The sequence below is a fragment of the Chitinophaga sp. YR627 genome, from assembly GCF_900114995.1.
GTDB lineage: Bacteria > Bacteroidota > Bacteroidia > Chitinophagales > Chitinophagaceae > Chitinophaga.
Genome location: NZ_FOUX01000005.1, coordinates 57,672 through 288,357, shown reverse-complemented (window position 1 = coordinate 288,357; position 230,686 = coordinate 57,672). Strand labels below are relative to the sequence as shown.

Annotated in this window: 219 protein-coding genes and 5 tRNA genes (1 of these 224 running past the window's edge); 123 read left to right on the top strand and 101 right to left on the bottom strand. The window is 45.7% G+C overall.

Annotation, left to right across the window (positions count from 1 at the left end; all coding sequences use genetic code 11):
- Positions 1 to 130 precede the first annotated feature (130 nt).
- Positions 131 to 427, top strand: coding sequence for an EF-hand domain-containing protein (locus BMZ72_RS26190; RefSeq protein ID WP_089812655.1), 297 nt, complete (start codon positions 131 to 133; stop codon positions 425 to 427).
- A 67-nt stretch (positions 428 to 494) separates the two neighbouring features.
- Here the strand turns inward: BMZ72_RS26190 and BMZ72_RS26185 are convergent, their stop codons facing one another.
- The 3 genes from BMZ72_RS26185 to BMZ72_RS26175 are packed head-to-tail and all read right to left on the bottom strand — an operon-like array spanning position 495 to position 2,472.
- Positions 495 to 1,262 carry a tRNA(His) guanylyltransferase Thg1 family protein gene (locus BMZ72_RS26185; RefSeq protein ID WP_089812654.1) on the bottom strand — a complete coding sequence of 256 codons (768 nt, stop codon included), beginning with the start codon at positions 1,260 to 1,262 and terminating at the stop codon, positions 495 to 497.
- The gene (locus BMZ72_RS26180; RefSeq protein ID WP_089812653.1) at positions 1,252 to 1,698 is read right to left on the bottom strand and encodes an AAA family ATPase; all 447 of its coding nucleotides are present in this window, start codon (positions 1,696 to 1,698) and stop codon (positions 1,252 to 1,254) included. Before BMZ72_RS26180 ends, BMZ72_RS26185 begins: the two co-directional genes overlap by 11 nt.
- 42 nt (positions 1,699 to 1,740) lie before the next feature.
- Positions 1,741 to 2,472 carry a protein phosphatase 2C domain-containing protein gene (locus BMZ72_RS26175; RefSeq protein WP_089812652.1) on the bottom strand — a complete coding sequence of 244 codons (732 nt, stop codon included), beginning with the start codon at positions 2,470 to 2,472 and terminating at the stop codon, positions 1,741 to 1,743.
- A gap of 98 nt (positions 2,473 to 2,570) precedes the next feature.
- On the opposite strand from BMZ72_RS26175, the gene BMZ72_RS26170 reads away from it, so the two are divergent.
- The 5 genes from BMZ72_RS26170 to BMZ72_RS26150 all read left to right on the top strand — a co-directional run bounded on the left by BMZ72_RS26170 (position 2,571) and on the right by BMZ72_RS26150 (position 5,661).
- Positions 2,571 to 3,476, top strand: coding sequence for an AraC family transcriptional regulator (locus BMZ72_RS26170; RefSeq protein WP_089812651.1), 906 nt, complete (start codon positions 2,571 to 2,573; stop codon positions 3,474 to 3,476).
- Between the two features lie 65 nt (positions 3,477 to 3,541).
- Entirely contained in the window at positions 3,542 to 4,006 is a 465-nt protein-coding gene (locus tag BMZ72_RS26165) for a hypothetical protein (RefSeq protein ID WP_089812650.1), read from the top strand.
- 2 nt (positions 4,007 to 4,008) lie between these two features.
- Positions 4,009 to 4,314, top strand: coding sequence for a DUF3817 domain-containing protein (locus tag BMZ72_RS26160; protein WP_089812649.1), 306 nt, complete (start codon positions 4,009 to 4,011; stop codon positions 4,312 to 4,314).
- 26 nt (positions 4,315 to 4,340) lie between these two features.
- A complete protein-coding gene (locus tag BMZ72_RS26155) occupies positions 4,341 to 5,102 on the top strand; it encodes a helix-turn-helix domain-containing protein (RefSeq protein ID WP_089812648.1) in 762 nt (253 codons plus the stop codon).
- 196 nt (positions 5,103 to 5,298) lie between these two features.
- On the top strand, positions 5,299 to 5,661 hold the full coding sequence (locus BMZ72_RS26150; protein WP_089812647.1) for a glyoxalase superfamily protein: 363 nt from the start codon (positions 5,299 to 5,301) through the stop codon (positions 5,659 to 5,661).
- Between the two features lie 2 nt (positions 5,662 to 5,663).
- On the opposite strand, the gene BMZ72_RS26145 is transcribed toward BMZ72_RS26150, so the two are convergent.
- The gene (locus tag BMZ72_RS26145; RefSeq protein WP_089813808.1) at positions 5,664 to 6,113 is read right to left on the bottom strand and encodes a DinB family protein; all 450 of its coding nucleotides are present in this window, start codon (positions 6,111 to 6,113) and stop codon (positions 5,664 to 5,666) included.
- 52 nt (positions 6,114 to 6,165) lie between these two features.
- On the bottom strand, positions 6,166 to 6,477 hold the full coding sequence (locus BMZ72_RS26140) for a hypothetical protein (protein ID WP_089812646.1): 312 nt from the start codon (positions 6,475 to 6,477) through the stop codon (positions 6,166 to 6,168).
- Positions 6,478 to 6,591: 114 nt separating this feature from the next.
- Between BMZ72_RS26140 and BMZ72_RS26135 the strand changes: the two genes are divergently transcribed.
- Positions 6,592 to 7,092 carry a GNAT family N-acetyltransferase gene (locus BMZ72_RS26135; RefSeq protein WP_089812645.1) on the top strand — a complete coding sequence of 167 codons (501 nt, stop codon included), beginning with the start codon at positions 6,592 to 6,594 and terminating at the stop codon, positions 7,090 to 7,092.
- Positions 7,093 to 7,183: 91 nt separating this feature from the next.
- Here the strand turns inward: BMZ72_RS26135 and BMZ72_RS26130 are convergent, their stop codons facing one another.
- From BMZ72_RS26130 to BMZ72_RS26120, 3 genes are all read right to left on the bottom strand, one after another.
- Positions 7,184 to 9,430: a nitric-oxide reductase large subunit gene (locus tag BMZ72_RS26130; protein WP_089812644.1), complete on the bottom strand. Its 2,247-nt coding sequence runs from the start codon at positions 9,428 to 9,430 to the stop codon at positions 7,184 to 7,186.
- A 45-nt stretch (positions 9,431 to 9,475) separates the two neighbouring features.
- Positions 9,476 to 10,417 (bottom strand): iron-sulfur cluster repair di-iron protein, encoded by a 942-nt coding sequence (gene ric, locus BMZ72_RS26125; RefSeq protein WP_089812643.1) that lies wholly within the window; start codon positions 10,415 to 10,417, stop codon positions 9,476 to 9,478.
- A 166-nt stretch (positions 10,418 to 10,583) separates the two neighbouring features.
- A complete protein-coding gene (locus BMZ72_RS26120) occupies positions 10,584 to 11,018 on the bottom strand; it encodes an RrF2 family transcriptional regulator (RefSeq protein ID WP_089812642.1) in 435 nt (144 codons plus the stop codon).
- 300 nt (positions 11,019 to 11,318) lie between these two features.
- Between BMZ72_RS26120 and BMZ72_RS26115 the strand changes: the two genes are divergently transcribed.
- The 6 genes from BMZ72_RS26115 to BMZ72_RS26090 all read left to right on the top strand — a co-directional run bounded on the left by BMZ72_RS26115 (position 11,319) and on the right by BMZ72_RS26090 (position 16,124).
- Positions 11,319 to 13,469, top strand: coding sequence for a cbb3-type cytochrome c oxidase subunit I (locus BMZ72_RS26115; protein ID WP_255373294.1), 2,151 nt, complete (start codon positions 11,319 to 11,321; stop codon positions 13,467 to 13,469).
- Between the two features lie 2 nt (positions 13,470 to 13,471).
- Positions 13,472 to 14,485: a cbb3-type cytochrome c oxidase subunit II gene (locus BMZ72_RS26110; protein WP_089812640.1), complete on the top strand. Its 1,014-nt coding sequence runs from the start codon at positions 13,472 to 13,474 to the stop codon at positions 14,483 to 14,485.
- Between the two features lie 110 nt (positions 14,486 to 14,595).
- A complete protein-coding gene (locus BMZ72_RS26105; protein ID WP_089812639.1) occupies positions 14,596 to 14,856 on the top strand; it encodes a hypothetical protein in 261 nt (86 codons plus the stop codon).
- An 8-nt stretch (positions 14,857 to 14,864) separates the two neighbouring features.
- Positions 14,865 to 15,278 carry a cytochrome C gene (locus BMZ72_RS26100; RefSeq protein ID WP_089812638.1) on the top strand — a complete coding sequence of 138 codons (414 nt, stop codon included), beginning with the start codon at positions 14,865 to 14,867 and terminating at the stop codon, positions 15,276 to 15,278.
- Between the two features lie 8 nt (positions 15,279 to 15,286).
- Positions 15,287 to 15,685, top strand: coding sequence for a group III truncated hemoglobin (locus tag BMZ72_RS26095; protein ID WP_089812637.1), 399 nt, complete (start codon positions 15,287 to 15,289; stop codon positions 15,683 to 15,685).
- 10 nt (positions 15,686 to 15,695) lie between these two features.
- Positions 15,696 to 16,124 (top strand): hypothetical protein, encoded by a 429-nt coding sequence (locus tag BMZ72_RS26090; protein ID WP_089812636.1) that lies wholly within the window; start codon positions 15,696 to 15,698, stop codon positions 16,122 to 16,124.
- 318 nt (positions 16,125 to 16,442) lie between these two features.
- Here BMZ72_RS26090 and BMZ72_RS26085 read toward each other — a convergent pair whose 3' ends face one another.
- Together BMZ72_RS26085 and BMZ72_RS26080 are read right to left on the bottom strand one after the other, a co-directional pair.
- The gene (locus BMZ72_RS26085; protein WP_089812635.1) at positions 16,443 to 16,670 is read right to left on the bottom strand and encodes a hypothetical protein; all 228 of its coding nucleotides are present in this window, start codon (positions 16,668 to 16,670) and stop codon (positions 16,443 to 16,445) included.
- 315 nt (positions 16,671 to 16,985) lie between these two features.
- On the bottom strand, positions 16,986 to 17,570 hold the full coding sequence (locus BMZ72_RS26080; protein ID WP_089812634.1) for a phosphatase PAP2 family protein: 585 nt from the start codon (positions 17,568 to 17,570) through the stop codon (positions 16,986 to 16,988).
- Between the two features lie 132 nt (positions 17,571 to 17,702).
- On the opposite strand from BMZ72_RS26080, the gene BMZ72_RS26075 reads away from it, so the two are divergent.
- The 4 genes from BMZ72_RS26075 (at position 17,703) to BMZ72_RS26060 (ending at position 20,351) form a co-directional block, all read left to right on the top strand.
- Entirely contained in the window at positions 17,703 to 18,176 is a 474-nt protein-coding gene (locus tag BMZ72_RS26075; RefSeq protein ID WP_089812633.1) for a helix-turn-helix transcriptional regulator, read from the top strand.
- A gap of 111 nt (positions 18,177 to 18,287) precedes the next feature.
- Positions 18,288 to 18,830 (top strand): DUF4199 domain-containing protein, encoded by a 543-nt coding sequence (locus tag BMZ72_RS26070; protein ID WP_089812632.1) that lies wholly within the window; start codon positions 18,288 to 18,290, stop codon positions 18,828 to 18,830.
- Between the two features lie 106 nt (positions 18,831 to 18,936).
- Entirely contained in the window at positions 18,937 to 19,848 is a 912-nt protein-coding gene (locus tag BMZ72_RS26065) for a class I SAM-dependent methyltransferase (protein WP_089812631.1), read from the top strand.
- 101 nt (positions 19,849 to 19,949) lie between these two features.
- Complete coding sequence (locus BMZ72_RS26060) at positions 19,950 to 20,351, top strand: DoxX family protein (RefSeq protein WP_089812630.1); 402 nt, start codon at positions 19,950 to 19,952, stop codon at positions 20,349 to 20,351.
- 107 nt (positions 20,352 to 20,458) lie between these two features.
- On the opposite strand, the gene BMZ72_RS26055 is transcribed toward BMZ72_RS26060, so the two are convergent.
- On the bottom strand, positions 20,459 to 21,301 hold the full coding sequence (locus tag BMZ72_RS26055; RefSeq protein ID WP_089812629.1) for a universal stress protein: 843 nt from the start codon (positions 21,299 to 21,301) through the stop codon (positions 20,459 to 20,461).
- Between the two features lie 248 nt (positions 21,302 to 21,549).
- Between BMZ72_RS26055 and BMZ72_RS26050 the strand changes: the two genes are divergently transcribed.
- From BMZ72_RS26050 to BMZ72_RS26035, 4 genes are all read left to right on the top strand, one after another.
- Complete coding sequence (locus BMZ72_RS26050) at positions 21,550 to 22,488, top strand: zeta toxin family protein (RefSeq protein WP_177222937.1); 939 nt, start codon at positions 21,550 to 21,552, stop codon at positions 22,486 to 22,488.
- Positions 22,489 to 22,499: 11 nt separating this feature from the next.
- Complete coding sequence (locus BMZ72_RS26045) at positions 22,500 to 22,715, top strand: hypothetical protein (RefSeq protein WP_089812627.1); 216 nt, start codon at positions 22,500 to 22,502, stop codon at positions 22,713 to 22,715.
- Positions 22,716 to 22,854: 139 nt separating this feature from the next.
- On the top strand, positions 22,855 to 23,088 hold the full coding sequence (locus BMZ72_RS26040) for a hypothetical protein (RefSeq protein WP_089812626.1): 234 nt from the start codon (positions 22,855 to 22,857) through the stop codon (positions 23,086 to 23,088).
- A gap of 49 nt (positions 23,089 to 23,137) precedes the next feature.
- The gene (locus BMZ72_RS26035) at positions 23,138 to 23,536 is read left to right on the top strand and encodes a GNAT family N-acetyltransferase (RefSeq protein ID WP_089812625.1); all 399 of its coding nucleotides are present in this window, start codon (positions 23,138 to 23,140) and stop codon (positions 23,534 to 23,536) included.
- 32 nt (positions 23,537 to 23,568) lie between these two features.
- Here BMZ72_RS26035 and BMZ72_RS26030 read toward each other — a convergent pair whose 3' ends face one another.
- Genes BMZ72_RS26030 through BMZ72_RS26020 form a run of 3 tightly spaced genes read right to left on the bottom strand, consistent with a single transcriptional unit; the run spans position 23,569 to position 26,220 of the window.
- Positions 23,569 to 24,039: a hypothetical protein gene (locus tag BMZ72_RS26030; RefSeq protein ID WP_143087790.1), complete on the bottom strand. Its 471-nt coding sequence runs from the start codon at positions 24,037 to 24,039 to the stop codon at positions 23,569 to 23,571.
- A gap of 56 nt (positions 24,040 to 24,095) precedes the next feature.
- Positions 24,096 to 24,575, bottom strand: a complete 480-nt coding sequence (locus BMZ72_RS26025) for a hypothetical protein (RefSeq protein ID WP_089812623.1) — start codon at positions 24,573 to 24,575, stop codon at positions 24,096 to 24,098.
- Between the two features lie 37 nt (positions 24,576 to 24,612).
- The gene (locus tag BMZ72_RS26020; RefSeq protein ID WP_089812622.1) at positions 24,613 to 26,220 is read right to left on the bottom strand and encodes an alpha-amylase family glycosyl hydrolase; all 1,608 of its coding nucleotides are present in this window, start codon (positions 26,218 to 26,220) and stop codon (positions 24,613 to 24,615) included.
- A gap of 116 nt (positions 26,221 to 26,336) precedes the next feature.
- Between BMZ72_RS26020 and BMZ72_RS26015 the strand changes: the two genes are divergently transcribed.
- The 6 genes from BMZ72_RS26015 to BMZ72_RS25990 all read left to right on the top strand — a co-directional run bounded on the left by BMZ72_RS26015 (position 26,337) and on the right by BMZ72_RS25990 (position 31,955).
- Positions 26,337 to 26,666, top strand: a complete 330-nt coding sequence (locus BMZ72_RS26015; protein ID WP_089812621.1) for a DUF3175 domain-containing protein — start codon at positions 26,337 to 26,339, stop codon at positions 26,664 to 26,666.
- A 185-nt stretch (positions 26,667 to 26,851) separates the two neighbouring features.
- Positions 26,852 to 28,987 (top strand): glycoside hydrolase family 97 protein, encoded by a 2,136-nt coding sequence (locus BMZ72_RS26010; RefSeq protein WP_089812620.1) that lies wholly within the window; start codon positions 26,852 to 26,854, stop codon positions 28,985 to 28,987.
- A gap of 138 nt (positions 28,988 to 29,125) precedes the next feature.
- Entirely contained in the window at positions 29,126 to 29,575 is a 450-nt protein-coding gene (locus BMZ72_RS26005; RefSeq protein WP_089812619.1) for a thioredoxin family protein, read from the top strand.
- Complete coding sequence (locus tag BMZ72_RS26000) at positions 29,559 to 30,506, top strand: FAD:protein FMN transferase (RefSeq protein WP_089812618.1); 948 nt, start codon at positions 29,559 to 29,561, stop codon at positions 30,504 to 30,506. The genes BMZ72_RS26005 and BMZ72_RS26000 overlap by 17 nt, the downstream gene beginning before the upstream one ends.
- A gap of 2 nt (positions 30,507 to 30,508) precedes the next feature.
- Entirely contained in the window at positions 30,509 to 30,736 is a 228-nt protein-coding gene (locus tag BMZ72_RS25995) for a DUF4266 domain-containing protein (protein ID WP_255373292.1), read from the top strand.
- Between the two features lie 25 nt (positions 30,737 to 30,761).
- Positions 30,762 to 31,955, top strand: a complete 1,194-nt coding sequence (locus tag BMZ72_RS25990; RefSeq protein ID WP_089812616.1) for a DUF3570 domain-containing protein — start codon at positions 30,762 to 30,764, stop codon at positions 31,953 to 31,955.
- A 47-nt stretch (positions 31,956 to 32,002) separates the two neighbouring features.
- Here the strand turns inward: BMZ72_RS25990 and BMZ72_RS25985 are convergent, their stop codons facing one another.
- The 8 genes from BMZ72_RS25985 to BMZ72_RS25950 form a co-directional block, all read right to left on the bottom strand.
- Complete coding sequence (locus tag BMZ72_RS25985; RefSeq protein ID WP_089812615.1) at positions 32,003 to 33,070, bottom strand: saccharopine dehydrogenase family protein; 1,068 nt, start codon at positions 33,068 to 33,070, stop codon at positions 32,003 to 32,005.
- Positions 33,071 to 33,129: 59 nt separating this feature from the next.
- The gene (locus BMZ72_RS25980; protein ID WP_089812614.1) at positions 33,130 to 34,080 is read right to left on the bottom strand and encodes a bifunctional helix-turn-helix transcriptional regulator/GNAT family N-acetyltransferase; all 951 of its coding nucleotides are present in this window, start codon (positions 34,078 to 34,080) and stop codon (positions 33,130 to 33,132) included.
- 644 nt (positions 34,081 to 34,724) lie between these two features.
- Positions 34,725 to 34,940, bottom strand: coding sequence for a helix-turn-helix domain-containing protein (locus tag BMZ72_RS25975; RefSeq protein WP_089812613.1), 216 nt, complete (start codon positions 34,938 to 34,940; stop codon positions 34,725 to 34,727).
- A gap of 2 nt (positions 34,941 to 34,942) precedes the next feature.
- Positions 34,943 to 35,566: a DUF2975 domain-containing protein gene (locus BMZ72_RS25970; protein ID WP_089812612.1), complete on the bottom strand. Its 624-nt coding sequence runs from the start codon at positions 35,564 to 35,566 to the stop codon at positions 34,943 to 34,945.
- 172 nt (positions 35,567 to 35,738) lie between these two features.
- Positions 35,739 to 36,173 carry a DoxX family protein gene (locus BMZ72_RS25965; RefSeq protein ID WP_089812611.1) on the bottom strand — a complete coding sequence of 145 codons (435 nt, stop codon included), beginning with the start codon at positions 36,171 to 36,173 and terminating at the stop codon, positions 35,739 to 35,741.
- 164 nt (positions 36,174 to 36,337) lie between these two features.
- Complete coding sequence (locus tag BMZ72_RS25960; protein WP_089812610.1) at positions 36,338 to 36,913, bottom strand: hypothetical protein; 576 nt, start codon at positions 36,911 to 36,913, stop codon at positions 36,338 to 36,340.
- Between the two features lie 15 nt (positions 36,914 to 36,928).
- Positions 36,929 to 37,318, bottom strand: a complete 390-nt coding sequence (locus BMZ72_RS25955) for a hypothetical protein (protein WP_089812609.1) — start codon at positions 37,316 to 37,318, stop codon at positions 36,929 to 36,931.
- 141 nt (positions 37,319 to 37,459) lie between these two features.
- Positions 37,460 to 38,068, bottom strand: coding sequence for a LuxR C-terminal-related transcriptional regulator (locus BMZ72_RS25950; protein WP_089812608.1), 609 nt, complete (start codon positions 38,066 to 38,068; stop codon positions 37,460 to 37,462).
- Positions 38,069 to 38,520: 452 nt separating this feature from the next.
- Here BMZ72_RS25950 and BMZ72_RS25945 point away from each other — a divergent pair, with 452 nt between their 5' ends.
- The 6 genes from BMZ72_RS25945 to BMZ72_RS25920 all read left to right on the top strand — a co-directional run bounded on the left by BMZ72_RS25945 (position 38,521) and on the right by BMZ72_RS25920 (position 54,831).
- A complete protein-coding gene (locus tag BMZ72_RS25945; RefSeq protein ID WP_089812607.1) occupies positions 38,521 to 48,999 on the top strand; it encodes a T9SS type B sorting domain-containing protein in 10,479 nt (3,492 codons plus the stop codon).
- An 85-nt stretch (positions 49,000 to 49,084) separates the two neighbouring features.
- Complete coding sequence (locus BMZ72_RS25940) at positions 49,085 to 50,062, top strand: PorP/SprF family type IX secretion system membrane protein (RefSeq protein ID WP_089812606.1); 978 nt, start codon at positions 49,085 to 49,087, stop codon at positions 50,060 to 50,062.
- A gap of 38 nt (positions 50,063 to 50,100) precedes the next feature.
- Positions 50,101 to 52,131, top strand: coding sequence for an OmpA family protein (locus tag BMZ72_RS25935; RefSeq protein WP_089812605.1), 2,031 nt, complete (start codon positions 50,101 to 50,103; stop codon positions 52,129 to 52,131).
- Between the two features lie 153 nt (positions 52,132 to 52,284).
- Positions 52,285 to 53,061, top strand: a complete 777-nt coding sequence (locus tag BMZ72_RS25930; protein ID WP_089812604.1) for an MBL fold metallo-hydrolase — start codon at positions 52,285 to 52,287, stop codon at positions 53,059 to 53,061.
- Positions 53,062 to 53,093: 32 nt separating this feature from the next.
- Positions 53,094 to 53,513 (top strand): DUF1801 domain-containing protein, encoded by a 420-nt coding sequence (locus tag BMZ72_RS25925; protein WP_089812603.1) that lies wholly within the window; start codon positions 53,094 to 53,096, stop codon positions 53,511 to 53,513.
- A gap of 175 nt (positions 53,514 to 53,688) precedes the next feature.
- Complete coding sequence (locus tag BMZ72_RS25920; protein ID WP_089812602.1) at positions 53,689 to 54,831, top strand: TlpA disulfide reductase family protein; 1,143 nt, start codon at positions 53,689 to 53,691, stop codon at positions 54,829 to 54,831.
- 57 nt (positions 54,832 to 54,888) lie between these two features.
- On the opposite strand, the gene BMZ72_RS25915 is transcribed toward BMZ72_RS25920, so the two are convergent.
- On the bottom strand, positions 54,889 to 56,727 hold the full coding sequence (locus BMZ72_RS25915) for a glycoside hydrolase family 9 protein (protein WP_089812601.1): 1,839 nt from the start codon (positions 56,725 to 56,727) through the stop codon (positions 54,889 to 54,891).
- A 243-nt stretch (positions 56,728 to 56,970) separates the two neighbouring features.
- A complete protein-coding gene (locus tag BMZ72_RS25910) occupies positions 56,971 to 57,606 on the bottom strand; it encodes a tetratricopeptide repeat protein (RefSeq protein ID WP_089812600.1) in 636 nt (211 codons plus the stop codon).
- Between the two features lie 195 nt (positions 57,607 to 57,801).
- Here BMZ72_RS25910 and BMZ72_RS25905 point away from each other — a divergent pair, with 195 nt between their 5' ends.
- From BMZ72_RS25905 to BMZ72_RS25895, 3 genes are read left to right on the top strand one after another with little or no spacing between them, the layout of a single operon-like run.
- A complete protein-coding gene (locus BMZ72_RS25905) occupies positions 57,802 to 59,817 on the top strand; it encodes a TonB-dependent receptor (RefSeq protein ID WP_255373291.1) in 2,016 nt (671 codons plus the stop codon).
- Positions 59,817 to 60,446: a nicotinamide riboside transporter PnuC gene (gene pnuC / locus BMZ72_RS25900; protein WP_089812598.1), complete on the top strand. Its 630-nt coding sequence runs from the start codon at positions 59,817 to 59,819 to the stop codon at positions 60,444 to 60,446. The genes BMZ72_RS25905 and pnuC overlap by 1 nt, the downstream gene beginning before the upstream one ends.
- The gene (locus BMZ72_RS25895) at positions 60,439 to 61,464 is read left to right on the top strand and encodes an AAA family ATPase (RefSeq protein ID WP_089812597.1); all 1,026 of its coding nucleotides are present in this window, start codon (positions 60,439 to 60,441) and stop codon (positions 61,462 to 61,464) included. The genes pnuC and BMZ72_RS25895 overlap by 8 nt, the downstream gene beginning before the upstream one ends.
- A 79-nt stretch (positions 61,465 to 61,543) precedes the next feature.
- Here the strand turns inward: BMZ72_RS25895 and BMZ72_RS25890 are convergent, their stop codons facing one another.
- Positions 61,544 to 62,806 (bottom strand): hypothetical protein, encoded by a 1,263-nt coding sequence (locus BMZ72_RS25890; protein WP_089812596.1) that lies wholly within the window; start codon positions 62,804 to 62,806, stop codon positions 61,544 to 61,546.
- A 227-nt stretch (positions 62,807 to 63,033) separates the two neighbouring features.
- Between BMZ72_RS25890 and BMZ72_RS25885 the strand changes: the two genes are divergently transcribed.
- Positions 63,034 to 63,921, top strand: a complete 888-nt coding sequence (locus BMZ72_RS25885; protein WP_089812595.1) for a helix-turn-helix domain-containing protein — start codon at positions 63,034 to 63,036, stop codon at positions 63,919 to 63,921.
- A gap of 11 nt (positions 63,922 to 63,932) precedes the next feature.
- Here the strand turns inward: BMZ72_RS25885 and BMZ72_RS25880 are convergent, their stop codons facing one another.
- The 4 genes from BMZ72_RS25880 to BMZ72_RS25865 form a co-directional block, all read right to left on the bottom strand.
- A complete protein-coding gene (locus tag BMZ72_RS25880; RefSeq protein ID WP_089812594.1) occupies positions 63,933 to 65,273 on the bottom strand; it encodes a glycoside hydrolase family 27 protein in 1,341 nt (446 codons plus the stop codon).
- A 4-nt stretch (positions 65,274 to 65,277) separates the two neighbouring features.
- Positions 65,278 to 67,845 (bottom strand): alpha-L-arabinofuranosidase C-terminal domain-containing protein, encoded by a 2,568-nt coding sequence (locus BMZ72_RS25875; protein ID WP_089812593.1) that lies wholly within the window; start codon positions 67,843 to 67,845, stop codon positions 65,278 to 65,280.
- Between the two features lie 96 nt (positions 67,846 to 67,941).
- Positions 67,942 to 69,072, bottom strand: coding sequence for a hypothetical protein (locus BMZ72_RS25870; protein WP_089812592.1), 1,131 nt, complete (start codon positions 69,070 to 69,072; stop codon positions 67,942 to 67,944).
- A complete protein-coding gene (locus BMZ72_RS25865) occupies positions 69,069 to 69,704 on the bottom strand; it encodes an ABC transporter ATP-binding protein (protein ID WP_089812591.1) in 636 nt (211 codons plus the stop codon). Before BMZ72_RS25865 ends, BMZ72_RS25870 begins: the two co-directional genes overlap by 4 nt.
- A gap of 245 nt (positions 69,705 to 69,949) precedes the next feature.
- Here BMZ72_RS25865 and BMZ72_RS25860 point away from each other — a divergent pair, with 245 nt between their 5' ends.
- From BMZ72_RS25860 to BMZ72_RS25850, 3 genes are read left to right on the top strand one after another with little or no spacing between them, the layout of a single operon-like run.
- Positions 69,950 to 70,615, top strand: a complete 666-nt coding sequence (locus BMZ72_RS25860) for a DUF2306 domain-containing protein (protein ID WP_089812590.1) — start codon at positions 69,950 to 69,952, stop codon at positions 70,613 to 70,615.
- 1 nt (position 70,616) lies between these two features.
- Positions 70,617 to 71,654 (top strand): sensor histidine kinase, encoded by a 1,038-nt coding sequence (locus BMZ72_RS25855; RefSeq protein ID WP_089812589.1) that lies wholly within the window; start codon positions 70,617 to 70,619, stop codon positions 71,652 to 71,654.
- Entirely contained in the window at positions 71,605 to 72,378 is a 774-nt protein-coding gene (locus BMZ72_RS25850; protein ID WP_089812588.1) for a LytR/AlgR family response regulator transcription factor, read from the top strand. The genes BMZ72_RS25855 and BMZ72_RS25850 overlap by 50 nt, the downstream gene beginning before the upstream one ends.
- A gap of 121 nt (positions 72,379 to 72,499) precedes the next feature.
- Here BMZ72_RS25850 and BMZ72_RS25845 read toward each other — a convergent pair whose 3' ends face one another.
- Positions 72,500 to 73,561 carry a hypothetical protein gene (locus tag BMZ72_RS25845; protein WP_089812587.1) on the bottom strand — a complete coding sequence of 354 codons (1,062 nt, stop codon included), beginning with the start codon at positions 73,559 to 73,561 and terminating at the stop codon, positions 72,500 to 72,502.
- Positions 73,562 to 73,717: 156 nt separating this feature from the next.
- Between BMZ72_RS25845 and BMZ72_RS25840 the strand changes: the two genes are divergently transcribed.
- The 5 genes from BMZ72_RS25840 (at position 73,718) to BMZ72_RS25820 (ending at position 77,750) form a co-directional block, all read left to right on the top strand.
- Complete coding sequence (locus BMZ72_RS25840; protein ID WP_089812586.1) at positions 73,718 to 73,972, top strand: hypothetical protein; 255 nt, start codon at positions 73,718 to 73,720, stop codon at positions 73,970 to 73,972.
- A gap of 98 nt (positions 73,973 to 74,070) precedes the next feature.
- Positions 74,071 to 74,811, top strand: coding sequence for an SDR family oxidoreductase (locus BMZ72_RS25835; RefSeq protein WP_089812585.1), 741 nt, complete (start codon positions 74,071 to 74,073; stop codon positions 74,809 to 74,811).
- Positions 74,812 to 74,837: 26 nt separating this feature from the next.
- Positions 74,838 to 75,755, top strand: coding sequence for a helix-turn-helix domain-containing protein (locus BMZ72_RS25830; protein ID WP_089812584.1), 918 nt, complete (start codon positions 74,838 to 74,840; stop codon positions 75,753 to 75,755).
- 204 nt (positions 75,756 to 75,959) lie between these two features.
- A complete protein-coding gene (locus tag BMZ72_RS25825) occupies positions 75,960 to 76,607 on the top strand; it encodes an NAD-dependent epimerase/dehydratase family protein (protein WP_089812583.1) in 648 nt (215 codons plus the stop codon).
- A gap of 9 nt (positions 76,608 to 76,616) precedes the next feature.
- Positions 76,617 to 77,750, top strand: coding sequence for an MBL fold metallo-hydrolase (locus BMZ72_RS25820; RefSeq protein ID WP_089812582.1), 1,134 nt, complete (start codon positions 76,617 to 76,619; stop codon positions 77,748 to 77,750).
- 96 nt (positions 77,751 to 77,846) lie between these two features.
- Here the strand turns inward: BMZ72_RS25820 and BMZ72_RS25815 are convergent, their stop codons facing one another.
- A complete protein-coding gene (locus tag BMZ72_RS25815) occupies positions 77,847 to 78,983 on the bottom strand; it encodes a TlpA disulfide reductase family protein (RefSeq protein WP_089812581.1) in 1,137 nt (378 codons plus the stop codon).
- A 459-nt stretch (positions 78,984 to 79,442) separates the two neighbouring features.
- Here BMZ72_RS25815 and BMZ72_RS25810 point away from each other — a divergent pair, with 459 nt between their 5' ends.
- Positions 79,443 to 79,814: a hypothetical protein gene (locus BMZ72_RS25810; protein WP_089812580.1), complete on the top strand. Its 372-nt coding sequence runs from the start codon at positions 79,443 to 79,445 to the stop codon at positions 79,812 to 79,814.
- 88 nt (positions 79,815 to 79,902) lie between these two features.
- Here BMZ72_RS25810 and BMZ72_RS25805 read toward each other — a convergent pair whose 3' ends face one another.
- From BMZ72_RS25805 to BMZ72_RS25795, 3 genes are read right to left on the bottom strand one after another with little or no spacing between them, the layout of a single operon-like run.
- Positions 79,903 to 80,415, bottom strand: coding sequence for a methylated-DNA--[protein]-cysteine S-methyltransferase (locus BMZ72_RS25805; protein WP_089812579.1), 513 nt, complete (start codon positions 80,413 to 80,415; stop codon positions 79,903 to 79,905).
- 52 nt (positions 80,416 to 80,467) lie between these two features.
- Positions 80,468 to 81,031, bottom strand: a complete 564-nt coding sequence (locus BMZ72_RS25800) for a hypothetical protein (RefSeq protein ID WP_089812578.1) — start codon at positions 81,029 to 81,031, stop codon at positions 80,468 to 80,470.
- 29 nt (positions 81,032 to 81,060) lie between these two features.
- Positions 81,061 to 81,621, bottom strand: coding sequence for a hypothetical protein (locus BMZ72_RS25795; RefSeq protein WP_089812577.1), 561 nt, complete (start codon positions 81,619 to 81,621; stop codon positions 81,061 to 81,063).
- A 275-nt stretch (positions 81,622 to 81,896) separates the two neighbouring features.
- Here BMZ72_RS25795 and BMZ72_RS25790 point away from each other — a divergent pair, with 275 nt between their 5' ends.
- The 3 genes from BMZ72_RS25790 (at position 81,897) to BMZ72_RS25780 (ending at position 83,577) form a co-directional block, all read left to right on the top strand.
- Positions 81,897 to 82,472: a hypothetical protein gene (locus BMZ72_RS25790; protein ID WP_089812576.1), complete on the top strand. Its 576-nt coding sequence runs from the start codon at positions 81,897 to 81,899 to the stop codon at positions 82,470 to 82,472.
- 133 nt (positions 82,473 to 82,605) lie between these two features.
- Entirely contained in the window at positions 82,606 to 82,878 is a 273-nt protein-coding gene (locus tag BMZ72_RS25785; protein WP_089812575.1) for a DUF4242 domain-containing protein, read from the top strand.
- Positions 82,879 to 83,190: 312 nt separating this feature from the next.
- Positions 83,191 to 83,577 carry a hypothetical protein gene (locus BMZ72_RS25780; RefSeq protein WP_143087789.1) on the top strand — a complete coding sequence of 129 codons (387 nt, stop codon included), beginning with the start codon at positions 83,191 to 83,193 and terminating at the stop codon, positions 83,575 to 83,577.
- A 49-nt stretch (positions 83,578 to 83,626) separates the two neighbouring features.
- Here BMZ72_RS25780 and BMZ72_RS25775 read toward each other — a convergent pair whose 3' ends face one another.
- The 6 genes from BMZ72_RS25775 to BMZ72_RS25745 form a co-directional block, all read right to left on the bottom strand.
- Positions 83,627 to 84,424 carry a DUF6882 domain-containing protein gene (locus BMZ72_RS25775; RefSeq protein WP_089812573.1) on the bottom strand — a complete coding sequence of 266 codons (798 nt, stop codon included), beginning with the start codon at positions 84,422 to 84,424 and terminating at the stop codon, positions 83,627 to 83,629.
- Between the two features lie 170 nt (positions 84,425 to 84,594).
- Positions 84,595 to 84,861: an Ada metal-binding domain-containing protein gene (locus BMZ72_RS25770; RefSeq protein WP_089812572.1), complete on the bottom strand. Its 267-nt coding sequence runs from the start codon at positions 84,859 to 84,861 to the stop codon at positions 84,595 to 84,597.
- A gap of 37 nt (positions 84,862 to 84,898) precedes the next feature.
- Positions 84,899 to 85,651 carry a methylated-DNA--[protein]-cysteine S-methyltransferase gene (locus tag BMZ72_RS25765; protein ID WP_089812571.1) on the bottom strand — a complete coding sequence of 251 codons (753 nt, stop codon included), beginning with the start codon at positions 85,649 to 85,651 and terminating at the stop codon, positions 84,899 to 84,901.
- Positions 85,652 to 86,225: 574 nt separating this feature from the next.
- Positions 86,226 to 86,453 carry a helix-turn-helix domain-containing protein gene (locus BMZ72_RS25755; RefSeq protein ID WP_089812570.1) on the bottom strand — a complete coding sequence of 76 codons (228 nt, stop codon included), beginning with the start codon at positions 86,451 to 86,453 and terminating at the stop codon, positions 86,226 to 86,228.
- Positions 86,454 to 86,456: 3 nt separating this feature from the next.
- Entirely contained in the window at positions 86,457 to 86,936 is a 480-nt protein-coding gene (locus tag BMZ72_RS25750) for a DUF2975 domain-containing protein (RefSeq protein WP_089812569.1), read from the bottom strand.
- A gap of 169 nt (positions 86,937 to 87,105) precedes the next feature.
- Positions 87,106 to 89,274 (bottom strand): hypothetical protein, encoded by a 2,169-nt coding sequence (locus BMZ72_RS25745; protein ID WP_089812568.1) that lies wholly within the window; start codon positions 89,272 to 89,274, stop codon positions 87,106 to 87,108.
- Positions 89,275 to 89,481: 207 nt separating this feature from the next.
- On the opposite strand from BMZ72_RS25745, the gene BMZ72_RS25740 reads away from it, so the two are divergent.
- On the top strand, positions 89,482 to 91,476 hold the full coding sequence (locus tag BMZ72_RS25740; RefSeq protein WP_089812567.1) for a beta-N-acetylhexosaminidase family protein: 1,995 nt from the start codon (positions 89,482 to 89,484) through the stop codon (positions 91,474 to 91,476).
- 81 nt (positions 91,477 to 91,557) lie between these two features.
- Here BMZ72_RS25740 and BMZ72_RS25735 read toward each other — a convergent pair whose 3' ends face one another.
- Positions 91,558 to 92,016 carry a hypothetical protein gene (locus BMZ72_RS25735; RefSeq protein WP_089812566.1) on the bottom strand — a complete coding sequence of 153 codons (459 nt, stop codon included), beginning with the start codon at positions 92,014 to 92,016 and terminating at the stop codon, positions 91,558 to 91,560.
- 447 nt (positions 92,017 to 92,463) lie between these two features.
- Between BMZ72_RS25735 and BMZ72_RS25730 the strand changes: the two genes are divergently transcribed.
- The 3 genes from BMZ72_RS25730 to BMZ72_RS25720 all read left to right on the top strand — a co-directional run bounded on the left by BMZ72_RS25730 (position 92,464) and on the right by BMZ72_RS25720 (position 94,851).
- Positions 92,464 to 93,582 (top strand): 5-(carboxyamino)imidazole ribonucleotide synthase, encoded by a 1,119-nt coding sequence (locus BMZ72_RS25730; RefSeq protein WP_089812565.1) that lies wholly within the window; start codon positions 92,464 to 92,466, stop codon positions 93,580 to 93,582.
- A gap of 5 nt (positions 93,583 to 93,587) precedes the next feature.
- Entirely contained in the window at positions 93,588 to 94,079 is a 492-nt protein-coding gene (purE, locus tag BMZ72_RS25725) for a 5-(carboxyamino)imidazole ribonucleotide mutase (RefSeq protein ID WP_089812564.1), read from the top strand.
- 166 nt (positions 94,080 to 94,245) lie between these two features.
- On the top strand, positions 94,246 to 94,851 hold the full coding sequence (locus BMZ72_RS25720) for a hypothetical protein (protein WP_143087788.1): 606 nt from the start codon (positions 94,246 to 94,248) through the stop codon (positions 94,849 to 94,851).
- Positions 94,852 to 94,981: 130 nt separating this feature from the next.
- Here BMZ72_RS25720 and BMZ72_RS36690 read toward each other — a convergent pair whose 3' ends face one another.
- A complete protein-coding gene (locus BMZ72_RS36690) occupies positions 94,982 to 95,131 on the bottom strand; it encodes a hypothetical protein (RefSeq protein ID WP_177222936.1) in 150 nt (49 codons plus the stop codon).
- Positions 95,132 to 95,154: 23 nt separating this feature from the next.
- Between BMZ72_RS36690 and BMZ72_RS25715 the strand changes: the two genes are divergently transcribed.
- Complete coding sequence (locus BMZ72_RS25715; RefSeq protein WP_089812562.1) at positions 95,155 to 96,114, top strand: helix-turn-helix transcriptional regulator; 960 nt, start codon at positions 95,155 to 95,157, stop codon at positions 96,112 to 96,114.
- Here BMZ72_RS25715 and BMZ72_RS25710 read toward each other — a convergent pair.
- The 4 genes from BMZ72_RS25710 to BMZ72_RS25700 form a co-directional block, all read right to left on the bottom strand.
- Positions 96,092 to 96,649 carry an HAD family hydrolase gene (locus BMZ72_RS25710; RefSeq protein ID WP_089813805.1) on the bottom strand — a complete coding sequence of 186 codons (558 nt, stop codon included), beginning with the start codon at positions 96,647 to 96,649 and terminating at the stop codon, positions 96,092 to 96,094. The two genes, BMZ72_RS25715 and BMZ72_RS25710, sit on opposite strands and share 23 nt — an antisense overlap.
- Positions 96,650 to 96,776: 127 nt before the next feature.
- Positions 96,777 to 96,944 (bottom strand): SDR family oxidoreductase, encoded by a 168-nt coding sequence (locus BMZ72_RS36850; protein WP_218155297.1) that lies wholly within the window; start codon positions 96,942 to 96,944, stop codon positions 96,777 to 96,779.
- A gap of 11 nt (positions 96,945 to 96,955) precedes the next feature.
- Positions 96,956 to 97,516, bottom strand: coding sequence for an SDR family NAD(P)-dependent oxidoreductase (locus tag BMZ72_RS25705; RefSeq protein ID WP_218155286.1), 561 nt, complete (start codon positions 97,514 to 97,516; stop codon positions 96,956 to 96,958).
- Between the two features lie 32 nt (positions 97,517 to 97,548).
- Positions 97,549 to 98,532 (bottom strand): quinone oxidoreductase family protein, encoded by a 984-nt coding sequence (locus BMZ72_RS25700; RefSeq protein WP_089812561.1) that lies wholly within the window; start codon positions 98,530 to 98,532, stop codon positions 97,549 to 97,551.
- 163 nt (positions 98,533 to 98,695) lie between these two features.
- Between BMZ72_RS25700 and BMZ72_RS25695 the strand changes: the two genes are divergently transcribed.
- A complete protein-coding gene (locus tag BMZ72_RS25695; RefSeq protein WP_089812560.1) occupies positions 98,696 to 99,298 on the top strand; it encodes a Crp/Fnr family transcriptional regulator in 603 nt (200 codons plus the stop codon).
- A 12-nt stretch (positions 99,299 to 99,310) separates the two neighbouring features.
- On the opposite strand, the gene BMZ72_RS25690 is transcribed toward BMZ72_RS25695, so the two are convergent.
- The gene (locus BMZ72_RS25690; RefSeq protein ID WP_089812559.1) at positions 99,311 to 99,682 is read right to left on the bottom strand and encodes a nuclear transport factor 2 family protein; all 372 of its coding nucleotides are present in this window, start codon (positions 99,680 to 99,682) and stop codon (positions 99,311 to 99,313) included.
- A 205-nt stretch (positions 99,683 to 99,887) separates the two neighbouring features.
- Between BMZ72_RS25690 and BMZ72_RS25685 the strand changes: the two genes are divergently transcribed.
- Together BMZ72_RS25685 and BMZ72_RS25680 are read left to right on the top strand one after the other, a co-directional pair.
- A complete protein-coding gene (locus BMZ72_RS25685; protein ID WP_089812558.1) occupies positions 99,888 to 100,697 on the top strand; it encodes a helix-turn-helix domain-containing protein in 810 nt (269 codons plus the stop codon).
- Positions 100,698 to 100,733: 36 nt separating this feature from the next.
- Complete coding sequence (locus BMZ72_RS25680; RefSeq protein WP_089812557.1) at positions 100,734 to 101,531, top strand: SDR family NAD(P)-dependent oxidoreductase; 798 nt, start codon at positions 100,734 to 100,736, stop codon at positions 101,529 to 101,531.
- 63 nt (positions 101,532 to 101,594) lie between these two features.
- Here BMZ72_RS25680 and map read toward each other — a convergent pair whose 3' ends face one another.
- Positions 101,595 to 102,359 (bottom strand): type I methionyl aminopeptidase, encoded by a 765-nt coding sequence (gene map / locus BMZ72_RS25675; RefSeq protein ID WP_089812556.1) that lies wholly within the window; start codon positions 102,357 to 102,359, stop codon positions 101,595 to 101,597.
- Positions 102,360 to 102,587: 228 nt separating this feature from the next.
- Here map and BMZ72_RS25670 point away from each other — a divergent pair, with 228 nt between their 5' ends.
- From BMZ72_RS25670 to BMZ72_RS25640, 7 genes are all read left to right on the top strand, one after another.
- Positions 102,588 to 103,622, top strand: a complete 1,035-nt coding sequence (locus BMZ72_RS25670; RefSeq protein WP_089812555.1) for an NAD-dependent epimerase/dehydratase family protein — start codon at positions 102,588 to 102,590, stop codon at positions 103,620 to 103,622.
- Positions 103,619 to 104,425, top strand: a complete 807-nt coding sequence (locus BMZ72_RS25665; protein WP_089812554.1) for an AraC family transcriptional regulator — start codon at positions 103,619 to 103,621, stop codon at positions 104,423 to 104,425. The genes BMZ72_RS25670 and BMZ72_RS25665 overlap by 4 nt, the downstream gene beginning before the upstream one ends.
- A 141-nt stretch (positions 104,426 to 104,566) precedes the next feature.
- Positions 104,567 to 105,472: a helix-turn-helix domain-containing protein gene (locus BMZ72_RS25660; protein WP_089812553.1), complete on the top strand. Its 906-nt coding sequence runs from the start codon at positions 104,567 to 104,569 to the stop codon at positions 105,470 to 105,472.
- Positions 105,473 to 105,619: 147 nt separating this feature from the next.
- Positions 105,620 to 106,651, top strand: coding sequence for an NADP-dependent oxidoreductase (locus tag BMZ72_RS25655; protein ID WP_089812552.1), 1,032 nt, complete (start codon positions 105,620 to 105,622; stop codon positions 106,649 to 106,651).
- Positions 106,652 to 106,710: 59 nt separating this feature from the next.
- Complete coding sequence (locus BMZ72_RS25650) at positions 106,711 to 107,187, top strand: nuclear transport factor 2 family protein (RefSeq protein WP_089812551.1); 477 nt, start codon at positions 106,711 to 106,713, stop codon at positions 107,185 to 107,187.
- Positions 107,188 to 107,278: 91 nt separating this feature from the next.
- Entirely contained in the window at positions 107,279 to 108,220 is a 942-nt protein-coding gene (locus tag BMZ72_RS25645) for an NADP-dependent oxidoreductase (RefSeq protein ID WP_089812550.1), read from the top strand.
- A 5-nt stretch (positions 108,221 to 108,225) separates the two neighbouring features.
- Positions 108,226 to 108,663, top strand: coding sequence for a nuclear transport factor 2 family protein (locus BMZ72_RS25640; protein ID WP_089812549.1), 438 nt, complete (start codon positions 108,226 to 108,228; stop codon positions 108,661 to 108,663).
- A 93-nt stretch (positions 108,664 to 108,756) separates the two neighbouring features.
- Here BMZ72_RS25640 and BMZ72_RS25635 read toward each other — a convergent pair whose 3' ends face one another.
- Positions 108,757 to 109,701 carry a helix-turn-helix transcriptional regulator gene (locus tag BMZ72_RS25635; protein ID WP_089812548.1) on the bottom strand — a complete coding sequence of 315 codons (945 nt, stop codon included), beginning with the start codon at positions 109,699 to 109,701 and terminating at the stop codon, positions 108,757 to 108,759.
- An 86-nt stretch (positions 109,702 to 109,787) separates the two neighbouring features.
- Here BMZ72_RS25635 and BMZ72_RS25630 point away from each other — a divergent pair, with 86 nt between their 5' ends.
- Entirely contained in the window at positions 109,788 to 110,918 is a 1,131-nt protein-coding gene (locus BMZ72_RS25630; RefSeq protein ID WP_089812547.1) for an FAD-dependent oxidoreductase, read from the top strand.
- A gap of 47 nt (positions 110,919 to 110,965) precedes the next feature.
- Here the strand turns inward: BMZ72_RS25630 and BMZ72_RS25625 are convergent, their stop codons facing one another.
- The 3 genes from BMZ72_RS25625 to BMZ72_RS25615 form a co-directional block, all read right to left on the bottom strand.
- Positions 110,966 to 112,549, bottom strand: a complete 1,584-nt coding sequence (locus BMZ72_RS25625) for a Na+/H+ antiporter (RefSeq protein ID WP_089812546.1) — start codon at positions 112,547 to 112,549, stop codon at positions 110,966 to 110,968.
- Positions 112,550 to 112,621: 72 nt separating this feature from the next.
- Positions 112,622 to 113,161: a VOC family protein gene (locus BMZ72_RS25620; RefSeq protein WP_089812545.1), complete on the bottom strand. Its 540-nt coding sequence runs from the start codon at positions 113,159 to 113,161 to the stop codon at positions 112,622 to 112,624.
- A 101-nt stretch (positions 113,162 to 113,262) separates the two neighbouring features.
- Positions 113,263 to 114,228, bottom strand: coding sequence for an aldo/keto reductase (locus BMZ72_RS25615; RefSeq protein ID WP_089812544.1), 966 nt, complete (start codon positions 114,226 to 114,228; stop codon positions 113,263 to 113,265).
- A gap of 73 nt (positions 114,229 to 114,301) precedes the next feature.
- On the opposite strand from BMZ72_RS25615, the gene BMZ72_RS25610 reads away from it, so the two are divergent.
- The 6 genes from BMZ72_RS25610 (at position 114,302) to BMZ72_RS25585 (ending at position 121,692) form a co-directional block, all read left to right on the top strand.
- Complete coding sequence (locus BMZ72_RS25610) at positions 114,302 to 114,676, top strand: winged helix-turn-helix transcriptional regulator (protein ID WP_089812543.1); 375 nt, start codon at positions 114,302 to 114,304, stop codon at positions 114,674 to 114,676.
- Between the two features lie 225 nt (positions 114,677 to 114,901).
- Positions 114,902 to 115,291 carry an HYC_CC_PP family protein gene (locus BMZ72_RS25605; protein ID WP_089812542.1) on the top strand — a complete coding sequence of 130 codons (390 nt, stop codon included), beginning with the start codon at positions 114,902 to 114,904 and terminating at the stop codon, positions 115,289 to 115,291.
- A 98-nt stretch (positions 115,292 to 115,389) separates the two neighbouring features.
- Entirely contained in the window at positions 115,390 to 117,711 is a 2,322-nt protein-coding gene (locus BMZ72_RS25600; protein WP_089812541.1) for a TonB-dependent receptor domain-containing protein, read from the top strand.
- Positions 117,712 to 117,843: 132 nt separating this feature from the next.
- Positions 117,844 to 118,884, top strand: coding sequence for an SMI1/KNR4 family protein (locus BMZ72_RS25595; protein WP_089812540.1), 1,041 nt, complete (start codon positions 117,844 to 117,846; stop codon positions 118,882 to 118,884).
- Between the two features lie 218 nt (positions 118,885 to 119,102).
- Complete coding sequence (locus BMZ72_RS25590) at positions 119,103 to 120,029, top strand: family 2A encapsulin nanocompartment shell protein (protein ID WP_089812539.1); 927 nt, start codon at positions 119,103 to 119,105, stop codon at positions 120,027 to 120,029.
- Positions 120,013 to 121,692 carry a family 2A encapsulin nanocompartment cargo protein cysteine desulfurase gene (locus BMZ72_RS25585; protein WP_089812538.1) on the top strand — a complete coding sequence of 560 codons (1,680 nt, stop codon included), beginning with the start codon at positions 120,013 to 120,015 and terminating at the stop codon, positions 121,690 to 121,692. The genes BMZ72_RS25590 and BMZ72_RS25585 overlap by 17 nt, the downstream gene beginning before the upstream one ends.
- 12 nt (positions 121,693 to 121,704) lie before the next feature.
- On the opposite strand, the gene BMZ72_RS25580 is transcribed toward BMZ72_RS25585, so the two are convergent.
- The gene (locus tag BMZ72_RS25580) at positions 121,705 to 122,301 is read right to left on the bottom strand and encodes a hypothetical protein (protein WP_089812537.1); all 597 of its coding nucleotides are present in this window, start codon (positions 122,299 to 122,301) and stop codon (positions 121,705 to 121,707) included.
- 236 nt (positions 122,302 to 122,537) lie between these two features.
- Between BMZ72_RS25580 and BMZ72_RS25575 the strand changes: the two genes are divergently transcribed.
- Complete coding sequence (locus BMZ72_RS25575) at positions 122,538 to 124,898, top strand: TonB-dependent receptor (protein WP_089812536.1); 2,361 nt, start codon at positions 122,538 to 122,540, stop codon at positions 124,896 to 124,898.
- A 58-nt stretch (positions 124,899 to 124,956) separates the two neighbouring features.
- On the opposite strand, the gene BMZ72_RS25570 is transcribed toward BMZ72_RS25575, so the two are convergent.
- From BMZ72_RS25570 to BMZ72_RS25560, 3 genes are all read right to left on the bottom strand, one after another.
- Positions 124,957 to 125,736, bottom strand: a complete 780-nt coding sequence (locus tag BMZ72_RS25570) for a hypothetical protein (RefSeq protein ID WP_089812535.1) — start codon at positions 125,734 to 125,736, stop codon at positions 124,957 to 124,959.
- Between the two features lie 181 nt (positions 125,737 to 125,917).
- Complete coding sequence (locus tag BMZ72_RS25565; RefSeq protein WP_089812534.1) at positions 125,918 to 127,198, bottom strand: epoxide hydrolase family protein; 1,281 nt, start codon at positions 127,196 to 127,198, stop codon at positions 125,918 to 125,920.
- A 698-nt stretch (positions 127,199 to 127,896) separates the two neighbouring features.
- The gene (locus BMZ72_RS25560; RefSeq protein ID WP_089812533.1) at positions 127,897 to 129,444 is read right to left on the bottom strand and encodes a T9SS type A sorting domain-containing protein; all 1,548 of its coding nucleotides are present in this window, start codon (positions 129,442 to 129,444) and stop codon (positions 127,897 to 127,899) included.
- A 207-nt stretch (positions 129,445 to 129,651) separates the two neighbouring features.
- On the opposite strand from BMZ72_RS25560, the gene BMZ72_RS25555 reads away from it, so the two are divergent.
- The 4 genes from BMZ72_RS25555 to BMZ72_RS25540 all read left to right on the top strand — a co-directional run bounded on the left by BMZ72_RS25555 (position 129,652) and on the right by BMZ72_RS25540 (position 136,808).
- Entirely contained in the window at positions 129,652 to 131,919 is a 2,268-nt protein-coding gene (locus tag BMZ72_RS25555) for a tetratricopeptide repeat-containing sensor histidine kinase (RefSeq protein ID WP_089812532.1), read from the top strand.
- Between the two features lie 233 nt (positions 131,920 to 132,152).
- On the top strand, positions 132,153 to 133,250 hold the full coding sequence (locus tag BMZ72_RS25550; protein WP_089812531.1) for a fatty acid desaturase family protein: 1,098 nt from the start codon (positions 132,153 to 132,155) through the stop codon (positions 133,248 to 133,250).
- On the top strand, positions 133,240 to 134,304 hold the full coding sequence (locus tag BMZ72_RS25545; RefSeq protein ID WP_177222935.1) for a fatty acid desaturase family protein: 1,065 nt from the start codon (positions 133,240 to 133,242) through the stop codon (positions 134,302 to 134,304). The genes BMZ72_RS25550 and BMZ72_RS25545 overlap by 11 nt, the downstream gene beginning before the upstream one ends.
- Positions 134,305 to 134,438: 134 nt before the next feature.
- The gene (locus BMZ72_RS25540; RefSeq protein WP_089812529.1) at positions 134,439 to 136,808 is read left to right on the top strand and encodes an ABC transporter permease; all 2,370 of its coding nucleotides are present in this window, start codon (positions 134,439 to 134,441) and stop codon (positions 136,806 to 136,808) included.
- 74 nt (positions 136,809 to 136,882) lie between these two features.
- On the opposite strand, the gene BMZ72_RS36685 is transcribed toward BMZ72_RS25540, so the two are convergent.
- Together BMZ72_RS36685 and BMZ72_RS25530 are read right to left on the bottom strand one after the other, a co-directional pair.
- On the bottom strand, positions 136,883 to 138,160 hold the full coding sequence (locus BMZ72_RS36685; RefSeq protein WP_177222934.1) for a M57 family metalloprotease: 1,278 nt from the start codon (positions 138,158 to 138,160) through the stop codon (positions 136,883 to 136,885).
- Positions 138,161 to 138,342: 182 nt separating this feature from the next.
- The gene (locus BMZ72_RS25530; RefSeq protein WP_089812528.1) at positions 138,343 to 139,206 is read right to left on the bottom strand and encodes a helix-turn-helix domain-containing protein; all 864 of its coding nucleotides are present in this window, start codon (positions 139,204 to 139,206) and stop codon (positions 138,343 to 138,345) included.
- Positions 139,207 to 139,388: 182 nt separating this feature from the next.
- On the opposite strand from BMZ72_RS25530, the gene hxlB reads away from it, so the two are divergent.
- Both hxlB and hxlA read left to right on the top strand, forming a co-directional pair.
- Positions 139,389 to 139,973 carry a 6-phospho-3-hexuloisomerase gene (gene hxlB / locus BMZ72_RS25525; protein WP_089812527.1) on the top strand — a complete coding sequence of 195 codons (585 nt, stop codon included), beginning with the start codon at positions 139,389 to 139,391 and terminating at the stop codon, positions 139,971 to 139,973.
- 21 nt (positions 139,974 to 139,994) lie between these two features.
- Positions 139,995 to 140,630 (top strand): 3-hexulose-6-phosphate synthase, encoded by a 636-nt coding sequence (gene hxlA / locus BMZ72_RS25520; RefSeq protein WP_089812526.1) that lies wholly within the window; start codon positions 139,995 to 139,997, stop codon positions 140,628 to 140,630.
- Between the two features lie 130 nt (positions 140,631 to 140,760).
- On the opposite strand, the gene BMZ72_RS25515 is transcribed toward hxlA, so the two are convergent.
- From BMZ72_RS25515 to BMZ72_RS25505, 4 genes are all read right to left on the bottom strand, one after another.
- On the bottom strand, positions 140,761 to 141,432 hold the full coding sequence (locus tag BMZ72_RS25515; RefSeq protein ID WP_089812525.1) for a YceI family protein: 672 nt from the start codon (positions 141,430 to 141,432) through the stop codon (positions 140,761 to 140,763).
- 170 nt (positions 141,433 to 141,602) lie between these two features.
- Positions 141,603 to 141,773 (bottom strand): hypothetical protein, encoded by a 171-nt coding sequence (locus BMZ72_RS36680; protein ID WP_177222933.1) that lies wholly within the window; start codon positions 141,771 to 141,773, stop codon positions 141,603 to 141,605.
- 112 nt (positions 141,774 to 141,885) lie between these two features.
- On the bottom strand, positions 141,886 to 142,884 hold the full coding sequence (locus BMZ72_RS25510) for a 2-hydroxyacid dehydrogenase (protein ID WP_089812524.1): 999 nt from the start codon (positions 142,882 to 142,884) through the stop codon (positions 141,886 to 141,888).
- A 63-nt stretch (positions 142,885 to 142,947) separates the two neighbouring features.
- A complete protein-coding gene (locus BMZ72_RS25505; RefSeq protein ID WP_089812523.1) occupies positions 142,948 to 143,307 on the bottom strand; it encodes a winged helix-turn-helix transcriptional regulator in 360 nt (119 codons plus the stop codon).
- A 198-nt stretch (positions 143,308 to 143,505) separates the two neighbouring features.
- Between BMZ72_RS25505 and BMZ72_RS25500 the strand changes: the two genes are divergently transcribed.
- Complete coding sequence (locus BMZ72_RS25500) at positions 143,506 to 144,471, top strand: MBL fold metallo-hydrolase (RefSeq protein WP_089813802.1); 966 nt, start codon at positions 143,506 to 143,508, stop codon at positions 144,469 to 144,471.
- Positions 144,455 to 146,197: a Rid family hydrolase gene (locus BMZ72_RS25495; RefSeq protein ID WP_089812522.1), complete on the top strand. Its 1,743-nt coding sequence runs from the start codon at positions 144,455 to 144,457 to the stop codon at positions 146,195 to 146,197. The genes BMZ72_RS25500 and BMZ72_RS25495 overlap by 17 nt, the downstream gene beginning before the upstream one ends.
- 23 nt (positions 146,198 to 146,220) lie before the next feature.
- Here the strand turns inward: BMZ72_RS25495 and BMZ72_RS25490 are convergent, their stop codons facing one another.
- Positions 146,221 to 146,637: a winged helix-turn-helix transcriptional regulator gene (locus tag BMZ72_RS25490; RefSeq protein WP_089812521.1), complete on the bottom strand. Its 417-nt coding sequence runs from the start codon at positions 146,635 to 146,637 to the stop codon at positions 146,221 to 146,223.
- A 255-nt stretch (positions 146,638 to 146,892) separates the two neighbouring features.
- On the opposite strand from BMZ72_RS25490, the gene BMZ72_RS25485 reads away from it, so the two are divergent.
- From BMZ72_RS25485 to BMZ72_RS25475, 3 genes are all read left to right on the top strand, one after another.
- On the top strand, positions 146,893 to 147,744 hold the full coding sequence (locus BMZ72_RS25485) for an SDR family oxidoreductase (RefSeq protein WP_089812520.1): 852 nt from the start codon (positions 146,893 to 146,895) through the stop codon (positions 147,742 to 147,744).
- Between the two features lie 134 nt (positions 147,745 to 147,878).
- Positions 147,879 to 148,652 (top strand): SDR family NAD(P)-dependent oxidoreductase, encoded by a 774-nt coding sequence (locus BMZ72_RS25480; RefSeq protein ID WP_089812519.1) that lies wholly within the window; start codon positions 147,879 to 147,881, stop codon positions 148,650 to 148,652.
- 76 nt (positions 148,653 to 148,728) lie between these two features.
- On the top strand, positions 148,729 to 149,646 hold the full coding sequence (locus tag BMZ72_RS25475) for a helix-turn-helix domain-containing protein (RefSeq protein WP_089812518.1): 918 nt from the start codon (positions 148,729 to 148,731) through the stop codon (positions 149,644 to 149,646).
- Between the two features lie 19 nt (positions 149,647 to 149,665).
- Here BMZ72_RS25475 and BMZ72_RS25470 read toward each other — a convergent pair.
- The 5 genes from BMZ72_RS25470 to BMZ72_RS25460 all read right to left on the bottom strand — a co-directional run bounded on the left by BMZ72_RS25470 (position 149,666) and on the right by BMZ72_RS25460 (position 150,341).
- Positions 149,666 to 149,749 (bottom strand) — tRNA-Leu (locus tag BMZ72_RS25470).
- A 102-nt stretch (positions 149,750 to 149,851) separates the two neighbouring features.
- Positions 149,852 to 149,935: transfer RNA gene (locus BMZ72_RS36675), tRNA-Leu, on the bottom strand.
- Between the two features lie 42 nt (positions 149,936 to 149,977).
- A tRNA-Ser gene (locus BMZ72_RS36670) sits at positions 149,978 to 150,063 on the bottom strand.
- A 5-nt stretch (positions 150,064 to 150,068) separates the two neighbouring features.
- Positions 150,069 to 150,152, bottom strand: a tRNA-Leu gene (locus BMZ72_RS25465).
- A gap of 102 nt (positions 150,153 to 150,254) precedes the next feature.
- Positions 150,255 to 150,341 (bottom strand) — tRNA-Leu (locus BMZ72_RS25460).
- 442 nt (positions 150,342 to 150,783) lie between these two features.
- Between BMZ72_RS25460 and BMZ72_RS25455 the strand changes: the two genes are divergently transcribed.
- Positions 150,784 to 151,542 carry an SDR family NAD(P)-dependent oxidoreductase gene (locus BMZ72_RS25455; RefSeq protein WP_089812517.1) on the top strand — a complete coding sequence of 253 codons (759 nt, stop codon included), beginning with the start codon at positions 150,784 to 150,786 and terminating at the stop codon, positions 151,540 to 151,542.
- A gap of 130 nt (positions 151,543 to 151,672) precedes the next feature.
- Here BMZ72_RS25455 and BMZ72_RS25450 read toward each other — a convergent pair whose 3' ends face one another.
- The 4 genes from BMZ72_RS25450 to BMZ72_RS25435 form a co-directional block, all read right to left on the bottom strand.
- Positions 151,673 to 152,446 (bottom strand): DUF4262 domain-containing protein, encoded by a 774-nt coding sequence (locus BMZ72_RS25450; RefSeq protein ID WP_089812516.1) that lies wholly within the window; start codon positions 152,444 to 152,446, stop codon positions 151,673 to 151,675.
- A 75-nt stretch (positions 152,447 to 152,521) separates the two neighbouring features.
- On the bottom strand, positions 152,522 to 152,848 hold the full coding sequence (locus tag BMZ72_RS25445) for a hypothetical protein (protein WP_089812515.1): 327 nt from the start codon (positions 152,846 to 152,848) through the stop codon (positions 152,522 to 152,524).
- Positions 152,838 to 153,242 (bottom strand): DUF4267 domain-containing protein, encoded by a 405-nt coding sequence (locus BMZ72_RS25440; protein WP_089812514.1) that lies wholly within the window; start codon positions 153,240 to 153,242, stop codon positions 152,838 to 152,840. Before BMZ72_RS25440 ends, BMZ72_RS25445 begins: the two co-directional genes overlap by 11 nt.
- 64 nt (positions 153,243 to 153,306) lie before the next feature.
- Positions 153,307 to 153,921, bottom strand: coding sequence for a Crp/Fnr family transcriptional regulator (locus BMZ72_RS25435; RefSeq protein WP_089812513.1), 615 nt, complete (start codon positions 153,919 to 153,921; stop codon positions 153,307 to 153,309).
- 430 nt (positions 153,922 to 154,351) lie between these two features.
- Between BMZ72_RS25435 and BMZ72_RS25430 the strand changes: the two genes are divergently transcribed.
- The 9 genes from BMZ72_RS25430 (at position 154,352) to BMZ72_RS25390 (ending at position 170,551) form a co-directional block, all read left to right on the top strand.
- On the top strand, positions 154,352 to 157,444 hold the full coding sequence (locus tag BMZ72_RS25430) for a SusC/RagA family TonB-linked outer membrane protein (protein ID WP_255373290.1): 3,093 nt from the start codon (positions 154,352 to 154,354) through the stop codon (positions 157,442 to 157,444).
- Positions 157,445 to 157,464: 20 nt separating this feature from the next.
- On the top strand, positions 157,465 to 159,027 hold the full coding sequence (locus BMZ72_RS25425) for a RagB/SusD family nutrient uptake outer membrane protein (RefSeq protein WP_089812511.1): 1,563 nt from the start codon (positions 157,465 to 157,467) through the stop codon (positions 159,025 to 159,027).
- Positions 159,028 to 159,087: 60 nt separating this feature from the next.
- A complete protein-coding gene (locus BMZ72_RS25420; protein ID WP_089812510.1) occupies positions 159,088 to 161,088 on the top strand; it encodes an alpha-galactosidase in 2,001 nt (666 codons plus the stop codon).
- Between the two features lie 22 nt (positions 161,089 to 161,110).
- Positions 161,111 to 163,291: an alpha-galactosidase gene (locus tag BMZ72_RS25415; RefSeq protein ID WP_089812509.1), complete on the top strand. Its 2,181-nt coding sequence runs from the start codon at positions 161,111 to 161,113 to the stop codon at positions 163,289 to 163,291.
- A 38-nt stretch (positions 163,292 to 163,329) separates the two neighbouring features.
- Positions 163,330 to 164,349 (top strand): substrate-binding domain-containing protein, encoded by a 1,020-nt coding sequence (locus BMZ72_RS25410; protein WP_089813800.1) that lies wholly within the window; start codon positions 163,330 to 163,332, stop codon positions 164,347 to 164,349.
- A 4-nt stretch (positions 164,350 to 164,353) separates the two neighbouring features.
- Complete coding sequence (locus tag BMZ72_RS25405; protein ID WP_089812508.1) at positions 164,354 to 165,952, top strand: solute:sodium symporter family transporter; 1,599 nt, start codon at positions 164,354 to 164,356, stop codon at positions 165,950 to 165,952.
- A 57-nt stretch (positions 165,953 to 166,009) separates the two neighbouring features.
- Complete coding sequence (locus tag BMZ72_RS25400) at positions 166,010 to 167,632, top strand: alpha-amylase family protein (protein ID WP_089812507.1); 1,623 nt, start codon at positions 166,010 to 166,012, stop codon at positions 167,630 to 167,632.
- 37 nt (positions 167,633 to 167,669) lie between these two features.
- Positions 167,670 to 168,368: a hypothetical protein gene (locus BMZ72_RS25395; protein WP_143087787.1), complete on the top strand. Its 699-nt coding sequence runs from the start codon at positions 167,670 to 167,672 to the stop codon at positions 168,366 to 168,368.
- Positions 168,369 to 168,547: 179 nt separating this feature from the next.
- Entirely contained in the window at positions 168,548 to 170,551 is a 2,004-nt protein-coding gene (locus BMZ72_RS25390; RefSeq protein ID WP_089812505.1) for a GxGYxYP domain-containing protein, read from the top strand.
- A 233-nt stretch (positions 170,552 to 170,784) separates the two neighbouring features.
- On the opposite strand, the gene BMZ72_RS25385 is transcribed toward BMZ72_RS25390, so the two are convergent.
- The 3 genes from BMZ72_RS25385 to BMZ72_RS25375 all read right to left on the bottom strand — a co-directional run bounded on the left by BMZ72_RS25385 (position 170,785) and on the right by BMZ72_RS25375 (position 173,954).
- Positions 170,785 to 171,867 carry a hypothetical protein gene (locus BMZ72_RS25385; RefSeq protein WP_089812504.1) on the bottom strand — a complete coding sequence of 361 codons (1,083 nt, stop codon included), beginning with the start codon at positions 171,865 to 171,867 and terminating at the stop codon, positions 170,785 to 170,787.
- A gap of 166 nt (positions 171,868 to 172,033) precedes the next feature.
- The gene (locus tag BMZ72_RS25380; RefSeq protein WP_089812503.1) at positions 172,034 to 173,296 is read right to left on the bottom strand and encodes an adenylosuccinate synthase; all 1,263 of its coding nucleotides are present in this window, start codon (positions 173,294 to 173,296) and stop codon (positions 172,034 to 172,036) included.
- An 88-nt stretch (positions 173,297 to 173,384) separates the two neighbouring features.
- Positions 173,385 to 173,954 carry a Crp/Fnr family transcriptional regulator gene (locus tag BMZ72_RS25375; protein ID WP_089812502.1) on the bottom strand — a complete coding sequence of 190 codons (570 nt, stop codon included), beginning with the start codon at positions 173,952 to 173,954 and terminating at the stop codon, positions 173,385 to 173,387.
- Between the two features lie 191 nt (positions 173,955 to 174,145).
- On the opposite strand from BMZ72_RS25375, the gene BMZ72_RS25370 reads away from it, so the two are divergent.
- Together BMZ72_RS25370 and BMZ72_RS25365 are read left to right on the top strand one after the other, a co-directional pair.
- Entirely contained in the window at positions 174,146 to 174,628 is a 483-nt protein-coding gene (locus tag BMZ72_RS25370; RefSeq protein ID WP_089812501.1) for a lipocalin-like domain-containing protein, read from the top strand.
- Positions 174,629 to 174,657: 29 nt separating this feature from the next.
- Complete coding sequence (locus BMZ72_RS25365; RefSeq protein WP_089812500.1) at positions 174,658 to 175,503, top strand: AraC family transcriptional regulator; 846 nt, start codon at positions 174,658 to 174,660, stop codon at positions 175,501 to 175,503.
- 107 nt (positions 175,504 to 175,610) lie between these two features.
- Here the strand turns inward: BMZ72_RS25365 and BMZ72_RS25360 are convergent, their stop codons facing one another.
- Both BMZ72_RS25360 and BMZ72_RS25355 read right to left on the bottom strand, forming a co-directional pair.
- Positions 175,611 to 176,816, bottom strand: a complete 1,206-nt coding sequence (locus tag BMZ72_RS25360) for an acetyltransferase domain-containing protein (RefSeq protein WP_089812499.1) — start codon at positions 176,814 to 176,816, stop codon at positions 175,611 to 175,613.
- Between the two features lie 84 nt (positions 176,817 to 176,900).
- Positions 176,901 to 177,281: a VOC family protein gene (locus BMZ72_RS25355; RefSeq protein WP_089812498.1), complete on the bottom strand. Its 381-nt coding sequence runs from the start codon at positions 177,279 to 177,281 to the stop codon at positions 176,901 to 176,903.
- Between the two features lie 73 nt (positions 177,282 to 177,354).
- On the opposite strand from BMZ72_RS25355, the gene BMZ72_RS25350 reads away from it, so the two are divergent.
- Positions 177,355 to 177,795 carry a YqgE/AlgH family protein gene (locus BMZ72_RS25350; protein ID WP_089812497.1) on the top strand — a complete coding sequence of 147 codons (441 nt, stop codon included), beginning with the start codon at positions 177,355 to 177,357 and terminating at the stop codon, positions 177,793 to 177,795.
- Between the two features lie 55 nt (positions 177,796 to 177,850).
- Here BMZ72_RS25350 and BMZ72_RS25345 read toward each other — a convergent pair whose 3' ends face one another.
- Both BMZ72_RS25345 and BMZ72_RS25340 read right to left on the bottom strand, forming a co-directional pair.
- Positions 177,851 to 180,001 carry a GH92 family glycosyl hydrolase gene (locus tag BMZ72_RS25345; RefSeq protein WP_089812496.1) on the bottom strand — a complete coding sequence of 717 codons (2,151 nt, stop codon included), beginning with the start codon at positions 179,999 to 180,001 and terminating at the stop codon, positions 177,851 to 177,853.
- Positions 180,002 to 180,138: 137 nt separating this feature from the next.
- A complete protein-coding gene (locus BMZ72_RS25340; protein WP_089812495.1) occupies positions 180,139 to 180,732 on the bottom strand; it encodes a Crp/Fnr family transcriptional regulator in 594 nt (197 codons plus the stop codon).
- Positions 180,733 to 180,883: 151 nt separating this feature from the next.
- Here BMZ72_RS25340 and BMZ72_RS25335 point away from each other — a divergent pair, with 151 nt between their 5' ends.
- Positions 180,884 to 181,774 (top strand): SDR family oxidoreductase, encoded by an 891-nt coding sequence (locus tag BMZ72_RS25335; protein ID WP_089812494.1) that lies wholly within the window; start codon positions 180,884 to 180,886, stop codon positions 181,772 to 181,774.
- 90 nt (positions 181,775 to 181,864) lie between these two features.
- On the opposite strand, the gene BMZ72_RS25330 is transcribed toward BMZ72_RS25335, so the two are convergent.
- The 5 genes from BMZ72_RS25330 to BMZ72_RS25310 all read right to left on the bottom strand — a co-directional run bounded on the left by BMZ72_RS25330 (position 181,865) and on the right by BMZ72_RS25310 (position 185,526).
- Entirely contained in the window at positions 181,865 to 182,461 is a 597-nt protein-coding gene (locus BMZ72_RS25330; RefSeq protein ID WP_089812493.1) for a short chain dehydrogenase, read from the bottom strand.
- A 19-nt stretch (positions 182,462 to 182,480) separates the two neighbouring features.
- On the bottom strand, positions 182,481 to 183,389 hold the full coding sequence (locus BMZ72_RS25325) for an NAD(P)/FAD-dependent oxidoreductase (RefSeq protein WP_089812492.1): 909 nt from the start codon (positions 183,387 to 183,389) through the stop codon (positions 182,481 to 182,483).
- 15 nt (positions 183,390 to 183,404) lie between these two features.
- A complete protein-coding gene (locus BMZ72_RS25320; RefSeq protein WP_089812491.1) occupies positions 183,405 to 183,629 on the bottom strand; it encodes a putative antibiotic biosynthesis monooxygenase in 225 nt (74 codons plus the stop codon).
- Positions 183,630 to 183,711: 82 nt separating this feature from the next.
- Positions 183,712 to 184,605 (bottom strand): helix-turn-helix domain-containing protein, encoded by an 894-nt coding sequence (locus BMZ72_RS25315; protein ID WP_143087786.1) that lies wholly within the window; start codon positions 184,603 to 184,605, stop codon positions 183,712 to 183,714.
- A 42-nt stretch (positions 184,606 to 184,647) separates the two neighbouring features.
- A complete protein-coding gene (locus tag BMZ72_RS25310; protein WP_089812489.1) occupies positions 184,648 to 185,526 on the bottom strand; it encodes an NmrA family NAD(P)-binding protein in 879 nt (292 codons plus the stop codon).
- 77 nt (positions 185,527 to 185,603) lie between these two features.
- Here BMZ72_RS25310 and BMZ72_RS25305 point away from each other — a divergent pair, with 77 nt between their 5' ends.
- Genes BMZ72_RS25305 through BMZ72_RS25295 form a run of 3 tightly spaced genes read left to right on the top strand, consistent with a single transcriptional unit; the run spans position 185,604 to position 187,441 of the window.
- A complete protein-coding gene (locus BMZ72_RS25305) occupies positions 185,604 to 185,966 on the top strand; it encodes a winged helix-turn-helix transcriptional regulator (RefSeq protein WP_089812488.1) in 363 nt (120 codons plus the stop codon).
- 6 nt (positions 185,967 to 185,972) lie between these two features.
- On the top strand, positions 185,973 to 186,434 hold the full coding sequence (locus tag BMZ72_RS25300; protein ID WP_089812487.1) for an SRPBCC family protein: 462 nt from the start codon (positions 185,973 to 185,975) through the stop codon (positions 186,432 to 186,434).
- A 35-nt stretch (positions 186,435 to 186,469) separates the two neighbouring features.
- On the top strand, positions 186,470 to 187,441 hold the full coding sequence (locus tag BMZ72_RS25295) for an NAD(P)H-quinone oxidoreductase (RefSeq protein ID WP_089812486.1): 972 nt from the start codon (positions 186,470 to 186,472) through the stop codon (positions 187,439 to 187,441).
- Between the two features lie 563 nt (positions 187,442 to 188,004).
- Here BMZ72_RS25295 and BMZ72_RS25290 read toward each other — a convergent pair.
- Positions 188,005 to 188,889 (bottom strand): MerR family transcriptional regulator, encoded by an 885-nt coding sequence (locus tag BMZ72_RS25290; protein WP_089812485.1) that lies wholly within the window; start codon positions 188,887 to 188,889, stop codon positions 188,005 to 188,007.
- A gap of 279 nt (positions 188,890 to 189,168) precedes the next feature.
- Here BMZ72_RS25290 and BMZ72_RS25285 point away from each other — a divergent pair, with 279 nt between their 5' ends.
- From BMZ72_RS25285 to BMZ72_RS25260, 6 genes are all read left to right on the top strand, one after another.
- On the top strand, positions 189,169 to 190,662 hold the full coding sequence (locus BMZ72_RS25285) for a phytoene desaturase family protein (protein WP_089812484.1): 1,494 nt from the start codon (positions 189,169 to 189,171) through the stop codon (positions 190,660 to 190,662).
- Positions 190,646 to 191,473 carry a phytoene/squalene synthase family protein gene (locus tag BMZ72_RS25280; protein WP_089812483.1) on the top strand — a complete coding sequence of 276 codons (828 nt, stop codon included), beginning with the start codon at positions 190,646 to 190,648 and terminating at the stop codon, positions 191,471 to 191,473. The genes BMZ72_RS25285 and BMZ72_RS25280 overlap by 17 nt, the downstream gene beginning before the upstream one ends.
- A gap of 34 nt (positions 191,474 to 191,507) precedes the next feature.
- The gene (locus tag BMZ72_RS25275) at positions 191,508 to 191,984 is read left to right on the top strand and encodes a sterol desaturase family protein (protein WP_089812482.1); all 477 of its coding nucleotides are present in this window, start codon (positions 191,508 to 191,510) and stop codon (positions 191,982 to 191,984) included.
- The gene (locus BMZ72_RS25270) at positions 191,953 to 192,711 is read left to right on the top strand and encodes a lycopene cyclase domain-containing protein (RefSeq protein ID WP_089812481.1); all 759 of its coding nucleotides are present in this window, start codon (positions 191,953 to 191,955) and stop codon (positions 192,709 to 192,711) included. Before BMZ72_RS25275 ends, BMZ72_RS25270 begins: the two co-directional genes overlap by 32 nt.
- A gap of 59 nt (positions 192,712 to 192,770) precedes the next feature.
- A complete protein-coding gene (locus BMZ72_RS25265) occupies positions 192,771 to 193,691 on the top strand; it encodes a helix-turn-helix domain-containing protein (protein WP_089812480.1) in 921 nt (306 codons plus the stop codon).
- A 99-nt stretch (positions 193,692 to 193,790) separates the two neighbouring features.
- On the top strand, positions 193,791 to 194,669 hold the full coding sequence (locus BMZ72_RS25260) for an NAD(P)H-binding protein (protein ID WP_089812479.1): 879 nt from the start codon (positions 193,791 to 193,793) through the stop codon (positions 194,667 to 194,669).
- 9 nt (positions 194,670 to 194,678) lie between these two features.
- Here BMZ72_RS25260 and BMZ72_RS25255 read toward each other — a convergent pair whose 3' ends face one another.
- Positions 194,679 to 195,143: a DUF4268 domain-containing protein gene (locus BMZ72_RS25255; protein ID WP_089812478.1), complete on the bottom strand. Its 465-nt coding sequence runs from the start codon at positions 195,141 to 195,143 to the stop codon at positions 194,679 to 194,681.
- Positions 195,144 to 195,305: 162 nt separating this feature from the next.
- Between BMZ72_RS25255 and BMZ72_RS25250 the strand changes: the two genes are divergently transcribed.
- Positions 195,306 to 196,049 (top strand): DUF434 domain-containing protein, encoded by a 744-nt coding sequence (locus BMZ72_RS25250; RefSeq protein WP_089812477.1) that lies wholly within the window; start codon positions 195,306 to 195,308, stop codon positions 196,047 to 196,049.
- Here the strand turns inward: BMZ72_RS25250 and BMZ72_RS37220 are convergent.
- Positions 196,042 to 196,212, bottom strand: a complete 171-nt coding sequence (locus BMZ72_RS37220) for an ADP-ribosylglycohydrolase family protein (RefSeq protein WP_218155285.1) — start codon at positions 196,210 to 196,212, stop codon at positions 196,042 to 196,044. The two genes, BMZ72_RS25250 and BMZ72_RS37220, sit on opposite strands and share 8 nt — an antisense overlap.
- 28 nt (positions 196,213 to 196,240) lie before the next feature.
- Entirely contained in the window at positions 196,241 to 196,966 is a 726-nt protein-coding gene (locus tag BMZ72_RS25245; protein ID WP_143087785.1) for a hypothetical protein, read from the bottom strand.
- A gap of 168 nt (positions 196,967 to 197,134) precedes the next feature.
- On the opposite strand from BMZ72_RS25245, the gene BMZ72_RS25240 reads away from it, so the two are divergent.
- Both BMZ72_RS25240 and BMZ72_RS25235 read left to right on the top strand, forming a co-directional pair.
- The gene (locus tag BMZ72_RS25240) at positions 197,135 to 197,314 is read left to right on the top strand and encodes a hypothetical protein (RefSeq protein ID WP_089812475.1); all 180 of its coding nucleotides are present in this window, start codon (positions 197,135 to 197,137) and stop codon (positions 197,312 to 197,314) included.
- Between the two features lie 2 nt (positions 197,315 to 197,316).
- Entirely contained in the window at positions 197,317 to 198,114 is a 798-nt protein-coding gene (locus tag BMZ72_RS25235) for a prohibitin family protein (protein ID WP_089812474.1), read from the top strand.
- Between the two features lie 72 nt (positions 198,115 to 198,186).
- On the opposite strand, the gene BMZ72_RS25230 is transcribed toward BMZ72_RS25235, so the two are convergent.
- Together BMZ72_RS25230 and BMZ72_RS25225 are read right to left on the bottom strand one after the other, a co-directional pair.
- The gene (locus BMZ72_RS25230) at positions 198,187 to 199,836 is read right to left on the bottom strand and encodes an MAC/perforin domain-containing protein (protein WP_089812473.1); all 1,650 of its coding nucleotides are present in this window, start codon (positions 199,834 to 199,836) and stop codon (positions 198,187 to 198,189) included.
- Positions 199,837 to 200,061: 225 nt separating this feature from the next.
- Positions 200,062 to 201,072, bottom strand: coding sequence for a DUF3592 domain-containing protein (locus BMZ72_RS25225; protein WP_089812472.1), 1,011 nt, complete (start codon positions 201,070 to 201,072; stop codon positions 200,062 to 200,064).
- A 309-nt stretch (positions 201,073 to 201,381) separates the two neighbouring features.
- Between BMZ72_RS25225 and BMZ72_RS25220 the strand changes: the two genes are divergently transcribed.
- Positions 201,382 to 203,808: a CshA/CshB family fibrillar adhesin-related protein gene (locus tag BMZ72_RS25220; protein ID WP_089812471.1), complete on the top strand. Its 2,427-nt coding sequence runs from the start codon at positions 201,382 to 201,384 to the stop codon at positions 203,806 to 203,808.
- A gap of 59 nt (positions 203,809 to 203,867) precedes the next feature.
- Here the strand turns inward: BMZ72_RS25220 and BMZ72_RS25215 are convergent, their stop codons facing one another.
- Both BMZ72_RS25215 and BMZ72_RS25210 read right to left on the bottom strand, forming a co-directional pair.
- Positions 203,868 to 205,238, bottom strand: coding sequence for a glycoside hydrolase family 47 protein (locus BMZ72_RS25215; protein WP_089812470.1), 1,371 nt, complete (start codon positions 205,236 to 205,238; stop codon positions 203,868 to 203,870).
- A gap of 82 nt (positions 205,239 to 205,320) precedes the next feature.
- Positions 205,321 to 206,160, bottom strand: coding sequence for an AraC family transcriptional regulator (locus BMZ72_RS25210; RefSeq protein ID WP_089812469.1), 840 nt, complete (start codon positions 206,158 to 206,160; stop codon positions 205,321 to 205,323).
- A gap of 312 nt (positions 206,161 to 206,472) precedes the next feature.
- On the opposite strand from BMZ72_RS25210, the gene BMZ72_RS25205 reads away from it, so the two are divergent.
- Positions 206,473 to 207,918, top strand: a complete 1,446-nt coding sequence (locus tag BMZ72_RS25205) for a glycoside hydrolase family 130 protein (RefSeq protein WP_089813798.1) — start codon at positions 206,473 to 206,475, stop codon at positions 207,916 to 207,918.
- Here the strand turns inward: BMZ72_RS25205 and BMZ72_RS25200 are convergent.
- The 3 genes from BMZ72_RS25200 to BMZ72_RS25190 are packed head-to-tail and all read right to left on the bottom strand — an operon-like array spanning position 207,915 to position 211,252.
- Positions 207,915 to 208,922 carry a glycosyltransferase family 4 protein gene (locus tag BMZ72_RS25200; protein ID WP_089812468.1) on the bottom strand — a complete coding sequence of 336 codons (1,008 nt, stop codon included), beginning with the start codon at positions 208,920 to 208,922 and terminating at the stop codon, positions 207,915 to 207,917. The genes BMZ72_RS25205 and BMZ72_RS25200 overlap by 4 nt on opposite strands.
- Positions 208,923 to 210,017 carry a glycoside hydrolase family protein gene (locus tag BMZ72_RS25195; protein WP_089812467.1) on the bottom strand — a complete coding sequence of 365 codons (1,095 nt, stop codon included), beginning with the start codon at positions 210,015 to 210,017 and terminating at the stop codon, positions 208,923 to 208,925.
- A 35-nt stretch (positions 210,018 to 210,052) separates the two neighbouring features.
- Positions 210,053 to 211,252: a glycosyltransferase gene (locus BMZ72_RS25190; protein WP_089812466.1), complete on the bottom strand. Its 1,200-nt coding sequence runs from the start codon at positions 211,250 to 211,252 to the stop codon at positions 210,053 to 210,055.
- Between the two features lie 180 nt (positions 211,253 to 211,432).
- On the opposite strand from BMZ72_RS25190, the gene BMZ72_RS25185 reads away from it, so the two are divergent.
- Positions 211,433 to 211,855: a Dabb family protein gene (locus tag BMZ72_RS25185; protein ID WP_089812465.1), complete on the top strand. Its 423-nt coding sequence runs from the start codon at positions 211,433 to 211,435 to the stop codon at positions 211,853 to 211,855.
- A 136-nt stretch (positions 211,856 to 211,991) separates the two neighbouring features.
- Positions 211,992 to 212,393: a hypothetical protein gene (locus BMZ72_RS25180; RefSeq protein WP_089812464.1), complete on the top strand. Its 402-nt coding sequence runs from the start codon at positions 211,992 to 211,994 to the stop codon at positions 212,391 to 212,393.
- Between the two features lie 86 nt (positions 212,394 to 212,479).
- Here the strand turns inward: BMZ72_RS25180 and BMZ72_RS25175 are convergent, their stop codons facing one another.
- From BMZ72_RS25175 to BMZ72_RS25165, 3 genes are all read right to left on the bottom strand, one after another.
- Positions 212,480 to 215,080: an outer membrane beta-barrel family protein gene (locus BMZ72_RS25175; protein WP_089812463.1), complete on the bottom strand. Its 2,601-nt coding sequence runs from the start codon at positions 215,078 to 215,080 to the stop codon at positions 212,480 to 212,482.
- A gap of 135 nt (positions 215,081 to 215,215) precedes the next feature.
- On the bottom strand, positions 215,216 to 215,929 hold the full coding sequence (locus tag BMZ72_RS25170; RefSeq protein ID WP_012793191.1) for a LytR/AlgR family response regulator transcription factor: 714 nt from the start codon (positions 215,927 to 215,929) through the stop codon (positions 215,216 to 215,218).
- Between the two features lie 165 nt (positions 215,930 to 216,094).
- Positions 216,095 to 217,153, bottom strand: a complete 1,059-nt coding sequence (locus tag BMZ72_RS25165; protein ID WP_089813796.1) for a sensor histidine kinase — start codon at positions 217,151 to 217,153, stop codon at positions 216,095 to 216,097.
- Between the two features lie 674 nt (positions 217,154 to 217,827).
- On the opposite strand from BMZ72_RS25165, the gene BMZ72_RS25160 reads away from it, so the two are divergent.
- From BMZ72_RS25160 to BMZ72_RS25145, 4 genes are all read left to right on the top strand, one after another.
- On the top strand, positions 217,828 to 218,235 hold the full coding sequence (locus tag BMZ72_RS25160; RefSeq protein ID WP_089812462.1) for a response regulator: 408 nt from the start codon (positions 217,828 to 217,830) through the stop codon (positions 218,233 to 218,235).
- 167 nt (positions 218,236 to 218,402) lie between these two features.
- Positions 218,403 to 219,812, top strand: coding sequence for an MBL fold metallo-hydrolase (locus tag BMZ72_RS25155; RefSeq protein ID WP_089812461.1), 1,410 nt, complete (start codon positions 218,403 to 218,405; stop codon positions 219,810 to 219,812).
- 53 nt (positions 219,813 to 219,865) lie between these two features.
- Positions 219,866 to 220,075 carry a hypothetical protein gene (locus BMZ72_RS25150; protein ID WP_089812460.1) on the top strand — a complete coding sequence of 70 codons (210 nt, stop codon included), beginning with the start codon at positions 219,866 to 219,868 and terminating at the stop codon, positions 220,073 to 220,075.
- A gap of 45 nt (positions 220,076 to 220,120) precedes the next feature.
- Positions 220,121 to 220,987, top strand: coding sequence for an aldose 1-epimerase family protein (locus tag BMZ72_RS25145; protein WP_089812459.1), 867 nt, complete (start codon positions 220,121 to 220,123; stop codon positions 220,985 to 220,987).
- A 54-nt stretch (positions 220,988 to 221,041) separates the two neighbouring features.
- Here BMZ72_RS25145 and BMZ72_RS25140 read toward each other — a convergent pair whose 3' ends face one another.
- Positions 221,042 to 221,674 carry a CGNR zinc finger domain-containing protein gene (locus BMZ72_RS25140; protein ID WP_089812458.1) on the bottom strand — a complete coding sequence of 211 codons (633 nt, stop codon included), beginning with the start codon at positions 221,672 to 221,674 and terminating at the stop codon, positions 221,042 to 221,044.
- Between the two features lie 53 nt (positions 221,675 to 221,727).
- Here BMZ72_RS25140 and BMZ72_RS25135 point away from each other — a divergent pair, with 53 nt between their 5' ends.
- The 4 genes from BMZ72_RS25135 (at position 221,728) to BMZ72_RS25115 (ending at position 225,789) form a co-directional block, all read left to right on the top strand.
- Positions 221,728 to 222,735 carry an EamA family transporter gene (locus BMZ72_RS25135; protein WP_218155284.1) on the top strand — a complete coding sequence of 336 codons (1,008 nt, stop codon included), beginning with the start codon at positions 221,728 to 221,730 and terminating at the stop codon, positions 222,733 to 222,735.
- Positions 222,736 to 222,800: 65 nt separating this feature from the next.
- On the top strand, positions 222,801 to 223,574 hold the full coding sequence (locus tag BMZ72_RS25130; protein WP_089812457.1) for a phosphosulfolactate synthase: 774 nt from the start codon (positions 222,801 to 222,803) through the stop codon (positions 223,572 to 223,574).
- Positions 223,575 to 223,890: 316 nt separating this feature from the next.
- A complete protein-coding gene (locus tag BMZ72_RS25120; RefSeq protein WP_089812455.1) occupies positions 223,891 to 224,721 on the top strand; it encodes a hypothetical protein in 831 nt (276 codons plus the stop codon).
- 234 nt (positions 224,722 to 224,955) lie between these two features.
- The gene (locus BMZ72_RS25115) at positions 224,956 to 225,789 is read left to right on the top strand and encodes a hypothetical protein (RefSeq protein ID WP_089812454.1); all 834 of its coding nucleotides are present in this window, start codon (positions 224,956 to 224,958) and stop codon (positions 225,787 to 225,789) included.
- 135 nt (positions 225,790 to 225,924) lie between these two features.
- Here BMZ72_RS25115 and mgrA read toward each other — a convergent pair whose 3' ends face one another.
- Entirely contained in the window at positions 225,925 to 226,920 is a 996-nt protein-coding gene (gene mgrA / locus BMZ72_RS25110; RefSeq protein WP_089812453.1) for an L-glyceraldehyde 3-phosphate reductase, read from the bottom strand.
- 290 nt (positions 226,921 to 227,210) lie between these two features.
- Positions 227,211 to 228,086, bottom strand: coding sequence for an AraC family transcriptional regulator (locus BMZ72_RS25105; protein ID WP_089812452.1), 876 nt, complete (start codon positions 228,084 to 228,086; stop codon positions 227,211 to 227,213).
- A gap of 331 nt (positions 228,087 to 228,417) precedes the next feature.
- Between BMZ72_RS25105 and BMZ72_RS25100 the strand changes: the two genes are divergently transcribed.
- A complete protein-coding gene (locus BMZ72_RS25100; protein WP_177222930.1) occupies positions 228,418 to 229,332 on the top strand; it encodes a dihydrodipicolinate synthase family protein in 915 nt (304 codons plus the stop codon).
- Positions 229,333 to 229,342: 10 nt separating this feature from the next.
- On the top strand, positions 229,343 to 230,686 hold the 5' portion of the coding sequence (locus BMZ72_RS25095) for an aldehyde dehydrogenase (NADP(+)) (protein WP_089812451.1). 105 nt of this gene lie beyond the right edge of the window; 1,344 of the gene's 1,449 nt are visible here — the first part of the coding sequence; its start codon is at positions 229,343 to 229,345; its stop codon lies off the right edge, out of view.

The following is a 230,686-nucleotide window of genomic DNA, read 5'->3' as shown; positions in this document are numbered from 1 at the left end:
GTGTTTACTGGCGTGTTGCCAGAAGATAAGAAATGTGCCTCCTGTGCTGCATTAAACTTAAACCATTAAAACGGCTCCAAAGAATATCACTATAAACGAACAAAATTATTTTAATCCAAAACCCACAATTATGATGAAGAAAATTTTTGTTGCCGCGATACTGTTTACAGCACTGAGCACTGTTAAGACATATGCACAGGATCAGCAGCCTAAGCCAAAACATGAAGGTATGTTCCAGAAACTGGATACTGACGGCGATGGTAAGATCAGCAAGGCAGAGGCAGACAAACAGGAGAAGGGGAGATTTAATCTGAAAGAGAAATTTGATGCTATTGACGCTAACAAGGATTCATATATTGACAAAGAAGAACTGAAAGCGTACAGAAAAAGCCAGAAGGAGAAGAGAGAAGCTGCTGGCAAAAAGTAGAATGATCGTAAGGACCATGCCCCGTTTCCCGTTTTACCGGGGCATGGTTTTATACATTACGGCGGACCTATTGCTCGCTTTGTTCGATCATCTCCTGTATAAAACGGTTGTACTCATCTTTTATCGGTAGTTCCTGGTTCACATACAACTGTCTTCTTTTCACGACTACCTGTTCTCCTGTTTTCGGATTGACACCGGCTTTCTCCATTTCTGCCCAGTAAATACCGATCCCTCTTTTTTGCCAGGACGGCAGATCATTAAAATTGATATTATAACGGAACAGCAGTTCATTCTTATCTGCCGTACTCATTTTTCCAATCGTATCAGTAGCGCTCTGGCGCGTGTGGTTGTCCTTACGCAGTTGCCAGTAGCAGTGTGCATTCAGTGAGTTACGATGTGCATCTTCATTCCTCCATCTGAAATAATCTACCACCAGTTGCCGGTTAGGCAATTCGCAGATACGGCAGTCAAATGCCGCCAGACTACCCAGTTGCAAAGAGAATTTCGCGCTTGTTTCTCCTGCGAGAATGGAGTTGTATTTACGGTGTTTACGACCGAATGCGCCTTCTTCCAGGTGAAAAAGCAGGGATATTTCGTCGCTTTCCGTATAGCCATATACGACATTAAATCCGCAGTTCATGAGGTGTTTTACGGTTTCCACCATATAATCTCTGAAGCGCGGATCAAAAGGAGCTTCAAAGGGATGTGTTTCCTTTGTAAGTTTGGTGAATCCTCTGCCATCGATACGGGCTACCATGTACATGCCCGGCAGTACGATCTTGTCATGCGCGGTTTCATAGATGCGCATTTTGCTATCCAGTTCATCAAATTTCATGATCCCAGGCTTTAATTGTAAAACCATTTGTGTCTAACATGACGTAATAGAGTTCGTCGAAACCTTCTTCCAGGCTGGGTATTTCCAGTTTTTTGTAAGTGTTCAATACGCCGATTTTCGGTACCAGGGCTTTGCCGGTACGCAGGCTGTTCCTTTCCAGCGCTTCTTCAAGTCTGGACTGGAAATAATATCCTTTCACTTTGAATTTGTGCTGTCTGGCAAGGGATATATATTTTTCTCTTTCCGCTTTGCCGGGGTTAGTATTGTCAACAACAAAGGGTTGGCTGCCTTTGAAACATGCTTCGAGAAACAGGTCTTCCCTGTAACGGCTTTTCAGCAGGTCGAGCGAGATCCTTATGTGGGTCTGCAGGAAATGTTCTTTATAAAAGCCGGTTTTACCGGTAGCCTGTATCCCACAGAAAATAATCGCTTCCATGGTATAGGTTTTGGGGCGGCGAAGATAGGTAAAAGTGGCGCATCAGCCATTTTTACGGAGAAATCTGACAATTGCCAGATCATCCGTGGGTAGCATGCCGTATACGTGCTCCAGTGTTTTACATTTCATATTCAGCATTTCATCCGATTCAGACTTCTCCTGGTCCATCAGCAGGAAACGGATAGCGTCTATCGGGGCTACTGCCGGATTGAAAGGTTTAAAACTGGTGATGCCGTCTGTGGCGAGACTGATATCCAGTAAGTTACTGAATGCCATGCGATACTGACGCTGGTACCAGCTGTCGAAATGCTCGGAGAGGTGATAACCGATGTAATCGGGTTTATTATCCCGGTCGAAGATGCTGACATGTCCGTTAATACTGATAGCCCCGTCCCCGATCACAAGCAGGATGGCTTTGTCAGCCTTATAATCGGCTACCATCAGCAGGAGGGTGGTCAGCAGCTCATTTCTGTCCAGTTGTATCTGGTTCCGGAGGTTGTTTAGTTCGGCAAACAGCTGGCGGGTGATGTCCTGGAGGTGTTCTTCCGGAGAAATATTGACCAGCGAGCGCAGATCATCATATCCCTTTGCCTTGACAATTTTCCGTAACAGCTTGCCTGTCAATGTAGAAATGAGATAGCTATCAGTACCCATGGTACAGCCATCCATCACTGCAGCGACAAACGTATGCGGGTTAATATTGCCATGGAAAAGGTAATCCTCACAATTGTTAAGATGATATGTTCCTCTTTGCAGCGTGGTATAGATATTCATAGAGAGGCACAAAAATAATGATTCCTGCGTGTAAAATTTTTTAACGTGTGTAAAATATTCTGTCAGCCCGTTCGTCTACCTTCCTTTAGTCTTTCATAATGAATGAGATCAAGGTATATGATGCCCGGACCTTTACCTCCCGTTTTATGCCTTCCACTGAGCTGGATGCCTTGCTGAAAGGGGATCTGACGCGGTTTCTGGCCTGCAGACTGGAAGATATGTACCGGCATGTGAAGCAGGCGGTGCCACCTTCCCGGTCCGCCACACACTCCTGTCTTTATCTGACGGCGGGTACAGCAACCATGAAGATTGGCAGTGAAATATACACGATTGGCAGGGATGAAATGTTATTTGTTCCGGCAGGACAGGTGTTTTCTTTTGGGGAGGATGATGAAAATGAGGGGTATATCTGCAATTTTCATGATGACATGCTGTTGGGTAAATATGGGAACAGTGAATTACTGAAAGCGTTTGAGTTCCTGAAAGTATGGGGGAATCCCCGTATATGCCTGGATGAACGGACCTCGGCGTATGTCCTGCATCTCTTCAGCCGTATTGTTACAGAATATATGGAACATGGCGTACAGCAGCTGGATATTCTGCAGCCTAACCTGGTGGCGCTGCTCTGTGAAGTGAACAGGGCTTATCAGCCTTTACGTCCTAATCACCCTCATAGTGCTTCCGATATTACCAACCGGTTCCGTGAGATGGTGTTCCAGCATGCCCGGACAAGGCACCTGGTGAGCGATTATGCCGCATTGCTCAATGTTTCTCCCAGTCATCTCAATAAATCGGTCAGAACGATGACGAGTAAGTCACCAGCCAAATGGATCGATGAAGCCATCGTCATGGAAGCAAAAGTCCTGCTCAGCCAGTTAGATAGTCCTATCAGTGAAGTCGCCTTACAGGTAGGGTTTGAGGACCAGTCTTATTTTACCCGTTTGTTCAAACGTTATGAAGGCGTGACGCCCACGGAATTCCGGAAAATGATCAAAATGTCCTAAATGACGCGCTGTATGTCCTAAAGGATCTTTGCTTTTCGGCAGAGCTTTGCGGACAAACGATACCGATGTATTTTTCTTTGTTGCTGTTGCATTCTTTTTTCCGGTGGATGGTGGTTATCAGTCTGCTGTTTGCCATCGGAAGGAGTTTCCGGGCCTGGGTCAACAAACTTCCCTTTACTAGTACTGATAATACGATCAGACATCTTACCGCCACGATTGCGCATATACAACTCGCTATCGGCTATGTGCTTTATTTTAATAGTCCCCTGGTTACTTATTTCAGGTCGCATTATCGCGAAGCGATCGCGCAGGCTGATTACCGCTTTTTCGGATTACTGCATGTACTGTTGATGACAACGGGCGTGATCGTCATTACTATCGGTTCTTCTGTTGCAAAGCGCATGGAGACTGACCAGGGGAAGTTCCGGACAATGGCTTTATTGTTTCTGGCAGGACTGCTCATAATTTTCATTGCTATACCATGGCCTTTTTCGCCCCTGGCGCACCGGCCATACTTAAGAACATTTTAAAGATGATGCATTTATTTCGTACAAAACTGGGCCGGTTGAGAGTGATCGGTTTTCTGGAAGGAATTTCTTTGTTGGTGTTAATCGGTATTGCGATGCCCATGAAATATGCAGCGGATAATCCTTCGATGGTAAAGATCATGGGACCGATACACGGGTTCTTCTTTGTGATATTTGTGATCAATGCGTTAAGTGTGGGTATTGAATACAAGTGGAAGTTTACAGATATCACCTGGAAGGTATTACTGGCCTGTATGATCCCTTTCGGCACTTTCTATATCGATCACCGTATTCTGCGCAAGATGGAATAGCTTATATTTGTGTATAGCCTGCCACTATGCATATTGAACAATACAAGCCGGTAGCTCTCTTACTGCCTTTCATCAGGTCGATTATGATCATTGAAAGTGAACATGCCCTGCAGAATGAGGTATTACCCGATACTTCGCTGGTGATGGCATTCTGTCTGAAAGGCAGTGTGGCTGCCAGTGATTATGGTACCTTACCTTCAGCGGTTATAGCCGGTCTCCGTAAAACATCCCGTTCTTTATCATATGCAAGCCATACCGCTAATCTGCTGGTGGTGTTTCGTGAAGATGGCGCCGCTGCATTTTTTAAAGCGCCATTACATGAACTATTTGGCGCATCTGCGGCACTCGATAATTTTATCGATAAACAAATATTGAACGACATCAGTGAACAATTAGCGGAAGCAACTGATCATGCAAATGCCGTTCATCGGATACAGGAATTCCTGTTGACATTATGGAAACAGTCGGCACCGGACCTGCTGGTGCATACCGCTATCGGACAGATCCGCGAGCTTAATGGCAACGTCCGGATCAAAGCGCTGCTAAGTCATTTACATATCAGTCAGGATGCTTTTGAGAAAAGATTCCGCCGTATTACGGGTGCTACACCCAAACAATTTGCTGCTATAGTAAGATTGAGATCACTTATTGCCAGGTCAAATGATGCTACCCTGACAGAGACTGCTTATGATGCGGGGTATTTTGATCAGGCGCATTTCATCAAGGATTTCAAGGCATTTACGGGTAAGACGCCAGGGGAGTTTTATAGATCGGGGAATTTCTGGTAAATGAGCAGTCGTTGTGTTTGCAGTTACTGATTACTGAAGCAGCAGTTGTTGTTATATTCGCGCTTACTGTATTAAAATGTTGCATCTGTGTGCTGCGTTTCTAATATAACATAGGGGACAAGCCGGAGAAGTGGCTAATTAAAAGTAACTGACAGCGCGTATCTCTCTTAATTATCAATTCTAACATCATATAAGTATGTCAATTGTTAAACCTGTTCTCCGCGCTTTCGATTACGCCAAAGCCATGGAGTTCTATGTTGACTGGTTGGGCTTCCAGGTGGACTGGGAGCATAGGCCTGCAGACACACCTTTTTACCTGCAGCTTTCCATGAGAGATATCATATTGCATCTCTCCGAACATCATGGCGATGCCAGTCCGGGTGCCTCCGTATATGTGGATGAATTTGCAGACCTGCGTGCTTATCATCAGTTACTGATCGATAAGCAATATAAATATAACCGTCCCGGACTGGAAGAAGCATTCTATGATCCTTCCATTTTATTAGTGACAGTGAACGATCCTTTTTATAATAAGATCATATTCGCAGGAAAGAAATAATGTTACCGGTCCAGTAATCTTCTGTGATAGTTGATCTGGCCCAGGTGATACGTTAAATGGGTGGCCAGATGGATCAACATAAAGCCGGTGGTTTGCTTTGCTTCAAATACCTCAATAGGATATTCCTGCTCCAGTCTTGCTGGTGGCAATGCAGACAATGTTTTGTCCACGATAGCAATAGTGTTTTCTATCTTTTGCAACAATTCAGCGCGCGGAACATTCTTCAGGGAGAATTCTGCATCCCTGTCGCGCACATAACCCGACTGTCCTAAATGGAGTCCGATGAATGTATTGATATTTCCTATCAGATGTAAGCAAAGATTTCCTGCGGAGTTTGCAATGTTGGCATCAATTGTCCATAGAGCAGGCTCATGCTGATAAGCGGAAATTTCTGTCCTGAGCTTGTTAAGATCCCGGTTGAATAACTGCCTTAGTGTTGTTATTGTAGTCATATATAAGATAATACCTTTATGCAAGATACTTCTTTTTCTACGGGATGTTGCATTAATTGGACACGCTGCGGTAGCGATAGGCTTTCACGATCTCGGTATTATCTACTTGTTCCAGTATAGGTTTTTTAGTAGAGAACAATGCGCCTTCAACGGTTTTCTGGAGGTATTTCTGATTCCAGTGCATAATGGCCAGCTCGGGCGTTTCGCCACATCCATAGATTCCATATTCGGGTCTTTCGCCAATGAAGCAGCAGTACTCGTTTCCATCCTGTAACATGACGGGTTTATATTTTTTTACTGCGTCTGGCATTTCGGGTGAATTGTAATCAACAGAAATAATTTTAATCTCATGTGTCGTTTCCATAGCACTATTTTTGATATAATTATCTCCAATAAATATGCCATGCCAAGCATGAAAATGATTACTTTTATTCCATTCAATTATATTGAAATTTTATTTAAGGTAAATAAGCAGTAAATGAACGGTGCGATTTATGTCCGGCATGTGTCTGTAAAGGACGCAGCGCAGGTTGCAGCTTTATCAGCAGAATTAGGTTACCCCTCGACAGTGAAAGACACTATTACTTACATCCAGGCTATTGACAAAAGTATCTGTGATGTGGCCTATGTCGCAGTTAGTGGAGAGACCGTTTTAGGATGGATCCATGTATGCTATACCATTCGTCTCGAATCAGGTCCGTTCTGCGAAATCGGCGGACTGGTAGTATCCCGTAATACTCTTGGAAAAGGTATTGGCAGATTGCTGGTTGAGAAGGCCAAAAAATGGTCTGCTGAAAGAAACATTGAAAAGCTGCGTGTGCGCAGTAATGTGATCAGAGAAGGGTCACATGCATTTTACGTTAAGACCGGCTTCGTCGAATACAAACAACAGAAGGTGTTTGAGTATACGATAGGAGCAGAGGTATTTAATGAAAAGGCAGCAGAAGGAGTAAAGGTTGTGGAAGAGAAAAACGAGTAGGAGTAAGAGCGAATAATTAAGGATTAAGATTTAGGAAGACATTGAAGTGCCGCCTGCAAACCCGGTTTGCAGGCGGCACTTTTGGTATGACTTAATTTCTCGTTCCTTTTCTTGACCATCCGGTCTTCAATCCTATAATAAATATCACCAGCAAAGTTTCACCCATCGCCAGCATAATATCTCCTGGTACACGGAACCAGCGTAAGGTTTGCATCGTGTCTGTCTGCATAAACTCGGCTGACCTTGCATACCAGTACCCATGTTGAATAGAGGCAATGCCCTGCATGATGCCTATAGGTAGCATACTGATGCTGACCATGACAAGCAGCCCGATATTTGTTAACCAGAAAGCCGTACCGATCAGTTTATCATTCCAGTGGTGATCAGGATATAGTCCTCTTAATACAAACAACATCAGACCAATACCCAGTATGCCGTATACGCCGAATAAGGCAGTGTGTCCGTGAACGGCGGTTGTATTCAATCCCTGGATATAATAAAGGGCAATTGGCGGATTGATAGCAAATCCGAAGATACCTGCACCAAGAAAGTTCCAGAAACAGATCGCTATGAAGCAGTAGATAGGCCATTTGTACGCCTTTATCCATGGCGTGGATTTACTGAGGGTGTAATTGTGATATGCTTCGTAGCCGATCAATACCAGCGGTACTATTTCCAGTGCACTAAATGTGGCGCCCAGCGCTAATACAGCAACAGGTGTCGCACTGAAGTAAATGTGATGGAATGTGCCTAATATACCGCCCGCCAGGAAGATAATGGTAGAGAACAGTACGCCGATGGTGGCTGACTGCATTCGTAGTAATCCTAAGCGACAGAAAAGGAATGCAGACACTACGGTGGCGAATACTTCAAAGAAGCCTTCTACCCACAGGTGTACTACCCACCAGCGCCAGTATTCAGCAATAGCCAGGTGCGTCTGACGGCCATACATCAATCCTGCTGCATAGAAAACAGCAATAGCAATGGAAGCGATAACGAACAGAGTGAGCAGGTGGCGGCTTTCGTCTTTTTTTCTTAATGCAGGCAGTAAAGCGCGCATCATCAGCACTAACCAGAGGATCAGTCCTACCAGTAGCAAGATCTGCCATATTCTTCCCAGTTCGATGTATTCATAACCCTGGTGTCCCCAGAGGAAGTTATCCACCAAACCCAGCTTCTGCATAACACCCAGCCATTGTCCGGTTAGTGAACCACCTACTACAATGATCAGCGCAATGAAGAGGATATTTACGCCCAGTTTCTGGTAACGGGGTTCGTGGCCGGAGATGGCAGGTCCCATATACAGACCGGTAGCCAGCCAGGAGGTTGCGATCCAGAAGATGGCTAATTGTACGTGCCAGCTGCGGGAGATAGATTGTGGGAGGAATTTATCCAGCGGTATGCCATAAAAACCCTGTCCTTCCACACCATAGTGTGCGGTGATAATACCTGCCAGCATCTGCACGAGTATCAGGATGCTGACTACCCAGATATATTTTAAGGTTGCCTTCATGGAAGGAGTAGGCTTCATATCGCGAAGGGGATCCTGTTTCGGAAGATCGATATGTTCGCCATCGTGATTGCGCACATGATAGAGGACGAGTAATGCGATACAACCCAGGAGCAGTAATACGCTGAAGCCGGACCACAAATGAAGGGAAGCGGAAGGCGTGTTACCAACTGTTTCATCATTGGGCCAGTTATTGGTGTAGGTAACATGCGTACCGTCGGGACGTTCACTGATACAAACCCAGGTGCTCCAGGCAAAGAATGCAGCCATCAGGCGCATGCGCTCAGGATCTTTAATGGTGCCTTCCGGTATTGCGTATTGTTTGCGGAGCACGCTGAATGTTGGATCATTCATGAACAGTTTTGTATAATAAGCAGCTAGTTGTCTGGATACTTTCGCTCTGCTATCAGAATAGGTGATCGTGTTTTGTGCCGGATCAAAGGTGTTTTTCCGCAGTTCCAGTTTCATGCGTTCTTTATACACGAGTTGTTCTTCCGCTGGCAGCGTACTAAAGATCTTTCCATCTTTTATGGTCAGTACCTCCAGCATGGCCAGTGACTCCCGGTGGAGATAATCGGCTGTCCAGTCAGGTGCAATGTAGGCGCCATGTCCCCATATGCTGCCGACTGTTTGTCCGCCGATGGATTGCCACACGTTCTGTCCGTCTTTAATATCCTGTCCGCTGAATAACACTTCACCTGTTTCACTGACTACTTTATCCGGAATAGGAGGTGCTTTTCTGTATATATCATTTCCAAAGAAGATGAGTACAGCGAATGAGCTGACCATTACCAGGGCCAGCGTAAGCCATAGTTTTTTCGTTGTCATAAATGTTGGTTTGTAAATAGATGTATGGGCTGTAGTGGAAGCGATTTATTGTGATAGCTGCTGTTCCAGTTGTACAGCTTTAGGAAAGAGTATGTTGTTCTCGAGGTGGATATGAATCAGCAGGTCGGCTTCGAATTCCTTCATTTTGTCAAAGAGGAAAGCATAGGTGTTACAGGCGCTTTCAGGCAGTGTATAGTTGTTTGTCAGCAGACGGAAAGCGTGCAGTTCTTCTCCGGATGATTCATGTTCTGCGCGCATCACTTTTACGGCGCTTAGTACCAGGCCTCTTCTGGAAGTATCATGCGGATCCTTTTCAAGTTGTAAAATAGCGGGGAAAAGGATGTGTTCTTCTTTATGAAGATGTAGCTGCAGGTCTTTCAGAAAAGCGAGTGTGCCGGCTTCGAGTTCCTGTAATCCGGGCTGTTCATCGCCATGTACCTTTGCGACTTTTGTGACCAGTTGTTCGATAACGGGAATATTTTCTTTTACATAACGGTGATGTGTACTGACGATATAATCGATCAGTTTATCGACAGTCTGGTCGATGAAGTTCTTTGCCGGCTGGAAGCGCGTATTTTGCGTGACAGCTTCCAGTGCTGTGATGAGTGTTTCTTCGGTAATATTGACCTGCGCAGCGGCTTCTTTTAATGTAATATTACCACCACAGCAAAAGTCAATACCATATTTACCAAATACTTCCGCTTTGCGGTAGTCAGCCGCAGCAATATCGGCTACTGTGATCTGGTCGGGCGACTGTATTCTTTTTTTAACCAGTACCCGCCATAGATCCGGTCCGTTCTGCAGATATTCAAACGTGAGTATATTTCCTTTTTTGCTGAGCAGCTCATAATAGAGCGGCCGCGGATCATGATCGTTGTGTATGATAAAGCTCTCTCCGGGTAGTAATGCCTCAAACGTCTGAATAAGCGTCTGGTGGCGGATGGCAGGAGATATGGCTAGTGCTTCCAGTGTTGTTATTGTGTTCATCGCATGTTCTTTTAGTTGTTAAATGAATCGCCGGTATTGTCTTTGTGCCGGTCTTTCGGCTATCTGATATTAATACCTTTTTGTCCTTTATTTTTATACAGTAAAATACCTTTTTGTCTTTTATTATTCCAGCCTTTTAGCAGCAACGAGTTTTTGTCAGAAAAAATTAGTCTCTGCGGAGGAAGGTGAGTTTCTGGTCGAGTTCTTCCTGGAGATCACCTACTTTTGTTTTGTTGAGCATATTGGTGATATCCTTTCTGATTTTGGTGAACTCATGATGAAGCGGGCAGGGATGTTTGTCGGAACATTGTTTTAATCCGAGGCCGCATCCGGAGAAGATATTGTCGCCATCTACTGCTTTTACGATAGTGGCCAGTGATGTTTTGCGGGCGCTGTTATCCAGGTAGAAACCACCTGTTGGTCCTTTCATGGATTGTACCACTCCCTTTCTGCCAAGTTCCTGTAAGATCTTAGCAATAAAGTACTCCGGAGAATCGATCCCCTTTGCAATTTCCCTGATACCGATCTTACTTCCATCTTTCGATTTCTGTGCAATAAATATCATGGCACGGATGGCATATTCACATGTTTTTGAAAACATCTTTTCAATTTAATGCAGCAAAGATAAGTGGATTTAGAAATAAAAGACAAAAATATCTTTTATAGAAAACGCTATTCTACTCATTCATAATGAGTAGCGTGAAATGTACATTAGAATCCATGAAAAATAAAAGACAAAAACATCTTTTATTTGATGACAATGGTTACCTTTGACCTGCGGAAAGGTATATTTTCCTGCAGATACTTCCGGAACGATCTACATAGGATACTATTCTGATACGCGCCTGTTATGCAAACGGGACGGATACATTAGAGGACACAACTTTTATTCTGCTTTATCATGGTTAATCAACTCATGCGGGTATTGCCTGTCTTACTGACGGCGGTACCGCTACCTCTATTCGCTACTCCCAGGGGCCGCGCTTTTTTCTCCACGGACTCGGTCGACGGACTGTTATTTATTCTGCTGTCGCTGGTGATAATATTACTTATTGTGGCGATCTCCCTGAAGGTACGCACAAGTATGATGCGTACTAAAAACACTGCAAAGCCGCCTGTATTTGACACCACACGATTTAATGAATACATCAGCGCTCTTAGTAGTAAAAGTATCGATGCTTATCTTACATTGAAGAAAAAGAAACAACAAAAAGAAAGTAATGTTTTGAAGGCGTTATTGCTGGTATTGCTGACTGGTGGTGCGTATAGTATGCCGGTCAGTGCACAACAGATCGATGCTAAACCATCCTCCCTGTTACAGGAAACAGGCATCATCATTACCCTTATTTTATTACTGATCCCTATTGTTGCAGGTGTCATACTGATGGCGGTGAAAGTATCAGCACTGATACGTCGTCGTACGCGTGAAACGAATCTGGAAGAGGCGACTGCTTTCGCCGACTATCTGACAGATCCACATGATCCTGTTATTGAGCAGGCGCTGGAACAAAGGAAGAAAGCCCTGGCTTATCATTTACACAATAGTGAACTGGCGGGTAATGCGGATGCAGAAGATAGCAGGGGCTTAGTGAGTAATATTAATATACACACAGGGCTTTCTGTAGTGGCGCAGAAGCAGCGTGCAAAACCACGTCCTGCTGTTGATCCTGCACTTTCCAAACTCGTGATGTGGTACCTGGGTTGTGCTGCATTCTGGTTGTTGTTTGGTACTACAGTAGGGGAATATGTTGGGATCAAGTTTGTGAGTCCGGATGTAGATCATCTCAGCTGGCTGAGTTTTGGACGTCTTCGTCCGGTGCATACGAATGCGGTATTCTGGGGATGGGCTTCACTCGGTATGCTGGGCCTTGGTCACTATGTCGTACCGCGTGTGAGTAATGTACCACTGGCCAGTCTGAAACAGGGCCGCTGGTCACTGATCCTGATCAATGCAGCCGTATTATTAGGGTCTGTCAGTCTGATGGCGGGCATTAATAACGGTGGGGGAGAATACCGTGAATATATCTGGCCGATCCAATTACTGTTTGGTATAGGGCTGGTCATCACTTTATATAATTTTATCAATACTATCGCGGTAAGGACTACGAAGGAAATTTATATCTCCAACTGGTACATAGTCGCTGCCGTGATGTTTGCCCTGGTGATCTCTGTGGTCGCTTATGTACCCTGGTGGCAGGATGGGCTGGGAGAGACGATCGTACAGGGGTATTATATGCACCAGGGTGTCGGTATGTGGTTTATGTTATTTACACTGGGTATTGTGTATTACTTCCTGCCACAGCAGTTGAATAAACCGATCTATTCTTACAGCCTGGGTATACTTGCTTTCTGGGCACAGATCCTGTTCTATACACTGATCGGGACGCATCATTTTGTATTCAGCGCTATTCCCTGGTGGTTGCAGACAGTCGCCATTGTGGGCTCTGTAGGGATGATCATTCCTGTAGCTGCCGGTACGACCAACTTTATCATGACCTTCCGGAATGGCTGGTATAAGATTGCGTCCAGCTATACGCTGCCATTCTTCCTGGTAGGGATCATCTTCTATTTTACCGGTTCTCTGCAGGGCACCGCGGAGGCATTCCGTTCCACTAATCTGATATGGCATTTTACTGACTTTACGGTAGCGCATTCGCATCTGACCATGTATGGGATTATCAGCTTCTTTCTGTGGGCGGGGATCTATGCATTAGTACCCCGTTTATCAGGTAAGGAAGCACCCCAGATCACAGTTGGCGCGCACTTCTGGCTGGCATTGATAGGGCTGTTGTTTTATACGATCCCATTGATGTATGGCAGTACGCTGAAGGGGATCATGTGGATCCAGGAGAAGCCTTTTATTGAAAGTGTCATCATGATGGCGCCTTACTGGTTATGGCGGGCGATAGGGGGGAGTCTGATGTGGTTGTCGCATCTTTTCTTCGCTTATAATCTTTACAGGATGATCCTTGGGGATGATACGACCGATGTAAAAGGAGCTGCTATTGCGCGGCTGAATCAATCTTATTCTGAAATAGAATCAACGCTGTAGTCATGGAGTTATTTGATAATCATAAAAGTCTTTACAGGACCGCTTTCCTGTTATTCGTTATACTCACTTTATTTGTCGCTATTATTCCTGCTATGAACAACCAGCGTAATAATGCGCCTTTACCGGATGCACCGGTATTGAGTCCGGCGGCGGTGAAAGGAAAGGCCCTGTTTGTGAGTAATGGTTGTGTGGCTTGTCACACGCAACAGGTCCGTAATGTTGACATGGATAAAAAGTGGGGATCAAGGCCCAGTATTGCGGCAGATTATGCCGATAATCACCGTACTGATTTCTGGCGGAATACGGCCACGTTGATGGGGACAGAACGTACAGGACCTGATCTTACGGATATTGGCACCCGTCAGCCGAGTGAGGACTGGCATCTGACACACCTGTTCAATCCACGTATTGTGGCGCCTGCATCTGTGATGCCCGCATATTCCTGGTTATTTACAGAGAAGAAAGAAGCGGCTAAGAATGATGTGGTGGTAAAGATACCGGATGAATACAAGGAGGATGGGACGGTTATCGTGGCAACGCTGCAGGCTTTACAACTGGTGGCTTATTTAAAGGAGCTGAAACAGGTGAAGCTGCCGGATGGCACAGAGACGCCTGCTTTTCTGTATGCAAAGAAACCTTCTGCAGCGGATGCTACTACCGGGGCGGCAGCAGGTGCACCTGAGGGCACAACTTTATATGCCAATAACTGTCAGAGTTGTCATCAGCAGAACGGAGAAGGTCTGAAAGGCGCCTTCCCGTCACTGAAAGACAGCAAGATCGTACTGGATCCCGAGCCATTACAATACGTCAACATCATCATGAATGGTTACGATGGTCGTGTGAGTGAAGGATATGGTGTAATGCCGGCAGTAGGTGCGAATGCGAATCTGTCAGCAGAAGACGTCACCGCGATCATGAACCACGAGCGTACCAGTTGGGGGAATAATGCACCTAAGGTGACGGTAGAGCAGGTGCGTAAATACCTGGAGGAAATAAAAGCAAAAGGAACAAAATAAAAATTACGATTACGAATTAAGTTGGAGTATTACTTAAGTGTTATACATTTTAATCAACAGGCACCAATTCCCAATTCGTAATTCCTAATTCGTAATTAAACAAAGATATTATGTTAGGGAAAATGCTCTTTTCAGCTTTGCTGCTCTTATGCTGCCAGCAACTAGTAATGGCCTGTGATGCCTGTAAGAAGAAGCAGGCGGTGGTACTTGGTGGATTGACCCATGGGAAAACGCCGGATAGCAACTGGGATTATCTGATTGTAGTTGTGATGGTTGTGATTGTACTGGTCACCTTGTTTTATTCCGTGAAATGGTTGATCCGTCCCGGTGAAAAGTCAGCGGACCATATCAAACAATTTATCCTTGAATAACTGTTACTATGAAAGACAAGAGTACGATATACATATTTATAGATGAGGAGGTAAAACCTATTGCCATCCTGGAATCTCCGGTTAACTTTGAACTGGATACGACCCGGCTGGTGGATGGTCAGCATACCCTGAAGATCGTCAGCCGTGATCCCTCGGGAAAAGAAGGCATCCGGCTCGTACCTTTTGAAGTACGGAACGGACCGGCGATCTCTATTGAAGGGATTTCCGAAAATGCGGTTGTGGATGGGATTGTGCCGGTTATGATCAATGCATATGGAAAAGGAGATCAGCGCAATTTCCTGATCATCGGTAGTGAGACGCCGCAGAGTATTCCTTTCTGGGTATTTGTGCTGCTGATCGCTTTTGTAGGCTGGGCAATTTATTATTGCGTGACCTCGCCACTGGAACTATTAAACAAGTAAGATATATTATGGCAGATGTTGAGAAGGGGCCGCAGTTAGCGGATATTCAGACAGAAGAAGATGTAAGACAGCTGGTGTATACCTTTTATGATAAGGTAAGGGCAGATGCTTTACTGGGACCGGTATTTGAAAAAGCGATCGGCGGTGACTGGGAGCCGCATCTACAGATCATGTGCAATTTCTGGAGCACGATGTTATTGTATTCCGGCAAGTATCGGGGTGATCCGATGAGTAAACATATGTCCCTGCCGATCGATCCGCAGCATTTCAGTCAGTGGCTAACGCTTTTCACCGGTACGCTGGATGTGCTCTTTCAGGGTGAAGTGGCTGACAATGCAAGGGCAAGGGCCAATAATATCGCCAGGATCATGCAGTCGATGCTGGGCTTCCCTTTGAATAATAAATAAGGATGGAGACATGTTAAAGCTTCTTTTTTTGTCATTACCACTGTTATGGTGTGGGATGGTCATTAGTATCAGTTTTATAGAGGCGCCGTTGAAATTCAGAGCGCCTGGTATCACACCGGCATTGGGATCAGGTATAGGCAGACTGGTATTCCGCATGCTGAACAGAGTAGAATGTGCCGCATTTGTGGGCTGGCTGTTGCTGTTCTTTATCGTTGCAAAAGATATCTCTTATCTGTGGACGATGCTGCCTGTGGGAATCGTATTGTTATTGCAGACAAGCTGGCTGCTGCCTTTACTGGATGCACGTGTGACGATGGTCAATCAGGGGAAGACGCCGCCCCGTGATCTGAATCACGTGTACTATATCGGTGGAGAGGTGATTAAATGTACGTTGCTGCTGGTAACAGCTTTTGCACAGTTATCCGGCTTCGTCAGATGAAATGAATATAGTTCAGGTGATGTGGTGGACTGTTAGCAGGGGCCAGTGGTATGTCTAAGCTGATTTCCCGGTTAGGGAAAGGACTAAAGGTAAATAGTTCAACCGGCAGGATGTTGTGAGCCGCGTACAACATAAGCGTGTCTGTATGTTTAATACAGACTGATTTTCACGTTATGGTAATTTGGATGAGCAGGATTAAGAACAATAAGCAACCGGAGCAATGGCGGTCTCTTTTATAATCAGGAGATTCCTTTTGCTCCGGTATTGCATGAGGCGGAAGGGGAATGATGAATGATCAGGTATCAGAAATGGCGTTTTTTAACAGATCTCATCTTCCAGCACTGCTGCATCAAAGCCTGCTTTTTGTAAGAGGCGGATCAGCCACAACTCATCTACTTTTCCGGAAATGCATTCCACGCGTAATATCCGGTCACAGTCTTCCAGATCGAAGTTGGCTCTGTAACTACTATACGTGTCGTGTATCTGTTCCAGGAGCAGGAGGGCGTTTGTCCGGCTGTTAACGGTGGTTTTAAATACTTCTACCATATACACAAATTTCAGGTTGTAGGTTATGCAGGCACTGCCGGGGGCAATGACTCCCTGGAGGATGCTTCATAATAGCAAAAGTATGTGAAACCTTATGGTTGCATAGGTCGTGAATGCGACATTAAAGGGGGGGAAACGGGACATTTCTTTCCATTAGGCCGGCATTATACCGTTATTAAGGCCATATCTGTCCGTTCCCGAACGGACAGATATGGCCTTAATAACGGTATAATGAGGGGATTAATCGAAGAACTCCCCATTAACTAAGTATCTCCGCTGCGTTACACTTTGTAATGCGCTGATTCTTAAATGAATCTATGGTCTGATGAATCCCAATCCAAAGGCGGTTCCTACTCCCAGCATGGCGCCTGCGGTTACATCGCTTGGATAATGCACGCCCAGGTACATCCTGGAATATCCTACAGCGCTGGACCAGAGGAAAGCAGGCGCGATAACATACCATTTCGGGTAGGCCCTGGCGAGGGCGGTTGCCGAACTGAAAGCAGAAGAAGTATGTCCGGAAGGGAAGGAAGTAGATGTTGGCTGATAGACGGCCGTCAGGTGTGTATTGGAAATAAAGGGACGGGGGCGTTTGACCAGCTTCTTGATAAGGGTGTTCAGCAGAAAGGTGGTGGCGGTGCTGCTGGCGACGTAAAGGGCATTTTGCCGCATATCGGGATTGTGATCAATAATACCCGCTACCAGCAGACCGGCGGGTATAGCCACATTCACATAGTCATTGGTGTTGGAGATGAGCAGCCAGGTTTTTGTTTGTCCGGGTGTTCTCCTGGCAGCCAGGTATTCCAGTGTGTGATCATCGAAAGTCTGTAGCCTTGACTGGCTGATAACGGGGGAAAAAGTTGTTATCAGCAGTAATACCGTTGCGTATAATTGTTTCATATCCTGTCTTTGTAAATGCCTGTTTTTCTTTCTGTTGAGAAATGAATTTACTAAATAAATGCGGGTAAATACGCATAGTGGACCGCCGGAATTTGGTTAAATTTGTATACACTAAAACTTTTACCCGCATTGATGATCCTGCAATTTATCATAAGAAACAAAGAGAACATCCTGTATGGCATTTCGCTGGCAGTATTGCTGTTTTTGCTGAAATGGCTGGAGTTCCGCTTTGTCATTGTGGATCATGCGCTGGAGATCTATATTGGTGTGATAGCCCTTCTGTTTACCGGACTGGGGATCTGGCTGGCCCTGAAGTTAGCCCGTCCGAAAGTAGAAACCGTCATTGTTGAAAAGGAAGTGATCATTGAAAGAGCCCCTGTTTTTACCCTCAACGAGCAGGCGCTGGAAAACCTGCAACTTAGCAAAAGGGAACTGGAAGTATTGCAACTGATGGCCGAAGGATTGAGCAATCAGGAGATAGCCGACCGTCTTTTTCTCTCTCTCAATACTATTAAGACGCATTCCCTGCGGCTATTCTCCAAAATGGACGTCGAAAGACGGACGCAGGCGATCGAAAAAGCCAAGCGTTTGAATATCATTCCTTAAGGCTATCAACCTTTCGGGTGAAAAATCCGTTTTATAACAGAATCACCCTAAAGTATGAATCGGAACCGGAAGGGATCCGGCATATTTGTTCCCATCACCTAAACTGTATGTATGAAAAAGAATGTATTGACTTTTGGGATCATCGCAGGGCTGATCGTTACCGCGATGATGGTTGCTTCTTCACTGGCCTGTTATTACAATCCCAACTTTAAGGGGAACGAGGTATTAGGATATACCGGGATGCTGGTTGCTTTCTCCTTTATCTTTATCGGGGTCAGGAATTACAGGAACAGATATAACCAGGGTGTTATCACTTTTGGGAAGGCATTTAAAGTAGGGTTCTTTATTGCCCTTGTCGCGTCTACCTGTTATACCCTGGTATGGCTGGTCGAATATTATTTTTTCATTCCTGATTTTGTGGATAAATACGCTAATCACGTCATGACACAGGCGAAGGCAAACGGGGCTACCGAGGCACAGCTTGCCAGCAAGGCAAAGGACATGGAATTTGTGTACACCATGTACAAAACACCGTTAGGCGTGATTGCGGCTACTTATATGGAAGTGTTGCCTTTGGGTACAGTCGTGGCACTGATCAGTGCATTGATACTCAGACGGCGTTCAGGTAAATTATCAGGAGTGCTCAGCAATTAATGGCGTATTTCTTGTAACAGGAGGAGGCGAGAACCTGCTTAGGTTGATAAAATTAAATGTTTTCATTAGATTGGTCGAAATTCTATGTAGTAAAACTATTTTTTACATGAAAAGTCCTGTTACAGGTAGTAATCGCCTTGAGTTGATCACTACGTTTCCGACAGCATCAATAATTAAGATCTACGAAGATGAGCTAAAGGTGGATACACGTCGTTTCTTCAAAGGAGTACCTGCTGTAGAATTGTATGAGTGTCGTGACACCGGATACCGGTTTTATTATCCGGAGGGCATCCTGGGAGATGGTCAGTTCTACGCTGACCTGAATAAGGACGATGTGGGGTATTATTCTACTACCCGCTGGGAACATGCCTACGCAACCAGTCTGATCAAACCTGGTCAGAAAGTACTGGAAATCGGATCCGGCGATGGCTTTTTCCTGGAGCAGCTTAAAAAGTCAGATATAGATGCGATCGGTCTGGAATTGAATGTAGCTGCCATTGCAAAGGGACAGAAGAAGGGACTGCGGATGTATAATGAGATGATCGAAGATCATGCAGCTGCACATGAAGGAGAATATGACGTGGTTTGCTGTTTCCAGGTACTGGAACATATCTACAATGTGAAGAGCTTCCTGGATGCCAGTCTGAAAGCGCTGAAGAGAGGGGGAAAACTAATCATTGGGGTACCTAATAATAATCCTTATCTCTTCAAACAGGATAAATGGCATACGCTGAACCTGCCGCCACATCATGCAGGGTTATGGAATAAAAGGGCCTTTACCGAGTTACAGAAGTTCTATGATGTAACGCCTCTGGATATTATCGTTGAACCATTAAGCAACAATAAATCTTTTGCCAGAAGCTGGTACCTGGCGCAACGTAACTACCATAAAGAAAAGAAATCTTTCCTGGGTGGACTCATCTCAATCATTCCCACATCAATCGGTAAAATGTTTGTTAAGCTGTTTTCTCCATGGATTGACGGCTTTAACATCGTGGCGGTATTTAACAAAAACTAAAGAAAACAGCCGAATGTCCTGAACACACCCTGAAGCTGTCGGATTCACACATGACATCCTTCGGAAAATGCTGATATGTTTGCATCATAAAACTTACTATTATGAAAACGAACAAAATCAGGATCTTCTATTGGGTCGCAACAGGCATTTTTGCATTAATGATGCTGATGGATGCGATAGGTGGTATCACACACGAGGCAACCGGTGTGGCTGTTATAAAACATCTTGGTTATCCGGAATATGTGCTGACCATTTTTGGCGTTGCTAAATTATTGGGTGCGATCGCGATCCTTCAACCGAAGTTTCAGACGATCAAAGAATGGGCTTATGCCGGTTTTGCGATCAATTTTATCGGTGCATTCTGCTCAAGAGCAGCGGTAGGCGATCCGATAGGAGAACTGATCCCACCTGTAGTGGCCCTGCTGATCATGTTTGTACCCTATTATGCCTGGAAACGTTTTGAAGCTGCAAAGGAGACTTCTCACCGTCTGGCCGCCATCTGATAAAGATCATCGATCATATATATCCTGACCGGGATATACGTTGATAACATTCCCGCATGACAGCAGGAAAAATGTATATCCCGGAAACTTTTCTCACAATGATTGCACTATGCAGGTAATATCAGCAACGGCACATCACTGTTCCAGGCCAGTTGCTTTGAAACACTTTTACTGAACAGTGTAGCCAGCAATCCTTTCTTTTCGTGTATTACGATGATCAGCGCAATGTTATTGTCAGCCGCGAATTTATTAATGCCTTCTGTTATATTACTGTTCTCTATGTAATGAAAGGATGGTTGATACTTGTCCAGTAACTGATGAAGATGTGAGATATCTTCTTTTGTCTCCGCAGATAATTCTTCATCTCCTGCAACGTTTGCAACAAACAGTTCTTCTGCCTGCAGACTGTTGAGTAATGTTACCATTCCGGGTAATGCTTTTCCTTTCCTGAGTATTTCGAAATCCACAGCCAGCATCACCCGCTGCGGGGCTACCAGTTTAGCATCTTCCGGTACAATGACCAGGGGATAGGCGCAGTTTTCCATAATGCGGATACTGTGACTACCGACCAGGAATTTCTCAAGATTCGATTTATCAGAAATACCTGCTACAACGAGACTCACCTCTTCCTGTGCGACCACTTTCTTCACTGCTTCTTCCAGTATATCATCTTCAGACAAAGTATCGATAGTGATATCGCCGGCGTCTGCTTCCAGTCGTTTGCTTAATATGTTCAGCTGCGACATGCTTTCTTTTAACAATTCATCCGGATTGGCCTGTATAATGGGTAGTTCCGGTGTGATAGGTACGTTCGCCACCGGTTCCAGGCTCTGATATGCGTTGAGCAGGAGGATACGTTTGCTGTTGAGGCGGCCGGCCAGGTGAATGGCGTAATGGGCGGCCTGTAGTGCTACAGGGGAGAAGTCGGTGAGGACGAGGATGGTTTGCATGAGAAGAGGGTTTGTTATGGTATAAGAGGTATAAAAATCAGGCCAGTATGAGATGGGTGATATGTTTTTTGAGTTATCTGATACAGAAAGAAAACTAATAAAATCAGGCTGAGATTTCAGCAGTCTGAAGCGTCAGAATGCGCGACAGGTAGGCGTATAAAATTTTTTTGTTTTGATTTTTGTCTGTAATTTCAATGTGTCACGTTGACCCAAATGTCAGTTTTGTAAATCCATACACCAACATATTTATGAATGCAAATTATGCCCGACCTCTTCGGGATGATGATCTTGTTGAGGACTTTTTTGTGAAGGTTCTTCACTTTGACTACCGCGAAAATCCAAGAATTATCCGAAAAATTGTTACCAGTGAAAAGATGCTAAAGGATTTTAAGGAGGAAGAAAATACGATGGTCAGCACTAAGCATCGCGATAGGGATTACGTAGATGATCTTAAAAGATGGAAACTTAGAAAGCAGATAATTAATGAATTATTTACTTTAAAAAGACCTGCTAATGAGGAAGAGGTAATCCTTGGGGCTGGCGGAACGCTGCCCTCAGTGGAGGTCAAGAAAGAACGTACTGCTTTTATTCTCATTGGACCACCTGCTTCTGGTAAGTCAACTGTAGCAAATGTGATAGCAGAGCGGGAGGGGGCAATTATACTGGATACAGATTACGCAAAAAGAAAATTGCCGGAATTTGAGTATGAATGTGGTGCGTCGCTGGTACGAGATGAGTCGGATAGGATTATGTTTGGTTTTGGAAAAAATAATCCACTTCATCTATCTGGGGTAGCGGATCTGGCTTTGGAAAACGAATATAATATTGTCGTTCCGAAAGTAGGTAGAACTCCTGAGGACTTAATCAACATTGCAGCATTTTTTAAAGGAGCAGGGTATAAGGTGCATCTGACATTGATTTCATTGAAAAGACGTGAGGCTACCATCAGGGCATTGAACAGGTTTAACCATACGAAGAGATATGTGCCTTTGGGATACGTATTTGATCAGGTAGGTAATGATCCGATATTGACCTATTATTTGTTAAAGGAAAAAAGGGCGGCATTATTTGATAGCTTCGGCGCAATCACTACAGATATAGGTGTTGGAGAGCAACCTCAATGTATAGATCTGTCAGGGAATAACCCGGCAGGATGGTATGAAAAGAATGAAGAACGTTTTATATAAATAACACCAGTATGAGTAGAAGAAATGTTAAAAAGCAAGGTCGCCAGACAGCTGTTGCAGTATCAAGGTTCAGAATGAAAAAGAAAAGCCGTGCTGACAAGGAAAAGGATCGTTATGACAGGCATATCGCTTATATCGCCGATGAAGATAGTTTTACTTCAAAACTTCTTGTGGAGAGTCTGAAAAGATATATGGAAAAATTGAAACAGTCATCTTCACTATCTTAATCATTATACCGATTAATAAAGCATTTGACATCACACCACAACATCCCAGGTTATTGAATTCTACGTTAGTACTGATTTATCAAGGTACACTAATAATTCCTGGGGAAATGAAAAATATTTAATTAAAAATTACATCAAAATGAGCAGAAGAAATGTCAGGAGAATAGGCCGTCAGGTCACTACATCTAAACCTAAGTCTAAGCCTGCATTCAGAATGAAAAAGAAAAGTCAGAGGGAAAGAGACAATGAGCGATTTGACAGATATATCGCTTATATAGATAATGAAGATAGAGTCAACCAGATTATTATTAATACATTAAAAAGGCTTAGAGATCAGGCAAAAGCGGATTCTGAATTGTCTCAGAGCGTTTGAACGGTTACACATAAAGATTGCAACAATTAGCTATAAAATCTTAGTAGTTATGCAGATTACATACAAATCGGACATTACACCAACAGCATCTCAGGTTATTGAACTTTACGATAGTGCCGGTTTGCCACGGCCAACGAATGATCCTGAAAGAATACAAAAGATGTTTGATCACTCCAATCTGATCGTTTCTGCATGGGATGGTGATAAACTTGTAGGCGTAGCGCGTACGATTACAGATTGGGCATGGAGCAGTTATCTGGCGGATCTGGCAGTTAGTCCGGAGTACCAGCAATTCGGTATCGGCAGACAGCTATTGGCGATGACTAAACAGCTGGTAGGAGAGGAGTCTATGATCCTGTTATTGTCGGTACCAGGTGCAATGGAGTATTATCCCAAGGTGGGATTTTCAAAAGAAGACAGGGGTTTTATCATGCATCGTACGAAGTAGCATTGATTGAATTGTTATCGCAGATGAACGCCTTATTTTCCACGGCCACGATACACATTCGCCACATACCTGCCTGAATCAACAAGCAAAACACCCAGCAGAAAAATCTGTCCATATATAATCACCATCAGCGGATAAAGGCTGAGGATCATCGCCCATTTCAAAGCTTCAAAGAAGCGGATCGGCAATGTGGTAAGATCCAGTGGACACAGGAGTACCAGCAGCATAACTAACACCGGCACAACATATATCCATAGCAGGTACCTGTTAGGTGCAAATTTTGGAATGAATGTATACATGGTCCAGATCAATGCCTGTAAAGGCGCCATTACAAAGAAGATAGAAGAAAGGTCCCAGTCTATTTCTGCTTTTGTATAAGGAACAGGAATACCTACAGGGCTGTCGTTATCTGATAAGAGTAACACAACTGCAAATAAGAGCATCAGGGCAGCTGCGGGTAATAGAAAATAGTGTGGGTTACGCGCTAAATGTAGTCTTTTCATGGTAAAGGGAATTGTACTAAATATAGCATAATTCCACTGTATAGGAAGTACTCATTTTACCTGGGTTGGTTGGGTCGTGAGGCAAATTTCGCGATGGCATAACATATATTGGCTACAAAGAATAATTGTCCGGCGATGGCGAATAAGGCAAATGCCTGTAGTCTCATCATCTGTTCATCAAATACTTCAAGCAGTGGTCTGGCGTTGCCTGCCTCAGGTATGTAATCATTTATTACAAGTGAAGGAAGCCAGTATTTGTAGGTGACAGCAAAGCCAATGCACAGAAAAGTGGTGATCAGGTGCATCCTTGTCAGATAGCGATTGAACCACCTGAAAGTTATCAGATATATTAACCAAAGCAGTGACAGAAACACAGCGGCTTGCTGTAGAATTATCCAAATGGCAATGACATAGTAGGTGTCATGCAGATGGATATCAATCATACCATCTCTGTAAAACAATGATATAAGGCACAACACTATGGCTGTCAGTAACAAAAGATGATATGGGCGGCGGATCCAGTCCGTTCTTTTCATGGTAGTAGGAATTGCCGCCCAATATAATCTAATCTTCTTATTCCGCCAGTCTTATTACCAATCCTTCATCTCCGTCCAGGCTGATGGTATCTTTCACTTCAGTACCAGTGATCTCGGGGAAGGTAGCTATCTCTACTTTACCGGAAAAAGAGAAATGAGCCGGTCTGAAATAACAGGGCAGGTGAGAGAGGTTCAGCACAATTAGAAAACCAGGGTGTCCTGCTTCCTGTCTCAGGAAGGCGAGCAACTGATTATCGGCATATACCGGTTTGTAATCACCAGTATTGAGGGAGGGTTCTTTTCTCCGCAGATCGATCAGTTGGCGGTATAGTGTTAACATAGAATAAGGATCATGTTCCTGTGCGCTGACGTTTACCCGTTGCCAGGTTTTAGAAAGCCTTAACCAGGGTTTGCCACTGGTGAAACCGGCATTCGGACTATCATCCCATTGCATCGGTGTACGGGAAGGGTCTCTGCTCAGGTTTTTATCAGGCATATTGAGTCCCTGAGGGTCCTGTACTTCTTCAAAGGGAATGGCCACATTACGCATGGCTATTTCGTCACCGTAATAGATGGTAGGCGTGCCACGCAGGGTTAGTAACAGCATGGCGGCTACACGGGCCTGTAATTGTCCGACGCGACTGGCAATACGATGCTGATCGTGATTACTCAGTACCCAGTTGGGCCATCCCTGGTTAGGGAGCGCCCCTTCATACTGGTCGATAGCGACTGCAAGGGATGCCGACTGCCAGGGGAGGGAAAGTAGCTGGAAATTGAAGGGCAGATGTGCACCTTTATTTTCAGTGCCGTAATAGGCCATCAGCTGTTGCAGCGGCAGGTATATTTCTCCGATCATCACACGGTCACCGTCAAACTCTTCCATAACCGCCCGCATTTTACGTACCACCTCATGGACTTCCGGCTGATCCGTGGAATAAACAGGTAATTGCTGGGAATAAGTCCCCATATGCGGCTCATAGTCCGGATTAGTCGGATTATTACGGAGTTGTTTATCCTTGATCATATGCCACATCACATCTACACGGAAACCATCTACGCCTTTCTGCAACCAGTAACGCATAACGTCAAACATGGCAGTCTGTACGTCAGGATTACGCCAGTTCAGGTCCGGCTGTTCCTTTAGGAACGCATGGTAGTAGTATTGCTGGGTGGTAGGATCCCATTCCCAGGCTTCTCCGCCAAATACGCTCAGCCAGTTATTGGGTGCGCCGCCGTCAGGCAGGGGATCGTGCCAGATATACCAGTCTCTTTTGGGATTGTCCAGCGAGGAGCGGGACTCGAGGAACCAGGGATGCTGGTTCGAGGTATGATTGGGCACCAGGTCCAGTAGCAGTTTCATGCCTCTGTGATGTACTTCTTTTAGTAGTTTGTCGAAATCTTCGGTGTTACCAAACAAAGGATGTATGCCTGTATAATCAGCAATATCATAACCGAAATCAGCCATAGGCGAAGGATAGATCGGGGAGAGCCATACAGCGTCAATCCCCAGCCATTGCAGATAATCCAGTCTGTTGATAATACCATTCAGATCGCCTACGCCATCACCGTTGCTATCCTGGAAAGAACGGGGATATACCTGATAGATGACGCCTGTCTGCCACCATTTGTCGTAAATCGTTGCCATTACTGATGAGGTTTTGATGATACGCTATCTGTTCACAACATTTTTGCCAGAAATATGACTGCCGGGATCAGCTGTAGTTTCGGCCTGAAGCTTGTGCACTGGTTTAAAAAACGATTATGGCAAGACCACGCGCAAAGAAACACACCGTAGGCCGGGCAGGTAGGAAAAGCTCCGGTAGAAAATGGTCGGCACATGTCAATGAGACCAGCGATGCCATGGACCTGCGGGAGGGCGTCTTTAAAAGTGACGATCCGGAGAAGATAGCCCGCTCCCTGAAAAGATCGGCTACCAAAAGCCGTCGTAAAAAAGGTACGCCCTATCAGTCAGCCATGTCTATGTTGAACTTTTATATCAACAGGGCCGGTAAGAATTTACCGGAGAAACAGCAGCATGTGCTGGAAGATGCCAAAGGGGAATTAAGAAAGGTTTTTGGCCGGGAAGAGTAGATCGTCTGTTCCTGACAGCAATGTAACTGCAGGCACTTCGTTTATTGTCATAAATCAGTGCCTGTAGTTGCTTTTGCTGACGAAAAGCACCCATAGTTTTGCGTATAATCGTTATCTTGCCCCCGGAATTTTAGCTTTTCACGTTATATCCTTTTACCCACATCAGCTATACAAAACTACCCGGCATGCGCAAAACGTTTATTTTCATCTGTTGCCTTTTCCTATGGAAAATGGTAACTGCACAGGAACTGCTTTCTCCGGATAAAAATCTGCAGTTGCAGTTCTCCATAACAGACAATGGAAAACCCACCTATCAGCTGACCTACAAAGGGAAAGCAGTGATCAGACCCAGCCACCTCGGACTGGAACTGAAAGCAGACGCTTCCTTTATCGATAGCTTTGAAGTAGCTGGTAGTAAACTCTCCACCTATGATGAAACCTGGGAGCCGGTATGGGGCGAGGTGAAGGAGATCCGTAATCAGTATAATGAACTGGAAGTGAACCTGCACCAGCTGTCAACCGACAGGACGATCATTGTACGTTTCCGTTTGTTCAACGACGGACTCGGTTTCCGTTATGAGTTTCCTCAGCAGAAACACCTGGCCTATTTCGTGATTAAGGAGGAAAGAACAGAGTTTGCGCTGGCGGGAGATCACAAGGCTTTCTGGTTGCCCGGTGACTATGATACACAGGAATATAGCACAGTTACTTCCAATCTCTCGGAAGTTAGAGGGAAAATGAAGGATGCAATCACGCCGAATGCTTCTCAGGCGCCTTTTTCACCAACCGGTGTGCAAACACCGCTGATGATGAAAAGTAAAGACGGATTGTATATCAATATTCACGAAGCAGCATTGATCGAATACTCCGCGCTGTCCCTTGAACTGGATGATAAGAACTTCGTGTTGAAATCTGTCTTAACTCCTGATGCTATAGGTGATAAAGGTTATCTGCAGGCACCCTGTAAATCACCCTGGAGAACGATCATTGTGAGTGATAAAGCAGGTGATATCCTGACGTCGAAACTGATCTATAATCTGAATGAACCTCCGAAATATGCGGATGCTGCCAGCTGGATCAAACCGGTGAAGTATGTGGGTGTATGGTGGGAAATGATCACTGGTAAAAGCACCTGGGCTTATACTGATATTGAAAATGTACAGCTGGGGGTGACTGATTTTTCCAAAACCAAACCTAATGGTAAACATGGAGCTAATACAGCACATGTGAAAGAATATATCGACTTCGCTGCGGAGCATGGATTTGATGCGGTGCTGGTAGAAGGATGGAACCAGGGTTGGGAAGACTGGTTTGGTAAAACAAAAGACTATGTGTTTGATTTTATCACACCGTACCCGGATTTTGATGTACAGGAATTACATCGTTATGCGGCGTCAAAAGGTATTAAGATCATCATGCACCATGAAACCTCTTCCTCCGTACGCAACTATGAACGCTTCATAGACACTGCCTATAAGTTTATGGTGAATAATGGCTACAATGCCGTTAAAAGCGGTTATGTAGGCAATATTATTCCGAGAGGCGAACATCACTACGGACAGTGGCTGGTGAATCATTACCTGTATGCCATCACAAAAGCAGCAGAATACCACATCATGGTGGATGCGCACGAGTCTGTACACATGACCGGCTTATCCCGTACTTATCCTAACCTGATCGGACAGGAATCTGCCCGTGGTACAGAATACGAAGCATTCGGCGGTAATAATCCTGATCATACGACCATTCTGCCGTTTACAAGACTGATTGGTGGTCCGATGGACTATACGCCTGGTATTTTTGAAATGAATGTCAGTGCATACAATCCCGATAACAGCTCGAAAGTAAACAGTACGATTGCCCGTCAGCTGGCACTATATGTGACGATGTATAGTCCCTTACAGATGGCGGCAGATTTCCCGGAAACCTATCGTAAACATATGGACGCGTTCCAGTTTATCAAGGATGTAGCGATCGACTGGGAGGATACAAAAGTGCTGGAAGCAGAGCCGGGAGATTATATTACGATCGCCCGAAAAGCAAAAGGGAAGAACAACTGGTTTATCGGAAGTACCTGTGATGAGAATGGACGTGTTTCAAAGATCAGTTTTGATTACCTTGATGCCGGCTGGAAATATATAGCGACTATTTACAGTGATGCAAAGGATGCGCATTATGCGAAGAATCCAAAAGCATATACGATCAAAAAAATGGTAGTGACCAATAAAACGGTATTGTCCCTGCCGTGTGCCCCCGGAGGCGGTTATGCTATCAGTGTGATGGAAGCAGATGATGATGCGATAAAGGCACTGAAGAAATAAGAAAGACAATTTTATATAAGCATACGGTACAGGCAAACAGTCTGTACCGTTTTTTTTTGTCATGACTGAAGAGCCGGAATTTAGATTCAGTTTTTCTTTAGAATCGGCTCTTACATTCGTTATAGTTAAACTTGAGTTATGCGCGTGATGAATGTTCTGACAGGAGTATTAATTTTTTTACTAATGTCATTTACGGTTTGGGAGCCGGATTTTGAGGTGGCCAGGAAGACAGCGAGAGATAAAAACCAACTTATTTTGTTAAATTTTTCAGGATCGGATTGGTGTGGTCCCTGTATCAGATTAAGAAAAGAGATATTTGACAGTGAACAATTTATAAAAATGGCGGATACCACGCTTGTAATGGTAAACGCAGACTTCCCCCGAAATAAGAAAAACCAGCCTGAACGGCAGGTACAGCAGCAGAATGAAGCGCTTGCTGATAAGTATAATCCTACCGGTAAATTTCCTTACACCGTTTTACTGAATGCCGATGGAAAAATCATTGCATCCTGGGACGGATATCCTAAAACAGATGCCATGCATTTCACAGAAGAAGTAAAAAAGCTTTGTGATGCAAACACACACTGACACAGTACTGACTGCATTTCGCAGATCTGTGCGGCTAATGGGGAACGCTTTTGAAATTACAGTAGTAGCGGAAGACGAATCATGGGCATCGGCTAAGATAGACCTTGCAGTGGCAGAGATCCGGCGTATTGAATCGTTGCTGACAACATTTAGTGATGATAGCCAGACGAACCTGATTAATCGTCAGGCGGGTATTGCGCCCGTACGTGTGGATTGGGAGGTTTTTGAGCTGATCCGCCGGTCAATCAGGATTTCCGGTGTGACGGATGGCGCCTTTGATATTACCTATGGGTCCATCGACAAGCGGTTATGGAATTTTGACAGCGCTATGACCAGTTTACCGGATGAAGCAACCGCTAAATCAATGGTCAGACTAATCAACTATCGTCATATACTATTGGATGAGGCCAACAGTACTGTTATGCTGAAAGAAAAAGGTATCCGCATCGGCTTTGGTGGGATAGGTAAAGGATATGCTGCGGAAATGGCCAAAGCATTGTTGCAACGGGAAGGTGTGCAAAGCGGGATTGTGAATGCATCGGGAGATCTTGTTACGTGGGGATATCAACCGGATGGCACTCCATGGACAATTGGCATTGCCCATCCGGACAATGCACATCTGCCATTTTCCTATATGAACATAACTGGACTGGCTGTTGCAACTTCAGGTAATTATGAGAAGTATGTGATGATCGGAGGAAAGAAATATTCTCATACGATCAATCCCAGAACAGGACTCCCTGTCACAGGGATTAAGAGCGTGACTATCATTAGTCCGAATGCCGAAATAGCCGATGCCATGGCGACACCGGTGACAATTATGGGCATCAGGGCCGGATTGAATATGATCAATCAGATTCATTATCTCGGATGTATCATCATTGATGATGATAACAACATTTATACATCACAAAACATCAATTTAAAATGAGTATGGACAGGCGATCGTTTCTTGTGTGGCCCATGGCCGCATGTTTTGCAGTAATGGCATTTGCTTCCTGCACGACTGTAAAGGAATATCAGAAGAACAGATTAAATGATGCTGAAATGGTATCAGGTAATCGTAAGGTGGAAAAAACAGAACTAAGTTTTCAATCCTACAGAGAGGGCTCTTCCGGTGCGAATGCCGGCAAGAGTGGTGGCGGATGTGGTTGTAACTGATTGTTAAGAAATAAGGTTTGTATCTATGAGGAGAATATTTTTCACTGCCGCAACCATCTTGTCGTTATTACGAGTGCACGCGCAACAGCAGCAACAGGACACGGGGTATGAAAGCAGGAAGCTAAAAGTAGATGAGATTAATCTGGTGTCAAGTTATTACAGCCAATCTGGAAATAACGCTGCAGTAACAGGGGGGATCGGTTCACAGCACCTGACTGATATCGCTAATGTTTTTGACGTCAGATTATTTAAATATGACAGGCAGCAGCGTAAACATACTTTTGACATTGAAGTGGGAATTGATCATTACACGTCCGCATCTTCAGACAAAATAGATCTGAAAGCTAATTCTTCTGCCTCTCATGCGGATACGCGTATTTATCCTTCACTGACCTGGTCTGTTGAGAATGAAAAGAAGGGCAGTACTTTCGGTGTTGGCGTATCCTCTTCTACGGAGTTTGACTATCAGTCATTTGGAGCGAATGTCAGTTTCGCGCAAAAGACAAAGAACAGGAATGGGGAATTCTCTGCAAAATTGCAGACCTATCTTGATCGTGTGAAATTAGTTACCCCGGTAGAACTCAGAAATGTACCGTATGGTGAAGAGCAGGACCACTATGCTACAGCGAACAGGAATACATATGCCGGCTCTTTATCTTATTCGCAGATCATTAATCAGCGTTTTGAAGTGACATTACTGGCTGATCTTGTGAGTCAGCATGGTTATCTGGGATTGCCTTTTTACAGGGTGTATTTTGCAGATGGGTCAGTACACCAGGAGAACTTACCTGACAATAGGTTAAAGGTACCGTTGGGCATACGTGCGAATTATTTTCTTGGCGACCGGTTTATTATAAGGGCTTATTATCGTTTCTACACGGATGACTGGGGACTGACTTCACATACTGCTAATATAGAGTTACCGGTTAAAATAACGCCTTTCTTCTCTGTGAGTCCTTTTTACAGATATTATACACAGTCCGCTGTGAAATATTTTGCGCCATATCAGCAGCATACCGCGAAGGATAACTATTATACCAGTAATTATGATCTGTCTAAGTTCAACAGTAGTTTTATCGGGGCAGGAGTTCGTATAGCGCCGCCGAAAGGCATATTTGGCATGCAGCATTTTAATATGCTGGAGCTAAGGTACGGGCATTATGTGAAGAACATCAATATGAATGCAAATATCGTTTCAATGAACCTGCGTTTTAAATAGCATGCATCCGGTCAGGCGGACTTTAACGCCTGACCGGATGATCTATGTTAATGCTTAAGTGTCCTTTTAACCCCATCTATCTCCATGATCAGGTCTGAACCATATGCACTGGACGGCGTCTGATAACCGGGTTTATAATTACCACTAATGATCTTTTTTGCAATCACCAGGATTGTAAAGGCAGTCAGTGAATAGGCTTCCGGAGTTTCCATATTGGCTTCCACAGACTTCCCCTGGGCATTGGATACTTTTCCCCATATGTAACTGGTGGATTTATCACGTACCTGTTGATTGGGTCCGGCGGACTGCATCTTCAGGATCCCCATGATGATACTACGCATGAAGGATGTTTTCAGTAACCAGTTAAATATGGATTGTCCTTTCAGGAAATACCAGGCGGATTTATTGATTGCGGTGAAGGTCCGGATATTAGGAATGCGGGTAGAATACCAGGCGGTGCTGATATCTCCCCATGGAATGCTCATCACGAAGACCGGTTTTTCATATCCCGGGAAGCGTACGGACATGCCCTTTGCACCCATTGGCTCATGTACGATCTGATGGTCCTTTCTGATAGCGCCGGGAGTACCCAGCTTATGTAGTGTACTGATCGAGGTGCCACGGGAAAGTGCGCTGCCGATGACGGCAAATGCGATGGTCAGTTCGCTGGCGTCAGGCAATTGTTCTTTCAGGTAAAGCGCGAGGCAGTCGGTCGGTACGACGTCAAAACCTGCGCCGGGTAGTATCATGATATCTTTGTCCTTCGCTGCCTGATCATACCCCTGCAACATTTCAAATACATCCAGGTCTCCGTTGAGATCGATGTAATGGGTATTGGTAGCGATACAGGCATCGATCATCGGTTGTGCGGTAATATGATAGGGGCCGGCAGCCTGGATGACCAGTGCGATATCTGAAAGGGCCGCGTTGAGGGCATTGCTGTCATGCAGTTCGACGATGCGGAAGGGTAGTTGTAGTTCTTTTGCGAGGGCTTCGATCGCGTCTTTTTTACGGCCGGCAAGAATAGGTTGCAGACCATATTGAGCGGCATATCTGGCAATGAGTTCTCCGGTATAACCATTCGCTCCATAGAGCAATATACTGTTACGTTGCATAGGGGAAAAATACACGATAACCCGGAAACTACAAATAATAGTTTCCGGGAATATATATCCTATAACACCCGCTCCATCTGAATATTGCAGCGTTCGTAGGGAGATGTATGTCCGATGACACGTTCAAAACCCAGTTTATGATAAAGACTGATCGCGGGTTTTAAGATAGTATTACTTTCCAGGTATACTTTCTTTGCTCCCAGTGATCTGGCTTTATCCAGGATGGCATTTCCCAGTAGCCAGCCGATGCTTTTACCTTGTGCAGCAGGAGATACGGCCATTTTTGCGAGTTCGTATTCATATTCCGGATCCTTCATTTTGATGAGGGCACAGACGCCTACGGGTTTGTCCTCGTAGAGAGCAACGAATATATAGCCGCCGTTGTCGAGAATATATCCCTGTGGATTATCGAGGGCTTTATAATCCGCTTCCTCCATTGTAAAGTAGGTCGAGATCCATTCTACGTTCAGTTCTTTGAAAGCCTGCTGATAGGCGGGGGTATAATCAACGATCTGTACTTTCCGGCTTTCTCTGTCCTTTTTCTGCTCCTGGACCCTGCGGAAGAGACTCTTCTGCTCCAGCAGGAATTCCCATTCTCCAATGGCCTCCCAGAGGTCATTACGTGTGTTGGCAGAGATGGCTTCAATCGCGTTGTTGACGTCGGTATATTGCGCTTCGATCTTATCAGTGATCTCTTTTCCTTTGGGAGAGAGGCTGACCATGTTGCGGCGGCCGTCGGTTTTATCTTTCTTTTCTTTTACCAGGCCTTTATCCACCATTTCACTGATGATCTTACTCACGGAGGGGTGGGAGTGGCCTATTTCTTTGGCAATGGCGGTAATTGTATTCGCTTCACCTTTGGACAGGACGTAAAATACAGGCCACCATTTAGGGTTCATATCAATATCATATTGCTGGTAGATCTGTGCCGCGTCTTCGGTGATCATGTCTGTCAGTTGGCGTAGTCTGCTGCCAATGGCTAGTTTGCCGATGGTGTCGTAAAAGCTCATAATCTAATAATTGTGTAAGTAATTATGTAACCAGTTACGCAAATGTAATGAAAATTGGAGATTAGCAATTAAAAATTAAGAATTTATGGAGCAGGATGAAAGGGGCTGCTCTGCTGTGTTTTCAGATACCTGGCGGACCGATGCCCGTTTTTAAGATGATGGGGTGGTGGCAGGCTTTACGGTGGGGGCTTTGGGAGGTAAGTGTGTGTGGCTGCTTTTGCTGTGGTTTCAGATACCTGGCGGACTGACGCCCGTTTTTAAGATGATGGGGCGGTGGGAGGTGGGCTGTGCGGTGGGTGCTTTGGGGGGAGGGTAGCTGGATGCAGGGGACAGGCTAAGGTCCGCGCAGGTATCTGAAACCTCCGCTGGAAGCGCCTGATGAGAGAGATATTGGGTGGGGGTGGTCATTGTGGTACTTGTGGGGTGCAGAAAGTGGTATGGGCGATGAGTAGGGTGGTGTGTATAGGTGATGAGTAGGATGGTGGGTATGGGTGATGAGTATGGGTGATGAGTAGGGGCGCTATATGCATGCTTCATACATGCTTTATACATGCTTTATATACGGAGTATCTCGGGAGGAGTTACACTGCAGGTGCAAAATAGCGCACCGGTGCAGTGTAGCCTTAAGGTTATTCGTTGTATACTTAATTTTTTCCTTCTGCGGCATACTCCAGCAGATCTCCCGGTTGACATTGTAATGCAGCACAGATGGCATCCAGTGTTTCCAGACGTATGGCTTTTGCTTTGCCGGTCTTCAGGATGGAGAGGTTTGACATGGTGATATCCACTTTCTCACTCAGCTCCGTCAGAGACATCTTCCTTTTGGCCAGCATGACGTCAAGATTTACGATGATAGGCATATTTATACAGTTAATTCGCTTTCAGTCTGCATTTCCAGACCACGCTGATACACCACCGCGATGATCCAGATAATCAATCCGGTGATAATGCCTGAACCTACTTCGATGTTCAGTGAGAACTGAAGCGAGGATGCAAGATTATGCATAAACCTGCTGAAAATGGCATAATGTAAAATTTTCAGTACATCTGCGGCTATGAAAAGGATAGAGAGTTGCTTCAGTAATACGACGATCCTGGGAGTAAACGGACGTTCGGGGTCCAGGGCGTTGAAGATGTTCATAAAGGTTCTGAGTATCAGCAACCATATGACGAACTTTATAGCACTGTAAAAGTGCGAGTAACTGCCAAGGCTGGAAAACGGTTTGACAGTCAGCATGTATTTGTTTTGTACGGCAGTATAGGCAATGGTGCTGTCGGCCGTAAAATGCTGTACCGCCGGTTGGTTGGTTTTGGCGAAAGAGACCACCTCGTGGGTAAGTCCGCCGGGGATACCATTGGCCGCTGAGTTTCCTGTGACGAAAAAGAAGATCCATAGGGAGGTCAGCAGGATGGCTATCAGTAGTGTAAGATAATAGGTCGATGTAATCAGGATGTTCAGGATTCTGATAATTGACTTAGGCTTCATACATATTTGGGTTTATGCCCCAAAGGTAAATGTAAGTTTATTACAATTCAAAATAAATTTATCGATTTACAATAAATGATTGTTGTTTTGGGTTAAATGTAAAGAAAAGAAAAAGCCTGTCATAATACCGGTAGGTATCCTGACAGACGGTTATAAGCGCAACATGAAAAAGTTATTTCAGGTCATCGATACTCCATTTATAGCGGGTGACACTACCCAGGAGGGCGGCGGCGCCGGCACAGGTCCATACGGCATAATTTAACGGTGCTTTCGGACCGACGCTGAAGGTCATGGTCAGGGCGAAGGCGATCATCAGCAGAAAGGCACCCCATGCAGCGATCCTGGTTTTATAACCGATCAATAGCATCAGACCGAAGATGATTTCTGCAGCGGTGGCGGTGATGGCCAGTATACTCCCTAAGAAAGGAGGAGCGTAAGCATTCAGGGTATTGGAGTAGGCGAGAAAGTGTTCCCAGTCTCCCCAGGATGCATTCGGGGAGCCGGGAGGTCCCCAAAGGCCGAATCTGTCTGCTACTGCGGAGAAAAGTGATATAGCGAAGGCGATCCTTAGAAATAACTGTGAGAAATTTACTGAGCTGGAGTTCATTGTGTTATCGTTTTGGAAAGATAAAGTTCGGGTTGATCAGACATTAAAATCTTGTTCCTGATTAAGAAATTAGTCCCTTAAATGTATATAGCATCTGAACACCGTTCACGAATGAACAGCATACAGATGCTATATAACGTTTTATAAAAAGGGTATAATAAGGCCTAATTTGCCATGATCAGGGCAGTGATCAGGGCTCCAATAGCCACGCCGCCTATCCCAAATTTTAAAGCCCTGGCGTTTCGTTTCCGACGTTCTTCTTCCAGCATTTTCCTGGACTCTTCCAGCAGCTTTTGTGTTTCAACGAGGCTGGAAGTGGCTTTGTCGAGAGAGGAAGAGATGCCCTGCAGACTGACACTCGTTTTGTCCATAAAGGCGAGCGAGTTGTTAGTCAGCGAATCCATCTGGTGTTTCATCTGCTGGTAGTAAAACTCTTTTGTACGCAGCATGGTATCCTGCTGTCGTATCATGCTCTCATAGCTGTCCATGATGCCTTTAAAAGAAGAACTGCCCTGGCGTGTTTTATCGTAATATTTTTTGTAGATGCTAAAGGTGTTCTTGTTGACGATAAAGGCGGTATCGCAATGTATCAGGAGGGTATCGCCCCTGTAGATACTATATACGCTTGTGCCGGAGCTGTCTCTGAACGTTTTGAGCATGTCCTGGCTATATCCCTGCTGCGCGGCAAGACAGAGGAACAGCACAAGCAGCAGCTTGTGGTGGATAGATAATGGTTTCATATGTTGGTTATAAGTTTACAGGGGTTTTACATCAATGGGAGGAAGACTGTCAGTCGCTTTGAGTTCTTCTTTAAATGTTTTGACTTTTGCATTCAGTTCTTCAACGGTCTCTTTCAGTTTGGCGTTGGATTTTGCTTCCTCGATCTCTTTTTTGGTGTTCAAAATAGAGACGTTTGCCTGTATGTTCTTGATGTAATATTTGAACTTATCGACATCTCCCTGCAGGGAATCCAGTCTGGCACGGGAGGCATTGATATAGTTCAGCGCTGTGTCAATATTTCTTTGGGAGGCTTCGATGTTGTTCTGAATTTGTTTTAACTGGCTTTTCTCAAAGAAAGTAATGAGTGCGTTAATAACGGTTAATGCAAGCACAAGATAGATGACAATTCGTAGTGGCTTTTCCATTTAGAAAGGTGATTTGGGGCAATGAATAATGTTATGATGCAGCCTGGGGTTATGGCTGAAGAACGAAGTTATGACTATTATTCAAATGGTGAAAATTTAATTTATTACAGCGGAAAGCCCCTGTGGAAGGGGCTTTCGTCGTTATGCAAGTTTGCGTATGCCGTAAGTTCTGACCTTGTCCAGCAGTTCCACTATAGAGTTGATTTCCAGCTTCTTGAAGATGCGGGTTTTGTAAGTACTCACAGTAGTAACCTGTAGCTCCATATGAGCGGCAATTTTCAACAGTGGCAGTCCCTGCGCCAGCAGGTTCATGACTTCTATTTCCCGGCTGGAAAGTTGTTCCAGCGGGTTGGAGAACGCGGGACGTAAAGGCGATAAGCGCTTATGTCCAGGCACTAAAACAGAGATGGTCAGACTGATATCTTCTTCAGATGATTTGTTACTGAGATAGCCATCTGCTGTTTCAAACAGCACGTCAACTATTCTTGTTTTTTCTTCACGGGAAGAGAACAGCAGGATCTTTGTGTCACGGTGCTTTTCTCTCACCATTTTCATCATCGACAAGGTATCACCTCCAGGCAAATGTCTGCTTAGTATGAGCAGGTCGAATGGTTGTTGCTGCATAGCCGAAGCCATTTCAGCGGGCGTTTCCACCATGAGGACGGTCACAGGTGCGGGTAGCATCGAAATAATCTGAGACAGGCCACATCGCATGATGGAGGGTTCATGGGCAATCAGGATATAGTTCATTCACTAGCGGATAATAGGATATAAATAGGTCTATGGTTACTGAGCCTGCTGCAGCAGGCATATATCACAAAGTTATAATATTTTGATAAGTAACGCTAATGACAGGCTGTAGTAATTGTACTACAAACATGTCAAATATTTACTATACATGTTTGAGGAGTCATATAGTAATTTTGTCGCGCAAAGCTATACCTGTTTTCGTACAGGCGTTTTGTGCAGCTGCTAAAAGATACTATACCGAGATACTATAAGATACTATGTTGTTGATAGGAGAAAACTCACAAAGATACCCGATCCTGTGAAAGTGTAACCTGTGCAGTAAAGAGTACAAATAACCTGAGACGGAAATAATGTAAAGGACACCAGACGTATCCTATGTGCCTGTGCATGCCCGTTCATCATCACAACACTAATTCTTACAGCAAATAATTGCAGGAATATACTTTTCCTGTATGGGAATACTATTTCCAGGCCAGAGACAGCTGGATGGAGGTTTTATCACTTATTCAATACAGATGGATAAATTTTACAAAGCAAAATTTGCCCTTCTATTTCTTTTTGCCGGCTTGTTCGCCACACATGACAGCCGGGCGGAAGGATCGAAGGATTTGTACCCCAATGGAGCAGGAGGGGGGCGTGCATGCCTTGTCTCCACGAATGCAACCAAAGCAGGATGGTCACTTACCAATACAGGGGTGCACTATGCCTATGTTAACGCCGGAGAAACGATTGGTGCCGCGAGTAGCGCACAGGGGATCGGTTCCGGCCAACTCGTACTAACTGCCCCTGACGGAACCGTGTATTCGTCTACGATAGGATCAACTACGGTAGGACAAATTGCCAACAGAACAGCAGAAAAAGCCGGACCATGGTCTGGCTATACGCCGTTTACAAGAGTGGCAGGAGCCGGACAGACGGGTTTGTGGAAGGTGGAATTTCTGTCCACCTTACCGTCGAATCAGATTACGGAAGGTGCGGGCGCGAACTGGACAGCAGATGAAGCCTGGACACAGAACGCAAGTTCCAGCGCTATTTGTGCGTGGGATGTTTCTGTAAGAACTGCGGGAGGTGTTATGCAGTCCGGCAGGGTCTATACCAACGTACTGAACATGTACGTACAGCACAATGATTATCAGGCAAAGCTGTATGTACTGACAAACGATGGTTATTTATTTAAAGTAAATAACAATGGACTGGACGGTCTTGGTTTCGTTGCTTTTGTGAATAACAAAGGTCTTACGGATAAAGGAAAGGATACAGATCCACCTCTCTATAAAAGTGTAGCGGGTACCGCATATAATAATGAGATCTATACATGGGATCCAAGGAAAGATGATGGTGTTTACAGCGTTACCCATAAAATGTTTTATCAGGTACCTGATGCTACCTTACCTGCATCAGCACCTCAGCCGGGAGGAAAGACGACCTGGTTGAATGTTCCGAAAGTAATACCGACCATTTCGAATATTTCTGTTGATGGGGTAGAAGGTACTTCCGGACAGGTGAGTTCAAAAGGTGCTTATATTAAGTTTGATGCGAACACCATCGGAACTTATCGTATTAGCCTGGAAGGTACTGGTTCATTTGTGACCAGGAAAATAACAGGGACAGCAGCAAAAGGAACGAACAGTATTTTCTGGGATGGTAAAGATGGCGCAGGCGTTGCACCTGCACTTGGCGTTGCAAACGTTGTCGCCAAAGTACAGTTGCAGGGTTCTGAGATCCACTTTCCGTTTATAGATGTGGAGACCAACAGTAAAGGTCTGATCATCGAGCAGCTTAAAGATGATCACGTTACAGTAGAAAATGATATTGTGTACTGGGCGGATTCTACATTTAGCGGTGGTGCAGGTATTGCAAGTAATCCATTGATCAATGGTAACGAAGGCAGCGGTATTTCCAGTAACAGTAATGGTCATAAATGGGGACTGGACTTCGGTAACAACAGAACGATGGACACCTGGACCTATATCCTGGGTGACGTCGCCACTAAAAATACGTCACTTAATATAGTACGTGCCGACCTGGCGATACAAAGTGTGGGCCCAAGCGTAGGTGGTACTACACAAGTATATCAGGGACAGTCTATCGATTACAGGGTAGTCGTAGTAAATAATGGTCCGAGCGATGTAACCGGTGCGCCTTTTGCGATAAAAGTGCCTGCCGGTTTTACTATTGCCAGTGTGAGTGATGTGACATATACTACCAGCTGTGGTACAGTTAACAGTGCATCGCTGACAGGTGGTAACTATTCCGCATTACTGGACCTGCCAAACGGCTGTAATATCATCTTTACCTTTAAAGGTACCCCTTCAACAACTGGTGCGATCAATATCGAGACCAGTATTATGCGTCCGAAAGACGTGACGGATCCGGATGCCACCAATCCGGATGCAACGGTACCTCCAACAGATCCTCATCTGGAATGTAAAAATGGTACTGCAACAGAAAATTGTAATAACATTAAATATAGCAGCACGGTAACGGCGATCCCCAATGTGAATATTGTGGTGAACAAGACGACTGCTGCGACCAGTTATGTACCTGGTGGAACAGTGGTATATACCTTCACTGTTACTAACACTTCTTCGGCCAACGCAGCCAGCAATGTACACGTTACGGACAATGCGCCGGGCGTTACAACAATTGGCAGCTGGACGGCCGCCTTCACGACGGGTACTGGTACTTTACCTGCTACCAGCGGTACCGGAAACATCAACCAGACAATTACAACATTACCTGCAGGAGCTGTTGTAACATATACCGTAACAGTAAATGTACCAGGTGGTTTTACAGGTACTTTGCAGAACACGGCCAGTGCCTCATCTCCTGATGATGCTGTCACCACTGATAATACCAGTACAACAACACCTATTCCGGTTGTACCAAGAGCAAACCTCGTGGTATCGAAATCTACCGGTGCAACACAATTTGTACCCGGTGGAACGGCGATCGTATACACTATTGGTGTGACCAACGATGGTCCGGATGATGCTGTAAATGTGAATGTGACCGATAATCTGCCTACCGGTGCTGCCAGCATGAGCTGGACAGCTACTGCAACGGCAGGGGTAACGCTTCCGGCGGCATCCGGAACAGGCAGTATCAATGAGATAATTGCCAGTCTTCCTAATGGAAGTACAGTAACGTATACTGTTACCGTAACGACATCTGCAGCATTCAACTCCCCACTGGTTAACAGCGCTTCGGCTACCAGTGATCTGCTGGACCCTGTAACTGGCGATAATATCAGCACAGTAATACTTCCGCCGAACCGACAATCAGATATTGGTGTAGTGAAGTCGACAACAGCGACGACCTTTGCACCAGGTGAAGATGTGACATATACTTTTACCGTTACGAATAATGGTCCGAGTGATGGAAGCAATGTATCAGTAACTGATAATGCACCAGCAGGTACAACTATCAAATCCTGGACAGCTGTCACAACAACAGGTACTGCAACAGTACCAGTTACTTCCGGTGCAGGTAATATTAATGAGACTATTACGGAGTTGCCAAATGGCGCTGTCGTAACCTATACCGTCGTTGTTACTACTACGTCGAACTTTACGGGTAACCTGAGCAATACGGCTACGGCAACCAATGCGACTGACATTGTAGGAACTAACAACTCAAGTACCACAACACCTATCACCCCATCACCAAAAGCAGATATCGTTGTAGTGAAATCAACTGCCGCGACAACTTTTGCTCCGGGTGAAGATGTAACTTATACAATTACCGTTACTAATAATGGTCCGAGTGATGCTACTAATGTAACGGTGACAGACAACGCACCGACTGGTACGACGATCAAAGCCTGGACAGCGGTCGCCACCACTGGTATCGTTAACCTGACAAATGTTACAGGTAGCGGTAATATCAATGAAAGTATCGCGCTACTGCCAAATGGTGCAGTAGTGACTTACACAGTTGTAGTCGCTACGCCTTCGAACTTCAGTACTAACCTGATTAATACTGCAGGTGCAAATTCCTCTGTAGCTGATCCGGTAGCAACAAATAATAATAGTACTACTACTGGTATCACCCCAGCACCCAAAGCAGATATCGCTGTAGTCAAATCTACGACCGCGACTACTTTCGCTCCAGGTGAAGATGTGACTTATACTATCACTGTAACTAATAACGGTCCGAGTGATGCAGCAAACGTAGTAGTGACTGATAACGCACCAACTGGTACGACGATCAAGTCATGGACAGCTGCTGTAACCACCGGCACTGTCACCTTACCAGCTGCTTCCGGCACAGGTAATATCAATGAAAGCATCGCGAACGTGCCAAATGGCGCCGTAGTGACTTACACTGTTGTCGTATCCACACCCGCCAGCTTCACTGCTAACCTGAGCAACACTGCTGCTGGTTCCAGTGATGCAACTGATCCGGTGCCTGCTAACAACAACAGCACCACCACTGGTATAGTACCAGCACCGAAAGCGGATATCGCAGTTGTGAAATCAACAACCGCGACCAGCTTTGCTCCAGGTGAAGATGTAACTTATACCATCACCGTAACGAATAACGGCCCAAGTGATGCAGCAAACGTAGTAGTGACTGATAACGCACCAACCGGTACGACTATCAGGTCATGGACAGCTGCTGTAACCACTGGTACCGTAACCTTACCAGCTACTTCCGGTTCGGGTAATATCAATGAAAGCATTACGAACGTGCCAAATGGCGCTGTAGTGACTTATACTGTTATCGTATCTACACCGGCTAATTTCACCGCTAACCTGAGCAACACTGCTGCTGGTTCCAGCGATGCAACTGATCCGGTGCCTGCTAATAACAACAGCACTACGACTGGTATCGCACCAACACCAAAAGCAGATATCGCAGTTGTGAAATCTACTACTGCGACAACCTTTGCGCCAGGTGAAGAGGTGACTTACACTATCACCGTAACCAACAACGGTCCTAGTGATGCAGCAAACGTAGTAGTGACTGATAACGCACCAGCTGGTACGACTATCAAGTCCTGGTCTGCTGTTGTAACCACCGGTACTGTCACATTACCAGCTGCTTCCGGCACCGGTAATATCAGCCAGACCATCGCGAACGTGCCAAATGGCGCCGTAGTGACTTACACTGTTGTCGTATCCACACCCGCCAGCTTCACTGCTAACCTGAGCAACACTGCTTCCGGTTCCAGCGATGCAACTGATCTGGTGCCTGCTAACAATAACAGCACAACAACAAGCATCACACCATCACCAAAAGCAGATATTGCTGTAGTGAAATCTACCACAGCAACCAGCTTTGCTCCAGGTGAAGATGTAACCTATACCATCACCGTAACGAATAACGGTCCTAGTGATGCAGCAAACGTAGTAGTGACTGATAACGCACCAATTGGTACGACTATCAAGTCCTGGTCTGCTGTTGTAACCACCGGTACTGTCACCTTACCTGCTGCTTCCGGCACCGGTAATATCAGCCAGACCATCGCGAACGTGCCAAATGGCGCGGTAGTGACTTACACTGTTGTCGTATCCACACCCGCCAGCTTCACTGCTAACCTGAGCAATACTGCTTCCGGTTCCAGCGATGCAACTGATCCGGTGCCTGCTAATAACAATAGCACGACCACTGGTATTGCACCAGCACCAAAAGCAGATATCGTTGTAGTAAAATCAACTACTGCGACAAGCTTTGCTCCGGGTGAAGATGTAACTTATACTATCACTGTAAGCAATAACGGTCCGAGTGATGCAGCAAACGTAGTAGTGACAGATAATGCACCAACTGGTACCACTATCAAGTCATGGTCTGCTGCTGTAACCACCGGTACTGTCACATTACCAGCTGCTTCCGGTACGGGTAATATCAACCAGACGATCACGAAAGTGCCAAATGGCGCAGTAGTGACCTATACTGTAGTTGTCGCTACACCAGCCAGCTTCACAGCAAACCTGAGCAACACGGCTGCTGGTTCCAGCGATGCAACTGATCCGGTGCCTGCTAATAACAACAGCACTACGACTGGTATCGCACCAACACCAAAAGCAGATATCGCTGTAGTTAAATCAACTACTGCGACAACTTTTGCTCCAGGTGAAGATGTAACTTATACCATCACCGTAACCAACAACGGTCCGAGTGATGCAGCAAACGTAGTAGTGACTGATAACGCACCAGTTGGTACGACTATCAGGTCATGGACAGCTGCTGTAACTACCGGTACAGTAACATTACCAGCTACTTCCGGTTCTGGTAATATCAATGAAAGCATCACAAAAGTGCCAAATGGCGCAGTAGTGACTTATAATGTTGTAGTGTCTACGCCGGCGAACTTCACTGCAAACCTGAGCAACACTGCTTCCGGTTCCAGTGATGCAACTGATCCGACGCCTGCTAACAACAGCAGTACTACTACCGGTATCACACCGGCGCCAAAAGCAGATATGGCCGTAGTAAAAACAACTGCCGCTACAACCTTTGCACCAGGTGAAGATGTAACTTATACTATTACTGTAACCAATAACGGCCCTAGTGATGCAGCCAACGTAAAAGTGATCGATAATGCACCGACTGGTACGACTATCAAATCATGGACAGCTGCTGTAACCACTGGTACTGTTACCTTGCCGGCTGCTTCCGGTTCCGGTAACATCAGCCAGACCATCGCCAAGGTTCCACCTGCTGCTGTAGTAACTTATACCGTTGTTGTATCGACTACTTCCGGCTTCACTGGCAACCTGAGCAACACGGCTACTGTCAGCAGCGATGTAACAGACAATACGCCTGCTAATAATATCAGCACAACACCAGGTATCACACCAGCACCAAAAGCAGATATCGCTGTAGTAAAAGCAACTACTGCAACTACCTTTGCTCCGGGTGAAGATGTGACCTATACTATCACCGTAACGAACAACGGTCCTAGTGACGCAGCGAATGTAAAAGTGATCGATAACGCACCGACCGGTACGACTATCAAATCCTGGACAGCTGCTGTGAAAACAGGTACTGTGACTTTGCCAGCTGCTTCCGGTACTGGTAATATCAACCAGACCATCGCGAACGTGCCAAACGGTGCAGCGGTAAGTTATACTGTTATCGTTTCTACGCCAGCCAGCTTCACCGGTAACCTGAGCAATACTGCTTCCGGTTCCAGCGATGCAACTGATCCAACGCCTGCTAACAACAGCAGCACAACCACGGGTATCGCACCAACACCAAAAGCGGATATCGCTGTTGTGAAAACAACTACAGCGACCACTTTCGCTCCGGGTGAAGATGTAACCTATACGATCACCGTAACGAATAACGGTCCTAGTGATGCAGCGAATGTAAAAGTGATTGATAACGCACCAACCGGTACGACGATCAAATCCTGGACAGCTGCCGTGAAAACAGGTACTGTTACTTTACCAGCTGCTTCCGGTACTGGTAATATCAGCCAGACCATCGCGAACGTGCCAAACGGTGCAGCGGTAACTTATACTGTAGTGGTGTCTACACCAGCCAGCTTTACCGGTAACCTGAGCAACACTGCTTCCGGTTCCAGCGATGCAACTGATCCAACACCTGGTAACAATACCAGCACCACACCAGGTATCACACCATCACCGAAAGCGGATATCGCTGTCGTGAAAACCACTGCTGCTACTGCCTTCGCTCCAGGTGAAGATGTAACCTATACCATCACTGTAACGAATAACGGTCCTGGTGATGCAGCAAATGTAAAAGTGATTGATAACGCACCAACCGGTACGACGATCAAATCCTGGACAGCTGCTGTGAAAACAGGTACTGTTACTTTACCAGCTGCTTCCGGTACTGGTAATATCAGTCAGACCATCGCGAAAGTGCCAAACGGTGCAGCGGTAACTTACACTGTTATCGTATCTACACCAGCCAGCTTTACTGGTAACCTGAGCAACACTGCTTCCGGTTCCAGCGATGCAACTGATCCAACGCCTGGTAACAATACCAGCACCACACCAGGTATCACACCATCACCAAAAGCGGATATCGCTGTTGCGAAAACAACAACTGCGACTACCTTCGCTCCGGGTGAAGATGTAACCTATACTATCACTGTAACGAACAACGGTCCTAGTGATGCAGCGAATGTAAAAGTGATTGATAACGCACCAACCGGTACGACGATCAAATCCTGGACAGCCGTTGTGAAAACCGGTACTGTTACTTTACCAGCTGCTTCCGGTACTGGTAATATCAATCAGACCATCGCGAAAGTGCCAAACGGTGCAGCGGTAACTTACACTGTTATCGTATCTACACCAGCCAGCTTTACCGGTAACCTGAGCAACACTGCTTCCGGTTCCAGCGATGCAACTGATCCAACACCTGGTAACAATACCAGCACCACACCAGGTATCACACCATCACCAAAAGCGGATATCGCTGTTGTGAAAACAACTGCTGCAACCAGCTTCGCTCCGGGTGAAGATGTAACCTATACCATCACCGTAAGCAATAACGGTCCTGGTGATGCAGCAAATGTAAAAGTGATTGATAACGCACCAACCGGTACGACGATCAAATCCTGGACAGTTGCTGTTAAAACCGGTACTGTTACCTTACCAGCTGCTTCCGGTACTGGTAATATCAGCCAGACCATCGCGAAAGTGCCAAATGGTGCAGCGGTAACTTACACTGTTGTGGTGTCTACACCTGCCAATTTCACTGCTAGCCTGAGCAACACCGCTTCAGCGACCAGTGACGCAACAGATAACACGCCAGGTAATAATACCAGCACCACTACCGGACTGACGCCAACAGCGAAAGCGGATGTGGAAGTGGTTAAAACACTGAAGAATACAACACAGACCACCTTCAAACCAGGTGAAGATGTATTCTACTATATCACTATTAAAAATAACGGTCCTTCAGATGCCAAAAATGTGAACGTAAAAGACGTAGCTCCCGCGGGAACCACTATCTTCTACTGGGGTGTGAACATACTGAACGGTACTGTATCACTGCCAAACAGAAATGGTAATACTGATATCAACGAGACCGTCGCATTGCTGCCAGCAGGCGCTGTGATCAGGTATGAAGTAGGTGTGAGAGTACACGCTGACCACACCGGTAACCTGACCAACACTGCCACTATCAGCAGTACTACTACTGACGCTGTGCCAGGTAATAATACCAGCACCAGCCCTGCACTGACAGATGATGCAAAAGCGGATGTAGTGGTGACGAAAAAACTGAAGAATGCTGCACAGACAAGTGCTGTGGCAGGTGTTCCACTGGAGTATGTAATCACTGTAACGAACAACGGTCCGGATGCTGCTGCTTTAGTAAAAGTAAAAGATGTAGCTCCTGCCGGTACAATGATCAGCACATGGGAAGCTGCTATATTGAGTGGTACGCCTGATATTACTGAGATAGGTGGAGCTGGAAATATAGATGCAGTTATCAATAGTCTCCCATCTGGTGCGGTTGTAGCTTATAACGTAACTGTAGTGATTCCGGGTGATTATAGTGCGGCAACTATCAGCAATACGGCTGTTGCAAATAGTCAGACGGCTGATCCGGTTACGACTAATAACAGTGCGACTACACCTGCATTGCCTGTGGTAGGGGAAGCCGATCTGGAGATCAGCAAAACTACCAGTGCACAGGATTATGTACCGGGTCGCACATTAGAATATACTATTGATGTGACAAACGTAGGTCCATCGGTAGCGAAAAGTGTTAATGTAAAAGATATCGCTCCTGCTGGTACTACTATCAGCGCATGGACAGCTACTGTAACAAACGGTACTGTAACATTGCCTGCTAACAATGGTACCGGTGATCTGGATCAGACAATCGCTGTAATGGCTGTTAATGCTGTGGTGAGATACAGTGTAATGGTAGCTGTTCCGGTTGACTTCAGAGGCGACATCACAAATACTGCAACTGTAGTAACGACAACAACGGATAAAAATCAGACGAATAACAGCAGTACGACCGCTGTGCTGAAACCAGTGCAAAGTGCAGATCTGGAAGTGACCAAACAACTGAAAGATCCTGCGCAGAAAAACTTTGTAGCAGGTAAAGATGTAGTCTATCTCATTACTGTGAAGAACAACGGTCCTGCACCGGCTACTAAAGTCAATATCAAAGACCTGGCGCCAGCGGGTACTACCATCGGCTCATGGACAGCTACTGTTACCAGCGGTACTGTGACCTTGCCAAATGCAAGTGGTACCGGTGATCTGAACGAGACCATCGCGATGATGCCTGACCAGTCAGTAGTGACTTACGAAGTAGTGGTGAAAACACCAGATACTTACCAGGGTGCACTTGTAAACACGGTAGATGTAAGCAGTGAAACCAGTGATCCGGCTCCGACATGTGCCGCTTGTACAGCACCAGCTGTGGCAGCAGATCCATTACCGGAAGCAGACACGGATGACTATGGTAATGTAAGAGCAGATAATCCGGTTACTATTCCGGTACTGAAGAACGATAAACCGGGTGATAACAACACACCACTCGATCCGAAATCAGTAGAGATCGTAACGCAACCTGCTCATGGTACTGTTGTGGTAAATGAAGATGGTACAATCGTTTATACTCCTACACCGGGTTATAACGGTCCGGATTCATTCACGTACAGAGTACAGGATCAGAATGGCAGCTGGAGTAACGTGGCGACTGTTAATATGAACATCGTTCCTGATGAGATAACAGTGCCAAACGTGATCACACCGAATGGTGATGGCGCCAACGATAAACTCGAGATCAAAGGCTTGAACAAATTCGTGCAGAACGAGATCATAATCTACAACCGCTGGAACAACGTGCTTTACAAAAAGCAGAATTACCAGGGTGAATGGGATGGACAAGGTCTGAACGCAGGTACATATTACTATACTTTGAAGGGGCTGGACGCCAATGGACAGTGGCATACCTACAACGGTTATATAATGCTGCTGCGATAAGAATCAGCAAAAGAAAGGCTACCGGCGCCAGCCGGTAGTCTTTACTTAAACGGCCATTTCCCTTCCAACAGTAAAAAAAGAGATTATGACTAGCAAGTTTTACAAGATCATTCTACCTATAATATTCTTCCTATCATTCCAGTCGGCACATGCGCAGCATGACGCGCAATTCAGCCAGTATATGTTTAACGGTTTGTATATCAATCCGGCATATGCAGGTTATAAAGAACAGTGGAACCTCAATATGTTCTACCGTACACAATGGGCAGGTCTTCCCGGTGCACCCAAAACATTTTCTGCTGCAGTTGACGGCGTCGTAAATGATGGCCGTGTGGGTTTAGGTCTGCAGGCAGTCAATGACCAGTTGGGCGCCGAGAAGAACACTGCCCTTTACGGTACTTATGCATATCGTCTTCCACTGGACGCGGACGGTAACAAACGTCTGGCGATCGGTCTGAGTGTAGGGTTCATCCAGCAACAGCTGAATCTGAAAGCGCTGAATCCGGCGAGCCAGAATGATGCGCTGCTGATGAATGCAAAAGGCACCTCCATGATGCCGGATGCAAGGGTAGGTATCTTTTATAACAGTGAACGTTTTTATGCGGGTGTATCTGCAGATAATATCATCTCCGGATCTTTTCAGAAGTCCGATAAACTGAGAACTTATCTGCCACTGAAACCAAATATGTTTTATACCGTTGGTGCGCTGTTCCCATTGTCGGAGAATGTATCCCTGAAACCTTCCATCCTGGTGAAGGAAGACTTCGCGGGGCCGACCAGTGCTGACCTGAACGCTTTCGTACTGTTCCATGAAAAACTCTGGATCGGTGCTTCTTACCGTACTGCCGTACTTAACAAGGATAAGATCGCAAATTCCCTGAGTAAGTCAGGCGCTGTAGCAGGTATGGTTGATTTCTTTATCAACGAGAAACTACGTATCGGGTATGCATACGATCAGACAACAAACGGTACAGGGGCTAACAGCTTTTCTACGCATGAGGTATCGATCAATTATACCTGGGCCAATCCTAAAGCAAGGATGTTGTCACCAAGATATTTCTAACATCATTGCGTTACAAAAACAGATATCATAATACCATTATGAATAGAAAACATTATACGCTTCCTGCATTGTTAAGTGCCTTGCTGGTAACGGGATTGTTTAATACCGCCAATGGACAGTACGTTATAAAAGAAGCCAATAGTCAGGCTACACTATACAATTACGCAGCAGCTATTCCATTATATCAGAAAGCTTATAAGAAGAAAGAAACGATAACAGCGGTCCGCGGACTGGCAACCAGTTACCGCCTGCTGAAGGATTATCCTGCTGCAGCTACCTGGTATGGCAAACTGGTAGCTATGCCGGAACATACTGCGGAGGATGAACTGTATTATGCAGCGATCCTCATGAACAATGAACAGTATAGCGCCGCAAAAGAGGTACTGAATACTTATCTGTCTAAAACACCGGGCGACCAGTTCGCGAAGAGTATGCAGGCAGGTTGTGACAGTGCTTCCGCATGGACAGCTGCGCCTGTAAGAGGAGACCTGGAGAACCTGAAAGGCCTGAACAGTGAATGGTCTGACTGGAGTACAGCTTTCAACAACGGAAAAGTAGTTTTCGCTTCGGATCGTCCTTACGATTCCCTGCGCCGGGATATGCTGTTCAACACCAGCAACATCAAGAAGAAGTATTACGGTTATACCGGTAACAGTTATCTGCATCTCTATGAGAGCAACGGTCTGGACAGCGGTTCCACCAAACTGCTGGTACGTAATGTGAATGGTGATTACCATAGTGCAGATGCGAGTTATACGGCGAACGGTGAAGCCTTCTATTATGCGATAACAGAACTGGCCAGAAAGAAAGGTTCACTGCTGGGTAAGGAAAATCCTTATACACTCAATATCGAGATCAGAGGTCAGCAACGTGATACTGCCGGCAGCTGGAAACAATTGCCTGCTTTCCCTTTCAACGAAATATTCAATCACTCCATCGGGGATCCTTACATCGCTCCTGATGGTAAAACCCTCTACTTTGTTGCTGACTACGGCGATAAAGGAAATGGCGGCACCGATATCTATTATAGTGCCCTGGATGCAAATGGTCAGTGGCAGACGCCGGTGAACATGGGCCCGGAGATCAATAGTGTTGGTAATGAACGTTCTCCGATGTTTGATGGAGATGGTGTTTTCTATTTCTCTACAGATGGACGTCCGGGTATGGGTGGATTGGACATCTTCCGTGCGGTGAAAGAAAAAGGTACCTGGGCGGTACGTAATATGGGACTGCCGGTAAACAGTGCGCAGGATGATTTTGCACCTGCTTACAATGGCACTAATACCATGTATTTTTCTTCCAACAGGAAAGGCGGAAAGGGTAGTGATGACCTCTATCGTTTTACGCCTGCGAAGATCCTGGTCTTCTCCCTGGAAGGTAAAGCGATCGACAAAAAGACCAATCAGCCACTGGGTGATGCTGAGGTGACCCTGGCGAATAAAGGCACCGGAAAAGCCTTAAAGGCTGTTACAGATAACGAAGGTAATTTTCATTTTGCATTGGATAGTTTGACAGCCTATGCGCTGGATGGCCAGAAGGCACTGTTTAGACCAGAACTGGGGGTTGCGGTGACGACGAACGGGTTGACAGAATCTGCAGTTTTACACCGTGACCTTTATCTGGAAAAGATCGAAGTAGAAGCTGTTGTGAACAAACCGAAAGAACCGGTTCCGGCAAAGGGAATTGGTGCTCCGCGTAAGATTGAACTGGGTAACAAGTTCAATCCACAGAACATCTATTTCGATCTGGGTAAGGCAGATATCCGTCCTGACGTAGCGAAAGAGCTGGATAAACTGATTGCGCTGATGAAGGAAAACGCAAGCTGGAAGGTGGATATGTCATTCCATACGGATAGCCGTTCGGATGATAACTATAACATGAAACTCTCCCAGCGTCGTGCGAATTCAACATTGAATTATTTCCTTTCCAAGGGAATTGATAAAAAACGCCTGACAGCAAAAGGTTATGGTGAGACCAAACTGATCAACCGTTGTGCGAATGGTGTGACTTGTACAGAGGAAGAACATAAGGCAAACAGAAGAGCGGAATTTACCGTTCTGGAACACTAAGACCTATCCGTGATTTATCCCTATATTGTGTTTTAAGTTGGCATTGCCCCTCGAGAGAGGGGCAATTGTTCTTTATATATACAACAGAATATCCCGTATCTACATTGTAAAGGGGCGTCATTATCAATAGCTTTATAGCATTGATCGCTCCTTATGTATATTACCCATATTGACACTGCCTGTATCCTGCTTGAAATAGGGGATTTCAAAATACTCACAGACCCAACGCTGGACAATGCCGGCGCTCTATACTATCATGGTTTTGGCGCCTTCTCCCGCAAGACCGAAGATCCGGCTATGCCGTTATCTGCCCTTCAGGATATCGACCTTGTATTGCTTAGTCATGATCAGCATAAGGATAACCTGGACAATAATGGCCGTGCGTTTATCGATACCTTTCCGCATGTGCTTTCTACGACAGCTGCTGCCAGACGTTTGAAAAATGTGACAGGTCTGCAAAAGTGGGAAACCTATAGAATAGATACGCCGAAGGTGCCTGGTTTACGGATCACAGCTACACCTGCCCAGCATCGTCCGGCATGGATACCGGAGTTTATATCCGGTATGGTGACTGGTTTTGTTATTGAGTATGATGGACAGCAGGATGGGGTGATCTATTTGTCCGGCGATACGGTGTATTTCAATGGGATCGCGGAAGTCGGAAAGCGTTTTAAGGTGGATACGGGGATCTTCAACCTGGGGGCAGTACAGTTCAGGTATCTTTCCGGTTTCGGACAGTATACGATGGATAGCAGGGGCTTGATCCGGTCCGCAGAGGTAATACAACCTAATAAGATCATTCCGGTCCATCATAGTGGCTGGACACATTTCAAGGAACAGACGGCGGCATTGCAAAAAGTGCTGCAGGGAAATCAACTGACCCGGGAGCGTACAATATTCCTGTCACGGGGAGAACGGACGCAGATTTGACCTAACTTTATCTGTATATCAAACCCCGTCACATGGCAGAACAGAAAACCAAACCAACCGAACAGTCTGTGGATGCTTTCCTGGGAAATGTGGCCGATGAAAAAGTAAGGGCAGACTGTTTCGAACTGGTGCGCATCATGGAGAACGTAACCGGTTACAAGGCGAAGATGTGGGGCCCGGCGATCGTAGGATTCGGGCAGTATCATTATAAATATGACAGCGGGCATGAAGGGGATGCCTGTCTGGTAGGGTTTTCTCCCCGTAAGCAGCAGCTCAGTTTATATGTCATGCCGGGTTTTGCGGACAACTCCACCTTGCTGGATAAGTTGGGGAAGCATAAAGCCGCCAAGGGTTGTCTGTATATCAAAAAGCTGTCCGACGTAGACCAGTCCGTATTGGAACAATTGATCAGTCAGTCAGTTGACTATCTCAGGAACAAATATCCGGAGTAAACAGATGCCTTCTAACCAGAACATCCCTATAGTACCTGTAAAGAGATAGGTGGTTTAGTTTTTATTAACAGTTTCAGCAGATTCTTTAAAAAAAGTTCGAAAAAGACGCTAAGATTTTTCGATTTCGCTGCTTTATCTATGTAAAGTCTTCGACCACCATTTACCAAAATCGACCATGAAAAAAACTTTTTTGCTCTTTGCGGCCCTGTTACCAATGCTGGCAAAGTCTCAATCTAAAAACACTTTTACCATTACCGGTAAGATCGGTAATCTGGATCCTAATGCACGGGTATATCTGGACTGGACCGATTTGCTTGGCAACGGGGGAACGGAAGATTCTGTGGATGTTATCAACGGGACTTTTAAATTTACCGGAGAACTGACAGGGGTGGCTACCTGCCGCATGGCACTGGCGCATCATGGAGATGGAAAGATGAAGGCTGTGTATGCCGGAGATGCCATCTATTTCAACTTTGGACCTGAGAATTTCACGATCACTTCAAAAGATTCCCTGGCAAATGCTGTGTTCAAAGGTTCTAAGATCCATGATCAGGAAGACGTCTATAACAAAAAGATAGGCGGACAAATCATGGCGATCACTAAAAATGCCAACTACGATTTTAATGCAGGTACACCTGAGCAGCGTGCTGATTCTAATTTCCTGAAAGAAATAGACATGCGTTTCCGCAAACGTGTAAGCGACAGGAATGCTGCGCAGCTGCAATATGCAAAGGATAATCCTAATTCTGTATTCGGACTGATCGCATTGTCGGAGTACACGAATATGTCGAAAAATATGGAGGTTGTAGCGCCTGTTTATAATGCCTTGAGTGCAAAACTGCGTAATTCAAAGAAAGGGCAGGAACTGGATAAGCGTATTAAATCGGTGAAGCTCACAACCCCGGGTGCAGAAGCGCCAAACTTCACGATGAAAGATACGAATGGTAATCCTGTCTCTCTGAAAGATCTGAGAGGCAAGACCGTGTTGCTGGAGTTCTGGGCGAGCTGGTGCAGCCCATGCCGTGCGGAGAATCCAAATCTGAGAGAACAGTATAAAATGTACAAGGACAAGGGTTTTGAGATCCTGGGTGTATCACTGGATAGTGATAAAAAGAAATGGGAAGAGGCGATCGCAAAAGATGGTATTCCATGGATCCATGTATCTGATCTGAAAGGTTGGGGTAATGAAGTGGGTATCCTGTATGGCGTGACCGGTGTACCGGCAGGTTTCCTGATCAGCCCTGAAGGCAAGATCATCGGAAATGACCTGAGAGGTGAATCTCTCAACAAGAAACTGGCAGAACTGCTGAATAAATAAACCTACACGTTATGAAAGTAAAAGGGCTGTACAATCATTGTACAGCCCTTTTACTTTTTATTCATTTACCGCTATCGCTAACAGGTACCATGCTGCGTGTGGCAGCCATTGTTCTGCCCAGCGCCAGTCATAGTCTTTCTTTGTAATGGCATAGGAGAGATTGAAATCAATATCGTTTTCATTCTCCAGACCGGAAGTAATACCATTCACAATGCCACCAGGCGCGTTGGTATATTCAAAGGTGCCGAAGAAACCGTATGCCGGATTGTTATGTCCGGCACCCTGTAACATACAGGCATCAAAAGGATTGAGTCCCAGTATCCAGTTCAGCTGGTTAAGCGCAAAGTTTTCCAGGCTATCGTGAAAAGGTTTATCTGCTTTGAATAACTGTGCCGTCATTCTTGCAGCGGTAGCCTGCGAACCAAGTCTGGCGTTTTCCCCCTGCCACCATGGAGATGCTTCACTACCGTGTGGAAAGAAGAACGTTGCTTTTCTGATACCGGCAGTATCTTCTGTATATTGACGGCTATAACCAAAGGGATTATTTACTTCTGTGGTGATAGCGAGTTCGTACTGCATGTATTGTCTGACTGTCGTCCTGATCTCCGTTTGCAAAGCAGCCGGCGCCAGTGGGTAGAAGTTCAGCAGACTAACAACCGGTAAGCCAGCATCAGAAGGATGGAAGAAAGGTCTGTCTTTGTCGTCAGCCCGGAAATAGTGCTGGTATTTACCACTGCTGATGAGGCGGTCTTTTAATTGCCTGGCGCGTTTGATGGCCGCCTGCAGATAGATGTCTTTGTGTGTTGCTTTGTAGAGCTCAGTGGCGGCACTGAGTGCGCAATAATCATCTACAATATTTTCTTTTCCATCATTGGTCATCAGCGGATTTTCCTTTTCCAGGAAGGCGAAGGCGTCTTCTGCTGTTTTCAGATAGTCTTTGTTGCTGTATTCTCCGGAAGTATCATAGGTGGAGGCGATGGCCAAGGCGGCGATGGATAGTCCGGCGCCTGAACGGTAGCTGGACTGATAGCTACGCCAGTTGTTCATTTCGCTGGAGGTGCCGCTACCACTGCCGAAGGACTGGTCTTTCGATTGTTTGATACGATAACCTTTGTCTTCCGGACGGATCGTGCGGTCTTTGGCCAGTTTACCCGGGCCAGGAGCAGAAACGGAACGATAGAAAGAAGCATTGGGGGCTTTTAGTCTGACGAGATAATCTGCACCAAACATGGCTTCGTCCAGTACACGTCTGATATACTGACGATAGTCTGTACCTGGTTTACTTTTCAGCAGCTCATATGTTTTCAGCAGACTCCAGACAGTGAGCGATACCTGTTGGGGATTGAAATACGAGGAAAAGGAGAGATGCGACAGGTGTTTACCATAATCGCCTGTTGCATCGTACCAGCCGCCATGTGCGTCGATGGTATCAGCAGGCATACCGGCGAGGTGCAGGTGATGATCCGCCTGATCCATGAGTCCTGTACAACGCTGTCCTTTGAAATAATAGACAACATCAGAGATGGTGGCCTGTTCCAGTACGTTCTTCCCGATGGTAAAAGGGTAGGAGCGTATGGATTGTCCGGCTACGCTGGTACTGAGGTAATAGGTACCTGCGGAGGTGTAGCTGCTGAAGTCAATTGTCCAGAACTGCCAGTGTTTCCACTGGTCTACCGGACCACTATACACGGCTTTTCCCGTGTAGACCTTTCGTCCGCTGGAGGCGTCGATCAGGTCTACATTGCTAACGCTGACCTTACTTTCTGCCAGCAGGATAGCGTGTTTGGATTTACTGAATTCATAACCGATGTGGTTTGTAACGATTTTGGTAGACTGGGCTTTGGATATGCCCGATAATAGTGTAATGAAGAGTACAAGGGTACTAAAAGATCTCATGGTTTTAATGTAATTAGAGGGCCAGATAATCAATGTCGGCAGACGATTCAATAACGTTACCCTAATATAAGCGATCAATCCGGTAGAATACCGGTTTTTTGAGGAAGCCGCTTTGCTGAGGTATGACAGGTATTGTTATGTGGTAAGGAGGAATAAAAGAGGTATCACTACGCAATTGCTATCGTAGTGAGAAGGAGGCATATTTACGAGGTTGCTGCTGTTTAAGCGGACAGTACTACATAATTAAGAATATTGACTGGTGGTACGCATGATTTCGCGTAGCTGAAGGGAAGCGGCATTATTGCCCAGGCGGGCTGCTCTTTCGAAATAATATTTTGCCCAGCGCTGAGATTTGCCTACGCCATCACCGTGTTTATAGCAGAGGCCGAGATTATACAGTGCCTTAGGATCGTCTTTGGCAGCTGCTTTCTTGTACCAGAAGATCGCCTGGGTGAAGTCCTTTTCTATGCCGAGACCGTAGAAGTAACAGTATCCCAGATCGCGTTGGGCTTCTGTATCTCCCTGTGCAGAAGCCAGTTTGAACCAGTAAACGGCTTTTTTATCGTTTTTTCTGACAACATCTCCTTCACGATAAAAGAACCCGATATTAGATTGTGATTCCATGTGGCCCTGTAACGCAGCTTTCATAAACCATTTGAAGGCAATGGCTGTGTCCCGTTGTACGCCCATTCCGTTATCATAACAGGTCGCCAGATAAAACTGTGCTCTTTTGTTTCCCTGCGAAGCCGCAGAAAACCAAAGCATTACAATTTGTCGCCAGCTTGGACGCTTTGAACTTGTCTCAAAAGCCAGGCGATGGCCCAAAAGGAATTTACGATGTTGGTCCAGTTTGCGCAGGATTGGTGTATCACTTTTCATATCGCGTCATTTGGGATAAATACGCCATGGTTACAGGTTAATAGTAGTATCGACAATGGCGTTTTTGTCTCGGTCAAATAAAAGTAAGGATTATTTTAAACCAGTGTATCAACAAATTAACGCACTAACACAAACATGTTAACCACGTCCGGACTCGGCTTAATATATTTGTGTAATAATTACATTTTTTATCCTATGAGCTTATTTAGTCGTGTGAATATCACCACTGTATCAGTTTTACTATTGCCTTTGTTAGCCGGCGCACAGGATACTTTACCCAAAAGCAAAGATCAGGACAGCACCCGGCGGCTGAAGGAAGTGATTGTTTCCTATCAGGCTGGTAGTAAAACCCCCGTAACCTATCAGAATCTTGACATGAAGGTGCTGGATGAAAAGAATACCGGACAGGAGCCTTCTTTTCTGTTATCAGAAACACCATCGATCACCGTGTATTCAGATGCCGGTAATATGCAGGGCTATTCATATTATCGTATGAGAGGGATGGACCAGACCAGGATCAATACAACCCTGGATGGGATGCCGTTAAATGAACCGGAAGACCAGGGCGCTTATTTTTCCAACTATCCGGACATACTCAATTCCGTCAGCCGGCTGCAGATACAGCGGGGCGTTGGTACTTCCAAGAATGGCGCTGCCAGTTATGCCGGTAGCGTACAGTTGTTTGCACCGGAAGCCGGAGACAAAGCCAGTACTAATTTCGGCGTAGGGTATGGTTCGTATAACAGTTTCAGGATTTTCGCGGAACACCAGACGGCCATTAAGAACAGGAAATCACTGTACGTCAGAGCATCTCAGGTGTATACGGATGGCTATAAATATCATTCCTTTAATAACTCGCAATCTGTTTTTATCAGCGGCGGATTATACTACGATAAAAGTACCTGGAAGCTGAACATCATGGCGGGGCATCAGCAGAATGGGATGGCCTGGCTGGCAGTAGCAGATACGCTGATCGCAAAAGACAGACGTAGCAATGCCAATACCAAAGATGAGAAGGACCGTTTCTTCCAGGGGCTCGTGCAGTTACAGCATAACTGGCGGCCTTCCCTGCATGCAACACTGACATCCAGTATCTACTATACTTATCTGAAAGGCGGGTACGATTTTGACCTGAATAATTTTCTCGGAATGGAGACAGATGGTAACCTCTTTAATTATGGTTTCCTGTCCCATTTCGGCGGATTCTTTACCAACTATGCGCTTACGTACGACCGATTCAAATGGACCACAGGCGTACACGGTAATCTGTATTCACGCAGACATACCGGAACTGATAACTGGTTGGGAGAACTGTATCAGAACAAAGGATATAAGAACGAGGTCAGTGCATTTACCAAAGTAGAGTATACCCTTAACAAGTTTACCCTGTTTGGTGATCTGCAATACCGTTATGCCACCTTCGACTATAAAGGGAGTGTACCTTTTGAAAAGATGGACTGGCATTTCCTTAATCCTAAAGCAGGGATCAGTTTTGCTGCCGGCGATGCGACCAGCATTTACTATAGTGTTGGCCGTACCGGCAGGGAGCCTACGCGAAATGATATTTTCGGCGGGAATGATGACCTGACTGCCGATAGTACCGGGAAGGCGGTTATCTATAATAAAGATGCAGAATCAGTGGTAGATCATGAGTTAGGGATCCGTTTTCAGCGGGATAACCTCGAACTGGGACTGAATGGATATTACATGAATTTCGATAATGAAATTGTACTGAACGGGCAGGTAGGGCCGAATGGACTATTGCTGACCAATAAAGTAAAAAGCAGTTATCGTGCGGGGATAGAGTTGCATGCCAGCTATCGTTTAAAAGCATTCAGCTTTACCAATAATTCGTCTTTTAATCATAGCCGGGTGAAAGAGCAGCAGACCTCTTTCACACCTATCCTGACACCGTCTCTGATCGTTAACCAGGAGGTGGGCTGGCAGCATAAACATCTGGGTCTGGCGGTGTCCGGCAGGTATCAGCACCGTGCCTATATTGACTTCGCCAATGATGCGCTTGCAGACAGTTATGTATTACTGAATGCAAGAGCACAGTATACGATTGCACATTGTACGCTGTCGCTGTTTGTGAATAATCTGACCAGTGCGAAGTATTACAACGATGGTTATGTGGAGGCAGATGGTACGCGTAAATACTTTGTACAGGCGCCCCGTAATATGTATGTTGCATTTAAATACAGTTTCTGATGACTTTTTTTGATGTACATGATATCGCTTTCAGTGTGATGGCATACCCTGTCAGTTACATTGAACTGATAGGAACAGTCTTCGGATTGATATCCGTGTACTATGCTTCGAGGGCGAATGTATTGACCTGGGCGACGGGTATCGTGAATGAGATCGCCCTGTTTGTGCTGTTTTTCCAGGTGCAATTATATGCAGACATGCTGTTGCAGGTATTTTTCCTGGTGGTAACAGTGTTCGGCTGGTATAACTGGAGAAATAAAACGGAGGAACTACCGGTTACCCGTATGTCCCGGCCTATGACAGGTATATATGGCGTGGCGTTATTGTTTGGGACGATCGGTATGGGATTCACCATTCAGCGATTTCATATCTGGATGCCGCAATACTTTCCTTTGCCGACGACCTATCCGTTTGCGGACTCATTTGTCATGATGGCAAGTGTGCTGGCGACCTTTTTGCTGGCGAAGAAACGTATCGAGACATGGGTACTGTGGATCGTTGTTGATATTGTGAGTGTTATTTTATATCTTATTAAAGAAATTTATTTTTTATCACTTGAGTATGTGGTATTTTTGGGGCTGGCCACGTTCGGCCTGCTTCAATGGAGGAAACAACTGAAATATGCGTAAAGGTTTTGTTTTTGGGAAATTTATGCCCTTCCATAAGGGGCATGAAGCGATGATCAGGTTTGCCCTCTCGTATTGTGATGAGCTATCCGTATTGATCTGCTGCAGTAATAAGGAAACCCTTCCGGCTCCGGTGCGTCAGGTATGGGTGGAAGAAACCTTCCGCCATGATCCGCGTATAAAGGTGCTGGTATTTCAATATGACGAAAGTCTGTTGCCAAATACTTCCGAGACGTCGGCATTGGCGTCTGAGTTATGGGCAGCACAGTTTAAATTCTTATTCCCTGATCATTCACTGGTAGTTACTTCGGAACCTTACGGAGAACTGGTTGCTGATTATATGGGCATCACCCATATGGCTTTTGATATGAAGAAAGCCAAATATCCTGTATCTGCATCAAAGATCAGGTCCAATCTTCCTGAGACCTGGCAGTACCTGCCGGATGCAGTAAAGGCGTCGCTGGTAACAAAGGTCGTGTTGCTTGGTACTGAGTCAACAGGGAAGACTACACTGACCACCAGACTGTCAGAACATTTCAACTGTACGGGTGTACTGGAAGCGGGGAGAGATATTATTACTGATTCCAATGACTTTGGTATTAAGGATCTGTACCTGATCGCCAGGGAACATGCGGCACGTATTGACAGGGCAGCAAAAGGTGTGAGTCCGCTGCTGGTCATCGATACCAATATTCATATCACGCTTTCCTATGGAGAGTTTGCCTTTAATACAGAGCTGTCTGTAGATCGTGGCATCTTTGAAAGTAACAGGGCGGACCTGTACCTTTACCTTAACAATGATGCGCCTTTTGTACAGGATGGCACACGTCTGAGTGAAGAAGACCGTAACCGTCTGGATATCTCACATCGCCGGATACTGGATAAGTACGGCGTTACCTGCGAAGAGATCCGTGGCGACTGGGATGAACGTTTTGAACAGGCGGTTGTACTGATCGAACAACTCATGCAGCGTAAACTGGAGAGCTGGCATCAGTTCGCAGAGAAACTGCATTATGCATAACATCTATAAAGAAAGGGGCTGTATGAAAGCAGTCCCTTTCATATCAGCCCCTGAAGTATAAAGTTTTTATCTCCACTTATCAATCATAGTCGGAAACCCTGACAGCAAATACACATCTGTTGTCCTTCCCATACTTTTCTGTTTCATACTCCGTCAGACACCAGAGGTAACCAGTGGCAGCGTCACGGTACAGGTCTTCTGCGCCATGTGGCCAGCGGTAGCGGGTACCAGCAGCTGTACCATCGTTGTAGCGGGTCAGTCTGCCTGTAGAGCCTTCGTAAGAGCTATTACCTGTTGTAGACATGAACGTCTTGTTACCCATTCTGAATACGCCCTGTATACCATGCACACGCGTACTGTCATTGTCAATCGGTGTGATGATGGTGGGCTGGGTGGTGGTGCTTACCTGTCCGGCGTCATTAACGGGGAATCCGAATACCTGCGGAACGGTTGTTTCAGAAGGCTCGATATACTGTGCTGTCCAGAGATATTTGCTGGCAGCTGTAGCGCCTTCACCCAGTTCGATACAGGAGAAAGGATTCGCATTGGTGATCTTGTAATAGCCAGTCTGTGGCAGGATATAGCCGTAGTTAAAGGCCTTCAGGTCGCCGTTGGTTTCCTGTCCGCAGCTGGTCTCTGTGTCATCACCCTGCGCAGATATGAATCTGGTCAGATCAAATACGCGCATACCCAGTTTGGTATCGGCTACGAAGAGTTTGCCTGCATGACAGGTTACGCCGCCTGCGTGAATGGTTACCGGACAGAAAGCGCCCAGCTGTGTATAGGCATTGGAAGCCTTATACAGCGATGAATTGCTCATGTTGGCCTTGTTCTGTACCAGCAGGATGTGCCGGTAGGTAACACTGTTCATGTTGGTAATATCCACCAGCGAAATACGTACGCCTTTATGCTGGTTGGCGACGCCGGCAATCGTACCGGGATCAACACCATACCAGGAAACAACCAGGAATTTCTTCGTACCCCAGGTGAAACCGCCAATACCCTGTGGACGCCATTCGTTTGTCTGCTCATCGCCACTGTTCCATTTGAAACCTGTTACCTGGTTGGCCGCCGGAATGTTGAAGCCATATACCGAGGTATAACCACTGGTGGAACCGTCACGGTTCAGCGTCAGCTGATCAGGCGTTTTGAAACCATAGGAGGAAAGGCTGTTGACGAAAGCGCTTTCATCTGTGTAGGTAATGGTACTGGCAGCGGCAGCAGCAATCTCATTGGCAGCAGCGATCTTGTCGGCTGAAAGAGCGGGTTCTGCGGACTGTTTGCTACAGGCGGCAAAGGCCAGCGACGTGGAAAGTGCGATTACATACGCGTGTCTTTTCATAGAATGTTACATTATGGGTTTTTGCCAGGAGCAGGTGTTGTAAGCCTGCTTAACCTGAGGCGCGCAAAGTAGAAATTCCGGGGATGTGAACGATGGATCGGGTATTAACTCATTCTTATCATATTGTTAAGGCCTGACCCGTGATATGTGACATTTTTACCGACTTTTGTATCAATTATACTGCTGTATAGCTGGTACTTTTGTATCAGCACATTTAATCTGATGATATGATACACTATAAACACCTGGCAGATCTTCACCGCGCAAACAATTTTCCGTTGCCGGAAAATCCCATGCTCAGTATTACCCGCTGTGATAATACCTGTACAATCGGGGACAGGGAGTTTACCAGTGATTTCTATATGATCGGGTTCAAGAAACTGAGAGCAGGGAAGATAAAATACGGGCGGACGAACTACGACAATCAGAATGGTTCCATGTATTTCACCAGGCCCCGTCAGATCATCGAAATGAAGGACCTGGAGTTTGAAGAAGATGGTTTTCTCCTGTTTTTCCATGAGGACTATCTGAACGGACATGTACTGCATACAGAGATTAAGAAGTACAATTTCTTTGATTATGAAGTAAACGAGGCATTGCATCTATCTCCGCGGGAAGAGCAGATCATGTGGGAATTGTACCGGAAGATTGAAACGGAATATAATGGTACGCAGGATGAATACAGCCGGAATATTATCCTGGGCCATATCAGTTCTATGCTGCAATATTGCCAGCGGTTTTATAAACGTCAGTTCATTAACAGAGCAGAACTATCCGGAAAAACAGTGTCCCGCTTTAGCGAGACACTGGCCAATTATTTTAAGGATAGCAGTATTGAAGATAAAGGTTTACCTACGGTAAATTATATGGCAGAGCAGCTGCATCTGTCTCCGCGTTATCTGAGTGATCTGCTGAAGCAGGAGACGGGCAAGACTGCCATGGAACTGATCCATATTTACCTGATATCAGAAGCGAAGAACCTGCTTAAAACAGCCGATCAGAGTGTAGCAGAGATTGCCTATCTGCTGGGCTTTGAAAATCCGCCTTATTTCTCCCGTTTGTTTAAAAAGGAAGTGGGTGTGAGCCCTAATCAATACAAGAAAATGGCGGGTTAAACCGCCATTTATTATGGTGTGACTTTATATAACCCTGCGCCATGCGGATTGATCTGCGGCGCAAAACTACCCGTAAATTTTCCTATGACTTTTCCTGTCCACAGATCGGTGATAGTACAGCTGCCTTTGATCCCTATTGTGGTAAGATCTACGTTAACTGCTGCTGCATCCTTATCTGCTTTATTAAAGACTGCGAGATATTTCGCTGATTTCCCGGAAACATCTGCGGTCCAGGCGGCTTTGTCCTGATCATTGAAAACCGGCCGGTTATTGCTGCTGTTATTCAGTACCTGTAATACCTGTTTGTTGGTTAGCAGAGACAGCGTAAAAGGATCATTATCGGGCAGATTTCCTCCAAACATTAACGGTGACCTGAAGATCGTCCAGAGCGTCATTAATGTATATTGCTCGTCTTTCGTAAAGGATGTCATACGCGGTTGTCCTCTTTCTGCACGGATACCTATATGCCCCAGCGGCAGCATATCTCCGTCAGGCCATGCGCCGGTAGTACGCCATTTATTCCAGCGGTCAAACACTTCGAAGTGGTCTTTGAGATGCGGCCAGTTATCCCAGAAATCATCCACCGTGCGCCACATGTTGGCATGCTGTTGTACATGTTCGCCCTTTGCGATCGGGGTCTCGCCCGGAGAAGTACTAAGCAGTATTTTACGGCCGGTCCGTGTGATCGCTTTTCTGATCATTTCGATCTCTTCTGCAAAATAGATAGGCGCGGAGAGGTCGTCTACTTTCACGAAGTCCAGTCCCCAGGAAGCATACATATCAAACAGGGAGTTATAATATTCCTGTGCGCCTGTTTTATCCGGTACGATGGTATACATATCATGCAGCCATTTACACTGGTCCTGTTTGCTGTAGATATCCGCAGCTGTGACATTCGTCCCTTTAACAGGCAGCTTTTTATTGACAGCGACTACCGGTACGCCCCGCATAATATGGATGCCGAATTTCAATCCTTTGCTGTGTATGTAGTCTGCCAGCGGTTTAAATCCCTGTCCGTTTGCAGCGGAAGGGAAACGGTTGACCGCAGGCTGAAAACGTCCGTATGCGTCTATATTATAGTCAGGATTGGTCTCATTGTAACCATGTGATTTATCATTCGCCACATACCAGCGGATGTCTACTATAATGTACTGCCATCCCGATGATTTAAGATGACTGGCCATATAGTCTGCGTTGGCTTTCACCTCGGCTTCCGTTACTGTTGGTCCGTAACAATCCCAACTGTTCCATCCCATAGGTGGCGTGGGCGCCCAGGAATGGAAGTCATTCTTTTGTTGTGCGAATGTTGAGCAGCCTAAAAGGACAAAGGCCCATAAAAGAACTGATTTCATGCTATTACTTTGTTTTGATCCTGATGATGGAGAATGAATATGCCGGTAATTCGGTGTTGAATGTTGAAGAGACATTAATATCGGTGCTGACAGGTGTGGCATCTTTAGCAGACGGATCGCCCTGCAGGACGGTCATAACGCCTGTTGTACCGGTGATGTTCAGTGCGCCCAATGCTATTGCTGAGGGAATGCTGAACGGTGAAATATTCACCAGTTTTATAATAACGTCTTTGGTTTTGCTATCCCTTACCACAGATACTGCTATTCTTTTGTTCAATGCCTCCTGATTGGCAGAAAGAGAGAGTGTATTAGGGAGGTATTCATCGCCTGCATTATTCCCAAAAAGCTTTTGCACCTGGTATCCGGTGGTGAGTTTAATGTCTGTATTATTGAAATAGATCAGATCGGGATTCCATTGCGTATGGCCTTCTTTTGCCAGTAAGGGTGCATAAGAGGTCATACTTACGATATCACCGTTTCTTTCAACACCGGTCAGGTAAATGGCTTCCGCCAGGGCTGTTTCCAGGTTAACCTTTGCACCTGGCAGATGTGCTGCGTATTCGCCCAGGTATACTTTGGAACGGGAGCGGTCATATTTATCATAGAAGTCCTGGTTGTTAATGAACCAGCCGGAGGTTTCGTAATAATGTTCATCTACCATCGGGACTTTCAGTTTCCCTGCCAGCGCCCATCCTTCCTCATAGTCTGTGCCTTCGTAAAAGGGGCCAACGGTACCAATGACGGTAATTTCCGGGTGTCTGGTCTGCATGGCTTTGTAGATCATGGTGAATCTTTCTTCAAATACATCCGTGATCAGGTCTTCATTGCCGATACCGATATATTTCAGGTGGAAAGGCGCCGGGTGACCAGCAGCCGCACGTTTCTTTCCCCAGGTGGTGTTGACGTCACCATTGGCGTATTCTACCAGGTCCAGTACTTCCTGTACATAATCGTCCATGTCGGCCATGGGAATGCCGCCTTGTTGTCCGCCGCCGCCTACGCCTGAATTCTGACAGGGAACGCCTGCAGGGACAACGGGCAGTGGTGCTGCGCCGATATCCTCACAGTATTGGAAGTATTCGAAGTAGCCCAGTCCGGCGGACTGATGATAACCCCACAGGTTACGCTGGGGGGTACGTGTTTCCAGCGGACCGAGGGTATTTTTCCAGCGGTACATATTGCCCAGACCATCACCGTGTGCAACACATCCGCCGGGAAAGCGGATGAAGCGGGGATGGATATCAGCGATGGTTTGCGCCAGATCAGGACGGAGTCCGTTCTGCCTGTTTCTGAACGTTTTAGCGGGGAATAAGGATATCATGTCCAGATCAAGTCCACCTTTAGTCAGGGGCAACAGCTCCAGATGGGCGTTCGGCGTAGTACTCCCCGCCGTCAAAGTAGCCTTGTATTGCCGCCAGTCAGGGGGAGTGAGTGATAATGTTGTCTGGGCCAAAACGGTATGATCCTGACCCACCAGTCTCACCAGCAGTTTACCTTTTCCCTTACAGAACAGGGAGAACTGGTATTTATCGCCTTTGCTGACAGCGATACCGTCAAAACCGGTATTCGACAATATAGCACCCGGTTCCTTTGTATCGAGGACGGCGTAATGCCGGTTATTGCGGTGTAAAGGGGCCGTCGTATCGATCGTGACTGTACTTTGTGTGCCTTGCAGCTGCCAGGAGTGTGTGTGCGTCCATTGTTTATCACGGCCTTCTTTGTCAGAGAGGGTATATTCAAAGTCACGGTTCTGTATCAGTTCAGCGTATAACCCGCCGTCAGCGGCGTAGTTAATATCTTCGAAGAAAACGCCGAAAAGCAGGTCACTGATAGGCTTTGCCTGTTCGGCCTGTATGGTGATATTAGCTTTTAGATTGCTGATACCTGCAAAACGGATACTGTCACGGGCTGTCGATTCACTATACTGCTCCATTTTGTATAGTTTTCCTTCATATGTTCTGATCAGCTGATCTGCCACTTTCCAGGATACGCGGTGAAGCTGTCCGTTTGTTTTACCCGAGGGCAGGTTCACGTAGATCGTATGATGGCGGTAGGCACTTGCAGGTACTTCTATTGCCGGAGAATAACTGCTGAAATCTTTGGTGGTGGTCTGGTAATATTTGCCTTCTGAAGTAGTATAAATGATATGGTATTGTTGCTGTGTAGCGTCATACCAACTGACAGGCTGTAATACATTACTGCCGGCCTGCATAACAGGATAGCTCTGGCGTTTCCAGTGAATGAGATCAGGGGAGGCGGCATGCGCAAAGACATGTTCCTTATCATTTAATCCCCATACACAGTGCCAGTTGCCGTCTGGTCCACTGATCAGGTAAGGCGCGAACATCCTTTTTTCTGCCCCCCATCTGCCATAATCACTCTTCAGATATCCCCATTCATTGCCGATTGGGTACCATTGCTGCTGATCACGGCTCCAGGCGAAATGCAGTCCGTTGTGATGGTTGTTTTTCGCTGTGGCATAGGAGAAAAGATAGACGGAGTCAGGCTCATATTTTGCGTAGACCGTATGCGTCAGGCACGTCAGAACGGCGAGATATAACCAGTGTTTCATTATAGTGGAATTATAAAGCTTCTCCCAATATAATGATAAAAGTGTTAAAATGACAATTAAATGCCGGAATGGTGGTAAATGACTGTTTTGCTGTTCTCAGACAAGCGGTGGTAATTTATAATATCTGTTACGGAACAGCAGATATCCCAACAGGAGATTGACGCAGGCGGATTGCCAGAGGAAGCCGTACATAATTATCCAGAACAATAAAATATATACTGCGAAAACAACAGGCAGATAGATGTTCATCTGCAGGCCGATCTGGTAGAGCAGTCCCCGGAAGCATATCAGTGCAGAGATGGCGTAGCATACCAGTAATGTGGCCAGCAGGGGTGTTTCCATCACAAATAAAAGGATGATCTCCGGCGCAAGTAATAAAAGATACTGTAGGATGGAATACGCAAAGAGCCTGTTTCTGCTATACGGGAAGTTCCTGGTGAAGGGTAAGGTCATCAGTTCAAAGCGGTGTTCCTGGTAGAGCAGATAGAGGTGTGCCGCGACGGAAGTCAGCACAATAAGGCCTGCTACCCGGCCATCATGTCTGTTATTATTGGCAACACTATATGCACCGCTTAACAGACAAAACACAGAGATCGTTTTTGTAAGGAGACCACCGGTTTTAAGTCTGTGCAATATATGATGCAGAAAGAGTGTAAAGAATGGTTTCGGCCAGCGAAAAGGCAGCCGGAAAGAGAATTTATGAGGTACGCCGGCAGACAGCTGATTGGCCTTCCATACGTAGATACCTGCACTGGTTGTTATCAGCAGGAGCAGATACAATAATGTAAGTACCGGATACAGATATTGCTGATGAGCGATGCCAAAACCTACGGCCAGCAAACCATACATGGTCAGTGGGAGGGTGATGACGAATTGCATCCACCACCAGCCAATAAGCTGTTTATATTTGGGAAGAGACGTACTGCTATAAAACAGGAAACCGTTTTCGGGGATGGTCAGTTGCTGGAAAACATACTGCCAGCTTTTGATCGTATAGAGTAACCAGGCCATGAAAATAACAGAGAGCGTAACCGGGTTGCTGATAAAGGTCAGGATGACGAATAGCTCAGAAAATGCGAAAAGCTCATGGTTCATGGTGCCCAGTGGTGTGATCAGGATCGCGTAGCTGACAATGATGACGAAGCAGGATAATAAAAGGCCTGCATTCGCCCTGTAAAAGCCACGGGAAAATATCTTAATCAGTATGCGGGAAAGTGGAGAGATCATCCTGCGAGCTGTTTTACGGTTTTATCGGCTGTCTGAAGGACGCTATTGACAACAAGGGCATCCTGTTCTATGCTCTGATGGGAGGATAACAGGAAGGATGTTCCCTGTGATGTATAACGTTCCCTGATCCAGCCATATAATATATCCAGAGAGGCGGTGTCCAGTGTGATCAGCGGTTCGTCCAGCAGTATGAGCCGGGGTGTGCCGGTAAAGGCCAGTACCAGGGATAGTTTTTTGAGCATACCACTGGAATAGCTGCCTAAGGGCTGGTCAAGATAGGACTGCATCTGCATGCTTTCCAGATAGGGCGTTTCCTGTCCGGCAGGCGCCTGTTTGGCGGTCGCAAACAGCCGGATCATCTCCCGTCCGGTAAGAAATTCAGGGAATACCGGTTCCGCTTCTGCGAAGTTGACTTTCCTGCGGTAATCGACTGGTTGTTGCCGGATGCTGACATTGTCCAGGAGAATATCACCGGAAAAATCAATAATGCCGGCAATCGCTTTCAGGAGCGTGCTTTTACCGGAACCATTCACGCCTTTGATCCAGTGAATACCGGGGCCTAGTTCCAGGGATTGTACATCCAGTACCGGATGTTGATGGTATGATTTCTTAAAGTTCGCGATCCGCAGCATATACTTGGCTTGTCGGCTGGTACAGCATACATACCAGCGTTCTGGGTCATAAAATAGTCGGTCAGCCCATGATCTTCAATACAGCTTAAATATAATATGAATCAGCCAGCAAGGGGATCATTACCAGGCTGCAATCCCATTTTTGGGAAATATTTAACCATTTCATCGCCGTCTGTCCCGTTTCGTCGGAAACTCATTGTCATCGGTCCCCGCTTGTAGTTGCTTTGCTATCAAATCAATTGCATATGGAAATAGTACACCATCTAAACATCGGGATCCATGTAATAGCAGGTATCCTTGCACTGATCACCGGAATCGCTGCGGTGATTGTCAGTAAAAGCAGTAGCAGGCACCGGCAGCTGGGAAGGGTTTTTATGTATCTGATGATCGTTGTGATCACTACCGGACTGGCAGGCGTGATAATATTTAACCGTAATCACTTTTTACTGGTGATTACGCTGCTGAGTGGATATAATTGTTTCAGTGGTATCAGGACGATCAGGCGCTTTGGTCAGCCGCCGGCACTATTGGATTATATCATACCGCTGGTGGCACTGTCCTGCGGAGCCTATTACCTGTATTATGTGCAGCATGCGGGTTTGTACTGGGCGCCGGTGATCATTTATTCCACCCTGGGCGCATTGTTTATTGTATGTGCGTATGATCTTGGCCGGGGGCTGATGACTGCTGCTATGCGGAGACGCATGGTCATGTATGAGCATGTCTATAAAATGTTCAGCGCATTGAGTGCCCTGTTCTCCGCGTTTACAGGTACCGTGTTGCCACAGTACAAGCCTTATAGTCAATTCCTGCCTTCTATGGTTGGTTTGACTGCTACAATTATTATCTTTATTCTGTTAGCCACCAGGCGGCTGTCTTTTCAGCGAAAAACTGCACTTCAGATCAATTAATATGCATCCGGCTATAAAGACTTTATTACTGTGTATCCTGATTGGGGCCACCTTTGGCACTTATCTGTACTTTACGTATGATCATCGCTTTATACGGATTGCTGTCAATGTGTTGTCAAGCGTCAATATCGGATCACTGATGACGTTGCTGATCTGGTACAGAGGGTATTTTATCAACCGCTTTACCAATGCTGTCCTTAAAGTGATTGTGATGATATTATTGCTGATACTGGTAGCATTGACCGGAACAGAACTTACATTGATCATGCGGGCGGGCATCATGGGAGAACCATTTGTGCCTTTCAGTGCTGGCAGCATTTATATCCTGAATATACTGGTGGTAATGGTTATCGCGATTCCTATTTATGTTAGTGAGGAATGGAAGAGTATGGCCAATGCACGGATGCTGCAACAGCAATATCGTTTATTGCAGCTGGAACAACAGCAGACTGCTTTCGAACTGGAATTGCTGCGTGCGAAGATCAATCCGCATTTTCTGTATAACATGCATAATACGATCGCCGGACTTATTTCCCAGGATCCGGCGAAAGCAGAAGAACTGGTCTTATTGTTGTCGAAGTTTTTCCGTTTCACGCTGAATAAAGATAGCGTTACCTGCCACCCTGTAAAGGATGAACTGGATATCATCACCACCTATCTGCATATGCAGCAGATCAGATATGGTAACAGGATGCGTTATACTATTCACGCAGACCCGGACACACTGCACAGGCAGATGCCTTCTTTTATACTGCAACCGTTGGTAGAGAATGCGGTAAAACACGGGATAGAAACGATGGCGGCAGATGGGGATATCGATGTGCAGATATCCCTGCAAGGTACACAACTGGTGATACGTATTGCAGACTCAGGGCCTGCATTTCCGGATATACCGGGAACGGGTATGGGGTTGCAGATGGTTATGAATAAACTGAAGCTGTTATACGCAGATAATTATACGATAGAACTTAATAATACGCCAGAAAAATATGTCCGGATCATTATTCCAGGAAATAGTGACAACGTTGCTCGTGGATGACGAAGCCATCGCCATTCACCGTTTGAAAAAAGCGCTCCAGGTTTATCCGCAGATTAATATTATCGGAGAAGCTATGGACGGCGCTACTGCTGTAGAACTGATTAACAGTCTGCGGCCGGAACTGGTATTCCTGGATATTCGTATGCCAGGGTTTAATGGGTTTGAAGTACTGGACCGGCTGACTTATACACCCATGATTGTTTTTGTGACAGCTTATGAAGAATATGCTATCCGGGCCTTTGAAAAAAACTCACTGGATTATTTGCTGAAGCCTGTTGAAGAAGAGCGCCTGGAGATGACGATCAACAGGATCCGTCAACGACCTAAACAGGAAGGGGATTTGTTGTCCAGGATAAAAATGTTGCTCGGCGAACAGCAACAAGAGCCGCGTATCAGTACGATACCTGTGAGGACAGGTGATAAGATCTTCCTGGTGCATGTACAGGATGTTGTGTTACTGGAAGCAAAGGAGAAGTACGTTGTTGTGCATACTGAAGGGGAAGAACAATTGATAGATTATTCACTGAGTTATCTTGAAAGCAGGTTACCGGAAACATTTGTGCGGGTGCATCGTAGTTATATAGTTAATAAACTTAAAATACGGGAGATACAGAAATACTTTAAAGGCACTTTTATGCTGCTGATGAATGACAGGAAAGGGTCTAAGGTGAAAACAGCAGCTTCTTACAATGATATTATAAAGACTAAATTATTATTGCCATAGATAAGGGTTAGACTATACTTATACTATAGTTATGGTCCGTTAGTGCTCCCTTTTTTTCGCAGCACTAACGGACCATAACTATAGTATAACTATATCTGAACAGTATTCAAGCAAAGATACGCTATTTAGTTGGCGCCTGATTTTCCAGTCCTTCCTGTAAACTATTTTTCAGATCGCTGATATACTGAACAACTGTCGCAGCCGTACCTGATTCAGGGGCCTGAACCGCACAGTTACTCTTAATATAGCTTTTTACATCGGCCAGTTGCCAGATAGCGCCACCGCTCATACCCGGATAATCTTTTCTGAAACGGACCATTTCTGCTTTGATATCCGCAGGTGATTTACTGTTGTGTACAGGACCACAGTTGCTGAAAGCGCCTCTGCACAGGAAGATCGGGTATACCGGTAATGCGGTGTTCAGTTTCGTTACCCAGTCGCCCGGCACATTGTTTCTACCACCATCATAACACTGTAAATACACGGCATCGATCAGTCCTGGTTTGGAGCGGCAGATCACGTCTTTCCAGTACTCGGTTTTACGGAAGGGGCACAGGGTCATGTGTATACCCAGTTGCCCGATCATTTCGCCTAATTGTGCAATGGATTCGCTGTTGTATACAGATTCATCGTCTATACATACTGCGTCTACACCAATATCTTCTTTGAAGATCTTACAGATATTGTACAATGTACTATTCACACCTACACCTGTTACGATACCAGGTACTTTTTTGGAGGCATCGTACCAGTCCTGGATGTAGTCATAGGTATTGGGCGGCTGATTGAACCATCTTCCTTCCAGCAGGATCTCTGTACGTGTTACGGTAGATGTGCCCTTTTTCAGGGACGCCACTCTTTTTAACCATTCCTGACTGCCAACAAATTTGCCCTCATGAATGATCGGATTAGTATGATCATCACCTGAGTACACATCTCCGTTGGAATGAATATAGAAACTGGAGAGAATGACGGTGGTAAATCCGGAACTTTTTAGTTGTGTGTAAGTTGTATCATCACCCGGATAGATACCACGTCCGAACATGGTAAGATTCGTTGCTGCCGGTGAGGCAGCCGTAATACCGGATGTTGTCGTATCAGCAGCAATAATTGCCTGGTGAGCGCTCAGCGGCATGAGGGAGCCGGACGTCAGCAGACAGATAAACAGAAACAATGTCTTCATAGTATAGCCTTTGTATTGTTGGCGTAAAATAGTAAACTTGTTGTACAAGAGCAGGGACCGTACTGTTAAGCATTGTTAAGGCTTTATGAGCGGTCTGAACGCTGTCTTAAATGGTCAGAAATTTATATATAAAGCTAACTTTAAAAACATCCTTGTATGGAGACGTCCAACAATCCTTACCAGCCTATTGACTGTAATTATTATGACCGTCTGGAAGCCTGGGCGACCATGCGTACTATCTGCAGGATCGTATTCAGGGATGAAGAGGGAAAAGAGCAGGATGTAACCGCCCGTATAGAGGATGTGTATGCACTGAATAAGGTGGAATATATGCGGATGGATAACGGACTGGTGATCCGTCTGGATAGCTTATTATCCGTTAATAATATCCCTCTGCCGGATCACTGTTAAGCTGGTTCGGTTAATTGGGTTACAACATATACCATTTAGGTTACAGTTTTCTGTGTATCCATGTTGAATTTTGTATCAGAAAATGAAAATTCAATATCATGGAAAACAATGTAACAGGAAAAGTAGTGCTGATAACAGGCGCAAGTAGTGGCATTGGTGAGGCAACCGCTTTGCTGCTGGCAGAAAGAGGCGCGAAGGTGGTATTGGGCGCCAGAAGGGAAGATAGATTACAGGCATTGGCTGCACGGATTACGGCGGCAGGAGGAGCGGTGATCTATGCGGTGACAGACGTGAAGAAACGGGCCGACCTTACAGCACTGGTTGGTCTGGCACTTGCGCATTTCGGACGACTGGACGTGCTGATCAACAACGCAGGCGTCGCTGCTTTATCACCCATGGATCATATTACGGTTGATGAATGGGATGAAATGATCGATGTAAATATCCGTGGTGTACTGCATGGGATTGCTGCAGGATTACCGGTTTTCCGTCAGCAGGGGGGTGGACATTTTATCAATGTAGCCTCTACAGCAGGACTGCGTATTATACCCAATATGGGCGTATATGCTGCTACTAAATCGGCCGTAAGGTTTATTTCAGAAGGACTAAGACAGGAAGCAGGTCCCGATCTCAGGGTTACCCTTATTACGCCCGGCTATACACAGACAGAACTGGGCAATGGTATGTCTAACCAGGAGCTGAAAGCGCAGATATCTGCAGGCATGGAAAAGATGGCGATCGCACCGGCGGCCATCGCGGCAGGTATTTTGTATGCCATTGAACAGCCGGCAGCAGTTGATGTGAATGAACTTGTTATCCGTCCTACAGCACAGGCATAGTCTTTTTCTTATTCAATTCAGACGCTATGAAGGCATCCGCTCCATCTACCCATCTATTTGATAGTATTTCCGCCCTGATGCGGTATCTGGAGTTACCTGCTCCCTTGCATCCACTGGTGGCGCTGATTCCATCGGGGAATCTCCGTGTTCCTGCAGAAGACTCAGGAGATACCTTTATCCTTAGTTTCTATAAAGTTTCTTTTAAGATCGATTTTAAAGGTCAGGTGAAATACGGACAGGGATACTATGATTTTGAAGAGGGAGGACTTGCCTTCATAGCGCCTCATCAGCGGACGATGGCGATGAATGACCCACAGACATATGAAGGATATACCTTCTTTTTTCATCCCGATCTTATCCGGAATTATCAGTTAGGAAGAACGATCAGCCGTTACGGCTTCTTTTCCTATGCGGTGGCGGAGGCCCTGTTCCTTTCCGCGAAGGAAAAGAGGGTCATAGAAGGACTATTCGCAGTCATGCTGGAAGAATTGCAGAATAACATTGATCAGTTCAGTCAGGATGTGATGGTATCACATATAGAGTTATTGCTCAACTATAGTAACCGTTTTTATAACAGGCAGTTCCTCACAAGAAAGGCAAAGTATAATGACCTGATCGATCGTATGAATGCCTATTTATCGGAGCGTTTTGATACAGAAAAGTCTCCTTTGGATGGTTTACCTACCGTGCAGGAAGTCGCAGATCATCTCTCGGTTTCTCCCCGTTTCCTGACCGATATGCTGAAATCCCTGACGGGTCAGAGTACCCAGCAGCATATCCAGGACCGACTGATAGAAAAAGCGAAAGATATACTGAGCACGAGTGATCGTTCGGTAGCAGAAATTGCCTATCAGCTCGGATTTGAGCATCCCCAGTCTTTTAACCGGCTTTTCCGTCGGAAAACCCATGTTTCCCCCATTGCATTCAGACAATCCTTTCGCTAAAAGTGGACATTTCAACAAAGTGAAAAAGGACTTTTCAGCAAAGTAATATGCCTTATTTGCAACGAATTTTGTGTGTGTCTGGAATGCCGGACCGGAATGCTGTACGTATATCTCCTTATTTTACAATTTTTTGTGGAGATATAAAATATTAACGGCGTTAGAACGTCTCCGGTAAAGAAAGCATTTTATAAAATTCGATACAATATGAAAGTTATCATCACAGGTGCGACTGGTTTTGTGGGAGAGGGCGTTCTGCTCGAATGTCTCCGCAATAATGATGTCAGTGCAGTGTTAATGGTGAACCGCAAGCCTTCCGGCATACAACATCCAAAGCTCAGGGAATGTATTGTACCTGATTTTATGGAGCTGAATGCAGTAAAGTCCCAGCTTATCGGTTATGACGCCTGCTTTTATTGTGCGGGGATCAGTTCGGTAGGTCTGACAGAAGAAGTATACACCCATATTACCTATGACCTGACCATTAATTTTGCCAAAGTTATGTTGTCCCTGAATCCTGATATGGTATTCAACTTCGTGTCTGGTAGTCATACGGATGCGTCTGAAAAGGGAAAGATCATGTGGGCACGCGTAAAAGGAAAGGCAGAGAATGCATTGGCTAAGCTGCCATTCAAAGCGCAATATAATTTTCGTCCTGGTTTTATGAAGCCGACGAAGGGCCAGCAGAACGTAAAGACTTTTTATAAGATCATCGTACCGATATTCCCTTTATTGTTCCCTTCTCAATCGTGTACCCTGCAGGAGGTAGGACTTTCTATGATCCATGCTGTGTTGAAAGGATATACAGTACGGACACTGGAAATAAGTGACATCAAAAGACTGGCAGTAGCTTAAAAGAACAGCATGAAAAGATTGCGGAAAGTTATAAAGATCATTGCTATTGTACTGTTATCGCTGATTGCATTATTGAGTATTGTGACGCTTGTATTCATGCGTTTGCCACAATTTGGTAAGGCGCCGGAGGGACAGCGGCTCACGCGTATTCAGCACTATGCAAATTACCGGAATGGTCATTTTGAGAACCTGGAGGCAACACCGACTTTTGCGCCTGGGTATAGTTTTTCCGGTGAAATGATGAAAGCATTATTTGCAACATATCCCGGCCGTTATCCTGAAAAGGATATTCCTGCCATCAAAACGGATCTGCAGCAATTGCCAAAGGATACGGATGTGGTGATCTGGTTTGGACACTCATCCTGTTATATACAGCTGGAAGGAAAGCGTATCCTGATCGATCCTATATTCAGTCAGCATGCCTCGCCGGTGCCAGGTACGGTGAGGCCTTTCCATGGTACGGATATTTATTCGGCTGCTGATTTTCCTGAAATAGATTATCTGCTAATATCACATGACCACTACGATCACCTGGATTATGAAACAATACTTGCATTAAAGGACAAAACGAAGAAGGTGATCTGTGGTCTTGGGGTAGGTGCACATTTCGAGCGATGGGGTTATCCGGCTAACAAGATCATAGAACTGGCCTGGTATGAATCAGCTCCACAGGCTGCTGATGGTAGTCTGAAGATAACAGCTACACCTGCAAGACATCAATCCGGCAGAGGATTCAGTCAGAACAACACCTTGTGGATGTCGTTTATAATACAGACCACGCAGCGGAAAATATATGTCAGCGGAGACAGTGGGTATGGTAAACATTTTAAAGAGATCGGAAAGGCTTATGGTCCGGTGGATCTGGCTATCATCGAAAACGGGCAGTATGATAGTGCCTGGCATTACGTGCATTGTTTACCGGGAGAGGTATTACAGGCAGCACAGGACCTTGGTGCATCGAGGTTATTGCCGGTACACTCTTCCAAATTTGTATTGGCAAGACATAGATGGGATGAACCCTTAAGAGAGATTACCCGTCTGGATCAGGCGGTAGGTATTCCTTTAGTGACGCCGGTGATTGGGGAAGTTGTTTATCTGGATGATAAGGAGAAGGTATTCCGGCAATGGTGGAGGGAAAAATAACAAAGGCCTCAGTTTATACTGAGGCCCTTTTTTTACAGTCGCAAAATTAAAGCAGCGTTTCCGTTTGTTAACGTCCACTGTTGTATACATCAATCATTATTTCCCTAATAAACTTTTCAGCTTTTCTTCCAGCTGATTCCCTTTCAGGTTTCTTGCGATGATCTTTCCGGAGTCATCGATCAGTACATTCTGTGGTACTGCTGAAACCTTGTACAACTGCGCAATTTCATTCTTCATGTATTTCATATCAGATACGTTGTAGCCGGTGAGCTTGTCTTCAGTGATTGCTTTATTCCAGTAATCTCTGCGTGCTTCAAGACCAACGTTGATCACAACCAGTTTTTTATTGTCCAGTGTTTTAACTATCTGTTTCAGTTCCTGGTTCTCGATTCTGGAAGCGGAGTTCCAGCTACCCCAGAAGTTCAGTAATACTACTTTTCCTTTGAAAGAAGACAAAGATATCTTATTACCGTCCTGATCTTTCTGTGAGAAATCAGGGGCGTCACTACCTACAGCTGCCTGTTTGGAATCCATTAATTTCTTTAGGAATTCCTTTCCTCTGATTGTCTTTTTCGTTTTATCACTTAATATTTTATAGAGCGGTTCTACGTCCTGATAGTCGATAAAAGCGCCTGCATATTCTTCCAGAATGTCGATAGAGATGTACATTTCCGGATTCTGCTGGATGAACTCTTTCATCTGTTTTTTTCTCTCTTCCATAGCAGCACGGAAGTGTTCCATGTAACTTCTCTTTGCGGCAATACCGGAGGTACTTACATCTGAGAACATGGTATTTGATGATTCAGCTGTCAAAGCATCGATCTTTGCATTGATGTCGGCCATGTGTTTCTGATAGCCGGCATAATCATCCTGTGATTTACAACCGTTTGATTCGAAATTTGCAATGTCTTCATCGGAGGTCAGCCACATGCTGGCGCCGGGTTCAACATATATGTGCGCAACGTTTTTGTTGCTGAAAAAATTTACTGGTTCACCGTTCTTACTTACCATCAGCAGCGCATTCACAGGGTAAGGTGTTTCTTGTACAAGTTTAAAAGTACCGTTCACTATATCTGCAGAATCATATACAATATCACCGTCTATTGAAAATCCTATATAAACCTTTGCCGGAGCTGGAAGTTTCCCGAGTTGACCTCTGATGTAGAATGTCGTTTGAGCGAACATTGGCATAGATATCAGACAAGCCACGAGAAACATCAAAATTCTGTTCATCTGTTATAACCTTTATAATGCTATATGAAATATTGTAGATAATCAAAAAGACAAATGCGCATTATCAATTGAATTATTCGTTTCATATATGACAAGAATTAATACGTGATATGCGTACAAGCGTTAAAGAAATTTTTAAAGTATTTCTTTTTCGTAGGGTAGATGCCGGTATATGGATCAGGAGGAATTTGATGAGCCATAAAAACATAACTGCTTTTGTGTCTGGTGGTTAAAAGAGGGGAGTCCGGGGAAAACGGGAAAAAAATATTGGGTGGGCCCTAAGGCTGGTTCAAAGAAGAAAAACATTGATAATCATGGTGTATGCAGTTGTTTTGGCTAAATAAGGGGGCAAGAAGAGATTTTTTTTATCCCCATAGACAATAAAAGCTTTATTTATATATAATAATTTGTTAAATTGTTGGAAGAATAAGATTCATTTTATCAATAAAGCCAAGGCCTATGAACAAGAGAGTACTCTATCTGTTATTATTTGTCGTTGTTGTTGCTGTTTCTTCTATCTTCGGAAAAGGTGCAGATGCAAAGATTGCTAAAGCAACTTTTACAGAGATAGGATTCCAGAAAGATGCCAGTTACTATTACACGTTTTACATAAATCTTTCAAAAGAAGAAGTTACTTCACTCGCATATATCCAGGTACAGAATAATGCTACCGGACAGTTACTGAAATTGGATAATTTTAAAGGAGATGTTGCTTACTGGAAAGGTTCTCAGTTTATGATCAAAGATACTGCTACTGTATCTTTCTTCGACGGAGACAAACTGGTAACAAAGAAACTGATAGGCGTGATCGAAGGTGGTATGAAGATGTAGTACTACTTGTTATACTGAAAAAGGAAATGTCCTGAAGACAGCTTTACACAAGCGTTTTCAGGACATTTTAATTTCGGGTAAGTTATTTTTATAATTTCAGGGAGAGCTGTGATGCCGCTCCATTGGTATCTTCCAGCGACAGTAACGACGCTTTTGCCGGAAGGCCACCTGCGAAGCCGGTCAGTGAGCCTGACGCACCGATCACCCGGTGACACGGCACAATGATCGAAATAGGATTTCTGCCATTGGCAGCGCCTACTGCACGTACTGCTTTCGGTTTACCTATCTGATGTGCGATCTGTGTATAGCTGCGCGTCTGACCATAAGGGATGGTGGATAAAGCTTCCCATACCTCTTTCTGAAAATCGGTGCCGATCGCTGCGAGTGTTATGTCAAACGTATTCCGCTCACCATTAAAGTACTCCTGTAGTTGTCGTTCTGTTTCTATCAATACAGGATGCTGATCATGTCTTATATCTGCTTTCGGACGTACTCTGCCGGGATTGTCATTCTCCCACAGAATCGCCGCCAGTCCTTCGTCACTGCCGATCAGCGTAAGTCTGCCAACAGGCGTATTCATGTACTTATAAAAGTGCTGCATGACATCAAATTAGCAAATATTGCGCATCTCACCATTTTCTAACACTGTAAAATTATTGTTTGCGAATGCTTTCCAGGCCGACCTTTTTCAGCTTTTCATAATCCGCATCTTTAACACTTTTGTAGAATTTATAGGTCTTCCCGTTCCATCTCCAGACGGGAAACTCCATGCCTGGTCCGCCGATAAGCAGGTCCGGATACCCCTGACTGTTAGTAGCCAATACATCGGGCGCCATACCAGGGAATCCGAGATTTTCAACATATGTTCCCGTTGTATTTTTGATAAAGAGCACAACGCTGGAGCCGGCATTACCGGAGGTGAAAGTGTTACCAAATACAACAAAGATCTCTTCAGTACCGTCCTTGTTCATATCTGTGGCATACACGCTGGCGGCAAAAGGATAATCTTTGCTATCCTTATCCTGAATAAAAGGCTGTGATTTATCACCGGAGGGAAGAAAGCCCAGTCTGGCAGCGATCTGATTCTGCTCGTTCACTGTGAGTGTTGTTTTAACTGCTTTAAAGAGCAGGGCGGCAGTAGGGGAGAGTTTCCCGTTTTGCTGACTATGCAGCGCCTGTGCAATGAATAAAGGGATGATCAATAACAATTTTTTCATGATACTGTTCTTTATGTGATGCGCGATGGTTATTTTTTAGCAGCAGGGAAATGTCTGATTTTTTCGTCAAATACCACTATTTTTCCATTCACTATTTTTGCATCGTCGGTAATAGCCAGTGAATCTGCTTTCCCTTTTTTATCTACCCAGCTTTGTTTATACCATAGTGTAACCCATTCTTCCTGCTGGTCTTTTGATATAACGGATTCCCAGTCATCCATCTGAATTTTTACACTTGCGAAGTCGGCCAGGGATTGTTCCAGCATGGCGGGAAGGCTATCATGTTTAACGACCTTCTCGAAATAGTCCAGTTGCAGTCTGACGCTATCTCCGAAATAAGACGCACATTCTGTTACATTCTTAGTTTCCCATGCTTTCAGCATTTTCATGACAACCCATGCATTTTTCCTGTTACCCGGTTGCCAGTCTTTGTATGCTTCTTTTAACTGAAAAGGATAATCCGGTGTTTCTTCAGTAGTGGAAAGTGCCGGTGTACTGTTATCACTATGATTGCTGTCAGATGTCCTGACATTGTTATTACAGGCGACAGCCAATGAAATGCTGCAAAGCAGAAAAAGGAACGATTTCATGTTGTGGTATTTAAGAGGTGACAGATTTGTTTGGGTGCAAATGTGATGTGTCTGAAGGCTGACCGATGGAATTGGAGTTGTAGTATTATAGCCGTTCAATAATCGTATTCCCCATGCAGATATATTGAGAACTAATTGATTGTGAAGCTACTGAATTTACGCGGGACGAGGAAAAATATTTGCAAAGCCCGCTTGCTGATCATAGATTAAACAGGGACTCTGTGCTAAATCCACAAAATTTGCTTAAGTTCAGCCTTGAATTTAAAAATATCGTTATGCGTTTCAGACTCATATATTGTTTTCTGCTGATGATCAGTCTTCCGGCACTGGCACAGAAACCAAAGACAGGCTTAAGTTTTACCAGTAGCAAACAACAGCAGATCTCGGTGTATAAAGGCACCATTATCGTGAATGGCAATAAGACTTTTCATTTTGCGGAAGATAGTATCAACTATGCCAGCAAACGCAATCGCCTGGAAGAGGATAAAGGAAACGTATTCCTGTTCCTGGATGTGAAATCAGCTGCACCGAAGAAGAACAGATTATATATATTCAGTATAAACAATTCCGTGGCTGACTCGGTGATGACGACTATCAGTTCAGACATTAAAGACTGGGATCACGACGGACTGCTGGAGTTTGGTGGTAGTGAGGTGAGTGAAGCTTATCCTTCTGCTGATTCTGTATACTATGTTCCGGCTAAATTCTATGAGATCAATAAAGGAAAGATCGTATATGATGCCGAGTACACGGAGAAGATCGATAAAAAGGTGAACGGTACATTTATAGCTGATCCAATGGGCAAAAATGGCAAATACAAGGCCATTCCGAAGCCGAAAGGCCGTCCTTAATCATATAAGTCCGAAACAAGGCGCAGGCCCTTCAGCAGATATCTGCTGGAGGGCTTTTTGTTTTACGGCAACAGAACTAAAAATATCCTGGATTGTTATCAATCTGATAGTTACACAAATTAAATCTACAACTATGCCGAAATACGTAATAGAACGTGAGTTACCGGGAGCCGGCCGGTTGACCACCGATGAGCTAAAGGGTGTATCACAGGCTTCCTGTGGTGTACTAAGTAATATGGGCCCCCAGATCCAATGGGTGCATAGCTATGTTACAGGCGATAAGATATACTGTGTTTATATAGCCCCGAATGCAGAGATGATCAGAGAGCATGCACAGAAGGGAGGTTTTCCTGCTAATGCGATCAATGAGATAACTACCATTATTGATCCGACGACAGCGGAGTAGCGGTACACATGCAGGTTTTGAAATAGTTATATAAAGGCAAGGTCTGGAAATTAAGTTTTCCGGGCCTTTTAATTGATGGGGGTTATTGACGGTTGCCGCCTCTCTTTTGCCAGGCGTCAATGACCTGATCAAACTCCACATCTGTCTTTTCAGGTACCAGTAATGTAACAGGATTGTTCATATAGATAATCAATGCGATAAATATACAAAAGTTGTACAGATAAAGGCGACTGTTAATGCTATGCTAAAGCTGTAAAAGAGATTAAATCTTTTTGATTAAAAGCTGTCAAATAATCATAAAAACCAGCAATCATGAAAAAGGTAATAATAGTATTAGTTCTGACAGCCATGGTGCAAGTAGCTTCAGCAATGCCTCCAATGCATGGAGGTGGGTTCAGAGGGGGATTTTATCCCAGGACTACAGTTGTTGTAGGAGGCGGGTTTTATAATCCTTATTTCTCACCATTTGGTTTCTACTACGGAGCTCCTTACGGTTACCCGTATGCAGCCGCACCATATCAGCCAACCAAACTTGATATGCAGATCGCAGATATCAGAAATGACTATGCGGACAAGATCGAGTCTGTTAAGCTGGATAAAAGTCTGACAGGTAAAGAGCGCCGCGCACAGGTCCGGACCTTCAAACAGGAACGCGATCAGGCAGTGTTAGAAGCTAAAAGGAGCTATTACAAATCATAAAAGGGCGCAATAGTTTGAACACCGCAGGGGGGACCTGCGGTGTTTTTTATTATATGTCCGTATTAAGATTTAGCGCTTTCATTTCAAAGTAGCATTTTTCGCAAACAACTTTTATCCGGGCAAATGCCATTGACTTGTCATTCCATTCTCCTTCCTGTAGTCTTACAGCTTCACACTCATTACACCACGCCTGGAAGTCGTCATCTTCTAAAAGTTCCATGCCTTCAACAGTTTCAAATGCTTCTTCAAATCCTACTTTTGTTGTCGCATTGAGGTGCCTGCAAACAAATGCTCTTCGCCGATATTCATGCGTGCTGCATTTAACATACCTGTCTTTGATGTTTTTAGCAGTTTCGTTGTCAACAAATTCAGTAATGACTAAAAAGATCATTAGCTGTTTGTCGTTGACAGGCCTGTAAACTCCAATTCCATTTGACAATTTGGTTGCAATTGCTGCAAACTCCCAGGATTCAGCTTCGTTACTTTCAAATTGACCAGTTATTAGTTTTGGAAAGTTCGACCTTTCTCCAAACGATCTAACAAGTTGAGTCTTTTCTTTTATTTCGTCAGGAGTGGATGTATTGTCCCAGGACCATTTCCATGTTTTTGATCTTTCTGAGTAACTACCTACATCGAAATATCTAAAATTTAATTCCTTGTCGCCAGTTGAAAATGTTAAAAGACCAGTAGCGTGATTATAAAACCAATTCTCGTACCAGTCTAAATCATATTCGTTGGTAAGGTTATCCTGCAGTACTTTCAATTCTTCAACACATTTATCAGCAAAACTGCTATAATCAATCGCTACGGATGCACTTACTTTTTTGTTTTTTTTAGATGGGGACATTTGATATATAGATTTGATGGTAAACTACATAATGATTGGACAAATGATGATCAGCATAATCAGCCCAATTTTTCATGAACGATTTTTATAATTCTGATAATCTTGAGTCGTGGTCTATATCTTTCAAGCAGGTGGGGCGCCAGGGCTGTTTCCAATGCGCCATCCGGTCACTACTTATTTTTTGCTGTCTTCCATTGTTCATATTTTTCTTTCATGCAATGGCCACAGGGTCTATATCCATTTGTAATTGCTTCAACTTCATTTTTAAAAAACACGCGATTTTCAACTTTCATTCTTTTGCCTGAAGAACAACTAAGTAATCCGTAAATTTTTTCTTTCTTATATCCACCCAATGTTATGCAACATTTGCGAATTAAAAAAATGGCAGCTTTTCTCCTTTCTTCGGGACTGCTTCCCATATCTATATGGGCTATCATGTTATGCTGTTTGTATTGTTTTATTGAACCCTATGCTTTATATTATTACGGCCTCTTTAATAATCATTGCACGTTTACGTATAGCTCCCCAATGATATTGTCCCAACTCTCCGGTTGATTTTATTACTCTATGGCAGGGTATTAACATTGCAATGCGGTTGTCGCCCATGGCAATGCCAACTTCCCGGGCTATGTTGTTAGTTGCTTTTGCCAATGTCCCATAAGAGATAAAGCCCCCGGCAGGTATTGTACAAAGCGCCTCCCAGATCTTCAGTTGAGCAGGAGTTCCCTTTACATGCAGCGGAACCGGATTTGTATTATCGCCATCCAGATAATTTAGCGCAGTTTCTATATTTGTATTTTTCTCATTTAAGATTTGTGAAGCTGGAAATTCTTCCTGTAGAATTTTTTCTGCTTTGCTTTCATCACCGCTAAAGAAGGTTAAATAGCAAATTCCTTCGTCGGTTGAAGCGATAATGACCCTACCAAAATCAGTGTTTTCGCAAGAGTAGAAAATTGTGGGTCTGGAATTTTCGTCAAATCTGGAAAAGATTACCGGCATCCACGTTGGCCCGTTGTTGCCAGTAAATGGATTAAATGAAGCCTGACTTTTACCGTAGGTGGGAGAGAGTACTTTTTTAATTTGGCTGATCGTTTTTCCAGACCATTGCTCTAATAACTGTCTTTCTTCTTTTTGAAAAAGCGGACTTTGCTCAAACAGATCATTTTCAGATTTTATGGCAGCGACTTTATTAATTGCTGTCAGTATTTTTTTAAATTGTGTTTCCATGATTTAAATACTTTATATACCAAAGTTCGTGTATCATTAGACTGTGTACAACCCGTTAATTGCGTTGTTGCAGGTTATGATAATTGTTGTTATTATTTATTGCAGAATTGGCTGAGTAATGAATACTTCAACAGCATTTCCGATGAGGCAATTTCATCCACGATTGACAGATCAACGGTTTCGCCCCAGAAATGAGTAAACCAGCGGACTACAACTTCTTTGTTCAGTTCTTCTTTTGTTTTTTGATTTTTTAGATTCTTCAGTTTTTTCGTTTGATGAATCAAAAGTAGTCAGAACGATACTTGTGTAAAATCCGTTTCTTGCGATCTTGTATGGATACCAAAAATTAAATATTTCAGCAAAAAACGGGTTGCTCAGTTGCTCATTTTCGCAAGCTAAGAACAATAGCCCTATTCAAAAAAAAGAACCGGAAGCCAATGAATTAGCTTCCGGTTTTGGTATTCATGAAGATTACATTAGTTAGCTTAAACCTTTGATACAGCTTACTTCCTGATCAACAGGCTTTTCTCCGCTCTGGAAAATTTGTCACGCTGGCACGGGGATGTCAGCCCTATCAGCGATTAGCTGTTTCTTTTTCCTCATTCACATATTCCAGGATATCACCCGGCTGACAATCCAGGGCCCTGCAAATTGCTTCCAACGTACTAAAGCGGATCGCTTTTGCCTTCCCGGTCTTTAAGATAGAAAGATTGGATAATGTCAAATCAACTCTTTCAGAAAGTTCATTTAGAGATATTTTTCGCTTTGCCATCATCACGTCAAGGTTTACAATAATTGGCATAGCTTAAATTGTTAGGTCATTTTCAGATTTCATATCAATAGCATTCTGCAATATCTTTTCAAATATTGCGGCAGCAGTGGCTACTACGACATTAACAAAAGTCGTCATGATACACATGGCAAGAAAGCCCGCCGGATCGTCCTCTTTATCATGCGCTATCTTGATATATATTCCTGCAATCACAATTAAAGCACCCAGTATGATGGCACAGTACTTTATGCTCTTTAATGCCCTGACAGCATTTGATGAGAATACTTTATTCTGTCCGATATATCCAAGTAATCTGAAAGCCTTATATAGTGCGACAAAAAAGGCGATCGAGGCCGCGTATCCATATAAGATGAACCCGTTAAAGTAAATGCTGAATAAGTCCAGGTTCGCGGCTCTGCCTTCAGTCATAGGAAATCGGATCAAAAGGATAAGTGCCACGATGCCGATCAGCACGAGGACTGCCTGAAGAAATATGATAGATATTTTTTTCATGATGATTGTAGGGATTTGAGATTTTATACTGCAAACGTAATAAATATTTATTGATAAACAATAAATATTTAGTGTTTTTAAGAAAACAGCATTTCTATCGCCCAAAAAGCCAACGGCGCCATTTGAAGACAAATGGCGCCGTTTGGTATCAAAATTTTATAATTCTATTTTACTTCTCCATAACGATATACGCAGGATATGACGTTTTATTCGGCAGGTCAAATGTCTCGTCGTAAGGCTGTGTGCCCGTTCCATTATTATATGACGCTACGCGATTTACGCCGGTCGCTGTACTGCCACCTGTGCCATTGATAACATTTAAGATATTACCTGGACCTGCAAAACGGGTAGTACACATTTTTTCCAGTATTACATTCGGGCTATTCGGTATCTCAAAGCCATTTTTCTTATTCACATTGCCATCAGTGCCCGTGAAAACTGCGTAAGACCCCATTCCTATACTATGGTGTTCTTTTACAGTATTAGCTACCTTGAATGCTGCATAACCAGGCACCCGGCCTCCCTGACTGCTCCAACTCGCCTGATTCGGAGCATCGTATGGCGGTTCATTCTGTAAGAAATAGGTCCTGCCACGTTCTCCCAGCCATAACACCTCATATTCCTGATAGTGTTCCGCAAACAGCGCGTAAAGTGTAACATCATTGCCGGTAACGATAAGGCCGTTTTTGCAGCGGTCTCTCACCCAACGTGCGTCTCCGCCACGCTGTGAACCATGATCCGCACGCCATAACCAGAAATGGTCACCCACTACATTATTACTGTTTATTTGCATAGACGCATGTATCTGAATATTCTTTGACTGAACGCCACCAACTCGGCAGGTAATGTCTGAGAGCAAAATAGGATTTGCAGCATGATCTGCTTTGGCGCCCTCGTTGCCGATTCTGATCTGATACGTAGTGCTATTGAATGAATCCATCAGCAATCCGGCAATGATAATACCGTCTTTGTCGTCAGCATAGATACATCCCCAGGTATTTTTTTCAGTTGGTTCCAGTGTAACGGAAGCGATCCCTGCACCCAGCAGGATGGCCTCTTTTCTGTTTACCTGAATAGGTGCATTTAACGAGTAATGTCCTGGTGTGAAAAAGATGTTTTTGCCAGCCTTCAGGGCCTTATTGATCTCTACATCAGTGTCGCCTTCTTTGGTAACATACCATTCAGTCAGCAGATCCTGCACTTTTCCTTTGCCCATATCTGTTTCTGACCAGGAAAGGCCTGCTCTGTCCTTTTGCCATGCCGGAACAAATACCTTGTATTCGCCATCACTATCGATAAAAAGGAAAGGTTTTTCTCTGATAACCGGTGTAGCAGGAACCGGAGAATTGGCATTATCTGCCTTAGGGGCATTAACGCAACCCTGCCAGACCATATTATACGAACCACCCATTGCACCTTCACCTGAAGGGAAAACGGTATTTCTGGTATACCATTGTTGTTGTCCACCCCAGTTTGGTCTGGAGGAGGTATAATTAGCGTCAGCAATGAAACCACCGCTTCCCCAGAAATTGCTATTCCCAATATCTGAAATGTATTTCGACGTACTTTCAATCTGCATTCTTCTTGCACTGGTTGACTGAGAAACTGTCCAGGAGAAATCCCGCATCACAGTTACATTCTCCATAGAACGCCAGAAGGTACAGGTAGCATTTGCGCCGCCGGAGAGGTGAGGTCTGGTGAATACAGCACCTAATTTTACAGCAGACGGTACTTTGCCCAAACCTCCGATGTGAGAATAGAATCCTAATTCTATTGCATTAGCAGCCGCAGATGATGCTGAACCAGATCCACCAACATCGTAAGTCTGACCATCAACATTAGCTTTGAAATAATACGCCTGACGCTTTGTTGTCCATTCTCCATTAGGTCCGCCCAGACCAATAGAGCTAAAATGCGCGTTTATTTCATTGCGTGCAGTACCAGCGTTTTCATACTTCCTATCATAGAAATACATATTGCTGCCAAAAATCTGCTTCTCCAGCGAAACGATGATTGTTATCGAGTCACGGGTGATTTTATAATAGTTTTCGTACTTGTCTGTATTGGGCTTATTATCTGTAAATGTCAATCTGGAAGTAGACCCCACCTGCACAAAATCTGCTGCCAGACGACTACCACCTCTTGTAATCACATAATTTCCTGAAGCGCCGAATGCTGACCAGGATAAGGTGATACTATGTTTCTTTTTGTTGTAAACAATCCTGTCCACTATCTGATGCGCCTGTTTTTTTCCATCAGATGAATAGGAGGGTACAAAACTGCATAGCATCAACAGAAGCGTAAATGCTGTAAACGTGGAAATTGCCTTTGTGCACATAAGAATATTCTTGTTTGATAATTGCTATTGTTTGTTACAATATTAGGTTTTTAGGTCTCACAAGATGGCAAATAATCCTTTAACCTATGGTATATCCGCCGCTTTATTTCCAAATTTTTTTGATCAGGCTTTGTGGCGGTCAATTTTTTTTTTGAAAGTCTAGTCACTATCTTACCGCCCATTACAGGTCATAAATTAGAAAGAACAATGAAATTGTTATTTACTTCTTTCGCTATAGCAACGCTATTCGGCGGAACTGCTTTTGCTCAAACGAATCAAAATGCTTACCAACAAGGGAGTCCGGCATCAGGACAGACTGTAACGTTGCCTGCGATCTTTCCTGCACCCGTATCAATCGAGTTAGGAAAGGGCGCTTTTGCATTGGGTAAGTCTGTTAGCCTGATTGTGCCATCAGGTACTGACACGGCGAGTGTGAGTCTGGTGCGCAGGTTATTAACGTCAGCCGGAGTGGAAACGATTACGACAGCAAAACAACTGCCACCGGTATTGGATCGCCCTTATATCGTCCTTGGTACTACAGACGGAGCAATTGTACAATCAGCGCTTAAAAGGCAAGGGATCGTACCTGAAAATAACATTGAGGGTTATACGGTTTCAAGTGAGATAGCAAACAATGGTGTGCTGATCACGCTGGCCAGCCATGACGCAGATGGTTTGTTTCATGCGGTGCAAACTTTCCGTCAATTGCTGACACGTCCGTTTATTCCCACGCTTGTTATCCGGGATCACCCTGCAATGCCCATCCGTGGGACAATTGAAGGCTTTTACGGGAAACCATGGTCAATGACAGACCGGGAAAAGCATCTCAACTTCCTGGCGACTGTCAAAGCCAATACCTATGTGTATAGCCCTAAAGACGATCCTTATGCAAGGGATCGCTGGAGAGATGCTTATCCGGATGCGACTTTAGCGGAACTTGGTAAGTTGGTGGCAGCAGCCCGGAAGAATTATATCAACTTTGTATATGCCATTTCTCCTGGCCCAACTGTCTGCTTCTCAGATTCAGGCGATCTTCATACGCTGGAGAGAAAGTTTAAAGCGCTGCGCGCAATTGGTGTACGTAGTTTCTACGTAGCACTGGACGATATTGAGTACACCAAATGGAACTGCGACCTGGATAAGGCGACCTTCGGCCCATCAGGAGCAGAAGCAGCTGGTATTGCACAGGCCAAATTGTTGAATCAGCTGCAGGCTCACCTGAAAGCTATTGATCCGACAGCGCCTCCTTTGATTATGGTGCCGACTGAATATTATGATGCCAAGGAGAGCCCGTATAAAGCAGCTTTGCGTAAGAATCTTGATTCACAGGTTGTTGTACAGTGGACAGGCACCGATGTAGTACCACCTGCTATTTCTGTTCCTGATGCACGTGCAGCAACAAAAGCATTTGGAAGAAAGACACTATTGTGGGATAACTACCCGGTTAACGACTATGGAGAATCTACAGGCCGGTTGCTGCTCGCTCCTTATTTAAAACGTGAAGCCGGTTTATCGGCAGAGCTGGCAGGTATTCTGTCCAATCCAATGAACCAGGAGTCGGCAAGCCGTGTTGCAGTAACCGGTGTAGCTGCTTTTGGCTGGAATGATAAAGGGTACGATGGAGAAAGGATCTGGATTGCTGCTGCCCGTGAACTGGCAGGTGGAGATGAGCAGGCAACAGCGGCGCTGCTGACTTTCTTTGATACCCAGCATATGGCGCCAACTTTTGGTAGTCAGCCCTGGCAGGTACAGGCTCCTAAGCTAAAAGTAATGCTGGATGGTGTACGTGATGCAATTGCGAATGGAAGTGATGATACCAGACATCAGGCTATTGCTGACCTGATACAACATGCGGCCGCATTTGCAGGCGCTCCCGATATCATCAGATCCGGTACGGTGGATACCGCGTTTGCGCAGGAAGCCCGTCCATGGCTTGATGCGATGCAGTTATGGGGAAAGGCACTTCAACTTACAGCGGCAGGACTCCAGGCTGCTGATCGTGGAAGTATAGCGGCTGAACGCTATTTCGCCAATGCTAAACGATTTGCAGCTCAGGCAACTGCGATAAGGAGTATTCCTGGTGCTACCCGTTTTGACGGTCCGATAAAGCTTGCAGATGGTGTGCTGGATGAGTTTATAACGAATGCACCTACATTCATCGGATTTACTTCGGGAGAGGGGACTGGTATTGCTGAAAAGTAAGGGTTTGGCTTAAATCATTTCAAAATATATTTTTAACAAAGGAGATCAATTGTTGATCTCCTTTGTTATTCTGCCTGATAGCTATTTTTCCAACCAGGTCAGATAATCTGCATTTGTTGTAAAATCCTGGAAATCCACAAAATCAGGCGATGTTCTTAATATACGCTTCACGATCTGATACGCTTCTTCCTTATTGCCCAGCTTTAATAATATCCTTACCTGGGTATCGATGACCTCACACCGGACATTCCCTATTACCAGCAAAAAGGGAAAAGTATCAGCAGCGGGCTTTATAGTACCTGCTACCTGTAAGTTACCATTTACCAGGATCAGCGTTTCGTCCGATCCGCTGGTTACACCCAGTGTTGCCAGCGTTTTTTCTGTCCATTCCTGGTCCAGGTCGCCGTCGATGGCAGTATTTCCATCCAGTAAGATGACGTGTTGAAATGAGGTTTCACCAAAATTCTCGAACTGTTCCAGGTTAAACCGAAGCGATGCTTCGTCGTTATTAATGAGTTTAGGTTGGGTGGATGATGTCATTGGTTAAAGGGATTTACTAATTTTTCAGCTGCGAAATTATTAAATGCAGGTGTCATGTCATTGAATGAATAGGTATTATGGCCTTATGTAGATGTTTTGTAGAGTATTAATACGGATGTTCATCTACAAATGCAAGCCGGAAAAGGAATCTGTATATGCGCTGTTTTTTAGTGGGATCCGCTTTACGGCCTGCAGGCAGGGGGATTGGTGGGGTATAAGTGCTTGATTTATAATTATATCCTCCGGAGGCGGTTTGTCTGTTTTTTTGTAACCCGTTATAGATGAGGTAATTAGGTAGATGTCCGGACTCAGGGTGATAAGGAAAGTATTATCTGACTTTCTATATATATGATATATGTTGTTTATATGCAGGCCTGTAACCCATAAGCAGAATGGCATAACGATCATTAGCAATAGTTTTATACCTTTGCATCCCAATTGAAGATTATGATTGAAAATTTGAAAGTAGGAATATTAGGAGGCGGTCAGCTCGGAGGTATGCTTATACGGCATGCTATAGACCTCGGCCTCAGCATTTCAGTAATGGATAAGGACCCAAATGCGCCCTGTTCCCGTTATACTTCTTCTTTTGTCTGTGCCGATCCCAAATCTTATGAAGATGTACTGGCATTCGGTAAGGGCCTTGACGTTATTACGATAGAAATGGAGGCGGTGAATATCGACGCCTTACGTGAACTTGAAAAACAAGGGAAAAAGGTTTTCCCGACACCTGATACAATTAAAGTGATCCAGGATAAGTTCACCCAGAAACAGTTCCTGCTGTCACACAACATACCGGTAGTGCCAGGTGAAGCTGTTGAGAATAGAAATGATCTTTACAAATACGAAAATAAACTACCAGGCTGCCTTAAAAAACGTCGTAACGGTTACGATGGCTATGGCGTAATGGTGTTGAAGTCAGGAGCAGATATTGCCACTGCTTTCGATGAACCATGTGTACTGGAAGAACTGGTAGATATCAAACACGAGATTGCAGTAATTGTAGCTAGAAATGAGCATGGTGCTGTAACCTGTTATGATCCTGTGATGATGGTGTTTTCTGAAGAGAAGTTCGTACTTGAATCTCAGGTAGCGCCCGCACAGTTAGCAGAAGGAATGCAGGAGGAAGCGACTAAGCTTGCAGAAAAGATAGCAGAAGCCCTCCAGCTTGTAGGTATTTTGGCGGTAGAAATGTTCGTTACAAAAGACAACAGAATTTTAGTGAATGAACTGGCCCCAAGACCACACAACAGCGGTCACCACACGATAGAAGCCAGTACTACCTCACAATATGAGCAGCTGCTCCGTGCTATATTAGGTTTACCATTAGGTGATACCAGTCTTCATTTGCCTTCATTAATGCTGAATCTCCTGGAAACTGCTGCACTGGCGGCAAACAGGGTAGAAAAACTAAAAGCCCTCCTGGAGGTACCGGGTGCACATTTGCACTGGTATGGCAAGATAGGAAGCAGAATAGGCAGAAAAGTAGGGCATGTAACCATCACCGGCAGCACAATGGAAGACATTGCTGCAAAAGCTGAAACCATTCGGAAAATTTTAAATTAATCAATATGAAACAGGTAGAAGTAGGCATTATTATGGGCAGCAGTTCTGATGCGCCTACCATGCGTCAGGCAATAGAGGTGTTAAAGAAATTCGACATAGGCTATGAATTTAGCGTTGTGTCAGCACACCGTAGCCCACAAAGAATGTTTGACTATGCAGCTACCGCTGAAGAGCGTGGTTTAAAGATCATCATTGCGGGTGCAGGTGGCGCAGCACACCTTCCAGGTATGGTGGCAGCTATTACTACCTTGCCTGTAATTGGCGTTCCTATTAAATCTTCTAACTCCCTTGATGGTTGGGATTCGCTGCTGTCTATCGTACAAATGCCTGGCGACATACCTGTTGCAACTGTAGGTGTTAATGGCGCCCGTAATGCAGGTTTACTGGCTGTGCAGATGCTGGGAATCAGCAACAGCGCTATCAGAGAACAGCTGGCAGCAATGAAAAAAGAAAACAATGAGAAGGTGGCCAAACAAAATGAAACTTTAGAGCAATAGTTTCAACAGGCAACGTCTCATGCAGATAATAAAGAAAAAGCCCGCTATCGTCGACAGCGGGCTTTTTCTTTATAGCATGTACCCTTCAACGTATTTCCTGGCCTCGTTTCAATGGCTATTAAAATCCAACTAATAGGGTTATATTAGCCATAATTACCATCCCTATATGACAACAAAATTATTTATATCAGCATTGTTCGTTTTGGTATTAGCTGCATGTAACAGTAAGCGTGTACAGATGAAGCCTCAGCCAGAGACACCTAAAGCATTAGAAGACAAAAGCTCCTATGAGTTTATTTCAAAAGGAAGAGGGTATAGTGACATGGTTGATGACCTTTACAAAGAACTTGTGAGCAAAGATACCAGGCTGCAGGAACTTGACGTAAGAATGGATGAACTGAACAGCAGCGAGTCAGATTCGACGGAGTCGTTTGATAAGTTCGATAGAAAGGTACGATCGTATTTTAGCGCGGTAGATATGAATATTGCTGCAATCAAAGACTCATTATTAAGGGAGAGAATGAAGCTTTTAATTGTCAGTAACCAGACAAAATACAAAGCACAGATAGCAGGACATAAAGAATTACTGAACACGATTGAAAGGAATAAAGCTGTGATGGCGGACCTTTATGTTGTTTTGAAAATTGTAAGAACCTTGCCGTTAATCGAGAAATACCAGAAAGATAACCTGCCATCCACAAAATCAATTGAAGGGTTTATTAAGCAACAGGACAGGGCAGGTAGTCTGTTAGACACACTGGTGAATAAATGATTTTATTACCGCTGACAAAACGCCGCCACAAACCGCTCCTGCGTATCCCGCGCATGCATCATTTCCTTCATCTCCATCGCGTCCTCGCAACTATCCACCCCTCCGGCTATCATCACACTTTCATAAGTACCTACGGGCGTTTTAATAACATCAAAATCAGCGTTAACCCGCCGGGACCACCTCCTATGATTGCTACTTTTTTATTTTCTAATAACATATCTTTTGAATTATGACCATTTGAAAGCAAATTTATGGCTACTTTTATAGTTAAAATGGCCATAATTGATATTAAAATAGTCGTAAATGAAAATATCAGTCACGGATAAAGGGGCAGGGATCACCAGGGAATTCGCGCATGCAATAGGAGCTGCTTTTCGCGGAAGATTCATCGATATTCCCGAAAACATGGGTACAGGATACATCACCGGATTTTCCTGGGGAAAGGAGTTACGCATGATGATCCGGAATTATTATCTGAAAGAAGACGTGTATATCGAGCGTACGAACGAACTCGAAGAAGGGCAGGAGGATATCGTTTTTCTGCTTAGCGGGATCTTTCCCTCGATACTACAGCCCGACGAACAAATATCGCCCGAACAGGCCAATATCCTTATCTGTAAACATGCGGTAACTTCCGTATTAACCATGCCATCAAACACGATGTTTGGCAGCGTGACAATCGCCGTTGCCAAACAATATCTGCATCAGCGTTTTGGAAAAATAGAACACCCGGTAGTAACAAGTGTGCTGGAAGGAAAAGATAATTTTGTATTCGAAACCGGCATCTCAACCTCCATCATTCATACCGCCAGTGAAATGCTGGGACAGCCCGTCCCGGAAGCCCTGGAAAGCCATTACTACAAATTGAAATGCGAGGAATTGCTGTGTCATGTATTTGCGACGCTGATGCAACGGGAAATAGTACCGGCCACCGGTATGCACATCGACGATATCAAAGCCATATACGTTATTAAAGCACGCTTACAGTCTAGTCTGGATGAACCGCCGAACATAGCAGCACTCGCCAAAGAAGCAGGAATGAGCGAACCTAAACTAAGGAAGCTTTTCAAACAGACCTTCGGAAAAGGTGTCTTTGAATATTATCAGTCGGGACGTATGCAGGAAGCCGCCAGACTGCTAAAAGAAAAACGGCTGACAGTCTCCGAGGTCGGCTACCAGTTAGGCTTCACTAACCTCAGCCATTTTTCACGGGTGTTTGAACAATACATGGGCACCAAACCTAAGAAATATTCAAAGACGTAGACCGCCACCCACGTTTTTCAATACTCCGTATGTTATTAACGTCCTTCAACGTCAACAGATAATCATACAGATGCGTAAGCTCATTGTCAGTCCGGTCTCCTTCAAATGGCCTGATATACACTGCATTCCCATAATTACTCCTTGACTTCTCCGGAGAATCATCAACGATGATGACCTGCTCCAGCCTGAACCCCTTATTTTTTACTTTGTCCAGCCGCTTTTCAAAATAGTAGGTGTCCAGCTCATAATCCCGTTTGATAGTACACTTGCTCTTATCCCAGATCATAAACCATTCTATATTATCCGGCGTTATCATTTTCACGATCTCCTCCACATATTCATTGCTGGCAGAACTCCATACGCCGATTGTAAAATGCCGGGATACATTGATAAGAAACTGTTCCAGTCCCGGACGTTTGTAAATATGAAACATATCAAACTGAAGATCCGGCGCAATTGCCAGGGGAGTAGTAGTCGCATGTATCAGCGTCTCGTCAAGATCCAGTAATAACAGTTTATCTGATTTATCAGGCATAGCATTCATATTTATTCACAGAAAGCAGGAGAGGGATTTCAGTGCTAACAACTACAAGTATACTTAAAAGATATTAAAAAACGCCTTCAGGTGATATACCTGAAGGCGCACAACACCTCATTATTGACTACGCACTTTGTCCACCATCGACATTCAGTGTAGCGCCTGTGATATACTTTGCATCTTCACTGGCCAGAAAAGCAACCGCCGCACCAATATCTTTCGGTTCGCCATACCGTGCCAGGGCAACTTCTTTTAGCATCTGGGCACTGAACGGACCATCAGCAGGGTTCATATCTGTATTGATCAGCCCTGGCTGGATAATATTAACGGTAATATTCCTGCCTCCCAGATCCTCGCCCAGCTTCTGGTATAAGCTGCCAATGCGGCCTTCGTCGCCGTGTAATCGCCAATACCCGGATATGGAGAGCGGCTGCCGCCGGTAGAGCCAATCGTAATGATCTTGCCGCCATCGCGCATAAACGGTAATACACTTCTGACAGTATGTGCAACACCGAGTACATTCACATCCCATTGACGTTTGAACGCCTCCGGATTTGCAGCACTGTCATCAACAACGCCAGTCACAAACACACCTGCGTTGTTCACTAAAATATCAATACCGGATGCTGCCACTTCAGTAATGGCCGCATTGATCTCTTCAATATTACCGGTATCTGCCTTGATCGCACTTGCTTTCACACCATAAGCTGTTACTTCTTTTACCAGTGCCGCTGCTTTCTCCGGTGAACTCACATACGTGAATACAACGTTAGCGCCCTCTAGTGCCAATTGTCTGACAATACCCGCTCCAATACCCCGGCTACCACCTGTAACCAGTGCTGTTTTATTTGATAATTTCGACATGATAATTGTGATTATAGACGATGTAGTAATTATTAAGGATGGAAAATGATGGAACCCGTTGTTCTGCCTGATTCGAGATCGTCGTGCGCCTTCGCTGCTTCCGCCAGGGGATACACTGTTGGCGTAACATTACCCAATATGCCCTGTCTTAAGGCGTCAAATAATTCACGGGTAGCGTTATCAATACTTTGCCTGTCCGGCAGATATTGACCAAGCGAAGGACGCGTTAAACTGATCTTTCTGGCGGCCAGGAAATCTGCATCAATAGCAGGAGCGCCGGAAGAAGTACCATAAAGCACAATGGCCCCGTTTTCCTTTACCAGTTTTGAGGATTGCTCATAGGTCGCCTTACCCACGCCATCAAAGACGGCCTGTACGCCCTGATTATTAGTAAAGGCATTAACAGCTTTACCCAGGTCTTCACTATCAAGCGCAATCACCAGGTCTACGCCATGGCTGGCGGCGATCGCCTTTTTCGATGCACTCCCCACCGTAGCAATGACAGTAGCACCCAATGCCTTTGCCCATCTGCTGACAAGCGAGCCTACGCCGCCAGCCGCTGCATGAACAAGTACGACATCGCCTGACTGAACAGGGTAGGCCTGTTTTATCAGCATCCGCGCAGTAAGCCCTTTGGCCAGCAGGGAAGCTGCTTCGTCAAATGATACATTGTCAGGAATTTTGATCAGCGCATCTTCATTGATCACCCGTCGCTCCGCATATGCGCCCAGCGAGAAATAATAAGCAACCCTGTCGCCCACTGTGAAATTGCGTACTTCATTACCAACAGCTTCTACCACACCCGCCGCTTCAACGCCAATTGTAGCGGGTAAATGGTGCACGGGGAAACTGCCATTCCGAAAAAGTACATCTACAAAGTTCAGGGCAATCGCTTCCTGCCTGATCAATACTTCCTTTTTACCGGGTTGACCCGGATTTTCACTGGTATACTCCAGGACGGACGGTGGTCCCTGTTTATGAATGCGTACCAGACTGCTTTGTGCTATTGTTTCCATGTGATGATGTTTTAATTTTGATAACCCAAAATTGGGACAATCGCAGGGCCTGTGAATTGACAAACGCAGTAAATTCAGCTTGACATTTGTCAATGCAATTGTGATCCGATAACTTTATGAGAAATATAGCTGCTGCAACAGCCGACAGTTGCATCCATCCGATATGAACTCACCAGAAACTTTATACGAACCGCTGTTTGCTTACATACAAGCCAAATCATCACTACAATTGAGTGACGCCGAAAAACTGCTGATAGAGCAGGCATTTAAAATAAAGCATGTAAGAAAACGTCAGTATCTATTACAGGAAGGCGATGTATGTAAGTATATGGCTTTCCTGGTCAAAGGGTCAGGAAGGATGTATTCAGTGAATGAAAACGGTCAGGAAAATATCATACGTTTTGCTATTGAATCCTGGTGGCTGGGTGATTATGAAAGCTATAACCTGCGTACGCCCTCGCTGTATAATATTGAAATGTCTGAAGATGCAGATGTACTGCTGGTAAGTTATGAACAGATGCAGGAACTGCAGAAAAGTGTACCTGCTGTCCACGCTATGATCAAAGAAATTGACCGCCAGGGGGCTATCGCTACACAAAAGCGTATCCATTCAGCAATAAGCCAGGGCGCTGAAGAACGGTATACACTGTTCGCCAAAACCTACCCGGAATTGCTTGCCCGCTTTCCTCAAAATATGATAGCCTCCTACCTGGGTATCTCTCCCGAAACCCTGAGCCGGATCAGGAAAAATACCCTGCATAAATAAATATCCCGGATGTCATCCCTGTGGTGTATCCAGGAACAGATGCAATGATTGGATCAGCTCATTTTCTATAATAGCGATATCCATACCCGAAGCAACAGGCACTTCTCCTGGTATGCCCAAAGTCCAGGAAATATACTGCACCTGATGATTGACCTTCAAAGGCTCCCTTAACGCAAACCGAAACGCCGGAGGCCAGTTTCCCTGTAAGGCAGTGATCAGATCGTTGATCGCCTGATAACCTTTTATCGCCGGACCTTCATTTGTTTCATAAAAGACAACGTCAGGGGCATAGATCTCCTTCATCACTTCCAGTCTTCTTTGCGCATCTCTGTCATTCCAGATCACCAGTAAACTGTCTTCCAGTTGTTTTGTAGTATTTGCCATGTGTGTTGATTTTGATGTCCCAAAACTAAGCAAGTACACAACTGTTGATGTTGATGTATGTCAAAAAAAGAACTTGACAAATGTCATGCAGTAACCGCCCCGTTTGAATTGCTCCTGAGATGACCTTTTAAACAAACCAGATTGACCCGATAAACCAAGGACCGGATCATTGGATCACCGACCTTTGTATCGTAAACATACAGCAATGGTGAACACAAACGAGATGAAAGGGCTGGAAAAGCCGGTTATATTCTTTAATAATTACGGCAGTGATTTTAAAGAAGGAGAGGCTTTCGTCACTGATCACATCTTCAGCTACATCCTATCCGGCACACAGGAGATCTGGTCCGGCAATGAAATGTATGTTTTCAAAGCAGGCGACTATCGCTTCATCAGAAGGAACCAGCTCACTAAATATGTAAAACGTCCCGGTCAGCAGGGCTTTCAATCTATTGCCGTACATATTGACCAGGGAACACTGAAGGAAATGGCCGATGTATATAATGTGTCTTATAAAACCCCTTACCAGGGAAAAGACGTCACACTATTAAAACAGGATGCTTGGCTGGAAAACTATATAAACAGCCTGACACCCTATTTAAATACAGCTGGTGTTTATGGGGAGGCACTTGTTGCATTAAAAGCGAAAGAACTGGTCTTGTTGTTACTGCAGACAAATCCGTCTGTCGGACAAGCATTATTTGACTTCGACGTACCCGGCAAAATAGACCTGGTGGCTTTTATGAATGCACACTACCGTTACAATGTAGGCTTAGACAGGATGGCTTTCCTCACCGGAAGAAGTCTATCCACCTTCAAAAGAGATTTCAAACGGATCTTCAATACTACTGCCGGCAGGTGGCTGACAAGAAAGCGGCTGGAAGAAGCCAATTTCCTGATCGCGAACAAGGGTAAAACAGCATCCGCCATTTACCTGGATCTAGGCTTCGAAGACCTGTCTCACTTTTCCTCCGCATATAAAAAGGTCTTTGGAAAAGCACCCTCCCAACGGTGAACAACATAACATGCAAGTTTAAATAAATCACATATCATGGATTACAAATTAGCGGGCAGGCGCGCACTGGTAACAGGTTCCAGCGCCGGCCTCGGGGAAGCTATTGCCATTATGCTGGCAGATGAAGGCGTACACGTAATAGTACATGGACGCAATGAAGAAAGAACAAACGCCGTTGTACAACGGATTATTGCAGCAGGTGGTACCGCGGAAGCCGCTCTGGGCGACCTCTCAACGGATGAAGGCGCTGATAAGGTCGCCAGTCTGGCATTGGCTGGCGGTCCGGTAGATATCCTGGTTAACAACGCCGGATATTATGCGCATACCTCCTGGTCAAATACCTCCTGTCAGGACTGGATGGATGTCTATAACGTGAACGTCATCTCTTATGTACGCATGATCCAGCGGATCGTTCCCACTATGAAAGGTCAGGGCTGGGGCAGGGTGATCAATATTGGCGGCGGACTGGGAATACAACCCATCAGCGATCTGCCACATTATAACGCCAGCCTTGCCGCACGTCATAATATGAGCGTCTCCCTCGCCAGACAACTCGCAGGTACCGGCATTACCTCCAATGTAGTGGCGCCTGGTGCGATCATGAACCCGGGTGTTGAACAGTGGTTGCGCAATGCGGCACCCCAGAAAGGGTGGGGGACCGATATCGCAGAAATGGAACGGAATGCAGTAAAAGAACTGGTGCCCAATGATGCCCGCAGGTTTGGCCGGCAGGAAGAAGTGGCCGCCGCAGTAGCCTACCTTTCCAGTCCTTATGCCGACTATGTCAGTGGCGCACTACTGCGTGTTGATGCCGGCACTGTTCGCAGTATCTAAACTGGTATATAACAAAAAAGGAGATCAACGAATTGATCTCCTTTTTACTACTCAACTATTCAGTTAGTTAAATATCTCATTCATCTCCGTTAAGATAATAGGCTTGCCGTCAGTGACTACAATGGTATGCTCATGCTGCGCCATATAACCGCCTTTATTGCCCACCATCGTCCATCCGTCACCCGTTTCTGTTGCATAGGTCGAACTGGTTGAAATAAACGTCTCTATCGCTACAACCGAGTTCTTTCTGAAGCGTCTTACATCAAAGCGGTTCTTATAATTCAGTAATTCACCCGGTTCTTCATGCAATCCTCTTCCGATGCCATGCCCACCAAGATTTTTAATAACTTTAAAACCTCTCTTCTTCGCCTCTGTTTCCATCAGATTCCCGATGTCCGCTATCTTCACACCCCCTCTGATGTTATCAAGGGTCTTTCTCAATATCTCCCTGGAAGCATCCACCAGTTGCTGATGTTTGTGAATGTCATTGCCCAGCACAAAGGAACCGCCATTATCTGCCCAGAAACCATCCAGCTCCGCTGACACATCAATATTTATCAGATCACCTTCTTTTAAAATGCGTTTTTCTGAAGGAATACCATGACAAAATTCATTATCAACACTAATACAGGTATATCCCGGAAAGCCATATGTTAAGTATGGTGCAGACTTCGCACCCATACTGGAGAGTATCTTCGCACCATATTGATCAAGCTCTTTGGTACTCATCCCTGGTTGCGCATAGGTCCTCATTTCTTTTAAGGTATATGCAACAGCCTCACTCGCTTTCTGCATGCCTATCAGTTCAGATTCTTTTGTTATTGACATATGTTATTCTCTGCTTTATTGGTATAAATACTTTAAGATCAGTTGGCAGTTGCCATATATCCTAAAGATAAGCGTTTTTATGGCTATTTAAGCCATCCCCGTCATCGCGACCCACCCCCACCATGTACCAGCATACACCCTGAACCGCTCAAACCAGTAACTTTGAACCGCTCACGCTAATAACCACGTCCTTATATCTGCAACTTTGCATTATAAAAAAGGAAAGAAATGCAAGATCAGACACTCGTTTTAGTCACCGGTGGAACAGGTACCCTCGCTATCAACTGCATCCTTCAGCTGTTACAGCAAGGATATCACGTAAGAACAACATTGCGCACCATCAGCAAACAAAATGAAATAATCAACAACTTAAAAACCAACGGTATCTCCTCCTTTGATAAACTGTCTTTCATCGAAGCCGATCTGACTACAGATGCCAACTGGGACGCCGCTGTGAAAGATTGCCATTATGTACTACACATCGCTTCACCAACACACCTGGCATCCTCCAGTGAAGCAGAGATCATCGGTCCTGCTGTCAATGGCGTCCTGCGTGTCATGAAAGCTGCACGGGATGCCGGGGTAAAACGTGTGGTACTAACCTCCAGCTTCGGCGCACTGGGATTTAGTAATAAAGACAAGCATACCACCACAACAGAAACATACTGGACCGACCCCAACGAAAAAGGCCTGTCCGTATACGAGAAATCAAAAGCACTGTCCGAACGCGCGGCCTGGGATTTCATAAAAAGTGAAGGTCATCAGTTGGAACTAACCGTCATCAATCCCGTTGCTATCTTCGGCCCCTTACTCGGCCCTGGTAATGCGCCGAGCTTCGGACTCCTGAAAATGTTGCTGGACGGCTCCATGAAAGCAGTACCGAATATCCCGCTCAATGTCGTTGATATCAGGGACGTAGCGGACCTCCATATCCGCGCAATGATCGCTCCGCAAGCTGCCGGACAACGTTTCATCGCTTCCGCCGATGGTGAAATATCTTTACCGGAAATCGCTAAATTGCTAAAGAACAGGATGCCGGCCGCCACAAAGAAAGTATCTTTAAAGCGCCTGCCTGACTGGCTGATCCGTATCGGCGCTTTATTCAATCCGCAGGCCAGACACGCACAATTCCTGTTAAAGGTGAACCGTAACGTCAGCAACGCAAAAGCAAGGGGAATGCTCGATTGGACGCCCATAGCCAATAAAGAAGAAGCCATCCTGGCAGCTGCAGAAACAATGATCAAATTCGGAACAGTAGTATGAGTATAAACGATGAACAGCCCTGCATGGGCAAGCCGGAACGCTTAATGGAACAGTTCATACCTGATCATGTATTCCTCTATGTGACAAAAGGAACCATATTCTGCTATGACGGCAACAAAAGTTATACACTAAAGGAAGGTGAATATGGCCTCATGCGTAAAAACTACCTCGCAAGATACTACAGCGAAAAAGGAAGCCCGTTTGAACGGATCATCTTTTGTTTTGAAGAAGCATTTATCAGAAGCTTCCAGGAAAAATATAAACTTACAATAAAACCCTACAGCCACACGGAAGCCTATGTCAGGATCACGCCCAACGATATGATACCGGCATTCATTGCATCATTAAAACCTTATACCAATAATGCAGGTAAAATCGACGCGGCATTTGAAGACATGAAGTATGAAGAACTCCTGATGATCCTGCTACAGCAACAGCCCGAACTGACCGGACTCTTCTTCGACTATGCCCAACCAGGAAAAATAAACCTGGAGGAGTTTATGCACCGCAATTACAAATTTAACGTCAATATAGACCGCTTTGCTTACTTAACCGGTCGTAGCTTGTCCGCTTTCAAACGGGATTTCAAAGCCATCTTCAACGATACACCTAACCAATGGCTCGTTAAAAGACGCCTGCAGGAAGCATATATCCTCATTGAACAAAACAATAAAAAGGCGTCAGAGATCTACGTCGAACTGGGCTTTGAAGATCTGTCTCACTTCTCCTACGCATTCAAAAAGCTATTCGGCCTGAGACCGACCGAAGTGACCGCCAGAATGAAGCACAATGCGTCGTATTAGTATGGCTGCGTGATGCAGACTACACTTTTTACAATCCAGGCTAACTTTTAATCCCCGTCTTTGCAGACCTTTGTATAGTGGATAGGGGATAGATCATCCTCCATCCAGGTACAGATGATTAATCTTAACTTAGTCTGAATCATGAAAGCAACACCTTCACCTATCATATACAGGAGCATCTCCGAATTCTTACGGGATCTGGATCTGCCTAAGCCGCTGCATCCGCTGATCGCCCTGGTGAACTATGATGCAGCGCAAGTCGGGCGTGATCTCGTTGGTCACAGCTTCATGATCGACTTTTATAAGATTTCTTTCAAACGGGACTTCAGCGGGCAGATAAGATATGGACAAGACTACTACGACTTCGAAGAGGGCGGCATGGCTTTTTTAGCGCCCAATCAGGTGGTCACCATGTCAGGAGATGAAAGCTGTCTCGATGGTTATATATTATTGTTTCATGCTGACCTGATCCGGAATTACCCCTTAGGGAAGACGATCCAGCAATACGGCTTCTTCACCTACGCAGTAAAGGAAGCCCTCTTCCTGTCAGACAAAGAAAAGAAGGTGATCGATGGCCTGTTTACCAACATCGCCGACGAACTGGACAACAATACAGATGCCTTTAGCCAGGACGTACTGGTGTCCCATATCGAACTACTCCTCAATTACAGCAACCGCTTCTATAACCGGCAGTTCCTGACACGTAAAGCCATTCACCACGATCTGATCACCCGGATGAATACCTACCTGGAGTCCCGTTTTGCGGACCAGTCAGGTGGTATACCCTCCGTGCCGGAAGTAGCAGGCCATCTGGAGGTCTCGCCAAGATACCTGACAGATATGCTCCGGTCATTAACCGGACAAAGCGCACAACAACACATCCATGACCGGCTCATTGAAAGAGCAAAAATGATCTTAAGCACCACCCGGCTGACCATCGCCGAAATAGCTTATCAACTGGGCTTCGAACATCCGCAGTCTTTTAATAAGCTGTTTAAACGCCACACCAACGTGGCGCCAAACGTCTTCAGAAAGTCCTTTAACTAATAAGGAATATCCGCTACCTCATCACTTCATCTTAAAGCTGAGAAACCAGCAAAAAGCAATGGAAGGTTACTTCGTATAGTAGCCTGCTGCGGAGCTGTGTGCCTGCTGCACTAAAATCATATTTATAAACACGATAAAACAAAACAAATGGAAAATAATGTAAGCAATAACACCGGCACAATGAAGGCTGTCAGGATCCACGAATTCGGCGGACCAGCAGCATTACGCTATGAAGACGCTCCACTCCCTGTATTGAAGACGGGAGAATTGCTGGTCCGTGTGCATGCAGTCGGTATTAATCCGCCGGACTGGTACCTGCGTGAAGGCTATAAATCACTCCCGCCCGAATGGCGCCCATCTATACCCATGCCCGTTATCCCGGGTACTGATCTATCCGGCATCGTTGAAGCAGTTGCGCCAGATGTAACAGACTTCTCCATAGGGGATGAAGTATTCAGCATGGTCCGCTTCCCCAGCTTCGGAGATAGCGCCGCTTATGCGGAGTATGTCGCTGCTCCCGCACAGGATTTTGCCCACAAACCGGCTGGTATAGATCACATTCAGGCAGCCGCGGCGCCAATGGCAGCCCTCACGGCATGGCAGTTCCTGATAGAACTGGGCCATGATGTACAAAACCCGCTCCAGGCAGAAAGACATCATCCTGTGCCGCTTAATGGTAAAAGAATCCTTGTAAATGGCGCAGCAGGTGGAGTAGGCCACTTTGCTGTACAACTGGCCAGATGGAAAGGCGCGCATGTGATTGCGGTAGCCTCAGGGAAACATGAAGCATTCCTTCGTGCACTTGGCGCAGACGAATTCATCGACTATACCAAACAGGCGCCGGAAGACGTCGCCCGGGATCTTGATCTTGTTATCGATACGTTAGGTGGTCCTACTACGGGTCGCTTCCTGCGTACACTCAAACGTGGCGGCGCGCTGTTTCCGGTGTTCCTGGGCTTTTCTGATGGGGAAGAGGCAGCGAAGAGAGGCATCACCGTCTCCATGACCCAGGTACGCTCAAACGGTCCGCAATTGGCAACAATCGGACAACTGCTTGCAGATGGAACCATTCGTGTTGCGATCGACAGTACATTCCCGCTGGCCGATGCGCAAAAAGCACATGAACGTGCAGCACATGGTCATATTCAGGGTAAGATCGTACTCACAGTTGACAAATAGACGGCAGCAGCACATATACGTGCTGCTGCTTTTAACAACTATCCAACAGAAATAGCAACATGCATACACAGGAATTAGCCGATAAAATAGCCCTCAAAGAACTCGTTGATAAGGTCTCCATCCTGGCCGATAAGAAGGAAGTACATGCACAGGTACAGCTGTTCTCCGAAAATGGGATCTCAGAAACCTTTGTCGGAGATACCTCTATTTTAAAACTGAAAGGCCGTAAAGCAATGGAAGAAGCATTTGGCAATCTGTTGAAAGATTACGAGACCATCTATCATTTCAATGGTCAACAGCAACTGACTATTCACGAAGATACTGCTACCGGTATCTCTTATTGTTTGGTTACATTGATCGGCATGGAAAATGATAAAAGAATAAAAACCACTATCGGTGTTGTTTACCACGATCACTTCATTCGGGAAAATAATCACTGGTTAATCGCTCAGCGAACAGGCCATTTCAACTGGCAGGAAAAATGTGAAATCACCCTCACAACACTGGTATCACCGATGATACCACAGATAAAGTAACCTGATCACACTGCTATCTTTGCATTCAAATTATTCGATTGATATAGCCGCAGCAATACTACAATGTTGGCTATGACAAAATTTGCATGATATGAAAGCAGTAATATTAAAGGAGCATGGTGGCGTAGAGAATTTTGAAATAGCGCAGGTTCCTATACCTGAAATAAAACAGGACGAAGTATTAATAAAAACAAAGGCGATCAGCATTAATCCCGCTGATGCACTTGTAAGAGAGAATAAAAGCGTCGCCTGGATCTTCGGTGATCAACGCCCGTTGATCTTAGGCTGGGATGTGTCAGGAGAAATCGTGGCAGTTGGTAGTGAGGTGCAGCAATATAAAATAGGTGATGAAGTATTTGGCGTACTGCATCATCCCGGTATAGGAAGAACCTATGCTGAATATGTAGCCGCACCCGCAGCTGATATCGCACTAAAACCACGGAACATCTCTCATCAGGAAGCCGCTGCCGCTACATTGGCCGTCTTAACAGTCTTACAACCGATGCGTAAAGTCGGCATAAAAAAGGGAGATCGTGTATTGGTCACTGCCGCAGGTGGAGGAGTAGGACACTTTGCAGTACAACTGGCAAAATATTACGGCGCGTATGTCATCGCCCTTGCCTCCACGGCAAAGAAAGATTTTGTCATGAGCCTGGGTGCAGATGAATTCATCGACTATCAGCACCAGGCCTTTTACAGGGAGCTGCATGATATCGATCTGGTCATCCATGCAGTACGTACAGAAGGCCATCTTTTGCGTAGTCTGGAAGTAATAAAAAAAGGCGGTACACTGATCAGTCTGTGGTCGCATATCACGGCTGAAGAACAACAACGTGCAACAGAAAAAGGTATACACGCTTTTTATAATGCAATCGTCCCCAGTGGAGATGATATGAAAGAAGTGGCCGGACTGCTGGAGAAAGGAATACTCAAACCTTATGTGTCAAAAGTCTACACATTAGAAGACATCGCAGCAGCACATCTTGACATTGAAAAGGGACATACACAAGGCAAAATCATTATTAATATTTAATACAGATGGACAATAGAAATAGTCTTGATACAGTCGCGATACAGAATATTATGTCTGCATATTGCAGATATGTAGATACCAAACAATGGGAATCACTAAGGGATGTTATTGCTGATCATGCCCCGCTTGAATTTCAGGATGTTGAGGGGAAGGTGCTTTACCTGTTTCACGGAGCATCCGATCTGATCAATGCCTGTAAAGAAGGAATAGCAACATTGGTGACCGCACACCATTTGCACAACCCGGAATTTTCATTTACAAGCGATCAGCACGTAACTGTGATATGGGCAATGGAAGATCGCTTTTACGCAAACAATGATGCAGGCAGGAGTGTCAAAGTCTTTCATGGTTATGGACACTACCATGTGGAGTTTGTAAATGATGCAGGCAGGTGGAAGATTGCCGGTCTTAAACTGACAAGAGTTCGTCTCGTGGACTATTAACGAATAATACTTTTGGAGGTCAGCAGCGACGCAATGGTCAGCAGCCGTTGCGTCGCACGCTTCATCTGCTGTACATCATTCAACACCACTCCGTCACGACCTGCTATACTGCTTCGGCTTCATACCCATATGCTCCTGAAAAACCCTTGAAAAATGACTCAGATTAGTAAACCCTAATCTATACCCCACATCCGAAACAGACAGTTGCTCGTCCTTCAACAAAACAGCCGCCTCCCGCATCCTGAATGCCTGATAGTAAGAGAAAATGCTATTGCCGAAAATCTGTTTAAATAAGCGCTTCAGTTTCGTCGGACTCATCCCCGCATTGACCGCCAGCTCATTAATAACAGGTGGCGTATCCAGGTGTGCCAGTAATTGTTCCTTCACTTTATATATCGTGGCCACATCTCGACCGTTTAATGCATACAACTGCTGCTCATCCCGTTTCTCCAGCTCCATTAGCAGTCTGCAGATCAGCTCCTCTGCCTTTATCCGCAGAAAAAACAGTTTGAATGTATCCGCTACAGCTGTAGACAACATCTCGTCCACGATCTTTTGTAAAGACGGTAGTACCATCTGCTCAAATAACAACGGCTGCGTATTCTCTAACAAACTTTGTAAAACAGGTGATTGCGCCGAACTATCGAAAAGTCCGCTCAGATGATCAGGAGCTATTTCTATATTGATAGTCGCCGTATTACTATGAACAGGGACCGCTGTGTCCGTATGCAGACTACTGGTCGTAATCAGCACAGAAGGGGAGACCTTTTGCGATACCCCGCTGTCATGAATGATATGCTGAAACTTAAAAAGCAACATCGGACTGGCATCCTTCTCCTCATTTTCCACCACTACATCTTCATGGAGCTCATAATGAAAGACAAACATCCGCATATGCGCGTTAAATACGAAACCACTGCAATAACCACTACCATACTCCGCAGGAATGTCCAGCCGGTTGTTTTTCACCGCCGTCCCTAATAAATGAGCCAGTTTTCTGAGAATAACCGGTTCCGTTTGCTGTTGATTATATCCCATTGGTGGTCTTTTACGACTATTTTTAGGTCTTAAGTAGTTATTTTGTCTCTAAGATAGTCAACAATTTTGCATTGTAAACCAAACAAATGCAAAGCATGATACTAAAAGACAAGAAAGTCGCCATCATCGGAGCAGGCCCCGTTGGGCTGACAATGGCAAGACTACTACAACAGGAGGGCGTCTATGTAACCGTCTATGAAAGGGATGAAGATCCTGCCGCAAGGATCTGGGGTGGTACGCTCGATCTTCATGAAACCTCCGGTCAGCCAGCCCTGAAAAAGGCCGGATTACTGGAGCAATATTTTAATCTGGCCATACCCATGGGCAGAACGCTGGTGGACGAACAATCCCATGTATTATTATCAACAGCGCCCCAATATAACGCACCTGAAATCAATAGAAACGATCTGCGTAAGATGCTATTGGAAAGCCTGACAGATAACACCGTTGTATGGGACAGGAAGTTCACCGGACTGGAAGCCCTCAACGGCCAATGGCACATTCATTTTGAGCATAAAGAGAGCGCTGTAGCAGATCTGGTGATCGGAGCCAACGGAGGCATGTCCGCCGCCAGAAGATACCTGACAACCGCAGAAGCCACTTACACAGGCACTTTTATCATACAGGGAGAAGTATACCAGCCAGAAACGGCATGCCGGGAATTCTATCAGTTGTGTAACAACAACATCCTGATGAAAGCAGGAGAGGGGATCACATTTGTCGCAAACCCCAGGAATAACGGTGCATTAACCTATAATATCACATTTAGAAAGCCGGAGCAATGGTTGCATGAAAATGGACTAAACTTCCGGAACAAAGAAATTATCAGCAGCTTCCTTTTAAATACCTGCTCGCATTGGCATGATAGCTATAAACAGCTATTCCGGGCAAGCGCTTTCTTCAACGGAATTCCCATCAGAAAGGTATCCCTGAACCATCCCTGGACAAGCAATCGCCCGCTGCCATTAACATTGATCGGAGATGCCGCTCACCTCATGCAGCCTTTTGCCGGACAGGGGGCAAACACCGGATTAATGGACGCATTGATCTTATCCGATAACCTGACCAACGGGACATTTGACACAGTGGAAGCTGCCATCAGTAATTACGAGCAACAAATGTTCGTATACGCTACCAAAGCCCAGCGTGAATCAGATGAAAATGAAATAGCGATGCACCAGCCCGATTTTTCTTTTGCAAAGCGTTTCGCCCGCTAAAGCAGGTGAGCTGTTTCCGGAGATAGTGATCTGTTATGTCTGCTGACTTAAATGATCTTCAGCCGTTCCTCTTCAAGATCGATCTGATATAGTTGTTCGCGGATGATCTCTTCATTGATCTGAGGGTCTTTATTGAGCTCCTGCAGGTATTTCCGCTGACTTTCCAGTAGTTCTATGAAAATTACTTTTGTCTGCGCATTCATCAGACTATCACTATTCGCCTTTGCCCGCTCTTCCCAGATGTGTAACAGCTTTTCCATACCGGCATGACCATTCATCTCATTGTCATACTTGTTCTTTAAGAACTGATACACGTGCTGTTTCAAACCCTGCTTCATTTGCAGCCGGGTTTGATCATCCGCTTCTTCTTTTTCAAGATCATCGAAGAGGCCCGAACGTTTAATTAAATAGGGTAGGGTCAGTCCCTGGATGACAAGTGTCAGTAAAATGGTCACAAAAGTGATAAAGAGAATGAGATTGCGCTGTGGAAACTGCTGACCATTATCCAGCATAACAGGAATAGACAGCGCTGCGGCCAGCGATACAACGCCCCGCATACCTGTCCAGCCGAGAAACAGCGGCATGATAAAGGCGCCGAATCTGCCGCGGGTCCTTGGTCTGACACTCGGCCGGAAAATGATCGTAGCCAGCATAGCAGCATATGAACTGATAATCCTGGCAGCGATCAGCACACCAGTAACCAGTACGCCATACCCAATAGCTGTACGTAATGGCGTACCATGCGCCCTTAATCCTTCTACAATTTCAGGGAGGTCCAGACCTATGATAAGGAATACAATACCATTCAGAATGAACACCAGACTTTCCCATACACTGTAACCGGAAATCCTGCTGGCGCTGTTCAGAAAAACAAGTCTTTGGGTGGACATATACACACCGCCACAAACAACCGCCAGTACGCCGGAACAATGCAATTGCTCCGCCAGCCAATACATCAGATAGGGTTCGATAAGCAGTAACGCAATATCAGAAGAAGCATCTGTCGGCAGACGCTTGTGCGCTTCTATAAAAAATCGTGCTAACAGCAAACCAACGGCCGCTCCACCAATCACCATCCATAAAAAGCTGGCGGCTGCCTGGTGCCAGATAAACTGCCCTGTGCCGACCGTTATCATCGCAAAGCGAAAAATGATCAGTGAGGATGCATCATTCAACAGACTTTCTCCTTCCAGAATAGCAGAAGTCGCTTTAGGGATCTTTACAAATTTCGTAATAGCGGCTGTACTGATGGCATCCGGTGGAGAAACAATGCCGCCCAGCAGAAACCCAAGTGCAATGGTGAATCCCGGAAGACAATAATTGGCGACAATAGCAACAGACAATGCGGTGAAGAATACAACGAGGAATGCAAAACTGCCAATGATACGCCACCACTTTTTCATTTCTTTAAAGGAAACACCCCAGGATGCTTCAAACAATAATGGTGGTAGAAAAATGAAGAAGATCAGGTCCGGATCAATTCTCAGTACCGGTAATCCAGGTATGAAACTGATAAGGAGTCCTGCAATGACCAGTAATATAGGATAAGCGATTCTTAGTTTGGTCGCCCACATTTCCAACAACACAACAGCGGCGATCATCGCAAGTAAAAAAGGCAGGACAGTATGCATGCAATTCAGTTTTAAGGCGTTGCCCGGGCAATATACTTAATATTTCCGGGCTTCGCCTATCCCGCCGGTACGTCAGCGTTGAAAGAATTCCTTTTGAATTTTCATCGCTTCGTCCAGTGATCGCTGAATGTATGTAATGCCTGCAACAGCCTCCGGTGTGGACGCACGCTGACCTACTTCTTCCGGTATAGTAAAATCAATTTCTTCTACGCGCTCATTGATCCACCATAAATTACCAAATGGATCTATGATCCTGCAAACCTTTTCTCCGAACCAGAGTGTCGTAATATCAGTAACAGATCTGGCGCCCAGTTGCAATGCCCGCTGGTAAGCCGTTTCCACATCTGCAACATACAGATTCAGGTACGCCGGAGTAGAAGGCCAGTCTTTCCTTGCATCAAACAACAACACCAGTGCATCTCCGATCTTTACGACCACATGTATGATGATACCGTCTTCATTCGTGATCCTGCTGTTAGGAACTTCTTCCGCCCCGAATGCCGCGCTTAGAAACTGTATTAAGTCTGCCGAAGATGGAGAGATGATCCAGGGTGTTACGGCCGTATACCCCTTAGGTACAATGCTGATCTGCTGTGATTTGTGATCGCTCATAATGCTTTGTTTTCTGATGATATAACAAAGCTATCAGCACCTGGTGACAACCCTATGTCAGCAGCGGTTCGTTTATTTTATAATCCCCTCATTAGCCCCTGCTACTTCACCTGCACTGTCTTCAGCAGATCATGCGGATAGCCCATACTAATTTCAGTAATCTTGTCTAAGCGATCCACCTGCTCAGCACTCAGCGCTATCTCCAGCGCGATCAGATTATCCTGCAAGTGTGTTAATGTTCTGGCTCCGATCACCGGAAATCCCTTTTTCGTCAATGTCCAGGCCAATGCTACCTGACCGGGCGTGGCATTCACCGCTGCGGCAATCTGTTCCAGCACATCAATAACAGGCGTAACCCTTATATCTTCCTGATACGCATCCGGAGTAGCAAGCGTAAGTCGTCCGCCGGAACCTTTTCTGTATTTGCCGGTCAGCAATCCACCTGCCAGCGGAGAATAAAACATCGTACCCATACCAAAGTATTCCGCCATTGGTATCAATTCACGCTCCGCCGTCCGTTGCACTAAATTATACTCTATCTGTAATGCCGCTACCGGAACGCTGCTGGCAATAGCTGCCGCTTTCCATGCCGGAAAATTAGCGAGACCGGCATACAGGACCTTACCTGCTTTTACCAGGTCTTCTAATCCCCGTGCAATTTCCCCTATAGGTGTCAGGCCATCATCATAATGGGGCATATAGATGTCAATGTAGTCGGTGTTCAGCCGTTTCAGACTGGCATCAACTGCCTGACGCATCGCCTTACGGTGATTCCCCAGATTAACAAGCGAAGGCGTCGCCTCACTGCTACGTGTGTATTTTGTACAGATGATAAAATTGTGCCGTTGACCACCAATAAATCTCCCGACATTTTCCTCTGCTTCTCCCAGTTGGTATTGATCAGCTACATCAATAAAATTACCGCCTGCATCTGCATAGGCTGCCAGGATTTTCGGTATATCATCTTCAGCCGCACCATACCCCCTGCGACTGCCCAGATTAGCTGCTCCCAATACAAGCCTGCTGGCCATTATACCTGTCTGTGTGCCAAATAATTCATTTTTCATACATCAAAGTTCCTCCGCACACAACTGAAAGTCAAGTACGGCTAAATTCAGCCGTATGTAAAAAGACAATAAGATGACCGATCTTTGTAGTATGTATCAGAAGAAATTACCTGTTGAACTTGAATGCGGCCTTCACCTTTTCATGGAAGTCATGAACGGAAAATGGAAGCTCAACCTGATCTGGTGTATCTATTCGGGCATTAAAAGACCGGGTGAATTACAACGAAGGATACCAAAAGCATCCCGTCGTTTATTGGATACGCAATTAAAGCAACTTACAGACCAGGGGATTATTACCAAAACGATCTTTGACCAGCGGCCGGCTAAAGTGGAATATGCACTTACACCACTGGGTGAGTCATTGATACCTGTTATTGAAGTTACTGCCAGATGGGGGGAGGTACATCGTAATATACTGGAACCATTGTTTCAATCTCCTGTCTTATGAAAAGGTATCTGGAACGTTAATCTTTCGTTCAAAGACGAAGGATTAACGTTCCAGATACCTCTTTATGATCATACCGCATCTGTGTATTACGATCGCTTTCAGATAGTCCGGCACATTTTGAATAGATGTCTGAACAATAAATGTTATTCTCCCCCCAAAATTATATAAACTCCTCCCATAATTATATAACCTCCACACCCAAAAATCCCCTACTTTTGTACCACAATGCAAAAAAGAATAGCAATATTATTTCTCACACTTATTTATGCCATCTCCGCTTCCGGAATAGGCATCAATAAGTTCTATTGCTGTGGTAAACTGCAATCAGTGCACCTCAATCTGCTGCATGAAGAAAAACATTCCTGTTCCAAGGATAAAAGCAAAAAAGGCTGTTGTGAAACAACGTACCACACCCTCAAGCTAAAGGAAACACACCTTGCAAGTGAACATCCGCATCTTGAAGCAGCCCACTTTATTGCTATCCCAACAATAATACCTGGTATTGAGATCAATTGCCAGTTACCGGAGGAAAAGGGCTTTGCCAATACCTCTCACGCGCCGCCGCCCTTAGGCAATATATCGCTGTACATCCTGCATTGCACCTATCTTATCTGATAATCTACTCCCCATACAGGTAATACTATACCTGCCAGTCCTCACGTATCAATTTTCACATCCGACACGGATATCTCCGTATCTCATAACATCCCTTCATGAAACTGTATAAATGTATTATACTGGTTGTAATATTATTGTCCGGTATTACCACCGATGCACAAACTACTGACACCAAAAATACCACCGCTCAATTCAGCGTTGCAGGTGTCTGCGAACAATGTAAAGCCCGTATCGAAGATGCCGCCATGAGCAAAGGTGTGTTGTCCGCCCAATGGGATGTCGACACAAAAGTGATCAAAGTTGTCTACGATAGCCTGAAAACCTCCCTGGAGAAAGTAAAAAAGCGGATCGTTGCAGCTGGTCATGACGTAGAAATAACGCATGCCGCGGATAATGTATATAATAAACTGCCCGCCTGCTGCCACTACCGAGAACCGGATGAGACAGCGCATGCATCAAAAATCGAAACAGCTTCAAAGGTCCAGTTAAAAGAATTTAGTGTGGCGTCAAAACAGACTACCACCTACATCTCCACACTGAATCCGGTTCGTACAGAAACGATTACCAGCAAAGAACTCCTGAAAGCAGCCTGCTGTAATCTGAGTGAAAGCTTTGATACGAATCCTTCTGTCGATGTTTCCTATAACGACGCAGTAACAGGCTCAAAGCAGATACAGCTGCTGGGCTTAAGCGGAAATTATACGCAGCTGACAGTAGAAAATCTCCCTGGCCCCAGAGGTATTGCCACGCCATTGGGATTGAATGCAATAGCAGGTCCATGGATAGAGTCTATTCAGCTGGTAAAAGGAATGGGATCGGTGGCAAACGGTTATGAAAGTATCGCCGGACAAATAAACGTCGAACTGAAAAAGCCGGAGAATAGCGAACAGCTGCTGGCAAACGTATATGTCAACGACTTCGGCAAAACAGACCTTAACCTGAACCTGTCAAAGAAAATAAATGATAAGTGGTCAACCGCATTACTTATTCATGATGATTTCCTGACGAACAAACAGTTGGATAACAACAAAGACGGCTTCCGGGATTTACCAACCGGTAACCTCGTAAGCATTATCAATAGGTGGAAATACGATAATGGAAAAGGTTTGCTCGCGCAATTCGGTGTCAAAGGGTTAAATGATGATCGCACCGGTGGACAAACCGCCTACAATCCATCATCCGATAAATATACCACCAATTACTACGGTATTGGTATCAGGACACAGCGATACGAAGCCTTCGGTAAAATCGGCTATATCTTCCCTGAACAGAAATATAAAAGTATCGGTCTGCAACTGTCGGCCATCAGTCACCAGCAGGATTCCTATTTCGGATTGACCACCTATAATGCCAAACAACGGAATCTCTACGGAAATCTGATCTACCAGTCTATCATCAACAATACCATGCATACTTTCAGGACCGGTGTCAGTTTCCTGTATGATAACTACAATGAACAGTTTAACGCCGCTTCCTTCAAAAGAAATGAAATTGTACCAGGCGCCTTTTTTGAATACACTTACATGCCTTCTGAAAAGCTGAGCGTAGTCGCTGGTATACGGGCCGATCACAATAACCTGTTTGGTGCATTTGTTACCCCCAGGTTAAATATCCGCTATGAGCCTGTTCAGGGCACAAGCATTCGCCTGGCAGCGGGTAGGGGACAACGAACCGCCAATATCTTTGCAGAGAATACCAGCGTGTTTGTCAGCTCCAGAAGTCTGGAGCTCTTATCAACAGAACAGGGGAAGGCCTACGGATTTAACCCTGAAGTTGCCTGGAACAAAGGCATCAGCGTCGACCAGCAGTTTAACCTGTTTGGCAGGAATGCCTCAGCAGGTATAGATTTCTACCGAAACGATTTTACAAACCAGGTAGTCGTTGATCTGGAAGACCCACGGGTCATTAAATTCTATAACTCAAAAGATAAATCCTATTCGAATAGTCTGCAGGTAAGTCTGAAGCTGGAACCATTGGAGAAATTCAACGTCTCACTGGCATACCGTTATTTCGATGTAAAAACAACCTATGACGGCAAGCTCCTGCAACGTCCGCTCATCTCCAGACAAAGAGCTTTTGCCAATTTTGACTATGCATTCAGTGGCTGGAAGTTTGACTACACGTTTAACTACAATGGTAGCAAACGTCTCCCATCTACAGATGCCAATCCGGAGCCGGATCGCCGGAATGCATACTCACCGGCATACATCCTCATGAATGCACAGGTAACGAAGTCTGTCGGTAAAAAGCGTCCGATGGATTTCTATATCGGTGTAGAGAATATCGGCAATTACATCCAGCCCGATGCTATCATCGCCGCTAACGAACCATTCGGCCGCTCCTTCGATGCGTCAATGATATGGGCGCCGATCACAGGCAGAATGCTCTATGCCGGTTGGAGACTAAAAATTAAATAACCATCTTTCTACATAAAAAAACAGCATAGGTATACCTGTGCTGGTTTTTTATTAAACCGGCACCAGCACTTGTTTCAGAAAGAATATTTATATTCGTTACATCGCATCCTTTGTTAAAAAGAATCAACACTCATGGCAAAAGCAACCCTGCAAGACCTGTCTACCCAATTGCTCAACGAATCAGACGGTAATAAATTCGCAAAACTCAAAGACAAACTGATTAAGCAATATGGTGCTACAGATACGACACAGGTATTGGATGTACTCACCACCTACACCCGCGAAGGAAAGCTCCTCCATTGGCGTAATTTCCTCATGACAGATATCATTCGTCTGGTCCCACAGAATGACAGGCAATATGCAGCTTTCTTCGAATGGGCTGTCACTGTACCAAAGCTTACTTACTGGGCTATCGATGGCCTGCTCAAAACTAAGGGCAAACAATCCTATGATCAGCTGATCGCCTTAGCTACGAATGAGCAGTTACCTGTAGATAACCGCGCAAAGGCTATAAAAAGCCTCGCCCTGCATAGTCAGCAGCCTTTCGACCGGCAACTACCCGCCGATCCCGGTTACTGGAAAATAACCGACCTGCGCCTGGAAGAAATATTAACCTGGCAAAAGAACGGTTATCAGACCGGCGCAGGATACGCGCCTCCAGCCACACATCCTGCTTTAAAACAACCCCTTACCACCTTAGACACGATAGCAGCCAAACTGGAAAAGAAACTGCAACAACGCCGGGCCAGCCACCAGGATCCTTCAAATCCATCCGATTGGCTGATCGTAGCCGCTGATAGCGATATCCAGGCTATTGATAGTAAATGGCAACTGCCGGTAACCTATCGTACCTTTCTGCAGCACTTCTCGCCATTAAGGGTAATGATCGATAATGGAGACGTTTTCCCTGCCGGTCTGGACCTCTATGGCGCAGCAGACCTGATCAAAAGACAGGACGGTTATGCCTATAACAGCGTGAAACAGGAAAAAATACTGGATTGGCCCGAAAACTACCTGGTTATCGCAGACGCCGGAGGAGACCCCTTCTGCATCGATCTGACCACAGAACAAGGAGTGATCTATACGAGTATGCACGGCATGGGAACCTGGGAATTTGAATTATACGCAGCATCCTTCCTGGAATTTCTCCGCGAACTGGAGCAAAACGCATAGGAGAGGGCGCCCACAAATAATCACTCATACAGACGGAAATAACTTGGAAGAATAGCAGCCTTATCTTATATTTAGATACTTATTGAGACTTCAACGCCCCATATTATGGACCACCAACCATATGAAGAAGTTGATAACCACCACCACCACCAATCTCTGTGAACAAGGGCGTTGCTACCACGACGAATCTTTGAATAACAACTAATATCTTCTATGTTATGGCAGATCAGAAAAGCACCTATCAACAGACAGCATTAGGCGACGTCGCCGCAAGACAGTTGGCCATCGCCACACGTACCGTTCCCCAGATGGTTACCATCAGCCCCCGCTGGCTGACACGCCTGCTCAACTGGGTACCGGTAGAATCAGGGGTATATCGCCTGAATAAGGTGAAAGATGCAGGCGCCATCGAGGTAGATTGCTCGGCCAGAGACGAACGTACCCTGCCCCAGACCTTCGTGGATTACATCGAAAATCCAAGGGAATACAACCTGGCAGCCGTACAGACAATCGTAGATGTACACACCAGGGTGTCCGATCTCTATAGCAAACCTTACAACCAGATCAGCGAACAGCTACGCCTGGCCATAGAAACTATCAAAGAACGGCAGGAGAGTGAATTGATCAATAACAAGGAATACGGTCTGTTACACAGCGTGGCGCCTTCCCAGCGTATCAAAACGCGTACAGGTGCGCCTACCCCGGATGACCTGGACGAACTGATCGCCCTGGTATGGAAAGAACCAGGCTTCTTCCTGTTGCATCCACAGGCCATCGCCGCTTTTGGTCGTGAATGTACCCGCAGAGGTGTGCCGCCGCCTACTGTCAATCTCTTTGGCTCCCCATTCATCACATGGCGTGGTATCCCTTTAATTCCCTGCAATAAACTGCCGATTGAAAAAGGAAAATCAAAGATCATCCTCCTGCGTACCGGCGAAAGCCGTCAGGGAGTAGTAGGTCTTTTCCAGCCAGGTTTACAGGGCGAACAATCTCCCGGCCTGTCAGTACGCTTTATGGGCATCAATGACAAGGCCATCGCCTCCTATCTGGTATCATTATATTGTTCACTGGCAGTATTGGTAGATGATGCCATTGCCGTACTGGACGATGTAGAAATCGGCAATTACCATGAATACAAATACTAATAATATCGGTCTGCCGGATGAAGCAATGCTGGAACAACTGGCAAATGAACTCTTCCGTCAGACAGAAGGTAATAACCTGCATGGTCTGCAGGCCGGAAGGCCACAGGACGTGATTCCGTATGTTCCTGACGACGGACAATCACCTGCCGGCATCTTCCATGGCAATAATATTGACTTCGAAGATCCGCAAACCAGCTTCCCGGATCAAAACCTTCAAAACAATACAGCTTCTATTCCCGGCGATAGCATCTTCGCACCCTCCGTGCGACTAAAAGAATACCTGCCTTTTGAACTGGATGCCACCCATCTGTTCAATATGCAGGCGATATTGTCACATATTCCTGCGGAGAGTACTACCGCCTTCCAGCATCCCCTCCCGCACGCACTGGAAGAAGCGCCTGCCTATTATTTCCTGGATCATAAACCAGGTACTTTCTCAACATGGGGCTTTGACGCATACGCCGTAAAAAAGGATTTTCCGATATTATCAGAACAGGTCAATGGTAAACAACTCGTATGGCTGGATAATGCAGCTACTACCCAGAAACCTAAACCCGTCATCGATCGTATCAGCTATTTTTATCAACACGAAAATTCTAATATTCACCGCGCAGCACACGACCTTGCCGCAAGAGCCACAGATGCATATGAAGATGCCCGTAAAAAAGTGCAGACCTTCATCAATGCCGGCTCCCCCAATGAGATCGTGTTCGTAAGGGGTACCACAGAAGCCATCAATCTCGTTGCAAAAAGCTGGGGAGAACAATACCTCAATCCCGGTGATGAGATCGTACTGACGCATCTCGAACACCACGCGAACATCGTTCCCTGGCAGCAACTGGCCGCAAAAAAGGGACTTAAATTACGTGTTGCTCCTGTTGATGATGACGGACAGGTACTGCTGGATGAATACGCAAAATTGCTGAACAGCAAAACCAGAATCGTCGCATTTACACAGGTATCCAATGCACTGGGCACCATAACACCCGCACATGCCATCATAGAGATGGCGCACAATGTTGGTGCAAAAGTATTACTGGATGGAGCACAATCCGTCTCTCATATGCGTACAGATGTACGTGCATTGAACGCCGACTGGTTTGTGTTTTCAGGGCATAAGATGTTCGGACCTACCGGCATAGGTGTACTGTATGGAAAAGAAGACCTGCTGAATCAGACAGCACCCTGGCAGGGTGGTGGTAACATGATTAAAGACGTCACCTTCGAACATACAGAATATCATGCCGCTCCCGGTCGCTTCGAAGCCGGTACCGGTAATATTGCCGATGCAGTAGGATTAGGCGCGGCTATCGATTATATCAACAAACTGGGTATCGATAACATCGCCTTATACGAACACTATCTGCTGGAATATGCCACCCGCTTAATGAAGACAGTACCTGGCCTCCGTCCCGTTGGTACAGCCAGAGACAAAGCAAGCGTCCTGTCATTCACACTGGAAGGCTACTCCAATGACCAGGTAGGACAGGCACTGAATAAAGAAGGTATCGCGGTAAGAACAGGGCACCATTGCGCGCAACCTATCTTACGCAGGTTCGGACTGGAAAGTACAGTAAGACCATCACTGGCTTTCTATAACACCTGTGCAGATGTGGACTTGCTGGTGAATACCTTGTTACGGTTGAAAAACGCCAAAAGATAACTTCGGTAATAACTACTTCGCAGCCATCTGGTGTCCAGGAATTCTGTGCCGCCAGATGGCTATAATATTTGTATCTGCATGCTCTTCACCTGCATTGTTTTCCCAGAGCCTTTGATGTATATCGAGGGCTTTTTCATAGTCACTGATCAACCCAAAATTATTCAGCGCTGCAGGTGAGAAAGTATTGTCAAAACCACTGCAATTGGTCAATGCGCTCGTGTCGTAATATTGGTCCAGCAAATCATAGCCAATGAAGTCATAATTTTCCAGGTATATCAATGCACAGTCCCGATCGGGACTGATAACTGCTGCAAGTAAATTAAAGTGCTTATGGTCGCCTATTCTGCTTAGCACAAAATCAGCAGTGGTATAAAATCCGGTTTGATAACTACCATCAAATACCACGTGATTCCAGTCATCCCGATTGTCCTGGTCGATTTCCACCAGATTTTCATTTAATCCCGTGTCGGCAGTGATCAGTTCTGTGACGTGATTTAACCGGCTCCATTCAACATAGGAGGCCCAGCGCCTGTCTTCCGATTCATTACCCGGGTTATAAAACCTGTTCCGTACTGCATATAGAAACGTAGGCTGATGATAATTTGTCATTTCGATATAGCCCCTATTTATCTTAAAAAAACAAATATACATGATCGAAAGCGATGTATTTACTGACGGATAAAATTCCCAAATTCGTAAACCCCGCAGACAGGACTATACTATTTTCGCACCGCGCTTTTGACTACATGGCATGTTTATTCCCCAACCTATTTGCTTATTAGATCATAACAACACTCCTGTTGTGTGAGTGACAGCTATTGCATTTCCATAAACCAGACATAATAATGAACCATAACACGTTTAAAAGCATCCTGATTGCTTTTTCAATCCTCCTGAGCAGTTTTACTTCGTTTGCACAAAATGGTGTCATACGTGGTGAAGTGAAAACCGCAGATGGTAAACCAGCCGCCTTTGTAAACATTTTCCTCCAGCCCAGTGGGGCACACACCACTGTCGATCAGACAGGCCATTATGAGATCAATAACGTAAAACCAGGCAAACATATCGTGGTAGCCAGTTTTACAGGCCTGAAAACACAACAGCAGGAGGCAGATATTAGTGCCGGTCAACCGCTGGTCATTAACTTTACCCTGCGTGAAGATAACCGTACCTTACAGGAAGTGAATGTCACTTCCGGTTATAATAAGTTCGCTAAAAAGGAAACGGAAAACGTGGCACGTATGCCGCTCCTGAACCTGGAGAATCCGCAGGTATACCACGTCGTACCAAAGGAACTTCTGCAGGACCAGGTGATCATCAGCTACAATGATGTACTGAAGAACGTAACCGGCGTCAGCCAGGCATTGGTCAATGGCTCCAACTCCTTTAACCTCCGCGGTTTCTTCACCACCAGCTACCTGCGCAACGGTCTGCAGGATAATAAAGCGAACAGCATTGAAGTCAGTAATATCGAACGTATCGAAGTACTAAAAGGACCTTCTGCAACCCTCTTCGGTAGCTCCCTGATATCGTTCGGTGGCCTACTGAACCGCGTCACCAAAAAGCCTTTCGAAACCTTTAGTGGTGAAGTGACCTACACGACCGGCGGCTTTGGCCTGAACCGTGTAAGCGCCGATTTCAACACACCGTTGAATAAAGAGAAAGGCCTTCTCCTGCGTACCAACGTCGCTTATAATGACGAACGGAGTTACCAGGACGCCGGTTTTACCAAACGTTTCTTCTTCGCGCCTTCATTATTGTATAAAGTAAATGACCGGTTGACAGTATTGCTCGATGCGGAGATCTATACACAGAAAGCCAATGATTTCAACCGCATGTTTCCGGAAGCCTCTTTCACAAAGACCAATCCGCGTGACCTGAACTTCGACTGGCTTCGCTCATATAGCAACAATGACCTCTATGAAACATCTCCTTCTGTCAGTCTCTTCGGATCAGTCAACTATCAGCTTTCCGATCACTGGAAATCTCAAACCAGCTTCTCCCGTACAAGTGCCGAAGTAGAAGGCTACTGGAGCAGGAACAGCATCCTGGGAGATAGTGTTGTGTCCCGTAATCCCGGTTATCAGCACACCAATTATGACTATACAGAAGTACAGCAGAACTTCAACGGAGATTTCAGCATAGGTAGCCTCCGGAATAGAATAGTGATCGGTCTCGACTATTTTACCAATACCACTACCAGTTCATCTGCCAGCATATACGGTTTTGATGAGGTATATATCCATCAGCAGGACCCGCGTTATAACGAACTGACCGTACCGGCACTGCAACAGGCATTTGCTACAATGCCTTTTGCAAAAAGTCGTAGTAAACAAAGTGCTTACAGTGCCTATTTCTCCGACGTACTGAATATTACAGACAATCTGTTGGTGATGGCCAGTCTGCGTGTTGATCACTTCGTAAATGGAGGTACTTATGATATCAACAGCGACACAACCACCGGCAAATACAACCAGACAGCCCTGTCTCCTAAACTGGGACTGGTATACCAGCTGATCCCTAAACAACTCGCGGTCTTCGGTAACTATATGAACGGCTTTAGTAATAACGCCCCTGTCAGACAACCGGATGGCACTTTCACGTCATTTAAACCAAGTCATGCGAATCAGTGGGAGGGAGGTGTAAAACTGGAACTCTTCAACGGAAAAGTAAACAGTACCCTGAGCTATTATCATATCAAGGTGGATGACATGATCCATAATAGTTTTGATCCGGAAAAGGCCGGTTTCCAGGTACAGGACGGCGGACAACTCAGCAAGGGATTTGAAGCAGAAGTGATCGCTAATCCGATACAGGGACTAAATATTATTGCAGGATATGCTTACAATGATATCTACACAGTAAATACCGATCCTGATGCTGATGGTCTCCATCAATGGACTGGTCCTGCACATATGGCAAATCTCTGGTTAAGCTACCACCTGTTCAATACCGCTCTGAAGGGCCTGGGTATCGGTGTTGGTGGTAATTACAATGGAAAAGCATATATCCAGCAATCCCGCTCACAGGGAGAGTTTTATCTGCCTTCCTATAAAGTAGTGAATGCCGTACTGAGTTACGAACATTCAGTATACCGTATCAGTTGTAAACTGGACAATCTGACAAATGAAGTGTATTGGGGAAGTTATGTGAGCAGAATGATGCCACGCAGATTCAGCACGACGGTAACATTTAAATTCAGATAGCAAGGTTATTTATTCAGATTTAAATAAGCATGTTAAAGAAGCACGTAAAGGATATACTTTATGTGCTTCTTTTTCTATAATAATCATCTGCTGAGACCTTCTCAAATCCAGTTATGAGATAGTTTTTCTCTAAGAGCTTCCTTTCCGGAGCACCATCAGCCGGCTTAAACCATAATTCAAATCTCGCGGCATAAGGCTTCTTCCCGCCACCTTCATGTATGACGAAAACGGCTGTTGGTATAATTCTTTTAATGCTATCTGTTGAGTTGTATACGACCATCGCACTTGCCGAAGCGACATGCGCTGCACTTAAGGCATATTTCTGTGTAATTTCATATGCTTTAAAATATACTGTTCCACTATCTGTTTTGTTTGTCCAGAAGACATATGTATACACACCAGATTGAAGCGTAGTATACAATTGAAAATCTGTACTTTTTTTAATTAGTGTAATAGTATCCGTGCGTGTATCCTGAAAAAGAGAGGTAGAAGGCTGCTCAAGTGATATACCGGTTGGGATGCGCAGACTGTCGGCCCAATGATCTCTTGTAGAAACTGCCACTACATGATCCGGTAAGAGCCAATAACCAATGAATGCCAGAACAGAACATGTACCAAGAAGGAAACTTAGAATCGCCCTGACCCACTTCCTTTTATAAACGAAAAGGCCTGCAGCGACAAATAGTCCCAATTCAGACATACTAAAAACAATATAACAAACCCATGTAACCGGCCGATTATTAAAGCCTGAAGCAAACAACAGTAATATGCCTGCTATAAACCAGACAAGGATAGGGAACCACCATTTTAGGGCAAGGGACCTAAGATTTTGGGCCATGTGTGCGGTGTGTGTTGTTGAATACTAAAAATCGCAAAAAAACGAGCTGTAACAACAAAAAAGCACTCAGCAACTGATCCAACACCAGTCGCTGAGTGCTTATACACACTTTACCACCCGGTATGATTAAATGATAAGCGCTTATAATGAACTTTTTAATACTTTATCAATGACCGTCTTCTTATCTCAAAGACTGAAAAGACGCCCTTAGTTCTTCACTGAATATCTTCGGTTGTTCCCATGCAGCAAAGTGTCCACCTACAGCAGGCCTGTTATAATAGATCAGGTTTGAATAAGCCTGTTCAGCCCATTTCTTTGGCGCCTGATACAGCTCATCGGGGAATGCACTTACGGCAGCCGGAATCTTCACGCCTTTCGGACTAAAATAATCAAGGTTATTCTCTTTGTATAATCGTGCCGCAGAAACACCCGTATTTGTCAGCCAGTAGAGGGAGATATTATCCAGTATATCGTCTTTTGTCAGCCCTTCTTTCTTACCTTCAAAAACACGGGAGATCAGTTCCAGACTACGTGCATCATGATCCAGCAGGAAAGCTGCCAGTCCGGTAGGAGAATCTGCTAAACCAGCCAGCGACTGCGGACGGGAATGCATATAATACGCATAATAAACATGATTGTACAGGAACGTCAGCTGATCATAAGCTTTCTGTTCATCCACAGAAAGTCCGGCAGGAGCAGGTGTACCCGCATGTGTTGCTTTATCGATATCCGCAGGAACAGCGCCCGGCATATTGGTATGGATACCAATCAATGCTTTCGGGGCCTGTAAGGCCATCTGGTCAGTGATGATGGCACCCCAGTCACCACCCTGAGCAACATACTTTTTATAACCCAGGCGATCCATCAGCGTGATCCAGGCACTGGCAATATGCTCAGGTCCCCAGCCCGTAGTAGTGGGTTTGCCAGAGAATCCATAACCTGGCATAGAAGGTATAATTACATCAAAAGCATCTTCCGGTTTTCCGCCATAAGCAGTGGGATTGACCAGCGGATCTATCACTTTGAGAAACTCAAAGACAGAACCCGGCCATCCATGTGTCAGTATAATAGGTAGCGCATTCTTTTCTTTCGAACGTACATGTATGAAATGAATGTCAACCTCATCGATCGTTGTCATAAATTGTGGAAAGGCATTCAGTTTTGCTTCTGCTTTCCGCCAGTCATAACCGCTACCCCAGTATTTCGCCAGAGATTGCAGCGTCTTTAACGGCACCCCCTCAGAGATGTCACCTACAGTTTCCTTATCCGCCCATTTCGTTGCCTTCACCCTGCGTATAAGATCATCCAGTTCCTGCTGCTCAACATGTACTTTAAAAGGTCGGATACTTTCAGCAGATACCCTATTCGTTGTTGCTACAGTTTGTGCATGACTTGTTTTCGCTTCCATCGTAACGACGCTTACCAGCATCGCTGCCACCATGATCATTTTACTCTTTTTCATCGTTTTAGTTTAAAGTTGATGATGACGCAAATGTAGACTGGCCCCAACTGTCGCAGAAGTGCCAGCCCGCCTGGTGGACGAATTAACCCCCGAAATGGACGTTTTGAAACCCGAATATCCCCACATCCCAGCAACCAGCACCCAGCACCCAGCATCCAACATCCATCCCCAAAAAACACCTTCTCAACCCCAACCCTCACCCCTGATACCTCAACCACCCCTAAACCCCCCAAGAAACAGCGGAATACAGCGCAGGCTTTCAGATGGTAAAGCGGACCTTAGCCCGTCCCCTGCAAAAAGCTACCGCCCAATTTTCCCCCAACCCTCAGCCTCAACCCCCAAGCCCAATCGACCTGCTCAACGGGCCCCAGTCCGCGACACCATCTGAAACCGCAGCGTATCCCGTGTCCCCAACCCCCAACCTCCGACCACCCCTAAACCCCCCAAGAAACAGCGGAATACAGCGCAGGCTTTCAGATGGTAAAGCGGACCTTAGCCCGTCCCCTGCATCCAGCTACCGCCCAATCCTCCCTCAACCCTCAGCCTCCACCCCCCAAGCCCAACCGACCTGCTCAACGGGCCCCAGTCCGCGACACCATCTGAAAGCCGCAGCGTATCCCCCTGTCCCCAACCTCTAAACCCCCAAAAACAACAACGGCTCCGGATAACCCCGAAGCCGTCGCAACAAAAAGCCTACACTACTGTAATAACAACGTCAGCGTCTTCCGCTCACCATCCCCAATAATATGAACCAGATACTGCCCCTTCGGCAACCCCGCTATATCAATCAACTGCTGCTGTTGCTGCGTCGTCCGCGTATACACAAGCCGCCCCTGCATATTATACACCTGTACAATAACAGTCTTCTCCAAAGGTCTGGAGAATCGAAGATTAAACTGCCCCGGGGAAGGATTAGGAAAAGCACTTACCCTGCCACTATCTGATAAAGCAATATTCCCCATTGCCAACGTGTTCTCCGCTTTTAAGCTGAAAGCACCACCAGCAATATACCCAAACGGCGCAGAGAGAGAAGAACAACCACTCTGCGATTCGATTAACACGGTATACTGCCCCGATACCAGGTTGGTGATCCACGGCTCCGGACCACCAACCGGCGTCCCATTCAGATACCACGTAAAGTAATACCCCGCAGGAGGAATCCCCGTCGGGAAAGCCGCACCACCCGCAAATGCGGCAACCAATGTATCAGTCACCCCCGGAATGATCCGTATTTCAGCAGCAAAGGCTGTCTGCACGGTAACATCTACTGTCGCCGTACCTCTCAACACCGTACAACTATCATACACCTGCACCACATACCTGCCCGATCTGGTCACTGTAATACGATCCCTGTCCGGCAAACCATTCCACTCAAAGTACCTCGCCTGAGGAGAAGTAACCACCTGTAACTCCACAGCATCCCCACACGCATTGGGATGCTGAACGATACTGACATCCCATGGTGTGACCGGTGGTATCACAATTTGTTTACTGACAGTACCCGTTTGTCCTGCGACAGTCGTCACCGTCAGCGAAACGGTATAATGTCCCGGAGCAAATCCATGCACAGGATTGGGTATGGCCACCTGGGTCTGATCACCAAAATCCCACAGGTAACTGGCAATACTATCCGCGGCCGCCACAACCGGTGTAAAGGCCAGTTCCTGCTCACTGCAATAAGCCGTTTTATAGGTATAGTCTACGGAAAGCGGAGCAGCCACCCGGTAAGTCAGGGTATCTGAGACATCCCTGCAACCAGTAATACCCGTTACCGCAACTTTATACACGCCACTAACCGGTGCTACATAACGCGGAGAAGCACCTTTTCTAACCAGCGTATCATTCCTGTACCACTGATATGCATACCTGGTCAGACGACCATTTTGCGGATACGCAACCAGCGTATCTCCTGATGCGCCGGAATGCAGCCGGATACTGGCTTCAAACGGTTTCTTAAGTAATAAATTAATCGTGTCCCTGGCACGTACAATGCCCTTATGATCTTTTAACGTAACGACATACCGGCCATTACGTCCTACCTGGATAACGGGTGACCGCTGTCCTGTACTCCAGCTGATAGTATAACGGGGTTCCGGGGCAGAGACCCTGGCCGTCAGCAGGGCATTTTTTCCACAATTGATGACAAGCGAACAGGCTTGTACTGACCAGCGAACGGGTTTGTGTGTAGCGCTGGCATGAACGGTTAGACATAGCAATAGTGTGAACAATAGTAAAGTTCTCATCATGACATGATAAAGGGTGATAAATGAAATAAGTGTCTTAGTGAATTCAGTAAGGCATAAAAGGCTAATATTCGGGGTTGCTACAGTATTCAGATACGATGAGGCAACAAAATTTAAGCCATCTTACCCTATTGTGCCTGCCATTGTTGCACCTGAACGCTTTTTTATCTATTTTTAAAAGTGCAATGGACAATTAATACCCTGATTAAAATGTTTCCAAAACGAATGATGGTCATCTGTCAGATGATCCTCCTGCCGTTCCTCTTTAATATTTCAGCAACGGCTCAGGATCTCCGTAGTATGAAGGTGACAGAATTCTATCCCAGGTCCATTGATGAATTGCAGCGCCTGCTCAGGGCGCCTCAGGAAGATTCAGTAAAGGCGAAAATATTAATTGCATTAGGGCAGCGCCTGGAAGACAGACCCGGTAGCGTAAAAGGAGATATTGATTCGGCTGCGATGTGTTTCAGCGAAGCAGAAAAGATTATATCACGTTGGCGCCTGCTCCATCTCAGGAGTGAGGTCATGATGTCCTGGGGCTTGTTGTATTATCATACCGGAGCGCCAGAGAAAGCACGTCAGTATTTTAGAGACGGGATCACTTTTAGTGCAGGCATTGAAGAGTACAGGGAGCAGCAGGGTACTTTGTTGCTGGAAATGGCCAAAAATGATCCTGAGGATAGCGTCAGACAGTCAGCATTGAATGATGCCCTGATCGTATACCGTACTTTAAATAATCGTCTGAAAGAAGCTGAGGTACTGAAAGAAGTTGCAGATTTCCATTTCAGTCGTGGGAAAAATGAACTGGCGGAAAAAGAGTTGTTGCTGGTACTGAAAATGTACCGTGAATTGAACTATGAGAAGATCTATTATACCTATGATCTGCTTTCTGCTGTCTATCTGTGGAGAGGAGATTTTGCCCGTGCACAGGAAAATGCAATAGCCGCTATACGCAACGCAGAGAATGCAGGAAATAAGGCGATATTAGGTCTCTTTTACTGGCGTCTGGCGGAGGCTTATCAGGGCGCAAAAGATGATGTAAAATATCAGTCGTACCTGAAGAAATCTTTGTTTTTTCAACTCGATAATCCTTACTCTGTTCTAACTTATCACATACTCAGTGAACTGACAGATCAGCTGATCGGAGATAATAAAGTAAATGAAGCTCTGGGATATCTGTTGCTGACTAACAAAAAACAACCGCCCCTCGAAAAACATCAGAAAGTGGATCTGGCCTTCTCCATCGCAGATTGTTATTTTGCGCTGAAAGACTATACCCGCGCCGAACAATATTACCTGAAATATGCGGACCTTATCGGAGACGGAGATGATGTGAATCGCGATCTGATGAAGATCAGCCAGTTTTATCTGGCACGCCATCAGCATAAAAAAGCGGAAATATATTTACAACGTATTTTGAAAAATTCCCGCCAGTATTGGGATTTAAAGACCAGCAGAAATGTATCTTTTCTACGTTTCAGAATAGATTCTGCTGCAGGTAACCTGTTGTCTGCTGTAAATCATTTACAACAATACAACAAACTGACAGATTCCGCTTTTACAATAGAAAAGCTGAAACAGGCAGAAGAAATGCAGGCCAGGTTTGACCTGGATACCAAAGAAAGAGATAATCAACTGCTAAGAAAGCAGGGCAATTTACAACGGGAAATCATTAACAAAGAAACACTGATCCGTAAAGTGATCATGGGCGGTTGTATCATACTGTTGCTACTATTATTTTTACTCTATAACAGATACAGAAACAAAATAAAGACCAACGCGATACTGCAAAAACAACAGGAAGAGATCCGGCATGCCTATAGTTCTCTTGAGAAAATGGTAGGAGAGAAGAGTAAGCTGTTGCGTGAGAAGGAATTTCTTATTAAAGAAATACATCACCGGGTGAAGAATAACCTGCAACTGACAATGAGTCTGCTGAACACCCAAAGCAATTACCTGCAGAATGAAGCCGCCATTCGTGCTATCAACGACAGCCAGTATCGCCTGAAGTCTATCTCCATGATACACCAGAAACTCTATCAGGGAGAAGAAGAAGGACAGATCAATATCAAAGTCTACATTTATGAAATGCTGGAATACCTGAAAGATAGTTTCAGTTCAGGCGAACGTATACGATTTCACCTCGATGTGGATGATGTAATGCTCGATGCCGGTATCGCTGTCCCTTTAGGATTGATTATGAACGAAGCGATCACCAATATTTTTAAATATGCCTTCCCGGGTACGCAGCATGGACTGGTAGAAATCATTTTACATGTAGCCGACGAAATCATAACTTTTGCTGTTAAAGATAATGGCGTCGGATTACCCCCCGGCTTCGATATTGCAAAGGCTGGCTCTCTGGGTTTTGACCTGATCCAGGTATTGAGCGCACAGCTGGAGGGTACCCTGAAGATAGAAGGTAACAAGGGCGTACAGATCTACCTGAGCTTTCAGGTCAATACCGTTTACGAGTAAACCAGCTACTTGCATCGTTTTCCGCATCTTTTCTTCGTATCATCTCCATACTACACCGCTATTACACCGCTATTTCTTCGCTCATGAGCGGAGCGGTAGCGGCGTAATAACGGCATAATGCCGTTGTAATGGGAGTTTCAGAGCATGATGAGCGAAGCCAATGTGCTATATGAGAAAATATCTGTATATTGTTAATGCAACATTAATTGTCTTTAGCCCACAACTTTCGAGAAATGAATAAATTAAAATTCATAAAAGACGAAGGCTCAGAATTCTACAAAGAACTGAATGAAAGAATAGAACAATATTTCGCTGAAAAAGGGACGCACAGGACGGGTAATAACAAGATGATCTTTAAGATCATACTGTATTTCAGCCTCGATCTGTTGTTTTATGTGTTGATGATCACCAGTACGACGCCCGCTGGTTTTTATACATTTTATATGCTGATGGGACTTGCCGTCCTGATGACTGCCTTTAACGTATCACACGATGCGGCACATGGCGTAGCTGTAAAAAGTAAACGTTGGAATAAGCTATTATTTTCACTCAGTTTCAATCTCCAGGGAAACAATGCATATGTATGGGGAAAGAACCACAATGAATCACATCACCTCTATACAAATGTTGAAGGCAGCGATATCGACGTACTGAATAATCCGCTTTTCAGAATGACGGAAAGCCAGGAGCTGAAATGGTATCATCGCTATCAGTTTATGTATGCACCTTTTCTCTATCTGCTTTATTCGCTGAACTGGTTCTTCTTCCGGGAAACACTCATGTTGCTCAATTATTCAAGCCGTACGATTAAAGTAGAAATACCACCAAACGAAGTAGCAAAACTGATCATTTATAAGCTCCTGTATATCGGCTATATGATCGTACTGCCGGCGATCTTATTGCCTTTCGGTCTGAAGACAGTATTACTGGCCTTTTTACTGAACCATTTTATGGTGTCCGTGATCTTTGTAGGCGTATTGGGCGTGTCACACCTGTCTGATTTTGTGTCACACCCCGTGCCTGACAGGAACAATAAACTGGACATGAGCTGGCCTAAACTGCAGATGGCTACCTCGGTTGATTACAATGCAGACAGTATCTTTTTCAACTGGACATTAGGTGGTTTCAACGCACACGCACTGCATCACCTGTTGCCCAATATCTGCCATGTACATTACCTGGATATTCTGCCAATTTTCCGTGAATTAGCCGATAAACACGGCCTGACCTATATGGAAATGCCATACCATAAGGCCCTTGCATCACACTTTCGCTTTTTAAAGGCAATGGGGGCCCATCAAACAATTAATCCGATACCTTTTGAGAGATAAACATTTACGTATCGCAAAGGACAGCGAATTGTTGCAATCCATTTACCGCCAGGTAGAGGAAGAATTGATTATCGATAAAGGAAGCACTTTCTGGAAGATATTGATAAAGTTTATCTGTTATTGCTCGCTCACTGTCCTGTTGTATAGTCTGTTGTATACAGTCTTAGCGCCAGGTGTGTTTATCACCTGTTTTATTTTATACGGGTTTCTGTCATTGCTTTTTGCCTTCAATTTTTCGCACGACTTTTCGCACAACACCGTTTTCAAGAGTAAAAAGCTCAATCACCTTTGTTTTATTTTCATCTATGCCATCGTCGGTGCGCATGCAGAAGCCTGGAAACAACGTCATGTCAATTCCCATCACTATGCACCCAATGTGGAAGATTATGACTCCGATCTCAGGATCTCCAACCTGATCCGTGTGATCCCGGACAGCAAGCATTACTGGTTCCATCAGTACCAGCATATCTATGCGCCATTGGCATATACCACCTATTCTCTTTTCTGGGTATTTATCAAAGACTTTGTGATCCTGTATTCAAAAGATGAATATGAGGCACGTAAAGGGTTCCGTTATCATCTGTCATTCTGGTTACAGAAGGGTTTTTATATATCGCTGATACTTGTTTTGCCACTGCTTTTTTCTCAGCAGAACTGGTACATCGTATTAACAGGTTTTCTGTTGATGCACCTGTCACAATCGCTGTTCCTGCTGTTTACGTTCTTTATGACACATCATGTAGAAGCAACTGCTTATCCGACCACTGACGAAAATGGCTACATCAACACGAGCTGGATCATGAACCAGATCAAAAGCTCCAACGATATGCACCCCTTCAGTGAAACGGCCAACTTTATCCTGGGCGGTTTTAACAACCATATTGCCCATCATCTGTTTCCGCACGTGCACCATGTTCATTACCCTAAACTGAACAGGATTTTATACAATATCCTGCTGGTCAATAATATCACCCCTAATCAAACCAGCTACTGGGGCGGCATCCGCTCACATCTGCGCCTTTTAAAAAGAATGAGCTATTCAGACAATGCATAAACGCTCAAAAGCGAACAATAATAGGTTCAATTCCGGACAGTAATGTAATTATTTCAATTTTTACATGATTGAATATTAGGTGTTTATAGAATGGCTGTCTTTTTGAAGGGATTAGGCATCTGATAAATCAGCCCATGCTAAAGAACTATCTGAAAATCGCTTTTAGGAATATTACACGCCACAAAGCGTATAATGCGATCAATATATCCGGTCTCGCCGTAGGCATGGCCGCCAGTATTCTTATCCTCCTGTGGGTACAGAATGAACGCAGTTATGACCGTTTCCATAAAAACGCCGGACAACTCTACCGCATCGTCGTAGATGCCAGTGGTTACAAAGCCGCGGTAAACTGTGCGGGTATGCCAGCCGGATTACAGGCAGAGATGCCCCAGGTAAAGAATTACGTGCGGCTGAGTCACCAGAATACCAACCTCTTCGAAGCCGGTAACAATAAGTTTGAAGAAAAAAGGGTCTTTTATGCGGATCCCTCTTTCCTGGATGTATTTTCCTTCCCCTTGCTGAAAGGTGATCCGAAAACCGCTTTACAGCGTATCGATGGCGTATTGCTCACAGAGAATATGGCAAAGAAGTATTTCGGTGAAAAGGAGGCCGTAGGACAAACCCTAAAACAGGACAATGGTAAGACCCTGACCGTTACCGGTGTACTGGCTAACGTGCCTTCCAATTCTCACCTGCAATTCGATTTCATCCTCCCCATGGCAGCCAATATGGGCAATGCGGAAGACCTGAGAACAAATACCTGGAGGAACTTTAACTTCTATAGTTACATACTGCTGGATAAAAGCTTCGTGCCAACCGAAGCCGCACTGGGAAAGTTCAACAAACAGATGAACGATATCTTTAATCAGCATGCGGAGATGAACATGAAGGCAGTTTTTCAGTTGCAGGCAATAACAGATATTCATCTGCATTCCAACTACCAGGTTGATCTACCAGGTCATGGTAACATTCAGTATGTGCATATATTTTTCATCGTCGCTGTTGTCATCCTGATCGTGGCCTGTATCAATTTCATGAACCTGGCTACCGCCAGATCGGCCCGAAGGGCAAAAGAGGTAGGGTTGAGAAAAGCTATCGGGGCAGTCAGGATACAACTGATCCGTCAGTTCCTGTCAGAGTCGCTGCTGATCTCCTTTTTCTCCTTAATAGTGGCTATTGTGATGGTCTGGTGTACCTTACCGCTTTTCAATCTCCTGGCCCAGAAGAACTTATCATTAGAACTGCTCGATGGTAAGCTGGTATTGACACTGCTGGGGATCGCCCTTGCTACCGGTGTCGTATCAGGCAGTTACCCGGCATTGTTCCTGTCCGGTTTCCAGCCGGTAAAGGTCTTAAAGGGTAACCTTACTACCTCCGGTGGTAACCTGTTCTTCCGTAACGGATTGGTAGTAACACAGTTTGTTGTGTCTATTGTACTGCTGATAGGAACAGTCGTGGTGTATCAGCAGCTGCAATACATCAAAAGCAGGAATATGGGTTTTGAGAAAGAGAACCTCCTGTATATGCCGATGAACGGTGCTGTGGGCGGCAGACCGCAATTGCTGGGTTCCGCACTGAAACAAAATGCATTGACAGCGGATTATACGATCACTTCGGAATTGCCAGTGAATCTTACAACAGGTTCCCTGAACATACAATGGGAAGGAAGGGACCCGCAGTCGCAGGTTGTGATTCCTTCTATGGAGGTAGACGAACATTTCTTTGATGTTTTTCACATGCAGGTACTCAATGGCAGAGGATTCTCGACTACTTATAGTGCGGACTCCGCCAACTTCGTGGTGAATGAGAAAGCGGTGCAGGTCATGGGTATGACGGTAGACAATGCCGTCGGAAAGGCCCTCTTCTTCGATGGTGTGAAGGGAATGATCATCGGTGTTGTGAAGGACTTTAACTTTAAACCGATCCAGCAGAGCATCGAACCGTTGATACTGTGCCGGAACAGATACGGCGGTTTTGCCGTTATCAGAGCGAAGAGCGGTACTACAGAAGCGACCATCAAAGCATTGGAGAAGATCAGCCATGATCTCAACCCTGCTTATCCCTTTACCTACAATTTCCTCGACCAGGATCTGGCGAACCTTTACAAGGGAGAACAGCAGATGGGGAATATCTTCAACTTATTTGCCGTACTGGCTGTATTTATTTCCTGTCTGGGATTGTACGGATTATCAGCTTTCCTTGCACAGCAACGTGCCCGCGAAATTGGTATCAGGAAGGTTATGGGCGCTTCTGCTACGAATATTGTTTACCTGTTGTCCACCGGTTTTACCCGCCTCATACTGATCGCCATCGTGATCGCTATACCGGTTGCCTTACTGGCAATTGATCGCTGGCTGGAGAATTTTGCCTATCACATTGAGGTGAACTGGCTGATATTCATTATAGGGCCATTAGCAGCGCTAATGATCGCCTGGCTGACTGTTAGCTACGAATCTTTAAAGGCGGCGTTTACGAACCCTATAAAGAGCCTTAAAACGGAATAACAGCTGCACCTGACAGACGGATTACTTTCACACGCGGAAAAGCGGGCCTCACCACCGCTTAGATGGAAAAATGATCAGGGAGCCTGAATGAACCAACGCTGATTAGCGCCGTTCAGCCAATCCCATTGTTGTGCTCTGGCGCCATTGGAGCCGATATTACCGGCATCAATGTCCAGTACTTTTCCGCTGGCTCTGCTCACAATAGCAAAGCTACCGCCTGTTTCAGGACGTACGATCCATTGCTGGTTGTTGCCGCTCAGCCAGTCCCATTGTTGTACAACAGCGCCGTTGTTACCGATGGTGTTGGCATCAACATCCAGCACTTTTCCGCTGGCTACGCTGGTGATACGGTAATAACCGCTACCCAGGTAATTGAATGCCCATTTCTGATTATCACCGCTTAACCAATCCCATTGCTGGATGATAGCGCCATTGTTGCCAATAGTACCCGCATCAACATCCAGTACTTTTCCGCTGGCAGCGCTGGTGATCCTGTAAATGCCGTCAGGGATCGGATTGGTACCGACACTGCCGCCATACAGATAGTTGAGTGCTACTACGTCATTTGCATTGAAAGGACGGTTTACACCGGTACCGATACAAGCCAGCATAAAGCTGTTTGGATCAGCCGCTGTAGGTGTACCTGGAATATGATCGGCACCTACGCCGGCATCGCCTTCATTACCACCAATACCACAGCTGTAAGCACGGTTGAAGTAGTCCGTATGACGGAAGCCGATCGTATGACCGATTTCATGTGCGATAATAGTCGCCATCCAGCCCTGATTAGGGTTGCTGCCGATATAAGACGCGTTCAGTTTGATAGGACTTGGCGGATTACCAGCTGCATCAGGGAAACCGGCGGACTGTCCCAGTACACCTGATCCCAGGTTGGCATTGATGATGTCGATTTCACCACCACTGGCTACACGCTGGAAAGAGATGCGCAGACCCAGTGCATTGTAACGTGCAATGGCTTCATCTGTTGCAGTCGTATACGCTGCCGGCAGATTGGTCACTGAAACAGTGATCACTCTGTGTCCGGAAGCAGCGATGATGTTCCAGGTTTTATACTGTTCAGATTTTGCAATGACAAGGTTTCTGCCATTGTTCTTTGCAGTCAGCGATTTATCCGACAGGAAAATATCGCCTTCTACTACATAACCGTTTTCTACACGTTTTACGTCATTGGTGCTAAAGCCCAGGGCTTTGATCTGTCCGATCACCTCACTGGTGATTCCGTTTTTAGATTGCTCACGTACCTGATCTTTCTGACAAGAGATAAGGAAAAAACTGCATACCAGTACAGATAGGAATGCCTTAAAGAGATGCTTCATGATGTAGTTGTTCATTAGTGTTTGGGTTAAGATACATTTTGAGGGTGGGGTGAGGCCCGCCGCAGGATAGACGATGTTTAGAATTAGGGTTGATAGTTTCCGGGGCGGAATTTAGTAAAAGAGATGCATACCAGGTTACTCCATTTTAGCTATTGGTGAACCGGTATGCATTTTATCATTTGTTTGTCGCAGTGGCACTACGAGACAAGCGTATTTAACAGCGTATCGACATGTTTCTTTACATGCTTCTGAAAGGCTTCGGGTGTTTGTCCGGTATGTACTTTAAAGAACCGGCTGAAATAAGGCCTGTCCCTGAAACCCAGCAGCCAGGCTACTTCCTTGATACTGTTTTCACTATGTATGATCTGCCGCTTCGCTTCCAGTATCAGTCTGTCATGCAATAACTGGATACCTGTCTGGTTCAGCACTTCTTTTAATACCTGATTGAGACGTTTCGGGCTGATGCCCAGCTGGTCTGCATAAAACTGGATATTCCGTTCATTGATATAATGATCTTCCAGTAAAAGCAGGAATTCATATGCCCGTTTCTGATTAATATCCAGGCTGGTGAATTCTTCTTTTTTCATCTTTGTCAGATGTAGCAGAAATACCTTCAGCAGGGACTTGATCATCGGCAGATTACTGGAATCCTCTTTGTATTCTGCCTCCAGCAGTTCATACACTTTGCTGAGCCGTTCGGTCATATCCGGAGAAAGCAGCATCGTGGTAAATTCTCCGCTGATATTAAATATCCTGAATACGTCCAGGGCAAATTCCTTATCATCTTCTTCCAGCAATTCCCGTTTGAACGAAAACAGGATACCTTTCTTGCCCGCTTTATTTAACTGATGTACACGATAGGGGGGCATGAGGTAGATCCAGTTTCCCCTGACGTGCTGTTCCTCCGGCACCTGGTGTAAGGGAAATTCATCCTGTAGCCATAATACCTCAAAAAAATCTTTCCTGGCGGGATCGTACAGATAGCTCGGCGGACAACTATCCAGATTCCTGATATATAATAATGTCTGGTCTAAATGTAAACTGTTATCCTTTTCCATCATGCGCAGCTCTTTTCATTGTCAGTATGTAAAGTTACGAAGTCTGCATTGTACAATTTGCCCATTAGCTTGGATAATGAGGATAGAAGGCCGGTCCGGTGTCCTGATTATCCCATTGATTGGGCAGATAGTGTAAAAGGAACAGGCTGCTGGCGGGGTAACTTTGCAGCAGAAAAAGAGCAGACATGTTTTCATTTGATCAACACACATTATCCGAAGCATTAAGAGCAGACCTGCCGATGATCCTGGAGGAAAATCAACAGTTACTGCAAAAGGTTTCGGTGGAAGAGATAGCCGCATTGGCACTGCTGATGCAGGAGTCAAAACGGATATTCGTAACAGGCGCAGGCAGGACAGGATTAATGATGAAAGCAGCCGCCATGAGGTTCATGCATATGGGATTCACGGTACACGTGGTGGGAGAGATCACTACACCGGCCATTCTGAAAGGGGACCTCTTACTGGCCGCTTCCGGTTCCGGCACCACCAGTTCGATTGTGAAAGCAGCTGAAAAAGCACATGCTGCCGGCGCAACTGTCGCCGCCTTATCCACCACTACAGATTCTCCGCTGGCAGCGATCGCACAGTTTGTACTGCTGATACCCGCCGCACAGAAGCAGGATTTCAACGCAACGATCTCTCAACAATACGCAGGCAGTCTTTTTGAACAAAGCATCCTGCTGATAGCAGACGCCCTGTTCCAGGCAATCTGGAAACTCAGCGATGCCGCACCGGAAGATGTATGGAAACGGCATGCGAATATGGAATAAGTAACTATTAAAACAATATACATGGCAAAATTACAGGTAGCAATTGATTTGCTGACTACAGATGAAGCATTGGCACTGGCGGGTAAAGTAGCTCCTTATGTCGATATTATTGAATTAGGTACACCATTGATCAAGAACATGGGTGTAAGCGTTATCACAGCAATGAAAAGCGCCCATCCTGATAAAATCGTATTTGCTGATCTGAAAACAGCAGATGCCGGTGAACTGGAAGCTGATATCGCTTTTAAGGCAGGTGCTGACCTGGTAACCGTATTGGGCGTTGCCGGTAATGCAACGATCGTGGGTGCGGTGAAAGCGGCAAAAGCACATGGTAAAGGCGTAGTAGTAGATACTATTGGCGCACCGGACAGAGTTGCCCGTGCAAAGGAAGTGGCGGCACTGGGTGTTGAGTTTGTAGAACTGCATGCAGGACTGGACGAACAATGGACACCAGGTTACTCCATCCAGGTACTGATCGACGAAGCAGCAACCGCAGAAACACCGGTTTCAATAGCAGGAGGTGTGAATCTGCAGAATGTACAGGCAGTGATAAAAGCCGGTGCAAAGGTCGCAGTAGCGGGAGCGGCTATTTATGCAGCGCAGGATCCTGCGGCAGCAGCAAAGGCACTGCGTGAGGCAATAGATGCCGTTAACTAAACCGTCTCCATTTCGACTAAACAGGGGGCAGCAGCAATGCTGTCCCTTATATTTTGTCCTGAATAACAACAGCCTGGCATATCAGAATGCCAGGCTGTTTGTATAAATGAAGTTCCTTTAGCGCTTAAGACTATTTCTTCGCCGCTTTCAGCGTGAAGCCGATTTCTACATCTTTGCTGATAGCCCAGTTTTCAGGACTACCTTCAGTTTTGTAGTTGATACCCCATGCAGTTCTGTCTATCACGAATTTCGCGTTAGCAGTAACGTCATTTTCACCTACAACTACCTGTGCAGGGAAAGTGATGTTCAGGGTACTGTCTTTCAGGGTCAGGTTACCACTGATCAGGTTAGTTGCGCCAGGCAGCAGGCTTTTTTCTTTAGTGCTGTCGTACGCTGTAACACCGGTAATAACGAATTTAGCCAGCGGATGGTTAGCTGCATCGAAGAAATCAGGGCTCTTCAGATGGCCGTCCAGGTCAGTTGACTTTTTGTCTTTCTCTGTAACAGACGCAGGGTCAGTTGTCAGGGTGTTCAGGTTTACATCGAAGTTACCACCTGTGATAGCTCCGTTTTCCACGTTCAGGGAACCGTCAACAACTTTAATAGTGCCAAAGCGTGGTGCAAATCCACCTTTGTGAGTAGCGCGCCATTGAACAGTAGTAGTAGTAGTGTCAATCGCATAAGCTACGCCGGTGGTCGCAGCTGCTTCTTTCTTTTCCTCGGTTTTTGCCTGATCGCTGGAGGCTCCACCACAAGCTGCCAGTGTCAGCAGCAGGATAAAAGCAGGTACTGTTTGCTTCATACTTTTTTAATTTAAATTTTAATTTATGTGTTACAACAACGAAAATATAGAATTGCATCTAATCGGCAATGCCGGATCGGGAAAAAGATATAAAAACCGATAAAGCAGGCAAGTAATAGTCCTGTTTATACCAGTGATCTGTTTTCTCAGGTTGCTTACCAGGGCGCTGATCAGGTGTTTAAGTCCCGATCATGTCCACCTTTCATCCACCACAAGGGTATGTTAGATCCAACCTGAACACGTATGAGGTCCATCGCTTGTCCGAAGGTGACGTTGATCAGGTATTCCTGACGATGCTTATCATCCAGGATAGCGACAGTAATCATGTCCGGTGCGTTCACAACCTGATTTATACCAATAACCTGCTTTTCTCCGGTTCCTCACCCCGGCTGAGCTTTGCAACGTTGTCCAGGATAGCGACAGTAATCATGTCGAGTGCGTTCACAACCTGATTTATACCAATAATCTGCTTTTCTCCGGTTCCTCACCCCGGCTGAGCATTGCAATGTTCTCCAGGGTAGTGCCTGCAATCTCGTCCAATGCCTCATTGGTAAAAAATGCCTGATGGCCGGTGACCAGCACATTCGGAAAGCTCATCAGCCGCTGTATGGTGTCATCTTCAATAATACTGCCGGAAAGGTCCTTAAAGAACAGCTTTTCCTCCTGCTCGTATACATCGATACCCAGATAGGCGATATGGCCTGTTTTGAGGGCATTAATAGCGTCATTCGTATTGATCAGGGCTCCCCGGCTGGTGTTAATGATCGTAACACCCGGTTTCATACCCTGTAAGCGCTGCTCATTGATCAGATAGCGGTTTTCTGGTGTCAGCGGACAATGCAGGGACAGGATATCCGCGCTTTGTAATACAGTATCAAAATCACCGTATACGACGCCGGCAGCTTCCAGGGTCGCATCCCGCACGATATCGTAAGCAAGTACCTTACACCCGAATCCCAGCATGATCTTACAGAAGGCCTTACCGATCTTACCCGTACCGATCACACTGACGGTTTTACCATAAAGATTGAATCCTAACAATCCATTTAGCGAAAAGTTCTGTTCTCTTACCCGATTATATGCTTTATGTGTTTTACGGTTGAGTGTCAGCAGCATGGCGACAGCATGTTCTGCCACTGCCTCGGGGGAATAGGCCGGTACCCGGCACACCCTGATACCATGTGCTTTAGCCGCTTCCAGATCCACATTATTAAACCCTGCACAGCGGAGCGCGATCACTTTCACCCCTTTGCCGGCCAGTACACCGATCACTTCGCTGGTAAGACGGTCATTGACAAACACACATACGGCAAAAGTGCCTTCGTCTACTGCATTGACGATATGAGGCCCCAGATGTGTCTCCAGGAATTCGAGTTGTAGCTGGTGGCTGCTGTTATGGGTACTGAAGAAAGTTTTATCATAAGGTTTGGTGGAAAAGAATATAGTCTTCATGGTATCTTAAAGATACATGATACCGGCAAAAAAGGGTCAGCCGCAGGTTAAAATTTGGTCATATTATTGAGGAAGGGCTACTGCTTGTTTGAGTAATGTCTCCGGCAAATGGCCCGCGCCCCAGTGTTCCATGGCATTAATCACAGGCAACAGGGATTCTCCTTTCTCTGTGAGGTAATACTCTACTTTGGGTGGTACTTCGGCATACACCACACGCCTGATAATTCCATGCTCTTCCAGCTCCTTCAATTGTTGCGTAAGCACCCGCCGGGTGGCAGATGGATTATACCGTTGTAATTCTCCCGGTCTTCTGATACCCCTGGATATGTTAAAGATCAGACAGGGTTTCCACTTGCCGCCGATTATCTCCATAATGACAGCCATCCCGCAATTCATGTCCAAAGGAATTTTCCGCTCGTACATCTTCACAACATTTGTCTGTAAAATTAAGGCATGTTACTTAAATGTACATATGAGATAAAATTATCCCTATATGATAATACAGTACGTACTTGTCCTGTTGTATAGTTCTGCTCAATTTTGTCATCGAAATCAATCCTGATTCATGCCGGCAGATAACAGAAGATGGATGAAACAAAAGAACAATTAAAAGTGATAAAGATGAAAAAATTAGGATCGTTGTTATATACCTGCCTGTTACTGAGCATTCCTTTTTCCGGGGTCATCGCTCAGGACAAGGGTAACCACAAACTGGCACAACCAGGATACTATCGGATGAAACTCGGCGACCTGGAGATCACCGCCCTTTCAGATGGTACCGTCCCGCTGGCGGCCGACCAGCTTTTGATGAATACCAGGCCCGGACAGATCGACTCCCTCTTACAATACAATTTTCAGGCGCTTCCCCTGGAAGCATCGGTCAATGCCTATATCATCAATACAGGAAAGGAACTGATCATGGTGGACGCTGGTACAGCGGAGTTGTACGGACCTACGCTGGGGCATCTTCCGGAAAGTATCCGGGCAGCAGGATTTAAGCCCGAAGATATCCGTAAGATCCTCATTACCCATATCCATACCGACCATACAGGTGGCTTGATGGAAGGGGACCGGATGGTGTTTCCGAATGCGACCGTTTATATCAGTCGCCCGGAAGTTGAATTCTGGTTCAGCGATGAACAGCTGCAGAAAGCACCTGCGGATAAAAAGAAATACTTTACCGAAGGACGTACAAAAGTGGGTCCCTATCTTAAAGCGGGTAAAGTGAAAATGTTTGACTATGGCGGTGAACTACTACCAGGCATCACGCCGGTTGCCACACCAGGCCATACACCGGGCCATACTTTTTATGCCGTGGAAAGCAAGGGAGAGAAGATGCTGTTCTGGGGTGATATCATGCACGTCGCGCCGGTACAATTTGCAGATCCTGCTGTCACCATCCGCTTTGATATCGATCCGGCAGCAGCAGCTGCTGCCAGAATAAAAGCCTTTAAAGAAGCCGTTCAGGGTAAATACTGGATCGCGGTTGATCATATTTCTTTCCCTGGTATCGGTCACCTGAGACAAAGAGGAGCCGGTTTTGAGTGGATACCTGTAAACTACAGCACTTATGGCGGCGGACAGTAAACAGCCCGCTCTGGGTACTAAAAACGGCATTGTCAGCCTTCTTTTACTGCTTATGGGGCATTGGGTGATGGCACAGTCTGCCTCACCCGATGACTCCCTGCTGCTCCGCAGGATCTATGATGAGTCTCTACTGCATAGCGAAGCCTATCATAATCTGCAGGAACTAACCACTACAATAGGTGCACGGCTGACAGGTACACCGCAGGCCGCAAAGACGATAGAATGGGGGCAGACCCTGTTAAAAAAAGCAGGTGCTGATAGCGTATACCTCCAAAAGGTATGGGTACCCCGCTGGAGCAGGGGAAAGATCGCTTCAGCGTCTGTGCTATATAACGGTAACGTAGTACAACTGAATGTCTGTGCACTGGGCGGTTCGGTAGGTACCAACGGTCGCCTTACAGCGCCGGTTATTGAGATCAGGTCCTGGCGACAGCTGGACTCATTATCAGCGAAAGATATCCGGGGAAAGATCGTCTTCTTTAACCGGCCTATGGATCCCCGTATTACAGGTCCTTTTACGGCTTACCAGGAAGCAGTTGACCAACGGAACACCGGAGCGGTCATTGCTGCCAGAAAAGGGGCTGTTGCTGCTATTGTACGCTCATTGACCTTGTCGCAGGATGACCTCCCACACACAGGGGCAGTCACCTATGATAGCACCGTCACGATGATACCCGCGGTGGCCGTGAGTACCAATGGCGCTGACTGGCTGAGTAAAGCCCTGACACAGACACCGGCACTCCGCCTCTCCCTGGAACTGGACTGCCAGCGTTTAACAGATGTCCCATCTGCCAACGTTATCGCGGACATCAAAGGTTCAGTGGCCCCACAGGAAGTTGTTACCATAGGTGCGCATATTGATTCCTGGGATCTTTCTGAAGGCGCCAGTGACGATGGCGCCGGACTGGTACAGGTCATAGATGCTTTACGTATCCTCAGAACAGTATTGCCGCACCCTGCAAGAACGATCAGGATCATCCTGTATATCAATGAAGAAAACGGTAATCGTGGTGGATTGCAATATGCCGAATGGGCAAGACACTCTGGCGAACAACACCTGGCTGTATTTGAAACGGATGCCGGTGGCTTCTTTCCACATGGTTTTCGTATCGATGCGGCGCCGGAGATCATGTCGATATTCCAAAACTGGCGTGAGTTGTTCCGGCCTTACAAAGCAAATGACCTGACCCCGCAGCACCGTGGTGTAGATATAGGACCGATGAAGGGCATTGCAAAGGCTGTCATCAGTCTGGATTGTGATGATCAGCGTTTATTTGACATTCATCATTCTGCTGCAGATACTTTTGATAAGATCAGCAAACGGGAACTGGAGCTCGGTGCTGCTGCTTTAGCTGGTATGGCCGCCCTGACGAGTGAACATGGTCTGAGTATACCAGCGCCGTTCAGTAATGTACGTGCCGCTAGGCGCACATTTTTTGTGGCAGGACAGATCGGGATCAGTGATGGCAACAGAAAAAAAGCAAGCTTCAAAGAGGAAACAAAACAGGCATTGACCAATGTACAGCATGCACTAACATCCGCAGGACTTACATTGCGGGATGTAGTCAATGTAACAGTTTATCTCAGGAATATTAACCAGGTGAATGATTTTAATGAGGTTTACCGTACATTCTTCTCTTCTCCTTATCCGGCGCGAACACTGGTAGAAGTGAACAGGCTGGTAAAGGATGCAGCCGTGGAGATTTCCGTAGTAGCAGGGGAGTAGTAAGTGTTTTCGCTTGTATCAGGTTAGTCAGTCATCATTGAATGCTCCGCATCCTGCACACACGAGAGATCTACAGGAGCTGTTTCTACATAACCTTTGTCGAAGATTTTTTTCCGGTGATTCTGTCCCCAGATTTTCAATGACTCAATGATGGGCACCAAAGTATGTGCGTAAAGTTCCAGACTGTAAGACGTCTTACCTGGATAGTCCTCCATCAGGCTCCTCTTTATAAGTTGGTGTTGCTCCAGCTCTTTTAATTCCTTCGCCAGCACTTTTGGTGTAATCCCGGGGATGCTGTCCAGTATATCAGTATAGCGTTCTTTACCACTTGCCACAGCAATAAAAATAGATAATCGCCATTTACCATTTATCACATCGAGGGCATCTCTTACTGGCTTAACCGTTTCCAGACAACTAAGCGGCGTTTTTTTTGCTGCCATAATTACGCTTTTAATATGCTGCTTTCCTTTGGGAAAGTCCTCCACAAAGGAAGGTCAAAAGGGCTAGATTTGCAAAGAAATATTGACAGTCGCGCCAGCGGCTTTTGTAAACAATAAAAGAGGTCAGTCATCGCATCAGGTCCGGACACAACAAGCATTGATCTGCCTCATACTATTCAGGACATTCCTTAGACAGGGAGTGTATGTAAGGCTGTTTCATAATAAACAGCCATCAAAAAATCATATACAGATAAAATGAAAAAAGTAATTCTGATTACGGGCGCAAGCACCGGATTCGGCGCCTTAATGGCCAGAACTTTTGATAAGGAAGGTCATACCGTGATTGCCACAATGCGTAATATCAAAGATAAGAATGCAGCATTTGCTGAAACATTAAGCGCCTTACCTAATACGGAAGTTATAGAACTGGATGTGACGGATGATACTTCCGTTAGCAATGCCGTAAAAACAGTGTTCGCCAGACATGGAAAGATCGATGTACTGATCAATAATGCCGGCATCTATGGGGGAGGTGTATTGGAATCATACACATTAGGTCAGATCCAGCAGCTTTTTGATGTCAATGTATGGGGCGTACATCGTATGAACAATGCTGTGCTACCAGGCATGCGGGCTGCAAAAGAAGGACTGATCATTACTGTATCGAGTCAGGTCGGCAGGATTTCATTGCCTTTACAATCCGCCTATAACGCCAGCAAATTCGCACTGGAAGGGTTGATAGAAGGATCTTACGCAGAGTTGGCCGGACTGGGGGTGGAGTCTGTGCTGCTTGAACCAGGCGGTTTTATTACGGAAATTATCAGTAAGGCCCATGTAAATGGAGACCGTGAGGAGATACAGGAAGCATACGGTTCTTCTGTAACAGCGATCCGGCAGCGCATACAGGAGGCCTTCACAAAGATCTTTACGGAGGCAGCCCCTGATCCGCAGCTGGTAGCTGATGCAGCGCTGGGTCTGGTTAATATGGATAAGGGCACGCGACCTTTACGCACGCCGCTTGATCCCAGTTCAAAAGGGATTGATATCGAGTATAATAACGCAACGGAAGAAATTAAGAAAAGGTGGATGAGTGCATATGGATTGTAGGGGCCTGAGGCAGCTGTAGTACACTGATGATTCATGTGCCTTAAGTAATTCGGTTATGTATATCCTTGATTCGGTTATCCACGAATAATGACGAAAGATGAATTTTGATCTATCATTCTTTAATCATTATTCAAATGGAAAATAAGATAGAAAAATCAACGAACGAACAGCTTGTAGCACTTGTTACAGGGGCTAACCAGGGAGTAGGTTTCCAGATTGCAAAAGAATTGTCAGCGAATGGCTATTATGTATACGTAGGGTCGCGTAACCTAAGTAACGGCGAAAAGGCGGCTGCTGAAATTGGTGGCGATACCCATGCCATCCAGTTAGATGTTACACAACAACCGACGATCGATGCCGCAGTAGAACGCATTATGAAGGAACAGGGCCGCCTGGACCTGCTGGTGAATAATGCCGGTATAGCACACGCCGGAACATCTGCCCGTACACCGGAGGAAATAGTGGCGAAAAGCCGGCCTAGCGTGGTGTCACTTGATGAAGTGCGGACAGTCTGGGAAACCAATGTATTTGCCGTTATCGCTGTTACCCAGGCAGCTATCCCCTTACTACGGAAATCCAGGGGTGGTCGTATCGTCAATGTATCCAGCGGACTAGGTTCCCTTACCTGGATCTCGGATCCTGATTGCTGGGCCAGAGAACACTTTGGAATTGTCTATGCCGCTTCCAAAACTGCCCTCAATGCGGTTACGCTTGCCTTTGCCATGGAACTTGAAAAAGAGAATATCAAAGTCAATGCGACAAGTCCGGGTTATACGGCTACTGCTTTGAATAATTATCAGGGTACCGATAGCCTGGAAGTAGGTTCCCGCGAACCAGTCCGCGTAGCACTTGAGCTGGATGGCCCAACCGGCGGTTTTACCGGTCCCGACGGTCCGTTACCATGGTAATCAAAGTTTGAAAACAATTATCTGTTTTATGACCGGTGATAGACATAGTCACCGGTCATAGTTATTATCTTTAGATATGAAAAGTGAGACGCCGAAATCGGATAAAGTGAACTCAATACCGGACTTACATCGTATACTCGGTATTCCAGGTCCTGTTCATCCATTAATTACGGTCCTGGATATGACAGACAAGATGCTCGACTTGTGTAAACTTCCGAAAAATAATGTACTGAGTTTCTATAAGGTCACATTTGCCACCAAACTGGGTGGAAAGGTGAAATACGGACAAGGGTATTATGATTTCAATGAAGGGAGTTTACTGTTTGCAGCACCCGGTCAGATCATGGGTGGAGTGGAAAGTTATGAAGATAACTTAGGTTATTCTCTGCTTATTCACCCGGATTTTCTGCAAGGTTATTCATTGGCAAATAAGATCAAAAAATACGGGTTCTTCTCTTATTCCACTAACGAGGCCCTACATCTTTCCGAGCCGGAAAGGGCAACCATGCTTACGATTTATAATATTATCCGTGATGAACTGAATAGCCGGATAGACGACTTTAGTCATGAGGTGATCATCGCTCAGATAGAATTATTACTGAGTTATGCCAAACGCTTCTACAAGCGTCAGTTTTTGACCCGGCAGTCAGTCAGCAATGATCTGCTGCAACAGTTCGAACAGCTGTTGAATAATTACTTTGAAGAAGACAAGCCGGTCCGCCTGGGGGTGCCTACTGTTCAATATCTCGCTGATCAGTTGAATTATACAGCCAATTATCTGAGTGATATGTTACGTTCCCTTACCGGACTCAATGCGCAACAGCACATTCATCAAAATCTGATAGAGCGGGCGAAAGAGCTGTTATCTACTACAAATATGAATGTTAGTGAAGTAGCTTACCAGTTAGGTTTTGAGCATCCACAGTCTTTTAGCAGGTTGTTTAAGAGTAAGACCAATGTGTCTCCTGCAGAATTCAGATCGGCGTTTAATTAAAGTACTTATTATCCAAAAGTTCTCCTGGCGGGACTCGAACCCGCACACCATTAAAGGCAAGGGGTTTTGAATCCCTTTTGTATACCAATTCCATCACAGGAGAATGTAATAAAGCGGAGGACAACGGAATCGAACCGTCACCGGCTATTCACCGGAACATCTTAGCAGGATGCCGCAACAAACCAACATTTGCCTATCCGAATAGTCCTCCCAGCGAGACTCGAACTCGCACGCCCATAAAGGCAAGGGGTTTTAAATCCCTCTTGTATACCAATTCCATCATAGGAGGAAATACGTTTATTCAATTCTATAGGAGTTGAATAAACTAAAGCGGAGGACAAGGGAATCGAACCCTTACCGGTACACCCGGAACACTTTTCAAGAGTGCCGCAACAAACCAATATCTGCCTATCCTCCGAAAATTCTCCTGGCGGGACTCGAACCCGCACACCATTAAAGGCAAGGGGTTTTGAATCCCTTTTGTATACCAATTCCATCACAGGAGAATGTAATAAAGCGGAGGACAACGGAATCGAACCGTCACCGGTTATTCACCGGAACATCTTAGCAGGATGCCGCAACAAACCAACATTTGCCTATCCTCCGAATGGTCCTCCCAGCGAGACTCGAACTCGCACGCCCATAAAGGCAAGGGGTTTTAAATCCCTCTTGTATACCAATTCCATCATGGGAGGAAATATGTTTATTTTAACTATAACATTTATGAATACACGTGAAATTTGACATAAGAAATCGCTGTACGGAATAGATATTCCGCATCATTTTTATAAAACCTTTATCAGTCCTGGAAGCAGCCTTTGCGAGAGTGGTTAACGAGACACAGGGGCAAAGAAAAACGCCTCATGGATTGATCCAGGAGGCGTTTAAATAACTTTATATTTAAAGCATTATAAGCCCTCCCGGCTACTCAATGAGTAACTGGATAACGAACGACTATATAATGTACTTGTTTTCATGACAGCAAAGCTAGGAAGTATTTAACGAAACAACAAAATATTTCATAAGAAAAATTTTAAACTGTTATTTGAAATTCGCAAATGATGGATTGATACTTGCAAACAGTGCACCAGCTTCCTGTACTAATTTTGTCATAACAAAAACAAAAAAGAATCAAAGATGAGCACACTAAAAATTGCAATAGTAACCGGCGGTAGCCGTGGTATAGGAAGAAATACAGTACTCAGCCTGGCAAAGCAGGGCGTTCAGTCAATTTTTACTTATAATGGTAGCAGGGACAAAGCAGAAGAGGTAGTAATAGAAGCAGAGAAAGAAGGTGTAAAGGCAATTGCCCTGCAACTGGATACCGGAAAGATCGCCACATTTGATCAGTTTGTACGAGAGATACAGGGAGCATTGAAGACATTAGGTGCTGAGCGCTTTGATTATCTGGTGAACAATGCAGGTACTTCGCATCATAACTCAATTGAGAAAACAACAGAAGAAGAACTGGATGCATTGTACAATGTACACTTTAAAGGTGTCTTCTTTCTTACACAAAAGCTATTGCCGCTTATAAATGATGGCGGCAGGATCATTAACATTTCCTCAGGTCTTACACGTGTCAGTGTTCCTGAAAGCGGTCCTTACGCGTCGATGAAAGGGGCGATTGAAGTATTGACCCGTTATATGGCGAAAGAGTTTGGTCCGCGGAAGATTACAGTAAACACGGTCGCTCCTGGTGCTGTTCAGACAGACTTCAGTGGTGGCGTAGTAAGAGATAATCCGGAAGTGAATAAAATGGTGTCCAGCATGACAGCCCTCGGCCGTCCTGGTGTACCGGATGATCTGGGGCCGATGATCGCTTCTTTGTTATCTGATAACAATCGCTGGGTAAACGGACAAAGAATTGAAGTAGCTGGTGGTATGGTATTGTAACGATATAAGGGCCCTTCCTTAGCGGAGGGCTTTTTTTAGTCCTCTTACTCTGCGTTAATGCTACCTTTTTGAGGTAGCATTAACGCAGAGTAAGTATAGTCAGACTAATATCTAACCCATCACAGGACTACTATTCATCGGCTTCCTCATCATCCTTCGAAGCTTCATAGGGTGCATACTCCCAGTCGTCTTCCCGGTGCTGCCTGCAGGCTTTATATCCCTGTGGCAGATCAAAAAGATGATTGATGGTCGGGTCCAGTTTGGTTACCTGTTCCAGTGCGACCAATATAACATCTTCTACCTGATGATCATCAGCAGTGTGAAACTGCCAGTCTCCATCTTCATCGTGATAAACTTTTAGAATAGGCATTCCTTCGTAGGCCTGTTTCATCACAAATACCCCCAGATTCTTCTGTTCAAGAAATTTAAAAGCCATATTCCTGTCCAGTAACGGTTGCAGGAACTGCCAGTCAGGATTGAAATTTTCTTCCCAGGGAAAATGATGTTGTTTATCCGGCCATACAAACTGTAATAACGGAAAGTCAAAATTGCCATTGAACCAACCGGCATATCCTACATAATCCCTGTAACTGGCTTTATTTACTTCCAGGAACTGCATGTTATAACCTTCTAATAATCCTTCGTAGGGTTTGCCGGCAACGAATGATCCGCCTTCTCTGATGATATCGCATGCATTGTTAAGTAGTCCCGCCATCGTCTTGACGGGTAAGCCAAAACAGATGATCTCCGGGTGACCAAAGGTCTTATACAGGCCTATTGTATAGGCGAATGAAGGCAGATGGTCTTCTGCTTCCAGCATGGCGATGTGACAGCCATACTTTTCGACATCGTGCAGGATTCTCTCTTCCGCTTCCCGGTCATGTTGTGCGTGATCTGTGGTCATATATTTTATTCAGCTGTTTGGAGCATACGTTATCCTGACTAATGTACGTCTAAAAATGTAGAATATCATCGCTCGCTATACCTTTACTACCGCGATGAGTGCTGCCAGTATCACAAGACCGAAGACAATCTTATACACCTTCTCCGGCATCGCCCGTCCGCTGTAGATGCCTATTAGTGTTGAACAGATCAGAAAGCAGCTTAGCTTGGGTATGATCTTAAAGTAATTCAACGCAGGATATTTGAAAGCGACCAGCAAACAACTGGTGATCAATAAAGCGATACCAATGATTCTTGTCAGGTTATTGGTTCGCTTTTCTGGCTGCGGATAGAGGAGAAGGAGTTGTCCGGCGAAGACCAGAAATGCCACGAAGTGGATGATCAGCACAATATTAAATAGCATGGTTATGACGTTTTGAGGTGTTGAAGAAATAGTATATTCCCAGTACAAGGGCAATGATCACAGCAATAAGATGAGGGACCAGCTTTGCGGGTTCGTATGCGGGTTGCTGATAGACGATCATAAAATCGGTAAGCGGTATGATCACTACTGCCAGCATCATCAGCCCTAATGCACGGTATTCTTTTGTCAGCAGCAGTAGCAATACAATGATACCGGAGAAAATATCCCTGATGCCCTTGATATAGTGAAAAGCGTGATTGTCTGCTGTTACATGTATGCCAAAGGCGTGTTCTGCACTCACCGGTACAAAGAAAAAGCGTGCGCCGATAAAGATAATACCGATACCAGTGATAGCTGCCAGCCAGCCGGCCATGTGTTTAATCGTTGTTTGCATTGTGTTTTAATTTTATGCCACAAAGCTCCGGCGATTAAAAGACGATTTCGTGCACCTGGGTTAATTAATTGCCGGCAAGCCGTTTTCTGATCCGGCTGAGTGATTGTGGTTTGATACCCACGAAAGAGGCGATATGATACTGTGAGATCTGTTGCAGGAGATCTTTATGCTCGCTGACAAACTGTTCGTATCTGCTTTCCGGTGAATCTGTGTAAAAGGAATTCCTGTCTTTCAGTGTCTGAATAAATACCTGCTCTATGACCAGTCTGCCGAAACGATCGCCATAACGTACCTGCTCATAAAACAGCAGCAGATCATCATAGGAGATCGTCAGGAGCACACAATCTTCAAGCGCCTGGATGATCTGTGAAGAAGGGTTTTGTGGCACAAAACTTTCATAGTTGCAGGCGAAATTGTAAGGTTTGGCAAACCCATATGTCTTTTCCTCCCCATCGTCATTGATATAATAACGCATGAAACCACTGATCACAAATGCTGCCTGACGGCATATCTCATTCTCCGCCAGAAAAAAGGCCCCTTTCTTCAGGTGTTTTTCTTTGAACAGCTGACACACGATTTCTTCTTCCGCCTCACTCAATGGTATCAGTGACCTGATAGCGGCTAATAAAGGCGCATGGATAGCGGTGCTTGTCTGCGGTTCCGGGTTTTTACGTTTCAATAGTCTGGTATTTGCCTGATCTTTTATGCGTACAAGATAGCTTGAAAAGAAGATGGACCATCACAAGATATCTGTCTGGTGAAGATACAAAAACAGGCGCTTTCCTGTACCCTTGCGGCATTAACATCGTTAGAGGCTGGTCAGCCCTTACTATTTAAAAAAATAAAGTTTGAATATTCCAAACTAACCCTATATTTGTTGAGTAGACCAGAATAGAACAAACCAACTAGAGTCTATAAGTTGTAGCTGATTATCAGTTGTTTATCTCTGATTGGCATGACTTTATAGTCAGGGGACAAGTTCGGAATCGCAAATTTCACGTTAATAGGGGAATGCCAATTAGCTTTTATACCTGTCATTAAAAACGAATCTTTACAAACACTTTATGCTTCACGTTATGCATGTAAAAAATGCTTCTAAGAGGCTATGGATGCTCCTGTCCTTCATAGCTATGCTGACCGGCGCCATGCCTTCATTTGCCCAGAGCGGCAAAATTTCCGGGACCGTCACAGACATTCAGGGACAAGCGCTTCCCGGTGTATCGGTGAAGCTGACTGGAACCAAAACCGGTACTGTAACTGACCTGAAAGGCGCATTCTCTCTGAATGCAGAAGGAAAAGGTACACTGGAATTCAGCTTCCTGGGATTTGAAACTCAAACAGTCGTTTTCTCCGGCTCACAGCCACTCTCTGTCAAACTGCAACAGGCTACGGCCAATGTGGATGAAGTGGTCGTAGTGGGCGCCAGCATGAAAAAGTCTGACCTGACCGGTGCGGTTGCTACAGTAGACTCCAGGAAACTGCTGGAGCGTCCTGCCACCAACATTAATCAGGCTTTACAGGGTAATGCTGCCGGCGTATTCGTAAGTAATGGTACCCGTCCAAGTGACGATGCGACCATCAGAGTACGTGGTATCAATACCATTAATGCTGGTTCTTCTCCGATCTACGTTGTGGATGGTGTCATCATGGAAAATAACCAGGGTGGCTTTAACTCCGTAAACGTCAATGACGTTGCTTCCGTACAGGTACTGAAAGACGCTTCTGCAACAGCGTTGTACGGTTCCCGCGGTGCAAACGGCGTTGTGGTGATCACGACCAAGAAAGGTCAGCGCAGAGGTGGTGATGGTCTTGTGACCTACGATGCCTGGGCTGGTGTGTCTGATTTCACCCGCATTCCTAAAACAATGAATGCACAGCAACTGTTCGATCTGCGTATAGATGCTTATGCGAACGGTTATATGAAAGATAATCCGAACGCAAACCGCCAGGATTATATCGATAACACCCTGATGAAGACAAACATCGCTTTCTCTAATCAGGAGTTCGATACCCACAACAAAAACCAGAGCTTTAACTGGCTCGATCAGGTGACTCGTACCGGCTTCCAGCAGAACCATGCTTTGAGCTTCTCCGGTGGATCTGATCGTGGTATCTTCTATCTCAGCCTTGGTTACGCAGGTGTTAAAGGTGTGGTAGAAAATACTGACCAGAAAAAATATACCGGCCGTTTCAATGCCGAATACAATATCAAGAAATGGTTAAAGGTAGGTACCAACACTGGCTTCACCCGTCTCAACGATGGTATGCCATCTGATGATGTATATGGTAAAGCACTGAATGGTAACCCGCTGCTGGACTATGCGCCTTACCGCGATCCGGCTACGCGTTTTACCTACGACTACCTGACACTGTATTACCGTTCACATGGTGAGCAGAACAACAACGACTTCAACCCGTTCAACTCACTGCTGATGCAGCGTGATCGTGCACGTAGCCGTGTAACTACTGCCAACTATGTAGATATCTCTCCAATAAAAGGCCTGAACTTCCGTTCCAGCTATTCCCTGGACTATGGTGCACAGGACTGGTTCGAATTCACACCACACAACATACAGGAAGCGATCCGTCACTACAATGGCGATGCGCGTGCTAAACATGAAAGATGGAGCGATACTTACTGGCAGTGGGATAACACCCTGACATATAATACCATGTTGGGAACTGATCACAAACTGACCGCGTTAGTGGGTACCAGCTCCAGCAAACGTTCTTCTAACTATACCAAAGCACAGGGCGATCGTTTTGCAAGTGATGATCTGGGTTATTATGACCTGGGTGGCGCTGCTGCACTGGAAAAAGGTGTAATTGGTTCTGACTTCTACGCTTACAGTCTGATGTCTTTCATCGGTCGTGTAAACTATAGCTTTAAAGACAAATATCACCTGACCGCTACCGCACGTTATGATGGTTCTTCCCGTTTCGCTTCCGGCAATCGCTGGGGTATCTTCCCATCCATGTCTGCTGCATGGGATATCATCAAGGAAGATTTCATGAAGGATGTACCTGTATTCACACAGTTGAAACTGCGTGCAGGTTATGGTGTTGTAGGTAACCAGGATATCGGTAACTACGCTTTCCAGACATTGTACGGTTCCAAGATCGATAACGGTAATGCGCTGATCGCAAATGATGGTCGTCGTGGTAATCCGAACATCACCTGGGAAAAACAGAAACAGACCAACCTGGGTCTGGATATGGGCTTCCTGAAATCAAGGTTGACTGTAACTGCTGACTTCTTCTACATCAATAACGATAACCTGTTACTGGACCGTTCTCTGGCACTTACTTCCGGTTATAATAAACAGTGGGAGAACGTTGGCCGTGTAAATAACAAGGGTATGGAGTTCGCTGTGAATGGTGAGGTGATCCAGACGAAAAACTTTAACTGGAACGTATCAGCTAATATCTCCTTCGATAAGAACAAAGTGACCCGTCTGTATGGTAATGCTACAGAGATCTATAATCTCTACGAAAACTCCATCCAGCGTGAAGGTAATATCTTCCTGGGTCAGTCTATCCATAGCATCTACACCCTGAGATCTGGTGGTATTGCACAGGAATCTAACCGTCGTGACTGGGAAAATATCAACTACAATGGTAAGACCGTTAATCCGGGCGACCTGTTTGCAAAAGATATCTCCGGTCCTAATGGTGTACCTGATGGTGTAGTGGACCAGACCTATGACAGAACTGTCGTAGCGAAATCAGATCCTAAATTCTATGGTGGTTTCTCTACCAATCTCGGTTACAAAGCATTCTCCGTGAGCGCAATGTTCACTTACTCATACGGTGCTAAAAAGATCAGCAGCTATTACGAAGGTCTGGCTAACAGTATAGGTGAAAGTATGGCATCTGTGGATCTACTGAACCGCTGGACGCCAGAACATACCAATACGACTGTTCCACGTGTGATCGGCAACACCAGCTACAACCGTTTTAATCCGTCCGATCTGGACTACGCTATCCAGAACGCTTCATTCCTGCGTCTCTCTGCACTCACGCTGTCTTACACCCTGCCTGAGAAAATGCTGAGCAGCTGGAAAATGAACAACCTGCGTCTGTATGCAACAGGTTCTAACCTGTTCTGTATCACAAAGTACAAGGGTATGGACCCGGAAACAGGCGACTACGGTTATCCTCCGGTGAAAATGTATGTATTAGGATTGAATGTAGGTTTCTAAACTTCAACTGCTAGATTATTATGAAAAGCACAATAAAATGGACGCTGGCTGCAGGTATTGCAATGTTTTCAGCTTCCTGTAGCAACTTCCTCGACGAAAAGAGTCTGACCAAACTGGATGAAAGCCAGGTATACTCTGACGTAAATCTCGTGGAAACAAGTCTCAAAGGTATTTACGCTAACTGGAAGGGGATCCGTACAGATGAGCAGGGACTTATCCCGATGATGGGGACGGATGAAACCCAACAGGGCGCTTTACAGATGAAAAGTGACGCGAGTAAAGGTGGTCTGGACCGTTTTGATGGTAACCTGAACTCTTCGCAGGGACATATTACTAATCAGTGGAACATCCGCTGGCCAATGGTGACAGAGTCCGCTAAAATAGTAAGAGGGCTTAGTGCCAATCCGGTGGAACCAGGCTCCCGTGAGGCGAAATTATTAGGTGAGGCATCTTTCATACGTGGTTTCCTCGATTTTCAACTGGCGATGTACTGGGGCGAAATTCCTATTTCTGATCCGGCACGTGCAAGTGAACTGGGTGGTCGCCGTCAGCCGTTAAAAGATGTATGGGAGTTTATCATTGCAGATCTTCAGCGTGCAGCGGACAACTGTCCTAAGACAAACGATCCGGGACGTGCAACTTCAGGTGCAGCCTGGATGATGCTGGGTAAGGCGTATATGTCAGCACCGGTAAGTACTGGTCTGCGTGACTTTACCAAAGCAGCTGCCTGCTTCGAAAAGATGATGGGTGATTATTCCCTGGTGCCTTACAAGAACCTGTTTGATTATGCTACACCAAACACGGCTGAGGCAGTCCTGGAATTCCAGTTTAGTCCGGTATATCCAAACAATAACAAAATACAGTTCCAGATAGGTTCCCGTGCAGTACAGGCTTTCTTTGGCGATGGTTGTTACTACTCTGGTTATGATAAACTGGTACCTACGCATTACGCTTATTCTTCTGTAGATAGCGGTGGTGTATGGGAGCCTGGTGATCAGCGCCGTTTTGAAGCGATCCGTTACGACTTCACTTATTATGGTGAAGTACCAAATCTGGATCCGCTGAAATGGGAAGATCTGGGTAATGACTATGATGAGTTACTGCCACACGTGAAAAAGTATGAAGATTTCCGTACCGACAAGCATACCGAAAACAAGATCAATAACATGTGGAACTCCGGTAAAAATATTCCGGTACTTCGCCTGGCAGATGCTAAGTTAAGTTATGCAGAATGTCTCAATGAACTGAATCGTGGTGCAGAGGCAATTATCGTTGTGAATGAAGTAAGAGCACGTGCATGGGGTGGTGTATTGCCAGAAGAAAGAAAATGGAAAGCCATGTCACAGGATGCGTTCCGTACTGCTATTCTGGACGAGCGTATGCGTGAGCTGTTCGCAGAAGACTGGCGCCGTATTGACCTGATCCGTACAGGCAAATACGTGGAATTGGTGAAAGCCCGTAACAAATGGACCAAACAATCAGGTACCATACAGGCATTCAACACTTTATTCCCGATTCCGGATGCGGAAATGAAACTGAACCCGGATATTACTCCGGCAGATCAGAATCCAGGTTATCGTTAATCATTATTTTTAAAGAAGCAGGCCGTTGCAGGTAGCAGCTGGCCTGCTTTTAATATTATTATGAGAAATATATCACGGATTACGCCGCTGTTGATGTTTGCGGTGATCATGCTAATCTCGGGAGCCTTACAGGCAGGCACACCGACCGACTGGAAAATAGTATATGAAAAAACCAGTAAGACGCTGCGTCTCAAAAGAGCAGCCGGTAACGTGGATCTCCTCCAGTATGCTTCCTTTAAATGGAATGGGCAACTGATCACCACCAAAGACTACGCGCGCAACACAATCGTAGTGAAGCCACTGAATGACGCTTTCGGAAAAGGCTCACTGTTACAGGTCACTTATTATGCTGAGAAATTACCAACACTGGTACAATCTTTTTATCAGTACGCAGGCAAAGATTACCTGCTGACTGACTTTACTTTACAAGCGCGCTCCGGCAGCATAGCGTCCAATTATATGGCGCCGGTAAATCTGGAAGACATGACTCAGGTACTGGGTACAGGTGACAAACGCGCACTTTTTATTCCGTTTGACAATGACAAATGGATCCGCTTTCAGTCCCATCCACTGGACTTTACTACTTTAACCAGCTACGAGGCAACCGCTGTTTTTAACGGTAATTCCCGTCAGGGGCTTGTAGTCGGTTCTGTGGAACACGACTTCTGGAAATCAGCTGTTATCATGAACAAAGCCGAAAACGGGGCTGCCTACACACTGACCTGCTATGGTGGCGCTGCTGATTCCACTACCCGCGACCTGGTACCGCATGGTGCAAAGGAAGGTCGTCTGATCCGTTCTCCTAAAGTGATGCTGGGTGTATTCACCGACTGGCGTAATGGTATGGATGCTTATGGTGCTGCGAATGCGGTCATCGCTCCGCCAAGAGCCTGGAAAAAGGCAATGCCGATGGGCTGGAATAGCTGGGGGGTATTACAGTTCAATATCAGTTATGAGAAAGCACTGGAAGTATCCGATTTCTTCCATCAAAATCTCCAGCCGCAGCACTTTGTGAACAAAGACAACGAAATAGTGATCGGACTGGACTCGGGCTGGGACCGTTTCAGCGAAGAACAACTGAAGGACTTTGTAAAACACTGTAAGGCCAATGGCCAGATCGCAGGCATCTACTGGACACCGTTCACCGACTGGGGTAAAAGCCCGGACAGAAGCATCAAAGAAGCACCTGAATATAAATTCAAAGATGTTTATCTTTATGCAAATGGTCAGCCGCAAGACCTTGACGGCGCCTATGCTATAGACCCTACTCATCCTGCCATTGAGCAGCGTATGAAAAAGGTGGCTGACCTGTTCCATCGTTGTGGTTTCCAGTATGTGAAGGTTGACTTTATGGCGCATGGGGCTATCAATGCAGACAAGTGGTACAATCCCCAGGTGAGATCCGGTATCGCAGCCTACAATTATGGTATGCAGCTGCTGGACAAATACTTTGGTGATATGTACATCAACCTGTCCATTGCACCGATATTCCCTGCCCAGTATGCACAGTCCCGCCGTATCGCCTGTGATGCCTGGAATAAGATAAAGGACACAGAATATACCCTGAATGCGGTTTCCTACGGATGGTGGATCAATAAGATCTACCAGTTCAATGATGCTGACCACGTTGTGCTCCAGCAGGCATCAGAAGGAGAGAACCGTGCCCGCGTGACCTCTGCCGTGATCACCGGTTTATTCATTGCCGGCGATGATTTCAGTAAAGAAGGTAGTGAGGAAGGAAAAACAAAAGCGAAGCAATTCTTAACCAATGCCGAAGTGAATGCTGCTGCCATGGGCCACAGCTTCCGTCCGGTGGAAGGAACAGACGAACGTTCTGAAAACCAGTTTGTGCTGACTGATGCAAAGGGTAACACCTACTATGCCGTTTTCAACTATACAGAAGAGCCACGTAGTATACAACTGCCACTGGAGAGACTGGGCCTGAACCCTGCTAAACAGTACGGAGTACGCAACCTCTGGTCACATGCTGATGTCGATGCCACCAGCACACTGACGATTCCGGCCAAAGACGTTCTTTTTTTGAAAATCAATAGCAAATAAAGCAGATTAATAACTTGTATCCATGAGCAGAAAGATATTATCCATTTTGTTTTTCCTGGTTGTTATAACCCTTTCCGCGAGCGCGGAGACGATCCACATTGCCACTAAAGAGACAGAACTGGTATTACAGACCGCCCAGAACGGACGGTTGTTTCAACTGTATCTCGGCCCGCGTCTGGCTGTAGCAGATGATTACAATCATCTGACCGCCAATATGAAGGGCAAGAGTGACGGACAGGCATGGGAAGCCTATCCTGTATCCGGCACAGAAACCTATTTCGAACCAGCCTTCGGTATCCGTCATAATGATGGTAACCAGGCAACCGTGCTGAAATATGTTTCTCATACAGAAAAGAAAGTTTCTGACGATGTGACCGAAACGGTTATCACACTGAAAGACGATCTGTATCCTGTACAGGTAAAACTCTTCTACCGCACATTTGCGAAGGATAATATCATTGAATCCTGGACAGAGATCAGCCACAACGAGAAGAAAGCAGTTAGCATCAATAACTACGCTTCTTCCATGTTATACTGGAAACGCAGTCAGTACTTCCTGACTGAATTCAGTGGAGACTGGGCGAAAGAAGTAAATATGACCACTACACCGCTGGCTTTTGGTAAAAAGATGGTTGATTCCAAACTGGGCTCCAGAGCGGACCTGTTTGTATCTCCGTTCTTTACCGTAGGTCTGGGTGATAAGCCGCGTGAAAACGACGGACAGGTACTGATGGGTACCCTCGCATGGACCGGTAACTTCCGCTTTACATTCGAAGTAGATAATGAGAACAACCTACGCGTGATCTCCGGTATCAACCCGTTCGCTTCTGAGTATAGCCTGGATCCGGGAAAGGTGTTTACCACGCCTTCTTTCATCTTCACGCTGAGCGATCAGGGTACAGGTAAAGGTAGCCGCGATCTGCAACGCTGGGCGCGTAACTACCGTCTGAAAGATGGTAACGGCGATCGTATGACCCTGCTGAATAACTGGGAATCAACCGGTTTTGACTTTAATGAAGAGAAGCTGAAAGGGCTGATCGAAGAAACCAAATACCTGGGAGCAGACATGTTCCTGCTGGACGATGGATGGTTTGCCAATAAATATCCCCGTCATAACGATACCCAGGGTCTGGGTGACTGGGCGCCTACTGCCAATAAACTGCCAAACGGGATACCTGCCCTGGTAAAAGCAGCTAAAACCACCGGTGTGAAATTCGGTATCTGGATCGAGCCTGAGATGGTGAGTGCGAAGAGTGAGCTCTTTGAGAAACATCCTGACTGGGTGATCATGCTGCCTAACCGTGAACGCTACTATTTCCGTAATCAGCTGGTACTGGACCTGAGCAATCCGGCAGTACAGGACCACGTATTCAATGTAGTAGATCACCTGATGACAGAGAATCCTGATCTGGCTTATATGAAATGGGATTGTAACAGTCCGATCACCAATATCTATTCTCCTTATCTGAAGGAAAAACAGGGTAACCTTTACATAGAGTATGTACGTGGTCTGTACAAAGTACTGGACCGTATCAAAGATAAATATCCTAATCTGCCGATGATGCTCTGTTCCGGTGGTGGAGGCCGAACAGACTATGAAGGACTGCGTTATTTCACTGAATTCTGGCCAAGCGATAATACCGATCCGATAGAACGCTTATATATTCAGTGGGGTTATTCGCAGTTCTTCCCGGCAAAATCCATGGCGGCACACGTAACCAGCTGGAACCATGATGCCAGCATCAAATTCCGTGTAGACGTAGCCATGCAGTGTAAACTGGGCTTCGATATCAATATAAAGGAACTGCGTGCGGAAGAACAGACTTTCTGTAAAGAGGCAGTGGCGAACTACGACAGACTGAAAAATATAAACTACGATGGCGACCAGTACAGACTGGTATCTCCTTACGAAGGTAACCATTCGGCTGTGATGTATGTGAGCCAGTCTAAGAAACAGGCACTGGTATACGCATATGATATCTTCCCCCGTTATTCCGAGATCCTGCAAACGGTACAATGCCAGGGACTGAACCCTGCCGCGAAATACCGCGTAAAGGAAATCAACCTCATGCCGGGTCATAACCCTGCAGATGCATTCAACGGAAAGGTGTATTCCGGAGATTACCTGATGAAAATCGGACTGGATTTATTTACTTCGACTAAATTGCATAGCCGCATACTGGAACTGGAAGTCGTAGAATAATGGCGAGACGTGCTAAATGCATAAACAACTATGAAGTGATGAAGACAATTTTTGAAAAGATACAGGAGCTGGATGAGGTGCCTTCTTATTCCAAGCATGAGCGTTTTGTCGAGGGCATTGTCAATGCGATCAATGACCGGATCATTTGTGTGGGAGACGCACTGCCTTCGGTAAATTCGATGATCTCCGGACTGGGGTTTGCCCGGGAAACGGTGATCAAGGGTTACCGTGAACTGCAGAACCGTGGTCTGATCGAGGCCAAGAACCGCCTTGGTTACTTTGTTGCTGATGATAATACGAAGCAATCGCTGAAGGTAGCGCTGCTGATGTATACGATCGATACTTTTCAGGAACAGTTTTACCGTAGCTTCCGCAACGAACTCGGTGCAGACGTTCACCTGGACGTGTTTTTTCACCACGGGAACATTGAGGTGTTTGAGACCATGTTCTCGCTGGTGAAGAACAGACACTATGGTATGTATGTCATTTCTCCTATTCATCATCCCCGTACCCGGGAGTTGCTGAATACGATCCCGCGTCAGAAACTGCTCATGTTTGACCGTTACGAACCGCTGGAAGGAGATTTTAATTATGTGGTACAGGAATTTGAACAATCTTCCTATCATATCTTTGAAGAACTGGCAGACGTGATCAAACAATTTGATAAGATGGTCTTCTTTCATAATCCGGATTCATTGTTTCCTCCGGAAATTGTCAGATCTTTCCGGAACTTCACGGAGCAGCACGCTATCAAAGGAGAGGTGCTACGTGAATATGAACCCGGCTCAGTAGAAAAAGGAGTAGTCTATTATGTGAATGAGAATGCTGAGTTGTGGAACCTGTTAAGGGATTGCAATGCACGAAAAATAGAACCGGGAAAGGATATAGGCATTCTTTCCCATAATGACGAGCCTGTAAAGGAGCTTGTCGGTAATGGTATTACGACCTACTCGGTCAGTTTCAGCGAGATGGGTAAACGGGCTGCACAGGCAGTCCTGAGCCGGGAACCGGTGCACCAGGTGCTACCCACCAACCTGATCCGACGTAACTCTCTATGATAATATGAATGTTGGGGCTTTACTGAGTTTTCTGCTGGTAACCATCCTTGTGGCTTTGATTTCCTGGTATAAAACCCGGAGAGAAAACCTGCAGACTGCCGCGGGCCTCTTTTTCGCCAATCGTAACCTGGGTTTCCTCGTTGTCGGTGGCGCCCTGTTCTTTACAAATATCAGCGCAGTACAATTTATTGGTGAGAATGAGCTTGTCTATACCAATAATATGAGCGTCATGGCCTGGGGGCTATCCTCGGTATTTGCCATGTTGCTGGTATCCGAGTTCATTATGCCGGTGTACCTGCGCAGCGGTATTTCTACTACACCCGATTTTCTCGAAGAAAGATATGACACCGGCACGAAGCGATTCGTGTCGGTGATCTTCCTTATCAGCTATATTGTCAATATGCTGCCCTCTGTATTATACAGTGGCGCTATTTCTTTTAACGGCCTGTTCCGGGTATCAGAGACCCTGCATATTGATTACTGGGTCACGATCTGGATACTGGTATGGCTGATCGGGTTTATCGGCTGTCTGTATACGATCCTCGGCGGACTGAAAGCCGTAGCTATCTCAGATACTGTGCTGGGAGTAGGGATGTTTGCAGGGGGTATTTTACTGCCTTATGCCGCCCTGAAATACCTGGGACATGGTTCTGCCGGCACGGGGCTGGATATATTACTGGCTTCCCGCAGGGATCATTTTAATGCGATCGGCGGTCCGCAGGATGCCGTTCCTTTTCCTACCATCTTTACCGGTATGTTCCTGGTGAACCTTTACTACTGGGGTACGGAACAATACATTGTACAACAGGCACTAGCCTCCCGGAGTCTGGCGGAAAGCCAGAAAGGGATAGCCGTTGCCAGTGTGGGAAAGATCATTTCTCCGCTGCTGCTGAATATACCTGGTCTGATAGCAGTATTGCTGTACCCGCATATGACGAATACGGCGGAAGTCTTCCCGAAAATCGTGAGTGATGTGTGTTCCCCGATGCTAACCGGCTTTATTGCCGCTATCACTTTCGGGGCTGCGCTGACCACTTTTAATGCGGGTTTGAACAGTACCAGCACCCTGTTTGTACTCAACCTTTATAAGCCCTTTAAGGCATGGCGGCAGGAGGCAGTGAGTGAACGCCAGCTGGTGCGTGTCAGCAGGCGTTTCGAGTTGCTGGTTTGTCTGTTGGCGATGGTTATCGCCCCCTTTATCGTTTTTGCGCAGCAGGGCTTATATACCTATATCCAGATGGTCAGTGGTCTTTTTAGTGTGCCTATTTTCACTATCCTGCTCCTGGGACTGGTCCATAAGCGGATGCCGGCCATTGCGGCCAAGATCGGACTGACATTCTTTATCCTTACTTATTCCATAGCACAGTTTATCGTGGATACGGGGCTACACTTCCTGCATGTCCTGTCTATCCTGTTTGTGGTGACGGTATTACTGATGTTAGGAATAGCTGCTATTGCGCCCCGTAAGGAACCTTTTGTACAGCAATGGAATAATGTGGTGGACCTGCAACCATGGAAGCAGCGACATATTTATACTGCGTTGCTGTTACTGGCAATGGTAGCCTTGTTTGTGATTTTTTCTCCCCTCGGACTGGCGAAATAATAAGATAAAGCTGCTCAGGCATTGCTTTTGTTTGGTTGTTCATCAAAACTCCCGCATATGATGGACGATCTCTGGTATAAAAACTCGGTTATTTACAGTCTTGACCTCGAAACCTTTATGGATGGCAATAATGATGGTACCGGAGATTTTGCGGGCCTTTGCAACCGTCTCGATTATCTTCACGCGATGGGCGTTGATACTGTATGGCTTGCTCCTTTTCAGCCAACTCCTAACAAAGATAATGGCTATGATATACAGGATTATTATGGTGTGGATCCCAGGCACGGTTCCAGTGGTGATTTTGTAGATTTTATGCACAAAGCGGATAAATTAGGGATAAAGGTGATCATTGATCTGGTCGTCAATCATACTTCGGATAAACATCCCTGGTTTCAGATGGCCCGTTCGTCGAAGGATAACCCTAAACGTGACTGGTATGTGTGGTCGGATAAGAAGCCATCGGACTGGGATGAGGGGATGGTTTTTCCCGGTGTACAGAAAGCTACCTGGACGCTGGATAAGCAAAGCCGGACCTATTACTTTCACAGGTTCCATGAATTTGAGCCGGATCTTAATACGGACAATCCTGCTGTAAGGGAAGAGATTACCCGCATTATGGGCTATTGGTTACAATTAGGGGTAGCTGGTTTTCGTGTAGATGCTGTTCCGTTTATATTGGAATCGCCTGCACCCGGGAAGAAGAAGCCCAAAATGAACTTTAATTACTTAAAAGAAATGCGCCGTTTTCTTCAGTGGAGAAAAGGAGATGCGGTGTTGCTGGGAGAAGCGAATGTGCTACCGAAAGACAGCATGAAATATTTCGGTGAAAACAGTGATGGTATACACCTGATGTTTAACTTTTTTGTGAATCAATACCTGTTTTATGCGCTGGCGACCTGTAAAACGGCGCCGCTGATCAAAGCGCTTGAGCAGACAAGATTAACCTCATCTACTCCCCAGTGGGCACATTTTCTTCGTAACCATGATGAGCTGGACCTGGGGAGATTAACTGAAAAAGAAAGAGAGGAGGTTTTCCTGCGTTTTGCTCCAGATGAGAATATGCAGTTGTATTTCAGAGGTATACGGCGGAGACTGGGGCCAATGTTAGGAAGCAGACAACAGAATGAACTGGCCTATAGTGTAATGTTCTCACTGCCGGGCACCCCGGTGCTCCGTTATGGTGATGAAATTGGAATGGGCGATAACCTGGCACTGGATGACAGAAACAGTGTAAGAACTCCTATGCAATGGTCAGGGGAGTATCAGGCAGGTTTCTCGAAGGCAGACAAATTACTGCATCCGGTGATTGATGACGGATATTATTCCTATGTTCATATTAATGTGGAGACACAGCGCCGGGAGAGCGATTCTATGCTGAACTGGATGACGTCAATGATCCGTCTCAGAAGAGAGTGTCCGGAAATCGGTAATGGCGAATGGCAGATCATACAAACTGGCTATGATCATATATTGGGTATGTACTACCAGTGGAATGAGCGCCGGCTATTTATCTGGCACAATTTCAGCGAAAAACCTCAGGAGCTTGTATTTCTGGCAAAAAATGCGGGTACGCGCAGACTGGTTGATGTGATGAATAATATCGAAAGTATAGAAGATGAAAAAGGACGGCATACGATTACCCTCGAGGCTTACGGTTATCGTTGGTTCAGGGCAGGATGATATGATTTATAATCAATGTATTTAGTAACTTGGCGCTATGAGGACAAGTTACCTGTTGCTTGTTGGGATAGCATTTACATCTGCCTGTGTGCCCGCAAAGCAAAACCCCAAATATCTTTTTTCAGATGGTGTTTATAAGATGAAATCAACTGCCTTTAAAGGCAGGGCCTATGTGCAGGTGGATGATACACAAATTAAGATCTATAATCAGCAACTGGCAGGTAGTTATGATACGGTTCATTACCAGACAATATCGTTGGGGGATACGGCGCACGCAGCTGATAAGCATTACCGTTTTGAAAAGTCCTCACTCGACATTGATCTGATCAGCATACCGCTAAAGTTTCGTGCCCCGCAGGCGGGTATTCCGTCGCAACTCAATGCTACCATAAATGGCGGCCTTTATGCCGGCCGCCGTACTGATTATTACCGCCTTTCCAGGCATCGTAATGCACTGGGGATCGATAATACATCCGTACAGCATTACGGCTTGAGTTATGGTGTTTTTACAGGTATAGGTTCCGCTGTGATGAACCCCTCAGTTACAGCTAACAGGATTGAAAATGAATATGATGCAGTTATTATCCCCTGGGGTGTCACTGTCCTTGCCGGTTATAATAATCTGACATTTGGTCTTGCCGGTGGTTTTGACCACATGTTGAACAATCATCGTAAATATTGGATATACAATCGCAAACCCTGGTTGGGGTTGACGGTTGGCCTGAATCTTAACTGACTCGCAGGCGCGTATATTTAACTTGTTCCGCTGTTGTTTTTTTGTATATTTATTCCTGGTATTCATTATTGTTAACCACTTTTAGTTCCAATTGAAAAGTATGTTGCTTCCACGTGCATTATACTTTCCTGCCTTTCTCCTTACATGTTTTAATTCATTAACCGTTAAAGAGTTGACCTATGATCAAACCTTTGAACCTGTCTGTTCGCATGGCAACAGCACTGGTACTTTTATTTCAGTTGTTCATCACGCCGGTAGTGGCCCAGATATCCTGGCCACAGGGACAACTGCTGCCCTCGTTTCCCTCAACAGCGCAAACGCAGGACCTGTTTATTTTACGTGAATCTTCTACCCGCTGGGAAGGAGAGGGCTCCAGTCTCAGTCATAAGACGGGAAGGCTGGAGTCGGACGGCTGGCTTTGTCAGACGGGCATTGATGCTGCCGATGAGCACATGATCTATGGCCCCTATGACATGAGCATTCCTGCCGGTCCTAACGTAGCCGAATTCAGAATGAAGGTCGATAACAACACCGCCAATGATGATCCTGTGGTGGATATCGACGTCAGAAATGCCACAACGGGCCAGATCCTGGCTTCCAGGGCGGTTACCCGTAAACAGTTCCCTATAGCGGGAGACTACACGAGTATCACCCTGCCCTTTACCATGCCGGCTAATAACCAGTCGATCGAATTACGCGTATACTGGAGGGGTACTTCCTATACGAAAGTAGACTGGGTCGGTGTACAGCAAAACGGTTCTTCCGCAGAGATGTACCTTTTTGCGTCCCTGAAAGGAATTGTCAACAGGACACAACCACGTCTCTTTTCCTATGAAGGAGATGCCTTCGCAGAAGGACAGTATACCTGGCTGCAATCCCTGGGTTTGAACTGGAATGAGGTCAGCAATAAATGGGACCTTATCACCAGGTACCGTAATGAGATCTCAGGTCTGATCGTATATGATCCTAACCAGATCCATACCGTCAACCTGGCAACCGTACTGGCCAAAGACAAGAAAGCGTTGATCGCCTCTCCGCTGCTCCTATCCCGGCTGCAGGCTGCACCTTATAACCTGCCTATCCTGCTGGACCTACGTGGACAGTACAGCAGCAAACTGGCGGTATATCAGGCACTATATAATACTTACTGGCCAAACCTTGATCACCGCGTATTAATTGGTCTGAACCCGGATGCACATAAAGCGGCATTACGTGAGTATGCGGTAGCTACCGGACTGGCAACTATCTGGCTCGATCCGAATATCGCTGCTGAAAGCACTTTGCTGAACAGCTTCCTGAGTTCCATGCCTGCCGGCTCCAACTACATGGGCTGGTGGCCGGAAGAAGCACCGGGTGTACAAAGGGCGTCACAATATGGTATCGCTACCATTGCGAGTGACTGGGCCACTAACCTTACCGTCCATAGTGGTACTTCCAGAACCGTGAATGTGAAACCGATGCCGGCAAAACCTGCCTTGCAAAACAAACTGTATGTAGCCTTTATCCTGAGTGATGGAGACAACCTGCAGTATGTTGAACACCTGATGCGTAAGCTGTGGAATAACCCTGACCGTGGCGCTGTACCGATAGGATGGACATTGTCACCTGCCATGCTGGATGCCATGCCTGGAGCACTGAACTACTATTACCAGAGTGCAACAAATAATGATAACCTGATCTCTGGTCCTTCCGGTTATGGATATACCTATCCTAATAACTGGCCTAACCAGGCGGCGCTGGACCAGTTTGTTGCCAAGACAGAAAATTATAACCGTCGTGCAGGATTCCGGGTGATTACGATCTGGAATACCATCACCGGAGGTATTAATCAGAACGTCGGACAATCATTTGCTACCAATGCACCTTACACATTGGGACTGACCGCACAGAATACCGGTGGAGGTATGACCATCTATAATAACAGTATGCCGGGTATGGCGCTTTCCTGTAACTATTGTACGAATGAACAGGCCATGAAGGACCATATCGCGAGTGCTGCTGCCGGCTGGAACGGTGCTTCTCCACGTTTTATCATTATACAGGCGCAACCCTGGACAAACGTGACGCCAACCAGCTTTAAGAATGTCGCTAATTCACTGAATACGAATTATCAGGTGGTAAGACCGGATCATATATTCCAGTTGATGAGAGAGGCGAATGGTTTGACGGTGAATCCGCAGTAGGCAGGAGAGAGAGAGAATTAAGAATTAAAAATTAAGAATTAAGAATTGCTGTAAATAAAGTCTTCATCAGATGATTATTGTCAGCGGATTCTTTAAGACATATAAAGAGAAGGGCGTTGACCAGTTAAGTCTACGCCCTTCTCTTTTATCATTAATAGTTATTCAATACTATGCTTCATTCGCACAGATCTCCGCGATAATTCTTAATCCTTAATTTTTAATTCTTAATTGTTTTAAAACATCAGCTTTCCGCTGAAAGGATCTATCGTCGTCGCTTCAGGCAAAATGCCTTCGATATGCGGAATGTCGGTGACATTCATAATATTCTGACTGAACATTGGATTTGGCGCTGCCAGTCCTACCAGTCCGGCTTTCGCCGCAGATGCCAATGCAACTGCTTTATTCCGGTCCTCTGTACGCAGATATTGACGGAATATGAAGGCTCGTCCATCACGGGAGAACGGTATCAGATTGCGCTGCGCATAGAGGTACAATTGTCCTTTATAACACATACCCCATGGAGCGGGAATAAGCGTCGTACTGCTGCTATCCCGGTTGAGCGCGTATATCTTCGCCCAGTTGGCCTCAAAAAGCGGCTTAAATGCCGTTATGGAAGGCGCATTATTGATAAACTCATTGTATGTCAGATACACGCCGTCTTTATAATTCTCCATATTATAGGCAGGCGCGTCATAGAGACGTAATTCCCGTTTAACGATCTCCTCTCTGGGATATTTGCGGGATGCAACTGATTGTTTATCTGCTGCTGCCATTAAAAGATTGATGGATTCTCCTATATATTGACTGAATCGTTTTGTAACATCAGCACCTTTTCTTTCCAGTACGGTATCGAAAGTACAGGCAAGCTGATACGACATATTATCATCTGATCTGAAAGCGTCTGCTTTCAGCCTTACAAAGGCTTTTTCTCTGCCTATACCTGTACGCTCGCCGATGCGGAAATATTTAATGACGATTAACAGGTGCGGTGCTTCGCTTTTGTATTGTTCTTTGTATGTATCCTGGATGTAGTCGTGTATGTACTGTTGGAGAGGCCTGTCAGGACGTGCTTCTCTCAGTTTGTTGTTCACACCCGTCTGTACGAAGCCAAGACGGGTAGTATCTCCGTTAGCGATCATCACTTCAACATCCCTTACAGGAAATGAACATTGATACTTTTTCTCAGGCTGAAAATTTAATCTGATAATAACTGGCGTCAGCGTAGTACCGGTATTACGGGACGCTGTATCAGTGGTCTGTGCAAACGCTACGGCACACTGAAGCGAAAAGATGGCAAAGGCAATAATTAATTTCATACATCATACTTTAACAACTTCACGAGGGACAGTGCAAAAGTAAAGACATAATCATATAAGTGGTTGTTAACCACTGGTTAATCCTGAAAGGAGAAAAGTTTGAGTGTATGAATTACACGTTTACGCGGAGAACTTCGCTGCATACCACATCTTCATTTTTAATTGTTTATACAACAATCATCTGCGCTCTGTCTGGTCCCACTGATATATACCGGATAGGTAGTTGTAATTGTTCTTCCAGAAATGCAATGTATGCAAGACATGCTTCCGGTAACTGATCTTTACTGCGAATGTTGGTCAGGTCTTCATCCCAACCCTTGAGTATATGATATACAGGCGTCGAATCTGATGTATATGGCGGAAATGATATACCATCTGTTTCGCTGTAATGTGTACATACTGCTATCTGTTCCATTCCCTGTAATACATCCAGTTTTGTCAAGACAAGTTGTGTAACACCATTCAGTAGTATAGCATATTTCAGATAAGGAAGATCCAGCCATCCTGTGCGTCGCGGACGTTTGGTGACAGCGCCGAATTCATGACCTTTTGTACGTAGTAATTCGCCTGTTTCATCTGTCAGTTCTGTGGGGAAAGGACCATTACCTACACGTGTCGTATATGCTTTGAAGATGCCATATACATCTCCAACTCTCTGTGGAGCGATACCTAAACCGGAACAGGCGCCTGCTGCTGTGGTACTGGAGGAGGTGACGTATGGATAAGTACCATGGTCTATATCGAGTAAAGTGCCCTGCGCGCCTTCTGCGAGTACCTTACCACCTTTATTGAGATATTGATTGACGCCGGATTCTGTGTCGATGACTGGGAATAGTAATACGGTTTTCAGCGCTTCCTGTATCTCTGCATACAAGACATTTATATCTATGTTTTGCTGATAGCGTGTTTTTATCTCCTGTGCGTGTGCCGATAATAATCCTTTACACTTCTCTTCGAAATCTGGTAAGAGGATGTCTCCGGCACGCAATCCACGCCGTAATATTTTATCCGCATACGCCAGGCTGATCCCCTTTTGTGTAGAACCGATCTTTTGCAGTCCCAGGGCTTCTTCAGAGAGTCTGTCCATCAAACGGTGTGTGGGTAACAGAAGATGCGCCTTGCGTGAGATAGACAAATTCTGCCATTCGGCCACAGGATATCCGTTGGCCTGTAAGCTGCTTACTTCCTGATGAAAGGCCAGTACATCCAGTACGACACCGCTGCCGATAATGTTGGCTGTCTGCTGATTGAATATACCAGCGGGTACCGTGTTGAGCACCATTTTCTTTCCTTCGAAAACAAGTGTATGTCCGGCATTTGAACCACCGTGAAAACGTGCGACCATACCATATTCCGGCGCAAGCACATCCACGATCTTACCTTTTCCTTCGTCTCCCCACTGAAGACCTAAGACAATATCCAGTTTCATAATTGATGCTGTTCATTCGTTGATTAAAGACAGCACAAAGTTGAGGGCGGGCGACAAGAATCGTATTGCCATTTGACAAGAAAAAGGCTCAGGTGATATTTTTCCGGATACGGCTGAGTGAGGAGGGCGTGATACCGAGATAGGAGGCCAGCATAGACTGTGGCACACGATTGGCTAATCCGGGATAATGTTCCAGGAAGTTGAGGTAACGGGTTTGTGCGTCCTGGGTCAGCATATTACTGACCGCCCGCATTTTGTTCTCCAGTACAGATGAATTAAGCCGGGCAAGCAGTTGCGCCCAGGCAGGGATCTGTGATTCCAGTAAGGCAAAGTATTCCCTGCTGATCACCCAGAGTTTCGCATCGGTAATCGCTTCGATATATTCTGAAGAGGGTGTTCTGTCAAGAAAGCCATTGATATCTCCTACAAAGCGGCCTTCATAAATAAAGTACCGGGTAAAACTGTCGCCCTGTTTATTGTAATAGCAGGAACGGAAAATGCCATCATACACGAAGCCAATGGACGCACTGATCTTTCCTGATTCTACGAAATAGTTTCCCTTCGGAATGGTTTGTTCTTCCACACCGGCGAGGACCAGACCTTTCTGCGCGGCAGTCAGCTGACCGAACTGTTCCACATATGCGATGAGTTGTTCCATTACTGAAAATTACGTTGCTCCGGGATATAACGTATTGTCATTTGACAAGAAATTGCCGTCCATGCGCCGGAATACTGCTTATACTTACCGGAATGTACAGATTTTTAGTAAAATCTTACAGGTAAGGGCGCATGGGGCAGCCTAGTTTTGTGGGGTCAGTGCAGCCATTTACCTGCACGATCTGATGATAGATGAAAAACATACTTCCTTTATTTCTGACTACACTGGGTGCTTATATTGCTTTACCGGCGACCGGACAACAACTGACAGGTACCTGGCAACTGACAGCTGCTGATAAGATCATGCCGGATGGTAAGCAGGAAAGAGATTATGGCGCAAATCCGCATGGCATCGCCATATTCACTGCAGATGGACATTATACAGTAGAGATCTTCCGTGAGCAACGGATGCCTTTTGCTTCAAAAGACAGGGAGAAAGGCACGCCTGAGGAATACCGCGATGCGGTGCTGAGTATGAGCTGTCATTTCGGGACCTATGAGGTTGATCCGGCAAAGGGGACGATCCGCTTCCATATTGATAAGGCCAGTTTCCCGAATGCAGACGGTACTACCCGGGAAAATGCTTTCACGCTGAAGGAAGACCAGCTTAGCTGGCAATTACCACCCCGCCCCAATGGGGAGGTACCCATTTCTGTTTTCAGACGTATCCGCTGAATCCTGTGCTAATTCGGTAACTTACGATCATGAAAGAGACCCTGTACAAACCTTTCGAGATCGACGTAAGAGAGATGGAGTCCTTTCCTGTAAAAAAGCGGAAGATCACTTTCTTTGAACTGATCTATGTTGTAGCCGGTAACGGTATACAGTATGTAAATGGTAATCAGTTCTCTTACCGGAAAGGGAATCTTTTTCTGCTGACCCCTCAGGATAGCTACTCATTTGATATCAACGCACCCACCCGGTTCTTCTTTATCCGGTTCAATGAGTATTATGTGCGCGATAAATCGCCGCATGATGCGGAAGCGATCCATTGTATTGAAAGCATTTTACAGAATGCCAGTCACCGGCCGGGATGTATCCTTAAAAACAAAACAGATAAACCTTTGATCGCCTCTCTCGTAGAAAGCATTATTGCAGAGCAGGAGCATCAGCAGATCTATTACGGGCGTATTACGGCGCAGATAGTCAATACCATCATTACGATCGTGGCGAGAAATATTGCGCTGAAATTGCCCAAGAACATCAAGGAGAATACAGGTGAACTGGTGCTGGATATGTTACATTTCATACAACAGCATATTTTCGAACCGGAGATGCTGAGTGCGGAGAAGCTGAGCGCTCATTTTAACATCGCGCTGAACTACCTGGGCAGGTATTTTAAAAAGCAAACAGGGGATACCTTACAGGATTATATCACACACTACAAGGTAAGGCTGATAGAAACAAGATTACTCCATAGTGATATGCGGATCACGGAGATTGCGCATGAACTGAACTTTACGGATGAAAGTCACCTGAACCGGACCTTTAAAAAGATAAAGGGTATGAGTCCGAGTGCGTATAGAAAACAATATGCAGTTCTCAGCTAAAAGTATTGTTGTGCTTATCGCACATCCACAAGAAAGCCAACGTAGTAAATCCGGCTAGGAATTAATACGTTGGCTTTCTTGTTTAGTACAGGAGCGCGTATGTAGGCTTAAAAATAACTCAGCCACTTCTTCGTCGCCTGATTCGCCTGTTTGTATTTACTGAAGCGCAGACAAAGCGGATACAATAAGGCGATCACGACTATCCAAACCAGATATACCACTGGCAATGAAAACCCATAGCCCTGGAGTTTCTCGTTGGAGGTCACCCAGGTGGTCAGGTTCACCATATCTGATGCCGGGTGTCCGGTGAGAACAGCTGCGATAACTGCCAATCCATGTATCAGTGGAATATGCAGGAGGTAGAAGAACATTGGTACTCTGCCGAATACGGTCAGTGCGGCGGTGACCTTATTCAGCGGACGTTCAGCATACGCCAGGAACAGGAGTGAAGGTCCCATCGTCATCAGTACAAAGAGCAGTGATGGCGGATATTTGGTCACATTGACAAAAGAGAAGAGCGTCAGCATCCAGTTCTCCTGCACGGACCAGGGGGAATGATCGCCATAGAAGTTGGTCCAGCGAAGCACAATAAACAATACGATACTGCCGATACCGAGGTTACGCAGGGATTGCTGCCGTTTTTCGGGTGTTACGTCCGGCATATACAGGCTACCCAGGCAATAGCCCAGTGTAATGATGCCTAACCATGGCATTACCGGATAACCAATAATGGGGTTGAAAGGACCGAAGTGTAGTCCGCCGAAGTTCGGTTCATGCAATACAGCCCAACCGAATGCAGCCAGTGTATTACCGGTAACATGCACGTTATCAAACAGATTATGGGCTGCTACCAGCAGTATACCTAGTGGCAGAAGTATTTTACGTGGCAGATGGATTAGCAGAGACAGTGTGATCATACTGATACCGAACGCCCAGATTACCTGTAGTATAAAGGCCGGGTAGTGCGGATTGAAGGTCCAGGCCAGGGTAATAATGAACAACTCCACGATCACCAGCCAGAGGCCTCTTGTCAGCAGAAAGTAAGAAAGCGCTTTCCGTCCGTTTTTCCCGCCGTACAGGCAGGCAGAGATACCTGCCAGCAGCATAAAGGTTGGCGCACAGTAATGTGTGATCCAGCGGGTCAGGAAAATAGGCGCGGTGGTATGCGGCAGGTCGGTTGGATCGTGTAAATAGGAAAATGCATGAAAATAGTCGCGTACGTGATCCAGCGACATGATAATCATGATAATGCCACGCAATAGATCAATCGATTCAATACGGCGGCTTTTGCCGGCCGTCAGGGAAGCTCCCATAGTCTTAGCAGCTGTTTTTAGTGTACAAAATGGTTTGGTGGTTCCGGCTGCTAAGCTACGCTAAATAGAAATGAATATTTTTATCTACATGTAATTACTTACCTCAATGAGGTTCTGGTCCGGATCCCGGAAGTAGATAGAGATGATCTTTCCTGTGGCGCCGGTACGTTCTACCTGACTCTCGATTAAAGGCACATTTCTGGCGTGCAGGATGGCTTCTACCTCATCGATTGGTGTCGTGGTGATAAAACAGAGATCTGCCGAACCAGGTACAGGCGTATTTGCTTTTGGTTCAAACTCATTGCCTGCTTCATGTAAGTTGATCTTCTGAATGCCAAATTTAAGCGCTTTTCTGCCCTGTCCGAATGTCTCGGCCTGCATACCCAGCACGGTCGTGTAAAAGTGAATAGTAGCTGCTATATCCTTTACTGTCAGTACCAGGTGGTCCAGTCTGTCTATTTTCATTGTGCTGCTTTTTGGGTGAAAGAATATTGATCACTGCGACAAAGTAACAACAACTTTATGTTACCTTCAGTATATGAAGGCAGGCATATTTATAAACAGCACTTCTTTACTGGAGAGATCCGTTTTCGAAAGTACGGTGATCTATATTACCGAGTATAACGAAAAGGGAGCAATGGGTTTCATTGTCAACAACCGCTTCCCGCGTAAGCTGAACGAACTGGAAGAGTTCAGTCACGGAAGGGACTTCCCTTTATGGGAAGGCGGACCGGTAGATAAGGAGCACCTTTTCTTCATCCACCAGCGTCCTGACCTGATCAGCGGTGGAGAGCAGGTAGGAGATAATATCTTCCTGGGTGGCGATTTCCAGGCCGCTGTGAAGCATATCAATGATCATACGCTGACTGAACAGGATATCAAGATCTTCATTGGCTATTGTGGCTGGGATGATAAGGAATTAGATGAAGAGATCGATGAAGGCAGCTGGCGTGTCACACAAACCGGCAAGTTGTTTTAGCATATAAAAAAACGCTCTGATCGTATGATCAGAGCGTTTTTATTTACAGTGATGATTACTTTGTTACCACCTCAATTTTCCCCCCGTTTTTGAACAGGTCGTGTGGTACGAAATACCCTTTAATTGGTTTGCCATTCACTTTAATTGCTGTCATCTTTCTGCCTTTGCCCTGGTGGGTAATGGTCAGGATCCTGTTGGTGCTCGTCCTCCATTTCACTTCATCAAACAGCGGTACTGTTACCAGGTATTCCGGATCAGTGGCGGAGAAGGTATACAGACCGGCAGCAGAGAATACATACCATGCTGACATTTCTCCCGCATCATCCATACCGCAAAGCGCGATACCATCATCTCCCACACCATACAGACTATTCAGGATCGTATCAATGATCTTCTGTGACTTCTCCGGCTTGTTGATGAAATAATAAGCAAAAGGCGCTTCGTGGTCAGGCTGATTACCGTGGCAATACTGACCGATCATGGTTTCTACGTTTCTGGCAATATAGTTTGGATTCCATGGCACAGTAAACAGTGAGTCCAGTTTTGATTCGAAAGGTTTCGGACCTCCATATAGCTTGATCAGTCCCGGCATATCATGTGGTGCAAAGAAAGAGACCTGCCATGCGTTTGCTTCCCTGTACATATATTCATAGTAAGGGTACTGCGGATTGAAATTTTTGATCCATTCACCATTTTCCAGTCTGCCTCTCATAAAACGGGTAGAAGGATCAAACATGTTCTTATAGTTCTTTGAACGTGCCATCAGGATACGGTAGTTCGCCGTATCGCCCAGTTTTTTGGCAATCTGTGCCAGGGAATAATCATCATAAGAATATTCCAGTGTCTTGGACACACCTGCTTTTGCTTTTGTTTCAACATGCGGGTTCGCAACATCCGGATCGGAGATATATCCTTTTGCAATGTATTCCTTTACAAAAGGTCTGGCGCCATTTGCTTCATTGGCATTTCTCAGCAAAGTGGCGTAGGTACCCTTTATATCAAAATTATCGATCCCTCTCAGGTAAGCGCCTGCAATAGAAGACGTGCCATGGTCGCCATGGAAGAAGGTGGGGATAAAGCCTGTTTTATCACCTACGTCTTTCATGGATTTGATGACGTCCAGTGTTACCTGCGGAGAGATGAGTCCCAGCAGTACATCCTTATTGCGGTAGGTATCCCAGAGAGATGGTTCTGTATAATAGTTGAAATCCGCTTTTACCACTTTGCCTTTGGCATCTGTAAATTCCCCGTTTATATCGCTGCGTAACGCTGGCCAGAGGAATGACCTGTACAAGCAGGAATAGAACATGGTCCGCTGTTTTTCGGTACCACCTTTTATATCTACGGCAGACAGCAGTTTTTCCCATTTGTCAGTCGCTTCCTGGCGGATATCGTCAAAGGAATGCTGGCCTATTTCCTGTTCCAGGTTTTGTCTGGCGTTTTCTGTGCTGACAAAGGACAAGCCTATTTTCATTTCTACCGGTCCTTTGTTACCATCTGCCAGGTGAACGATGGCATATCCATCATGGGTGCTTTCTGCTTTCTTTTCCAGCTGACCGATCTTGTTATTCAGCACTGCGTAGAAGTAGATATTGCCACCTGCCCGTTGATATCCCTTTACGGCAAAATCTCCTGCCTGTTCGATATGCCATTCGGAGATCCTGTTGTTGGATTTAGCAAGGTCGAAGAGGATCTGTCTGTCGGTCTCATTTTTATATTCATATTTATGAAATCCGCAGCGCAGGGTGGAGGTCAGGCTGACATTCACGTCATAGTCTTCCAGGTACACCTGGTAGTAACCAGGTGACGCACTTTCTTGCTGGTGAGAGAACTTTGACTTAAAAGGCGCTGTTGGATTTGACATCGGCAGTACCGGAATATTACAGAGGTTCCAGTGGCCTTTGTTCGTATGGGTAAAGCTGTAAATGATATTGTCTTCGTATTCATACCCTGCTCCGGAGCCGTATTCCGTCATCGGACTTAACTGCACCATCGCATTCGGGAGGGAGCTGCCAGGGAATGTCAGACCAGCCCATGAACGCCAGCCATCCGGCAGTTTGTAGCCAAGGATCTTTGGGTCTGTCAGGGGTGCTGTACCAATGAATGTATTGACGTATGAAGTATACTTTGGTGGCGCCGCCTGGCTCCAGCCGTTCGTTCGGGCTAATAGGAGTGTCAGTAAAAGAAAACCTGTTCTTTTTGTCATGATAGGATGTTTGTGGAAAATTCAATTAAATGGACCTGTGGCACCAAAATAGGCACCAGGGCAGAGAAATCCTAACTTTTTATGGAAAAACTGGTGGAGGATGGTATAAGCGGCGTAGAAATGTCTATTTCCGGAGGCTAAGGCTCCTGCTTCTGTTGCTTCAGCTGCGCATGCCTTATCCTGCTCAGGGTCTCCCTTGAAACGCCCAGATAGGAGGCCACCATATGCAGGGGTACTCTTCTGAAGATATCCGGAAAGGTGCTGATGAAGTCCTGGTACTTTTCTTCCGACGTATAACTGATGTTCATGAGTATTCTTTCGTAACTGGAATTCAGGGTATTGGAGATCAGCGCATCAAGATAGGTCCTGAACGCGGGTATTGCTTTCATGATCCTGTCCAGACTGTCCTGTGTCCATAAAAGTACCTCTGTAGGCTCCAGGGCTTCGATATTACATTTGGAAGGGATTAGTTTGGAGAAGCTTTCATGGTCGGTCGTCCAGGTGTTTTCCGGGGCGAAGCGCATGATATGTTCCGTACCGTCGTTTTTCAGACAGTAGGTTTTTAATAGTCCTTTTGTGATAAACATTTTATACTGACAGATCTCTCCTTCCTTGAGCAGCAGTTGTCTTCTGCGGTACTTTTTTACAATTGCCAGCGAGCGCATGAGCTGCAGCTCTTCCCTGGTAAAATGTCCCTTTGCGGTGATATATGCTTCGAATGTCTCAAACATTGATAGATACCCTTTCTGATTCCTTTCCTGAAATTAGCGAAGTTCGGTCAAATGACCTCGGAAATTTGTGTCAAATGTCCTTGTTTCAGGGGGGATTTCCGGCGGAATTTTGTGATGAAAATTAAGGTATTCATCAAATCAGCAAACGACTATGAAAGTTTTTGTAACCGGCGCATCAGGATTTATCGGCTCGGCTGTAGTTCAGGAGTTAATCGCAGCAGGTCACCAGGTAACGGGGCTTGCCCGTTCGGAGGCATCTGCGAAGGCATTGGAAGCAGCAGGTGCAGCTGTACATTACGGCTCACTGGAGGACCTTGATAGCTTAAAACAGGGTGCAGCCGCGTCAGATGGCGTCATCCATCTGGCCTTTATTCATGATTTTTCAAAATATAAAGAGAACTGTGAAACCGACCGGCTGGCTATTGAAGCATTGAGTGCAGGCCTGGAAGGTACGGATCGTCCGTTGATCATCACTTCCGGAACGGGTGTAATTGCTCCCGGCCGTCTGGTAACGGAAGCTGATCTGTCGGCTGTCGGTTCTGCTGCTATTCCGCGAGTGGCTTCTGAAGAAGCCGCAGCTGCTGCGGTTGCTAGAGGTGTAAAGGCCTCCATCGTACGCTTGCCGCCTTCTGTACATGGAGATGGGGACCGTGGTTTTATTCCCGGACTGATCGCTATTGCCCGTGAGAAAGGCGTGGCTGCTTATGTGGAAGATGGCGCTAACCGCTGGCCGGCTGTCCACAGACTGGATGCGGCGAAGGTATTCAGACTGGCGCTGGAAAAAGGAAACGGACGTCCTGTATTCCACGCAGTGGGAGATGAAGGGGTATCTGTGAAAGAGTTGGCAGGGGTGATCAGCAGGAAGCTGAGCCTGCCATTGCAATCCGTATCTAAGGATGATGCTGCTGCTCATTTCGGCTGGCTGGGGATGTTTGTATCCCTGAATATCCCGGCTTCTGCGATACAAACAGCTGAATGGCTGGGTTGGAAACCGGAGCACGTCGGACTGGTAGCCGATCTGGAGAACGGCACCTACTTCTAAGATTAAAACAGAAAAGGGATGGCTAACTGATTCCATCAACTATCCGAAGAAAAGGAGGTACTGCTCAATGAGACAGTACCTCTTTTCTGCTTAATATGCTTTGATCACCTGTCCGGTGCCGGCGCCTAATATACTCTTATGATAGGCAGCTACCACTTCTTTCATGGTCACCGGTATATGTCCCGGGAAATAAGGGAAATACCCTGGAGATTCTTCCACAACAGTCGGACTCACGGCATTGATCCTTACCCCATTTTCCAGTTCTATTGCTGCGGCACGCACAAATGATTCTATGGCGCCGTTCATCGCAGCCGGGTTTGCGCCACTCAGTACAGGGTCTTGTGAAAGGACGCCTGAGATCAGCGTAAAAGATCCCTTTGGTTTGATGTAATGTTGCCCGATCAATACCAGGTTGACCTGCCCCATCAACTTGCTGTTGACGCCTATTCTGAATTCTTTATCACCCATTGTTTTCAGCGGACCGAAATGCGCGTCTCCTGCCGTACTTACCAGTGCGTCAAACGGGCCTGTTTGTTTGAAGAGATGTTCTATTGATGCCGGAGAAGTGATATCTGCCTGTAGTACCCCGCTTTTTGATCCTACTCTGATGATTTCATGGTCTTTTTCCAGTGAACTGGCGATGTGTTTGCCGATCGTGCCGGATGCGCCGATAAGGATGATTTTCATTATTATTCTTTTTAAGCTTTTATGATTGAATGGTAATAAGAGATTTTGTGACGGCAATACCGGCCGCTGTACCCATAGAGACGGCGTTCGCTAAGGTCCGTAAGCGGGTCGTATTATCTCCACAGGCAAAAACACCGGGAATCGTCGTTTGTTGTGTGTTATCTGTTATGAGATACCCCTCTGTTGTGCATCCGCAACCCAGCTTTTCCGGTAAAGGACAATGTTGTTCAAAGGGAGCATGTGTATATAACGCCGTGACGGGAGCAGTTGTTCCGTCTTCAAAAACAATATGGCGGATATAACCATCCTCCTGTACCAGTTGGCGGATCGTTTTTTCAACAATGGGAATATGCTGTTCCTGCAGGGTGGCATACTGTTCTGGCGTCAATTTAGCACTTCCATTGGTAAACAACGTTAGATCAGCAGTCCAGTTCCGGATAAGGCGGGAGAACTCAAAACCATAGTCGCTATTTCCCAGAATGCCGGTTTTTTTTTCCTTTACTTCGTAGCCATGACAGAAGGGACAATGTAATACGGAAATACCCCAGCAATCAGATAAACCGGGGATAGCAGGCAGTAAATCGCGGATACCTGTTGCAAAGATCAGTTTGTGTGCATGGAAGTTCTCTCCGGATGCAACACGGATATTGAATCCTGTTTTGGTTTGCACGGCATCAGTGGCCAGGTCGTTCAGGAATTGTACAGTAGGATATTTTGCCAGCTGTTGCCGGGCGATGGCGCTGATGTTGGCAGGTGTTTGTCCGTCCTGCGTCAGGAAGTTGTGGGAGTAAGGCGTTTGTCTGTTGCAAGGCAGGCCGCTGTCGATGAGCAGCACTTTTTTCAATGCTCTGCCTAATGCCATAGCCGCTGCAAGACCGGCATAGCTGCCACCAATAATGATGACGTCTGTCTGCTTTTCATTGCGCATAATGTATTGTTTTTATCAGCTGTTTTCTTTTTTCGCTTTGCGGATGTTGATGATCCGTTCAATCAGGGGTAATCCTGCGAATACCATCCAGGGCACCAGGATGACGGTGAGCAGAAATGTTCTCAGGTATAGTGGCAATAAGGACATGGGTTGCCCGAAGAGATAAAGGAACAAGGTGATGGAGGGATAGATCACTATCCAGATCTTTAGCGAAGCGATCAGTCTGTGTTTTGTCGTCATAGCTGCGTGATTACTTTGTATGATGCAAAAGTAGACCGGTAGCGGCTATCAGGTGTAGGACAAAAATGTAGTTCAATAGGATTTATCTGCAGTTCTGCCGGAAGGCATCCGGGGTATAACCGGTGTGTTTTTTGAAGAAGCGGATAAAATAGGAAACGTCTTCATAACCGAGGTGGAAGGCGATATTGTTGATCTGTTCTGTAGTGGCGTGGAGTTGTCTTCTGGCTTCCAGGATTATATAATCATTGATGACTTCCGAGCAGGTTTTATCCAGTGTTTGTTTGGTGATGGCATTGAGCTGATAGGTGGTCAGGTGCATCATGGCCGCGTATTGTGACACCTGTTTGTATTCGGCGAAATGTGTTTCTACCAGTTCGAGGAAAGTGTCCAGTCGCTCCTGAAAATAGCGGGGTTCGCTGGTGGAGACGGTATGTCGCGGATCTCTTAGTAGTTCGATAAAGAGGAAGGAGAGATTCGCTTTTATCGCTTCCTGGTAACGTTCTTCCTGCAACGTGTATTCATCAGAGATAGCTTGCAGGATGCCAGTTATTTTCTGAGATCTGCGGGCATCGAAAGGATAATGATTAATGCTGCCGGCTTTGCGTAGTAAGCGTCTGGCCTGCTGTTCGTGAGCGGTATAGAAACCTTCGCTGAACTGTATCAGGTAACCACTGCTGTCGGTATGTAAAGTCAGTTCGTGTACCTGTCCCGGACGTACCAGGAAAAGCGTATGTCCTTCAACCGTGTAGGATTGGAAGTCGATATGATGCTGCCCGCTTCCTTTTTTTAGTGCAAGTATATAAAAGAAGTCGTGTCGGTGTAATGCCTCGTGCATCCCTTTTCCGGTCAGCAAGTCCTGTATATGCCGGATGCTGAAGCGATAGGAGTTGTCCTGTTGCTGCTGTGCAGTATGGATATGTCTGATAGGTATGCTGTCCATAGAAGAGGGGAAAAGTGCCTGAATGACTTCCGTCAAAAGTAAGCACTTTTCGCGATTCCCTGTTCTATAGTGCTATTATCAGTAATTAGCTGCGAATTCTTTTGCGAAGCTTTCCAGTTTGATATTGCCTGTTACCGGCGAGCCAGTCTGATTGTAGTCTGTGAAGAGTTTGCCGCTACGGAAACCTGTGCCCATTTCTGTGAACAGCTTGGCTATTTCTTCCGGTAAACCTGCCTGTAACATACCCTGGAGGGATTGTTCGTCGGTGAATTCCACCCATGGTAAGTCCGGTTTGCCGATAGCAGCGCCGAGTACTTTGGAGAAGTCAGCCGGTGTGCGGATATCACTGATCACATAACGTACATTTTTACCTGCAGGAGTGTGTACTAATTCTTCTGCTGCTACTGTGGCGATATCAGCCGGGTGTACGAAAGGCAGGCCAAGGGAGTCAGGATAATTCGCGCCGATGATCCCCATGCCTTTGATCAGTGGTACATCGTTGTAAAAGTTGGTATAGAAAAGACCTGCGCGCAGGAATGTAACAGACGTATTTTCCAGTTGTCTGTATATTTCTTCAATATGGTACAGACTGGCGATAGGACCATTGCCGGTAGCATGATCTGCACCGATGCTGCTGAGCATGACAACACGTGGCACATGTGTTGCACTGATAGCTTCGGCGAAAGCTTTACCGGCATCTATCGTATTTTGGATGACGTTGCTGCCGCCCATTTGGGGAGGCGTCATTGCGAAGAGCGCATCGGCGCCTGTCAGCACGGTTGTAAGAAACGCGGCGTCACTTACGGAGCCGATAGCGGCTTTGGCGCCTACTGCTTCGATGGCTGCTTTTCTGTCTGCGCTGCTGCTGATAACTGTTACTTCATGACCACCTGCGACCAGTTTTTGTGTCAGATATTTGCCGATATTCCCAAGGGAACCTGAAATTGTAATTTTCATTTGTGTGTTTGTTTTTGCTGAAACAAAGGTATTTTTGTACTTACTTTTTGACAAGTACTTACTCCAAAGTATGTATTATGGGAATAGTGAAAACATCATCTACAATTCAGGAGAATAAACAGTTTGCGCTGGATTCATGTCCGGTAACGCATCTGATGGAAAAGATCGGTAGTTACTGGAAACCGATCATTCTCTGGCAACTTTCTACTGGTCATAAACGGTACAGCGAACTGAAACGCGCGATCCCTGCGATCACGGAAAAGATGCTGATCCAGCATCTCAAGCAACTGGAGGGGGACAATCTGCTGATCAGGGAATCAAAGCCGGTGGTGCCGCCTTATGTGACCTATCGGCTGACAAAGGCCGGAGAGGGCTTGTTGCCAGTCATCCATGCGATGGCGGAATGGTCCTTTAGGGACAAGGCAGGTGCTTTTAAATAGTAGCCGATGAAAAACACTTCTTATAACAGCAGGGTTATCAGGGCATCTGCGGAAAAGATCTATCAGGCACTGACTGATCCACAGGCACTGGCCAGCTGGCAGGCGCCTGCAGATATGACGGCCAGCGTTCATGACTTTGATGGCAGGGAAGGAGGCGGTTATACTATGTCGCTTTTCTATGCGGAGACAGACGAAGTCTCCCGGGGGAAAACGGCAGGAAAAGAAGACCGTTTCAGTGCACGTTTTGTAAAGCTGGACCCACCGTATCGTGTGACACAGGCGGTTCGTTTTGATACAGACAACCCTGCGTTTGGAGGTGAGATGATCATGGATGTTACCCTGGAAGAACTGGGAGAGGGGACGAAGGTGAGTTTTTTCTTCAGTGATATTCCGCCGGGTATCCGCCCGGAAGACAATGAAGCCGGTACCGCATCCTCGCTGGAGAAACTGGCAGCATACGTTGAATAACCCATTAAGCACCAAATAAACCCACTACTACAGATATGAAAGCAGCAGTCATTACGCAGGCCGGCGGCCCTGAAGTTTTGCAATGGAAGGAATATGCCGATCCGGTACCAGGAAGAGAGGAAGTGCTGATTGAAGTAAAAGCAGCCGGTATTAACCGCGCAGATGTTGCACAGCGACAAGGTAAATATCCGCCTCCACCGGGCGTGACGGTTGATATTCCCGGACTGGAAGTCGCGGGTATAGTTATCAGCTGCGGAGAAGGCGTTACCCAATGGAAGGAAGGCGACAGGGTTTGTGCTTTGCTGGCAGGTGGCGGTTATGCGGAAAAGGTCGCTGTCCTGGAAGGACAATGCCTGCCGATACCGGATAGGTATAGTTTTGCGGAAGCAGCTGCTTTGCCGGAAGCGATTTATACGGTATGGTCGAATGTGTTCCAGAGAGGCCGTTTGCAGACAGGAGAGACCTTCCTGGTACATGGCGGTTCCAGCGGTATTGGTGTTACGGCTATTCAGCTGGCGCATGCCCTGGGAAACAGGGTGATCGTGACAGTGGGATCGGAGGCGAAAGGCGTTGCCTGTATCGAACTGGGAGCTGACCGTTTTATCAACTATAAAAACAGCGATTTTGAGCAGGAATTAGCTAATGAAAAGGTGGATCTGATACTCGACATGGTGGGAGGAGAATACCTGCCTAAAAACCTCCGTATACTACGGGAAGAGGGACGCCTGGTATACATCAATACGATGGGCGGGAATCGTACGGAACTGGACCTTGGTCTTGTGATGCGTAAACGCCTGACAATCACCGGGAGCACCCTGAGAGGCCGGGAATATGCCTATAAAAAAGCCCTCACAGCAGAGATCCTGCAATATGTATGGCCCCTGCTGAAGGCAGGAAAATTCAAACCGGTCATTTACAATCTTTTCCCATTTGAGGAAGCGGCTGCTGCTCATCGTGTGATGGAGAGCAGTGAGCATATCGGAAAGCTTATTCTGACGGCTTCCTGAGATATCATCAACTTTAAACAAGACGATCTGATCGAAGTATCTGGTGCTGATACAGGTGTAAAACTGTGTCGGCATGAGGCGTGTTTAGTCGTGTCTGCATCAGGGAGATGATTAGTAGATAATTCGTAGATAAGCCGTAGATAACCCGTATATAAGCTATTCTTATAGATACGGGTTATCTATGGGTTATCTACGGCTTATCTACAGCTCATCTATGAATCATCCCATTTATGCAAACGGCATGTCTTAGTCCCGAAAAAAGCTTACAGTTGGCCTATTGAATACAGGTCCCGCTTTACATTGTCATGATTGTTTCAGCATACGCTTTACAGTGAGCCCGTTTGTGATAAGAAATGAATGCTTCCGGTTAGCAGGATGGTCAAAATGATATATCCGCTTATCTGACTGTGGAAGAAATTCAACAAACACGCACTATACAGGGAGTATATAGGGAGTATCTACCTGGTATCTATACCGGAGCTTCCTTATAAAATGGTCAGTTGCTGCAATATCATTGCAGATAGTAATTCTTTTTCGGGGAATACCCGAATGTGTAATAGTCGTCAGGCTTTTTGTGTGATGTGCATCAGAGAGAGCAGGTCATTTACGGTACGTGCATTTGAGGGGAGTATTTCCCGGACGCCTGCAGGAATAGGTCCTGTAAAGTAGATATTTGGTCCTGGTGCAAATTCGCAAAGCTGCTGAGAGAAGGTCAGGAAATCTTTGGAGTTAATAGGGTTGGTCATGCCGGTGACGATCAGGTTGGGTTTACAAATGGTGATCACGCGGTAAAGGCTGTCATGCGGAACGGATTGCCCCAGATAAATGGTACGGTAGCCCCTTGCACGTAATGCGTAATTATAAAATAACAATCCGATTTCATGCAATTCCCCTTCAGGGAGGAATAGCAGTGCCACATCCGCATTGGTCTCAGGATGTTTATTGAGCGCTTCTGTGGCCATAATGATCTTACTTCTGATAAGATTGGAGAAGAAGTGCTCCTGTGCAGGATTGATCGTACCGGCCTGCCACATAATACCGATGCGATGGAAGAAAGGAAAAATGGCAGAAATGATGGTGTCTTCGAACCCCCTTTTCATCATTAGTCCGGAAAAGGTATTATTGAACAGCTGTTCATCCATGTCTATGAGACTGAGTAGCAGATTCTCATCCGTTGAGCCGTTCTGACTGAATAGTCCGACGGAAGCAGCTTTTTCCGCTATTTCCTCGTTATTCATTTCGCTGATAGCGGATATTTTATACCCGTGCTGGTTCAGCAGGCTGATATTCAGGATCTTCTTAAGTTCCTCATTGCCATAATAACGGATATTGGTATCCGTTCTGCCCGGCTTAATGATACCATAGCGTTTTTCCCATATCCTCAGCGTATGCGCTTTGATACCGGACAGTTTTTCCAGATCCTTTATGGAATAGTTCTCAGCTGCCATAATCACCTAATTTCTGAGCGCAATGTAATCATAAATATGTCGTGAGCTTAAACAAAAGGTCTCCTTTTCTCCTGATGCTTCAACAGGGATAGACCGTGTTTTGCCTCCTGTTTTTCGGCATTCCTATCTGAAAATCGTCGCTATTGTACTGTAAATCAGCTTCCGGGGTCTACAATTCCTCCAAATGAAAACACTAACCGCTCTATTTTGTTTAATTTTTTATTTCAAAAGTTAAACAATATATTTGTTTAAGATTTGTATAAAATACTTAAACAAAATATGCCCAGTACTGCTATTGTCATAGGTGGAGGTTTATCGGGACTTTCAGCAGCCATAAGTCTGGCGAAGGAGGGGTATGCCGTGACACTGGTAGAGCGGCATGATCAGACGGGCGGACGGGCAAGGGTGTTTGAAGCAGCGGGATTCAGATTTGATATGGGGCCCAGCTGGTATTGGATGCCAGAAGTGGCGGCGGATTTCTTCCGGCAGCATGGACGTTCGATTGATGATTATATGACGTTGCGGCGGCTGGACCCTTCTTATCAGGTTATTTTCGGAGAGGAGGAACAGGTAAGTCTGCCGTCTTCATTTGCCGCATTACAGGGAGTATTTGAAGGGATCGAACCAGGAGCTGGTGCACAGCTTGCCAGATTTCTGGATGAAGCGGAGTACAAGTATAAGACCGCTATGTCCGCATACGTCAGAAAACCAGGCTTGCATGTGCGTGAATTATGTAACGGAGAAGTAATGCGTTCATTTCTGCGGATGGACATGTTACAGTCTTTCAGCCGGCATGCCCGGAAGTTTTTCAAAGATGAACGGTTGCTGAAAATTATCGAGTTTCCTGTTTTGTTCCTTGGAGCGACGCCTGAGCGGATCCCTGCCATGTACAGCATGATGAACTATGCGGATATGAAACTGGGCACCTGGTATCCGGAAGGAGGAATGCATATGCTGGTGAGTGCTTTTACCAGACTGGCGCGAGAATCGGGCGTAAATATTATGCTGAATACGACCGTGGAAGGGATGGATGTAGCGGGGGATCGTATCACAGGTCTCAGGACCAGTAGGGGAAAACTGACGGCTGATGTAATTGTATCAGGAGCAGATTATCATCATACAGACCAGCAATTGTTACCATCAGGAAAATCGAATTACAGCGTGCAATACTGGGAGAAACGCGTCATGGCGCCGTCCTGTCTTATCTACTACATCGGGGTGCGCAAAAAAATTGGCCGGTTGCAACATCACAATCTTTTCTTTGAAGATGATTTCCGGCAGCATGCAGCCGCTATTTATAACACTCCTGAATGGCCGCAAAAGCCGCTTTTCTATCTCTGCTGTCCTTCAAAAACAGATGATACGGTAGCACCTGCAGGCATGGAGAACCTGTTTTTTCTCATTCCTACGGCGCCTGGTCTGCTGGATACACCGGCAATAAGAGACCAGTATCTGCAATTTGTACTCAGGAAAACGGAAGCTTTCTGCGGAGAAAATATTGCGGATGATATCGTCTACTCCCGCAGTTATGCCTGTACAGATTTTATTGCCGACTATAGCGCATTCAAAGGCAATGCCTATGGTCTTGCCAATACATTGGGGCAGACCGCTTTTCTAAAGCCATCAATCAGACATAAGTCTATCACTAATTTATTTTTTACCGGTCAGCTGACCGTTCCGGGACCAGGCGTGCCACCGGCAATCATTTCCGGACAGGTAGTGGCGGAATATATCTCAAAACAAAAAGTATCTCGTTATGAAAGCGTTATTTGACAGGGTTAGTGCCGCTTGCAGTAAGCTGACGACAAAAGCTTACAGTACATCCTTTTCTCTTGGGATACGATTACTGGCAGGTAAATATCATGCGCCTATATACGGCATTTATGGTTTCGTCCGTTTTGCTGACGAGATCGTAGATTCTTTTCATGCATATCCGAAAGCGGCGTTGCTGGCCGACTTCAGAGAACAGACCTACCGGGCTATAAAAGACGGGATCAGTCTGAATCCTATTTTAAACAGTTTTCAGCATGTCGTTCATCAATATCATATAGAACAGGAACTGATAGATACGTTTCTTGATAGTATGGAGATGGATCTGCATCAGCATTTTTACACGAGAAGCATTTATGAAAAGTATATCCTTGGCTCGGCTGAAGTAGTAGGTTTGATGTGTCTGAAGGTTTTTACAGACGGAAACCATGCATTGTATGAACAGCTGAAGTATCCGGCTATGAAGCTGGGGGCTGCGTTTCAGAAGGTTAATTTTCTGCGGGATGTGAGGACAGATAGTCTGGAACTGGGCAGGCATTACTTCCCGCAGATTAACCTTAATAATTTTTCCTGTCAGGATAAAGCTGCGATCGAAGCGGAAATTGACCGTGATTTCAATGAAGCATTGGAAGGTATAAAGGCATTACCATTGTCTTCGCGGAAGGGCGTCTATCTGGCATATGCATATTACCGGGTGTTATTCAACAAGATCAGAAACCTTCCTCCACAGAGAATTATGACCGAAAGGATCCGTGTTGCCAACAGCCATAAGATCGGTATTATGTTGCAGACAATGCTGTTGCAGCTCAGGTAAGGATCATTATTAACATACGATACAGAACAGGATTATGATATTACTATCTTATATACTGGCAGGACTTGGTGCATTTGTTTTCATGGAAATGGTTGCATGGTTCACGCATAAATACATCATGCATGGGGTACTGTGGTCCCTGCATAAAGATCATCACCGTAAGGATGAAGGACAATTCTTTGAAAAGAATGATTTCTTCTTTGTGATATTTGCGTTACCTGGTATGTTGTTGTTCCTGTTAGGTACTTTGCAGCATTTGCCCTATCTGATCGCGATTGCAACAGGCATCACCTTATATGGCGCTACCTATTTCCTGGTACATGATGTTTTTGTACATCAGCGTTTTCGCTGGCTGAGAAATTCGGATAATATTTATTTACGCGCGCTCAGACGTGCGCATAAAATGCATCATAAACACCTGGGTAAAGAAAAAGGAGAGTGTTTCGGAATGTTGTTTTTCCCGGTACGTTTTCTGAGAGATGCTTTCAATAAAGAAAAAAGTTATTCCTGAGATGTGGTATACTTATCTCACGATCGATCTGGCTTCCATCGCTGTGCCTTTTATTTTCTCGTTTCATCCCAAACTGAGATTTTACAGGCATTGGGGGGCGTTATTACCTGCTCTTTTGATCCCTGGATTATTCTTTATCTGCTGGGATTGCTTTTTTACTGCCAAAGGTGTGTGGGGGTTTAATCCAAAGTATGTATCAGGCGTGTATTTATTCAATCTGCCGTTGGAAGAAATACTGTTTTTCCTGTGTATCCCTTATGCCTGTCTCTTTTCCTATCATAGTATTTTTACACTCTGGCCGAAGCTGCATTTACCTCACAGATTAACAAAGCTTATTTCGTGGGGACTGATAGCGGCTGGTTTGTGTATTGCATACATATACAGTGAAAAGAGCTATACATTTCTAACATTACTATTAATGTCCCTTTTCATTTTTGGTGTGACCATGCTATATAAGAACCAATGGGTAGACCGTTTCTATATATGTTACGCATGCATGTTGCTGCCGTTTCTGATAGTAAATGGTTTGCTGACCGGTTCCTGGATCCAGGAACCGGTTGTCTGGTATAACGCGGCAGAAATTGCCGGTCCGAGACTGCTTACCATTCCGCTGGAAGATATTGCGTATGGTCTGTTACTGATAGGCGTCGAAGTAGCGTTGTATGAATATTTGTTAGCGGGCAAACGGCAGGCGCTTACCTACCGTTCTTTCCAGGAGGGGGGATAAGGAACCTTTTTGGATTATCTTTGTGCGGTATATTATTCTACTCGTTTAACACAAACGGCATGAAACAGGTAAGGCATCAGCGCATAAAGACAATTACCGAATACCACAAATTCATGGGTATTCCCAAACCTGATCATCCCCTGATCAGTGTCATTGACTTTACCTTAATCAAACGTGTGCCGGGAAATCAGCCTGTCAGTCTGTTGCCGGATTTCTACTCCATTGCCCTGAAAAAGAATTTTAATGCCCGTATGAAGTATGGTCAGCAGGAATATGATTTTGATGAAGGGGTGATGACCTTTACAGCCCCTGGTCAGGTGATACGGATCGAGCGGGAAGACGAGGCTGAATTGAAGCATTCAGGCAGATTACTGCTGATCCATCCTGATTTTCTATGGAAAACGGTGCTGGCGAACAAGATCGTGCAGTATGAATACTTCGGTTATGCGGTGCATGAGGCCCTGCATTTGTCTGAAAAAGAAGAGGGGACCGTTATGGGTATCATGCAGCAGATAGAGCAGGAATACCGCTCTAATATCGATAAATTCAGCCAGGACGTCATTATTGCCCAGGTGGAACTGCTGTTAGTCTATGCCGGGCGGTATTATCACCGTCAGTTCCTCACCCGGAAGATCAGCAACCATAAGATACTGGACCGCCTGGAAAGTCTGTTAAACGAGTATTTTAGCAGTCAGGCGATACAACAGTCGGGACTGCCCACTGTACAGTATGTGGCCGATACCCTGCATGTTTCTCCAAATTACCTGAGCGGGCTGCTGAAGATGCTGACAGGACAGAGCACGCAGCAGCACATCCATGATAAACTGATCGAGAAAGCAAAAGAAAAGCTGTCCACGACGGACCTTTCCGTCAGTGAAATAGCCTACGAACTGGGGTTTGAACATTCCCAGTCCTTCAGTAAATTATTCAAGAGCAAAACGAACCTTTCCCCACTTGAATTCCGGCATTCCTTCAATTAGCTAAGAATTGGCTACAACAAAAATAGATTCCACTACACGGGTTTATCCATTCATACGGACTTTTGCATTGTTAAGTTTTCATCCAAAAACGAATCAATTATGAAAGTTGTAGTAACAGGATCGCTGGGAAATATCAGCAAACCACTGACAAAGGAATTAATACAGCAGGGACATCAGGTGACGGTGATCAGCAGTAGTACAGACAGGCAGCAGGAGATTGAGGCATTGGGTGCTGTGGCGGCCATCGGCTCACTGGAAGATGCCAGCTTTCTGACGACTGCATTCACCGGCGCGGACGCAGTATATGCCATGGTGCCACCTAATTTTGCGGCGGAAGTCCCAATTGCCTATTATATCCGTATCGCTGAGAGTTATGCGACCGCCATCCGTAATGCAGGTGTAAAACGTGTGGTACATCTGAGCAGTTATGGGGCACATAGGAGCGAAGGAACAGGCTTTATCCTCGGCTCACATCATTCAGAACGTATATTAAGCCAGTTATCGGATGTAGCGATCACATTCCTGCGGCCTACCTTCTTCTTTTACAATCTTTATGGGTTTATGGACATGATCAGGCACCAGGGCTTTATGGGGTCAAATTATGGTGGGGAAGATAAAATTCTGATGGTTTATCCAACGGATATTGCGGCTGCAGCAACAGAAGAACTGACCAGCAGCGGTAACGGACTGAACGTACGCTATGTAGCAAGTGATGAGCGCAGTTGTAATGAGATCGCGCGTGTGCTGGGTGCTGCTATCGGAAAACCGGAACTGCAATGGCAGCTGTTTACGAAAGAACAGGCAAAAGCTGGTATGGCGAAAGCTGGTCTTCCGCCGCATGTAGTCGATAATCTGGCTGACCTTAACGAGAGCACGCACAATGGCGCTTTACGGGAAGACTTTGATAAACATCCGCCGGCAGTGTGGGGTAAGGTGAAACTGGAGGATTTTGTAAAAGAGCTGGCAGCTGCTTACTAAGCAGCGTTGTTACATGACTGATTCGAATGCGTATTTCGCCATACTCCAGAATTCATCCAGTGCCATGATGCGTGGTTTGAAAAAGGAGATGATATCAGGCCAGTCTTCAGCACGCAGCACGGAAATATTATCCAGCTGTTTACTGATCTTACTGATGTCTCTGCCATATTCATCTGTGGTCTCCGCTTCCCATTGCCAGTTATCTTCACCGAGTGAGGCTGCGAGCATACCTTTATGCAGAAGGAACTGGTTGTAGAATGCTTTATGCAGTGCCGGATCGGTAGGAGAAATAATGATCGCAATACTGGCATTTCTGTTATCAGCATCCATTTTGAAACTGATACCGGAGATGCCGGTTTTGTAATTGGACCAGCTGATGGTCTCTCCATCTGCTGAAAGTATCGGCTTCATGTATTTGCCGAAGCTTGTCCAGAATGCCTGTTTGAGTTTTGAAACTTCCTGTTTAGTGTACATGTATCCGCTTAGCTATATTCACAGCCGCAAAGATAGTTCACTATTGTTGAAAAACGATAAGGGGGATGGAGCGCTATTGTTCTTATAAAGGAGGTCGCAAGGGAGAATATTTGCGAAATGACTCCGGGAATCCTTTATTTTGCCCTCACAGCCAGTTTAACTATGGAACAGGAATTTTTAAAAACAACAAAAGACAGGGAGAAGCATCAGGAAGACAGTCAGCTGTTTGGTACACCGACAGCACAACAGCAACTGCAACAGGGGCTGGAAGACATGTATTTCCTGTTGAGCAGGGAGTATCCTTTTAAGGCGTCGCTGGCATTGGTAGGCAATCGTTATCAGCTGGTAAAACGACAGCAGACGGCTTTGCAGGGGATGGCCTGTTCGGCGATACAACTGGAGACACGAAAGCGGAAAGAGGTGGCTGCTGCTGTGTTGAAAGATAAAGAAGTTTACCTGGATGCGTTTAATGTGTTAATTCTGCTGGAGACGGCATTGTCGGGTAACTATGTTTTCCGTGGACTGGATGGTTGTTTCCGGGATATCTCCTCTGTACATGGGTCTTATCGGAAAGTAGACCAGACAGCGGCAGCGTTGCTACTGGCTGGAAATGCTTTGCGTGAACTGGGAGCAGCAAAGGTGACCTGGGTCTTTGATGCGCCTGTATCCAATAGTGGCAGGATGAAAGGTGTTTGTTATGAGATCGCGGCGCAACATGGTTTTACCTGGGAAGCGATTTTAGAAGTGTCTCCGGATAAGTTCCTGATCGATAGTCAGGCACTGGTATGTAGTTCAGATGCCTGGATCCTGGATGAATGTGCGGCCTGGTTTAACCTGGGTGCTTATGTGATTGAACAGCTGTTGCATGATCAGGTAAATATGGTACAGGCGAAAGCGATTATTTAAAAAACGGTGAACTGGCAGGATCTTCCCGCTGTAACAGCCATTGCGCAGGAATGCTGTCAATTCCTGCAGATAAAACAACAATACTCCCCACTATGGCGGCAATAGTATCTCTGTCACCTAAGCCGGAGACGGCAGTCCATAGTGCGTTTTCATAATCATACAATTTTCTTATACATAATCAGTCACCTGAATTAGTGTTTGCCGGGTTGCTTAAACGCAGCGCCGTAAATACCGGTGGTAAAAAAGGATTTTGCATGTCTTGCCGGGTATAGATCGGGGCTGGACATATCGAAATAGAATTGTTCCTGGTGATACGCACCTTCATAAGGCAAGGAAACATAAGTAGACTGATCGATCTGGAGACGTAGTCTCATGGAGCCAGTTTGACTCCCTTTATATTTTGGCGCCAGGATCATCGCAAATTCGCCGGGACGGATTTTGACCGCAAAGCTACCATTGCCGTCTCCGGACCAATTCCAGCATTCAATCGAGTACCAGCTGGCATAGTCCGATGTGTCTTTGGCCTCCTGAACACCCCACGCGTGACGGTCTTTCCCAAAAAACAGTTTAGGAGTATCTGTTTCATTGACTATATAAACTGGAAAATAGACGCTTGTTTCCACGTAGGGATTGCTGCGATAAAGGATAGAAGTTTTGTAGTCTGCAATTATCTGAAATCCATCTGTGTTGAGCGAATCCCATTTGCCAATTCCGGATTTTTCCAGGAAAAGATCTTCTATACGAGTCATTTCACCTTTATATACTCCATTATCTGCCGGTTTAAGCGTATCGCAGAACTGATATTTGCCCAGATATGGGAAGGAGACAGGTGTGACAGCTTTTGCTTCTATCGGGGTCGCTTTTTCCTGAGCGTTTTGTAACACAACAGGCAGGTGAAATTTTTTCTTTTCTGCCATCTTGGGTGATACCGGCTGAGCGTTGTGACAACTAAACAGCAGCATAGATAAAAGGGCGGAAGCAAGGATCGGTTTAAACATTTTTCAGCGGTTAGGGAAGGTCAAAAGTAAGGAAATCAACTTATTTTTTTTCAAAATGCATTACCTTCGCATTAATCCTATACGAACATGAAAATCATTTACTTATCCCTTCCGGCAATTATCCTCATGGATATTTATGCCTGGACATGGGTTGCAGGTTTGCTAACCGCGCCAAGTGATCTCGCCGTATTCAGCGGTATTGTCAGCATTTTCGTAATTATCATTCTACACTACGCATTTTACAAGTTATTAAAATTCAAATTTTAAGTATGAACCAGAAAAAAATCCGATCGATTGTCCTGTTGGTCATTGTGGTCGTTGTAATCCCTGTATTCTGTAATTTATGTTGCACCAGAATTGATGCCGGTCATGAGGGTATCAGAGTAAAACAATATGGTACTGATAAGGGGGTACAGGATATTTCACTGGTAACAGGACGGGTATGGTACAATCCGTTGACCGAATCCGTGTATGAGTTCCCTATTTTCGTACAGACAGCTGATTACAACCCTTTCACGGTGAATGCGAAGGATGGATCTGTATTTACAGTAGATCCTACCATTACTTTCCGTGTATTGCCAGGTAAAAGCCCTGAGATCTTCAAGAAATACCGTAAGGGTATCGATGAGATCACAAAAACAACGTTATACAACTACGTAAGAGACGCTTTCCGTATACAGTTCAACAAGTATACTACTGATAGCATGATCAGCAGCAGGGAAGGATTTGAGAATGCCGTACAGATACAATTGTCTGAATCCATGAAAAGGGAAGGTTTTGACCTCGAGCAGCTGACCAGTGGTATCGAGTATCCTGAGACGATCACACAGGCGATCGATGCGAAAAACAGGGCGGTACAGCAGGCTATGCAGGTAGAGAATGAGCTCAGAGTGACAGAAGCGAACGCGAAAAAACTGATCATTCAGGCAGAGGCAGAAGCGAAGGCGAATTCGCTCCGTCAGCAGTCTTTGACTCCATTGCTCATCCAGCAGCAATTCATCGAAAAATGGGACGGAAAAACGCCTTTATATGGCAGTTCTCCGACCTTCTTCAAGAATGTGCAGTAATAAACACATCTGAATATAAAAAAAGAGCGTCCGCAGATAGCGGACGCTCTTTTTTTATGCGGTACGTTTTGCTTAAAGTGCAACAATGGTATAACCATCTAATTCATCCAGCTGGATGGTGCTGGTCTGCATCGCATTTACCCAGTCTCTGATAGCATAGGTATCCAGTATGTAGTCATCATGGATCGCATAGGCAAACTTTTTACCATCTGCCTGTACGACCTGCGATAACAGGTAAAGTATACTGTTCTTTGTATCGTAGAACTTTGTCATACTGGCTTCGTCGATCGTTACGATCGATGAAGCGTAGTTAGCGTTTACGTTGAGGAAGTTGTCCTGTTGGTTAGGCGCACCGATGATGACACTGGTGGCAATCACTTTCACCTTGTAGAAAGGCAGTTTGGTCAGTGCTTCCTGTTTCGCAAAGTTCAGTACTTCGTCCAGGTTAACGCCATATGGGAAGGTACGGCGGTTATTGGAGATGGTAAGGTTATCACCGAAACGTGTTCTTAACACTATTTCTATCAGACCATAGGCATTGTGTACACGGTTCCATCTGGCTTCAATACGCGGTTCGCGAAAGTTCGGGTCCATGTATTGGTTGGTCATATACTTGATGATGTTCTGCTTCATGTTTTCCGGTCTGATAAAGTCCCCGATCGGTCTCAGACCATCGTCCACAAAGTCAACGAGTACATGTTTGGTTTTATCGTTCATAGAGGCTGCCCAAGTAGAGAGGTCAATGCTGATATCATCTATTGATTTAGGCACTGTAAAGGTGCTGATGCCGTAGTTACCGCCATAGGTCTTTACTGTTGAACGAAACTCGTTGATGTTATTGGCGAGGGCGATAGTGCTGCCTTTGGAGTTGCCCAGGCCGAATTCGACACCGGCGCTGTTACTGCTTTTCTCTTTAAATGTAAAGGATGCGCTGATGGAGTTATCCATTGAGCTTTCTTCTACCTGTACATTGGATGTAGACAGGAAATTACCTGTAAACAAAGCATTTGCCTTACCCCCGGTTACGATACCGGTGATCACCATGCCGCCATAGTTCTTAACGATCTCACTGGTAGGACTGTTGTACAGTTCGTCGATAAAAGAGGGTCTGATATAGTTGTCCCTGATCTTTTTAATCGTGTTGGTACTCATCAGTAATTCGTGAGAAGCATCTCTTACAGTGACATTCAGTTCTCCCCATACTCTTTTATTGTCTTCAATAAAGTCTGTCGAAAAGGCCTTGTCAAACTTGTGTTTGGTGCCGATCTTAAACAGGCCAAGGTTCAGAGAGAAACCTCCGCTGATCTTCCTTGAATAGTTTGACTTCTGCTGATAGCGGTCGAAATCAGAGAAAGAGAAACGGGTCGCTTCTGAATAACTGAGTTGCTTGGACATGAAGTAATCAGGATTGTCAGCCACCAGGCGGTCAATGTCGATGATAGGGAAACGAACGCCATCGCCCGTGCCGAATTCTCCGTTAGTTACATCATAAGCTCGTCCCAGATAATATCTGAAATCGAGTGTGCCGGGTAGATCGAAAGTCTGCATCGTTCTGCCGGCGGGCTTGTTGGATAGAATAAAGGGTTTTGAAGAAGCTCTTTCGAACAGTACGATTGTGGAATCTTTCGACTGAGGAAGGGATTGATCATTGGAAAGATCGCTCTTTCGGCAGGCAGCCAGCAAGGCGATGCCAAGTACAGTGACAACTAACTTAGTTCTCATAAATTGGATATTGATTATTGGTATTTGGTGTTAAGAGGGAATGGGTTATCAGGGTTTTATTGATGGGCTAAACGATTTATTAAGGACTGCAAAATAGTTAATTTTCCGCAGCTGAGCAACACAATAAATGAGCTTGTTGTTTTTAGCGTGTAACTGTATAAGTAGGGGCTGTACTGCTATATAGCGTACAGCCCTTTACCGTTATTGAGAATATTAAAATGAGGATTAGTTTTTGAACATTGTCACGACCAGTCCCACTTCTTTGTTAAACATTTTTGCCATAGCAGCGATGCTGGTTTCACCAGAGCTGCTGTTGCTCTTGTCCATCTCGAGGGCTTTGGTGCGTACGACCAGTTTCAGGTCTCCCTTTGTATAAAGACGGAACATACCATCTTCTTCACCTTCACTTTCTACTTTAGCAGTAGCTGAATCCTGTTTGAAGCCGGAGCTTTTGATTTCCTGGAGCATCTTCCGCATATTCTCACCCAGTGATACGTACGTTACGCTTTCGTGTGGCGTTACGGTCATGTAAAGATCTTTATGTTCATTCACATAACTGCTCTTGTCATCATCTGCAACGATCCAGCGATAGCTGATCTTATTCAACGTATACAGAATGGTATCGCCGGACATGTCCAGTATTTGAGACATATCTGTCAGGTTGATATTTCTGCTGCTGATACCAGTGAATTCTCTGATCATTTCTTCACCCAGTAATATTTTTACCAGTGAAGGATGTTTGGTGGAATAGATTACTTCCACGTGCTGTCCTTTGCTGGCTGCCTTGTACTGTTCGCTGCTTACTTCTTTCTGCGTACGTACCGGTTTTCCTTTTTTTGTGATGTAGGAAATCGTCAGTTTATAGCTGCTGCTTTTGGAACTGCTTCTGTAATAACCGTCTACGATTGTTGCCGGTACTGTTTCTCCGAACTGTTTCAGTTCTTTGTTTTCCAGTGCGGTATAATGCAGGGAGAAGATGACCATCAGTGCGATAGCGCCTGGTATAAACAGAAAGGTGATCTTGTGATACCAGTATTTTGGTGTGCGGTCCCATTCCTTTATTTCATCAATGTCCTGAAAATCAGCAAATAGCTGTACGAGAAAGAGGAAGCATAATAAACCGCCTGCAATACCCAGAAAAACAGGCATATACAGGTACATGTCGGCAGGCATCCAGTAATAGAATGTCAGGAACGTGATAAGGAGCAGAACGCCCCAGGTAATTCTTCTTTTCATATGTATAGGGTTGTAGTGTACGGTTATAGGGAGTTTCGGTTCTTCAGGATATTGCTAATCTTCAGGTCTTCAATACTTTGTCCCACAGGCTGCTATAAACATCCCGCAAATATACATTTTTTAATATATGAATGTCCGTAAGGCTGGCTATTTTAAATTATGTTTTTATATACTATTTTATGTATTTTACACATGAGCCTCCCTGAAAGCCTTAGTAGTAGCACGTTTGGGCTTATTCTGTGAGAATGAGACAGTTAGCCGAAGAGACCTATCTATAGATTGAAAGACGATCCCTATAATATAAACCGAATGCCTAAATTTTTATTGCTACCCTCATTATTGTTATTATTTCATACCCAGTCATTTGCGCAATATGCGGACAGTGGAACGGGTCATCTGAAGGAAGTAGTGTGGTGGATGGACTGGTCAGGTATGAAGATAGAAAATGGTGCAACCAGAACGATTACAACAGCTGACGGACTGTCCGTCACGATCACTATCTCTGATGTTACCGGCACACCTGTATCGCCTGCGGTGATGAATATGTCGGGTTATGCTTTTTTGAAGAACCTGTATGATTTCTCTGACACTGCTATGAGACCAGCACTGTCAGTACCTAACAACTTCAATAACAGTAGTTTTACTATAACTGCAAACGCTACACGTTATGGCAGACCAGCCGCTTTTACGCTGGTAGCAGCAGATGCAGAAGCTTCCAGTTCGCTGGAAACGCTGGTGCTCAGGACTTCCGCAGGGAACTGGCGATCTGTCGAATTTCTCCGTACTTCAACGCAGGTGAATAATCCGGCAGCAGGATGTGGTACTGCAACCGTAACAATTTCAGAGACATACGGCGGCACAAAGGGAATAGGTCAGCTGCCCATTGTTGCTACAGATGTAGTTTCCGGCGTACCGCTTAAACTGGATGTCGGCTTATTGCGTACCGGTCATGGCAGTAGCGCCGTAGCTTTTGGTATTATCGCAAAAGTAGATGAAGGTGATCTGCCAGCCACTTATGGCCGTGCGTTTCATCAGCTGGTATACAGCACACAGAATTCATGTAATTATCAGGCGCCGTTTCCTGTGACCAGTTTACAATCTACGCTGAAACTGGGTAGTGTGGCCGGTGATGCGGATACGGCGGGTCAGACGGATGATAATCTGCATGGACAGGATGAAGAAGCCATCAGTGCGTTTCATGATTATACCGGAAGTGGTAGTTACACGGTGAATGTACCATTAAGTAATGCAACAGGTAAAAATGCGTATCTCTCTGCATGGTTTGATTATAACCGGAATGGTGTATTTGAATTGGCTGAACTGACAACTGCAGTAGTGCCGCCTAATGCAACGATTGCAGCAATTAACTGGACAGGATTACCGGATGGATTTATTACAGGCAGCGTATCGCAATATGGTTTCCGGTTTCGTTTATCGACCGATCAGCAGGCTGTAAGAACACCCACGGGATTTGCGCCTGACGGGGAAGTAGAAGATTATATCGTGCATATTAAAGCGCCCTGTGCTGCTAATGTGAATACACTTTCCAATATGGTGCTCTGTGCCGGTAAACCTGCACAGCTGAATGCGAGTGGTGGAATTAAATATCAGTGGTCACCTTCTGCCGGATTATCATCAGATACTATTCCGAATCCGGTAGCAACACCGATGGTGACGACAACCTATACCGTGAATGGTGTGGATGCGTATGGTTGTCCGGGAAAGGCGAGTCTGACGATTCACGTCAATCCTTCACCTGTATTCAACAGAAGAAGTGATACGGCGATCTGTTCCGGTAACTCTTTACAGTTGTATGCTATTTCTGATGTACCGGCTACCTATTCCTGGTGGCCTGACAGTTCGCTGAACAATAGTATTATTCCCAATCCTGTTGCTACACCTGGTGTCAGCACCAGTTATACTGCTACTGCGACAACGATGTATGGTTGTACCAGTAAAGCGGTGATCAATATTCGTGTGAACCCTTCACCTGAGTTTAAGGTGATCCCCGATACACCGGTGGTATGTCTGGGGCAGACCGTAGATATTCTGGCAAAAGGAGGGGATGTGTTTAAGTGGTATAGTGACAGGGATTCTCTGCTGACCACTAATGCATCTATCACGGTGGCGCCTGTCTGTGATTCAATTTTCAAGATCTATATGGAGCATCATACCTGTGCGGTTTCCGATACGTTCATTGTGCCGATCAAGGTATATGCACTGCCGGTTACTTCTGTTTCGAAATCGGGCGATATAGACTGCGCACATCCTGAGGTGAGTCTGGAGGCAAAAGGAGGCGTTTATTACAACTGGCAACCTGCTGTGGCTATCTCTAATAACCTTGTGGCTAATCCGGTCGTATCGCCGCTTAAATCGGCCACTTATGAGGTGACAGTGATGGATGTACATGGGTGTACCCAGGTGGAAGCAATTACGGTGAATGTGGATGTTGCCCTGGCCTTTACCCGTTATCCGTTGCCGACGGCATTTACGCCAAACGGAGACGGCCGGAATGACTGCTTTGGGATGAAGTTCTGGGGAGAGACGAATACGTTTGAGTTCAGCGTATTTAACCGTACCGGTTTCAGGGTATTCAGCACACGTTATCCCGGTCATTGCTGGGATGGTACTTTCAAGGGAATGGAACAGCCTGCGGGCACTTATATCTACATGATCAGAGCGAAGACGATCTGTGGGGATGTCATACGTAAAGGCACTGTTGTACTTGCCAGATAAACAATGAGGCTATCTCAACAATGAGATAGCCTCTTCCTGTATATAGACTGGTTAACTTACTAATTAATGCCCAGACGCCTTGCCGTTTCTCCCGCTTTAAACTCATCTGTCTTAAACGGATTTCCTTCTGCTGTGAATACGTAATCAAGCGTATTCAATCCACTGTCTGGTGTAAAGAGCAGGTACAGGTATTTCATTGTTGTCGCAAAGAAATAGACCGGCATTTTATTCTGCTGTTGTTTACTTCTGATATCCATCACTCCTGTGAATGCGCCACCTGCTCTGCAATACTGTAAGATATCATTGTAGTATTGTCTGCCCATCTGCTGATACGCGGTATCTTTTGTGTAATCATAGAGATACCAGGCTGATTCAATGATCTCAGGATTCAGGTCATACGCTGCTGCCGTAATATGTTGACGACGGAAGTCGTAGATCATCGGAATCATACCGTATTGCTTCCAGAGATTGTTCCAGGTCCGGTGTACCCTTGCGGCCTGTTCTGCATCATTATCGATACACAAAAGGGCGGGCAGGAATGCATCGTATCCGGTAGCGGTCGTGTTCTTTGTTTCTCCTGAATACATGTCCGTTCTGCGGTACCATATGGCGGTATCACTTTCCTCTGCATTATACTGATGAACGGCTGTAATGGTTTTCTCCCACATCTCTTTCAGTTCGGCATCTTTGAACAGCAGCCAGGTTTTCAGCATGCTTTCGTAATAGGCGCTGCCGCCTGCGCCGATGCAGCTGATGGTTTCGAGCCAGTCACCGGTTTCATTATTGATGATGTTACCGGTGAGATTGAGGGCGGATCGTCTGCCATATACGGCTTCTGTCGCTTTCCTCGCTGCCTGATAATATTTCGGGTCCTTTGTGTAATAACTCAGGATGCCCATTTCCAGTGTATAAGCGGCTGCTTCTGCGGTATTGACCTTTTCGCCTTTTACTTTACCAGTTTTCAGATTGACCCAGTAATAGGGAATACCTGTCGGTGATTTGAAGGCTTTTAAGAGACGATCTCCAAAGTCTTTTGCGCGTTCCAGTACTTTTGGCTGATGTGTACAGGAGTACATGTATAAGAGTCCTCCCAGTACGCGATTGTTGACATCAAAGGTCTTTACGTAAACGTCTATATCAAAGCTGCAACTATCAGTTACAAACTTCTCAATATCTCTGGCCTGTTTCTGGAGGCCCATTACTTTCATGGTGCTATATGCATCGATCTGCGAAATACGTATCGGCTGTTCGTACCAGTCCGTGTAGGTTTTCGTTTGCGGCAATAATACATCATGTCCCCAGGCGTATCGTTTGTAAGCATCCCAGGACTTTACAAATTCCTGTTTGACGCTTAGCGATAACTCCGCCTGCTGGGCTTTCATAGGTAGGTAGGCGATCATGGCTGCGGCAGCCACAATACATTTTTTCATCGGATGCTAAATTATGATCTGCGAAAGTAATAAACCGTTCATACTATTGCGCTAACAAATATATTTTTTACGGTATAACGATCTACGACATACGCTGGTGCTGTTCCCGGTATTGGGAAGGTGTTTGCTGGTATATAGTCTGGAACTGTTTATAGAAATGGCCGAGGTTATTAAAGCCACAATCGTGGCAGATACTCTTAATAGGGGCATTGGTGATGGCTAACTGTCTGGCAGCAAACTGCATACGTAATTCCGTCACCAGGGTGGAGAGTGTTTTGTCGTAACATTTGCGTACGGTACGGTTGACATAATCAATGTTACGGCCGCAGATCGAAGCAAAACCTCTGGCGCCCAGCCGGAAGAGGTCGGGTTGTGCAGGAAACTGCTGTATGGCATTGTTCAGCCATGCGGGAATATCCTGGTTATCCGGTTGATTTTCAGTGGGGAGTAAGAGTTTAAAAAGGGAGAGGAGGAAACTGTCCAGGTAGATGGCGGAGTCCTGGTGTTTCCACATTTTTTCTGCCAGGTGGGTAATACTTCTTAATACCGTTTCGTCCAGCGTGGCCTGGTAGGGCAGGTCGCCTTTTTTCCAGAAGAAATCTTCCGACTCCGGAAAGTACCGCTTTCTGAAATACTGTACGGTTTTAAAAGGAAAAGCGAGGTTCATCATGGTGATGCCCTGACGGTTGGAAGAGAAGGTGTGCAGATCATCCGGGCGCATCATGACAATATCGCCTGTATTCAGCGGGGTGTTTTGTCCATTGATCAGATGAATGCCATTGCCATGCTCTATCCAGAAGATCTCGGCATAATCATGATTGTGTAGTGAAATATCATCGGTAGAGAATATTTTTACCCTGGCCAGATGAAAAAGCTCACCTTTTGTAATGAAGTCGCGTAGTAAGAACCTCGTAATTTTCATAAATGTCCCCTGACAGTGTTAAAGGTAGCAAAATTTTATGCAGATGTGCCTGGCGGAAAGTATTAGTAACAGTGGATTAACCCTGTTATCCAGCTTTTCTGACAGAGAAGTATAAAAAGCATCGTTCGGATACTTACTGGCGCAGATATTGTTTGTTGAAAAGCCCAAAGCAGCGGTTTGCTGATCGTGTCATAGCAGTACCCGAACGGTGACGCTGCCACGTGATGCGGCTGCAAGGCCTTACGATTAAAAAAGTTATCTTTATAAACACATATCTTTTATTAACCCTGTAGATTGTTGCGTATGTTAAGCATGACGAGAAAAAATATCAGGATTAACCCTGATTTCAAAAGAGTCATTCCCCGCTTTTTTAACTCCGGAAACGAAAGATCGGTGCAGATCATCAATAAGGTTGTGGATATGCCGGAGAATGTGGTATGTGAGGTACTGAATGGTGTCCTGAAAGAGTTCTCCCGCAGATATAAGGACATCCATAAAGTATTTGAAAATCATTATTCCAGGATCTCTCACCTGGTACCGGCAGGCGTCATTGTCACCAAAGACAGGCAGCACCTGCTGGGGGCTTATTTCACCATGGAATATTCACTGGAAGCGGCCGCGCTGTTCAATCCATCGGTTGTAGAAGCGCCAGACCAGTCGGGTATTCTGCCGGGACATAAACGCGTGATCGTCAGTTTCCGGGCCACTGGTGAAAGTCATATCTCGTCTATCGTGTTCCGCGAAGGTGTGATCGACAAAGACTGTAATATCACGCTGGACAATCCGGCGCATTTCCTCACGGAGGGAAAGCTGACCGGAGAAAAGCGGAATGATAAAGAACATTTCGCCCGACAGCTGAATCAGCTGCGTCTGCCGGAGGATCTGCATGTGGGTATCCTGCATCAGCTGACAGATGAATTTACCTATTCTGAGATAGATATTATCCTGCGGAATTCGCTGCGGGGTATTAAAGATCCGATGGATCAGCTATCGTTGAAGCAGCATGTACTTGAACTGGTGGATGCCAGTTATGAGCTGCATTTCCCGGAACATACTTCGCTGGGTGAACGGGTGATCTTCCCCGTGACCTATACGGAAAAGAATGGTATTGAAGATGCGCGTTTCGTAAAGTTTACGGAGGAAGAGGGCTCCTGTACATATTATGCTACCTATACAGCTTATGACGGTTCCTTTATATTGCCTAAGCTGATCAAGACCTGCGACTTCCAGCATTTTGAAGTGCACCCGCTGTATGGTAAAGGAGCGGTCAACAAAAACCTGGCCTTATTCCCCAAAAAGATCAATGGAAAATATGCGATGTTGTCACGGATCGATGGACAGAACAACTATATTATGTTTTCTAACGATCTGTATGACTGGGAAGAGCCGCAGTTATTACAGCAACCTAAGTATCCGTGGGAATTTGTGCAGATCGGCAATGCTGGTTCTCCGCTGGAAACAGAGAAGGGTTGGCTGATCATTTCGCATGGGGTGGGACCGATGCGGAAGTATTGTCTGGGCGCGTCCCTGTTTGATCTGGAAGACCCGACAAAAGAGCTGGGCCGGCTGCAATATCCGCTGCTGATGCCTAAAGAAGATGAACGGGATGGATATGTACCGAATGTGGTGTATTCCTGTGGCGCTATGATACATGAGGGACAGGTGTTCATCCCTTATGCGGTGTCTGACTATGCCTCGTCTTTTGCCAGTGTTCCGCTGGATAAGTTATTAAAGGCTTTATTGAAACAATCTCACTAAGTACCGAGAATACGTTTATAAACTTCTATGTAATCTGAGACCATTTTTCCCTGGCTGAACCTGGCCAGGGAATGTTCTCGGCAATCATTTCTGCGAATATTACCCGCCTTTTTTACCGCCAATACTGCTTCCGCTGTATTTGTTACCAGGAAACCAGTTTTAGCGTCTGTAATCAGCTCTTTCATGGCGCCTCTGTCGAATGCAATGACCGGCGTACCACACATCATGGCCTCTGCAATGCTTAATCCGAATGGTTCGTTGAACAGAACAGGGTGCAGCAACGCCTTTGCTTTTCCGAGGATATTGTTCCGGTCTTCGGGGCCTACATTTCCTTTATAGACCACCTGTTTGTCATCGATGTGCGGGGCGACCTTTTCCCGGTAGTAGTTCTCGTCCTGAATCAGTCCGCAGATGATCAGCCGCATACCAGCTTCTTTTGCGATCTCAATAGCCAGATGCGTTCCTTTTTCCGGATGTATCCTTCCAAAACTCAGCAGGTAATCATCCGGCGTAGCCGTAAAAGAAAACAACGCTTCATTCAGTCCGTTGTAAACAGTATCAATGTAAGTCAGGGAAGGATCACGGTCACTGTTACTGATAGAAACGTAGTGCGTAGTACTGTTATACTTTTGATATACCGGCAGAATAGCAGGGGATGAGAAGCCATGAATAGTGGTCACAATAGGTGTTTTAATCACCCTGGACCAGGTCAGTGGCAGAAAGTCGAAATGATTATGAATGAGATCAAATTCCCCGGCACGTTCCATTAATGAGGAGATATGGAGACATTCCCATACCTTAAAATCGCCCGGTTCATCTCCGAGGGAATGTTCTCTTACGGAAGACAATTTTGCATTGGTAATAGAGTCGCCGGTAGCGAAAAGCGTGACATCCAGTCCCTGTTGCACAAGGCCTTCGGTCAGCACAGACGCTACCTGTTCCCAGGGGCCATATTGCTTTGGGGGGGTGCGCCAGCTGACAGGCGCAAGAACAGCTATTTTCATTTATTTATTCAATGTTTCGGCAACAGTGAAGTAAGCGATCCAGAAAGCGATCGTGCTTTCTGCACCCTGGTTTTCATTGACACGGTCAGGTTGAAGGCCATCTGCACAACCGCCGCTGATGGCATCATATAGAGGCTGTTGCAGGGCATTGTCGCCCATAAACCATTTCCAGGATTGTATCAGTCTGTTTAGGTATCTGTTATCGCCGGTGACATGATAAGCCTGTTGATAGCACAGGACCATTGCCATGGCATCCAGCGGCTGCTGATCAAAGATAGCGGTGGTGCCTCCTTTGCTTGCCCATCCATCGTTTCCTACAGGATAGAGCACTTCATCATGAAAAACTTTTGATTCCAGGAAGCTGATCGCTTCCAGGGCTGTATGCAGATAGTTTTCCTGCCGGGTGATCTCAAAGGCATGCAATAATCCTAACGGGATAATAGCATTGTCGTAGGTCAATACATCTTCAAACCAGCACCAGTCGTCTTCACTGTATCTTTCATATTCATACGTGAGTTTATCGGCCATCTGTCCGATGCGGGACAGCTGATCCATATCTGCTGCATGCAACTTTGCGAAAAGGCAAAGTCCGACAAGACTATTGGCAATGCCCCGTAATGATTGCATATCATCCATATGAGGTACTGCTTTCAGAAAAATGTCTTCAGCAGTACGAATGATCATCGAAGAAGGGCCATATTCCATCAGATACCCCAATGCCATTATTGTACGACCATAAGCATCTTCTGAACTACCGTCGTATATGATCTGTTTATCATATCGCATGAAGTTATGGAAATAGCCGTCATCCATCTGCATGTAGTGAATGAAACTGAGGTAGATAGACATGAGTCTTGATGCCTCAGGATACCGGCCATGTTTCCAGGCAAGCGCTGTCAGTAGTAATGCCCTGGAATTGTCATCTGTACAATAACCTTCTTTTCTGTTAGGGGTAATGCGCAGTGCATGTTGTATGATGCCTGTGCTGTCTGTCATGTTAAGCAGATGTGCCGGATTGAAGGGCGGTAAAACCAGTTGGTCCGGCACAAAAGTTTGTTCAGGAAAAGTTACTGCTGTCTGTAAATGCGAACGCATGTAATTCTTTTTAGTGAGATAATACGCAACGGTGTTTACAGTGCTGCAAGGTTATTATCGTAAGTTGGAAGTTGTTTTTTCATCAGCTCATAAAACAGCATCGCGTGTTTACGTGCGACGGTGCCCCACATGGTATTCCTTGTTTTCATGAACGCCTTTTTGCCCATTTCCTGACGGATTTGCTCATTGCTCAGGAGATAAATGGCGTTATCAGCAAGCGCATCTTCATCACCTGATTCGATGATGATACCGGTTTCCTTGTCCAGCATCTCTTCTGCCAGTACAAAGGCGTTGGAAATGATCGGACAACCTGCGCTCATCGCGTACATGAAGGTGCCGCTCATCGCCTGGTTACGATCGCGGGAGGTAAAAAGGTAAATATCTGTCAGTGAGAGATAATTGAGCAGGACATGTGTTGGAATGAATTCATTCACCAGTTTAACATTATCCGTCAGATTATTGTCTCTTATCAGTTGTTCAAGACTTTCACGATAGGCCTCTCCTTCAGAAGCGACCAGGTTGGGGTGGGTATTCCCCAGTATGATGTATACTGCTTCAGGAAATTCCGCAGCGATTTTGACCATTGCCTTGATACCGGTTTCGATACCCTTGTTCGGACTCAGCAGGCCAAAGGTGGTTAAAATCTTCTTATTATCGAGATGCAGTTTGGTTCTGAGTTCGTTTTTGTTGGCCGCCGGTATAAAATGCGTACCGTGCGGGATAATGGCCAGTTTCTCTGCCTTGATATTATAGTCCTGCACCAGTAAGCGATGGGAGTGCTGTGTCATGACAAGCACTTTATCTGCCAGCAGACAGATGCTTCTTACCAGTTTCAGCCGCTCAATATCCGGATCAGGCAGGACGGTATGGAAGCGGATGATGAATGGTTTGGTGAGCAGGGAGATGAAGGCGAGCACATATTCGCCCATATTTCCGCCGAAAAGACCGAATTCATGCTCTATACACACCATTTTGATGGCGGGATTCTGATTAATTGCTTCAGCCCCTGCAATACACGAGTTCAGTCTGCAACCGTCCATGACCATTGTAACCGGAGATGCATAATTATCTGTGTTGGCCCGTTTGTCCAAAGCGCATACGCTGACCTCAAACTCATGTTTGAGCAGGTACATAAGTTCATTGGTGAGATCGGCGGTAAAAGTGGCAATACCACATTTACGGGGGGAATAAGTACTCACATAGAGTATCTCTGGCTTCATGTCAAATGTATCCATACCAAAAGGTTTTAACGCAGTAAAGTGAATTGACGTCACAAGGAGAAGGAATAAACAGGGCTTTAGGGCTGAGTTGTGTCCTGGTTCGTGGAATCAAACACAGAAGTGCAAAAAACGATCCAGTTAGAATTGGCATGGATTCTAATATTTTTATTATTTTTCTATATAAAAACTGACCCTATGTCAAAACAAACCAGAAGACAATTCCTCTCTGCTGCCGGTAAGACTGCCGCGGTGACCGGTATCGCTACCATGACAGGAGGTGCTGCAATGGCCGCTGCCGCGCCTGCACAGAAGGTATTCGTCCATCATGTTTATTTCTGGCTGCACAATCCTGATAGCCAGGAGGACAAGGCAAAACTGATCGCCGGTCTGCAGAAACTGGCTAAAGGAGCAAAAACTATCCAGCAACATCATATTGGTACGCCTTCCAGCACCAACAGAGACGTGATTGACCGTTCCTACCAGGTGTCGTGGCTGCTGTTCTTTAAGAACAAGGCAGAGCAGGACATTTACCAGACCGATCCCGCGCACCTGAAATTCATAGAAGAGTGTTCTTCTGTCTGGAAGAAAGTGATCGTATATGATGCAGAAGATATTTGAGGATACTTTGTATATTTGAACCAACAGCACAGCCCTGTCAGCGACGGGGCTGTTTAATCAGCCCGGATCTGCCCCTTAGACTGAATACAGGACTAACCAATGCCAGCCTTGATCTCATTTGTAAAAGCAATTGTTTATGCTGAAAAGAATCATAGGACTGCTATTTCCCCAAAGCCCGCCGGAGCCGAATGCCACGCTTAAAACTACAGGCAGCCGGATCACGGTGAGCGCACAGGATTGTACCGTTATTACTTCCAATTATTATGAGGAGCCTTCTGACAATGAGGGACTAGAGGTGCACATGATGGATGGCCTGATCGGTCTCCGGAGTGTTGAGATGCGCGAAAGGGAGATCTGTTATCTTTCCTGCGCCTATCAGCCCGATACGCACACCCATATGGAGCTGCTGAGTCCTTATATATACAAAGACAGGATGACGGTCAGTTTTCTGCTGGAAAGGCACAAGCAAATCTCTATTTATGTGAATCCTGCGGATCACAGGGAGTACTATTTCGACCTTGAATTTATGAATGCTTAACCCCTGACTATTTTATAAAAGCAAAAAGCGAATGGCTGTCTGACCATTCGCTTTTTGCTTTTATATGTTGTTCCGTGATATGTGTGTTACTGCATGCCGTCCATCATACCCTGGTTACCAGCTCCTGAGCTCTTACGTTTGAACAGGGAAGCATCTACTTTACCAAAGCGGTAGGCGATGTTCAGTTTGATCATCTGCGGGTTTCTCAGACGTTCGTAGTTCTGTATAAAGTAGTCGCTGTAAGAGTACTGACTGGTTTTACGTGAGCGGAAGATATCTGTTACGCCCAGAGTAGCCGTCAGTGCCTTTGTTTTCAGGAAGCTTTTCTTCAGGGCGATGTCTATACCGTAGAAAGAACGGATATAACCCTGAGAGGCGCTCTGTGCTTCCAGACCTGGAGGACCGCCGCCAAAGCCGGTGTTTGTATTGATCGGCAGATTGGTTTTGGACTGATAGGTCCCGGTCAGCTGCAGATCAAATGCTTTTGGCAGTTTGAAGTTACTGTTGATCTTGCCGAACATGCTCCACAGGGCATCCTGCTGAGCGCCTGCGTTGGCGTTGATCTTGGAATTATACAGGTTGATGTTGGTGGACACATCCCACCATTTGGTGAAATAGTTCTGAACCGTGATCTCTGCACCTGTTGTATAACTGCTGCTGGCGTTGATGTAAGTATTGATCAGCGCTGTGTTGCCGGTTGCCGGGTCTGTCTGGCGGTCGATAAAACTTGTGATGGTGTTATCGGTGTGTTTGTAGTACACGGAACCCAGCAAGGTGTGGTTACCCTTGAACGTTTTCAGGTAAGACAATTCCAGGGACTGTGTGAACTCCGGTACCAGGCCCGGGTTACCTTTAGTGATATTGAACTTGTCAGTAGAGTCAGCAAAAGGTATCAGCTGGAAGAAGTTCGGGCGGTTGATACGACGGGTCGCACTGATCTGTACTTCCTGGTCGTGTTTCAGTTTCTGGCTCAGGAAGACAGTCGGGAACAGGCTGATAGGGTAGCTGTTGCTGAATTTCTGACCTGTCTGAACCAGTTCGCCGGTATACTCTGAACTTTCCCCACGCAGTCCTAATTTATAGCTGAAGTTGTGGATGCTGCTGCTGAAGGTAGCATAGGCAGCGTACACGCTTTCATTATTTTTATAGTTGCTGGTATTACCGGAAGTGAGGTCATACTGATTCGTTGATTCGTTGAACAGATAATTGTAGTTATTGTTCTCGATGTGACGGAAGGCCGCACGTAAGCCTGCTTCCAGTTTACTTTTGGCGCCCAGTGGTTTTACGTAGTCGGTCTGAGCGGTGATGTTGCGCATTTTACCGCTACCGTCGATCTTTTCCAGTTCGTTGCCGGTCACAGCGCCACCTTTGATATTGTAGTAGTCAGTACTGTAATCGGAGCTGTTGTCGCTTTTACCACCGAAGTAGTTGGCGTCCATGGTCAGTTCTTCTCCTTCGTGCGGGAAGAGGTGTTTTAAACCTAATACCAGACCGTTACCATTGAAGGTACGTTCACCCTGGGTAGTCCTGCGGCTGAAAGACGTCATTGGCGAACCGGAGTAAAGGGTATCGCTATTGATGTCGAGGATGCTGGATGGTTTGAATGAGCCATGTACTTTGATACCGGACACCGATAAAGTGGTACGGTTAGTAACGAAGTAGTCGAGTCCGAGACGGCCAAACATGAAACCGCCATTGGTTTTGGAAGTGTTTTCCTGCAGGGTGTGAATGTTCGGATCATCTGCGATATCCAGCCTGTCGGTGTGACCGTTGGTACGATCGCGGATCTGGTTGATCATACCGCTGGCGGTGATGTTCACTTTACCCTGACGGAGGTTGAAGTCAGCGCCGCCATTAATACCACCACGTTTATCTACACCTGCACGGAGATTACCATTATAACCGGTTTTACGGTTCTTTTTCAGCACGATGTTCACGATACCAGCACCACCACCTGAAGCGTCGTATTTAGCGCTCGGAGCGGTCATTACTTCCACGCTTTCGATCGCATCTGCAGGGATCTGATCGAGGGTGAGGGTGGTCGGACGGCCATCTATCAGCAATTGTGGGGCTGAATTACGCATGGTCATCTTACCATCGATATCGATGTTTACGGAAGGTACGTTCCTCATTACGTCCTGTGCGGTACCACCGGCGCTGGAAATATTCTGTTCGACGTTGAATACTTTCTTGTCCATATCCACTTTCATGAGTGGTTTGGAGGCGGTTACAGTAACGCCCTGCAGCTGACTGATATCGCTGGTCAGTTTGATATTGCCCAGGTCTTTGTCAAATGAAGGCATGGTGCCCGGCGCAGGTTTCTTTGTGAGGAAAGAAATGGTCTGTGCGTAAGGCTTGAAACCGGTCGCTGATATTTTCAGGACCAATGGCCCCATTACCGGCAGATCTTCCAGGTTGAATTCGCCGTTGTTCTGCGTGATAACACCTTTCAGGAGAATTTCTTTTCTGGTATTGGTAGCGGAATCAAGTTTGTTCTGGAACACGATCACAGAGGTATAAGGCATTGGCTTCCCTTCGTTGTCGAGGACTTTTCCATAGATACGTCCTATACTTGGCGGTTTGGCGCCCGCAAATCCACCCGGGCCGGCTCCGCCACCTGGGCGCTGCTGCGCGGATACATAAAGGGAGAAGGTCAACATGGCAAAAAGCCAGAGAATTCTTTGCATAAGTAACATTCTTATTAACACAAAACTAATAGCGCGGTTCCATTATACATAGCAAATGAGACAATGCAAGGAAATAACGCGACAAAAAACGTGAATAATGGTGTTGGCCGTACTACATGATAAGCTGGTAATGACCTATTTAGTACCTGTCAGTGCAGCTACAGCTTCCCGGTAATTATCACCCACGGGCAACTCCATGGTACCGATAAAAACACTGTTTTTACGAATAGCGGTGATGTGGGCGACAGCAATAATATAGGATTTATGTATACGGATGAATCTGGCCGGTGGCAGCTGTTCTTCTACCTGTTTCAGTGGCATACGTGTCACCACAGGTTTGGCAGTGCCTGTCAGATGGATCCTGATATAGTCTTTTAATGCTTCTATCCAGATGATATCAGCCACATTGATCTTCAGCAGACTATAGTCTGAATTCACGAAGAAAAACTCGGGTGTGGTACCTGGAGCGGCTGTCAGTTGCTGGTGTTTGAGCTGATGCAGTTCTCTGGCCTTATTACATGCTTTGATAAAGCGGGGGAGGCTGACTGGTTTTACGAGGTAATCGGTCACATCCAGTTCGAATCCTTCCAGCGCATATTTTTCGTAAGCGGTAATGAGGATGATCATCGGTTTATGGGCCAGGCTCTGTATGAATTGCAGGCCGGTCAGTCCGGGCATCTGTATATCAAGGAAGATCAGGTCAACAGTGGTTTCCTGTAATACTTTAATGGCTTCGAAGGCGTCCGCACATTTTGCAACCATTTCCAGGAAAGGCACCTGGCGGATGTTGTCTTCGAGGAGGTCAAGCGCGAGTGGTTCGTCGTCGACGGCGATACATCTTAATGTCATGTTCAATTACGAATTACGAATCAGGAATTGGTTAGCCGTCAGTGATGATATGAATGTTTTATTTTCAATCGTGTATTGAGCTTCTTTTATATCCTTAAATAATTCTATCATGGTAATATTGTTGTAAAGCTAAATCTTAATCTTTAATTCCTAATTCGTAATTTTTTAATGTAAATGGAGCTGCAAAGATACCACAAACCATCCCTCTTTTTTACTGATCAGCAGCTGATAATTGTCTTTATATAACAGGTTGAGTCTGCGTTTAACGTTTGTCAGTCCGATACCGGAGGTCTTATCCTTGATCTCGGTGTACTCAGGATTGTACTTATTCATCACAGAGAACTGGAGCAGACCTTGTCTGGCGCGTAGTTCGATATCGATGCGGGCATCGGGAATGAGTCCGGTACCATGTTTAAAGGCATTCTCAACGAAAGGGATCAGCAGCATCGGTTCTATCTCGTATCCGTGCTCGGGCAGCTGCATGGATACATTGACCTGTACTTTTGTGCCAAAGCGCTGTTGCTGAAGGTCGATATAGCTTTGCAGATAGTCTGTTTCCTTATCCAGCGCCACAGTATCTTCATCGGCCTCATACAGCATATAGCGCATGAGGGAGGATAATTTGATCAGGGAAGGTTCCAGCTGATCTGACTGTTTTCTGGCCAGCGCCACCATGTTGTTCAGTACATTGAACATAAAATGGGGGCTTACCTGAGAACGCAGGAGGGAGAGTTCCGTTTTCAGATTTTCATTCTCTTTGTCACTGGCCAGTTTGTCTGCATTCATCTTGTCCCGGATCATTCGCCAGGCCGTACTACAGGCCAGTATGAACAATACGGTGAAGAAGGTGAAGAGGATGGTCGGTTTCAGTTCTGCCTGTTTATGCGTGATAAACGACTGTACAAAGAGGTATCTTAAGTAAATAAGCGCCGCAAAAAGGACCAGCAGTACGCCGCTGAATTGCAGGTATTTCTTACGATAGATCAGTTTCGGTATCAGCATATTTGAATTCAGATAGAAAAAGAGTGTAAGCAGGATGGCATTGATGATGAAATGGATATGCCAGTAGCGCTCATCGGGATCGGGTCCTCTGTGCTGATCAGGAGAAGGACGCAAAAGATAAGGCAGTGAAAAGAGCGTGATCCAGGCTACGGCGTGCAGGAAAACCTGTGCCCATTTCCTGGAATACCAAGCCTGTCTGGTATCGTTAACAAGTGTAGTCATTCCGGTGTGTGACATTAAACAACGGCAAAAGAACCAAAAAAATCCATCATTACGGGAAATATTGAGATGAATGCCTGTTTTTTGGCGGCAAACTTGTACTTTTCTTTTATATTGCTGTTTATTAGCGAATTAGGAAGCATATCATATCCCGAACCCCGGAGAAACTATTATTAATCGGCCATATAGGTAACCAGGTGTGTCAAAATAACTAAGTATTGATGAAAATCGGTCCTGCAAGCAACAGAAGGCATGGGAATAACGGTGTGGAACATGCTAAGTCCGCAAAGTGTTGAAAAAAATTCCCATTTCAACATGCAACATGACGGTACCCGCTATAAACTACGGAAAAGTATATTTGGATTTTTTTTTATTTAATTTCACCAATAATGCAATAACGTACATGTGGTTTGGGATAGTTACCAGCACGGAATAAGGACATTGTTTTACTGTTTTAAGGGATACTGGCACAGGGATTGGGCGATAAACAGTACGAACAACTATTCCGAATATCAGTAACATAACAGAAAGACACCGCGGTTACGAAAAGCTATGGCGTAAGCCTTTAAATCAAAAACCAGGTCCGGACGTTTGAGCAATATTGAAGTCAGGCGAGTCATGAAGAAGAAAGAGGAGCTCTACGTTTATTTTAATAACCGCGATACACCTTACAGCAGATGAGTAAAGTAAAGAATGTTTGCATTGTCGATGATGATGAATTATTCCAGTTTGTAATGCGGCAGCACTTTGAGCGGCTGGATCTTGTAGAACGCATTCATAAGTTTACAGACGGCGAACAGGCGCTCAATTATATCAAGTCGCACCTTGAACATCCGGATGAATTACCGGACCTTATCCTGCTGGACGTTAATATGCCTTACATGGATGGCTGGCAGTTTATGACTGAATTTGTACAGCTGCAGTTACCTGCCGGAAAACATATCCGGGTCTATATCCTTACCAGTTCAACGCACGAAAGTGATCTGCAGAAAGCCCGTCAGTTCCCAACCTTATCCGGTTATCTTGTAAAACCTATCGGAAAGAACATGATCCGCGAGATCCTCGTCGGAGCAGAACAGCACTAAATATTTTTCTGCATCAGTAGTCGTATATAGTCTGACCGTCATCTGCCTGTTTAGCTGGAGCAGAACAGCGCTAAGTCTTTTCCTGTATCAGTATCAGCATATGGTCTGATGACCGTCATCTGCCTGCTTAAGCAGAAGGCAGACCTTTGTCGTACAAGCACTGATTTATGAAAATAGAACAGCTTTACACAGGTTGCCTGGCGCATGGCGCCTATTACATTGAAAGTAACGGCGAAGCGGCTATCATTGATCCCCTGCGCGATGTAGCGGCTTATATCAGCAGGGCGCAACAGGATCATGCCGTGATAAAATATGTACTGGAAACACACTTTCATGCTGATTTTGTGTCCGGACATCTCGATCTGGCTGCAGCCACGGGCGCGAATATTGTCTATGGTCCGGGCGCAACGCCCGCCTTTCCTGCCTATATCGCAACAGACGGCGAAATACTCACACTCGGAAATATACAGATCAAAGTATTACATACCCCGGGACATACCATGGAAAGCAGCTGTTTCCTGCTGATCGATGCAGCAGGTAAGGAGACTGCGCTTTTCTCCGGTGATACCCTCTTTATCGGAGATGTGGGCCGGCCCGATCTGGCACAGCAGGCTTCCGGTAAAACCCGGGAAGAACTGGCAGGGATCCTGTTTGATTCTTTGCGCACTAAGATCATGTCTTTACCTCCTGATGTTACGGTGTATCCTGCCCATGGCGCGGGTAGTGCCTGCGGGAAACTGATCAGCGGTCAGCGTACAGATACCCTGGGCGGACAATTACGTACGAATTATGCCCTGCGCGCTGATATGAGCAGGGAGGAGTTTATAACAGCCGTTACCGACGGACTCACCCCTCCACCTGCTTATTTTCCTTTGAATGTACAGATGAATAAACAGGGCTATGAAAATGTAGACGATGTGATCACACGTGGTACCCGGGCATTGTTACCCGATGCATTTGAAGCCCTCGCGAATGAAACAGGCGCGGTGATCCTGGATACCCGCGGACCGGAACTATTTGTAGATGGTTTTATACCCGGCGCTGTAAATATTGGTCTGGATGGCAATTTTGCGCCCTGGGCAGGTACCCTGATCCCCGGACAACAACCGATTCTGTTCATTGCCGATCCGGGAAGGGAACAGGAGGTGGTGACACGGCTGGCCCGTATTGGATTTGATAATACCCTGGGGTATCTGAAAGGCGGTTTTGAAGCCTGGCGGGCTGCTGGTCGTACAGTAGATGATATTGTGGCTATTACACCGGCGGAACTGGCCGAACGGCAGTCCTGGATACCGGTACAGCTGATCGATGTACGCAGGAGGAATGAATTCAGCGGAGAACATATAGCAGGCGCTGTCAATATACCACTGGATTATATCAACGATCATATAGGTCAGCTGGATAAGCAGCAGTTATATTACGTGCATTGTGCCGGTGGTTACCGTTCTGTGATCTTTATTTCCATTATGCGTATGAGGGGGTATCACAATTTTGTGGATGTGAAGGGAGGGATGAAAGCCCTGAAGGAAAGCGGACTTTTTCAGCTGAGCGATTACTTTACGCCTTCGTCTACCTGATGGGACGGGCTGGCATGTGTCTTGTTTAATGATCAGTATTAAATCTACAACACATGAAAACATTTGGTCTCATTCTTATCGCAGCCGGCATTTTGATGATCGTTGTCCGCGGTTTCTCCGTAAAAACACAAAAGAAAGTAGTGGATCTTGGTCCGGTAGAGGTAAACAAAACTGAAAACCGCTGGATCGGATGGCCTACCTATGCAGGCGGTATTATCGCTGCTGTAGGACTGGTGCTCGTATTGACCGACAGGAAAAAATAAGGTCAGATAAGCAGGCGAATAGTTATTTTTGAAAAAAAGTTTCGTATGCCTGAATTAATGAACGATAAGCTACAGGTAGTTGTTGCAGAGAAAGGAGCCGAATTACAGAGCATCGTCCGTAAGGACCTTCAGCAGGAGTACCTGTGGCATGCCGGACCAGAATGGGCCAAGAAAAGCCCCGTATTATTCCCGATAGTGGGAACACTTAAGAACAATACTTACACATATAAAGGGAAAAGCTACACGCTTGGCCGCCACGGTTTTGCCCGTGATAAGGTCTTTACCCTGACAGAACAGACAGCAGATAAGCTGGTGTTCACCCTGACGGAGTCGGAAGATTCTTTACAGGTCTATCCTTTTCATTTCCGTTTCCAGGTAGTGTATACCATACATGACACTTCCCTGCAGGTATCTTATGTAGTGGAGAATACCGGTAAGGATACCATGTATTTTTCTGTAGGCGCACATCCTGCGTTTAAGGTGCCGCTGACAGAAGAGACGACATATGAGGATTATTACCTGCATTTTAATAAGGAGGAAAATGACGGCGTATGGCCATTGTCAGCCGACGGACTGATAGAACTGACGCCGGAGCCATTCCTGGTAAAAACACATAAACTGGGCCTGAAGCATCACCTGTTCTATAAAGATGCACTGGTATTCAAAACCCTGGCCTCTACCATCATGGAACTGAAAAGCGATAAATCGCCACGTGGTCTGAAGATGCAATACGAAGGATTCCCTTATATGGGTATCTGGGCGGCGAAAGACGCCAACTTTGTATGTATTGAGCCCTGGAACGGTATTGCTGACAGCGTGAATGCGACAGGTGATATTACCGGTAAAGAAGGGATCCATATACTGGATGCCGGCAAACGTTTTGAAAGAAGCTGGACGGTAACACTGTTTTAAGCAGTGATAATATAATTGATGACGGGATACTGGTATGCACTGGTATCCCGTTTTTTATTCTTCAGCTGATTGTTCTTTTTTACGCTGATAGTAACGTTTGGATTTGTCCGCAGTACCACAGCTGTCAGGGCTGCACCAGCGTTTCTTGTTGTTTTTGGTCTGATCGAGAAAGATCCATCCACAGGTTCCGCATTCCTTGATACGTATATGCTCTTCCGTAGTAAGCACATCGTAGGCCGATTTCATCACTGTCCATAACGGTGCGAGGAGGTCGGTGTATTCCTGTTTCAGGATAGCCCGTATGCCTGTACCGGAAGGTTCAAACTGTAGTTTTGATAGTCCGGTACCAAGCGCTTTATTGAATTTCTCCAGCACGCCGGCAGTGAGTGTACTGCCATCATTCTCCGCAATACCGGAAAAGAACTGATACAGCGTTTCTCTTGTTTTCTTCAGTTTCTGCAGGGCGAGACCGGCAGCCGTTTCATCCTTCGCAGCTTCCTGTAAGAGGGCGTTGCGCTGTGCTTCATCAAGGATATCTACCTTTTTGCACCATTCCATGACTTCCTGGTAGCTGCCGAGGTATTCGTGCAGATTGATACCCCTCCATGCATTTACCGTATTGATAAAATGGAAACAGAGGGCGCCGCCATCCAGGGATAATGTTGCTATTGATCTTTCCTTACTCATTTACGTACTCAAAAATACGACATTTGGTATTACTACTATCAAAAATTAGTTTGATGGTAGTAAAAAAATACTATTTTTATACCAGTAAATACGATTTAACAGGTAAAAACGGAGACATGAATGCTGAACGGAATGCGCCGCAGTGGTTGATCATACTGGCTTTTATGGCGGTGTATATCGTCTGGGGTACGACGTATCTGGCAGTGATCTATGGATTGCGGGGTTTTCCGCCGTTTATGCTGTCCGGGCTGCGGTACCTGCTGGCGGCTATCCTGTTGCTGGGATGGTGTAGGATAAGAGGTGTGGCCTGGCCGGGATGGTCGGTGGTAAAGGTCTGTATTGTGAGCGGTATCCTGATGCTGGTGGGCGGTAGTGGGATTGTGGCATGGTCGGAGCAGTATGTTACTTCCGGACAGGCGGCTATTATGATCGCTACAGAGCCGTTTGTGTTTCTGCTGGCGGACAGGAAGCGCTGGCGGGAATACTTTGGGAATGTATTTATCATTACGGGGCTGCTGGTCGGTTTTGCGGGGATCATCCTGTTTTTCGGAGGAGGAGAGGCTGCCGCGGAACAGGGCGCTGATAATACCATGCAATGGGTGGGCTATGGCGCCATACTGGTAGGAACAGTGTTCTGGGTGTCGGGCGCTTTACATGCAGAAGGCAAACTGGATAAGCGTACCCCTAATATCCTCAGCAGTGCCATTCAGTTGTTAGCGGCAGCGATTGCCAGCGGTTTACTGAGCGGCGCAACGGGAGAGTGGTCCCGCTTCCATATAGAACAGGTGCCGGCTGCCGCATGGGCCGGATTATTATATCTCGTTTTCTTTGGCTCCCTGATAGCCTATATGGCATTTACCTGGCTCATAACAGTGCGTCCGCCGGCATTGGTCAGCACCCATACCTACGTTAATCCCGTAGTGGCGGTGCTGATGGGCTGGGCTTTTGTAAATGAGCAACTTAGCTGGATGCAGTTGCTGGGTATGTTCGTTATACTGGTGGGTGTATTGTTAACTAATTTCCCCAACTACAAACTATCTTTTAACAGGCAACGTGCCTGAACATTTTTTAAATACCTTTGCCCGTAGTTTATTAAAGGAAGTAAACGCAGCAAAACTTTAGGAAAATGAATTTTAACCTGGACAAAATTCCTGAACGTACGAAACAACCTCGTTCATTTGGTATTACAATGGTGACTGATAAGGGGCTGAGCCTGCAGGATACGAAAGACTTCCTGTCTGTATCTTCGGCACACGTGGATATGGTGAAGCTGGCCTTCGGTACAGCATATGTAACACCTAACCTGGATGAAAAGATCAAAGTATATCAGTCATATAATATCCCTGTTTATTTCGGTGGTCTGCTGCTCGAGGCTTTCATTATCCGTAGTCAGTTTGATGATTATATCGATGTGGTGAAAAAGTACGGCATCAATTACTTTGAAGTATCTGACGGGTCTCTTTCTATCCCGCATGCAGAGAAATGCGGCTATATAGAGAAACTGGCCAAACTGGGTACCGTACTGAGTGAGATCGGTTCAAAAGATAAAGACCGTGAGCATATCACGCCGCCTTATAAATGGATAGAACTGATCAAAGCGGAGCTTTCCGCCGGTTCTGAATATATCATTGCAGAAGCGAGAGAAACAGGTAACGTAGGTCTGTACCGCGACTCCGGTGAGGTAAGAGAAGGGCTGGTACAGGAGATCCTGACACAGGTATCCGGAGAGAAGATCATCTGGGAGGCACCCCGGAAAGACCAGCAGCTGTATTTCCTGGACCTGATGGGTTGTAATGCGAACCTGGGTAATATTGCCTATAATGAAGTGATTTCACTGGAAGCAATGCGCGTAGGTTTACGTGGAGATAGTTTCCATTTTTACCTGGACGGAACGAAATAATATTATTGCAGATATGCAGGGAGGCCGGTCTTAATGACCGGCTTTTTTATTGCCAGTCATATCCGTGAAAAAAAATTATACTGCAGGATGTATGGATATCTGCATGGCTATCAACATCTTCTGTTATTGAGTATTGTCCCCCTATTAAGATTTATCTGCCCTGGATGTTTTAAAGGCGTATTGATATTTAAAAATAAACATATATTTGCCGCGCATTAATAATGCGGGGACCCTATATTATTTGTGTTTTAAACCCATAACCATACTAACACTAACACCACAGAATTTTTAATCAGAACAATATATCAGAAAACCTATGAAAAGAATCCTTTTGAGTGCAGCTGTACTCGGACTGTTTTTTACTGCCTGTAAAGACGATGAAACCAATAACCCGCAACCCGATGTTGCTGTAAAACTGCTGGCGAAAGACGTTTCTGAACACGACAGTACAATACTTGACTATGATGCAAGCAGGAAATTAGCATCGTTTCAGCGCTATGCCCTGGAAGATGCTGATGATAAGGTTGTTGCAAAACCTTCTTATGAAAACAACAGGCTCACAGCGTTTTTTACCGGTGCTACCCTGAATGCTGCTACGCATAAAGCGGTAACTTTCGGATATAACACTGCCGGTAAGGTATTTACTGTAAACTTCTATGATGAAGAAGACGGAAGCCTGAACCAGTACGATAGTATTGCATATGATGCAGCTGGTCGTGTTTCTGCCGTATATATTGCAGAGAAAGTGGCTGTAGAAAACCATCTGGGTTTCTTTGAAAAGAATGTGTTTGAGTGGGATGCAAAGGGCAATGTTGTGAAGACACACAGAATTGCTTTCGCAAACGGTACTGAAGCAAAAGATACCACTACTGCTGTATTGACGTATGATGATAAGGTGAACTACACAGCAAAACAGCCGGAGCTTTATCTGATCGATGTTGAAGATGTAGCTGCTGCGCTCTCAGCCAATAATATTCTGACGGAAACAATCCAATACGAAACATCTAAGGAAATTACCACTAACGTGTATACTTATGATGCGGAGAACTACCCTGTTACAAAAAAATCAACCAGAAAAGGAATACAGGGTGATACGGAAGTTAGTTCTTCCACTGAAAATCACAAGCTGACTTACACTAAGAAATAGTCATCTGCACATGAAATAAAAGATACCTTCCGGATGTAACATTCCGGAAGGTATCTTCGTTTTTATAACTATGAATGCCTATCCTGCATGTGGTAAGTATCCCCCCGGCGGAAAGACGTTGATGTATCATATGAGGGGACATTACAGTACATTCGTCCGCCAGTTCCCGTTAACGTATATGCAGGCCGGGAAGGTCAGTTATTTTTTATCTTTATCAGCTAATACATTTAACCTATGAAAGGATTGCTTTTTGGAGCAGCTACACTTGCATTGTTTTTTATTGCCTGTGACCCGCCCGGAAAAGTTCCGGTTGCACCCGAACCAGGAGGGAACGTAAAACTGTTATTCACTGACGTTACAGATACGGATAGCAGTGTACTCAGTTACGATACCAGTAAACAATTTACATTGTTTGAACAACATGATCTGAGTGATGGTTTTACTGTTTTTGTAAAACCTGTGTTTGAAAATAACAAACTTACTACAGCACTGGTGGGTTTGTCAAAATCAGATATCACACATCAATTCAAGACGTTTAACTATTACATGGAAGGCAAACTGAGAAGCGTGTATTCTTACGAATATGGCTTTGATAAACCAGCCCGTATAGATAGCCTTTTGTACGATGCATCCGGGAGTCTGACAACAAGTTACGTTTCGGTAATTGCGAGTGCCGGCGCCCAGATCGGTCTCTATCAGAAGAACTTATTTGATTGGAATGGCGAGGGGAATATTGTCAAAAGGTTTAGCATTGCGATGGAAGGTGGTAAAGAAACAAAGGATACTACTACTACTGTTTATACCTATGACAATAAAGTTAATTACGTTACAAAGCAACCTGATTATGGAATGATGCAGCTGGAGGAAGTGGCGGATATATTCTCTGCCAACAATATACTGACTGCTGTTGTCTCAGGGCCAGACACTAAGAGGGAAATTAAGAATGTGTACTATTATGACTGGGATGGTTATCCTGTTCAGGTAATTACGACAGAGAAGGAATTTTATAATGGTTCCGTAGTAGATACCAGGGAGTCTGGTCACAAGCTGACTTACGTCAAAAAGTAGTCTTTGTTAAAGCAAAAAGAGGGTATATCCAAATAAGATATACCCTCTTTTTATTTATTAACTGTCGGAGACAGGTGGTGATTTAGTGAGGTTCAGAACGTTTATATATGTTTGATACAATCCATTGATCCTGTGTTATTTCAGGATATTCTCAATCTCCTGTAATTCCGCTGTATCAAACTGTACCTTGTGCAATGCACCCAGGTTATTATCCAATTGTTCCACAGAGCTGGCGCCTATCAGTACCGTCGTAACGCGTTTATCTTTCAGTATCCATGCCAGTGCCATTTGTGCCAGGGTCTGGCCTCTTTGCAGTGCGATAGCATTCAGTCGCTGGATCTTATCCAGTTTCTCTGCTGTGATATGATCCGCTTTCAGGAAGCCGCTTGGTTTGCTGGCTCTTGAACCTTCCGGAATACCTTTCAGGTAACGATCCGTCAGTAAACCCTGTGCCAGCGGGGAGAATGGAATACAACCCACACCATTTGCTTCCAGTACGTCCAGCAGACCACCTTCCACCCATCTTTCAAACATAGAGTATTTCGGCTGATGGATCAGGCAGGGAGTGCCTAATGATTGTAATACAGCAAGAGCGGCTTTTGTCTGTTCAGCAGTATAGTTGGATAAACCGACATATAATGCCTTACCCTGACGAACGGCTATATCCAGCGCGCCCATGGTCTCTTCTATCGGTGTTTCCGGATCGGGACGGTGGGAGTAGAAGATATCGACATAGTCGAGTTTCATGCGACGCAGACTCTGATCGAGGCTGGACAGCATATACTTACGGGAACCCCATTCTCCGTATGGGCCAGGCCACATATGGTAACCGGCCTTGGTGGAGATGATCAGTTCATCACGTAGGTTGCCTGAAAAGTCTTTCTGTAAAATCGCGCCGAAATTCTCTTCCGCAGATCCCGGTACCGGACCATAGTTGTTAGCCAGGTCGAAATGGGTGATCCCTTTATCGAAGGCACGGCGGACGATAGAACGGCCATTTTCAAAGTTATCAATAGACCCGAAGTTATGCCAGAGACCCAGTGAAACAGCCGGGAGGCGGATACCGCTCTTACCGCAACGGTTGTATATCATAGTATCATACCGGTCACTTGCAGGAACATAAGCACTCATAATGTGGTTTTTTTTGGACGTACAAGATAGTGCTATTTATAAGAAATAAAGCATTGGGGTTATGGGAGCTGATAAGTGGCCGGACCGCTATTAAAAAAGAGAGTAAAGAGGGTCTGACTATACTTACCCTACGTTGGAACTGCGAAGAAAAGGGAGCACTAAGGCAGGGTAAGTATAGTCTGACTATATACAGGAAAGGAAAACACTACAAAAATAATAGAATTGAATGTCAGCTGGCTTCAGTGGAACTGTCTTTTAATGCTGTGACATACCAGGTGGTTGCTAAGCACTTATACACTCTGGAAATAACTATTCATATATTCACTGGGGGACCGTTGTGTGACGGACTTGAATACCCGGTTAAAGTTGGTAATACTGTTAAACCCACAGGTATATGCCACTGTAGCGATGTTATCATAACTACCATCTGTCAGCTTTTTACAGGCTTCGTTGATCCTCACTTCATTCAGGAAGGAAACGAAGGTATGCAGCGTATGTTTCTTGAAGAAACGGCAGAATGCCTGCGGCGTCATACAGGCCTGTTTGGCGGCATCTTCCAGGGTGATGGGCTTATCATAATGATGCATGATATAATTGTAGATAGTCCCGATACGGATGCCTTCGTGTTCGCTGACAGGCTGTGCACGCTGACCGGATGCCAGTGGCGTAATATCCGGACAACCGGATAACTGTTTCAGCAGTTCGACAAACTGTAACAGCTGCTCTGTTCCTGTACTGTTAGTGACCTTCAGCATACGGCTGGAGATTTCCGTAGCCTGCTCGGGAGGTACTTTAAAGCCCGACTGGTGTTGCTGGATAAAGTTCTTCAGCACTTTGATCTCCGGCAGGTTGAAGAAGCCTGCCAGTTCGCCGTCAGGATTAAAGAATATTACCAGCGCCACTATTTTTTTCCGGCTTTTGGGTTGAAAATAAGAGGCCTCACTCTTGAAAATATGCGGCTGATTTGCCCCCAGCCAATAGATCTCATTGGCCCGGAAGGGATGCATATTGTTGTCGGCCACCAGGGTACCTTCACCCTGCTGGATCCAGGTGAGCTGGATCTCCTGGTGCCTGTGCAGATGGGGGTAGAAGTAAGGCAGTACATCTTTCTGTACAATGATGGATTTGTCCAGCGGAACAGGTATGGTAAACTGTAGCACTTTCATCTGGTAGCAATTTTAATAGTAAGCGCAAGTTGGCTTGCAGGAATGTATTTACAGGTCTTGAATCTTTCTTACGTAGTAATTACGCGTTATACTGGTTGATACTTCTGACACTAATGAGTGTGAATCTTACAATTATTCACTGTGTACCAATATTACAAATTTTAACCCGGATTTTGCAAAAAAATATAAGATCAGGTCAAAAAAAGGTTAAGTCCCGGTATATATGAACCAGACCCTATGAAAACAGGTTAATATCAGGTAATAATTGATTACTATCAGATAGGCTCCCTTTATCTCTTTCTGATACTTTTGAACAAAAAATTGTTCTTCTATGGCTATTGAATGGAAAGGAATATTTCCCGCATTTACCACAAAGTTTACAGCCGCTGATGAACTGGACCTGCCGCTGTTCGGTAAGAACCTGCAAGCCCAGATCGCTGCCGGTATTGATGGGGTTATCTTAGGCGGTTCGCTTGGCGAGGCCAGTGTCATTACTACTGCAGAAAAGGAAACATTGACGAAGTATGCAGTCGAGCAGGTAGCGGGGAAGATCCCGGTTGTCATGAATATTGCAGAAGGTTCCACTGCGGAAGCGATCAGACAGGCAAAGCTCGCAGCTGCCTGGGGTGCAAAAGGTTTGATGCTGTTACCACCGATGCGTTATAAAAGCGATGAACGCGAGACAGCTGAATACTTTAAGGCGGTGGCTGCTTCCACAGATCTGCCTATTATGATCTATAACAATCCTGTTGATTATAAAGTAGAAGTGACCCTGGAGATCTTTGATCAGTTGCAGGCTTACAGCAATATTCAGGCGGTAAAGGAATCTACCCGTGATGTATCTAATGTAACACGTATGATCAGTCGTTTTGGTGATCGTTTCAGTTTGCTGTGCGGTGTAGATACGCTGGCAATGGAAGAAATGATCTTAGGCGCGAATGGCTGGGTTGGCGGACTGGTATGTGCATTTCCTGCTGAAACTGTCGCCATCTATAAACTGACAAAAGCAGGCCGTATAGCAGAAGCACTGGCTATTTACCGCTGGTTCCTGCCATTACTGGAACTGGACCTGCATCCAAAACTCGTACAGTATATCAAACTGGCAGAACAACAGGCCGGATTAGGCAGTGAAACTGTAAGAGCGCCACGTCTGGCACTGGTAGGAGAGGAGAGGACAAGGATCCTGCAGGTGATCGATTCCGCTATTGCTGCCAGACCTGTATTACCAGATTATCTTTCACTTTAACGCTCTATGCATGCAGACAGATGAAATCATGCAGCGTGCAGCTGCTGCTTTTGAGGAGTACAGGTATACCACGCCTGCTATAAGGGCTGCCTTCCTTGAAGCAATTGCTGCCGCTATCGAAGCACAAAGGGAACCATTGGTAGCAACGGCACATACAGAATCGAATCTGCCGCTTCCCAGACTGAATGGCGAGATCACCCGTACCACTTCACAGTTACAGCTTTTTGCGACGCTGATAAAAGAAGGTAGTTGGGTAGAAGCAGTGATCGATACTGCTAAACCAGCGGCCACTCCTGCTAAGCCGGATATCCGCAGGATGCTATTGCCGGTAGGTCCGGTGGTGGTTTTTGGCGCGAGTAATTTCCCTTTTGCTTTTTCTACCGCAGGAGGAGATACCGCCAGTGCATTAGCCGCTGGTGCGACAGTTGTGATCAAGGGGCATCCTGCGCATCCGCGTACTTCGCAGTTAGTGTTTGAAGCGATACAGGCTGCTATCAAAACAAGCGGTATGCCTGCGTATACGGTACAACATGTGACAGGGGAGGGGAATGCTATCGGGAAAGAACTGGTCATGCATCCGCTGACGACAGGTGTAGGATTTACCGGTTCTTTTCAGGGTGGGAAAGCCCTGCTGGATTATGCTGCACAACGGGAAGTACCGATTCCGGTATTCGCAGAAATGAGCAGCATTAATCCGGTCGTGTTTTATCCGGATGCACTGGCTACACAGTCAGCGCAACTGGCACAGACCTTCGCGACTTCCATTACACTGGGTATGGGGCAGTTCTGTACCAATCCGGGTATCCTGATCGGGCTGAAAAGTGCAGCACTTGAATCGTTCATTGAGCAACTGGGAACAGCAATAGCAGCTGTTGCTCCGCAGAAGATGCTGCACAAAGGTATCTGCGAAGCATATGACAAAGGCCGTACCCGTATGCTGACAGAACCGGAGGTAACACTGGTCAATGAATCAGCTGTACCTGAGACGATGGAAGCATGGCCGGCACTGGCCAGAACAACGGCCAATGCTTTCCTGGTGAATCCGGCTTTGAAAGAAGAACTCTTCGGCCCTTATTCACTGATCGTGGAATGTACAGATAAAGCGGAGCTGATCGCTGTGCTGAAAAGTCTGCATGGTCAACTCACGACCACTATTGTTGGTACGCCGGCAGACACTGCACAATGGAAAGACGTTATCACCATACAATCGACCCTTGCGGGCCGTGTCATTCTCAATAACCCACCTACCGGTGTGGAAGTATGTGCTGCAATGGTACACGGCGGACCATTTCCCGCCACCACCGACCAGCGTTTTACTTCGGTAGGCACGAGTGCTGTCCGCCGCTGGGTGAGA

Excerpts from the sequence above, each read along its gene's own strand:
- BMZ72_RS26190 (WP_089812655.1), top strand. The coding sequence starts at position 131 with ATGATGAAGAAAATTTTTGTTGCCGCGATACTGTTTACAGCACTGAGC.
- BMZ72_RS26185 (WP_089812654.1), bottom strand. The coding sequence starts at position 1,262 with ATGAAATTTGATGAACTGGATAGCAAAATGCGCATCTATGAAACCGCG.
- BMZ72_RS26180 (WP_089812653.1), bottom strand. The coding sequence starts at position 1,698 with ATGGAAGCGATTATTTTCTGTGGGATACAGGCTACCGGTAAAACCGGC.
- BMZ72_RS26175 (WP_089812652.1), bottom strand. The coding sequence starts at position 2,472 with ATGAATATCTATACCACGCTGCAAAGAGGAACATATCATCTTAACAAT.
- BMZ72_RS26170 (WP_089812651.1), top strand. The coding sequence starts at position 2,571 with ATGAATGAGATCAAGGTATATGATGCCCGGACCTTTACCTCCCGTTTT.
- BMZ72_RS26165 (WP_089812650.1), top strand. The coding sequence starts at position 3,542 with ATGTATTTTTCTTTGTTGCTGTTGCATTCTTTTTTCCGGTGGATGGTG.
- BMZ72_RS26160 (WP_089812649.1), top strand. The coding sequence starts at position 4,009 with ATGATGCATTTATTTCGTACAAAACTGGGCCGGTTGAGAGTGATCGGT.
- BMZ72_RS26155 (WP_089812648.1), top strand. The coding sequence starts at position 4,341 with ATGCATATTGAACAATACAAGCCGGTAGCTCTCTTACTGCCTTTCATC.
- BMZ72_RS26150 (WP_089812647.1), top strand. The coding sequence starts at position 5,299 with ATGTCAATTGTTAAACCTGTTCTCCGCGCTTTCGATTACGCCAAAGCC.
- BMZ72_RS26145 (WP_089813808.1), bottom strand. The coding sequence starts at position 6,113 with ATGACTACAATAACAACACTAAGGCAGTTATTCAACCGGGATCTTAAC.
- BMZ72_RS26140 (WP_089812646.1), bottom strand. The coding sequence starts at position 6,477 with ATGGAAACGACACATGAGATTAAAATTATTTCTGTTGATTACAATTCA.
- BMZ72_RS26135 (WP_089812645.1), top strand. The coding sequence starts at position 6,592 with ATGAACGGTGCGATTTATGTCCGGCATGTGTCTGTAAAGGACGCAGCG.
- BMZ72_RS26130 (WP_089812644.1), bottom strand. The coding sequence starts at position 9,430 with ATGACAACGAAAAAACTATGGCTTACGCTGGCCCTGGTAATGGTCAGC.
- ric (WP_089812643.1), bottom strand. The coding sequence starts at position 10,417 with ATGAACACAATAACAACACTGGAAGCACTAGCCATATCTCCTGCCATC.
- BMZ72_RS26120 (WP_089812642.1), bottom strand. The coding sequence starts at position 11,018 with ATGTTTTCAAAAACATGTGAATATGCCATCCGTGCCATGATATTTATT.
- BMZ72_RS26115 (WP_255373294.1), top strand. The coding sequence starts at position 11,319 with ATGGTTAATCAACTCATGCGGGTATTGCCTGTCTTACTGACGGCGGTA.
- BMZ72_RS26110 (WP_089812640.1), top strand. The coding sequence starts at position 13,472 with ATGGAGTTATTTGATAATCATAAAAGTCTTTACAGGACCGCTTTCCTG.
- BMZ72_RS26105 (WP_089812639.1), top strand. The coding sequence starts at position 14,596 with ATGTTAGGGAAAATGCTCTTTTCAGCTTTGCTGCTCTTATGCTGCCAG.
- BMZ72_RS26100 (WP_089812638.1), top strand. The coding sequence starts at position 14,865 with ATGAAAGACAAGAGTACGATATACATATTTATAGATGAGGAGGTAAAA.
- BMZ72_RS26095 (WP_089812637.1), top strand. The coding sequence starts at position 15,287 with ATGGCAGATGTTGAGAAGGGGCCGCAGTTAGCGGATATTCAGACAGAA.
- BMZ72_RS26090 (WP_089812636.1), top strand. The coding sequence starts at position 15,696 with ATGTTAAAGCTTCTTTTTTTGTCATTACCACTGTTATGGTGTGGGATG.
- BMZ72_RS26085 (WP_089812635.1), bottom strand. The coding sequence starts at position 16,670 with ATGGTAGAAGTATTTAAAACCACCGTTAACAGCCGGACAAACGCCCTC.
- BMZ72_RS26080 (WP_089812634.1), bottom strand. The coding sequence starts at position 17,570 with ATGAAACAATTATACGCAACGGTATTACTGCTGATAACAACTTTTTCC.
- BMZ72_RS26075 (WP_089812633.1), top strand. The coding sequence starts at position 17,703 with ATGATCCTGCAATTTATCATAAGAAACAAAGAGAACATCCTGTATGGC.
- BMZ72_RS26070 (WP_089812632.1), top strand. The coding sequence starts at position 18,288 with ATGAAAAAGAATGTATTGACTTTTGGGATCATCGCAGGGCTGATCGTT.
- BMZ72_RS26065 (WP_089812631.1), top strand. The coding sequence starts at position 18,937 with ATGAAAAGTCCTGTTACAGGTAGTAATCGCCTTGAGTTGATCACTACG.
- BMZ72_RS26060 (WP_089812630.1), top strand. The coding sequence starts at position 19,950 with ATGAAAACGAACAAAATCAGGATCTTCTATTGGGTCGCAACAGGCATT.
- BMZ72_RS26055 (WP_089812629.1), bottom strand. The coding sequence starts at position 21,301 with ATGCAAACCATCCTCGTCCTCACCGACTTCTCCCCTGTAGCACTACAG.
- BMZ72_RS26050 (WP_177222937.1), top strand. The coding sequence starts at position 21,550 with ATGAATGCAAATTATGCCCGACCTCTTCGGGATGATGATCTTGTTGAG.
- BMZ72_RS26045 (WP_089812627.1), top strand. The coding sequence starts at position 22,500 with ATGAGTAGAAGAAATGTTAAAAAGCAAGGTCGCCAGACAGCTGTTGCA.
- BMZ72_RS26040 (WP_089812626.1), top strand. The coding sequence starts at position 22,855 with ATGAGCAGAAGAAATGTCAGGAGAATAGGCCGTCAGGTCACTACATCT.
- BMZ72_RS26035 (WP_089812625.1), top strand. The coding sequence starts at position 23,138 with ATGCAGATTACATACAAATCGGACATTACACCAACAGCATCTCAGGTT.
- BMZ72_RS26030 (WP_143087790.1), bottom strand. The coding sequence starts at position 24,039 with ATGAAAAGACTACATTTAGCGCGTAACCCACACTATTTTCTATTACCC.
- BMZ72_RS26025 (WP_089812623.1), bottom strand. The coding sequence starts at position 24,575 with ATGAAAAGAACGGACTGGATCCGCCGCCCATATCATCTTTTGTTACTG.
- BMZ72_RS26020 (WP_089812622.1), bottom strand. The coding sequence starts at position 26,220 with ATGGCAACGATTTACGACAAATGGTGGCAGACAGGCGTCATCTATCAG.
- BMZ72_RS26015 (WP_089812621.1), top strand. The coding sequence starts at position 26,337 with ATGGCAAGACCACGCGCAAAGAAACACACCGTAGGCCGGGCAGGTAGG.
- BMZ72_RS26010 (WP_089812620.1), top strand. The coding sequence starts at position 26,852 with ATGCGCAAAACGTTTATTTTCATCTGTTGCCTTTTCCTATGGAAAATG.
- BMZ72_RS26005 (WP_089812619.1), top strand. The coding sequence starts at position 29,126 with ATGCGCGTGATGAATGTTCTGACAGGAGTATTAATTTTTTTACTAATG.
- BMZ72_RS26000 (WP_089812618.1), top strand. The coding sequence starts at position 29,559 with ATGCAAACACACACTGACACAGTACTGACTGCATTTCGCAGATCTGTG.
- BMZ72_RS25995 (WP_255373292.1), top strand. The coding sequence starts at position 30,509 with ATGGACAGGCGATCGTTTCTTGTGTGGCCCATGGCCGCATGTTTTGCA.
- BMZ72_RS25990 (WP_089812616.1), top strand. The coding sequence starts at position 30,762 with ATGAGGAGAATATTTTTCACTGCCGCAACCATCTTGTCGTTATTACGA.
- BMZ72_RS25985 (WP_089812615.1), bottom strand. The coding sequence starts at position 33,070 with ATGCAACGTAACAGTATATTGCTCTATGGAGCGAATGGTTATACCGGA.
- BMZ72_RS25980 (WP_089812614.1), bottom strand. The coding sequence starts at position 34,080 with ATGAGCTTTTACGACACCATCGGCAAACTAGCCATTGGCAGCAGACTA.
- BMZ72_RS25975 (WP_089812613.1), bottom strand. The coding sequence starts at position 34,940 with ATGCCTATCATCGTAAATCTTGACGTCATGCTGGCCAAAAGGAAGATG.
- BMZ72_RS25970 (WP_089812612.1), bottom strand. The coding sequence starts at position 35,566 with ATGAAGCCTAAGTCAATTATCAGAATCCTGAACATCCTGATTACATCG.
- BMZ72_RS25965 (WP_089812611.1), bottom strand. The coding sequence starts at position 36,173 with ATGAACTCCAGCTCAGTAAATTTCTCACAGTTATTTCTAAGGATCGCC.
- BMZ72_RS25960 (WP_089812610.1), bottom strand. The coding sequence starts at position 36,913 with ATGAAACCATTATCTATCCACCACAAGCTGCTGCTTGTGCTGTTCCTC.
- BMZ72_RS25955 (WP_089812609.1), bottom strand. The coding sequence starts at position 37,318 with ATGGAAAAGCCACTACGAATTGTCATCTATCTTGTGCTTGCATTAACC.
- BMZ72_RS25950 (WP_089812608.1), bottom strand. The coding sequence starts at position 38,068 with ATGAACTATATCCTGATTGCCCATGAACCCTCCATCATGCGATGTGGC.
- BMZ72_RS25945 (WP_089812607.1), top strand. The coding sequence starts at position 38,521 with ATGGGAATACTATTTCCAGGCCAGAGACAGCTGGATGGAGGTTTTATC.
- BMZ72_RS25940 (WP_089812606.1), top strand. The coding sequence starts at position 49,085 with ATGACTAGCAAGTTTTACAAGATCATTCTACCTATAATATTCTTCCTA.
- BMZ72_RS25935 (WP_089812605.1), top strand. The coding sequence starts at position 50,101 with ATGAATAGAAAACATTATACGCTTCCTGCATTGTTAAGTGCCTTGCTG.
- BMZ72_RS25930 (WP_089812604.1), top strand. The coding sequence starts at position 52,285 with ATGTATATTACCCATATTGACACTGCCTGTATCCTGCTTGAAATAGGG.
- BMZ72_RS25925 (WP_089812603.1), top strand. The coding sequence starts at position 53,094 with ATGGCAGAACAGAAAACCAAACCAACCGAACAGTCTGTGGATGCTTTC.
- BMZ72_RS25920 (WP_089812602.1), top strand. The coding sequence starts at position 53,689 with ATGAAAAAAACTTTTTTGCTCTTTGCGGCCCTGTTACCAATGCTGGCA.
- BMZ72_RS25915 (WP_089812601.1), bottom strand. The coding sequence starts at position 56,727 with ATGAGATCTTTTAGTACCCTTGTACTCTTCATTACACTATTATCGGGC.
- BMZ72_RS25910 (WP_089812600.1), bottom strand. The coding sequence starts at position 57,606 with ATGAAAAGTGATACACCAATCCTGCGCAAACTGGACCAACATCGTAAA.
- BMZ72_RS25905 (WP_255373291.1), top strand. The coding sequence starts at position 57,802 with ATGAGCTTATTTAGTCGTGTGAATATCACCACTGTATCAGTTTTACTA.
- pnuC (WP_089812598.1), top strand. The coding sequence starts at position 59,817 with ATGACTTTTTTTGATGTACATGATATCGCTTTCAGTGTGATGGCATAC.
- BMZ72_RS25895 (WP_089812597.1), top strand. The coding sequence starts at position 60,439 with ATGCGTAAAGGTTTTGTTTTTGGGAAATTTATGCCCTTCCATAAGGGG.
- BMZ72_RS25890 (WP_089812596.1), bottom strand. The coding sequence starts at position 62,806 with ATGAAAAGACACGCGTATGTAATCGCACTTTCCACGTCGCTGGCCTTT.
- BMZ72_RS25885 (WP_089812595.1), top strand. The coding sequence starts at position 63,034 with ATGATACACTATAAACACCTGGCAGATCTTCACCGCGCAAACAATTTT.
- BMZ72_RS25880 (WP_089812594.1), bottom strand. The coding sequence starts at position 65,273 with ATGAAATCAGTTCTTTTATGGGCCTTTGTCCTTTTAGGCTGCTCAACA.
- BMZ72_RS25875 (WP_089812593.1), bottom strand. The coding sequence starts at position 67,845 with ATGAAACACTGGTTATATCTCGCCGTTCTGACGTGCCTGACGCATACG.
- BMZ72_RS25870 (WP_089812592.1), bottom strand. The coding sequence starts at position 69,072 with ATGATCTCTCCACTTTCCCGCATACTGATTAAGATATTTTCCCGTGGC.
- BMZ72_RS25865 (WP_089812591.1), bottom strand. The coding sequence starts at position 69,704 with ATGCTGCGGATCGCGAACTTTAAGAAATCATACCATCAACATCCGGTA.
- BMZ72_RS25860 (WP_089812590.1), top strand. The coding sequence starts at position 69,950 with ATGGAAATAGTACACCATCTAAACATCGGGATCCATGTAATAGCAGGT.
- BMZ72_RS25855 (WP_089812589.1), top strand. The coding sequence starts at position 70,617 with ATGCATCCGGCTATAAAGACTTTATTACTGTGTATCCTGATTGGGGCC.
- BMZ72_RS25850 (WP_089812588.1), top strand. The coding sequence starts at position 71,605 with ATGTCCGGATCATTATTCCAGGAAATAGTGACAACGTTGCTCGTGGAT.
- BMZ72_RS25845 (WP_089812587.1), bottom strand. The coding sequence starts at position 73,561 with ATGAAGACATTGTTTCTGTTTATCTGTCTGCTGACGTCCGGCTCCCTC.
- BMZ72_RS25840 (WP_089812586.1), top strand. The coding sequence starts at position 73,718 with ATGGAGACGTCCAACAATCCTTACCAGCCTATTGACTGTAATTATTAT.
- BMZ72_RS25835 (WP_089812585.1), top strand. The coding sequence starts at position 74,071 with ATGGAAAACAATGTAACAGGAAAAGTAGTGCTGATAACAGGCGCAAGT.
- BMZ72_RS25830 (WP_089812584.1), top strand. The coding sequence starts at position 74,838 with ATGAAGGCATCCGCTCCATCTACCCATCTATTTGATAGTATTTCCGCC.
- BMZ72_RS25825 (WP_089812583.1), top strand. The coding sequence starts at position 75,960 with ATGAAAGTTATCATCACAGGTGCGACTGGTTTTGTGGGAGAGGGCGTT.
- BMZ72_RS25820 (WP_089812582.1), top strand. The coding sequence starts at position 76,617 with ATGAAAAGATTGCGGAAAGTTATAAAGATCATTGCTATTGTACTGTTA.
- BMZ72_RS25815 (WP_089812581.1), bottom strand. The coding sequence starts at position 78,983 with ATGAACAGAATTTTGATGTTTCTCGTGGCTTGTCTGATATCTATGCCA.
- BMZ72_RS25810 (WP_089812580.1), top strand. The coding sequence starts at position 79,443 with ATGAACAAGAGAGTACTCTATCTGTTATTATTTGTCGTTGTTGTTGCT.
- BMZ72_RS25805 (WP_089812579.1), bottom strand. The coding sequence starts at position 80,415 with ATGCAGCACTTTTATAAGTACATGAATACGCCTGTTGGCAGACTTACG.
- BMZ72_RS25800 (WP_089812578.1), bottom strand. The coding sequence starts at position 81,031 with ATGAAAAAATTGTTATTGATCATCCCTTTATTCATTGCACAGGCGCTG.
- BMZ72_RS25795 (WP_089812577.1), bottom strand. The coding sequence starts at position 81,621 with ATGAAATCGTTCCTTTTTCTGCTTTGCAGCATTTCATTGGCTGTCGCC.
- BMZ72_RS25790 (WP_089812576.1), top strand. The coding sequence starts at position 81,897 with ATGCGTTTCAGACTCATATATTGTTTTCTGCTGATGATCAGTCTTCCG.
- BMZ72_RS25785 (WP_089812575.1), top strand. The coding sequence starts at position 82,606 with ATGCCGAAATACGTAATAGAACGTGAGTTACCGGGAGCCGGCCGGTTG.
- BMZ72_RS25780 (WP_143087789.1), top strand. The coding sequence starts at position 83,191 with ATGAAAAAGGTAATAATAGTATTAGTTCTGACAGCCATGGTGCAAGTA.
- BMZ72_RS25775 (WP_089812573.1), bottom strand. The coding sequence starts at position 84,424 with ATGTCCCCATCTAAAAAAAACAAAAAAGTAAGTGCATCCGTAGCGATT.
- BMZ72_RS25770 (WP_089812572.1), bottom strand. The coding sequence starts at position 84,861 with ATGATAGCCCATATAGATATGGGAAGCAGTCCCGAAGAAAGGAGAAAA.
- BMZ72_RS25765 (WP_089812571.1), bottom strand. The coding sequence starts at position 85,651 with ATGGAAACACAATTTAAAAAAATACTGACAGCAATTAATAAAGTCGCT.
- BMZ72_RS25755 (WP_089812570.1), bottom strand. The coding sequence starts at position 86,453 with ATGCCAATTATTGTAAACCTTGACGTGATGATGGCAAAGCGAAAAATA.
- BMZ72_RS25750 (WP_089812569.1), bottom strand. The coding sequence starts at position 86,936 with ATGAAAAAAATATCTATCATATTTCTTCAGGCAGTCCTCGTGCTGATC.
- BMZ72_RS25745 (WP_089812568.1), bottom strand. The coding sequence starts at position 89,274 with ATGTGCACAAAGGCAATTTCCACGTTTACAGCATTTACGCTTCTGTTG.
- BMZ72_RS25740 (WP_089812567.1), top strand. The coding sequence starts at position 89,482 with ATGAAATTGTTATTTACTTCTTTCGCTATAGCAACGCTATTCGGCGGA.
- BMZ72_RS25735 (WP_089812566.1), bottom strand. The coding sequence starts at position 92,016 with ATGACATCATCCACCCAACCTAAACTCATTAATAACGACGAAGCATCG.
- BMZ72_RS25730 (WP_089812565.1), top strand. The coding sequence starts at position 92,464 with ATGATTGAAAATTTGAAAGTAGGAATATTAGGAGGCGGTCAGCTCGGA.
- purE (WP_089812564.1), top strand. The coding sequence starts at position 93,588 with ATGAAACAGGTAGAAGTAGGCATTATTATGGGCAGCAGTTCTGATGCG.
- BMZ72_RS25720 (WP_143087788.1), top strand. The coding sequence starts at position 94,246 with ATGACAACAAAATTATTTATATCAGCATTGTTCGTTTTGGTATTAGCT.
- BMZ72_RS36690 (WP_177222936.1), bottom strand. The coding sequence starts at position 95,131 with ATGGCCATTTTAACTATAAAAGTAGCCATAAATTTGCTTTCAAATGGT.
- BMZ72_RS25715 (WP_089812562.1), top strand. The coding sequence starts at position 95,155 with ATGAAAATATCAGTCACGGATAAAGGGGCAGGGATCACCAGGGAATTC.
- BMZ72_RS25710 (WP_089813805.1), bottom strand. The coding sequence starts at position 96,649 with ATGCCTGATAAATCAGATAAACTGTTATTACTGGATCTTGACGAGACG.
- BMZ72_RS36850 (WP_218155297.1), bottom strand. The coding sequence starts at position 96,944 with ATGAACCCTGCTGATGGTCCGTTCAGTGCCCAGATGCTAAAAGAAGTT.
- BMZ72_RS25705 (WP_218155286.1), bottom strand. The coding sequence starts at position 97,516 with ATGTCGAAATTATCAAATAAAACAGCACTGGTTACAGGTGGTAGCCGG.
- BMZ72_RS25700 (WP_089812561.1), bottom strand. The coding sequence starts at position 98,532 with ATGGAAACAATAGCACAAAGCAGTCTGGTACGCATTCATAAACAGGGA.
- BMZ72_RS25695 (WP_089812560.1), top strand. The coding sequence starts at position 98,696 with ATGAACTCACCAGAAACTTTATACGAACCGCTGTTTGCTTACATACAA.
- BMZ72_RS25690 (WP_089812559.1), bottom strand. The coding sequence starts at position 99,682 with ATGGCAAATACTACAAAACAACTGGAAGACAGTTTACTGGTGATCTGG.
- BMZ72_RS25685 (WP_089812558.1), top strand. The coding sequence starts at position 99,888 with ATGGTGAACACAAACGAGATGAAAGGGCTGGAAAAGCCGGTTATATTC.
- BMZ72_RS25680 (WP_089812557.1), top strand. The coding sequence starts at position 100,734 with ATGGATTACAAATTAGCGGGCAGGCGCGCACTGGTAACAGGTTCCAGC.
- map (WP_089812556.1), bottom strand. The coding sequence starts at position 102,359 with ATGTCAATAACAAAAGAATCTGAACTGATAGGCATGCAGAAAGCGAGT.
- BMZ72_RS25670 (WP_089812555.1), top strand. The coding sequence starts at position 102,588 with ATGCAAGATCAGACACTCGTTTTAGTCACCGGTGGAACAGGTACCCTC.
- BMZ72_RS25665 (WP_089812554.1), top strand. The coding sequence starts at position 103,619 with ATGAGTATAAACGATGAACAGCCCTGCATGGGCAAGCCGGAACGCTTA.
- BMZ72_RS25660 (WP_089812553.1), top strand. The coding sequence starts at position 104,567 with ATGAAAGCAACACCTTCACCTATCATATACAGGAGCATCTCCGAATTC.
- BMZ72_RS25655 (WP_089812552.1), top strand. The coding sequence starts at position 105,620 with ATGGAAAATAATGTAAGCAATAACACCGGCACAATGAAGGCTGTCAGG.
- BMZ72_RS25650 (WP_089812551.1), top strand. The coding sequence starts at position 106,711 with ATGCATACACAGGAATTAGCCGATAAAATAGCCCTCAAAGAACTCGTT.
- BMZ72_RS25645 (WP_089812550.1), top strand. The coding sequence starts at position 107,279 with ATGAAAGCAGTAATATTAAAGGAGCATGGTGGCGTAGAGAATTTTGAA.
- BMZ72_RS25640 (WP_089812549.1), top strand. The coding sequence starts at position 108,226 with ATGGACAATAGAAATAGTCTTGATACAGTCGCGATACAGAATATTATG.
- BMZ72_RS25635 (WP_089812548.1), bottom strand. The coding sequence starts at position 109,701 with ATGGGATATAATCAACAGCAAACGGAACCGGTTATTCTCAGAAAACTG.
- BMZ72_RS25630 (WP_089812547.1), top strand. The coding sequence starts at position 109,788 with ATGCAAAGCATGATACTAAAAGACAAGAAAGTCGCCATCATCGGAGCA.
- BMZ72_RS25625 (WP_089812546.1), bottom strand. The coding sequence starts at position 112,549 with ATGCATACTGTCCTGCCTTTTTTACTTGCGATGATCGCCGCTGTTGTG.
- BMZ72_RS25620 (WP_089812545.1), bottom strand. The coding sequence starts at position 113,161 with ATGAGCGATCACAAATCACAGCAGATCAGCATTGTACCTAAGGGGTAT.
- BMZ72_RS25615 (WP_089812544.1), bottom strand. The coding sequence starts at position 114,228 with ATGAAAAATGAATTATTTGGCACACAGACAGGTATAATGGCCAGCAGG.
- BMZ72_RS25610 (WP_089812543.1), top strand. The coding sequence starts at position 114,302 with ATGACCGATCTTTGTAGTATGTATCAGAAGAAATTACCTGTTGAACTT.
- BMZ72_RS25605 (WP_089812542.1), top strand. The coding sequence starts at position 114,902 with ATGCAAAAAAGAATAGCAATATTATTTCTCACACTTATTTATGCCATC.
- BMZ72_RS25600 (WP_089812541.1), top strand. The coding sequence starts at position 115,390 with ATGAAACTGTATAAATGTATTATACTGGTTGTAATATTATTGTCCGGT.
- BMZ72_RS25595 (WP_089812540.1), top strand. The coding sequence starts at position 117,844 with ATGGCAAAAGCAACCCTGCAAGACCTGTCTACCCAATTGCTCAACGAA.
- BMZ72_RS25590 (WP_089812539.1), top strand. The coding sequence starts at position 119,103 with ATGGCAGATCAGAAAAGCACCTATCAACAGACAGCATTAGGCGACGTC.
- BMZ72_RS25585 (WP_089812538.1), top strand. The coding sequence starts at position 120,013 with ATGAATACAAATACTAATAATATCGGTCTGCCGGATGAAGCAATGCTG.
- BMZ72_RS25580 (WP_089812537.1), bottom strand. The coding sequence starts at position 122,301 with ATGACAAATTATCATCAGCCTACGTTTCTATATGCAGTACGGAACAGG.
- BMZ72_RS25575 (WP_089812536.1), top strand. The coding sequence starts at position 122,538 with ATGAACCATAACACGTTTAAAAGCATCCTGATTGCTTTTTCAATCCTC.
- BMZ72_RS25570 (WP_089812535.1), bottom strand. The coding sequence starts at position 125,736 with ATGGCCCAAAATCTTAGGTCCCTTGCCCTAAAATGGTGGTTCCCTATC.
- BMZ72_RS25565 (WP_089812534.1), bottom strand. The coding sequence starts at position 127,198 with ATGAAAAAGAGTAAAATGATCATGGTGGCAGCGATGCTGGTAAGCGTC.
- BMZ72_RS25560 (WP_089812533.1), bottom strand. The coding sequence starts at position 129,444 with ATGATGAGAACTTTACTATTGTTCACACTATTGCTATGTCTAACCGTT.
- BMZ72_RS25555 (WP_089812532.1), top strand. The coding sequence starts at position 129,652 with ATGTTTCCAAAACGAATGATGGTCATCTGTCAGATGATCCTCCTGCCG.
- BMZ72_RS25550 (WP_089812531.1), top strand. The coding sequence starts at position 132,153 with ATGAATAAATTAAAATTCATAAAAGACGAAGGCTCAGAATTCTACAAA.
- BMZ72_RS25540 (WP_089812529.1), top strand. The coding sequence starts at position 134,439 with ATGCTAAAGAACTATCTGAAAATCGCTTTTAGGAATATTACACGCCAC.
- BMZ72_RS36685 (WP_177222934.1), bottom strand. The coding sequence starts at position 138,160 with ATGAACAACTACATCATGAAGCATCTCTTTAAGGCATTCCTATCTGTA.
- BMZ72_RS25530 (WP_089812528.1), bottom strand. The coding sequence starts at position 139,206 with ATGATGGAAAAGGATAACAGTTTACATTTAGACCAGACATTATTATAT.
- hxlB (WP_089812527.1), top strand. The coding sequence starts at position 139,389 with ATGTTTTCATTTGATCAACACACATTATCCGAAGCATTAAGAGCAGAC.
- hxlA (WP_089812526.1), top strand. The coding sequence starts at position 139,995 with ATGGCAAAATTACAGGTAGCAATTGATTTGCTGACTACAGATGAAGCA.
- BMZ72_RS25515 (WP_089812525.1), bottom strand. The coding sequence starts at position 141,432 with ATGAAGCAAACAGTACCTGCTTTTATCCTGCTGCTGACACTGGCAGCT.
- BMZ72_RS25510 (WP_089812524.1), bottom strand. The coding sequence starts at position 142,884 with ATGAAGACTATATTCTTTTCCACCAAACCTTATGATAAAACTTTCTTC.
- BMZ72_RS25505 (WP_089812523.1), bottom strand. The coding sequence starts at position 143,307 with ATGTACGAGCGGAAAATTCCTTTGGACATGAATTGCGGGATGGCTGTC.
- BMZ72_RS25500 (WP_089813802.1), top strand. The coding sequence starts at position 143,506 with ATGAAAAAATTAGGATCGTTGTTATATACCTGCCTGTTACTGAGCATT.
- BMZ72_RS25495 (WP_089812522.1), top strand. The coding sequence starts at position 144,455 with ATGGCGGCGGACAGTAAACAGCCCGCTCTGGGTACTAAAAACGGCATT.
- BMZ72_RS25490 (WP_089812521.1), bottom strand. The coding sequence starts at position 146,637 with ATGGCAGCAAAAAAAACGCCGCTTAGTTGTCTGGAAACGGTTAAGCCA.
- BMZ72_RS25485 (WP_089812520.1), top strand. The coding sequence starts at position 146,893 with ATGAAAAAAGTAATTCTGATTACGGGCGCAAGCACCGGATTCGGCGCC.
- BMZ72_RS25480 (WP_089812519.1), top strand. The coding sequence starts at position 147,879 with ATGGAAAATAAGATAGAAAAATCAACGAACGAACAGCTTGTAGCACTT.
- BMZ72_RS25475 (WP_089812518.1), top strand. The coding sequence starts at position 148,729 with ATGAAAAGTGAGACGCCGAAATCGGATAAAGTGAACTCAATACCGGAC.
- BMZ72_RS25455 (WP_089812517.1), top strand. The coding sequence starts at position 150,784 with ATGAGCACACTAAAAATTGCAATAGTAACCGGCGGTAGCCGTGGTATA.
- BMZ72_RS25450 (WP_089812516.1), bottom strand. The coding sequence starts at position 152,446 with ATGACCACAGATCACGCACAACATGACCGGGAAGCGGAAGAGAGAATC.
- BMZ72_RS25445 (WP_089812515.1), bottom strand. The coding sequence starts at position 152,848 with ATGCTATTTAATATTGTGCTGATCATCCACTTCGTGGCATTTCTGGTC.
- BMZ72_RS25440 (WP_089812514.1), bottom strand. The coding sequence starts at position 153,242 with ATGCAAACAACGATTAAACACATGGCCGGCTGGCTGGCAGCTATCACT.
- BMZ72_RS25430 (WP_255373290.1), top strand. The coding sequence starts at position 154,352 with ATGCTCCTGTCCTTCATAGCTATGCTGACCGGCGCCATGCCTTCATTT.
- BMZ72_RS25425 (WP_089812511.1), top strand. The coding sequence starts at position 157,465 with ATGAAAAGCACAATAAAATGGACGCTGGCTGCAGGTATTGCAATGTTT.
- BMZ72_RS25420 (WP_089812510.1), top strand. The coding sequence starts at position 159,088 with ATGAGAAATATATCACGGATTACGCCGCTGTTGATGTTTGCGGTGATC.
- BMZ72_RS25415 (WP_089812509.1), top strand. The coding sequence starts at position 161,111 with ATGAGCAGAAAGATATTATCCATTTTGTTTTTCCTGGTTGTTATAACC.
- BMZ72_RS25410 (WP_089813800.1), top strand. The coding sequence starts at position 163,330 with ATGAAGACAATTTTTGAAAAGATACAGGAGCTGGATGAGGTGCCTTCT.
- BMZ72_RS25405 (WP_089812508.1), top strand. The coding sequence starts at position 164,354 with ATGAATGTTGGGGCTTTACTGAGTTTTCTGCTGGTAACCATCCTTGTG.
- BMZ72_RS25400 (WP_089812507.1), top strand. The coding sequence starts at position 166,010 with ATGATGGACGATCTCTGGTATAAAAACTCGGTTATTTACAGTCTTGAC.
- BMZ72_RS25395 (WP_143087787.1), top strand. The coding sequence starts at position 167,670 with ATGAGGACAAGTTACCTGTTGCTTGTTGGGATAGCATTTACATCTGCC.
- BMZ72_RS25390 (WP_089812505.1), top strand. The coding sequence starts at position 168,548 with ATGATCAAACCTTTGAACCTGTCTGTTCGCATGGCAACAGCACTGGTA.
- BMZ72_RS25385 (WP_089812504.1), bottom strand. The coding sequence starts at position 171,867 with ATGAAATTAATTATTGCCTTTGCCATCTTTTCGCTTCAGTGTGCCGTA.
- BMZ72_RS25380 (WP_089812503.1), bottom strand. The coding sequence starts at position 173,296 with ATGAAACTGGATATTGTCTTAGGTCTTCAGTGGGGAGACGAAGGAAAA.
- BMZ72_RS25375 (WP_089812502.1), bottom strand. The coding sequence starts at position 173,954 with ATGGAACAACTCATCGCATATGTGGAACAGTTCGGTCAGCTGACTGCC.
- BMZ72_RS25370 (WP_089812501.1), top strand. The coding sequence starts at position 174,146 with ATGAAAAACATACTTCCTTTATTTCTGACTACACTGGGTGCTTATATT.
- BMZ72_RS25365 (WP_089812500.1), top strand. The coding sequence starts at position 174,658 with ATGAAAGAGACCCTGTACAAACCTTTCGAGATCGACGTAAGAGAGATG.
- BMZ72_RS25360 (WP_089812499.1), bottom strand. The coding sequence starts at position 176,816 with ATGGGAGCTTCCCTGACGGCCGGCAAAAGCCGCCGTATTGAATCGATT.
- BMZ72_RS25355 (WP_089812498.1), bottom strand. The coding sequence starts at position 177,281 with ATGAAAATAGACAGACTGGACCACCTGGTACTGACAGTAAAGGATATA.
- BMZ72_RS25350 (WP_089812497.1), top strand. The coding sequence starts at position 177,355 with ATGAAGGCAGGCATATTTATAAACAGCACTTCTTTACTGGAGAGATCC.
- BMZ72_RS25345 (WP_089812496.1), bottom strand. The coding sequence starts at position 180,001 with ATGACAAAAAGAACAGGTTTTCTTTTACTGACACTCCTATTAGCCCGA.
- BMZ72_RS25340 (WP_089812495.1), bottom strand. The coding sequence starts at position 180,732 with ATGTTTGAGACATTCGAAGCATATATCACCGCAAAGGGACATTTTACC.
- BMZ72_RS25335 (WP_089812494.1), top strand. The coding sequence starts at position 180,884 with ATGAAAGTTTTTGTAACCGGCGCATCAGGATTTATCGGCTCGGCTGTA.
- BMZ72_RS25330 (WP_089812493.1), bottom strand. The coding sequence starts at position 182,461 with ATGAAAATCATCCTTATCGGCGCATCCGGCACGATCGGCAAACACATC.
- BMZ72_RS25325 (WP_089812492.1), bottom strand. The coding sequence starts at position 183,389 with ATGCGCAATGAAAAGCAGACAGACGTCATCATTATTGGTGGCAGCTAT.
- BMZ72_RS25320 (WP_089812491.1), bottom strand. The coding sequence starts at position 183,629 with ATGACGACAAAACACAGACTGATCGCTTCGCTAAAGATCTGGATAGTG.
- BMZ72_RS25310 (WP_089812489.1), bottom strand. The coding sequence starts at position 185,526 with ATGAAAATTACAATTTCAGGTTCCCTTGGGAATATCGGCAAATATCTG.
- BMZ72_RS25305 (WP_089812488.1), top strand. The coding sequence starts at position 185,604 with ATGGGAATAGTGAAAACATCATCTACAATTCAGGAGAATAAACAGTTT.
- BMZ72_RS25300 (WP_089812487.1), top strand. The coding sequence starts at position 185,973 with ATGAAAAACACTTCTTATAACAGCAGGGTTATCAGGGCATCTGCGGAA.
- BMZ72_RS25295 (WP_089812486.1), top strand. The coding sequence starts at position 186,470 with ATGAAAGCAGCAGTCATTACGCAGGCCGGCGGCCCTGAAGTTTTGCAA.
- BMZ72_RS25290 (WP_089812485.1), bottom strand. The coding sequence starts at position 188,889 with ATGGCAGCTGAGAACTATTCCATAAAGGATCTGGAAAAACTGTCCGGT.
- BMZ72_RS25285 (WP_089812484.1), top strand. The coding sequence starts at position 189,169 with ATGCCCAGTACTGCTATTGTCATAGGTGGAGGTTTATCGGGACTTTCA.
- BMZ72_RS25280 (WP_089812483.1), top strand. The coding sequence starts at position 190,646 with ATGAAAGCGTTATTTGACAGGGTTAGTGCCGCTTGCAGTAAGCTGACG.
- BMZ72_RS25275 (WP_089812482.1), top strand. The coding sequence starts at position 191,508 with ATGATATTACTATCTTATATACTGGCAGGACTTGGTGCATTTGTTTTC.
- BMZ72_RS25270 (WP_089812481.1), top strand. The coding sequence starts at position 191,953 with ATGCTTTCAATAAAGAAAAAAGTTATTCCTGAGATGTGGTATACTTAT.
- BMZ72_RS25265 (WP_089812480.1), top strand. The coding sequence starts at position 192,771 with ATGAAACAGGTAAGGCATCAGCGCATAAAGACAATTACCGAATACCAC.
- BMZ72_RS25260 (WP_089812479.1), top strand. The coding sequence starts at position 193,791 with ATGAAAGTTGTAGTAACAGGATCGCTGGGAAATATCAGCAAACCACTG.
- BMZ72_RS25255 (WP_089812478.1), bottom strand. The coding sequence starts at position 195,143 with ATGTACACTAAACAGGAAGTTTCAAAACTCAAACAGGCATTCTGGACA.
- BMZ72_RS25250 (WP_089812477.1), top strand. The coding sequence starts at position 195,306 with ATGGAACAGGAATTTTTAAAAACAACAAAAGACAGGGAGAAGCATCAG.
- BMZ72_RS25245 (WP_143087785.1), bottom strand. The coding sequence starts at position 196,966 with ATGGCAGAAAAGAAAAAATTTCACCTGCCTGTTGTGTTACAAAACGCT.
- BMZ72_RS25240 (WP_089812475.1), top strand. The coding sequence starts at position 197,135 with ATGAAAATCATTTACTTATCCCTTCCGGCAATTATCCTCATGGATATT.
- BMZ72_RS25235 (WP_089812474.1), top strand. The coding sequence starts at position 197,317 with ATGAACCAGAAAAAAATCCGATCGATTGTCCTGTTGGTCATTGTGGTC.
- BMZ72_RS25230 (WP_089812473.1), bottom strand. The coding sequence starts at position 199,836 with ATGAGAACTAAGTTAGTTGTCACTGTACTTGGCATCGCCTTGCTGGCT.
- BMZ72_RS25225 (WP_089812472.1), bottom strand. The coding sequence starts at position 201,072 with ATGAAAAGAAGAATTACCTGGGGCGTTCTGCTCCTTATCACGTTCCTG.
- BMZ72_RS25220 (WP_089812471.1), top strand. The coding sequence starts at position 201,382 with ATGCCTAAATTTTTATTGCTACCCTCATTATTGTTATTATTTCATACC.
- BMZ72_RS25215 (WP_089812470.1), bottom strand. The coding sequence starts at position 205,238 with ATGAAAAAATGTATTGTGGCTGCCGCAGCCATGATCGCCTACCTACCT.
- BMZ72_RS25210 (WP_089812469.1), bottom strand. The coding sequence starts at position 206,160 with ATGAAAATTACGAGGTTCTTACTACGCGACTTCATTACAAAAGGTGAG.
- BMZ72_RS25205 (WP_089813798.1), top strand. The coding sequence starts at position 206,473 with ATGACGAGAAAAAATATCAGGATTAACCCTGATTTCAAAAGAGTCATT.
- BMZ72_RS25200 (WP_089812468.1), bottom strand. The coding sequence starts at position 208,922 with ATGAAAATAGCTGTTCTTGCGCCTGTCAGCTGGCGCACCCCCCCAAAG.
- BMZ72_RS25195 (WP_089812467.1), bottom strand. The coding sequence starts at position 210,017 with ATGCGTTCGCATTTACAGACAGCAGTAACTTTTCCTGAACAAACTTTT.
- BMZ72_RS25190 (WP_089812466.1), bottom strand. The coding sequence starts at position 211,252 with ATGGATACATTTGACATGAAGCCAGAGATACTCTATGTGAGTACTTAT.
- BMZ72_RS25185 (WP_089812465.1), top strand. The coding sequence starts at position 211,433 with ATGTCAAAACAAACCAGAAGACAATTCCTCTCTGCTGCCGGTAAGACT.
- BMZ72_RS25180 (WP_089812464.1), top strand. The coding sequence starts at position 211,992 with ATGCTGAAAAGAATCATAGGACTGCTATTTCCCCAAAGCCCGCCGGAG.
- BMZ72_RS25175 (WP_089812463.1), bottom strand. The coding sequence starts at position 215,080 with ATGCAAAGAATTCTCTGGCTTTTTGCCATGTTGACCTTCTCCCTTTAT.
- BMZ72_RS25170 (WP_012793191.1), bottom strand. The coding sequence starts at position 215,929 with ATGACATTAAGATGTATCGCCGTCGACGACGAACCACTCGCGCTTGAC.
- BMZ72_RS25165 (WP_089813796.1), bottom strand. The coding sequence starts at position 217,153 with ATGACTACACTTGTTAACGATACCAGACAGGCTTGGTATTCCAGGAAA.
- BMZ72_RS25160 (WP_089812462.1), top strand. The coding sequence starts at position 217,828 with ATGAGTAAAGTAAAGAATGTTTGCATTGTCGATGATGATGAATTATTC.
- BMZ72_RS25155 (WP_089812461.1), top strand. The coding sequence starts at position 218,403 with ATGAAAATAGAACAGCTTTACACAGGTTGCCTGGCGCATGGCGCCTAT.
- BMZ72_RS25150 (WP_089812460.1), top strand. The coding sequence starts at position 219,866 with ATGAAAACATTTGGTCTCATTCTTATCGCAGCCGGCATTTTGATGATC.
- BMZ72_RS25145 (WP_089812459.1), top strand. The coding sequence starts at position 220,121 with ATGCCTGAATTAATGAACGATAAGCTACAGGTAGTTGTTGCAGAGAAA.
- BMZ72_RS25140 (WP_089812458.1), bottom strand. The coding sequence starts at position 221,674 with ATGAGTAAGGAAAGATCAATAGCAACATTATCCCTGGATGGCGGCGCC.
- BMZ72_RS25135 (WP_218155284.1), top strand. The coding sequence starts at position 221,728 with ATGGTAGTAAAAAAATACTATTTTTATACCAGTAAATACGATTTAACA.
- BMZ72_RS25130 (WP_089812457.1), top strand. The coding sequence starts at position 222,801 with ATGAATTTTAACCTGGACAAAATTCCTGAACGTACGAAACAACCTCGT.
- BMZ72_RS25120 (WP_089812455.1), top strand. The coding sequence starts at position 223,891 with ATGAAAAGAATCCTTTTGAGTGCAGCTGTACTCGGACTGTTTTTTACT.
- BMZ72_RS25115 (WP_089812454.1), top strand. The coding sequence starts at position 224,956 with ATGAAAGGATTGCTTTTTGGAGCAGCTACACTTGCATTGTTTTTTATT.
- mgrA (WP_089812453.1), bottom strand. The coding sequence starts at position 226,920 with ATGAGTGCTTATGTTCCTGCAAGTGACCGGTATGATACTATGATATAC.
- BMZ72_RS25105 (WP_089812452.1), bottom strand. The coding sequence starts at position 228,086 with ATGAAAGTGCTACAGTTTACCATACCTGTTCCGCTGGACAAATCCATC.
- BMZ72_RS25100 (WP_177222930.1), top strand. The coding sequence starts at position 228,418 with ATGGCTATTGAATGGAAAGGAATATTTCCCGCATTTACCACAAAGTTT.